The organism is Streptomyces sp. NPDC017940, assembly GCF_044328435.1.
Taxonomy (GTDB): Bacteria; Actinomycetota; Actinomycetes; order Streptomycetales; family Streptomycetaceae; genus Streptomyces.
This window is the reverse complement of record NZ_JBIRHJ010000001.1, coordinates 99,439-326,982: the sequence shown is the minus strand read 5'-3', so window position 1 is coordinate 326,982 and position 227,544 is coordinate 99,439. Positions and strand designations below refer to the sequence as shown.

The following is a 227,544-nucleotide window of genomic DNA, read 5'->3' as shown; positions in this document are numbered from 1 at the left end:
GAGGTCCACCCCGATCCGGCCCATCGTGATGACGTCGTACGGATCGGTGTACGGATCGGTCACCCTGCACATCCCTTCCTGGAGGCAGCATGGAGGCAGCCTGTCGCCACCCCCAGGTCTAATCCCGCGCCGGGAACCCTGTCAACATTTTGTCCTGACATTCGGACTACTCCTTGACACTGTTCTCGGCGGACGGCGACGCTTTCGGACATGACGACGCTGTCCCGCATCCGGATCGGTTCGGCCCCCGACTCGTGGGGCGTGTGGTTCCCCGACGACCCCCGACAGGTCCCCTGGAGCCGCTTCCTCGACGAGGTCGCCGCGTCCGGGTACGAGTGGATCGAGCTGGGACCGTACGGCTATCTGCCGACCGACCCCGCACGACTCGCCGAGGAGACGGGCCGCCGCGGCCTGAAGGTCTCCGCGGGCACGGTCTTCACGGGCCTGCACCACGGCCCCGCCGTCTGGGACAGGACCTGGGAGCACGTGTCGGCCATCGCCGCGCTCACCCGGGCGACGGGCGCGCGGCACCTCGTCGTGATCCCGTCCTTCTGGCGCGACGACAAGACCGGCGAGGTCATCGAGGACGCCGCGCTCACCGCCGAGCAGTGGCGCCACCTCGCCACCCAGACCGAGCGCCTGGGCCGCGAGGTGCGCGAGCGGTACGGCCTGACCGTCGTCGTCCACCCGCACGCCGACACCCACATCGACACCGAGGAGAACGTCGCCCGCTTTCTCGACGCGACGGACCCCGGCCTGGTCTCGCTCTGCCTCGACACCGGCCACTACGCCTACTGCGGCGGCGACAGCGTCAAGCTCATCGAGACCTACGGCGAGCGCGTCGGCTATCTCCACCTCAAGCAGGTCGACCCGGCCGTGCTCGCCGAGGTCCGCGCGCAGGACCTGCCGTTCGGGCCCGCCGTCGCGCGCGGCGTGATGTGCGAGCCGCCGGCCGGGGTGCCCGCCCTCGAACCGGTGCTGCGGGCGGCGCAGCGGCTGGGCGTGGACCTGTTCGCCATCGTCGAGCAGGACATGTACCCGTGCGACCCCGACAAGCCCCTGCCCATCGCCCGCCGCACCCGGTCGTACCTGCGCTCCTGCGGGACCTAGCCGGGTGCGCCCCGCAAGGGGCGCGGGGAACTGCGCGACCAGCCCCCACCGGCCCGCGGGATGAACACCGCCCATCCCGCGGAGCGATGCGGCACGCTGATCGTACGGCGACGCCACGCCGTGCCGACGACGAGCGGGAGGCTGCGTGGACGCGGACCGCCGGCACGAGGGACGTACGCGCACCGCGGTGCGCTCCCTGCACGGCCCCGACGGGCGCTGGGAGGTCGCGTTCGCCCGCCCCGACCCACGGCTGCGGCCAGGGGTGATCAGCTACCGCGGCTTCCGGCTCGACCTCGGCGCGCCCCGGCGCAGGCTGGAGGTCCCCATCGGCGCGGTGACGCTCATGCTCGGCTTCGGCCACGAGCTGCGCATCCGGGGCCTCGCGGACTCCGGGCGCCCACCGGTGTCGCTGGTCTCGGTGGTCTCCGGGCTCACCACGCGGCCGGTGCTCGGTGAGCACGACGGGCGGCTCGCGGGCATCGAGGTGCTGCTCACCCCTTGGGCCTCCTTCACCCTCCTCGGCACCGAGCAGCACGAACTGGCCGGGCGCGCCCTGGACCCGGACGCGCTCGGCAACAGGCGCTGCCACGGCTCCTGGGACCGCGTCGGCGACCTCGCGGCGGCCCTCGGCGCGCTCCCCCGCTGGTCCGACAGGTTCGGGCTGCTCGACGACGTCCTGATCCGCTGGGCGGGGTCCGGGCCGCCGAGTTCGCGGCGGACCGTGCGGGCCTGGGACGAGCTGGTGCGCACCCGCGGCAGCGCGCCGGTGACCAGGATCGCGGACGAGGTCGGCTGGAGCGTGCGGCAGCTGGAGAACCGCTTCCGGGAGCAGATCGGCATCGGCCCGAAGGCCGCAGGCCGGGTCCTGCGCCTGCAACACGCCCGCAGACTCCTCGCCGCCGGACGCGGCCAGGCGGAGACCGCGGCTCTCTGCGGCTTCTACGACCAGGCACACCTCAGCGGCGAGTTCAAGGCGATGACGGGCTGCACACCGCGCCAGTTCGCGCGGGCGAGCGGGGCCGTGCTGCCCGCGCACAGCGGGCCGCCGTCGGCCGCGCGGCTCGCCGGCGAACAGACGAGCCTGGTGCTCGCGTCCCCGGGCACCCCGGGCACCACCGGCACCCCGGGCACCCCGGGCACCCCGGAGCGGAGCGCACCCGGCGCCACCGGCCGGAGCGCGGGATTCTCCAAGACCGCGCCCGAACACTGAGGGCACCCTGACGCCTCCGGGCCACCGTCGAGGGAGCCCCCGCGTCTCGGGTCGGCGGGCTCCGGGGAGGGTGCGGGAACCCGGGGGCCGGGTCCGGCACAGCGGGCCCGGCCCTTCGCCCTCTTACCACCTCACGTCGCCGCGCGCCGCGGACGCGCCCGATCTTCACTCCTCGGTCCGGCGTCACTTCTGTCACGAAGACCGCCGTCATGTCACACATGTCCCGCCTCTGCGGATCTTGCGTCACAGCCGGTCCACAGTCACTCCTTCGTGGTCACTCTGCGTCGTTGACGGGGCACAGGTTGAGTGATCGCCAGTGCTGCCCCCAGCTCCCCCGTCGGCCGTTCCGGCCGCCTCTGGGCGCACGCAGTGAGGAGCCCCCATGACCGACCGAAGGCTGTGGTCGTACAAGGACATCGCGGCGCACATCCGGGTCCAGCCCGACACCGTGCGCTCCTACCGCAAGCACGGACTGCTGCCCGAACCCGACCTCGTCGAGAGCGGCAAGCCCTACTGGTACGCCGACACCATCCGCGCCTGGGTCGCCTCCCGCCCCGGCAACCGCATGCGCCGCAGCGATTGAGCGGGGCCGGTCCGGAGGATGGTCCACACCTCCTTGGAAAATACCCCCTAGGGGTATAGTGTGAAGCACAACGGGGTTCCCTGGAGCTACCGGAGCCCCGCAGGCACGCCGACGTCCATCGCGTCCACACCACCCCTGGAGGAGAACGACATGACCGCCAACGCCCAGACCTCGCAGCCCGGCTCCGTCACCACGGTGTTCGCGGTGACGGGAATGACGTGCGGCCACTGCGAGGGCGCCGTGGCCGGCGAGATCTCGGACCTCGGCGGCGTCAGCTCGGTCGAGGCCGAGGCCGCCACGGGCAAGGTGACCGTGGTGTCGGACGCCCCCCTCGACGAGGAGGCGGTCCGCGCCGCCGTCGACGAGGCCGGCTACGAGCTGGTCGGCAAGGCCTGACGCCCCGCAGCACCCCGTCCGCCGGGCCCCGCGGCACGCCACCCACGGCCGCGCGGCCCGGCCCTCCCCTTTTCCGCCCGGAGAGCCGAACCCCCCATGAACACCTCGCACACCTCCGAGGTCGAACTCGCCATCGGCGGAATGACCTGCGCCTCCTGTTCGGCCCGCATCGAGAGGAAGCTGAACCGCCTGGAGGGCGTGACCGCTTCCGTCAACCTCGCCACGGAGAAGGCGAAGGTGACCTTCCCCGACGACGTGGAGGTCGGCCGGCTCCTCGCCACGGTGGAACGGCTCGGCTACTCGGCCCATGAGATCCTCCCGCCCCCGCCGGACACCGGGCACGGCGCGGACGGCGCCGGCGCCGACCGCCCCGCCACCACCGACCTCACCGAGTCCGACAGGCTGCTGCGGCGCCTGCTCGTCTCGGCGGCCCTCGCGCTGCCCGTCGTCGTCCTCGCGATGGTGCCCGCGCTCCAGTTCACATACTGGCAGTGGCTGTCCCTGACCCTTGCCGCGCCGGTCGTCGTGTGGGGCGGGCTCCCCTTCCACCGGGCGGCGCTCCTCAACGCCCGGCACGGCGCGGCGACCATGGACACCCTGGTGTCCCTCGGCACCCTCGCCGCCTTCGGCTGGTCGCTGTGGGCGCTGTTCCTCGGCACGGCGGGCGAGCCGGGCATGCGGCACGGCTTCACATTCACCATCGCGCGCGGCGACAGCTCCTCGGCGCTCTACCTCGAAGTGGCCGCGGGCGTCGTCACGTTCATCCTGCTCGGCCGCTACCTGGAGGCCCGCTCCAAGCGGAAGGCGGGCGCAGCGCTGCGGGCACTGCTCGAACTCGGCGCCAAGGACGCGTCCGTACTGCGCCCCGACGGGAGCGAGGCCCGGGTGCCGATCGGCCGCCTGACCGTCGGGGACCGCTTCGTGGTCAGGCCCGGGGAGACCGTCGCCACCGACGGCACCGTCGTCGAGGGCGCGTCCGCCGTCGACGTCTCCCTGCTGACCGGCGAGTCCGTGCCCGCCGACGTCTCGGTGGGCGACGCGGTGACGGGCGCGACGGTGAACGCGGGCGGGCGCCTGGTCGTCGAGGCGACCCGTGTCGGCGCCGACACCCGGCTGGCCCGCATGGCCCGGCTCGTGGAGGACGCGCAGAGCGGCAAGGCGGAGGTGCAGCGCCTCGCCGACCGTGTCGCCGCCGTGTTCGTACCGGTCGTCATCGTGCTCGCCGTCGCCACGCTCGGCTTCTGGCTCGGCAACGGCGCGGGCGCCGCCGCCGCGTTCACGGCCGCCGTCGCCGTCCTGATCATCGCCTGCCCGTGCGCGCTCGGCCTCGCCACGCCCACCGCGCTGCTCGTCGGCACGGGCCGGGGCGCCCAGCTCGGCATCCTCATCAAGGGCCCCGAGGTCCTGGAGTCCACCCGCCGCGTCGACACGGTCGTCCTGGACAAGACCGGCACGGTGACGACGGGACGCATGACCCTCCAGGAGGTGTACGCGGCCGACAGCACCGACGAGAAGGAGCTGCTGCGGCTCGCGGCCGCCCTGGAGCACGCCTCCGAGCACCCGGTCGCCCGCGCCGTCACGGCGGGCGCGGCCAGGCGCCTCGGCCTCGCACCGGGTGCGCTGCCCGCGCCCCTGGACTTCGAGAACGTCCCCGGGTCCGGGGTGCGCGGCACGGTGGAGGGGCACGCGGTGCTCGCCGGGCACGCCCGGTTCCTCGCCGCCGCGGGTGTCACCGGCCTCGACGAGCTGACCGCGGCCGGGGAGCGCGGCCGGGCCGCGGGCCGCACCGCCGTCCTTGTCGCCTGGGACGGAGTGGCGCGCGGACTGCTCACCGTGGCCGACACGGTCAGGGCCGAGAGCCCCGAGGCGGTCCGCGGGCTGCGCGGACTCGGCCTCGCACCGGTCCTGCTCACCGGGGACAACCACGCGGTGGCGCAGTCGGTCGCCGAGGCCGTGGGCATCGCCCCCGACGCCGTGTACGCGGAGGTGCTGCCCGAGGACAAGGCCGACGTGGTGCGCCGGTTGCAATGCGAGGGCCGGGTGGTGGCCATGGTCGGGGACGGCGTGAACGACGCGGCCGCGCTGGCCACGGCCGACCTGGGACTCGCCATGGGCACGGGCACCGACGCCGCCATCGAGGCGGCCGATCTGACGCTCGTACGGGGCGATGTGCGGGCGGCGGCCGACGCGATCCGGCTCGCCCGCAGGACCCTCGCCACGATCAAGGGCAACCTCTGGTGGGCCTTCGGCTACAACGTCGCCGCGGTGCCGCTCGCGGCCGCCGGGCTGCTCAACCCGATGATCGCCGGAGCGGCCATGGCCTTCTCCTCCGTGTTCGTCGTCACCAACAGCCTCCGCTTGCGGTCTTTCACATAGCCCCGCGATCCTTCACACTGTCTTCGCGGGACTCTCACCTCAGGAGGGATATCCGCATATGAACCCTCTTGCGCGGGTTCGATGTCATATGCAAGAGACGTAGATCACAGCGATTGCAACGTAACCATCGAGGGGGCTCGCGAGTCTAAGAGGGCGACACCTGACGGATCTTGGGGGATCCGTTCGGCGTCGGGGGACATCTTGGGGGATGTCCCTGAAGGGGGTACCCCCGGCTCCTTGGAGCCAGGGGGAGCGTTGGCCGGGGCACGTGCACCGGGGAGCTTTGAGCGGCCCTCCCGTACGCGTCCCGGCAGACCGCACCACACACTCCCGGCCGGATCCCGTGGGGGGAATCCGCACCGGGGCACAGGAAAACACCCCGACCGTCGACCCGTGGGGGGATCGACGGCGGGGTGTTTTTCCCTTCTCACCGGCGCCCGCGCCCCCTGTCCGTGGACCTCGGCGCCGCTTCCCCAGGGGCGCGGGGAACCGCGCGCCCAGCGCGCGAAAAGCCGCGGCCGCGTCTGCCGAGTTACCGAGCAGACGCGACTGCGGCTTCGTTGTGGCTGGTCGCGCGGTTCCCCGCGCCCCTTGCGGGGCGCACCCCCAGGCGGGAGCCAGGTCAGCGGGACTCCACCGGGACGAAGTCCCGGATCACCTCGCCGGTGTAGATCTGGCGGGGACGACCGATCCGCGAGCCAGGCTCCTTGATCATCTCGTGCCACTGCGCGATCCAGCCCGGCAGCCGGCCGAGGGCGAACAGGACCGTGAACATCTCGGTCGGGAAGCCCATCGCGCGGTAGATCAGACCGGTGTAGAAGTCCACGTTGGGGTAGAGCTTGCGCTCGACGAAGTAGTCGTCGGCCAGCGCGTGCTCCTCCAGCTTCAGCGCGATGTCGAGCAGCTCGTCGGACTTGCCGAGCGCCGAGAGGACATCGTGCGCCGCCGCCTTGATGATCTTCGCCCGGGGGTCGAAGTTCTTGTAGACGCGGTGCCCGAAGCCCATGAGCTTCACGCCGTCTTCCTTGTTCTTCACCTTGCGGATGAAGGTGTCGACGTCGCCACCGGTCGCCTGGATGCCCTCCAGCATCTCCAGGACCGACTGGTTGGCGCCGCCGTGCAGCGGGCCCCACAGGGCCGAGATGCCCGCCGAGATCGAGGCGAACATGTTGGCCTGCGAGGAGCCGACCAGGCGCACCGTGGACGTCGAACAGTTCTGCTCGTGGTCCGCGTGCAGGATGAGCAGCTTGTCGAGCGCGGAGACGACGACCGGGTCCAGGTCGTACTCGGCGGCGGGCACCGAGAACGTCATGCGCAGGAAGTTCTCGACGTAGCCGAGGTCGTTGCGCGGGTAGACGACCGGGTGACCCTGCGACTTCTTGTACGCGTACGCCGCGATCGTCGGCAGCTTGGCGAGGAGCCGGATCGTGGAGAGGTGGCGCTGCTTCTCGTCGAACGGGTTGTGGCTGTCCTGGTAGAACGTGGACAGCGCGCTGACCACGGAGGACAGCATCGCCATCGGGTGGGCGTCGCGCGGGAAGCCGTCGTAGAACCGCTTGACGTCCTCGTGCAGCAGCGTGTGCTGGGTGATCTCGTTCTTGAAGGTGGCGAGCTCGTCGACCTTCGGCAGCTCACCGTTGATCAGCAGGTACGCCACCTCGGTGAAGGTGGAGCGCTCCGCGAGCTGCTCGATCGGATAGCCGCGGTAGCGCAGGATGCCCTGCTCACCGTCGAGATAGGTGATGGCGGATTTATAGGCGGCCGTGTTGCCGTAGCCGCTGTCCAGGGTCACCAGACCGGTCTGGGCGCGGAGCTTGCCGATATCGAAGCCCTTGTCGCCGACAGTGGACTCGATCACCGGGTAGGTGTACTCGTCGCCATCGCCGTACCGGAGTACTACAGCCTTGTTAGCGTTCTCGCTCACGTCATCCCTCACCGACGTTGTGCCTCTTCTTCGAGGTGCCCTGACTGTCTCTACCATCCCCCATTTGGCCCTGGAGAGTGCACTCGGGGTCGACCATTGGGCCTATTGGCGGCACTCAGTGCCGCCAACCTGCTCATCCTGCCCCCTGGATCCCGGTTCCGAAAGTGCTCTGTGACCTTTCCGACTCGTTTGATCGATCAGTTGGCGCCCGTGCTTGACGGCTGCCGTCAGCCGGTCCCGGGACCGGTGAGCCGGTGGTCCAGGGCCGTCCACCGGCGGCCCGCCGAAACGGTGCGGACCGCTTGTCCCAGAGCCTTGCGCGAACCGACGAGGACCACCAGCTTCTTGGCGCGTGTCACGGCGGTGTAGAGCAGATTCCGCTGGAGCATCATCCAGGCGCCGGTGGTGACGGGGATCACCACGGCTGGGTACTCACTTCCCTGGGAGCGGTGGATCGTCACCGCGTAGGCGTGGGCGAGTTCGTCGAGCTCGTCGAAGTCGTACCCCACCTCCTCGTCCTCGTCGGTGCGGACGGTCAGCCGCTGCTCGTCGGCGTCCAGGTCCCGCACCACGCCCACCGTGCCGTTGAAGACGCCGTTCGCGCCCTTCTCGTAGTTGTTGCGGATCTGCGTGACCTTGTCTCCGACGCGGAAGACCCGGCCGCCGAAGCGCTTCTCGGGCAGGTCGGGGCGGCCGGGGGTGATGGCCTGCTGGAGCAGGCCGTTCAGGTGACCCGCGCCCGCGGGGCCGCGGTGCATGGGGGCGAGGACCTGCACGTCACGGCGCGGGTCGAGGCCGAACTTCGCGGGCAGGCGCCGGGCGGCGACGTCCACGGCGAGCCGCCCCGCCGCCTCGGTGTCGTCCTCGACGAAGAGGAAGAAGTCGCTCAGGCCCTGCGTGAGCGGGGGCTGCCCGGAGTTGATGCGGTGGGCGTTGGTGACCACGCCGGACTGCTGCGCCTGGCGGAAGACACGGGTGAGCCGGACGGCGGGCACCGGGCTCTCCTCGCTGAGCAGGTCCCGCAGGACCTCGCCCGCGCCGACGCTCGGAAGCTGGTCGACGTCGCCCACGAAGAGCAGATGGGCGCCCCGCGGCACGGCCTTGACCAGCTTGTTGGCGAGGAGCAAGTCGAGCATGGAGGCCTCGTCGACGACCACGAGGTCGGCGTCGAGCGGCCGGTCCTTGTCGTACGCGGCGTCGCCTCCCGGCTTCAGCTCCAGGAGGCGGTGCACGGTCGAGGCCTCGGCCCCCGTCAGCTCGGCGAGGCGCTTGGCGGCGCGGCCCGTGGGCGCGGCGAGCAGCACCTTCGCCCTCTTGGCGCGGGCCAGCTCCACCACGGAGCGGACCGTGAAGGACTTGCCGCAGCCCGGCCCCCCGGTGAGGACGGCGACCTTGCTGGTCAGGGCGAGCTTGACCGCCTCCTGCTGCTCAGGGGCGAGGTCCGCCCCGGTGCGCCCGGCGAGCCAGCTGAGCGCCTTGTCCCAGGCCACGTCCCGGAAGCCGGGCATGCGGTCGTCGGGGGTGCGCAGCAATTCCTTGAGGCGGCCGGACAGGGAGAGCTCGGCGCGGTGGAAGGGGATCAGATAGACGGCCGTGACGTCCTCGCCGCCGTCGGGCCCCGGCACGGACTCGCGGACCACGCCCTCCGGGTCCTCGGCGAGCTCGGCCAGGCAGTCGATGACGAGGCCCGTGTCGACCTGGAGGAGCTTGACCGCGTCGGCGATCAGACGCTCCTCGGGCAGGAAGCAGTTGCCCTGGTCGGTGGACTGCGACAGGGCGTACTGCAATCCCGCCTTGACGCGCTCCGGGCTGTCGTGCGGAATGCCGACGGATTGGGCGATGCGGTCGGCGGTCAGGAAGCCGATGCCCCAGACGTCGGCGGCGAGGCGGTAGGGCTGGTTCCGGACCACGGAGATGGAGGCGTCCTCGTACTTCTTGTAGATGCGCACGGCGATGGACGTGGAGACGCCGACTCCCTGGAGGAAGACCATCACCTCCTTGATGGCCTTCTGCTCCTCCCAGGCGGCGGCGATCTTCTTGGTGCGCTTCGGGCCGAGTCCGGGGACCTCGACGAGGCGCTTCGGTTCGGTCTCGATGACGTCGAGGGTGTCCACGCCGAAGTGCGTGGTGATGCGGTCGGCCATCACGGGGCCGATGCCCTTGATCAGCCCCGAGCCGAGATAGCGCCGGATGCCCTGGATCGTGGCGGGCAGGACCGTCGTGTAGTTCTCCACCGTGAACTGCTTGCCGTACTGCGGGTGGGAGCCCCAACGGCCCTCCATGCGCAGGGACTCGCCGACCTGGGCGCCGAGCAGCGAGCCCACGACCGTGAGCAGATCGCCGCCGCCTCGGCCGGTGTCCACGCGCGCGACCGTGTACCCGTTCTCCTCGTTGGCGTACGTGATGCGCTCCAGGACGCCCTCGACCACGGCCATGCGGGGCGCGGGGGCGCCGTCGGCGGTCCCCCGCTGTGCGGCACTCGACATGGCCCGACGCTACCCCCGCCCACTGACAACACCCCCGCCAGGGGCGCGGGGAACTGCGCGACCAGCCAGGGAAAAGCCGCGGACGCGTCTGCTCGGTGATTCGGCAGACGCGTCTGCGCTTGTCGCGCACCGGGCGCGCGGTTCCCCGCGCCCCCGGCGGGGTGCAGCAGCCCCCGATGAAGGCGCCCACGCCAGTAACGATCGGGTTTCAGCCACGGGGCAGGGGGTTGCCAGATCACCGTGTAATCGATTCCAATCCCTCGTGTAATCGATTCCACGAGGAGGTGGCATCGGCAGTGGCAGGCATCGGCATCAAGGACGTGGCCGCCCGGGCGGGCGTCTCGGTCGCGACGGTCTCGCGGGTCCTGAACGCGCACACGTCCGTGAGCCCGGCGGCCCGCGAGCGCGTGCTCGCCGCGGTGGACGCGCTCGGCTACCGGCCCAACGCGCTCGCCCGGTCCCTCAGGACGGACCGGACGCGCACGCTCGGCCTGGTCATCAGCGACGTACTGAACCCCTACTTCACCGCGCTCGCCCGCTCCGTCGAGGAGGAGGCGCGCGCGCTCGGCTACAGCATCATCTTCGGCAACGCCGACGAGCGGCCCGAGATCCAGGACCACCACATCCGCACGCTCCTCGACCGCCGCATCGACGGTCTCCTCGTCTCTCCCGCCGACGGCGGCTCCCCGCTCGTCCTCGACGCGGCGCGCGCGGGCACCCCGATGGTGTTCGTGGACCGCTGGCTCCCCGGCGTCGACGTGCCCGTGGTGCGGTCCGACGGCCGGGCCGCGGTACGCGATCTGGTCGCCCATCTGCACGGGCTCGGCCACCGCAGGCTCGCCATCATCGCGGGCCCCGCGGCCACCACCACCGGCAGCGAGCGCGTGGCCGCGTTCCGGGAGGCGCTCGCCGCGTACGGGCTCGCGCTGCCGGACGCCTACATCGGCCAGGGCGACTTCCAGGCCGCGAGCGGACGGCGCGCGACCGAGCGCTTCCTCGCCCTGCCCGAGCCGCCCGAAGTGGTCTTCGCCGCCGACAACTTGATGGCGCTCGGCGCGCTCGACGCGATCCGCGCGCGCGGGCTGCGTGTCCCCCACGACATCGCGCTCGCCGCGTTCGACGACATCCCCTGGTTCGTGCACACCGATCCGCCCGTCACGGCCATCGCCCAGCCCACGGACGACCTCGGCCGGGCCGCCGTGCGGGCTCTCACCGACTGCATCGAGGGCCGCACCCCGCAGTCCGTGACACTGCCCGCCCGCCTCGTCGTACGCGCTTCGTGCGGCGAGCACCGCACGGCGGGCACGACCCGAAGGAGTGACGCATGACTGGCCACGCCCCGGTGCGCGACAGCGTGCGGGACGCGCCCGAACTGCTGCGCGTCGAGGGCGTCCGCAAGGCCTTCCCCGGCGTCGTGGCCCTGGACGGCGTGGACTTCGACCTGCGCGGCGGCGAGGTGCACGTCCTGCTCGGCGAGAACGGCGCGGGCAAGAGCACCCTCATCAAGATGTTCTCCGGCACCCATCAGCCCGACGCCGGGCGGATCCTCGTCGGCGGCGAGCAGGTGCGCATCCACGGCGCGCAGGACGCGGAGCGGCTCGGGATCGCCACCATCCACCAGGAGTTCAACCTCGTACCCGACCTCACGGTCGCCGAGAACATCTTCCTTGGCCGGCAGCCGCGCCGCTTCGGACTCATCGACCGGGGGCGGATGGAGGCCGACGCCGCCGAGCTGCTCGCGCGCGTGGGCGTCGACGTCTCTCCGCGCGTGCGCTGCCGCGACCTCGGCATCGCCCGGCTCCAGATGGTGGAGATCGCCAAGGCGCTCAGTCTGCACGCGCGCGTGCTCGTCATGGACGAGCCGACGGCCGTGCTCACCTCCGAGGAGGTGGAGAAGCTCTTCACCCTCGTGCGCGGCCTGCGCGCCGACGGCGTCGGCATCGTCTTCATCACCCACCACCTGGAGGAGATCGCCGCGCTCGGCGACCGCGTCAGCGTGCTGCGGGACGGCCGCAGCGTGGGCCGGGTGCCCGCTTCGGCGCCGGAGGACGAGCTGGTCCGTCTGATGGTGGGCCGCTCCATCGAGCAGCAGTACCCGCGCGAGCGCTCCGCAGGGGCACGCCGGGCCGAGGGGGAGGCGCCGTTGCTGCGTGTCCGGGGCCTGACCCGCGGTGGTGTCTTCCACGACGTCGGCTTCGAGGTGCGCGCTGGTGAGGTGGTCGGCGTCGCGGGCCTCGTGGGCGCGGGCCGCACCGAGGTGGCGCGGGCCGTGTTCGGCGCGGACCCCTATGACGCGGGCACGGTGGAGGTCGCGGGCCGGGCCCTGCCGCGGCACGACGTGTACGCCGCGATGCGGGCCGGCGTGGGCCTCGTACCGGAGGACCGCAAAGGTCAGGGCCTGGTCCTGGACGCGTCCGTGGCGGAGAACCTCGGCCTGGTGACGCTGCGGGCCGCGACGCGGGCGGGGCTCGTGGACCGGGGTGCGCAGCGGGCCGCGGCCGAGCGGATCGCCGGGCGGCTCGGGGTGCGGATGGCCGGGCTCGGCCAGCATGTGCGCACCCTCTCCGGCGGCAACCAGCAGAAGGTCGTCATCGGCAAGTGGCTGCTCGCCGAGGCCAGGGTCCTCATCCTCGACGAGCCGACGCGGGGCATCGACGTCGGCGCGAAGGTCGAGATCTACCAGCTCGTCAACGAACTCACGGCCGCGGGACACGCCGTCCTGATGATCTCCAGCGATCTGCCGGAGGTGCTCGGCATGAGCGACCGGGTCCTGGTCATGGCGCACGGCCGCCTCGTGGGCGAACTCGACGCGGCCGAGGCGACGCAGGACGCGGTGATGGCGCTGGCCGTCGGCACCGGTCCGGCGACCGCGCCCGCGGCGCCCGCGGCGATCGGCGCCGCCCCCGTGGACAACGACAACACCCCTGCGGGGGACGCGAAGGAGGACTCCCGTGGCAACCACTGACACCCGGCCGGGCAGGACGGGCACCGGCGGCACGGGAGGCGGCCCCGACCTGCGCCGCATCCTCCTGGACAACGGCGCGCTCAGCGCCCTCGTGGTCCTCGTGGTCGCGATGTCGCTGCTCTCCGGCGACTTCCTGACCACGCAGAACCTGCTGAACGTCGGGGTGCAGGCGGCCGTCACCGCGATCCTCGCGTTCGGCGTCACCTTCGTCATCGTGGCGGCGGGCATCGACCTGTCGGTCGGTTCGGTGGCGGCCCTGTCGGCGACGGTGCTCGCCTGGACGGCGACGAAGGAGGGCGTGCCCGTCTGGCTCGCCGTGCTCCTCGCGGTCGCCACGGGCATCGCGTGCGGCCTGGTCAACGGCGCCCTCGTCGCGTACGGCAAGCTGCCGCCGTTCATCGCGACGCTCGCGATGCTGTCGATCGGCCGGGGCCTGTCCCTGGTGATCTCGCAGGGCAGCCCGATCCCGTTCCCCGACTCGGTCTCCCGGGTCGGTGACACGCTCGGCGGGTGGCTGCCGGTGCCGGTCGTCGTGATGGTGGTCATGGGTGTGGTCACCGCGGTGATCCTGTCCCGTACGTACATCGGCCGCTCCATGTACGCGATCGGCGGCAACGAGGAGGCCGCGCGCCTCTCGGGACTGCGGGTCCAGCGGCAGAAGGTCGTCATCTACGCGCTCTCCGGCCTGTTCGCGGCCGTCGCGGGCATCGTCCTTGCCTCCCGGCTCGTCTCGGCGCAGCCGCAGGCCGCGCAGGGCTACGAGCTGGACGCCATCGCGGCGGTCGTCATCGGCGGCGCGAGCCTCGCGGGCGGTGTCGGCAAGGCCTCGGGCACGCTGATCGGCGCGCTGATCCTCGCGGTCCTGCGCAACGGTCTCAACCTCCTGTCGGTGTCGGCGTTCTGGCAGCAGGTCGTCATCGGCGTCGTGATCGCCCTCGCCGTGCTCCTGGACACGCTGCGCAGGAAGGCCGGTGCGGGCGGCGGTGCCGTGGGCGGTACGTCGTCGGGGTCGGGCCGCAAGGGCCCGCAGGCGCTCAAGTACACGGTCGCGGCCGTGGTCGCCGCCGCCGTGGTCGCCGCGGTGTCCGTGTTCCACTCGGGCTCGTCGGGGGCGTCGACGAAGATCGGCCTGTCCCTGTCCACCCTCAACAACCCCTTCTTCGTACAGATGAAGCAGGGCGCGCGGGCGGAGGCGGAGAAGGCGGGGGTCGACCTGACCGTCACGGACGCCCAGAACGACGCCTCCCAGCAGGCCAACCAGTTGCAGAACTTCACCAGCGGGGGCATGAGGGCGGTCATCGTCAACCCGGTGGACTCCGACGCGGCGGGCCCGGCGGCGCGGGCCGCGAACAAGGCCGGCATCCCCGTCGTCGCCGCGGACCGCGGGGTGACCAAGGCGGACGTGGCGACCCTGGTGGCCTCCGACAACGTCGCGGGCGGCAGGCAGGCGGCGAAGGCACTCGCCGACAAGCTCGGCGGCAGGGGCGAGGTGGTCGTGCTCCAGGGCACGGCGGGCACCTCCGCGAGCCGCGAGCGCGGCCAGGGCTTCGCCGAGGGCATCAAGGCCTACCCCGGCATCGAGGTCGTCGCCAGGCAGCCCGCGGACTTCGACCGCACCAAGGGCCTGGACGTCATGACCAATCTGCTCCAGGGCAACCGGGGCGTCGACGGCGTGTTCGCGGAGAACGACGAGATGGCGCTCGGGGCGGTCAAGGCCCTCGGTGACAAGGCGGGCAAGTCGGTGTCGGTGGTCGGCTTCGACGGCACCCCCGACGGCCTCAAGGCGGTCGAGGCGGGCACGCTGTACGCGTCGGTGGCGCAGCAGCCCGCCGAGCTCGGCCGGATCGCGGTGCGCAACGCGATGGCCGCGGCGGACGGCGAGAAGGTCGACGCGGTGGTGAAGGTGCCGGTGAAGGTGGTCACGGCGCGGAACGTGGCACGGTTCAGGTGAGGCTCCCCGCGCGCGGCGCGTGCCGCGCGCGGGGGCACACGCTCTCGGAGCCCCCGGGGTCCCGTCCGACGGGTTCCCGCGGGGGTCCTTCCCACGGGGAAAGAACGGAAAGGCAGAACCACGATGCATGACTACGACCTGCTGGTCGTGGGCTCGGCCAACGCCGACCTGGTGACGGCCGTCGAGCGGCGGCCCGGCGCCGGTGAGACGGTGCTCGGCTCGGACCTAGCCGTCCATCCGGGTGGCAAGGGCGCGAACCAGGCGGTGGCCGCGGGCCGTCTCGGGGCGCGCACGGCGCTGCTCGCCCGGGTCGGCGACGACGCGTACGGCAGGCTGCTGCTCGACTCGCAGCGCTCGGCCGGCGTGGACACGGTGGGGGTCCTGGTGGGTGGCGCGCCGACCGGGGTCGCCCTGATCACGGTGGACCCCTCGGGCGACAACAGCATCGTGGTGGCGCCGGGCGCCAACGCACGGCTGACGCCGCAGGACGTACGGGCCGCGGCGCACCTCTTCGAGGCGGCCCGGGTGGTGTCGGTGCAGTTGGAGATTCCGCTGGAGACGGTCGCCGAGGTGGCGCGGACGCTGCCCGCGGGGACCCGGCTCGTCCTGAACCCGTCGCCGCCCGCCCCGCTGCCGGACGAGGTGCTCGGCGCCTGTGATCCGCTGGTGGTGAACGAGCACGAGGCGCGGGTGATCCTGCGCGGGGCCGGCGCCGAGGTGCCGGACGAGCCCGAGGACTGGGCGCGCCGGCTCCTCGATCTCGGCCCGCGGTCGGTGGTGGTGACCCTCGGCGGTGCGGGCGCCCTCGTCGCGGGCCCGGACGGGACGGCGCGGGTCCCTTCGGTGCAGGTCGACGCCGTGGACACGACGGGTGCCGGGGACGCGTTCACGGCGGCCCTCGCGTGGCGTCTCGGCGTGGGCGAGGACCTGGAGACCGCGGCGCGATACGCGGCGCAGGTGGGGGCGCTCGCGGTGACGCGGGCCGGGGCGCAGGTGTCGTACCCGTCGGGTGACGAGGTGGCGGCGCTCGGCGCGGCGGGCGGGTCGGCGGGCGGACCCGTGGACGGGTCGGCGGCTCGGTGAAGAAGGCGGGGATACTCAACCGCCGTCTCGCGGGCGCGGTGGCGGAGCTGGGGCACGGTGACCGGGTCCTGGTGTGTGACGCGGGGATGCCGGTTCCCGCGGGGCCGCGGGTGGTGGATCTGGCGTTCGTCGCCGGGGTGCCGTCGTTCGCGCAGGTCCTCGACGGGCTGCTCGCGGAGCTCGTGGTGGAGGGCGCGGTGGCGGCGCGTGAGGTGCGGCAGGCCGGTCCGGGGACGGCGGCGCTGCTGGAGCGGCGGTTCCCCGGGGCGGCGCTGCGCCTGGTGTCGCACGAGGAGCTGAAGGAGCGCACGGCGGGGGCGCGGCTCGTCGTCCGTACCGGGGAGGCGACTCCGTACGCGAATGTGTTGCTGACGTGCGGGGTCTTTTTCTGAGGTGACGGGGGTGACGGGGCGGCCGGGGTGACGGCGGCGGCTGAGCCGGCCGGGGTGACGGCGGCGGCAGACCGCGGGTATTTCGAGGGGGCCCTGTCCGTCGACCGGGCCCCCTCGGTTTCCCTCCCCTTGTCAGTGCTCCGCGGATCCCCCCGGATCCCCCTCCAGAGCTTCTGACACCCAGTACGACCCGCGTGGTGGGGGAAGGGTTGCACGGCTTCGGCAAGTTCCCCCGGAAGATTTCGGCGTGCCGACGAACCACCCCGGACGTAGCGTTTCGCCCATGAGCGAGCAAACCTCATTCGAGCAGGACGTACTCACCGAGCTGGGCGACGACCGGCTGCGCGAGATCGCCGATGTCATCGGCACGGACCCGGCGGGTGCCAAGGACGTCGTGGGCACCACGGTCTCGACGCTCTCGGGCAGTCTGCGGGACAAGGCGGAGACGGCGGATCCGGCGGAGGCCGACGAGGTGCGGCAGGCGTTCGCGCAGGAGGCCCCGCTCCAGGGCGTGGCCACGCTGGGGGGTGGGCTCGGCGGTCTCCTCGGGGGCGGCATGATGGCGGGGATGCTCAGCAGGCTGAGCAAGCCGGTGGCGCAGGCGGTCGCCAAGAAGACGGGGCTGCCCGCCGGCACCGTGGTGCGGGTCGTGGAGCTGCTGATTCCCGTGGTGCTCACGGTGCTCACCAAGCGCGCCCAGAAGGCGAAGCCCCCGGGGACGGCCTCCGGCGCGCCCGGGGCCGGGAGTGGCCCCGCGGGTGGCGGGCTCGGGGATCTGCTGGGGCGGATTCTGGGGGGCGGGGGCCGGTAAGTAGGCGGGGGCCGGTAAGTAGGCGGGGGCCGGTAAGTAGGCGGGGGCCGGAAGTAGGCGGGGACCTTCGCGGGGCGCCCCAGGCCCGCCCCTTCACCGTGGCCAGGGGCGCTGCGTTCCCTGGATCCCAGCCTTCTCTCGGCGCTGCGCGCCTCGTCCTCGAACGCCGGACGGGCTGAGTGACCGGCGCCGTCAGCAGGCGTGGGCCACGAAGCGTCGTACCGTGTCCGCAAGGACCTCGCGTCCGTCACCCGCCCACAGCGCGTCGTTGAACAGCTCGACCTCGACGGGCCCCCGGTACCCGGCGGACCGGGCGAGGGCGCGCCACGCGCGGAAGTCGATCGTCCCGTCACCGAGCGGCCCGCGCCCGGTGAGGACGCCGTACGGCAGGGGCGTGGTCCAGTCGGCGAGCTGGAAGGCGTGCAGCCGCCCCGCGGCCCCGGCGCGGGTGAGGGCGGCGGGCGCCTGGTCGTCCCACCAGACGTGGTAGGTGTCGACGCACACGCCGACCTGCTCGGCGGGGAAGCGTTCGGCCAGGTCGAGCGCCTGACCGAGGGTGGAGACGACGCAGCGGTCGGCGGCGAACATGGGGTGCAGGGGTTCCACGGCGAGGCGGACGGCGCGGTCGGCCGCGTAGGGGGCGAGGTCGGCGAGGGCGTCGGCGACGCGTTCCCGGGCGGCGGGCAGCGAGCGCTCACCGGCCGGGAGACCGCCGCAGACCAGGACCAGCGTGTCGGTGCCGAGGGCGGCGGCCTCGTCGACGGCGGCCCGGTTGTCGGCGAGGGCGCGGGCGCGTTCGCCGGGGTCGACGGCGGTGAGGAAGCCGCCCCGGCACAGGGTGCTGACGTGCAGCCCGGCCGCCCGCACGAGCTTCGCGGCCGCCTCGACCCCGTACTCCCCGACGGGCTCGCGCCACAGCCCCACCCCGCGGACGCCCAGGTCGGCGCAGGCGGCGACCAGGTCGGGCAGGGAGAGCTGCCTGACCGTCATCTGGTTGATGCTGAAGTCGGCGGGCGCGCGGGGCGCGGGGGGTGTCATGGGGTGGCTCCGTAGACCTTGAGGAGCGAGCGCATGCGGTACGCCGCGAGGTCCGGGTCGGGGAACAGGGACAGGGCGTCGGCGAGTTCGTGGGCCCGGACGAGGTGCGGCAGGGAGCGGGCGGACTGAAGGCCGCCGACCATCGTGAAGTGCTCCTGGTGGCCCGCGAGCCAAGCCAGGAGGACCACGCCCGTCTTGTAGTAGCGGGTGGGGGGTGCGAAGAGGTGGCGGGCCAGTTCGACGGTGGGGTCGAGCAGGTCGCGGAACGCCTCCGTGTCGCCGCCGTCCAGGGCGCGCACCGCCTGCGCCGCCACGGGCGCCAGCGGGTCGAAGACGCCGAGGAGCGCGTGGCTGAAGCCGTGGTCGTCGCCCCCGACGAGCTCGGGGTAGTGGAAGTCGTCGCCGGTGTAGCAGCGCACCCCGTCCGGCAGGCGGCGGCGCAGCCCGACCTCGCGGTCCGCGTCCAGGAGCGAGATCTTCACGCCGTCCACCTTGCCGGGGTGGGCGGCGACGACCTCGAGGAAGGTGTCGGTGGCCGCGTCGAGGTCGTCCGTGCCCCAGTAGCCCGCGAGTGCCGGGTCGAACATCGGGCCGAGCCAGTGCAGGATCACGGGGGCGCTCGCCTGCCGGAGCAGATCGGCGTACGTCGTCAGATAGTCGTCGGGGCCTTGGGCCGTGGCGGCGAGGGCGCGCGAGGCCATCAGGATCGCCTGCGCGCCGGTGTCCTCCACCAGCGCGAGCTGTTCCTCGTAGGCGCGGCGCACGTCGGCGAGCCCGGGCGCGGGCGCGGTCAGCTGGTCGGTGCCCACACCGCAGGCGATCCTGCCGCCCACCGCCCGCGCCTCCGCGGCCGAGCGCCGGATCAGTTCGGCGGCGCCCCGCCAGTCCAGGCCCATGCCGCGCTGGGCGGTGTCCATCGCCTCGGCGACGCCCAGGCCGTGCCGCCACAGGTGCCTGCGGAAGGCGAGCGTCGCGTCCCAGTCGAGGGCGGCGGGCCCGTCCGGGGACACGTCGGCGCGCGGGTCCGCCACCACGTGGGCGGCGGCGAGGACGGTGCGTGAGCGCAGCGGCGCCGCGGACACCGGGCGCGGCAGGGAGACGGCCGGGTTCGCGGGGTTCTCCGGGGCGAAGGCCGCGGGGTGCACCGGACCCTGCGGACCGAAGACCGCCGGGTTCGCGGGACCCTCCGGACCGAAGACCGCCGGGTGCACGGGAGCCTTTGGCCCCTCGCGGTGCGGGGCGCGGCCCCCGGTGGGCTCCGCGCCGTACGGGTTTCGTGCGTTCACAGGATGATCTCCGGTACGTCGATCCTGCGCCCCTGCGCCGACGAGCGCAGGCCGAGCTCCGCGAGCTGCACGCCGCGGGCGCCCGCGAGCAGGTCCCAGTGGTAGGGCGCGTCGGCGTACACGTGCCGCAGGAACAGCTCCCACTGCGCCTTGAAGCCGTTGACGGGCCCACCGGGGTTGCTGAAGTTGATGGTGTTGTTGGAGTTGTTGGAGTTGTTGGAGTTGTTGGAGTTGATGGTGTCGTTGGCGTCGCCGGGGTTGTCGGGGACCTCCTGCCACTGGTCGCGGAAGGAGTGCGTGCCGGGTTGGTCGGGGTTCCAGACCGGTCGCGGCGTGCCCGCCCGGTGCTGGAAGCGGCAGTGGTGCAGGCCCGCGACGGCGGAGCCCTCGGTGCCGTCCACCTGGAACTCCACCAGCTCGTCGCGGTGCACCCGCACCCCCCAGGACGAGTTGATCTGCGCGACCACGCCGCCCTCCAGCTCGAAGATGCCGTACGCCGCGTCGTCCGCCGTCGCCGCGTAGGGCTTGCCGCGCTCGTCCCAGCGCTGCGGCAGATGCGTCACGGCGAGCGCCTGCACGGAGCGCACCCGGCCGAACAGCTCGTGCAGGACGTAGTCCCAGTGCGGGAACATGTCCACGACGATGCCGCCGCCGTCCTGCGCCCGGTAGTTCCAGGACGGGCGCTGCGCCTGCTGCCAGTCGCCCTCGAAGACCCAGTAGCCGAACTCGCCCCGCACCGACAGGATCCGCCCGAAGAAGCCGCCGTCGATCAGGCGCGCCAGCTTGCGCAGGCCCGGCAGGAAGAGCTTGTCCTGGACCACGCCGTGCCTCACGCCCGCGTCCCTGGCGCGCCGGGCCAGGTCGAGCGCGGCGTCGAAGGAGGTGGCGGAGGGCTTCTCGGTGTACACGTGCTTGCCCGCGGCCAGGGCCTTACTGACGGCTTCCTCGCGGGCCGACGTGACCTGCGCGTCGAAGTAGATGTCGATCGCGGGGTCGGCGAGTACGGCGTCGAGGTCGGTCGAGAAGTGCTCGATGCCGTGGCGTCCCGCGAGCTCGCGCAGCGCCCGCTCCCTGCGGCCCACGAGCACCGGCTCCGGCCAGAGCCGGGTGCCGTCGCCCAGGTCGAGGCCGCCCTCCTCGCGCAGCGCGAGGATCGAGCGGACCAGGTGCTGGCGGTGGCCCATGCGTCCGGTCACGCCGTTCATGGCGATGCGGACCGGTCTGCGTGTCACGTTCGTTCCTCCGTGGGCGCGGGGCGTGCGGGCGGTGGGACGGTGCCGTCCGGGGGGTGGGGCCTGTGGGCGTTCCGTGGGGCACTCGACGCCTACCGGGGCAGCATGCGTAGCAAGCGCTTTCTATTGGGGAGAAGCTAGCCTGCCGGACAAGGTTCGTACAAGACCGGAGGCCAACAGATGACCGTGACCCTGGCGGACGTGGCGGCTCGCGCCCAGGTGTCCCCCGCCACCGTGTCCCGCGTGCTGAACGGCAACTACCCCGTGGCCGCCGCCACGCGTGAGCGCGTGCTGCGGGCGGTGGACGATCTGGACTACGTCCTGAACGGGCCCGCCAGCTCGCTGGCCGCCGCGACGTCGGACCTGGTGGGCATCCTGGTGAACGACATCGCCGACCCCTTCTTCGGGATCATGGCGAGCGCGGTCCAGTCGGAGATCACCGGGCCCGGTGGCCGGGCGGGCGGCGAGCGGATGGCGGTGGTGTGCAACACCGGCGGCTCGCCGGAGCGCGAGCTCACCTACCTCACGCTGCTCCAGCGCCAGCGGGCCGCGGCCGTCGTGGTCACCGGCGGCGCCATCGAGGACGCCACGCACGCCGCGGCGATCGGCGGGAAGCTGCGGCGGCTCGGCGACGCGGGCTCCCGGGTGGTGCTGTGCGGCAGACCGCCGACCGGTGCCGCCCCCGACGCGGTGGCGCTCACCTTCGACAACCGGGGCGGCGGGCGCCGCCTCACGGACCACCTCGTCGGCCTCGGCCACCGCCGCATCGGCTACGTCGCGGGCCCCCCGGAGCGCACCACCACCCGCCACCGCCTGGAGGGCCACCAGGAGGCCCTGGCCGCGGCGGGCGTCGCGGACGACCCCCTGCTGACCCTGCACGGCCCCTACGACCGCCGCTCCGGCTACGACGCCACCCTGGAACTCCTGCGCCGCGAACCGCGGTTGACGGCGATAGTCGCCGCCAACGACACGGTGGCCCTCGGCGCCTGCGCGGCCCTGCGGGACCGGAGCCTCTCGATCCCCGGGGACGTGTCGGTGGCGGGCTTCGACGACCTGCCGTTCAGCATCGACGCGGTACCGGCGCTGACCACCGTGCGGCTTCCGCTGTACGAGGCGGGGGCGCGGGCGGGGCGGATCGCGACGGGCCGCGAGGAGGAGCCCCCGGGGGGGATCGCTACGGTGCACGGGGAGCTGATGGTGCGGGGGTCGACGGGGGTGCCCCGGCGGCACTGAGGTTCCCGGGGCAGGCGGCTCCCGGGGCTTCCCGGGCGCAGGCTGCCCCTCCGGGCACCGAGGGCGTCAGGCCTCCGTGCACCTCCAGTTGCCGACCTCCCGGTGCCCGGAGTCGTACACGGCCTCGCCCGTGCCCGGCTCCAGCGTGTAGTGCCGGAGGTTGCCTGCCCAGTAGCGAAGGACGCGCTCCAGTTCGCGGGCGGAGTCCTCCGGCGTCGCCGCGTCGTCCACGTCGACTTCGAGAACGAACTTCACTCCCGGCCTCCCGTCATGTCGTACGGCGCCATCGGCTGCGGGGCGGCGCCGGTCCATGACCTCGATCGTTCCATTGAAGGTGCTGTAGAGACTTTTCCGCGGAACTTCCTGATCAGCGGGGTCGCGCGGGCGGGTAAGCCTCAAAGCACGCCTCTGGACCGGGCCCGGTTCTATGCTCGACGAGATATCTCTGACTGAGTCAACGAAAATGACATGGGTCGGCTGGGGTCGGGGCCGGGACCGTCGGGTCGGCGCACGGTTGCCCGGGGGTCGTCTCGGGGCCGCTGACGTCCGGCCCGACCGGGTGAGGTGCCGCATGAGCGTCCAGGAGATCCGCGCTTTCAACCGCTTCTACACCAACCTCATCGGCGCGCTGGACTACAGCCGCCGGCTGTACGCGCCCTACACGCTCACCGAGTCCCGCGTCCTGTACGAACTGGCCCATTCGCCGCGCACGGACGCCGCCGACCTGCGCGGGGAACTCTCCCTCGACGCGGGGTACCTGAGCCGCATCCTCGCCAGGTTCGAGGCGGACGGCCTGGTCGAGCGGACGCCGTCCGAGCGGGACCCCCGGCGGCGGCGCGTGACGCTCACCGCGCGCGGGCGGACCACCGCGGAGCTGCTCGACGAGCGGTCGCGGGAGGCCGTGGGCGCGCTGCTCGCCACGGTTCCCGCCGCCGGGCGCGAGCGCCTCACGGCGGCGCTCGCCACCGTGCGGGACCTCCTCGCGGACGGCGCACGGCGTCCGCCGCGCGCCGAGGACGTGGTGCTGCGCGGGCCCGGCGCCGGGGATCTCGGCTGGATCGTGCAGCGCAACGGCGCGCTGTACGCCGCGCAGTTCGGGTGGAACGCGGACTACGAGGGCCTGGTGGCGCGTATCGTCGCCGACTTCGCCCAGGACCACGACCCGCACCGGGAGCGCGTCTGGATCGCCGAGCTGGACGGCAGGGCCGTCGGGTGCGTGATGTGCGTACGGGACGAGGCGCCCGGCACCGCACGGCTTCGGCTCCTGCTCGTCGAGCCCGAGGCGCGCGGGCTCGGCATCGGGGACCGGCTCGTCTCCGCCGTGGTCTCCTTCGCTCGCGAAGTCGGCTACCGGGAGCTGGTCCTGTGGACCAACGAGGTGCTGGCGGCTGCCCGCGCGATCTATCTCCGGCACGGTTTCTCCCTGGTGGCGGAGGCGCCCCACCGCTCCTTCGGCGTGAGCCTGCTCGGCCAGGACTGGCGACTTGCCCTCGCCGGGCCCCTGGGCGCCCCGTAAGGGGCGCGGGGAACTCCGCGCCCAGCGCGCGACAAGCCGCAGACGCATCTGCGGGCTTTCCGCCCCCGGGCCACGACACCGGGCCCCGTTAGGGGCGCGGGGAACTGCGCGCTCAGCACGCGTCAAGTCGCAGACGCGTCTGCCGAGCAACCGTGCACACGCGCCTGCGGCCTCATCGTGGCTGGCCGCGCCGTTCCCCGCGCCCCTGACGGGGCACCCCGCAGCGGGCGATGAGGTGCCCTCCCTGGGGGCGCGGGGAACTGCGCGCTCAGCGCGCGTCAAGCCGCAGACGCGTCTGCCGAGCAACCGTGCAGACGCGTCTGCGGCTTCTTCGTGGCTGGCCGCGCAGTTCCCCGCGCCCCTGACGGGGCACCCCCCAGCCGCCGGTACGGCGGAAGTCGGGCCGTGCCCCTGGCGGGGGCACGTTTCCCGCGCCGCCCGGCGGAAAGATGTCCGGCCATGAAACTCGCCTTCTCCACGCTCGGGGTACCGAGCATGCCGATCCAGGACGTCCTGGAGCTGGCCCGCACGCACGGCTACCACGGCGTCGAGCTGCGCGCACACCCCGAGGAGCCGGTGCACACGGGCCTCGGGGCCGCCGCACGGGCCGAGGTGGCGGGCCGGTTCAAGGAGGCGGGCGTCGAGGTGCTCGGCGTCGCCGGGTACGCGCGCGTCGCGGCGCCGGGCGCCGACGAACCCGTCCTGGACGAGATCCGGGAGCTCCTGGCCCTGGCCCGCGACCTCGGCGCCCCCTACGTCCGCGTCTTCCCCGGCGGATCCCCGGACGACAGCACCGAACCGGACCCCGGCGACCTCGCGGCGGCCGACGAGATCGCCGCCAGGCGGCTCGGCACCGCCGCGGAGTACGGCGCCGACGCGGGCGTCCGCATCCTCCTGGAGACCCACGACTCGCACCGCACCGGTGCGGCCGCCGCCCGCGTGCTCGGCCCCGTCGGTCACCGGCACGCCGGCGCCCTGTGGGACGTCATGCACACCTGGCTCGGCGGCGAGCAGATCGCCGACAGCTACGCCGCGCTCGCCCCCTTCCTCGGGTACGTCCAGGTCAAGGACATCGCGAGCGCCGACGACACCACCCCGCGCGCCCTCGGTACGGGCGTCCTGCCGCTCGCCGAGTGCGTGGAGCTCCTGACCCGCAACGGCTATGACGGCTGGCTGTGCTGGGAGTACGAGAAGCGGTGGTACGAGGAGGCGGCGCCGCTGCCGGAACTCCTCGGCCAGGGACGCGAGCTGCTGACAAGGCTCATGACGGAGTCGGCCTGAACGACCCGGCCGCGGCCGGGGCCTGCGGAGCGGCCGGGGCCGCCGGAGCGCCCGTCGCCGCGGCCCCGGGGACCGGCTTCCGCCGCGTACCCGGCATACCGGGCAGCGACGTCAACGCCACCCCGCCCACCAGGAGCGCCGCCGCGCACCACTGGAGGCCGCCCACCGACTCGTCCAGGAACAGGGCGGCCGACGACATGCCGAAGACCGGTACCAGGAGGGAGAACGGCGCCACCGTCGAGGCCGGGTGGCGGCGCAGCAGGAAGCCCCAGGCCCCGAAGCCGAACACCGTCGTGATCCACGCGACGTAGACGATGATCCCGACGCCCTGCCAGTCGAGGCCGCGCAGTGCGTCGAGGTCGCGCGAGGGGCCTTCGAAGAGCAGCGAGAGGGCGAGCAGCGGCAGGACCGGGACCGTGCTCACCCACACCATGAAGTTCAGGGCGTCGGGCGGAGCCGCCTTGCGGGTGAGGACGTTGGACACGCCCCAGCAGGCGGCGGCCGCGACGGTCAGGCCGAAGGCCGTGAGGGGTCCCGAGGCGCCCTCGTGGACGGCCGCGACGCCGATCCCGGCGAGCGCGACGGCCATGCCCACCACCCGCACCCGCGCCGGGCGTTCACCGAGGGCGACGAAGGCGATGAGCGCCGTGAAGACCGCCTGGATCTGGAGCACCAGCGAGGACAGGCCGGCCGGCATGCCCGCGTCCATGCCGATGAACAGCAGCCCGAACTTGGCCACGCCGAGCACGAGGCCCACACCCACGAGCCATTTCCAGGCGACCTTGGGGCGCCCGACGAAGAACACGGCGGGCAGGGCCGCGACGAGGAAGCGCAGCGCGGAGAACAGGAGCGGCGGGAAGTGGCCGAGGCCGACCTCGATGACGACGAAGTTCACCCCCCAGACGGCGGCGACGAGGACGGCGAGGCAGAGGTGTGAGGGGCGCATGCGTCGAGGATCACGCGACCCGAGTGTTCAGCACCAGCACGAATTTCTTCATGATTGTTTGAAGCGTTGCTTAGCAATGCCGTAACGGGGTCGTACGAGATGTTGTACGGCATGCCGTTCCCGGACCGTCCTCAGGTCCCGCCCTCCACCGCCCGAAGGGCCGAAACTTTTCGGCACACCCTCCCCAGTGGCCCCAACTTCCCTTGGCCCGCGCCGTTTCGGGAACCTTGGCGAGGGCCCCGTCGTCAAACTTGCACGCTGTCGGAGAGTCTCCGCGAGGCGGTGTCGGCATCGCTGCTGGCTGCGAACGCTGACCACCCTTCAGCCGCCCGCGGCCGACAGCGCGCCGTCACCGGTGCGCCCCTCCCTTGCGCCGGTGGCGGCCCCCCGCCCGGGGCGGCCGCGCCGCACCGCTGGACCTTGACCCGCCGTACCCCACGGGATATCCGTGGCAGGTGCCTCACGACTCCCACAGCGCCCAGGAAGAGACCGGCGTACCCGGTCACCGCGACGACCAGTACCAGCAGCTGCTCTCCCGCATGACCCTCGAGGAGAAGGTCGGCCAGCTCCTCGTCCTGCACGTGTACGGCCACCACGCCACCGAGCCGGACGCGGCCGACATCGAGCTGAACCAGCGCGAACTCGGTGTGCGTACCGCCGCGGACGCCGTCGCCGAGTACCGGCCCGGCGGGCTGATCTACTTCGGCTGGGCCCACAACACCCGCGACCCGCAGCAGCTCGCCGCGCTCTCCAACGACGTGCAGCGCGCGGCCCTTGACGGGACGCCGGGCATCCCACTGCTGCTCTCCGTGGACCAGGAGCACGGCGTCGTGGCCCGCGTTGGCGCGCCCGCCACCCTGCTGCCCGGCGCGATGGCGCTCGGCGCCGGCGGCTCGGCCGACGACGCCCGCGAGGCGGCCCGCACAGCCGGCGTCGAACTGCGCGCGCTCGGCATCCGCCAGAACTACGCGCCGTCCGCCGACGTCAACGTGAACCCGGCCAACCCCGTCATCGGCGTACGGTCCTTCGGCGCGGACCCGCAGGCGGTGTCGGTGTTGGTGACCGCGCAGATCGAGGGCTACCGGGACGCGGGCGTCGCGCCCGCCGTCAAGCACTTCCCCGGCCACGGCGACACCGCGACCGACAGCCACTCCGCGCTGCCGTACATCCACCACACCCGTGCGCGGTGGGAGGAGCTGGACGCCCCGCCGTTCCGTGCCGCGCTCGCGACCGGCGTCGACGTGGTGATGACCGCGCACATCGTGGTGCCCGCCCTCGACCCGGCGCTCGACCCCGCGACCCTCTCGTACCCCGTCGTCACCGGCATCCTGCGCGAGCAGCTCGGCCACGACGGGGTCGTGGTCACCGACTCGCTGTCCATGCGGGGCGTGCGCACCAAGTACGGCGACGACCGGGTGGCCGTGCTCGCGCTCAAGGCGGGCGTCGACCAGCTGCTGCATCCGCCGCAGCCCGAACTCGCCAGGGACGCCGTCCTGCGGGCCGTCCGCGAGGGCGAGCTGACCGAGGCCCGCATCGACGAGTCCGTCCTGCGGATCCTGCGGCTCAAGGGGAAACTGGGCCTGTTCGAGCAGGCGTACACGACTGCCGACGCCGTCACGGCGACCGTCGGCAGCGAGGCGCACCGGGCCGCCGCCGACCGCATCGCCGAGCGCACCACGACCCTCCTGCGCAACGAGGGCGGCCTGCTGCCGCTGTCCCCCGGAACCCACGGCCGCGTCCTGGTCCTCGGCGCCGACCCGGTCTCGCCCTCGGGCACCACCGGGCCGCCGACCGCCGTGCTCGCCGCGGCCCTCACCGAACTCGGTCTCACCGCCACGGCGTTCGGCACCGGCACCGAGCCGGCACCGGAAACCGTCGAGAAGGCCCTCGCCGAGGCGGCCTCCGGCCACGACGCCGTGCTCGTCACCACGTACGACGTCACCCCGGGCGACCCGCAGCACTCCCTGGTCACGGCCCTGGCCGCGGTCCCGGACGGCCCGCCCGTCGTCATCGTCTCGATACGCACCCCGAACGACGTGGCCCTGCTGCCCGGCGCGGCCGCCGCGCTCGCCACGTACTCCTGGACGGACGTCGAACTGCGCGCCGCCGCCCGGGTCGTCGCCGGACGGGTCCGCCCGGCAGGGCGGTTGCCGGTGCCCGTACCGTGCCCGGACGACCCGGACACGGTGCGGTACCCCGTCGGGCACGGCCTCTCGTACCCGCCGGACGGGGTGTGAACAGCCCGTCCGGCGGGTGAGGACGAGGCGCGGAGCGCCGGTACGGGGCCGGGGCAGAGCCCCGGCCCCGGAGCAGGGGCGGACCCGGGGCGCCCCGCCAGGGACTACGGGCGCAGCGAGTCGCGGCGGTCGCGGTCCTTGCGGTCGAGCTTCGCGTCGTACGGCGCGAGCGGCTTCGCGGCCTCGGCCTGGGCGGCGGGCACCCCGGCCCACGCCAGGATCCGCTGCGTGGCCCTCGCCTTGTCGTCACCGACGAGCTGGGCCACGTTGGCGCCGTGGTTGGCGCCGGGCGCGGTCATGACGTACGAGTCGTGCTTGGCGCCCCGCGCGGGCCGGAACGGCTCGGCTCCCCACGGGTCGTTCCCGCCGTAGACGAACAGCATCCGGTGGGAGTTGTGGCGCACCCAGCGGTCGACGTCCTTCATGGCGTTCTTCTGGAACTTCATCGGGATCTCGTGCGGCACGAAGTTCCGCGGCGGCTGGTACCCGTACCGGCTCAGGCCGGCGAGCCAGGGCTGGGTGATGTCGGGCGAGCCGAGCTGGGTGCCGGCCTGGTAGTAGTAGGGCGTGTAGTACTCGAGGCCCTGGTCGGTGTAGCCGTTCCAGCCGCCGACCTCGTCGATCCAGTCGAACAGCTCCTGGTCGGTGACGGTCTTGGCGTCGGGCACCTTGGCGCAGGCACTCGCCGAGTCCTGGTACTGCCAGAAGCCCCAGTTCACATCGAGCACGACGGCCTCGAAGGCCTTGTCGAAGCTGCGGATGATCTTGAAGGTCCTGCCGTTGTCGGCGGCGTACCGCGCGTACAGCTTCTTCAACGGCGCGCGCCGCACCAGGGCCTCGCGCTGTGCCGCCTCGACCTTGCTGCGGCACTCCTTGGTGCCGACGTTCTCGAAGAACCGGTCGTACGCGGAGTCCTCGCGGTTGTTCACGTCGTTCGGCGCGACGTAGGCGACGACGCCGTCCATGTCACGCGGGTAGAAGCGCTCGAAGTAGGTGGCGGTCATGCCGCCCTTGGAGGCGCCCGTGGACAGCCACTTCTTGCCGTAGATCGGCTTGAGGGCCTTGAAGATGCGGTGCTGGTCGCTCGCGGCCTGCCAGATGTCGAGCTTGGACCAGTCGGCGGGCGCGGGGCGCGAGGGAGTGAAGAAGCGGTACTCCATGGCGACCTGGTTGCCGTCGATGATGCGGGTGGGTTCCGCGCGGCCCGGGTTGGTGTTCAGGCCGTAGCCCGAGGTGGAGAAGACGGTGGGCCGGGCGGTGTCCTTGTGCAGCACGGTGATGCGCTGCTGGAAGGTGCCCTTGGAGGGGCGCCGGTGGTCGACCGGCTGGGTGTAGTTGAGGACGAAGAAGCGGTAACCGTCGTACGGCTTCTCCTCGATGAGGCTCATGCCCTTGACGGCGAGGAGCCGGTCCTTGATGTCCTTGGCGGCGGCCTCCTTGGCGGCGGCGTCCCCGTCGGCGCTGGTGGCGCCCCGTTCGGCGTCGGGTGACGCCGTGGCCGTGGTCTCGGCCAGGCCCACGGTGCCTATGAGCACCGTGAGTGAAAGCACCCATCTGAGGGTCTTACGCATGCATCCTCCCCTGTCGGCGCAGCGATTGACCGGAACCTAACCGAGCAACAGCGCGCACACCAGGGCACATTGAGGACATACAGGACGCATCAGGGACTCAGGGAATTTCACTGAGAGGACGAGCGCGTCCGCTGACCGGACATCAGCACAGGATCCAGCCCGAGCTGACCTTCGCCCGGCCCACCGATCCCTTGACCCATACGCACCGGTGCCCCGCGTGCACCTTGACGGGACCCGCGAGCCGGGAGAAGCGGCCCTTCTCCTGTACGGGGCGGCTGCCGCGCGCCTGCACGCTGACCGACATCGCCTTGCGGGCGCCGGGCCGCTTCGCGTACGTGACGGCGCAGACGTAGCCGCGCTTCTTGTAGAGCACGACCTTGCCGGTGCTGAAGGGCAGGGTGCGGACCTTGTGGCCGGGGCAGGGCGCCGCGGCCTGGGCGGCGTCGACGCCGGGGCCCGCGAGCGCGAGCAGGAGGGCAGCCGCGAGTGCGGCGGCGCCCGTGGACAGACCCCGCCCTATCCGACCACTGTGCACGTCTTCCCCTCCCGTCTCACCCCCGTACCAGCGTACTGACGTACGGACGCCGACCAGCCGCTCGATGGTTGCGGAACCCGGCCTCTCAATTCTCCGTCCCACTATTCGGGACGCGTACCTGAGACGGTGTCCGGGTCAAGTGGCTGAGACGGTGTCCGGGACAAGCGCCCGAGACGAGTGTCCGGGACGAGCAGCCGGGATCAGCAGCCGGGGCGGCCCTGCTACGCCCCCACCGGCTGCCCGACGAACGTCTGCCACAGCTGCGCGTACCGGCCGCCGCGCGCGAGCAGCTCCTCGTGCGTGCCGTCCTCGGCCACCCGGCCGTGGTCCATCACGATCACCCGGTCCGCGCGGGCCGCGGTGGTGAGGCGGTGGGCCACGACCAGCGTGGTCCGCCTGCCCGCTATGCGGTCGGTGGCCTGGTTGACCTGCGCCTCCGTGGCGAGGTCGAGGGCAGCGGTGGCCTCGTCGAGGAGCAGGATGTCGGGGTCGACCAGCTCGGCGCGGGCGAGCGCGATGAGCTGGCGCTGCCCGGCCGACAGATTGCGGCCGCGCTCGGAGACCTCGTGCAGATAGCCACCGTCCAGTGTCGCGATCATGTCGTGCGCGCCGACGGCCCGCGCCGCCGCCTCGACCTGCGCGTCGGTGGCGTCGGGGCGGCCGTAGGCGATGGCGTCACGGACGGTGCCCGCGAACAGGTACGCCTCCTGCGGTACGACCCCGAGCCGGTGCCGGTACGAGGTGAGGTCGAGGGAGCGCAGGTCGGTGCCGTCGACGGTCACCCGGCCCGACGTCGGGTCGTAGAACCGGGCCACCAGCTTGACCAGGGTGGACTTGCCCGCGCCGGTCTCACCGACGAAGGCGACGGTCTGCCCGGCGGGGATCGTCAGACGCACCCCGGTCAGCGCGGTCTCGTCGCCACCGGCGGGCGCCTCGGGCCCGCCCGCGGTGCCGGCGGTGCCGTACGCGAAGGCCACGTCCTCGAAGGCGATCTCGCCGCGCAGGGAGAGGACGTCGAGCGGCTCGTCCGCGGTCTTGGTGGACGCGGGTTCCTGGAGCAGTTCCTGGATGCGGCCGAGCGACACGGACGCCTGCTGGTAGCCGTCGAAGACCTGGGAGAGCTGCTGCACGGGCGCGAAGAACAGGTCGATGTAGAGGAGGTAGGCGACCAGGGCGCCGGTGGTGAGGGTGCCCGCGTCGACCCGGTGCGCGCCCACCACGAGCACCGCGACCACGGCCACGGACGACAGGAACTGCACGAACGGGAAGTACACCGAGATCAGCCACTGGCCGCGGATGCGGGCCGCGCGGTAGTCGGCGCTGCGGGCGGCGAACTGCTCGCTGCCCGAGCGCTCGCGCCGGAAGGCCTGCACGACGCGCAGCCCGGACACCATCTCCTGGAGGTCTGCGTTGACCACCGAGACGCGCTCCCGCGCCAGCTCGTACGCCTTGACGCTGGAGCGGCGGAAGAAGAACGTACCGACGACGAGCAGCGGCAGGGTGGCGAAGACGACCAGGGCGAGCTGTACGTCGATGACGACGAGCGCGACCATGATGCCGAGGAAGGTGACGACGGAGACGAACGCGGTGACCAGGCCGGTCTGGAGGAACGTGGACAGGGCGTCCACGTCCGTGGTCATCCGGGTCATGATGCGCCCGGTCAGCTCCCGCTCGTAGTAGTCGAGCCCGAGCCGCTGGAGCTGCGCGAAGATCTTCAGGCGCAGCGCGTACAGGACCCGCTCACCCGTGCGTCCCGTCATCCGGATCTCACCGGTCTGTGCCGCCCACTGCACGACGACGGCGCCGAGCGCGAGGGCGGACGCGGTCCACACCGCGCCGAGCGCGAGCTGGGAGACGCCCTCGTCGATGCCGTGCCTGATGAGGACCGGGAGGAGCAGGCCGACGCCCGCGTCGACGGCGACGAGCAGCAGGCTCACCAGGAGCGGCGCGCCGAAGCCGCGGAGCAGCCTGCGCAGGCCGTAGGACTCCTCGGCGGCGACGGCCCGCGCCTCGTCGATCGCCGGGGTGTCGGTCGCCGGGGGCAGCGCGTCGACCTGGGCGAGCAGTTCGGGTGTGGCCGGGGTCCCGGAGAGGGACATGTCCTTCGGTTCGCGGTCGCCGGACCACAGGCGCGGGGTGATGCCACGCTCGGCGTCGAACTCGGCGTCCAGCTCGGCGCGCACCGAGGTGTCCACGACGGCTTCGGCGGGCGCGGCGGGCGGCACGTGACCGGGCGAGACGCCGCCCAGCTCGTCGGGGTCGGTGAGCAGGCGCCGGTACAGCGGTGAGCGGCGCTCGAGGTCCGCGTGGGTGCCGATGTCGGCGAGGCGGCCGTTCTCGAGCACGGCGATGCGGTCGGCGAGGTTGAGGGTGGAGCGGCGGTGCGCGATGAGGAGGGTGGTGCGTCCCCGCATGACCCCCTTCAGGGCCTCGTGGATCTCGTGCTCGACGCGGGCGTCCACGGCGGAGGTGGCGTCGTCGAGGACGAGCAGGCGCGGGTCGGTGAGGATGGCGCGGGCCAGGGCCAGGCGCTGGCGCTGGCCGCCGGAGAGGGTCAGGCCGTGTTCGCCGACCTTGGTGTCGTAGCCGTGGGGCAGCTCGGCGATGAAGCGGTCGGCCTGCGCGGCGCGGGCGGCCCGTGCGATGTCCTCGTCGGTGGCGCCCGGGTGGCCGTAGGCGATGTTGGCGCGGACGGTGTCGGAGAAGAGGAAGGAGTCCTCGGGGACGAGGCCGATGGCGGCGCGCAGCGAGTCCTGGGTCAGCTCGCGCACGTCGTGGCCGCCGATGAGGACGGCGCCGCGCGACACGTCGTAGAACCGGGGAAGGAGCAGCGACACGGTCGACTTGCCGCTGCCGGACGAGCCGACGACGGCGAGGGTCTCACCGGGGCGGATGGCGAAGCTGAGCCCGTCGAGGACGGGCCGCCCCTCGTCGTAGGCGAACGACACGTCGTCGAACTCGACGGTGGCCGGGGCGTCGTCCGGCAGCTCCTTGGTGCCGTCGGTCATGGTCGGCTCGGTGTCGATCAGCTCCAGGACGCGCTCCACACCGGCGCGGGCCTGCTGGGCGACGGTGAGGACCATGGCGAGCATGCGTACGGGGCCGACGAGCTGGGCGAGATAGGTGGAGAACGCCACGAACGTGCCGAGCGTGATGTCGCCCTGCACGGCGAGCCAGCCGCCGAGGGCGAGCATCGCGACCTGCCCGAGCATGGGCACGGACTGGAGGGCCGGGGTGTAGCGGGAGTTCAGGCGGACGGTGCGCAGGCGCCCCGCGAAGAGCCGCCGCCCGACCTCCCTGAGCTTCCCGGTCTCCTGCTCCTCCTGCCCGAAGCCCTTCACCACGCGTACGCCGCCGACGGCGCCGTCCACGACACCGGCGACCGCGGCCGCCTGGGCCTGGGCGTACCAGGTGGCGGGGTGCAGCTTGGAGCGGCTGCGGCGGGCGATCCAGAGCAGGGCGGGGGCGACGGCGAGCGCGACCAGGGTCAGGGGCAGCGAGAGCCACGCCATGATGACCAGGGACATCACGAACAGCAGGATGTTGCCGATGGTCATCGGCAGCATGAAGAGCAGGCCCTGGATGAGCTGGAGGTCACTGGTGGCCCGGCCGACGACCTGTCCGGTGGACAGCTCGTCCTGGCGCCGGCCGTCGAGGCGGGTGACCGTGTCGTACATCTCGGTGCGCAGGTCGTGCTGCACGTCGAGGGCGAGGCGGCCGCCGTAGTAGCGGCGGATGTACGTGAACACGTACACGAGGACGGCGGCCCCGATGAGGGCGGCGGCCCAGGGCCCCATGGACCGACTGTGGTCACCGATCACATCATCGATAATGATCTTGGTGATCAGCGGTACGAGGGCCATGACGGCCATGCCGCCGAGGGAGGAGCCGAGCGCGAGCACGACGTCCTTGGGGTAGCGCCAGGCGTACCCCCAGAGCCGTTTCCCCCAGCCCCGCTGTTCCGGCCGCTCCGGCTGCCTCGTCACTGTCGTCCGCCTCCCGATCACCCTGACCTGCCGAGAGGCCCAACGCGGTGAGGTGCGGTTTTCATCCCGCCGCAACAAACGAGACCGCGCCAGGGGGCGACGACCGAGGCCCTCGCCCCCTGGCGCGGTTCGTGCAGGCGGTCCGTCAGGCGGGCGGTGCCGGGACCGACGCCTCCTTCGGGGTGTCCGTCGGGGCGAAGCGGGCGGGGGCCTGGGTGAGGGGGGTCAGGTCCTTGTGGATGGCCTTGGAGACCCGCTGGATGGTGTCGACGCCGTAGTTCATGTTGCTGTTGCCGTGGGTGAGCACGGAGATGGTGTAGTCGTGCCCACGGCCCTTGAAGGCGCCGAGACTGTGGACGCGCCACCCGTGCGTGGCCCGCGGCAGCCAGCCGTTCTTGACGTGGATGTCCGTGCCGGAGGGCGCGCCCGCCGGGGTGCCCCAGCGCTGGTCGCGGACGACCTTGCCCATCAGCTTGAGGATGTACGCGCGGGAGTTGTCACTGAGGACGTCGTTCTTACCGGTGACCAGCCTCAGCAGTTTCTGCTCGTCGGTGGCGTTGATCCGGGTCAGGCCCCAGTAGCCGTCCGCCCCCGGCACGGTCTTGGTCATCTTGGCCGCGGTCAGGAACTTCTTGATCTTGGTGACACCGAGCTGCCGCCACAGCGTGCTGGTGGAGTCGTTGTCCGACTTGGTGATCATGGCGGTGGCGAGCCTGGTCTCGCGGTCCGTCAGATACCGGTCGGTCTTCTTCGCGTCCCACAGCAGCGTCGCGAGGACGGTCACCTTGACGACGCTGGCCGAGTCGAACGACGTCGAGCCGCGCAGGGTGCAGCTCGTCTTCGTGGCCCTGTCGTAGAAGCCGACGGCGATGGTGCCCTTGCGGTTCTTCAGGGCGGCGGTGATGTCCTTGGTCAGCTTCTTGGCCAGCGCGGGCTGGGCCGAGGACGTGCACGTGACCGTGGCGGCCGCGGCGGCGGCCGGAGTCGCGACGGCGGTCGCGGCGACCGGGACGAGCACGGCGGCGGCCACGCCGGCGCTCAGCACGCGGGCACGCGTGGGCAGCCCGGATATCCGGTGAGTCATGGAGATTCCCCTCGAAGTGGTACGAGCGCGCCCCCAGCGCACTCGCAACACATGACTCACGGGGGCCGACGGTGGTTGCACTGATGTGCGGTTTTCGTCAGATCCGCTGCCTCCGGACCCCGCCGCCCCGGACACCGCACCACGCGCGAGCCGCCGTCACGTTCACGCCTCGAACCCGTACTCCAAGACGTACGCGGACGCGTCCAGCACCATCTCGTTGACTTCGACTGCACGCCCCTGGTCGTCGAACGCCGTGCGGCCGATGAGCATGACCGGGGTCCCGGGCGAGATGGACAGTTGAGCGGACTCATCACTGTTGGGCATGCGTGAGCGAATTTCCTCCCGGAACCGGACCGGCCTGTGACCGAGTTCTTCGAGCCGCGCGTAGGTACCGCCCGGTCCGGTGTCCGGTTGCGTGATCGGCGTTTCGGCAACCAGATACGCCGGAAGATAGGAGGCTGAGAGCAGTACGGGTTTACCGTCAAGCACGAACCGGCGCCGACGTACGCAGACTCGGTCCTCATCACCGAGCGCCAGGACTCCCGCGATCGCAGCGGGAGCGTCCTCTTCCGCCACTTCGACGGAGTCGACTACCAAGTTGCGTTCTCCGACGTCAGCGGTCCAGACCGAACGTCCGGACCCCCACTGTGCGTGCGCGAGACGCTCGATGCCGTGCCGTCGGATCGGCCTGAAGTCTCTGACGAACACCCCCGCACCTTTGCGCGCCTCCACGATCCCTTCCGCTTGCAGGACGGCGAGTGCCTGCCGAGCCGTCATGCGTGCGACGCCGTGCGCGGCCATGAGGTCGTTCTCACCAGGCAACCTCTGCCCGGGCCCGTACTCCCCGGCCTCAATGCCTGCACGCAGCTGTGTGGCGATACGCATGTATTTGGGCTGACGTCCCACACCCCGGCCGCTCATCAAGACCCTCCTCCTGTCATCTCTAGACACCTTAAGCACCGCGCCTCGCAAGCCACGCCCGCGCGCTGCTGCGCAAGCAGGTCACCGCATGGAAGATCGACGGCGAAACAGCCCACACCGCGGAACTGCTGCTCTCCGAACTGATCACCAACTCCATCCAGCACGCGTGCGCTCCGGCAGGCCGGGAGATCGGTGTACGGGTCGTCCGCTACGAGGGGCGGTTGCGGATCGAGGTCGCCGATGCGAACACGGATCAGCCCGCGCCACGTGAGGCGCGGGCTGATGACGAGGACGGGCGGGGTCTGGCCCTCGTGCTCGCCCTGTCGGAGCGGTGGGGTTGCCGACCGCGCGCGTACGGAATCGGCAAGGCAGTATGGGCGGACCTCAAGCTGCCGCCGCCGGGGCCGTGACCTCCACGGAGAGAAGATCCAGCACGCTCCCCGGCACTGTGTCCTCGGACGGACATCGTCGGCAGCCAAACGGTTGATCAGCTCGTGCCCAGGTGCGTAGGCGCGAACATCCTCAGGACCGCGGGCAGCACGACCACGCTCGGCCCCGGCGTGGTGAGGGCCTCGGTGAGGTCGGCTCGGAGGTGTTCCGGGGACGTCCGGACGCCTCGTACGCCGAAGGACTCGGCGAGGGCCACGAAGTCGGGCCGCGCGAGTTCCGTGCCGGTCGCCTCGCCGAAGGCGTCCGCCATGTACTCGCGCAGGATGCCGTAGCCGCCGTCGTCGACGATCAGCCAGGTCACGTCCAGGTCGTACTGCTTGGCGGTGGCCAGCTCGGCGATGGAGTACATCGCGCCGCCGTCGCCGGAGACCGCGAGGACCGGCCGGGTGGGGTCGGCGGCTGCCGCCCCGAGGGCCGCGGGGAAGCCGTAGCCGAGGCCGCCCGCGCCCTGTGCGGAGTGCATGGTGCCGGGACGCCGCGCGTCGAAGGCCGACCAGGCCCAGTAGGCGAGGATCGTCATGTCCCAGAAGGACGGGGAGTCGTCGGGAAGGGCCGCGCGCACGGACGCGAGGACGTCCTGCTCCAGGGCCAGGTCCTGCGCCTCGATCCGCTCGCGCACGGCGGCAAGGACCTGGCGCACCCGTTCGGGGGCCGCCGGGTCGTCCCGCTCCCCCACCGTCTCCAGGAGCGCCGACAGAGCGAGGCGGGCGTCCGCGTGGATGCCGAGCGCCGGGTGGTTCGACTCCAGTTTTCCGAGGTCCGCCTCGATCTGGACGATCCTGCCGTTCGGCGCGAACGTGTGGTAGTTGGAGGAGAGTTCGCCGAGGCCGGAGCCGACCACGAGGAGGACGTCGGCCTCCTCCAGGAAGTCCGTGGTGTGGCGGTCCTCCAGCCACGACCGGAGCGAGAGCGGGTGCTCCCAGGGGAAGGCGCCCTTGCCGCCGAAGGTGGTGACGACCGGTGCGGACAGCTTCTCGGCGAGCGCGCGGAGCTTGCCCGCGGCGTCGGCGCGGACCACGCCGCCGCCCGCGATGATCACCGGGCGTTCGGCCCGCGTCAGCAGGTCGGCGGCCACGGCGGTCAGCTCCGGGCGCGGCACGAGGTCGTGCGGGGTCGCGTCCACGCCGGTCACCTGGGGGAGCAGGGTCTCAGCCAGCAGCACGTCCTGGGGGATCTCCACCCACACCGGGCCGTGCGGGGCGGTGAGCGCCGACTCCCAGGCCGCCGCGATCACCGAGGGGATCTGCGACTGCGTACGGACGGTGTGGACGGACTTGACCACGTCCCGGAACGAGGCCCGCTGGTCGCGGAGTTCGTGCAGATAGCCGTGGCGGCCGCCGCCGAGCCCGGCGACGGGCACCTGACTGCCGATGGCGAGCACCGGGGCGCTGGCCGCCGCCGCCTCCTGGAGGGCGGCGAGGGACATCAGCGCGCCCGGCCCCGTCGACAGGAGCAGCGGCGCGACCTCCCCCGTGATCCGCCCGTACGCGTCCGCGGCGAACCCCGCGTTGTTCTCCACCCGGAGGCCGACGTACCGCAGCCGGGAGCGGCGCAGCGCGTCGAACATGCCGAGGGCGTGCTGCCCGGGCAGCCCGAACACGGTGGACGCGCCGAGCCCGCACAGGGTCTCGACGACCAGGTCGCCGCCGGTCCGCCCGGCGGGCGGGTGGAGCGCGGCCTCGGTCTGCGCGGCCGTGGGCCTCAGTTCCAGGTCGTGGTCGTGCGTCACTTGGCCCGCGCCTCCGCGATCTGCCGGGACATGATCGTCGTCAGTTCGTACGCGGTGTGGGACGCGGCCACGGCCGTGATCTCGGCGTGGTCGTAGGCGGGGGCGACCTCCACGACGTCGGCGGAGACGAGGTTGCAGGAGGCGAGGCCGCGCAGGATCTCCAGGAGCTCCCGCGACGTCATGCCGCCCGCCTCCGGCGTGCCGGTGCCCGGGGCGTGCGCCGGGTCCAGGCAGTCGATGTCGATGGAGATGTACAGCGGCCGGTCGCCGATGCGCTGGCGCAGCTGGTCGGCGACCTCGTCGGCGCCGCGCCGGTATATGTCCGCCGACGTGACGATGCCGAAGCCCATCTTCTCGTCGTCGGTGAGGTCCTTCTTGCCGTACAGCGGACCGCGCGTGCCGACGTGGCTGAGGGCCTCGGTGTCGAGGATGCCCTCCTCCACGGCCCGCCGGAACGGGGTGCCGTGCGTGTACTCGGCGCCGAAGTAGGTGTCCCACGTGTCCAGGTGCGCGTCGAAGTGGAGGAGCGCGACCGGGCCGTGCTTCTTCGCCATGGACCGCAGCAGCGGCAGCGCGATGGTGTGGTCGCCGCCGAGCGTCATCATGCGGGCGCCGGTGGCGAGCAGGTCGTCCGCCGCCGCCTCGATCGTCTCCACGGCCTCGTTGATGTTGAACGGGTTCGCGGCTATGTCGCCCGCGTCCGCGACCTGGGCGAGCGCGAACGGGGACGCGTCCTGGGCCGGGTTGTACGGGCGGAGCAGGCGGGAGGCCTCGCGGATCGCGTTGCCGCCGAAGCGGGCGCCCGGGCGGTACGACACGCCCGCGTCGAAGGGGACACCGACGACGGCTATGTCCGTCGTGCCGACCTCGTCGAGGCGGGGGAGGCGGGCGTAGGTGGCGGGGCCCGCGTAGCGGGGGGTGCGCGAGGAGTCGATGGGGCCGCGGGGCTCGCGGGGCGCGTTCTGCGGGGCGGTCATGCTGGGGGTTCCTCCTGGTGAAGCGGTGGTGCTGGTCGTAAAGGGACAAGTGTGGGGCCTGTAGGGCCTCGCGGGGGCGCCCCGGTCCCGCCCCCTCCCGAAACCGGGGCTCCGCCCCGGACCCGGCTCGTCAAACGCCGGAGGGGCCGGATCTCACGGGCCCGGGGGGGAAACTCAAGCGTGCGCCGAAGCCTCCGGTGCGCTCGGGTCCGGGCCGCGCCCGGCGAGCCGCTCCCGCCAAGCGGCCAGCGTCACCGCGTCGGTGGGCGGGGTGCCGAGGGACACGGCCACGTACACGGCGAGGGAGGCGAGCAGCCCGTAGTAGACGGGTTCGTTGGCGAGGATGCCGTAGTGCCACATCAGGCCGACGACGGAGAGCCCGCCGACGACGACGGCGCAGAGCGCTCCGGCGGCAGTGCCGCGCCGCCACAGCAACCCCCCGAGGATCGGCACGAGCAGCCCCCCGACGAGCAGGTTGTAGGCGACGGTCAGCGCCTCGACGACGTCGTTGAGGACGATGGAGACACCGATGACGAGGACACCCATGACGAGGATGAAGAGGCGGTTGCCCTTCACCTCGTCCATCTCGTCCATCTCGTCCACCTCCTCGTGCTCCCCGTGTTCCCCGTGTTCCCCGTGTTCCCCATGTCCCCCGGGCGCCCCCCGCCGCGCGGCGGCGCCCCGCGCCCGCGCCCAGATGTCGTTGTTGGCGACGGTCGCGCAGGCGATGAGCGCCCCGGAGGAGGTGGACATCACCGCGGCGAGCGCGGCGGCGAGCACGAGACCCCGTACGCCGACGGGCAGTTCGTCCTTGACGATGGTGGCGAAGGCGGCGTCGGCGCTGGGCAGCTTGGGGTACATGACCTTCGCCGCGGTGCCGATGACGGCGCCCGCGAGGGCGTAGACGAGGCAGTAGGTACCGGCGACGGTCCCGCCCCAGCGGGCCACCTTGTCGCTGCGGGCGGTGAACACGCGCTGCCAGATGTCCTGCCCGATGAGCATGCCGAAGGTGTAGATCAGTACGTAGGTGAAGATCGTCTGACCGCCGACGCCCAGCGGCTCGAAGTAGTCGTCCGGCAGCTCGTCCCGCATCTCGCCGAAGCCACCGGCCTTGACGACGGCGATCGGGAGCAGCAGGAGCAGCACGCCCACCGTCTTGACGACGAACTGCACCATGTCGGTCAGTGTGATGGACCACATGCCGCCGAGGGTCGAGTACGCGACGACGATGGAGCCGCCGATGACGATCGCGAGGGTGCGGTTCAGGTCGAACAGGACGTCGAAGATGGTGGCGTACGCGATGGTGGAGGTGACGGCGAGCATCAGGGTGTAGGCCCACATGACGACGCCGGACAGGACACCGGCCCGGCCGCCGTAGCGCAGGTCGAGCATCTCCGAGACGGTGTACACCTTCAGGCGGGCGATGCGGGCGGAGAAGAACACCGACAGGGCGAGCAGGCCGAGGCCGATGGTGAACACCATCCAGGCGCCGGACAGGCCGTGGGTGTAGCCGAGGCCGACACCGCCGATGGTGGAGGCGCCGCCGAGGACGATCGCGGCCATGGTGCCGGAGTACATCCACGGCCCGAGGCGGCGGCCCGCGACGAGGAACTCGCTCTTCGACCTGGCGCGGCGCATGCCCCACCAGCCCATGGCCAGCATGCCGGCCAGATAGACGACGATCACGGTGTAGTCGACGGCCATGGTGCGGGCCTCCTTGCGCGCTCGATCGGTGGCGTGTCGTGCGGGTGGGGTGCGGTGGTGACCGGCCGCGGGGACATCCGCCCGTACCCGCGGCCCTGATCGGCACGACCCTAGGTGGCCGGAAAGAGACGCTGAAGTGTACGTTTCCTCCACTCCCGGAGCTGGAAGTGGAGGAAACGTCCACCATGTCGAGCAAGTCGAACACACCGGGCGCGGCCGGAGCTCCGGCGGGGGTCGCGCCACCGCCCACCCCCGCCGTGCCGCTCGCCGCCCTGCTCGCCCACGAGGGCCTCGGCCTGCGCCAGATCGCGGGCCCCGACGCGGCCGCGACCGGCGCCGTCGTGCACTGGGTGCACACCTCGGAGATGGCCGACCCGTACCCGTACCTGCTCGGCGGCGAGCTGCTGCTCACGGCGGGAGTCCACATCCCCGGCGCGGACGCCCACCCGGACACCGGCACGCATCAGGACACCGGCCCCGGCACCCGGCCGGACACAGGCACGCACCCGGACACCGGCACCCGCCCGGGCACGGGCACGAGCACGGGCGCCAACGCGGACACCGCCGCCCACCCGGACACCGCCGCCCGCCTGGACACCTACGCGGCCCGCATCGTGGCCGCCGGCGGCGCCGCCCTCGGCTTCGGCGTGGCCCCCGTGCACGACACGGTGCCCCGAGCGCTCCTCGCCGCCTGTGACCGGCACGGACTGCCGCTCCTCGAAGTGCCGCCGCGCACCACGTTCAGCGGCATCGCCCGCGCGGTCTGGCAGCTCATGGCCGAGGCCCGGCACGCCGAACTGCGCCGCGTCACCCAGGCCCAGCAGGGCCTCGCCGCGGCGGCGGCCCGCCCGGACGCGGTCCCGGCCCTGCTGCGCCAACTGGCGGTGCGCCTCGGCGGGTACGCGGCGCTGTACGGGCCGGACGGCACCCCCACGCGGGCGGCGGGAGCGCCACCCGGGGCGGAGGCGGCGGGAGCGCTGGTGCGGCTTGCGGGGGTGGTGAACCCCGGCCGGGCCGCGGCAGCCGCCACCGCCCGCGGCACCGCGAAGAGCCCGCCCACGAAGAGCACGCCCACGGAGGGACCGCCCACGAAGAGCCCGCCCGCGGAGGGACCTCCCGCGCAGGCCCCGCGCCCGGTACCCGCCGCCGCCTCCGACACGGTCGCCGGGGTCCACCTCGCGGCCTATCCCCTAGCCGGGGCGCACGGGCTCGCGCTCGGGGTCGCGACACCGCGGCGGGAGCCGGGCGACCACACGCTGGCCGGGGTCGCCGCCGTACTGCTCTCGCTCCTGACCGCCCCGCACCAGGGCGCCGCCGAGTCGGCCCGCTCGGCGGCCCTGGTGCGGCTGCTCCTCGGCGCCCGCCCCGAGGACGTGCTGCCGCTGCTCGGCGCCGAGCGGTGGACGGTCGTGCACGCGCGCGTGCGGCACGAAGGCCCGGGCCAGGGCCCACCGGACCCAGTGGCGCTCGCGGCGGCCCTGGGCAGCACGCTGGTCGACGGCGCCGCGCCCGTCGTACGCCTTCTCCTGCCCGCCGACCGGCGCCCCGCCCCGCAGGACGGCTGGGCCCTCGGCGTCTCCGCGCCCGCCGGCGCGGGGTCCCTGCCCGCCGCCGACGCGCAGGCCGCGCGGGCCCTGCGCCGGGCGGAGGCGACCCGGGCCGCCCTGGTGCGGCACCGCGAGAGCGGGCTCGCCGGGCTCGTCGCGCCCGCGGAGGCCGAAGCGCACGCGCGGGCGCTGCTCGCCCCGCTCGGCGGCAGCGCCCCGCTCACCGAGACGCTGCGCACCTGGCTTTCCCTGCACGGGAGTTGGGACCGCACCGCGGCCGCGCTGTCCGTGCACCGCAACACCGTGCGCCAGCGCGTCACCCGCTGCGCGACACTGCTCGCCGCGGACCTCGACGACCCGGACGTCCGCATGGACCTGTGGTTCGCCCTCGGCACCCTCGGCCACCCGGACGCCCCGGCCCGGACCGAGCGGGGCCCTGCCGGGCCGCGGCCCCGCGCCGAGAGGAACGTACCGCCCGGAACGTGAGTCGCCGCACAGTCCGGGGTGCGGGACGGCACGCCCGGGCGCCGTCGCCGACGGCACAATGGGTCGCATGCCGATACCCAGCCGTGCCGCGCTCGTCGACCACCTCGTCCGTACCCGTATCGCCGGTGACGTCGCCACGCCCCGCGAGAACAACCTCTCCCACTACCGCAAGCTCGCGAACGGCGACCGGCACTACTGGCTCGGTCTGGAACTCGGCGACCGCTGGCGGGACGAGCAGGACGTGCTCGCCGTGATGGCCGAGCGCTGCGGCGTCATTGACGACCCGGGGCACCGCCAGGGCCAGGACACCATCGACCCGGAGCTGACGGTCGACGCCTTGGAGCGGATGGCGGCCCGGCTGCGCAAGGCCGCCGCGGGCAAGGAGCGCGTCCTGTTCGCGACCGGCCACCCCGGCGGGCTGCTCGACGTGCACCGCGCGACGGCCGCCGCGCTGCGCGCCGCGGGCTGCGAGATCGTCGTCGTCCCCGACGGCCTCACGGCCGACGAGGGCTACGTCTTCCAGTTCGCCGACGTCGCCGTCCTGGAGCGCGGCGCCACCCTGTGGCACACCCATTCGCCGGAGCCGATGAACGCGGTCCTGGACGGCCTGCTCCGCGAGGAGCGGCCGCTGCCCGACCTCGTCGTCGCCGACCACGGCTGGGCCGGGCGCGCGGGCCAGCGCGGCATCGACTCCCTCGGGTACGCGGACTGCAACGACCCGGCCCTGTTCATCGGCGAGGCGGAGGGCACCGTGCAGGTCACGGTCCCCCTCGACGACCACGTGACCAGCCCCCGGTTCTACGACCCCCTGACGGCCTACCTCCTCGACGCCGCCGACCTGGGAGCGTCGAGCCCGTCCGGCGCCTGAGGACGAGGAAGGCCGGAGGCCGCGATCAACGGCTCCCGGGCGTGGGGTCCAGGTACACGCGCCGCACGGCGGGAAAGCGGGCCCGGATGCGCCGGGTGACCCGGTCGCAGGCAGCCTCGATCTCCGCGGCGCTCGACACGTCCCGGAAGTCCACCTTCGCGGCCACGAGTGCCTCGTCCGGCCCCTGGAGCAGGGTGGTCAGCTCCAGTACGGCCACCACGTGCGGGTCCGCGAGGAGTTCGGCCCGCACCCCCTCCCGGACGGGCCCGGGCAGCGGCCGCCCGATGAGCAGTTCCGCGTTGGCGTGCCCGAGGACCCACGCGACGTACACGAGCAGCACGCCGATGCACAGCGACGCCACGCCGTCCCACACGCCGGAGCCGGTGAGCTGCCCGCCGAGGAGGCCGCCCGCGGCGAGCACGAGTCCCACGAGCGCGGCGGAGTCCTCCATCACGACGGCCTTCACGGCGGTGTCGGGCGTCCGCCGGAGGTAGTGCCCGAGGGGTACGCCGAACCGTGTCGCCTCGCCCCGCGCCTGTTTCAGGCCGGTGCGCAGGGAGAAGCCCTCCAGGACGAAGGCGATGCCGAGGACGACGTACGAGAGGAGCGGGTCGCCGGGTTCCTCGCCGTGCGTGAGGGTGTGCACGCCGTCGTACACGGCGAAGACGCCGCCGCCGACGAACGTGGCCACGGAGGCCAGCAGCGCCCAGATGTAGCGCGCGCCGCCGTAGCCGAGCGGATGCTCCTCGTCGGCGGGCCGCTCGGCGCTTCGCAGCGAGACGAGCAGCATCAGCTCCGTGACGGTGTCGGCCACGGAGTGCGCGGCCTCGGAGAGCATCGCGCTGGACCCGCTGACGACTCCGGCCACGGCCTTGGCGACGGCGATCCCCAGGTTGGCGGCCGCGGCGACGACCACGGTGAAGGTGCTCTCACCGCCCGCGCCGCCTGCCGCGCCCGTCCCGCCTTCGGAGGTATCCACCACGGTTTCACCCATGTTCGGCGAGTATGCCGGATAGATCCTGGTCCGCTAATGCCGCGGCACCCTGACGACACCCTCCTGGATGACGGTGACGGCGAGGCGCCCGTCGCGCGTCCAGATCCGCCCCTGCCCGAGGCCGCGGCCGCCGCCCGCGGTGGGTGACTCCTGGTCGTACAGGAGCCACTCGTCCGCGCGGAGAGGCCGGTGGAACCACATGGCGTGGTCCAGGGAGGCCCCGACCACGTCACCGACGGCCCAGCCGCCGCGCCCGTGGGCGAGCAGCACGGAGTCGAGCAGCGTCATGTCGGAGACGTACGTGGCCAGGCAGACGTGCAGGAGCGAGCCCGCGTCCGCGCCGCCGAGCTTGCCGTTGGTGCGGAACCAGACCTGGGAGCGGGGTTCGCGGGGGTGGCCGACGGTGCCCCAGGGAGGGGTGTCGGCGTAGCGCAGGTCGACGGCGGCGCGCGCTTCGATCAGCCGGGCCGCGACGTCGGGGGGCAGGTCGCGCGAGAGGGTCTCGGCGGCCGTGGGCAGCGTCTCCGGGTCGGGCGCTGCCGGCATCGGGGCCTGGTGGTCGAGGCCCTCCTCGTACGCCTGGAAGGACGCCGAGAGATGGAAGATCGGCTGGCCGTGCTGCACGGCGACGACGCGGCGCGTGGTGAAGGAGCGGCCGTCGCGGATGCGGTCGACGGTGTAGACGATGGGCGCGCCGGGGTCGCCGGGGCGCAGGAAGTAGGCGTGCAGGGAGTGGGCGGGGCGGTCGTCGGGGACGGTGCGGCCCGCGGCCACCAGGGCCTGGGCCGCGACCTGTCCGCCGAAGACGCGGGGGACCAGGGCCGAGCGGCTCCGTCCCCGGAAGATGTCCTCCTCGACCCGCTCCAGGTCGAGGAGGTCCAGGAGTTCATGGAGGGGATCGTGGGGATCGGGTTCCCTGCTCATGGGCTCGGTCACGGACGCCTCGGTCACAGGCCCATCGACTTGGCGATGATCATCTTCATGACCTCGCTGGTGCCGCCGTAGATGCGGTTGACGCGGTTGTCGGCGTACAGACGCGCGATCGGGTACTCGTTCATGAAGCCGTAGCCGCCGTGCAGCTGGAGGCAGCGGTCGATGACGCGGTGGGCGACCTCGGTGCAGAAGAGCTTGGCGGACGCGGCCTCGGCCGGGGTCAGCTCGCCCGCGTCCAGGGCTTCGAGGGCGCGGTCGGCGACGGCCTCGGCGGCGTCCACCTCGGCCTGGCAGGCGGCCAGTTCGAACTTGGTGTTCTGGAAGTGGGCGACGGACTTGCCGAAGACCGTGCGCTCCTGGACGTACTCCTTGGCGAACCGGACGGCCGCCTTGGCCTGCGCGTAGGCGCCGAAGGCGATGCCCCAGCGCTCGGACGCGAGGTTGTGGCCGAGGTAGGCGAAGCCCTTGTTCTCCTCGCCGAGCAGGTCCTCGACCGGGACCTCGACGTCGACGAAGGCCAGTTCGGCGGTGTCGGAGACCTTCAGGCCGAGCTTGTCGAGCTTGCGGCCCACCGAGTAGCCCGCGGACGTGGTGTCCACGGCGAACAGCGAGATGCCGAAGCGGCGGTCGTCCTCGCGCGGGGCGGAGGTGCGGGCGCAGACGATCACGCGGTCGGCGTGCACGCCGCCGGTGATGAAGGTCTTGGCGCCGTTGAGGACGTAGTGCGTGCCGTCCGCGGAGAGCTTGGCGGTGGTCTTCATGCCGGCGACGTCGGAGCCGGTGCCCGGCTCGGTCATGGCGAGCGCCCACATCTGTTCGCCGGAGACGAACTTCGGCAGGAAGCGCTTCTTCTGCTCGTCGGTGGCGAGCATCTGGATATAGGGCAGGCCGAGCAGCACGTGCACGCCGGAGCCGCCGAAGGAGACGCCCGCGCGGGCGGTCTCCTCGTACATGACCGCCTCGAACTTGTGCGAGTCGATGCCCGCGCCGCCGAACTCCTCGTCGACGCGGATGCCGAAGACGCCGAGGTCGGCGAGCTTGTAGTAGAAGTCCCTGGGCGCCTGGCCCGCGGCGAACCACTCGTCGTACACGGGGACGACCTCGGCCTCGATGAAGGCCCGGACGGTGTCCCGGAACGCCTCGTGGTCCTCGTTGAAGACGGTACGCCGCACGAGTTTCTCTCCCTCTTGGCCGGAGGCGCCTTTGCTAAGCGCTTGCTCAGGTCGAGGTTACCCGTGGGTCACGGTGACCGTCCAGGGCGGAAACTGTGACCGGGGTCGCGCGCCGCCGATCGCGGCCCTCGGCCTACTCGTCCGCACTCGCCGGACGGGCCCGATCGCCTCCGGCCGGGCCCGGAGGACCGCCCGCCGCCGCCAGCGCCCCGTGCGCCAGACGGCGCAGCAGGTCCGCCATCCCCTCCCGGTCCGGCAGCGAGCCCGCCCGCCCGAGGTGCGGGGTGGAGTTCAGGAGGCCGAACACCGCGTGCACGGACGCCCGGGCCTCCGCCTCCGCGAGGGCCGGGTACACCCCCCGCACCGCGGTCACCCACAGTTCCACGTACCGCCGCTGGAGCGAGCGGACCAGCTTGCGGTCGCTGTCCCGGAGGCGGTCAAGCTCGCGGTCGTGGAGCGTGATCAGGGGGCGGTCGTCGAGCGCGAAGTCGATGTGGCCCTCGATGAGCGAGTCGAGCGCGGCACCGGGCGAGCCCGCGGCCTCGGCGGCCCGCCGCTCGCCACCCCGCAGGAGCTGCTCGCTGATCCCCACCAGGAGCTCGGCGAGCATCGCGTCCTTGCCGGCGAAGTGCCGGTAGAGGCCGGGGCCGCTGATGCCGACGGCGGCCCCTATCTCGTCGACGCCGACGCCGTGGAAGCCGCGCTCGGCGAAGAGCCGGGCGGCTTCCTTGAGGATCTGTTCGCGGCGGGTGGGGGCGTCGGTCCTGGTGGCCATGGAAACAATTCTAGACAGCGCCGTTAGCGGTCGTTAACCTGAACGCGGACGTTAACGCTCACTAACAGTGGGAGACCGGCGGATGCAACAGGCACCAGTCCTCGCGAGCGCGGCGGATCCCGCCTCGGACGCCTGGCGGTCGAACGAGGCGGCGCACCGCGCCCTCGCCGAGGAGTTGCGCGGCAAGCTCGCCGCGGCCCGCCTCGGCGGCGGCGAGCGCGCCCGGCAGCGGCACGTGGCGCGCGGCAAGCTCCTTCCGCGCGAGCGCGTGGACGCCCTCCTCGACCCCGGCTCGCCGTTCCTGGAGATCGCGCCCCTCGCGGCCGACGGCCTGTACGGCGGCGACGCCCCCGCCGCCGGGGTGATCGCGGGCATCGGCAGGGTCAGCGGGCGCGAGTGCGTGATCGTCGCCAACGACGCCACCGTCAAGGGCGGTACGTACTACCCGATGACGGTGAAGAAGCACCTGCGCGCGCAGGAGGTGGCCCTGGAGAACCGCCTCCCCTGCCTGTACCTGGTGGACTCGGGCGGTGCCTTCCTGCCGATGCAGGACGAGGTCTTCCCCGACCGGGAGCACTTCGGACGGATCTTCTACAACCAGGCGCGGCTCTCCGGCGCCGGCATCCCGCAGATCGCGGCGGTCCTCGGCTCCTGCACGGCGGGCGGCGCCTACGTCCCCGCGATGAGCGACGAGGCCGTGATCGTCCGGAACCAGGGCACGATCTTCCTCGGCGGCCCGCCCCTGGTGAAGGCGGCGACCGGCGAGGTCGTCACGGCCGAGGAGCTGGGCGGCGGCGAGGTCCACTCCCGGGTCTCCGGCGTCACCGACCACCTCGCGGAGGACGACCCGCACGCCCTGCGCATCGTCCGCACGATCGTCTCCACGCTCCCGGCCCGCGGCGCCGCGCCCTGGGAGGTCCGCCCGGTCGACGAGCCCGAGGTCGACCCGCTCGGTCTGTACGGCGCCGTCCCCGTGGACTCCCGTACGCCCTACGACGTGCGCGAGGTCATCGCCCGCGTCGTCGACGGCTCCCGCTTCGCCGAGTTCAAGTCCGAGTACGGCCAGACCCTGGTCACGGGCTTCGCACACCTCCACGGCCACCCGGTCGGCGTCGTCGCGAACAACGGCATCCTGTTCTCGGAGTCCGCCCAGAAGGGCGCCCACTTCATCGAGCTGTGCGACCAGCGCGGCATCCCGCTGGTCTTCCTCCAGAACATCTCCGGCTTCATGGTCGGCCGTGACTACGAGGCGGGGGGCATCGCCAAGCACGGCGCGAAGATGGTCACCGCCGTGGCCTGCACGCGCGTACCGAAGCTGACCGTCGTGGTGGGCGGCTCCTACGGAGCGGGCAACTACTCCATGTGCGGCCGGGCCTATTCGCCGCGCTTCCTGTGGATGTGGCCCAACGCCAAGATCTCGGTGATGGGCGGCGAGCAGGCCGCGTCCGTGCTCGCGACCGTCAAGCGCGACCAGCTCGAAGGCCGCGGCGAACAGTGGTCGCAGGAGGACGAGGAGGCCTTCAGGGCCCCGGTCCGCGCGCAGTACGAGGAGCAGGGCAGCGCCTACTACGCCACGGCCCGGCTGTGGGACGACGGCGTCATCGACCCGTTGGAGACCCGCCAGGTCCTCGGCCTCGCGCTGACCGCGTGTGCCGGGGCGCCGCTCGGCGAACGCGGCTTCGGCGTCTTCCGGATGTGAGGGGCAGACACGTGATGAGCATGTTCGAGACAGTCCTGGTGGCCAACCGCGGCGAGATCGCCGTACGCGTCATCCGTACGCTGCGGGCCCTCGGCGTCCGTTCGGTGGCCGTCTTCTCCGACGCCGACGCCGACGCCCGGCACGTGCGCGAGGCCGACACCGCGGTGCGCATCGGGCCCGCCCCCGCCGCCGAGAGCTACCTCTCCGTGGAGCGCCTGCTCACGGCCGCCGCGGCCTCGGGCGCGCAGGCCGTCCACCCCGGCTACGGCTTCCTCGCCGAGAACGCCGCCTTCGCCCGGGCGTGCGCCGACGCGGGCCTCGCCTTCATCGGGCCGCCCGCGTCCGCGATCGACCTGATGGGCGACAAGATCCGCGCCAAGGAGACGGTCCGCGCGGCCGGGGTGCCGGTGGTGCCCGGCTCCTCCGGCAGCGGTCTGACCGACGAACAACTGGTCGCCGCCTCGCTGGAGATCGGCACCCCGGTCCTCCTCAAGCCGTCCGCGGGCGGTGGCGGCAAGGGCATGCGCCTGGTCCGGGACGAGGCGCTCCTCGGCGAGGAGATCGCCGCCGCCCGGCGCGAGGCCCGTGCCTCCTTCGGCGACGACACCCTGCTCGTCGAGCGCTGGGTGGACCGGCCCCGGCACATCGAGATCCAGGTGCTCGCCGACGGGCACGGCACCGTCCTGCACCTCGGCGAGCGCGAGTGCTCCCTCCAGCGCCGCCACCAGAAGATCATCGAGGAGGCGCCGAGCGTCCTCCTGGACGAGGCGACGCGCGCCGCGATGGGCGCCGCCGCCGTGGAGGCCGCGCGCTCCTGCGGGTACGTCGGCGCGGGCACGGTCGAGTTCATCGTGCCCGGCGACGACCCGGCCTCGTACTACTTCATGGAGATGAACACCCGCCTCCAGGTCGAGCATCCGGTGACGGAGCTGGTCACCGGCGTCGACCTGGTGGAGTGGCAGCTGCGGGTGGCGGCCGGGGAGCCGCTGCCCTTCACCCAGGACGACGTCACCCTCACCGGTCACGCGGTGGAGGCCCGCCTGTGCGCCGAGGACCCCGCCCGCGGGTTCCTGCCCTCGGGCGGCACCGTCCTCGCCCTGCACGAGCCCTCCGGCGACGGAGTGCGCACCGACTCCGGGCTCAGCGAGGGCACGGAGGTCGGCAGCCTGTACGACCCGATGCTGTCGAAGGTCATCGCGTACGGGCCCGACCGGGCGACCGCCCTGCGCAAGCTGCGGGCCGCGCTCGCGGGAACGGTGACCCTCGGGGTGCAGACGAACGCCGGGTTCCTGCGGCGGTTGCTCGCGCACCCGGCGGTGGTGGCCGGGGAGCTCGACACCGGGCTGGTGGAGCGGGACGCCGGGAGCCTGGTCGACGCGGAAGTCCCGGCCGAGGTCTATCTGGCCGCCGCGCTGGTGCGGGTCGGCGCGCGGCCGGTGGCGGCGGCCGGGAGCTGGGTGGACCCGTTCTCGGTGGACAGCGGGTGGCGGCTCGGCGGCGAGGCCGCGTGGACCGTGCACCATCTGCGCGTACCGGGTCACGAGCCGGTGTCCGTCAGGTCACGTCGCACGGCCGGCGGAGACGTCGAGGTCGAGCTCGCGGGGGCCGGGGAGCACAGCGGCCCGGTCACCGGACGGGGCGCCCGCGCGCGGAGCGCGCCGAACGGGCACAGCGGGGAGCGCCCGGCGGAGCACGCCACCGTCACCCTCCACCTCCAGGACCGGGTCCACACCTTCCAGCACGCGGCGGACTGGCTCGGCCGGGACGGCGACGCCTGGCACGTCCAGGACCACGACCCCGTGGAGGCGGCCCTGACCGGCGCGGCCCACGCGGGCGCGGACGCCCTGACGGCCCCCATGCCCGGCACCGTCACGGTGGTCAAGGTCGCTCCCGGCGACACGGTGACGGCGGGCCAGAGCCTGCTCGTCGTCGAGGCGATGAAGATGGAGCACGTCATCTCCGCACCACACGCGGGCACCGTCACGGAACTGGACGTCACCCCCGGCTCCACGGTCGCGATGGACCAGGTCCTGGCCGTGGTGGTCCCGGCGGAGGAGGAGCCGTCATGACCGCCGCACGGACGGACGACATCGGCCCCCTGCCCATGGTCGTCCCGGCCGAGGGCCTCCCGGCCAGGGTCCGCATCCACGAGGTGGGCGCCCGCGACGGCCTCCAGAACGAGCAGGCCACGGTCCCCACCGCCACGAAGGCCGAGTTCATCCACCGGCTGGCCGAGGCGGGTCTGACCACGATCGAGGCGACGAGCTTCGTGCACCCCAAGTGGGTGCCGCAGCTCGCGGACGCGGAGCAGCTGTACCCCCGGGTCGAGGGCATCGCGGGGGTCCACCTCCCCGTCCTGGTCCCGAACGCCCGCGGCCTGGACCGGGCCCTCGCGCTCGGCGCCCGCCGGGTCGCCGTCTTCGCCAGCGCCACCGAGTCCTTCGCCAGGGCCAACCTGAACCGCACGGTGGACGAGGCGCTCGCCATGTTCGAGCCGGTGGTGGCGCGGGCCAAGGAGTCCGCCGCGCCGGACGACCTGGTCCACGTACGCGGCTATCTCTCGATGTGCTTCGGGGACCCGTGGGAGGGCGCGGTCCCGGTCCCGCAGGTGGTCCGGGTCTGCAAGGCCCTGCTCGACATGGGCTGCGACGAGCTGAGCCTCGGCGACACCATCGGGGTGGCCACGCCGGGCCACGTGCAGGCACTCCTGACCGCCCTGAACGACGCCGGCGTTCCCACGGACCTCGTCGCCGTGCACTTCCACGACACGTACGGCCAGGCCCTCGCCAACACCCTGGCCGCCCTGCGGCACGGGGTGAGCACCGTGGACGCCTCCGCGGGCGGCCTCGGCGGCTGCCCGTACGCCAAGAGCGCCACCGGCAACCTCGCCACCGAAGACCTCGTGTGGATGCTTCACGGCCTCGGCATCGAGACCGGGGTCGACCTCGGCCGTCTCACCGCCACCAGCGTGTGGATGGCCGACCGGCTCGGCCGCCCGAGCCCCTCCCGCACCGTGCGTGCCCTCTCCCACCAGGAGCAGTGAAAACCATGGACCACCGTCTCTCCCCCGAGCACGAGGAACTCCGGCGCACCGTCGAGGAGTTCGCGCACGACGTCGTCGCCCCGAAGATCGGCGACCTCTACGAGCGGCACGAGTTCCCGTACGAGATCGTGCGCGAGATGGGCCGCATGGGGCTCTTCGGGCTGCCGTTCCCCGAGGAGTACGGCGGCATGGGCGGCGACTACCTGGCCCTCGGCATCGCCCTGGAGGAACTGGCGCGCGTCGACTCCTCGGTGGCCATCACCCTCGAGGCGGGCGTGTCGCTCGGCGCCATGCCCCTGCACCTCTACGGCACCGAGGAGCAGAAGCGGGAGTGGCTGCCGCGGCTGTGCGCGGGCGAGGTGCTCGGCGCGTTCGGCCTGACCGAGCCGGACGGCGGCTCGGACGCGGGCGGCACGCGGACCACCGCGCGCCTGGACGAGGCGACGGACGAGTGGGTCGTCAACGGCACCAAGTGCTTCATCACCAACTCCGGTACGGACATCACGGGCTTGGTGACGGTGACGGCGGTGACGGGCCGCACGGACGCGGGCAAGCCCCTCATCTCCTCGATCATCGTGCCCTCCGGCACCCCGGGCTTCACCGTCGCCGCGCCGTACTCGAAGGTGGGCTGGAACGCCTCCGACACCCGGGAGCTGTCGTTCGCCGACGTACGGGTGCCGCGGGCGAACCTCCTCGGTGAGATCGGGCGCGGCTACGCGCAGTTCCTCCGCATCCTGGACGAGGGCCGGATCGCGATCGCGGCGCTCGCCACGGGTCTCGCGCAGGGCTGCGTCGACGAGTCGGTGAAGTACGCCAAGGAGCGGCACGCCTTCGGCCGGCCGATCGGCGCGAACCAGGCCATCCAGTTCAAGATCGCCGACATGGAGACGAAGGCGTACACGGCCCGCCTGGCCTGGCGGGACGCGGCGTCGCGCCTGGTCTCCGGCGAGCCCTTCAAGAAGGAGGCCGCCCTCGCGAAGCTGCACTCCTCGACGATCGCCGTCGACAACGCGCGCGAGGCCACGCAGATCCACGGCGGCTACGGCTTCATGAACGAGTATCCGGTGGCGCGGATGTGGCGGGACTCCAAGATCTTGGAGATCGGGGAGGGGACGAGTGAGGTGCAGCGGATGCTGATCGCCCGCGAACTGGGCCTCACGGGCTGAGGCCGCGCGACTCCCTTTTCTTTCCCCCCACCCACCCGCCCTTTCATCGCGCTGCGCGCTCGTCCTCGGACGCCGGACGGGCTGGATAGGCCCAGCTCATCCGGCGCTCAGCTCGAGGGCCCGGCCCCGCGCTCCGACTCCTCAGCGCAGCGCCTCGCGTACCCGGCGGCGCAGCGTCCCGTCCTCGATGGCGTCGGTGTCGCGCCAGGCCGCGGCCGTGACCTCTGAGGTTTGCAGTTGCACGACGTAGGCCGAAGTGCGGAAGAGGAACCGGAAGTCGAAGTGTCGGTGCGCGGGCTCGTCCTTGACGGGGTTGGCGGGGATGGCGTGAGCGTCGATGTGTACGGGGCGGTGTCCGGCAGGGATGACGACCGAGGCCGTGATGCCGGTCTCCTCGGCCAGTTCGCGCTGCGCGGCGGCGAGGAGGCCGGAGTCGTCGGCTTCGACATGTCCGCCGGGCAGGAGCCAGCGGTTCAGGGTGAGGTGCTTGATGTGGAGAACCCGGCCCGTGGGGTCGGCGAGGACCGCCCCGGCGGTGACGTGACCGCGGAACTCCTTGCGGCTGGCGAGGTCGGCCCCGGCGTGGAGAAGTTCTTCGAGACGGGCGAGCAGGCCCTTGTCGTCGGGGTGGGCGGCGAGGTAGTCGTCGAGGGTCTCGCGGATGTGGTCGGCAGTGACGGGCACGGTGGGCTTCCTTACCGAGGGCAGTGGTCAGCGATTGAAGTAGTCGAGCCAGGTGGTGGCGATGGCGGCGCGATCGGCCGGACCGGCCTCGTGCATTCCGGGATCGAGAGCGCCACGGGCGAGGGCGGCGATGGCGGCAAGTATTTCCGCTTGCACGAGGTGGATGAACGGGCCCACGCTTGCGCCGTGCAGGAAGTTGACGGCGTTGCCGCCGTTGAGCAGGTAGAAGTAGTGGCCCGTCGTCAGGTAACGAGTGACGTGCTCATCGATCGTGGTGCGCTCGTACACGTCGGGCAGGCCCGCGAGTTCGAGTTCGTCTTCGCTGCTGGTCACCGTGGCGACGTACGCGCCGTTGCGCAGTCTGGGGAAGTCCTCGGCGCTCAGCGACAGCGCCCCCGTCGCACACAGCACGAGTCCGGCGTCGCCGAGCCCGGCTGCGCGGTCGTGGGCGACCGTGAAGCCCTGGGAGAGCGCCTGGGTACGGCGTACGGGGTCGATGTCGTACACCGTGACTCTGACACCTTTGGCATGCAGCAGACGGGCGATGCTGGACCCCAGCTTGCCGAAGCCGATCACGAGGGCGGCGCGGCCGTTCAGGATGTCACCGCGGCCGCGCATGAGTGCCTCGGTCGAGAACACGACCGACTGCCCGACGAGAAAGTCCTCGGGGTCCTTCAGGGGCGAACGGGCCACCGAGACGACCGGACAGGGCAGCTTGTCGAGGTCGGCGTAGCGGCGGTGTCCATTCTCGGTGTCCTCGACGACACCGAGGATGCGGCCCGTGAAGCGGGTGCAAAGTGCCTCGATCGAGGGAGCGAAGTAGCCGCCGACGTCGAGCAGGACGACGGGGCGGCCGGCGGCCCGCATGTCGAGATACCGCACGGCCCGGTCGGGGTCGCCGAACAGCTCACGCGTCAGCCTGTCGCACGCGTACCCGTCGCTCTCGACCTGCCGCAGCGCTTCGGCGTGTACGGACTTCGGTTTGGGCAGTAGGGCGCGCAGTTCGGTGACGCGTGCTACGCCCCGGACGAAGGCCGGGCGCTCCGGCAGCAGATGCGTGATCAGGAATGAGGTGGGACGTTCGGCGGGCGTGAAGCGGGCGGCGATTCGGCAGAAATAGGCGTCGAGCCGAGCGCGCTCAAAGGGTTCCATGGCGTGGCTCCGTCGTCGCGGTGGTTTCGGGGCGTGTGGGTTCGTCGGCGCTCTGCTCCTCCAGGGCACGGCGTAGTGCCTCGGCGTCGGTGAGGGTGCTGTCGTCCGGCAGCTCGCACCAGCCTCCGAACCAGTCGTCGGCACGGTGCGGGCCGGGGCGACCAGCCGGCTCGATGAAGTGGCCGATGCTGCGCCTCGGTGCGGCGGAACGGATCACGAGGAGATGTGAGCTCACCGCCGCTGTCCGCCGCTCGCGCTCCGCGGCGAAATGTCTCGGTCCGAGGTGGCTGCGGAAAGGCAAGAAGCCGTAGACATACGGACCGTTGACTTCGCGGCACTCCGTGCTGGGTTGCATGTCTGAAGCTTCTCGATGGCTCACCGGACATGAAATGACCACTTGCTGCACTTCCGTTGCACTTCTGCTCCGCCGCCTTCGCCTGCCGTGCTTCGATAGGTTCCGAGGGAGGCAGCCCGTGGCCAGCGTGCAGCACTGGACCGGCCGAGAAGCCAGAGCCTTGCGCTCCGCTCTACGGATGAGCACCCGTGCGTTCGCCGACCATCTCGGTGTCGCGCTGCGTACGGTCTCCAAGTGGGAGAAGCTGAGCGATGCCACACAACCGCGGCCCGACACCCAGGCCATTCTCGATACCGCGCTCGCTCGCGCCGACGCAGCCGTGCACGCCCGGTTCGAGACGATGCGCTCAGGGGCCGGGCAGCACACGGGCACGCACGCCCGCTACGAGACGTGGTCCGAGGACATCGACCGCGTCATCGTCTCCCTCAGCCATCAGAACTTCACGTTCGCCTCCAGTCTTCTGAACCGGTGGCTCGGCCCCGCCGACCCTCACGGACTGGATGACAAGGGCCTGTATCTCTACGGGCGCTCGCTCGTACTCCTCGGCGACCTGCATCGCGACCAGGGGGCGGTTCTCGGCCCGTTGTCCGCTCGCCAGTCGTACGCCGCCGCGCACCGCCTCTTCACCGCGCTCGACATCCCGCGCCGCACGGCACAGATCGAACTCTCGCTCGCAGTCGTCGCCGAGATGTCCGGTCGCCTTGAAGCGTCCGCCCGCCAGTACGAGCAGCTCGCCGACGACGAACGCCTGAGTCTCCGTGACCGGGCTCGGGCCCGGTTGTGGATCGGTACGGCGCTCAGCAAAGAAGGCGAACACGAGCACGCCGCTCGGGTCATGACGGTCGCCATCCGTGCGTTCGAGGATCTTGGAGAGCCCGAGGAATGGTCGGTGGCCCACCAGAAACTTGCCCTGTCGTACCGTGGCTCCGGGGCGCTCTCGAAGGCCGTCCGCTGCATCGGCATCGCTCGGCAGAGCGGCGCAGTCGACTCCCCCATGCAGCGCGTACGACTGGACACCGCGCACGGGCACATCCTTCTGTCGGACCCGGCCACGCGGAATGATGGGCTGACCGTCCTCGATCACGCGGCGCGTCTGGCCACGCAGTACGGCCTGAGCCATCAACTGCGCAGCATCGAGGGCATCCGGCGGCGGTACGACGGCCCGTCGGGCGCCCTGTCGAGGTAAGTGGCCAGCAACGATGACCTGGGAGCCCCTGTGCCCGACCACGGAGAGCACACCATCACCGACGCGCAGTGGAGCGACGCCAACCTCGTATGGCAGTACCACCAACTGCGTCACGAGCCTCGCCCCTGCTCAGCGGCCATCGGCCTCGGCAGCCACGACCTGGGCGTGGCCACAACCGCGGCCGAGCTGTACCGTGACGGCCTCTTCCCCGTGATCGTCTTCAGTGGCGGCAACAGCCCGACCACGGCGGACCGCTTCCCGCGGGGTGAAGCGGTCCACTACCGCGAGCACGCGCTCGATCTGGGCGTACCCGACGAGGCCATCCTCCTGGAGACCGCGGCGGGCAACACCGGAGAGAACATCACCCTGTCGCGTGCGGTGCTGCGCGCGGCGGGGGTCGACGTCTCCTCACTGCTCCTGGTCTCCAAGCCGTACATGGAGCGCCGCTCGTACGCCACCTGCCGCAAGTTGTGGCCCGAGGCCGATGTCGTCTGCGCTTCCGAGCCGCTCGCGTTCGACGACTACGTCAAATCCATCGGCGACGAGAAGCTGGTCGTGGACATGTTGGTCGGTGACCTCCAACGGGTGATCGAGTACCCGAAGCTGGGATTCGCCCTCGAACAAGAGGTCCCGACAGAGGTCCGCGCCGCCTACCACCGCCTCCTGCGTTCCGGGTTCGACAGCCGTCTCATCGGGACGCCCTGAGGTACGGGCGGCGAGAACGGTGATGCCAGCCCACCAGCAAGGTTAGGTTAGCCTAAGCAAAACTTCCGGCCAGGACCCCGTACGAAAGCAGAGACCCGCCATGCCCCAGACCCCCCGCAAGCCCTCGCGCCGCGGCATCCTCGCCGCCGGTGGCGCCCTCGGCCTCACCGCCGTTCTCGCAGCCTGCGGGGACGACAAGGGGGACAAGGGGGGCAAGGGCGGCACCAAGGACGGCGGTGCCTGGTCGTTCACGGATGACCGGGGGAAGAAGGCCGAGACCGGTTCGACGCCCAAGAACATCGTCGCGTTCACGGGCGTCGCCGCAGCACTGTTCGACTACGGCATCGAGGTCAAGGGCGTCTTCGGCCCGACGAGGACCAAGGACGGCAAGCCGGACGTCCAGGCCGGTGACATGGACATCAGCAAGGTGACCGTCCTCGGCAACGCCTGGGACCAGTTCAACATCGAGAAGTACGTCGGCCTCGATCCCGATCTGCTGATCTCCACGATGTTCGACGACAAGGGCACCCTCTGGTACGTGCCCGAGGCCTCCAAGGACAAGATCCTCAAGCTGGCCCCGAGCGTCGGCGTCTCGGTCTACGACCGGCAGATGACCAAGCCCCTGGAGCGCCTGCTCGCCCTCGCCGAGTCCCTCGGCGCCGACGTCGGGGCCGACAAGGTCGTCAAGGCGAAGAAGCGCTTCGAGGCCGCCGCCGAGCGGCTGCGCAAGGCCGCGAAGTCCCGGCCGGAGATCAAGGTGCTCGTCGGCTCCGCCAGCCAGGACATCTTCTACGTCTCCGGGTCCAACCTCTCCGCCGACCTCGAGTACTTCAAGTCCCTCGGCGTGAACCTCGTCGAGCCGCCCGCGAAGACCCTGGAGGAGAGCGGGGGCTGGTTCGAGAACCTGTCCTGGGAGAACGTCGACAAGTACGGGGCCGACGTCATCATGATGGACAACCGCACCTCCGCCTTGCAGCCCGCGGGCCTCGCCGACCAGAAGCCGACCTGGGCGAAGCTCCCCGCCGTCAAGGCCGGGCAGGTCATCCCTCGCGTGACCGAGCCGATCTACTCGTACGACAAGTGCGCGCCGATCCTGGAGGACCTGGCGGAGGCCATCGAGAAGGCGAAGAAGGTCGCCTGACGGGACTGGCGCTAGGCCCTGGGCGGTCAACCGCGTCGCGGCCTTCGGCCTGCTCGTCCTCGATCGCCGGACGGGCTCAGACCCCCCGCCGGTCACCTGCGAACCCCCCTCCCGGCCCCATCGACAGGGCCCAAGAAAGTACCCTCCCAGCGCCGCCCGGCTGCCTCCCCGCAGCCGGGCGGCGCTGTCGTACCCCCCGAGCGGAGACCAAAGATATTTAGGTTAGGCAACCTAAGTTCCACGTCGCGCCCCCGGGCCCTCCCTGCTGTGCCCTAACCCGGGGGCGCGACCGAGTCCCCTCACCTGGAGGACAGTTCATGCGCTCGCACCTGCTCAACGACACCACCACGGAGCGGTACCGCGCCTCCGTGACCGGCAGTGGTGGAACAAGCTGTCCGTCACCTTCGCCGCGGAGGTCGCCGACCGGCGCCTGGTGTGTCTGGGCGAGGGCGACGACGAGTATCTGGCACAGCAGTCCATCCGGACGTTCTTCAACGCCTCCGACCCCGCCAAGCACTATGTGAAGACGGCGCTCTCCGTCGTCAACATGGGCTTCATGCGCAGGCTCTCGGCGGCGTACATGAAGGCGACCCCGGCCATCAACGACTGGCTCGCGAACCTCGTGGCCTCCGACGAGGTGCTGAGGTCCACCGGCCTCGGCATCATCCGTGAGCGCGCCGCCGTCGGCTACCGGCACCTGGAGTACGAGGCCGCCACCGACCGCTACTCGCCCTACCGGAAGATGCTCGCCGCGCTGTGGCGCGAGAGCCCGGTGCCCTCCCTCGGCGAGGGCGAGCAGCTCGCCACCATGGCGTCGCTGCTGCACACCGACCGCGACGGCGCGTCCTTCGCGGGCGCCCTCATCGCACGCTCGGGCCTCGCCCCCACCGCGTGGCTGCGCCGCTATCTGCGCGCCTACCTGACGCCGCTCCTGCACAGCTTCTACGCGTACGACCTGGTGTTCATGCCGCACGGCGAGAACGTGATCCTCGTCCTGAAGGACGGCGTGGTGCAGCGCGCCCTGTTCAAGGACATCGCCGAGGAGATCGCGGTACTGGACCCGACGGCGGTCCTGCCGCCCGAGGTGGAGCGCATCCGCGTCGAGGTGCCCGATGACCGCAAACTCCTGTCCATCTTCACCGACGTCTTCGACTGCTTCTTCCGCTTCCTCGCGGCGGACCTCGTCTCGGAGGGGCTCGTCGAGGAGGACGCCTTCTGGCGCACGGTCGGCGAGTGCGTACGCGACTACCAGCACTCCATGCCCGAACTGGCCGACAAGTTCCGCCAGTACGACATGTTCGCCCCGGAGTTCGCGCTGTCCTGCCTGAACCGGCTCCAGCTGCGCGACAACGAGCAGATGCTGGACCTCGCCGACCCCGCGGGCGCCCTCCAGCTGATCGGGACCCTGAAGAACCCGATCGCCTAGGGGCGGTCCACGGACCGGGCGGGGCTCGGGAGACGGTCCTCCCGAGCCCCGCCCTTCGGCTACCGGGACGGCCAGGGCACCTGCGGCGACCTGTAGTAGCCGATGCCGAGGGCGTCCCAGCGCGGCGCCTGCTCCGCGAGGCGGGTGCGGTACCCGCCCCAGTCGTGCGCGGCAGCGGGCGACCAGCCGAGCTCGGCGATGCCGGGAAGCCGCGGGAACGCCATGTAGTCGAGCTGCGCGGGCGTCGACAGGGTCTCCGTCCACAGCGGCGCCTCGACTCCGATGACCGCGTCGGCGGGCGCGCCCTCCAGATACGTTCCCGGGTCCCAGTCGTAGGACCGCTGCACCTCCACATAGCCCGCCCACGACAGGCCGAGCGGGGTGTCCTTGTCGTACTTGTGGTCGAGGTAGGAGCGGTCGGCCGGGGAGAGGACCAGCTTGGTGCCGTTCCTCGCCGCGTTCACGACCCGGTCGCGCTCGGCCTGGCCGGTGCGGTCGTAGCCCCAGTACTGCGCGACGGCGCCCGGCACCGGGTGCGCGCCCGCCAGCTGGTGCCAGCCCATCACGGACTTGCCGTACTTGGTGACCAGGGGCTGCACCCTGCCCATGAACGTCACGAAGTCCTCGTGGCTCGTGGAGTGCGCCTCGTCGCCGCCGATGTGCACGCTCCCGCCGGGTGTGAGCGCGGCCAGCTCCCTGACGACGTCGTCCACGAAGTCGTACGTGACGTCCTTGCCGACGCACAGGGAGCTGAAGCCGACCTCGATGCCGGTGTACAGCGGCGGCGCGACGCCGTCGCAGTTCAGCTCCGCGTACGAGGCGAGCGCGGCGTTGGTGTGGCCCGGCATGTCGATCTCGGGGATCACCTGGAGGCCGCGGGACGCCGCGTAGGCGACGATGTCCTTGTACTGGTCCTTGGTGTAGTACCCGCCGGGGCCGCCGCCGACCTGCGTGGACCCGCCGTACGTGGCGAGCCGGGGCCAGGAGTCGATCGCGATCCGCCAGCCCTGGTCGTCGCTCAGGTGCAGATGCAGCTTGTTCATCTTGTACAGCGCCAGCTGGTCGATGTAGCGCTTGACATGGGCGACGGGGAAGAAGTGCCGGGACACGTCCAGCATCGAACCGCGGTAGGCGTAACGCGGCATGTCCCTGATGGTGCCGCCCGCGATCCGCCACGGGCCGCGCTGCGGCGTCCTCCTCTCCACGGCGGCGGGCAGCTGCTGGCGCACCGTCTGCACGCCGTGGAACAGGCCCGTGGACGTCCAGGACGTGATGGTGAGGGAATCGCGCGCGGAGATGACGCGGTAGCCCTCGTTGCCGAGCACCTTGTTCGCCGGCTCGGCGCTGATGCGCAGCCGGATGCCGCCCTCGCCGTCGCGGTCGGTGACCGGGAGCCGGTAGCCCGTCGAGGGGCGCAGGATGTCCGCGAGGTACTCGCCGACGCGGCGCTCGTCGGCGTTGCCGCTGCCGACGCGGATGCGGGTCTTGGCAGTGATCTCGAAACCGGGGCCGCCCGGCTCGACGGCCAGCGGCGCGGGCACGACCCGGCCGAGCGGTACGGGCGCGGTCCGCGCGGCGGCGGGGGCGGATCCCGCGGTGGCCGACGACGACGTGCCGGCGGCGGCCATGAGCAGGAGTGAACCGAGGACACAGGCCGTTCCGTGGTGCTGTCTCACAAGCGGGTCCCTTCACCGGGCGACGCGGATGTGACGCGGACGAACCGTCATCATGCGTACCGCGCACCCCAGACCGGGTCAAGGTGTAGACCACCTGGTCCGGCCGCGGTGCGAGAATCCCCCCATGGCGGAAATCATCCAGCGCGACGGGACCTGGACCTTCGACGGAGTGACGCTGCGCATCGTGCCGGGCCACGACAAGAGCGTCTCCCTGCTGCGCAAGACCCTCGGCGAACTCACCCTGCCGCTCGCGGCGTTGACCGGTATCGCCTTCGAGCACGGCAAGAAGAGCGGCCGCCTGCGGCTGCGGCTGCGGGACGGCGCGGACCCCCTGCTCCAGGCGACGGGCGGCAAGCTCGCCGACTCCTGCGACCCGTACCAGCTCCTGGTCGAGGCCGACCGCCACGGCGTCGCGGAGTACATGGTCGACGAGGTCCGCAACGCGCTGCACCTGGAGCAGGTGCCCGCACAGAGCTGCGACAGCTATCTGTTGCCGGGCCCCTCCGTGCCGCTCCAGGTCGCCGCCGGTGACGCAACGGTGAGCTTCGACGGGGAGCGCGTCCGCCTGGAGTGGAACTGGAAGACCGAGGAGGCGAAGGCCGCGGCGGGCGCCCGCACCATAGCCCTCGCCGATGTCGCCGCGGTGGAGTGGCAGCCAGCCATAGGCCTGGAGAACGGTTATCTGCGCTTCGCCGTGCGCCACTCCCCCACCAAGGCGCCGCCGAAGTACGACCCGAACTCCGTGGAGCTGTGGGGCTTCAAGAAGGACCCACTGATGGCGCTCGTCGCGGCGGCCGTGCAGGCCCGGCTTCCGCACCCGGCCGCGAAGGCCCTGCCCGCGCCGGCGGACGCACCGGCGAGCGCCCCGGCCGCGCCGCCCGCCGCCGGGGCCGAGGACGACCACGACGCGCTCCTTCGCCGCCTGCGCGAGCTCGGCGAGCTGCACCGGAGCGGTGTCCTGACCGACGAGGAGTTCACCGTGGCCAAGCAGGCGGTGCTCAAGCGGATGTGAGCCACGCGGCGCCGGCGCGTGCGGGCCGCCACCGCGGCGCTGGCGCGTGCGGGCCGCCACCGCGGCGCCGGCGCATGTGGGTCCCTGTGGCTCCGGCACGTATGGACCAACCCGACTACCGCGGATGCGCGCCACCCTGCCCGATATCGGGCAGGATTCTTGCGCAAGCCCCTTCGGTGTTCCAGGATCAACGGGTGCACGAGGAACTTGTCGATCATCTGACCCGCTCCACCCCGCTCCAGCGGGGCGAGGCGCTCCGGGTGGTCCAGGACGTGCTCGCCTACTTCGACGAGACCGCCGAGAGCTACGTCCGCCGCCGCCACCGCGAACTCCAGGGTCAGGGCCTGGTGAACGCGGAGATCTTCGAGCGGATCGCGGCGGACCTGCGGTACCGCGCCGTGGCGCCGCCCGAGCTCACGCTCAGGCAGCTGCGGCGCATCGTCTACGGCTAGACCCATCCCCACCTCACCCAAGGGACCCTTATGTGCGGAATTGTCGGATACATCGGCAAGCGTGACGTCGCCCCGCTGCTCCTGGAGGGCCTCCAGCGCCTGGAGTACCGCGGCTACGACTCCGCGGGCGTCGTGATCACCGGCCCCAAGGCCACCGGCCTGAAGATGGTCAAGGCCAAGGGCCGCGTCCGCGACCTGGAGGCCCGCGTCCCCAAGCGCTTCGCCGGCACCACCGGCATCGCCCACACCCGATGGGCCACGCACGGCGCCCCGTCCGACGAGAACGCCCACCCCCACCTGGACGCCGCGGGCAAGGTCGCCGTCGTCCACAACGGCATCATCGACAACGCCTCCGAACTGCGCGCCAAGCTGATCGCCGACGGCGTCGAGTTCCTCTCCGAGACCGACACCGAGGTCCTCACCCACCTCATCGCGCGCTCCGAGGCCGAGAAGCTGGAGGACCGGGTCCGCGAGGCCCTGCGGTACATCGAGGGCACGTACGGCATCGCCGTCCTGCACGCCGACTTCACCGACCGCATCGTGGTCGCCCGCAACGGCTCGCCCGTCGTCCTCGGCATCGGCGAGAAGGAGATGTTCGTCGCCTCCGACGTCGCCGCGCTCGTCTCGCACACCCGCCAGGTCGTCACCCTCGACGACGGCGAGATGGCCACCATCAAGGCCGACGACTACCGCACGTACACCACCGAGGGTTCGCGCACCTCGGCCGAGCCGACCACCGTGGAGTGGGAGGCCGAGTCGTACGACATGGGCGGCCACGACACGTACATGCACAAGGAGATCTTCGAGCAGGCCGAGGCCGTGGACCGCGTCCTGCGCGGGCGCATCGACGACCGGTTCTCCACCGTGCACCTCGGCGGCCTGAACCTGGACGCGCACGACGCCCGCAAGGTGCGCCGCGTCAAGATCCTCGGCTGCGGCACCTCCTACCACGCGGGCCTGATCGGCGCCCAGATGATCGAGGAGCTGGCCCGCATCCCCGCCGACGCCGAGCCCGCGTCCGAGTTCCGCTACCGCAACGCGGTCGTCGACCCCGACACCCTGTACGTCGCCGTCTCCCAGTCCGGCGAGACCTACGACGTGCTCGCCGCCGTGCAGGAGCTCAAGCGCAAGGGCGCCCGGGTCTTCGGCATCGTCAACGTCGTCGGTTCCGCCATCGCCCGCGAGGCGGACGCGGGCGTGTACGTGCACGCGGGCCCGGAGGTCTGCGTCGTCTCCACCAAGTGCTTCACCAACACCACCGTCGCCTTCGCGCTGCTCGCCCTGCACCTCGGCCGCATCCGTGACCTGTCGGTCTCCGACGGCAAGCGGATCATCGCGGGGCTGCGCCGGCTGCCCGCGCAGATCGAGGAGATGCTGGCGCGCGAGGACGAGGTCAAGAAGCTCGCGCAGGAGTTCGCCGAGGCCAAGTCGATGCTGTTCATCGGGCGCGTACGCGGCTACCCGGTGGCCCGCGAGGCCTCCCTGAAGCTCAAGGAGGTCTCCTACATCCACGCCGAGGCCTACCCCGCCTCCGAGCTGAAGCACGGCCCGCTCGCCCTGATCGAGCCCGCCCTGCCGACGGTCGCGATCGTCCCCGACGACGACCTCCTGGAGAAGAACCGCGCCGCCCTGGAGGAGATCAAGGCCCGCAGCGGCCGGATCCTCGCGGTCGCCCACCGGGAGCAGGAGAAGGCCGACCACACGATCGTCGTCCCGAAGAACGAGGACGAGCTCGACCCGATCCTGATGGGGATCCCGTTGCAGCTCCTCGCCTACCACACGGCCCTGGCCCTCGGCCGGGACATCGACAAGCCGCGCAACCTGGCGAAGTCCGTCACCGTGGAGTAGGGACCCGCCCGGGCCGCGACAGCCGCCCATGAGTGATCCCCCGTACGTGCCACCAGGCGTACGGGGGATCACTCTTCGAGGGACCGGGGTCGCCCATTACCTCGGCCCGCGCTCCACGTGCCGGAGGCCGTCACCGACCGGCGCACGATACGTACCCTTCACAAGGGCACAAACCACCTCTACGCGCGGGTAGATTTATGCGTCGGCGCACCGGTACCGCCGCCGCGAAACCCTTGTCCCACCTGGCACGGGCGATATCGGAGAAGCCTCGGACGACCGCCGGGAGCCCGGGTGCGGACGGCATCGGGAAATGCCCGGCACCCAGGGAACTCGGAGAACTCAGGGGATGACGACGACGGGGCGTTGCGCGCGGCGCGCGAGGCGGCCCGCGACGGAGCCGAAGATGCGCCCCACGATGCCGTGGGTCGAGCCGACGACGATGGCGTCCGCGGAGTACTCGCGACCCACCTCCTCCAGCTCGTGGCAGATGTCGCCGCCGCGCTCCACCAGGATCCAGGGGACCTCCGCCAGATACTCCGCGCAGGCCAGTTCGAGGCCGAGGACCTCGGTGCGGTGGTCCGGCACGTCGACGAACACCGGGGGCTCGCAGCCCGCCCAGACGGTGGTGGGCAGCCGGTTGGCGACATGCACGATGATCAGACCGGAGCCGGAGCGATGGGCCATCCCGATCGCGTAGGCGAGGGCCCGCTCACTGGACGTCGAGCCGTCGAAGCCGACGACGACACCGTGCCGGAAGGCGGGATCGCAGGAATGACGTGGTTGTTCCGCCGCTCGGGGGGTCGCGCTCGGATCGGCGACCTGCCGTTTGCGGTCCGCGGGTTCGGAGTATTCGTGACCGGCCATCGGTGTCTCGGCGAAGGAGTCCTCTGTGGGAGGGTCGGCTTTCTTCGGATGCGCGGTGGGCTGGGCGGGGGTGCGGTGCCGGGTGGGTGCCAGGTAGGGAGCGGCTGAGCAGGTCGGGCACCGCGGCTGCACAGGCACGGGCACGGGCACAAGCACAAGCAGTACGTCGCGGCTGGGACGAAGCGGAAAACCGGACGCTTGTCCGGGAATCATCTTCCCAACCACTTACCCCCAAGGGTACGGCGGCACTCCTCCCTTGCCCAGATCCTGCCCCGGCACCCCCGGGGCCCGCCCGGGGCGGTCCCGGGCACCGCCCGGTCCCGTACGGGCCCGGATGAGGCCTCAGCGCGGCCTCGCGGCATTCACCGGAGCATGCATGAGGCGGGCCCGGATCGCAATGGCGGCTGCCCCGTACAGGCGGTTTGCGACCGGTTCGCGCGCGCGGTCCCTCCCGGCCAGTGACCGGCGGGTCGGCCACGCGTTGAACCCCGGGAGACCACTCTTTCGGAGACATCGGGCAGTCCCTCCACCACCGCCGCAGGGAGCATTCCGTGCCAGGACCGTCCAGCGCCGCCCCGGCCACAGGCCGCCGCCGGGCCCCCGACAGGGCGCGCGAAGGAGCGCGCGAAGGGGCGCGTCAGGGGGCGCGCAAAGAGGCCCGCGAAAGGGCGCGTGACGAGGCCCGCAAGGGGGCGCGCGCACGCCGGGGCGCCGAGGGGGCCGGGGGCGCCGGGGACACGGGGTTTCCCGCTCCCCGGCACGGCAGGGCGGCGTCTCCCGCTCCGCAGGACTCGGCGAGCGACGTGGTCCGCTGGGCCGCTTTCTCGTGCGTTCTGGTTCCCGTCGTCCTGGTGGGGTACGGGACCTCCTTGGCCGGTGCGGGCGGGGCGGCCCTGGGCCTCGCGGCCGTGACCGGGGTGTGCCGGGTGCTGCTCCAGCAGTCCGAGCGCGGGGCGGCGCGGGCCCGGGCGCAGCGGTCCGCGGGCGGCGGGGCGCGGCGCCGGCGGCCCGCGTCGGGGGCGCATCGGGGCGGTCGCAGGACGGGATCGGGTGCGCCGGTGGACTGACTGATTCCCACGCACTTCTCCGAATGTTTTCAGCCAACTTCCCGGCCGTCGGCAATCCGTGGCCGAACAGGGGGTCAACCCACGTCCCACCAGGGGTGAAAGGAGCACGAAAGGGCTCTGCACCCTACGTTGACCGGCCACGGGCCCGAGGCGCACTTCCCTGGGCGCTCCACGAGTGCGACGCTTCGTGATCGAATGCTTCACGCCAAGTTGCCATGTCGACAATGCGCCGGGTGCTGAACTGGTCACAGCGGCGTCACGTGACGCAGTAGATTCGATCTTGACTGTAGTACGGCGGGGGACTGGTGGAGGACCGAGGGGAAACGTGCAGGAGCGACAGGCCCAGGAAGCACGTAAAGAACAGGGAGCCGCGACCACCGAGGGGGGCTTAGCGCCATGAGCCACGACTCCACTGCCGTGCAGGAAGCCGCGGCGCGCAAACTCTCCGGGCGGCGCCGCCGGGAAATCGTCGCGGTGCTGCTCTTCAGCGGTGGTCCCATCTTCGAGAGTTCCATACCACTCTCCGTGTTCGGTATTGACCGACAGGACGCGGGAGTGCCTCGTTACCGGCTGCTGGTGTGTGCCGGCGAGGAGGGGCCGCTGCGGACCACCGGCGGCCTCGAACTGACCGCGCCCCACGGGTTGGAGGCGATCTCGCGGGCGGGCACCGTCGTGGTGCCGGCCTGGCGTTCGATCACATCGCCGCCGCCCCTTGAGGCACTGGACGCGCTGCGCCGCGCGCACGAGGAGGGCGCACGCATCGTGGGCCTGTGCACCGGCGCGTTCGTCCTGGCCGCGGCCGGTTTACTGGACGGCCGCCCGGCGACGACGCACTGGATGTACGCGCCGACGCTCGCCAAGCGCTACCCGTCCGTGCACGTCGATCCGCGGGAGCTGTTCGTCGACGACGGCGATGTGCTGACGTCCGCCGGCACCGCGGCCGGCATCGATCTCTGTCTGCACATCGTGCGCACCGACCACGGCAACGAGGCGGCGGGCGCGCTCGCGCGCAGGCTCGTCGTGCCGCCGCGCAGGGCGGGCGGCCAGGAGCGCTACCTGGACAGGTCGCTCCCGGAGGAGATCGGTGCCGACCCGCTGGCCGAGGTCGTCGCCTGGGCCCTGGAGCACCTCCACGAGCAGTTCGACGTGGAGACTCTGGCCGCCCGCGCCTATATGAGCCGCCGCACGTTCGACCGGCGCTTCCGCTCGCTGACGGGGAGCGCTCCCCTGCAATGGCTGATCACCCAGCGGGTGCTTCAGGCGCAGCGGCTCCTGGAGACCTCCGACTACTCCGTCGATGAGGTCGCCGGGCGCTGCGGCTTCCGCTCGCCCGTCGCGCTGCGCGGCCACTTCCGGCGCCAGCTCGGCTCCTCGCCCGCCGCTTACCGCGCCGCCTACCGGGCGCGCAGGCCGCAGAGCGAGCGTGCCCTGGAGTCGGCGGCGGCCGCCATGGCGGTCGCGCCGTCCATGGTCACGGCGGACGGCCCCGGTCCTGGCCCGGGCGGGAACCCCGGTCTGTCGCCGGGTCCCGTTCCGTCCCAGACCCGGCGCACCGCGGCCGCGAGCTCGCTCGGCGCCACGGCGTCCATGCCGATGGATCCGGGCAGGCAGCACTCCGAGGCCTACGCGTCGAGCCGCACTCCCCTGCCCGGCCAGAGGAGCGCGCCGTAGGGTTGGGCGCATGAACGATCGCATGGTGTGGATCGACTGCGAGATGACCGGGCTCTCGTTGACGGATGACGCACTTATCGAGGTGGCCGCACTGGTCACCGACTCGGAACTGAACGTGCTCGGCGACGGTGTGGACATCGTGATCCGCCCGCCGGACGCGGCCCTGGAGACCATGCCCGAGGTGGTGCGGCAGATGCACACCACCTCGGGGCTCCTCGACGAGCTGGCCGGCGGCACCACGCTGGCGGACGCCGAGGAGCAGGTCCTCACCTACATCCGGCAGCACGTGAAGGAGCCCCGCAGGGCCCCGCTGTGCGGCAACTCGGTCGGCACGGACCGCGGCTTCCTGCTGCGGGACATGCCGACCCTGGAGGACTTCCTGCACTACCGCATCGTGGACGTCTCCTCCGTCAAGGAGCTGGCCCGGCGCTGGTACCCCCGGGCGTACTTCAACAGCCCGGACAAGAACGGCAACCACCGGGCCCTGGCCGACATCCGCGAATCCATCGCGGAGCTGCGCTACTACCGCGAGGCGATCTTCGTCCCGCAGCCAGGACCCGACTCCGACACCGCCAAGTCGATCGCGTCCAAGCACGTCCTGCCTGCGGATTGACCCTCCCGGGCGCCCTCGGTACGGGGTCCGGAAAACGCGTGCGCGAGCACCCCTTCGGACCCTGTACACTTTTTCTCGGCCGGTCGGAAGAACGACAAGACCGGCCCGCGGTGGGTGTAGCTCAGTTGGTAGAGCACCTGGTTGTGGTCCAGGTGGCCGCGGGTTCAAGTCCCGTCACTCACCCTGAAGGATCAGCCCCTGACCTGGGAATACGGGTCAGGGGCTGATCTGTGCCCGGGGCGCGGCCACACCGTGGCCAAACGCGATCTTGGAAACTGCCCTACTGTCCCCGCTCACCCGTCTCACCCATGGCTGCGCGGAGCCAGTCCAGAGGTCCCTGCGCCAGCAGCTCATCGGCCAGCCGCCGCCCCGAGTCCGTGGTGATGCGCGCGCGGCTGTTGTCGATCCACCGCTGCGCGCCGACGTACCCCCGGGCCTTGTACTCCAGGCCCTGGAGCATGCACTCCAGTTTGTCGGCATCCCGCGCACAGACGGCCTCGGGCGTCTCACGGGCCTCGTACTCGGCGACGACGGCACGCACCGCGGTACGCAGGACCTCGGGCATACCGGCGGTCTGGTCCTCGGTCACGTCCTCGGGGTCGGCCGCGCCGCCGTACTTCTTGCCCAGGTGATTCACGTCGCCCGTCCGCGATTCCTGGCTGTCGTGCCAGACCGCCAGGTGTGCGGCGCGGGCGGGGTCCGCGCCCTCGAGGGTCGCGATGACCGAAGCGATGACGGACGTGCGCCACGCGTGCTCGGCCACGCTCTCCGGGTCACGGACACCAGCCCTCCACCAACCCGTCCGACGCGCGGACTTCAGCGTGCCCGCCTCCCACAAGAAGTGGGCTACCTCTTTCAGGTTCTGGTCAGCCACGGTGTCCCCTTTCACGCCTCTTCCAGGCGGATCGCGTACTGAATACCCTCCAGCTCGCGCCGGGCCTGCGGGGAGAGCTCCACGTCATCCAACATCACGACCTTGAAGGCTTCGGCAAAGTCTTCCTGGGTGTGGCCCAACTGCTCGCGCAGCACGCGGAGGACGTACCCCGAGGTGATGCCGGTCCGGCCTCGTCCGGACGTTCCCTGACCCCCGGCCAGCTGTGCGACCCCGCCCGCCTCGCCGCGCTGCTGTCCACGGCCGAGCCACTGGAGGCGATGGAGTCGTGATCGCCACCGCCCGGGCCAAGGCCCGCGCCGACGAGCTGGACCGGATCTACCGCGCCCGCCTCGGCACCTGCCCTCGCCAGCACGTCGGCATCCTCGCCAATCGCGGCGAGGGCACCTGCCTACGCCGCGCCGTCAGCATCGCCCGGCGTGGCGCCGATGGGAGGCCGCCACGATACGGAACGTGACCGCAACCGCCTCGCTGCGGGCCGGACGTGCAGGGCAGGCTCGGCCATCCGTGTGACCGCGGACGAGAACTTTCCCCAACGATCGAGGGGCAAGGGTCGAGGAGCCCTAAGACGACTCCCTGCACACCAACTCCGTAGGCAACACGATCTGCTGCCGCGCAAGGCCCCCCGCCGCCGGCCGCGCATCCGCGATCTCCGCCAGGAGGACGTTCGTCATGGTGCGGCCCATCTCCGCTATGGGCTGGCGGACGCTGGTGAGGGGCGGGTCCATGTGGCGGGCGATGGCCGAGTCGTCGAAGCCGACCAGGGCCACGTCGTCCGGTATGCGGCGGCCTGCCTCGCGCAGGACCTGGCGGGCGCCCGCGGCCATGACGTCCGATCCCGCGAAGACCGCGTCCAGGTCCGGGCGGCGGGCCAGGAGGGCGGTCATCGCGCGGCGGCCGCCGTCCTCGGTGAAGTCGCCGTGGGCCGTCAGGTCCGCGGCGGGCGGGTGACCCGCCTCCGTGAGCGCGTCGACGTAGCCGTCCAGGCGGCGCTGGGCGCCGTACACATCGAGGCGGCCCGTGATCGTGGCGATCGTGCGGCGGCCCCGCGCGAGCAGATGGCCGACAGCCTCCCGCGCGCCCTCGAAGTTGTCGGAGTCCACCGAGGCGAGGCGTTCCTCTGCGGAGCGGCGCCCGCTGATCACGGCCGGGATCGCCAGCTGTTCCAGCAGGTCCGGGAGGGGGTCGTCGGCGTGCACGGAGACGAGCAGGACGCCGTCCACGCGGTGCGCCGACAGGTACTGCGCGAGGCTGCGGCGCTCCCTGTCACCCCCCGCGAACGTCAGGAGGAGCTGCATGTCCGTGTCCGCGAGCGCCGCGCCGACGCCGTGGATGATGTCCGAGAAGTACGGCTCGGAGAAGAAGCGGGACTCCGGCTCGGGGACCACCACCGCGATGGAGTCCGTGCGGTTGGCGGCGAGCGCGCGGGCCGCCGTGTTCGGGACGTAGCCGAGCTCCGCCACCGCCTCCTCGACGGCCGCGCGCGTGTGCTCACTGACCCGGGGCGATCCGTTGATCACCCGGGACACGGTGCCGCGTCCGACACCCGCCCGCACCGCCACTTCCTCCAGCGTGGGCCGTCCCCCGCTGCGCCCCCTGGGCTGACCACTCCCCATTCAGTGCCTCCCCACGACGCGAATCTAACAGCAGGGCCACGACCACCAGCGGCGGCACGGTCGGCCCGCAACTACCGGCGTCCGGTGCCTTGACACCCCCCGGACGACCCGCGAACCTTCAAGGCATCACACATGGGAGCGCTCCCACTCTACCCGGCTCTTACCCGACCCACACGTCCCGACGAGCCGAATTCCGGCATTTCACGCATGCTGGGCCGGAGTTCCGCCACGGTCGGCACGTCCGGGCACCAGGAGGACGCAATGCGCTACAGGACTCGAACGCCCCGCCGAGCGGCGACCCTCGCGGCCGCCGCCGCCCTCGCCACCGGGCTGCTCGCCGGCTGCGCCGAGGACTCCGACGAGCCCGGCGGGTCCTCGGGGGGCGGCGACGGCGGTGGCGGCAAGGGGAAGACGACGCTGACCGTCGGGGTCTTCGGTGCTTTCGGGATGCAGGAGGCAGGGCTCTACGACGAGTACGAGAAGCTCAACCCCGACATCGACATCAAGCAGAACTCCGTACAGCGCAACGAGAACTACTGGCCCGCCCTCCTCACCCACCTCAGCAGCGGCAGCGGCCTCTCCGACGTCCAGGCCGTGGAGGTCGGCAACATAGCCGAACTGACCGGCACCCACTCGGCCAAACTGGTGGACCTCGGCAGGACGGCGGGCGTGGACAAGGGCGCCTATCTGGGCTGGAAGTGGCAGCAGGGCACCACCAAGGACGGCAGGACCGTCGGCCTCGGCACCGACATCGGGCCGACCGGCATCTGCTACCGCAAGGACCTGTTCGAGAAGGCGGGGCTGCCGACGGACCGCGAGGAGGTCGGCAGGCTCTGGGCCGGGGATTGGAACAAGTACCTGGAGGCGGGCAAGCGGTACAAGGAGAAGGGGCCGAAGGGCACCTCCTTCGTGGACGGCGCCACCGGCGTCATGGCCGCCGTGCACGCCTCCGGCAAGGAGAAGTTCTACGACGCCGATGGCGAGCTGGTCTACAAGGACAGCGCGGGGGTCCGCGAGGGCTGGGAGCTCGGGGCGCGGTTCGCGAAGGAGGGGCTCACCGCCAAGCTCCAGCAGTTCCAGCCCAGCTGGGACCAGGCCTTCGCCAACGGCTCCTTCGCCACCGTGACCTGCCCGCCCTGGATGCTCGGCTACATCAAGGACAAGGCGGGCGACAAGGGCGAGGACCGGTGGGACGTCGCCGCCGCCCCCAGGCCCGGCAACTGGGGCGGCTCCTTCCTGACCGTGCCCGAGGCGGGCGGGAACAAGGAGGAGGCCGCCAAGCTCGTCGCCTGGCTGACCGCCCCGAAGCAGCAGGCCAAGCTGTTCGACGAGCGCGCCAGCTTCCCGAGCGCCGAGGCCGCCTACGACCTGCCCGAAGTGAAGGACGCCAAGAACCCCTTCTTCGGTGACACCCCCGTCGGAAAGATCTTCGCCGAGGCCGCCGAGGGCGTGCCGGTCCAGCCGATCGGCCCCAAGGACGGGATCATCTCCCAGTACCTGGCCGACACCGGGATGCTCGGCGTCGACCAGAAGGGGACGTCGCCCGACAAGGCCTGGGACAAAGCCATGAAGACGATCGACAACGCGCTGGACCAGTGATCACCCGGTGACCGACATCCCGAGTGACACCCGTGCCGCCGCGCCCTCCACGGGAGAGGAGGGCGCGGTCCCCCGCGCGCGGCCCGCGAGAGCGCTCGCGGACCCGGCCGCCGAACGCCGCCGCGCCCGCCGCAGCCGCCGCTACCGCCGGGACGTGAAGTGGAGTCCCTACGCCCTGGTCGCGCCGTTCTTCCTCTTCTTCCTCGCCTTCGGACTCTTCCCGCTGCTCTATACGGGGTGGGCCTCCCTGCACCGTGTGGAGCTCGGGACGCCCACCGACATGGAGTGGGTGGGCCTGCGCAACTTCTCGCGGCTCCTGGAGGACGACTTCTTCTGGAACGCGCTGCGCAACACCTTCACCATCGGCGTCCTCTCGACCGTGCCGCAGCTCCTGATGGCACTGGGCCTGGCCCACCTCCTCAACTACCGCCTCCGCGGCTCGATGTTCTTCCGCGTCGCGATCCTCACCCCGTACGCCACCTCGGTGGCGGCGGCGACACTCGTCTTCGTACTGATGTTCAGCCGCACCGACCACGGAATGATCAACTGGGGTCTCGGTCTGGTCGGCGTCGACGCCGTGGACTGGCAGAACGGCGACTGGAGCGCGCAGTTCGCCGTCTCCGCGATCGTCATCTGGCGCTGGACGGGCTACAACGCGCTGATCTACCTCGCCGCCATGCAGGCCATCCCGAAGGACCTGTACGAGTCGGCGGCCCTGGACGGCGCGAGCCGCTGGCAGCAGTTCCGGCACGTGACGGTGCCTTCGCTGCGGCCGACGATCCTGTTCACCTGCGTGGTGTCGACGATCGGGGCGACCCAGCTCTTCGGCGAGCCGCTCCTGTTCAGTCAGGGCGCGAGCCCGACCGGCGGCTCCGACCACCAGTTCCAGACGCTCGGGCTCTATCTGTACGAGCAGGGCTGGTTCAACCAACACCTGGGCCGGGCCTCGGCGATCGCCTGGACCATGTTCCTCATTCTCGTCCTGATCGGCCTGCTCAACTGGGCGATCAGCCGGTGGATCCGCAGAGACGCGTGAGGGGATGACGTGACAAGCCTGAGGAAACGCGGCGCCGGGCGCCAACTGCGGGGCGGCAGGCTGACGTACGCCGTGCTCGTCCTGTTCACCGTCGGCTCCCTCTTCCCGCTCGTGTGGACCGCGATCGCCGCGTCCCGCAACAACACGCGGCTCGCCCAGACGCCGCCTCCCTTCTGGTTCGGCGGCAACCTCTTCAAGAACCTGGAGATCGCCTGGACCGACGCCAACATGGGCACGGCACTGATCAACACCCTGGTGGTGGCGGGCAGCGTCACCGTGGGCACCGTGCTCTTCTCCACCCTCGCCGGATTCGCCTTCGCCAAGCTGCGCTTCCGCTTCCGGGGGGTGCTCCTGCTGCTCGTGATCGGCACGATGATGGTGCCGCCGCAGCTGAGCGTCGTACCGCTGTTCATGATGGTCGCGGAGTTCGGCTGGACCGATCAGCTCCAGTCCGTGGTCCTGCCGACGCTGGTGAGCGCCTTCGGGGTGTTCTTCATGCGGCAGTACCTCATCGAGGCGCTGCCGACCGAGCTGATAGAGGCCGCCCGGATGGACGGCGCCAGCAGCTTCCGGCTGATCTGGCACGTCGTCCTGCCCGCGGCGAGGCCCGCGATGGCCGTCCTCGGCATGCTGACCTTCGTCATGGCCTGGAACGACTTCTTCTGGCCCATCATCGCGCTGACCCAGGGCGGCGAGCCCACCGTGCAGGTGGCCCTCGCCGGGCTCGGGCGCGGCCAGATCCCCGACCAGTCCGTGATCATGGCGGGCGCGCTGCTCGGCACGCTGCCGCTGCTCGTCGCCTTCGTCCTCTTCGGCAAGCAGATCGTGGGCGGCATCATGCAGGGCGCCGTCAAGGGCTGAACCACCCCGTGCAGTCCGTTGCCCGGCCGCAGTCGGCCGACCCGATCCTTCCGTACAACCTCTTGGGAGCGCTTCCATGACCGACGCGAACCTGCGGTTCCCGCCCGACTTCCTGTGGGGGGCCGCGACCGCCGCGTACCAGATCGAAGGGGCGGTGCGCGAGGACGGCAGGACGCCGTCCATCTGGGACACCTTCAGCCATACGCCGGGCAAGGTGCTCGGCGGGGACACCGGGGACGTGGCCTGCGACCACTACCACCGGTGGCGCGACGACGTACGCCTGATGGCGGACCTGGGCATCGGCGCCTACCGCTTCTCCGTGTCCTGGCCGCGGGTGCAGCCCACCGGGCGCGGACCCGCCGTGCAGCGCGGGCTCGACTTCTACCGCGCGCTCGTCGACGAGCTGCTCACGCACGGCATCACGCCGATGGTCACGCTCTACCACTGGGACCTGCCGCAGGAGCTGGAGTCGGCGTCCCCCAGCGGCTCTCCGGCCGGTGGCGGCTGGCCGGAGCGGGACACCGCGTTCCGCTTCGAGGAGTACGCAGGGATCGTCGCCGGGGCGCTCGGGGACCGCGTGCAGTGGTGGGCGACCCTCAACGAGCCCTGGTGCAGCGCGTTCCTCGGCTACGGCTCGGGCGTGCACGCGCCGGGCCGCACCGACCCCGCCGCCGCCCTGCGCGCGGCCCACCACCTCAACCTCGCCCACGGCCTGGGCGCGCGGGCGCTGCGCTCGGCCCTCCCCGGCCGCGCCCGGGTCGGCGTCTGCCTCAACCCGAGCGCCGTGCGCCCCCTGACCTCCGCGCCCGCCGACCTGGACGCGCGCCGCCGCATCGACGCGCTCGCCAACCGGGTCTTCACCGGGCCGATGCTGCGCGGGACGTACGACGCCGACCTGCTCGCGGACACCGCCGGGATCACGGACTGGTCCTTCGTGCTCGACGGCGACCTGGGCGTCGTCCGGCAGCCACTCGACTTCATCGGCCTCAACTACTACTCCCCCGCCGTCGTGTCGGCCGCCGCGGACACCGCCGCGAACGGTCCGCGCCTCGACGGGCACGGCGACGCCGAGCACTCTCCCTGGCCGGGCGCCGACGGGGTCTCCTTCCATCGCGCCCCGGGCGAACTCACCGCCATGGGCTGGCCCGTGGACCCCACCGGCCTGACCGACCTCCTCCTCGAGTACACCGCTCAGGCCCCCGGGGTCCCCCTGTTCGTGACCGAGAACGGCGCGGCCTACGACGACAAGCCCGGCGCGGCGGGGCAGGTCCACGACCCCCACCGCATCCGCTATCTGCACGGCCATCTGACCGCCGTGCACCAGGCACTCCTGTCCGGCGCGGACGTACGCGGCTACTTCCTGTGGTCGCTGATGGACAACTTCGAGTGGGCGTACGGCTACGGCAAGCGGTTCGGGGCGGTGTACGTCGACTACGACACGCAGGCGCGGACGCCCAAGTCGAGCGCCCACTGGTACGCGAAGGTGGCCGCGAGCGGTGAGCTGGCAGCGCCGGGCCAGGAGGGCGAGGGCTGAATGAGGGGTACGAGGGTGCGTCCCGCACGGAGGGCCGGCGCGGCCCTCGGGTCGGCGATGCCGCCGCCGGCGTGGGTCGATGAACAGGTCCATGGTCGACAGCAGGGGGAGAATCCGGCCCCTACTGACGACTGACGACTCGGGCCCGCCGGGCGGCGGCCTCAGCGGAACACGGAGGGCGGCGGGGCGGGGGACGCCACGGCGCGCTCGTCGGTGACCGCGGTGGCGCCACCGCCGAAGTCGGCGAGGGCGCGCCCGTGTTCGACCCGGGCCGGGTGCGGGTCGCTCGCGCTGCGCCGGGTGAGTTCGGCGACGGGCAGCGGCTGCGCGGCGGCGAGGAGGACGGCGTTGCCGAAGCGTCTGCCGCGCAGGACCGCGGGGTCGGCGACGAGGGCGAGCTCGGGGAAGACTCCGGCGGCGGTGGCGAGTTGGCCGCGCAGATAGGCGAGCGGGGGTCCGTCGGCGAGGTTGGCGGCGTACCAGCCGGTGGGCTTGAGTGCCCTGCGGACGTCGGTGAGGAACTCCGTGGTGGTCAGGTGGGCGGGGGTGCGGGCGCCGCTGAACACATCGGCTATCACGAGGTCGGCCCACCCGTCCGGGACCTTCGCGAGCCCTTCCCTGGCGTCGGTGTTGCGTACCCGGACGCGGGCCGCGGGGTCGAGCGGCAGGGCGCGGCGGACGAGTTGGACGAGGGCGGTGTCGCGCTCGACGACCTGCTGGGTGGAGCGGGGGCGGGTCGCGGCGACGTAGCGGGCGAGGGTGAGGGCGCCGCCGCCGAGGTGCACGGCGTGCACGGGCCTGCCGGGCAGGGCGACGAGGTCGGCGATGTGGCCGAGCCTGCGCTGGTACTCGAAGTCGAGGTACGTGGGGTCGTCGAGGTCGACGTGGGACTGCGGGGCCCCGTCGACGAGCAGGGTCCAGGCCCCGCCCCGCTCCCGGTCCGGCATCAACTCGGCAAGCCCCCCGTCGACCTCCTCGACCAGAGCCTCCCGCACCTGCCGCCCCCGCCTGTTCCGCGCCATCACCCCATTATCGCCGCTATCGCCGCCATCGCCGGACGAGCACGTTCCAGCCCACCCGGCCCCTACACATAGAGGGCGAGCCCGAGATCCCGACCCGCCCAGCGTGCAGGACGAGCGGCAACCTTTCGGCCCGCCCCGCGTTCGGGACGGGCGGCAAGAATCAAGGCGAGCGGCAAAATGCAGCCCGTCCGGCGCTTGAGGACGAGCCGCGGAGCGGCGAGCTTCCAGCCCGTCCGGCGCTTGAGGACGAGCCGCGGAGCGGCGACAAGCGGGGCAAGGGGCGCAGCCCCATATACAGCCCCGACGGCCACCTACCGACAACGGTCGGCGGCCTCGAGCGTCCGCGCGGCCTCCCCGAGCGCAGCCCGCAGCACAGCGGGATCAGTCCCGGGCTCAGCGGCCCCCCCGACCACCCCGGGCGGCACCAACCACCCACCCCCCACGCCGGACGGCGAAGCCCCCGGCCCCGGACACCACCCCGCCCCGGGCGGAAGGAGGGCGCCATGACCGAAGGTCTGGGTACACGCGCTGCCGGGAAGATCCCACCCGTCCGCCGTGCCCGGCGGCACGAGAAAGCCGAGGGTCCCGCAGTCCCCGTCGTGCAGCACGGGCCCCACGGCCTCGTCCCCGCCCCCCCGGCGCAGGATGTCCACGGCCTCCAGGCCCTGACGCGCGGGCACGGTCACGAGATCGCAGCCCTCGTGGCCCTCGTGGCCCCGGGCGCCGACCGGACCCCACGGCCCGACGCAGCCGGGCCCCGCACTGCGGTCCTGGCCAGGCCGATGCCGCGCCGTCGTCAGCGCGCCCCCGGATCCACCGCTCTCCGTGCCGAATTGCAACAAGGAATCCTCCTCGACGGGGCGGAAGCCGCATCGCTCCCTCTCCGCATGGTTCAACGCGCGGGGAGGCGAACGGCTACGGCGCCACGCCGCCGCAAAGGATGGCAGATCATGGCGGATCACGGGTGAGATATCCGGTTTGTAGCCAAAGTGCGCGTGCCGACGGATTCCCATTGGGTACGTTCGTGCCCCGCCGGGCAGGCCCGCAGCACGCACGCCGACCGGTCGGCGCCGGACTGTGGGCGGTCGGCGCCGCGGCGGGGCGCGCGGCGCCCCCGGCACGGTCCCCAGCGAGAGGATCCGGTATGGCGTCGTCGGCATCGTCAACTCCGCCTCCGCGACCGAACCTCACGTTCCGGCAACTGCGCGGGCACCGCTCACCGAGCGAGTTCGCGGCGGCGGTGCGGCGGGCCGCGCGTGAGATCGGCGAGCGGGTCAGCTGTGACGCGCGGTACGTCGGCCGCGTGGAGGCGGGCGAGATCCGCTGCCCCAACTACGCCTACGAGCGGGTGTTCCTGCACATGTTCCCCGGCCGGACACTGACGGACCTGGGCTTCGCGCCGCGTGCGGTGGTACGGGGCCGGGGGGCGCGCGGCGCCCTGGACGCGCGCGGGGCGGATCCCACGTACCGGCATGACGGGCCGCGAGGCAGGTACACGGATGACGGGCCCACCGGAAACACCGGCGCCAGGCCCACCGAAGGCGTCGACGCCCCGGGCGCCACCGGGCGCCCGGGCAGCAACGGCGGCACCGGCGCCCACGACGGCGACCCCGGCGGCCACGGCGGCCCCGGCGGCCCCAGCGACCAGGAGGAGAGCGACGTGCGGCGTCGCGCGTTCATGACCAGCGGCACGGTCACCGTGGCCGCCGCGTCCCTGCGGGCCGTCGGCCTTCCGGCGGGCGGCGTCGCCGCGGCCCGCGCGCCCGGGGGGCGCGGGTTCCGCACGGCGGGCGACAGCGAGGTGCGCGCGGTCGAGGACGCGGTCCGTGAGATCCGGCTGCTCGACGACCGGCACGGCGCCGACGGCCTCTACCGGCGCGCCGCCCAACCGCTGCGCACCGCGTACGCCCTCCTCGACGCGGGCACCTCGATGCGGGCCGGACGCAGGGTCGCCGACCGGCTGTACTCGGGGGCAGGCGAACTCGCGATCTCGGTGGGCTGGCTCGCGCACGACTCGGGGCGGTTCGACGAAGCCCGCTCGCGCTACGCGGAGGCCCTCGCCACGGCCCGCCTCGCCGACGACCCGGCCCTGGAGGCGCACGCGTTCTGCAACACCGCGTTCCTGGCCAGGGACACGGGGCGGCCCCGGGAGGCGGTGCGGGCGGCGCAGGCGGCGGCACGGATCGCACGCGACCTCGCGTCGCCCCGGTTCCTTTCCCTGCTCGCGCTGCGCGAGGCGGGCGGCTGGGCCGGGCTCGGCGACCACACGGGCTGCCGGCAGGCGCTCGGCCGCGCGCACGCGCTGTTCGACCGGGGCGCCTCCGACACCGACCCGGAGTGGATGACCTTCTACGGGCCCGCGGAGCTCGCGGGCCTCGAGGCGCAGTGCTGGTCGGCGCTCGGCCAGTGGGACCGCGCGGCACGGCACGCCCGGCGGGCGGCGGGCGTGGCGGCGGCGCTGACCCCCGAGTTCACCCGGAACATCGCGCTGTACACCGCGGAGCTCGCCGACGACCTGGCCCGCGCGGGCCGCCCGGACGAGGCCGCGGACGCCGGGCTGCGGGTGCTCGCGCTGCTCGACGAGGTCCAGTCGTCACGGATCGCGTGCATGCTGGCGACGACCGCGCGGCTGCTTCTCCCGCACCGGCTCGCCTCCGGAGTGACGGACTTCCTGGAGCAGCACGCCGCCCGCGCTCGCCCTCGGGCGTGAGGCTCCGGCAAGGCACGGCCCCCGCGCGGACAGCGGCCCCGAACGCTCAGCCCGTCAGGTGCCCGGTCTCGTTCCAGGACTCCAGAGCGGGCTCTCCGTAGGCCCAGCCGAGGATCGACAGGGACGTGGGGCTGAGGCGGATACGGGACGCGAAGTCGATGTCGTAGCCGAGCCAGCGGGCGCCGATGGCGCGCAGGATGTGGCCGTGGGCGAAGACCAGTACGTCGCGGTCCGCCGCGCGCGCCCAGGCGACGACCTCGTCGGCCCGCGCCGACACCTGCCCCAGCGTCTCGCCGTCCGGCACGCCGTCGCGCCAGATGAACCACCCGGGGCGCAGCGCCTGGATGTCGGCGGGGGTCAGACCGTCGTACGCGCCGTAGTCGAACTCCATGAGCACGTCCCACTCGGCGGCCCGGTCGCCGAAACCGGCGAGCTCGCACGTCTCCCGCGCGCGGGACAGGGGGCTGGTGCGCACCTCCACTCCAGGGAGGCCGTCGAAGGGTGCCCGGTGCAGCCGCTCGCCGAGGAGCTTCGCGCCGCGCCGGCCCTCTTCCAGAAGGGGGATGTCGGTCCTGCCGGTGTGCTTTCCGGACAGTGACCACTCGGTCTGTCCATGCCGGGCCAGCAGGATGCGCGGTGCCATGAGAAGAAGCCTTTCCCTTGTCTGTTCCCTCCATCATCACTCACACGGCGAAGGAGCAACCCGAGTCGCGATCTCTGCGTCTATGACGACCAGGGGATGGCTGGTCGGCCTCCGGGCGGGCCGTAAAGTGGCCCATCGGTCGTACGCCGAGAGAACCGAGCGGGAACAGCGCGCAATGAGATGGGGGACCCACCGGATGCCGCGATTCAAGGCACTAGGCGCCGGCGACGGCGGCATATCCGGGAACGGAACGTCCCGCATCCGGCTGCGCTGGTGGACGGAGCTGCCGCTGATCCTGCTGGTGTACGGGGCCTACTCGGCAGGGCGGTTGCTCGCGCGCGGGGACGTCACGACCGCCGTGGACCACGGCCTCTCCCTGCTGCGCGTCGAGAAGGCGGTGCACCTCAACCTGGAGCACCCGCTCAACCGGCTCTTCACGGCGCACGCGTCGCTCGGCGTCCCCGCCGACTTCTGGTACGCCTCGCTGCACTACCTGGTCACACCGCTGATCCTGATCTGGATGTTCCGCAGCAGGGCGGTCCACTACGCCGCGGCCCGCACCTGGCTGATGGTCTCCACGCTCATCGGCCTGGTCGGCTTCACGCTCATGCCGACCTGCCCGCCGCGCCTCCTCGACGCCAAGTACGGCTTCGTCGACACGATGGCGCAGTACAGCGACTGGGGCTGGTGGGGCGGTCAGGCCAGCGCGCCGCGCGGCCTCGGCGGCATGACCAACCAGTACGCGGCCATGCCGAGCCTGCACGTGGGCTGGTCGCTGTGGTGCGGTGTGATGCTGTGGCGGTACGGCCGCACGCCGCTGGCGAAGGCGGCCGGAGTGATCTACCCGCTGTTCACCACCGTCGTGGTCATGGGCACCGCCAACCACTACTTCCTCGACGCGGTCGCCGGGGCGGCCGTGATGGGTGTGGGCCTGCTCCTGGTGAAGCCCGTGCGGCGGGCCGCCGACCGGGTCAAGGGCAAACTGCGGCCGGTCGTCGCCACCGCGGTCGGCGGGCGCTCCGCCGCCACCGGGCAGCGTTCCGCGAACGTCCCGGCGGCCTCTTCCGCCACGGAGTCCTCGATTGTCAGTGCCGGATGCCAGACTTCGGCGGGTGAGCGAATTCCCCACCAGCGCAGGCTCGGCGCCGACCCGGGCGACGGCAGGTCCGCGGGCAACGCGGGCGGCAGACCCCGCGGGAGCGAGGGCGCCGGACCAGCGGGCCGCCCCGCGGGCGTCGGGGACGGCGCTGCGGCAGCGGCTCGCGGAGCTGCGCGGACCTGACGTACCGCCGCAGCCCCTGGACGCCCGCGCCCTCGCGGCCCTCGCGGCGAACCCGGGCTGTCGGCGGCGCGCCGTCCTGGACGGCGCGGGCGTGCCGAAGGCGGCGCTCGCGCAGTCCCTCGGCTCCCCCTCGGGCTTCGGCCAGTCGCAGTTCGCCTTCATGCGCGGGCACGCCTTCGAGGCGCGGGTCAAGTCCGACGGCGGCGCCGAGCTGCTGCGCCTGACGCACGCCTGCCTGGGCGGCGGCCCCGAGCCCGAGCCGGGCTCCGCGCGGGTGCCCGACCTCTCGGCGGCAGGACCCCAGGGCCGCGCGGGCCGCACGGAGATCGCCCTGCGCGAGGCCACGGCCGCCGGTGCCTGGACGCTCCTCGACCACCCGATGCTGTCCCTGGACGTCGCGGGCACGCCCGCCTTCCTGGAGCCGGACGCGGTGGTCGTCGCGCCGGACGGGACCTGGACGGTCGTCGAGATCAAGTCCTTCCCCATGATCGACGGCGCGGCGGACGCGGCGAAGGTGGGCGCGGCGGCCCGCCAGTCGGCGGTGTACGTCCTCGCGCTCGAGGACGTCGCCGCCCGGACGGCGGCAGGCGGCGGGCGCGCTCCCGAGGTCCGCACGCACGCGCTGCTCGTCTGCCCCAAGGACTTCTCGAACCTGCCGGCCGCGTCCGCCGTGGACGTCCGCAAGCAGCGCGCGGTCACCCGCCGCCAACTGTCCCGGCTGACCCGCGTCGAGGACATCGCGGCCGCGCTGCCGCCCGGTCTGAGTTTCGACGTGGCCCGCCCCGCCGACGAGCTGTCCGCCGCGGTCGACGCGGTCCCCGCGACCTACGCACCGGAGTGCCTGGCCGCCTGCGAGCTCGCCTTCCACTGCCGCGAGCGGGCCCGCGCGCGGGGCGAGCTGACCTCCCTGGGGCGCTCGCTCCGGGCCGACCTCGGGTCCCTCACCACCGTCGAGGAGACCCTCGCGGCGGCGCGCGGCGACGCGGGCGACCCCGACGACCCCGCGGTGGCGGCACTGCGCCGGGCCGGCGCGCTGCGCGCGGAGGCGCTCGCGGGAGGTGCCCGTTGTCCCTGATCGACGATCTGGCCAGGCTGGAAGCGGCGGCGTCGGGCCGCGCGCGCCCGCGGGCCACCGTGCGCCACCGCCATCTCTCCGAGCGCCCCCTGGTCTTCGTACCGCTCACCACGGCGGGTGAGGCGGGCGCGCCGCTCGGGGCCCTGATCGGCACCGAGCGCACCGCGCCGCGGCTGCTCACGGTCGCCCAGCCCCGCGACCGCGACCTGCGCTTCGCCTTCCTCGCCAAGATCGCCGAGATCCTGCTGCCGTACGTGGAGTCGTTCGCGGACGACGTCGAGGCGGCCGAGCGCACGGAGACCGACCCGGAGACGGGCAAACGCGTCAAGGTCGAGACGGAGCTGTGCGCGGACGCGCCGCAGCTGATCGTGCCGAGCCGGGCGGGCGTCGAGTTCGTGCGGCTGCTCGGCCGCTCCATGCGGTTCCGACGGACGGCCGAGCAGGACCCCGACGCGCCGTACCCCGCGCCCCCGCGCGTGCCGCTGCTCGGGCGCTGGCTGACGCACTACGGCGAGCGCTCCCGCGTGCCCGGCTCCGCGCTCCTGCTCGCCATGACCGACCTGCTCTCCCGGCACTGGGCCACCGGCCAGTCCTCCCTGGAGGAGCAGCACCTGGGGGCGCTGCTCGCGTGGATCGAGGCGCCCGACGGCACGTCGGGCGAGGCGGCGGCGCTCCGCGCGGAGCTGGGGCGGGACGCCGACGGGCAGTTGCTGTGCCCGCCCGCCGGGCCCGCCACCGACCCGGCGTTCGACAACGACCTGCTCGCCCCCGCCATCGAGCGCCACGACCGGGCGCGCTCCGCCCTGGCCGCGGCGGCGGACGGCGTCGAGGCGGACGCGCTGCTCGCCTCGCTGGCCGCCGCCGAGCGGGAGATCGACGCCCTGGTGGCGAGCCGCACCCGCCCCACCTGGGACGCGGTGTGGCGGGGCCTGGACGCGCTGTGCGCGCTGCCCGAGGCGCCGAGCGCCGTCGACCGGTGGCGCGGCGACCGCTGGTCGTTCACCGGGCACCGCGACCGGGTGGCGGCGGGCGAGCCCCCGCAGCCCCGGGTGGACGACGCGGTCACGGCGGCCAACAAGCTCGCCACGCGCGAGCGCGAGCAGGCCAGGCTCGACGCCCAGGAGGCTCTGGACGACCCGCTGGTGATGGCGGGGCGCAGGCTCGCGGGCGAGGCCTTCGCCGGTGTGGTGACGGATGTCGTCATGGCCTACAGCGAGGGCCGCTCGCCCCGCCCCCGCCCGCTGGTCACCGTGCGCACGGCCGACCGGCCGCATCTGGACTCCGGCGTGAAGGTGTACCGCTCCCTGGACGGCAAGGCCCAGAGCGCGCAGTTCGTGACGTACGCCGTCGAGGGCGAGGGCGGCGACGACGGCGGGGCCGACGGGGCCGCCGAGGGCACCGGCGGCGGTGGTCTCGTGGTGCTGCGCGTCCTGGACAAGATGGGGCGCGGCAAGGAACCCGACGCCGGGTCCGTGCCGGAAGTGGGCGACCGGCTGTGCTGGACGCTCTTCGAGCACGAGCAGCGGGGCGGCCCCAGGCTGCCCGATCCGGAGGACACGCCCTGGACCCACGGCGGGCCCCCGCAGTCCGCGGCGACGGCGTCCGGCGTGCCCGTCCCCGGCGAGAGCCCGGACCCCGTGACCGCGGAGGATGTCCTGTGACCACGCCCACCCCCTCCTCACCCCTCACGCCCCTCACGCCCCTTTTCGATCCCGGGGCGGAGGCGGGCCGTGCCACCGACGCGATCCTGCACGACACGCTGCACGGCACGCACCGCGGCGTCGTCGTGGACTCCCCGCCGGGCGCGGGCAAGTCCACGCTCGTGGTGCGGGCCGCCCGGGAACTGGCCGCGGCGGGGCGGCCCCTGATGGTCGTCGCCCAGACGAACGCCCAGGTCGACGACCTCGTCCTGCGTCTCGCCGAGAAGGACCCCGAGCTGCCGGTCGGGCGCCTGCACAGCAGTGACGCCGACGCGTACGACAAGGCGCTCGACGCGCTGCCGAACGTGCGCAAGTCCGCCAGGGCCGCCGACCTCGCGGGGCTCGACGTGGTCGTGTCCACCGCCGCGAAGTGGGGGCACGTCAAGGATGTCGAGCCCTGGGGGCACGCCATCGTGGACGAGGCGTACCAGATGCGGTCGGACGCGCTGCTCGCCGTCGCCGGGCTCTTCGAGCGCGCCCTGTTCGTGGGCGACCCGGGGCAGCTCGACCCGTTCGCGATCGCCGAGGCGGACCAGTGGGCCGGGCTCGCCTACGACCCCTCGGCCAGCGCCGTGAGCACGCTGCTCGCGCACAACCCGACGCTGCCGCAGCACCGCCTCCCCGTCTCGTGGCGGCTTCCGGCCTCCGCGGCGCCGCTGGTGTCCGACGCGTTCTATCCCTATACGCCCTTCCGCAGCGGTACGGGCCACGAGGACCGGACGCTGCGCTTCGCCGTGCCGTCCGACGGCTCGGGACCCGACCGGGTGATCGACGAGGCCGCCGTCTCCGGCTGGGGCCTGCTCGAACTGCCCGCCCGGCACACCCCGCGCACGGACCCGGAGGCGGTGCGGGCCGTGGCCCTCGTGGTGCGGCGGCTGCTCGACCGGGGTGGGGCGGCGACGTCCGAGCGGTCGCCCGACCCCGTGCCGGTCACCGCCGACCGGGTCGCGGTGGGGACCGCGCACCGCGACCAGGCCGCCGCTGTGCGGGGGGCGCTCGCCGCCCTCGGTGTGGTGGACGTGACGGTCGACACCGCCAACCGTCTCCAGGGCCGGGAGTACGACGTGACCGTCGTGCTGCACCCCCTGTCGGGGCGCCCCGACGCCACCGCCTTCCACCTGGAGACGGGCCGCCTGTGCGTGCTCGCGTCCCGGCACCGGCACGCGTGCATCGTGGTGTGCCGGGCGGGCGTGGAGTCCCTCCTCGACGACCACCCGTCCACGGATCCGGTCCGCCTCGGGGTGACGGTCAAGTTCCCGGACGGCTGGGAGGCCAACCACGCCGTCCTCGCCCGGCTGCGCGAACATCGGGTGCCTTGGCGTCCGTGACCTCCCCTGGCCGGGGCGGCTCGGCCCCCCTGCCTGGGGTACGGCGACCTGCGTGCCCGGCGTATCCACCACCGCGGACGCGTCTGCCTGGCGGCCGACCGCGTGCGACTGCGGCCCCTCCGTGGCCGCTCGCGCAGTTCCCCGCGCCCCTGACGGGGCGCCCAGACCACCCCCCAAGGGGCGCGAGGAACTGCGCGCTCAGCCCAAGAAAAGCCGCAGACGCCACTGCCAGACCACCGAGCACCCGCGACCGCGGCTCCTCCGTGGTTGCTCGCGCAGTTCCCCGCGCCCCTGACGGGGCACCCAGACCACCCCCCCAAGGGGCGCGGGGAACTGCGCGCGCAACCCACCAAAAGCCGCAGACGCCACTGCCGGACCACTGAACGCCCGCGACCGCGGCTCCTCCGTGGTTGCTCGCGCAGTTCCCCGCGCCCCTGACGGGGCACCCCCCGAGCGCAGGGCCCCGCCCTTGCGTGGGGAGGGACAATATGTTGGCCACGCGGCGTACGACGAAAGGACAACGACATGGCGGAGCCCCCACAGCCCCGGTCCAGCCAGCGCATGCGCCCCGCTCCGCTCCTCTTCGAGCCCGCGGAAGCCATGTCCGACCCCGAGCACTTCTTCGACCTGGAGTCGCTCGACGACCCGCGCGAGCTGCTCGCTCGGGCCACCGAGCTGACCCTCGCCTTCCGCGCCGCGATCGACCGCTCCGTCGAGTTCCAGGCCATCGCCGCCGCCCAGCTCGCCGACCCGCGCCGCTTCGACCGGCTCACCACGGCCGACATCGCCGAGCGCGCCCAGTGGACCGAGGACTACGCGAAGAAGATGATCGAGTTCGGCCGCGAGCTCCTGCGGGGCGAGCCGGGCGCACCGGGCTCCGCAGGACCGGCGGCGGGCGCGGGACCTCGCTGACCCCCCGCCGGCTCGTCGCCCCCGACACCTGCTCGCCCCGGCTCCCTGGCTCCCCGGACCGAAATGGCCCTCTGGGCCTGCGTCCGCGCCGCCCGTGCCGCGACCGCGTCCGCGGTGCGTATATCGATTTTTCCCCACGCCGATCAGGGTGCTAAGGTCTACGACGTCAGCAGGCGCCGCTAGCTCAGTTGGTTAGAGCAGCTGACTCTTAATCAGCGGGTCCGGGGTTCGAGTCCCTGGCGGCGCACGACAGCGATGGCGAGGCATGTCCACAGAACGCGTGGATTGTCTCGCCATCGTTTTTTGCGCGGCTTCGCCGCGCGTTGTGGGGGCTTCGCCACCCACACCCCCATCCGGTCAGCCCTGGTCCCCCCGCGCGTCGGCTTCGGGGCGGGCCGGTGCTCGCCCGTCACGTCGGGGTGATGGTGAATGTCCAGGAACCCGACGGGGTTCTCGGTTCCACCCTCAGGGTGACATCCGTGCCGGGCACGGTGAAGGTCTCGCCCGCCCGTACGGGGGCGTCCGCCAGGGGCGGGTAGACCGAGTCGTCGCCGCACGCCTCCGACCGGGGGTGGGCGTCGATCACCTCCACGGGACCCCTGCCCGACGCCGTCTCGCTGCGCACGCGGTACACGAGCAGCCCCTCACTGCACGTGGCACGGTCGTTGCCGACGGCACCCCGCGCCTCCACGGCCACCACACTGCCCCGGCCCGTGCGGACCACCGCCAGCCTCGCGGCGCCCGCCCCACCGCGCCGGGGCGGCGCCGACAGCGGGTCGAGGGTCACCCGCTGCGGGCCGTCCGCCACACACACCACCTGCCGCTGACGCAGCCAGCCCAGCTTCCACTTGTGCCAGCCGAACAGGTCGGGCGCCAGACCGAACTGGCTGCCCATGACGTCCCAGTCCCCCACATGCGTGTCCCAGTCGCCCTCGCCGTCCGTCGGGCGGTGATAGAGATCCGGCAGATCGAAGACGTGGCCCGTCTCGTGGGCGAGGACGTTGCGGTCCGGGGGATGCCGCTCGAAGAGCGTGACGATGCGGCGGATGTCCGTACCGTCCGCCCGCATCGGCCGGTCGAAGTTGACGACCTTCGTGGCGTCCGAATCCACGCCCGGCGCGTCCGGATCGGCCACGAAGTACACGATGTCGTACGCCGAGAAGTCCACCCGCGGATCCGCCGCCGCCACCGCGTCCCGCAGATAGGCGGCACGATTCTGCGGATCCCAGTCCCGCTCTATGGCGTACGCGGACGACTGCTCCGGCATCTCCACCCATTCGGGTTGCGGATGCGGACGCAGCCGGAACCGCCCGTACGAGGCCCGCTCGAAGAACTCGCTCGTGGCCGGGAAGTAGTCGGCCGTCAGCTCGTCCGGCGTCGTCAGCGGCGGGGAGTCCGGGAAGGACAGGAAGACCATGACGGCGTCGAGCTCCCGCGAGGGGCGCGGATAGCCGGAGTGCCAGGTGTCCAGGCCCTCGGAGTGGTGCGCGGTCGTGCGGCGCAGCGCGCAGGGGCCCGCCTCGCCATGGGCGATCGCCGGTCCTGCCACCAGCGATGTGGCGGCGAGCGCGGTCAGGCAGGTGGCCAGGATCCCCACCGTGCGCAGGCGCCGCCGCTCCCCTTCACGGGTGAGCATCCACCAGGGGAGCTGACGCTCCACGTCGACCTCCGGGTGCGGAATGCGGGACACCCCACCCACCCTGTGGTGATTTATTGAAGATCGCCCAGTTTGTCTGACCCGGTCGAGTGAGGATCGGCCAGGTTGCGACACTCCGACCGCTCACCGAACGTCACAACTGATCGTCCTGCGAAGAAGCCCGTGCACGACCGAGCAGAAACGATCAGTCGGGGGCTTCGGCGGGCCTCGCCCGGCGTACGACGGCTGGAACGGTCCGACGGCGTGCCTCTATGATCGGCACACTTTCCCGGCCCCGTCGGCCGCCCGCCAACCGGGCGACCGCCTCCCCGGACCCGCCAGGACGCGGGGCCCCATCGACCTGCTCGACAACGATTGCACTGCGGGAGCAAGCGGTGAACGGAACCCCTCAAGGGCCGACCGCCACAGCGGTCGCAGCACCCGGCCGCGCCTGGCCTGTCGTCACAGAGCGTGATCATTTGGGCCCGTGCGGCCCCCTCGCCCCGTACGCGGCCGACCATCGCGACGCAGTCGACCGTCGCGACACAGTCGACTACCGCCACGCGTCAGGCGGTCGCGACGCAGTCGACTACTGCGGTGTGGTCGGCGGACGCGACCCAGCCGACCACGGCGGCACAGGCGACCCCCGCGACACGGGCGCCCCCCACGGCACGGGCGCCCCCCACGGCACAGGCGACTGTCACGACACAGTCCACCCCCGCGACACGGCCGACCCCCGCGGCACAGGGACCCCCCGCGGCACAGGCGACCGTCGCGACACAGCCGACCCCCGCGACCGCGGCACGGCCGACTGCCACGGCGCGGTCGACTACCGCGCCGCCTTCGCCGCGGCCCCCCTGGCCCTCGCCGTCGTCGACCGCGAGGGCCTGGTGGTCGGCGCCAACGACGCGCTGGCCGATCTGCTCGGCGTGGACGCCGCCGACCTCACCGGACGGATCGCCGCCGACCTCGTCGACCTGGCGTCCGACGCCCGCACCTGGCACGCGTACCGCGAGGTGCTCCGCGGCAGGCAGGCCAGACTCCGCTGTGCCCGCCGTCTCAAACACCCCGACGGGCACTCCCTGTGGACCCAGATCACCGTCTCGCCGCTGCCCGGCGGCAGTGAGCGGTGCGGCGCGGGCACCGTCCTGCTCGCCGCCGCCGACATCAGCGCCCGCCGCGACCTCCAGGCCAGGCTGCGGCACTTGCAGATGCACGACCCGGTGACCCGGCTGCCCAACCGCGCGCTGTTCTTCGAGCGCCTCGCCTCCGCCCTGGAGGCGGGCGCGTACGACGACACGAGCACCGGCCGCGTCGGCCTGTGCTATCTGGACCTCGACGGCTTCAAGGCCGTCAACGACACGCTCGGGCACCGTGTCGGCGACCGGCTGCTGGCCGCCGTCGCCGACCGCCTCACCGCCCTCGCCGACGAGGCCGGGTACGGCAGGGCGTCGGTGCCCCTCGTCGCACGGCTCGGCGGGGACGAGTTCGCGCTGCTCGTGGAGGACTCCACGGGCACCGACCAGTTGACCGAACTCGCCGAGACGGCCCTGCGCGCGCTCCAGGAGCCCTTCGACCTGTCCGGGCAGCGCCTCTCCGTGTCCGCCTCCATCGGCGTCGTCGAGCGGCGCGCCGCGGGCACCACGACCACCGGTCTGATGCAGGCCGCCGACACCACGCTGTACTGGGCGAAGACCGACGGCAAGGCCCGCTGGACGCTGTTCGACCCCGAGCGCAACGCCCACCGCATGACCCGTCAGGCGCTGGCCAGTTCGCTGCGCCCGGCCGTCGAGCGCGGCGAGTTCGTCCTCGACTACCAGCCGCTCGTGGGTCTGGAGGGCGGCGGGGTGAGCGGGGTCGAGGCGCTGGTGCGGTGGCAGCACCCGCAGTTCGGACTGCTGACGCCGAATCGGTTCATCGGACTTGCTGAAGAAGACGGCTCGATCGTCCAGCTCGGCCGCTGGGTGCTGCGCACGGCCTGCCGACAGGCCCGCCGCTGGCAGCTGGACCACCCCGGCAGGGAGCCGCTGTTCGTGAGCGTGAACGTCGCCGTGCGCCAGGTCTGGGACTCCGACCTGGTCGCCGACGTCGCCGACATCCTGGCCGAGACGGGCCTCGCACCCGAGCTGCTCCAGCTCGAGCTGACCGAGTCCGCCGTCATGGGTTCCGCGGGCCGCCCGCTCCAGGCCTTGCAGGCACTCAGCGACATGGGGGTGCGCATCGCCATCGACGACTTCGGCACCGGGTACTCCAACCTGGCCTACCTCAGCCGCCTCCCCGTCTCCGTCCTGAAGCTCGACGGCTCCTTCGTACGGGGCTTCCAGTACGAGCAGGGGGCGTACGAGGAGGCCACCGGCCACATCAACCCCGCCGACGAGGTGATCGTCGAAGCCCTCGTGCAGCTCGCCCACCGGCTCGGGCTCACCGTCACCGCCGAGTGCGTGGAGACGTCGGGGCAGGCGGAGCGGCTGCGCAAGATCGGGTGCGACACCGGGCAGGGGTGGCTGTACTCGCGGCCGGTGGCGGCGGACCGCATCTCCGTGCTGCTCGGTTCGTGCGAGGCATAGCCCGGCGCGCGCTCCGGGGCACGACGTGCGGTTCGGGGCACGACGTGCGTTGCGGGAGCCGGGCGGCCGCCGCCGGGGGTGCTGGACGGTGAGTGCGGGTGCCGCCCCCACCCCCGTCGGGGGCGGCACCCTCGGTGGGCGGATCAGGACGGGCGCGGCAGCCCGTAGGCGTCGGCAATGAGTTCGTAGCTGCGCAGGCGCACCTCGCCGCTGTGCGCGTTGGCCGTGAGCATCAGCTCGTCGGCGCCGGTGCGCTTGGCGAGGTCGTCGAGGCCGGTGCGGACCTGGTCGGGGGTGCCGTGCACGACGTTGGCGTTCCAGCCGGTGACGAAGTCCCGCTCCATCTCGCTGAACGCGTACGCCTCGGCCTCCTCGGGGGTGGGCACGAGACCGGGGCGGCCCGTGCGCAGCCGGACCATGTTCAGGGCGGCGGCGAGGACCTGGCGGCGGGCCTCCTTCTCGTCGTCGGTGGCGAGCGCGGAGACGCCGATGAGGGCGTACGGGGCGTCGAGGACGGCGGAGGGGCGGAACGACTCCCGGTACAGGTCGAGGGCCGGGATCGTGTTCTGCGCGGAGAAGTGGTGGGCGAAGGCGAAGGGCAGACCGAGCACCCCGGCGAGCCGGGCGCTGAAGCCGGAGGAGCCCAGCAGCCAGATGGGCGGGCGGTGCGGGGACTGCACGCCGCCGGGGGACGTGGCCTGCACGGGCCCGGGGACCGCGTGGATGCGGGCGTAGGGGTGGCCGTCGGGGAAGTCGTCGTCGAGGAAGCGGGTCAGCTCGGCGAGTTCCTTGGGGAAGTCGTCGGCGCCCTCGCGCAGGTTCTCGGTGCGGCGCAGGGCCGCGGCGGTGGCGCCGTCCGTGCCCGGGGCGCGGCCGAGCCCGAGGTCGACGCGGCCCGGGGCGAGCGCCTCCAGGGTGCCGAACTGTTCCGCGACGACGAGCGGGGCGTGGTTGGGCAGCATCACGCCGCCGGAGCCGAGCCGGATGCGGCTCGTGTGGGCGGCGAGGTGGGCGAGGATCACGGCGGGCGACGAGGAGGCCACGCCCGGCATGGAGTGGTGCTCGGCCACCCAGTGCCGGTGGAACCCGCGGGACTCGGCCAGCTTGGCGAGGTCGACGCTGGTGCGCAGCGCGTCACTGGCGGTGCGCCCGGCGCCGACGGTCACGAGGTCGAGCACGGACAGCGGCGCGGGCGCGTCCCCGAGCCGCTCGGCGCGGATGCCCTCGCGGACGGCCGCGTCCCGCGCCGCCCCGGCGGTGCCCCGGGTGTCGTCGGCCCCGCCGGTCCCGCCTTGGTCGGTCTGCTCCACTGCCACCGGGGTCCTCCTGCTGTTCCGTCTGTTCCGTGTGATCCGCCGCCGACGCGTACGGGGACAGGAACGGGTCCGCCCGCCGCGCGCGTCGCGTACGGGGACTGGAACAGGAGGGGGGCTCCGCTTATTCCCCGCAGGTGAGCGACGTCCCCGCAGGTGAGCGGGGTCCCGGCAGGCGGGGTGGAGTCCCGGCAGGCGGCGTGAGGTCCCGGCAGAGGGAAGGGGAACCGGTCGTCCTGCCGGGCGGCGGGCGGCTACCCGGCCGGTGCCTGGACCACCGGCTCCCTGCGGAAGAGGGCGCCGAGCGCGGGAGCGTTCACCCGGCGGGTCGCGAGGCGCAGGCCCTCCCAGACGGTGACCTGGTTGGCGGTGAGGACCGGCTTGCCGAGCTCGGCCTCCAGGTCGGGGATGTGGGCGGCGGTGTGCAGCGCGGTGTCGGGCAGGAGCACGGCCTGGGCGTCCGGGTGGTCGCCCGCGCGGGCGAGGGCGACCACCTCGTCCCTGCCCCAGGTGCCGACCTCGGCCGCGGTGACGATCCCGCTCCCCCGTGCGGCCACGACCTCGACGCCAGCCGACTTGAGGAAGGACACGAAGTGGGCCGTGACGTCCTCGGGGTAGGTCGCCGCGACGGCGACGCGCGCCACCCCCAGTTCGCGTACCGCGTGGGTGAACGCGAACGACGTCGAGGACGCGGGCAGCCCGGCCGCCCGCGCCAGCTGCCGGACCTGGTCGTGCGCGCCCTCCCAGCCGAACACGAAGCTCCCGCTGGTGCAGGCCCACACCACGGCTTCGGCGCCGGTGCGGCGCAGCTCCTCGACGCCGGCGGCGAGCCGCGCCGGCGAGCCCGTCTCCAGGAGCGCGTCGACGCGGTGCGCGTCCTCGCCGATGTCCGTGTGGACGACCTGGAGCCGGACGTCGGAGCCGAGCAGCTGTTCCGTGCGTGGGTAGTCGTCCTCGGCGGAGTGGCCCGGATAGAGGAATCCCAGTGCGGTCAAGTCCAGCCTCCTTCTGTCGTCGGTCCTGCGGGCCCCGGTGGTTCCGCGGGTCCCACCGGCCCGCCGGGCGGGTCGGCGAGGCCCTCCCCCGCCGGCGCCGAGGCGGCGACGCGGGCGCCGCCGACGGACGCTCACGGGCCGGTGCCGGCAGCGCGTCGAGGGTGCCGAACTCCGCGGTGCCCGGCCGTGCGCCCGCGTCGACCAGTGCTTGGTAGGGCCCCACCGCACGCGTACCCAGCTTCCGCAGGGCCGACCACATCGTCACCTGGTTCGCCGAGATCACCGGCATCCGCAGCTCCGCCTTCAGCTGCGGGATGACGTCGTACGTGGGCAGGTTCGTACAGCTGATGAACAGGGCGTCGACGGGTCCTCGTACCGCGCGCCTCGCCCTCGGGTTCGGCGGCCGTCAGCGCCCGTACCGCCTCCGCCAGGGTCTCGTGCTCGCTGACCAGGCGTGCCAGGTCGAGGCTGACTTCGACGGGTACGTAGGGCGTGCGGGTCAGGTGCAGGGAGATCTCGTCCGGGACCCAGCGCCACAACTCGCGGTCCAGGGCGAAGTCGAAGGGGGCGACGACACCGACACCGCGCTGCGGGTGCGGCCCCGAGGGTGGGAAGGGAGGAGAAGGAGGTGACGTCCATGAGCTGGCCCCAAGTTCTGCGTGCGGTGCGGTGACAGGGCCGGCCGAGGGCCGGGAGTGATGCGGTCGGCGCGACGCGCCGGGACGTCGGGACGTCGGGACGTCGGGACGTCGGGACGTCGGGACGAGGGTGCGTGTGCGGCGAGCACACCGTGCGCGCGACGGGGCAGCACGCTGTGCGCCCGCCCCCGTGGTGCCGGCGGGGACTGCCTCTGTTGACGAAGGTAGGTTCGGGTGCCAGCGTGGTCAATCCGCACATCTCAGACGGTGGGGAACGCCGGCCGCCGAAGGTCGCGGCAGTCGTCCCGACGCTCTCCCAGGGAAGCGGGCTCTCGTTGCGAAAAGCTTTCTCCGCCATGTCCGCCGTGTCCGAAGGCCCCGTCTCCGGTGCCGCTTCCGGTGCCGTCCCCGGAGCCGGGGCGTCCGGAAGCACGGCTTCGCCGGGGGGCGCGCCCCGGGGCGCCAAGGCCCCGGGTACGGCGTCCGACGAGCCCCCCGCACGCCCCGGCACCCCCGCCGTGCCCACGGTCCTGATCCTCGACGCCCCCGCCCCCGCGCCCCCGCCCCGCCTCGGCTCGCTGACGGGCCGCGCCCGGGTGCTGCACGCCGACGAGGAGACCCTCGCGGACCGGCTGCCGGAGGCGGACGTGCTGCTCGTGTGGGACTTCCTGTCGCACGCGGTCCGGCACGCCTGGCCGGGCGCGGGGCCGCGCCCCTCCTGGGTGCACACCGCGAGCGCGGGCGTCGACCATCTGCTGTGCCCCGAACTCGCCGCGTCCGAGGCCGTGGTGACCAACGCCCGCGGCATCTTCGACGAGCCGATCGCCGAGTACGTCGCCGCCCTGGTGCTCGCCCTGGCCAAGGACCTGCCGCGCACCCTCGACCTCCAGCGGGAGCGGACCTGGCGGCACCGCGAGAGCCGCCGGGTGACGGGCACGCGCGCGTGCGTCGTGGGCTCGGGCCCGATCGGCCGTGCCATCGTGCGCACCCTGAAGGCACTCGGCATCGCGGCCGTCCTCGTCGGGCGCACCGCGCGGACCGGTGTGTACGGGCCCGACGACCTGGACCGGCTGCTGGCGCGGGCCGACTGGGTGGTGTGCGCGGCGCCGCTGACGGACGACACCCGCGCCATGTTCGACGAGCGCCGGTTCGGTGTCATGCAGCCTTCGGCGTGCTTCGTCAACGTGGGCCGCGGGCAGCTCGTCGTCGAGGACGACCTGGCGGCGGCCCTGTCGAAGCGGTGGATCGCGGGGGCCGCGCTCGACGTCTTCGAGCGGGAGCCGCTGCCTGCGGACAGCCCGCTGTGGAGCGCCCCGGGGCTGATCGTCTCGCCGCACATGAGCGGTGACACGGTCGGCTGGCGGGACGAGCTCGGGGCGCAGTTCGTGTCCTTGTTCGGCCAGTGGGAGGAGGGCCGGCCGCTGACGAACGTGGTCGACAAGAAACGTGGGTATGTCCCAGGGCACTGATCGCCGCCGCCCTCCTTCGCCCTCGCACCCCATCGCCCTCGCACCCCTTCGCCCTCGCCTTCGCACCCCATCGCCCTCGCCTTCGCACCCCCTCGTCTTCGCACCACCTCGTCTCCGCACCCCTTCGCCTCCGCACCCCTTCGCCTTCGCCCCGCCTCGCTGAGGAGCACGCATGACCGAGCTCACGGACCTCACCGCCGTCCAACTCGTCGACGGCTACCGCAAGGGCGAATTCAGCCCCGTCGACGTCACCCGTGCGGTGCTGCGCAGGGCCGAGGAGATCCAGCCGGTCGTGAACGCGTTCGTACGCCTCGACCACGAGGGCGCCCTCGCCCGGGCCGAGGAGAGCACGGCGCGCTGGCGGCGCGGGGAGCCGGCGGGCCTCGTCGACGGGGTGCCGGTCACCGTGAAGGACATCCTGTTGCAGCGCGGCGCGCCCACCTTCCGTGGTTCCCGGTGCGTGTCGGAGCAGGGGACGTGGGACGAGGACGCGCCGTCGGTGGCGCGGCTGCGCGAGCACGGCGCGGTGTTCGTCGGCAAGACGACGACGCCGGAGTTCGGCTGGAAGGCCGTGACGGACAGCCCCCGGCACGGCATCACCCGCAACCCGTACGACGCGACGCGCACCACCGGCGGGTCGAGCGGCGGCAGCGCGGCGGCGGTGGCGCTCGGGGCGGGTCCGCTGTCGCTCGGCACGGACGGCGGCGGCTCGGTGCGCATCCCGGCGGCGTTCTGCGGGATCTTCGGGTTCAAGCCGACGTACGGCAGGGTGCCGCTGTATCCGCCGTCGGCGTTCGGCACCCTCTCCCATGTCGGCCCCATGACGCGGGACGCGGCCGACGCCGCCCTGCTGATGGACGTGATCGCGGCTCCGGACGCGCGGGACTGGTCGCAGCTCGCCCCGGCCGCGGGCAGTTTCCGCCAGGGAGCGGGAGGCGGTGTGCGGGGGCTGCGGGTCGCCTATTCGCCCTCGCTCGGCGGGCAGGTCGCGGTGCGGCCCGCCGTCGCCGCCGCGGTGCGCGGCGCGGTGCAGCGGCTCGCCGCGCTCGGCGCGTACGTGGAGGAGGCGGACCCCGACTTCGCCGACCCGGTGGCGGCCTTCCAGACCCTGTGGTTCAGCGGCGCCGCGCGGGTCGCGCAGCGGCTGCCGCCCGACCGCGGGGCGCTGCTCGACCCAGGGTTCCGTGAGGTGTGCGGGCAGGGCGCCCGCTACGGCGCCCTGGACTATCTGGCCGCGGTGGACGTGCGTACGGAGCTGGGCCGCCGCATGGGGCGCTTCCACGAGCGGTACGACGTCCTGGTGACGCCGACGCTGCCGGTCACCGCGTTCGAGGCGGGCGTCGAGGTGCCCGCGCGGTCGGGCCTGCGGCGGTGGACGGGCTGGACCCCGTTCACGTACCCCTTCAACATGACGCAGCAGCCCGCGGCCAGCGTGCCCTGCGGGGCGGACGCGGAGGGGCTGCCCGCCGGGGTGCAGATCGTGGCGGCGCGGCACGCGGACGCGCTGGTCCTGCGGGTGGCGCAGGCGCTGTACGAGGGGGGCGGCGTGCCGGGTGTGCGGCCGGTGCCCCTGCCGCGCGCGGTGGCCTCCTGAGCGGAGGGCGGGACTGAAGGGGGCTAGGCGCGGCGGAAGTTCAGGGTCTCGCCGAGTGCGCCGGTGCGCCACAGGTCGTTGCAGGCCTCGGCCATCGCGTCGAGGCCGTCGACGAGTTGGCCCCAGACGATGCCGGGGACCCAGCCCGCATCGCCGTTGAGCAGCAGGTTGTTGCGCTCGTAGAACAGCGCGAGGTCGACGATGGTGCCCCGCTGTTCCTGGTCGTAGCCGTGGGACCCGGTGCCGAGCTCGGTCCCGGTGAAGGTGAAGTAGCACAGATCGCCGGGGACGGGGGTGACGGTCGGGTTCTCCAGGGGCGGCTCCTCAGCGGCGAAGGCCGGGAACAGGGCGTAGATCTCGTTGCGGGCGTACTTCGCGTGGTACACGTCCCCGCCCAGCGGCAGCGCGTCCCAGACGGCCGCGCAGGTGACCGGGGCCCGGTCGTCGAGGAGCTTGGCCGTGGCCCGAACACCCCGCTCGGCGAAGGCGACTTCGATGTATCGGTCTGCCATGTGCCCCATGGTCCTCCCCCGCGGGCCGCGGGCGTCAAGTGCGCAACGATCGGATCAGGGGCCGGAATTCACCGGCATACCTCGCTGCGAGTCGGGTAGCCGCGCGCCCATGGCTCCACCATCGAGCAACCCACACAAGGCCACGAACAAGACACAGAGCGCTTCGGAACCCGACGGCGGCGGCAGACGGACAGCGGACGGCGGTGGTCCGCGCGCCCCCGGGGTGCGGCGCAGATCCGTGCTGGCGTCGGCCGCCGTCCTCGGCACGGCCGGCGCACTCGGCGCGTCGGCGTGCAGCCGGGTGCCCACGGGCGACACCCTGGCCCGGCTGAAGTCGCAGGGCACGGTGCGGCTCGGCATCGCGGGCGAGGCGCCGTACGGGTACATCGACGACAAGGGCGACTTCACCGGCGAGGCGGTGGAACTCGCCCGGATCATCTGCAAGCGCCTCGGCGTCGACAAGGTGCAGCCCGTCGCCACTGACTTCTCTTCCCTGATCCCCGGGCTCAAGACACAGCAGTTCGACGTGGTGTCCGCCGGGATGTACATCAACAAAGAGCGCTGCCGGCAGGTGATCTTCTCGGATCCCGAGTACCAGATGCTGGACTCCTTCATCGTCCGCAAGGGCAACCCGAAGGGCCTGCACACCTACGCGGACGTCGTGCGCGAGAAGGCCAGGTTCGGCACCGGCACCGGCTACGCGGAGATCGCCTACGCCGTCGAGGCCGGGTACAAGGAGAGCGACATCGTGATCCTCCAGGACCCGGTGGCCGGTCTCAACGCCGTCGAGGCGGGCCGCATCGACGTCTTCGGCGGCACCGCGCTCACCGCCCGCGGCGTGGTGCGCAAGAGCCGCAAGGCCGAGGCCACCGAGGCCTTCGCGCCCCTGGTCGACGGCAAGAAGCACATCGACGGCGGCGGCTTCACGTTCCGTCCGAACGACACCGGGCTCCGGGACGCCTTCAACGTGGAGATCCACAAGATGAAGAGGAGCGGCGAGCTCTTCCGCGTCCTCAAGCGGTTCGGCTTCACCGAGGACGAGATGACGGACCTGACCGCAGAGGAGCTGTGCGGATGACAGCGGGACTGTGGGAACACTGGGTTCTCCCCGGCATCTGGATCACCGTCCAGCTCACCCTCTACAGCGCGGCCCTCGCGACCGCGGTGGCGTTCGGCGTCGGCATGGCGCGCACGCACCGGCTGCGCGTGGTGCGGTTCCTCGCCGGGTTCTACACCGAGATCTTCCGCGGCACGTCGGCGCTCGTCCTGATGTTCTGGATCTTCTTCGTCCTGCCGCAGCTCGCGGGCTGGGCACTGGTCCCGATGTGGGCCGCGGTGCTCGCACTCGGTCTCTCGTACGGGGCCTACGGCGCCGAGGTCGTCCGCGGCGCCCTGAACGCGGTGGCTCCCGCGCAGCGCGAAGCGGGGGTCGCGCTGAGCTTCACGCCCTGGCAGCGGATGCGGCTCATCCTGCTGCCGCAGGCCGTGCCCGAGATGATCCCGCCGTTCTCCAACCTGCTCGTCGAACTGCTCAAGGGCACCGCCCTGGTGTCGCTGCTCGGCATCGGTGACGTGTCCTTCGCCGCCTATCTGGTGCGGCTCGCGACCACCGAGAGCGCGGAGATCTACTCGATCACGCTCGTCGTCTACTTCGTCATCGCCTTCCTCCTCACACGTGGCATGCGCGTCCTGGAGCGCAGGGCCAAGGCGGGCATCGGGCAGCGGCCCGAACCCGGCGCCGGCATCATGCGCGGGATCAACCTCCGGAAGACGACCGCGGAGCCGAACAAGGTCGTCGCCGGCGGGGGTGGAGGGTCATGAACAACGGCACCGACACATGGGACTGGGGCGCCGTCTCCGACTTCATGCCGCACTTCTGGGACGGGCTGCTCATCACCCTCCAGGTGCTCGCCCTCGGATCGCTCATCTCCTTCTCGGTCGGACTGCTCTGGGCCCTGGCCCTCCGGGCGCCGACCCGGTTCGTCCGCTGGCCGGTCGGGATCCTCACCGAGTTCATCCGCAACACCCCGCTGCTCGTGCAGCTCTTCTTCCTGTACTTCGTGCTCCCCAAGTGGGACATCCAGTACTCCGCGATGACGACCGGCACCCTCGCGATCGGCCTGCACTACTCGACGTACACCGCGCAGGTCTACCGCGCGGGCATCGAGGCGGTGCCCGTCGGGCAGTGGGAGGCGGCGAAGGCGCTGAGCCTGTCCCCCACCCGCACCTGGACCGCGGTGATCCTGCCGCAGGCCGTGCGCCGGGTGATCCCCGCGCTCGGCAACTACGTCATCGCGATGCTCAAGGACACCCCGCTGCTCGCCGGCATCGGCGTGCTCGAACTGTTGCAGCGCTCGCGCCTGGAGGCCGCGCAGACCTTCCAGTACACGGAGGCACTGACCGTGGTCGGCGTCGCCTTCATCCTCATCGCCTATCCGTCCTCCCTCCTCCTGCGAGCCCTGGAGCGCCGTCTTGTCCGCTGACACGAACCCCACCAAGGAACAGCCGAACCCGGCCGTGGACGGCAGCGAGCTGATCCGCTTCGACAAGGTCGTCAAGCGCTTCGGGTCGAACACGGTCCTGGACGAGCTGGACTTCTCGGTCGCCTCCGGCAAGCACGTGACCCTGATCGGCCCCTCGGGATCCGGCAAGACGACGATCCTGCGCCTGCTGATGACGCTGCTCAAACCGGACGAGGGCACGATCAGGGTCGGCGGCGAGTACCTGACGCACGAGGAGAAGAACGGCAAGCTGGTCCCGGCGGGCGAGAAGCACGTACGCGAGGTCCGCAAGAACATCGGGATGGTCTTCCAGCAGTTCAACCTCTTCCCGAACATGAAGGTGCTCCGCAACATCACCGAGGCGCCGGTCACCGTCCTCGGCCTGTCCAAGGACGAGGCGGAGCAGCGGGCCCGCGACCTCCTCGACCTCGTCGGGCTCGGCGACCGCGCCGACGCCTACCCGACACAGCTGTCCGGCGGGCAGCAGCAGCGGGTGGCGATCGCGCGGGCCCTGGCGATGCGGCCGCAGGTGCTGCTCCTGGACGAGGTGACGTCCGCCCTCGACCCGGAGCTGGTCGCGGGCGTCCTCGACGTGCTGCGGGACATCGCGCACACCACGGACATCACGATGCTCTGCGTCACCCACGAGATGAACTTCGCCCGGGACATCTCCGACCAGGTGCTGATGTTCGACTCGGGCCGGGTGATCGAGTCCGGGCCGCCGGAGAAGATCTTCACGGCACCCGAGCGCGGCCGGACCAGGGAGTTCCTGTCGGCGGTGCTCTGACCCCGTAGGGGGCGCGGCGGGCGGCGGCAGGCCCGAGGAAGGACCCGATGCCCCCTACCCAGGGTCGATTTGACAGATATCGTGGAAGAGTCCGACCGGGCGGAGGCCGGGCCGGGGTCGGGCCGAGGCCGGACCAAGACCGGACGGAAGCCGGACCGAGGCCGGACCTGGGCCGGACCGAGGCCGTGACGAGGGGGGAGACCGTGGCGCTGCCGCACCAGCCGACCGACGCGCACCGATCGGTGCAGCACGCCCTGCGGGTCCTGGAGATCGTCGCCCGCCGCGGCACGGGCGTCGGCGAGGCCGACCTGGCCCGGCAGAGCGGAATGCACCCCGCCGAGCTGACGCCCCTCCTGCGCATGCTGCGCCGGGAGGGGTACGTCGGGCAGGTCGCCGACGGCGCGTACGTCACGGGCGCCTCGCTCACCCGCCTCGGCTCCGCCCACGACCGCGCCCGGGCGCTGCGGGAGAAGCTCCGGCACACCCTCGGCGGCCTGCGGGACACCCTGGGTGCCGCGGTCTACGTCAGCCGGTACGTGGACGGTGAGATCCGGGTCACGGACTTCGCGGACGGCCCGCGGGCGCCGAAGGTCAACGAATGGGTGGACTTCCGGGTCTCCGCCCACGCCAGTGCCGTCGGCAAGAGCCTGCTCGGCCAGCTCGACCTCGACGCCCGCCGGGACCACCTGTCGCGCCACAAGATGGCCCGCCTCACCTCGCGCACCATCACGAACGAACGCGTCCTGCTGAGCAACCTCGACGCCCAGGCCCCCACGGTCCCGGTCCTCGACCTCCAGGAGTACGCCGTCGGCACGGTCTGCGCCGCCGTCCCGATCACCGCGGGCGCCACGGTCGGCTCCCTGGCCCTCTCCCTGCCGGTCGCGAACGCCCACCGCCTGCACGCGGCCGCGGAGACCCTGAACAGGAAGGCGGCGCCGGTCCTGCTCTCCCTGGCGATCTAGCGGCGGGCGGCGTCCGGTTTTGAGCACCCCTCGGGACCAGGTATTATTTTCGAGTCAGCAGGCGCCGCTAGCTCAGTTGGTTAGAGCAGCTGACTCTTAATCAGCGGGTCCGGGGTTCGAGTCCCTGGCGGCGCACGAACGAGCAGGTCATCGACCTGTGACTGACATCGAAGGGCGCTCCCGATCACCGGGAGCGCCCTTCGCGTTTCCCCCGCGGGCGGCCCCCTGTGAAATCATGAACGGACAGAGCAGACATGCGTTCGCACACCGGCCGCGGTGCCGGTTCCGGGGGGAGTAACAGCATGGAGTGGACGGAGATCGTCGAGCCGCGGCCCTTCGCCGCGGCGCGGCTCGTGTGCTTTCCGCACGCGGGGGGCTCGCCCTACTTCTTCCGGTCGTGGAGCAAGGCGCTCCCGGACATCGAGGTGCACTCCGTGTGCTATCCGGGGCGCGCGCACCGCATCGGCGAGCCGCTCGCCACCGACCTGCCGCGGCTGGCCGGGGACATCGCACGGGAACTGCGGCCGCTGCCGGACGGGCGGCCCACGATGTTCTTCGGGCACAGCATGGGGGCCGCCGTCGCGTACGAGGCCGCGCGGGTCTGGCAGGCCGAGGGCGCGGGCGTGAGCCATCTCTTCGCCTCCGCCGCCCGTGCCCCGCACCTCGCGCAGGGCTCCCCCGAGCGGGTCGCCGAGATCGACGACGAGGCCGTCCTCACCCTGCTGTCCCGCCTCGGCGGCACCGACGCCGAACTGCTCGACAACCCGGCGTTCCTCGAGCTGGTCCTTCCCTATGTACGGGCCGACTTCCGCATGGTCGCGGGGTACGCGGGCCCGCGGGACGCTCCGCTCGACTGCCCCGTCACCGCCCTCGTCGGCGTGGAGGACGTGCGCGTCACCACCGAGCAGGCCACCGCCTGGCGGGAGGCGACCCGGGGCGCCTTCACGTTCCTGTCCCGTCCCGGCGGGCACTTCTACCTCGCCGAGGACCCGCCGTTCGCCGCCATCGAGGAGGCCCTGCGGGCGGGCTGACGGTACAGGGCGGGGCACACTGGAGCAGGCGTCGCACCACAGCGCAAAAGGCACGGAACGACAGGACGGCCAGATGCTCACCCACAGCCCCACCCGCTCCATAAGCTCCACCAGCTCCACCAGCTCCATGGGCTCCATCGGCTCCATCGGCTCCATCGGCGCCTCAGGCTCCACCAGCCCCTCGCGCTCCTCACGTGTCTCACGCGCCGCACGTACCTCCCGCGCCTCCCGCCCGGTGACCCGCACGGCCGCCCGTACCGTCCTCGTGCTCGCCGCCGCCCTCGTGGTGCTCACCGGCTGCTCGTCCGGCACGGAGTCCGACAGGCAGCCCGACAAGGAGCCCGGCAAGCGCTCCGGCGCGGCCGAGGACACCGGCGCCCCCCGCCTGCCCCGCCCCGCCATGGCCTTCGACTACCAGCTGGGCGGCGCCTACGCGCCCCCCGGCGGTGTGCGCGCGGTCTCCCGCGACCGTGCCGCGAAGCCCGCGCCCGGCCGCTACAACATCTGCTACGTCAACGCCTTCCAGGCCCAGCCCGGCAAGAAGGCCGCCGCCTGGTGGAACGACAAGCACCCCGAGCTGGTCCTGCGCGACGACGACGGCGACCCGGTGATCGACGAGGACTGGAACGAGCCGCTGCTCGACATCTCCACCGCCGCCAAGCGCGAGGAACTCCTCGGCGTCGTCGGCCCCTGGATCGACGGCTGCGCGCGCGCCGGCTTCGACGCCGTCGAGCCCGACAACCTCGACTCCTACGCCCGCTCCGAGAAGCTGCTCGACACCGACGACGCGGCGGCCTTCGCGCGGCTCCTCGTCCGCAGGGCCCACGACCAGGGGCTCGCCATCGCGCAGAAGAACACCGCCGAACTCCTGGACGAGCGGGTCGGGTTCGACTTCGCGGTCGTCGAGGAGTGCGGACAGTACGACGAGTGCGGGGACTTCGCGTCGGCGTACGACCGCAGGGTCTTCGACATCGAGTACGAGCACAAGGGCCATGAGGCGGCGTGCCGCGACTGGGGCGGGAAGCTGTCCGTGGTGCTGCGCGACCGCGATGTGCGGCCCGCCGGGGAGGAGAGGTACGTGTACCGGCGCTGCTGAGGCACGTCGGGGGCGGGCCGGATGCCTCGACGCCCTGTCATGTCCTTGGCGTATCTCCGGGGGAAGCGGCCGCCGCCCCCTCGCCGCGACCGCCAGGATGCTGTTCGCCCTGCACGACGCCCCTTCCGCTCAAGGAGTGACCTGTGCGCGTACGAACCCTGCGTACCCTGTCGGCCACCGGCCTCGGCACCCTGCTGGTGGCGTCCGCCCTGGCAGTCGCGGCCCCCGCGGCCCGGTCGGCCACCGCCACGCACTGCGCGAACGCCAACCGCATCGACTACGCCGCGGTGCCCAACCCGGTCTTCCTCACCCACCGCGACGAGTGCCCGGGGTACGCGGACGGCGGCGCGCCCTACGTCTTCGTCATCGACACGGTGCGCATCCTGCGCATCGGCTTCCCCACTCCGGGGCAGAACACGTCCCATATCCAGTACGACATGAAGGCGACCTGCGGCAGCGTCCAGGAGGGTTCTTCAGGATCGCTGCGGGTCGACTCCTGCGTCTGGACCAAGGCCTGACGTACGGGGACCGAGGCTCCCTCAGGACAGGTAGCCGCCGGGCCCGGCGCGGGGTCGGGCCCGCGCCCGGCCTCGGGCTCATGCCCGGAGGAAGGCGAGGACGGCGAGGACCCTGCGGTGGGTGCCGTCGGCGGGTAACAGATCGAGTTTGGCGAGGATGTTGCCGACGTGTTTGCCCACCGCGGCCTCCGTGACGACGAGTTCGGCGGCGACGGCGGCGTTCGACCGGCCCTCGGCGACGAGCGCGAGCACCTCGCGCTCGCGGGGTGTGAGGCGCTCCAGGGGATCGCGCCGGTGCCGGAGGAGTTGGCGTACGACCTCGGGGTCCACGACCGTGCCGCCCTCCGCGACCCGGGTGAACGCGTCGACGAACTGCTCGACCTGCCCGACGCGGTCCTTCAGGAGGTAGCCGACGCCGCCGCCGTCCCCGGTGTCCAGCAACTCGGCGGCGTACGACCGCTGGACGTACTGGCTGAGCACGAGCACCGGCAGGCCGGGGCGCTCCTCGCGCAGGGCGATCGCGGCGCGCAGCCCCTCGTCCTGGAAGCCGGGCGGCATCCGCACGTCGGTGACGACGACGTCCGGCGCGTACGTGGCCACGGCCTCCCGCAGCGCCCGCGCGTCGCCGACGGCCGCGACCACCTCGTGGCCGAAGCGGCCGAGCACGCCGACGAGCCCTTCGCGCAGCAGCACGCTGTCCTCGGCGAGGACTACACGGTGGGCGCGGGGCCGCTCGACGGGCGCGGGAGGCACGGGATCTCCAGGGTCAGGACGGTGGGGCCACCGGGCGGGCTGGTGACGGTCAGTGTGCCATCGAGGACGGCGAGGCGGTCGGCGAGGCCGGTGAGGCCGGTGCCGCGCGCCGGGTCCGCGCCACCGGTGCCGTTGTCGCGGACGGTGATCCGCAGGCGGTCGCCGGTGTGCCGGGCGCGCACGGCGGCGCGGGTCGCCCCGCTGTGCCGGGCGACGTTGGCGAGGGCCTCGCGGACCGCGAAGTACCCCGCGGACTCCACGGGTTCGGGCAGCCTCGGCAGTTCGGCGTCGGTGTCCACGGGCACCGGGGAGCGGTCCGCCGCGTCCTCGACGGCGGCGGGCAGGCCGTAGTCGGCAAGCACCTGGGGGTGGATGCCGCGGATAAGTTCGCGCAGCTCGGCGAGGACGGCGTCGGCCTCGCCGTGCGCGGCGGCGAGGCGGCGCGCGAGCGGGCCGCCCGGCTCGGCGTCCAGGCGGGCGAGGCCGAGGCTCATGCTCAGGGCGACGAGGCGCTGCTGCGCGCCGTCGTGCAGGTCCCGCTCGATGCGGCGGCGTTCGGCTTCGAAGGCGGTGACGAGACGGGCCCGCGAGCGGGTCACCTCGGCGAGCCGGGCCCGGGTCTCGCTCTCGCGCGGGGCGAGCAGGAGCCGGGCGAGGGCGGCGCGTGCGGTGGCGTACGCGCCGAGTGGGTACAGGAGTACGAGGAGCAGGACCAGGCCGAGTGCCGCGGTGCCGCAGGCGGCCGGGTAGCTGTCGACCAGCCACACCTTGGCAGGCCGTACGCCGCCGGAGTCCGGGCCGCCCGCGAGCGCGAGGTGCGCGGGGGCGGCGGTGAGGAGGGCGGGCAGGGCCAGGGTGCAGGCGGCCACGGCGAGGTCCAGGGGCCACAGGACGAACGCCATCAGAACGGTGTACGCGAGTTCGCGCCAGGTCGCCTGTTCACCCAGGCGCAGCCGGAGCCAGGCAGTGAGGCCGGGGGTGTCCGGGGCGGGGTGGGGGCTCGGTGCGGGGGCCGGGTCCACCGGGCGCAGGCGCCGGCGCTCCAGGGCGGCGACGGGGAGGCCCGTCAGGGCGAGGAGCAGCAGGAGGGGGAGGCCTACGGCCACGACGGTGAGGGTGATGCCCGTGGCCAGGCCGGTCACGAGGAACGCGAGCAGCAGGGCGCCCAGGGGGGCGCCCGCCGTCACGTAGCCCGCCGCCCGCCACGGGGCGGAGCCCGTCAGGTACCCGCGGGTCCGCAGAGCTGCCCATACGCTGGTGCGTTCCGCGTTGCGTTCCACGCGGGCACGGTAGTCGCCGCCCGTCACCGGGCGTGGCGCCCCCCACCGGCTCCGCGGCGGTCACCCGGCCTCCCGCCCGTCACCGGAACGCCCTGCGCACGCCGTCGCTCTCGCGTACGGCGTGCGCAGAACCTACCCGTGGGGGGTGGCTGGACTCCCACTCACTCGATCAGCCGGTTGGCCGCTGGACCGCGCTCGGAGCCGGATGTCCGAGCAGGGCTCAGTACTGGACGTCCGAGCAGGCGTAGAACGCGTTCGCCGTGTCGTGGACGTTCCACACCGCCACGATCACGTGGTGGCCGCTGCGGCCGCCCGGGATCGTGCCGCTGTGCGACAGCGTCGCCGGCGGCTGCTGACCGCCGTAGGGGACGTTGAAGAACGGCTGGGGCTCGAGCGACGCCCGCGTGATCGGCTGGCTCTCGTTCCACCCCGGCTTGGTGATGTAGTACGCGAAGTTGGTGGTGCGGTGCCGGGCCGTGAACTGCCAGCGGAAGCTGTAGTTCTGGCCTCCCGAGACCTTCGTCGTGGGCCACGCGCCGCCGTTCGGTGCCTTCGCACCGTTCAGCGCGTTGAAGCCCGCGACACCGGCGGAACATATCTTTCCGTCGGCCGGTCCTGAAGCCGGGAAGCCCTTGGGGCCCTCGACGCTCTGCGGTTCGTACTGGATCGAACCACAGCCCTGCACCACGCCCTTGGCGCAGTTGATCTGTCGGCTTGCGGGCAGGTCGGTGTAGCCATGGCTGCTGGCGCCGCCGGTCGAGAGCACGAACGCTCCCACCGTCGCCATCCCGAGCATGGCTGCGGAGATCTTCTTACGCATGCTGCTGCTCCTGAAGAACGTGGGGGTGTTCCTGGGCCGTGCGCGCGCTCACGGTCGTGCGTCACCCTTCGAGGCACCGTCGGTTCCCGAGACTGCTGCGTACCTCTGGGGCGATGTATGGGGAAGTGCTGGACGTGCAAGACGTGCTGGACGTGCAAGACGTGCTGGACGTGCAAGACGTGCAGGTGGTGCGTGGTGTGCAGGGGGTGCCACCACTGCGTGCCGTACGGGACGTGCGGTCTAGACCAAGTCTCAGATTATTGTCCGCAGTTGAACATGTCCAGACCAATCGTGGAGACGATCCTGACACGAGGCCCCCGCCAGGTCCCCGCGAGGACCCCGCGACGCCGCCACGAGTTCACCGTCCGGCTCCCGGTCCAGAAGCGGCCAGGGCGGAGCCTCCGAGCGCGTCCGGGTGGTCACGACCACCTCCCGCCGTCCGGTAGAGTTCTCCAGGTCAGCAGGCGCCGCTAGCTCAGTTGGTTAGAGCAGCTGACTCTTAATCAGCGGGTCCGGGGTTCGAGTCCCTGGCGGCGCACGACAGCGATGGCGAGATGCGTCCACGGAAAAGCGTGGACACATCTCGCCATCGTCCTCTTCCGCGCGGCTCCACCCACACCCCCTGCCCCGGTCAGGGCCCACCGCCCCCGCACCCTGGGTCCCCGCGGGCCCGGCCGCTACGGTTGCGCCATGCCACGCGACCTCCAGGAGCGGATCAAGAAGCTCATCATCGACCAGCGGCTGCCCTCCGGCGCCGTGCTGCCCACCGAGCCGGAACTGATGGGACGGCTCGGCGCCAGCAGGAACTCGGTGCGTGAAGCGCTGAAGGCACTCCAGGCGATGGGCATCGTCGAGATCCGGCACGGCTTCGGCACCTACGTCGGGCCGATGTCGATGGCCCCGATGATCGAGGGCCTGACCTTCCGCACGGTCGCGGGCCACTACCGGGGCGAGGACAGCCTCCTCCAGCTGCTCGAACTGCGCGAGGCCGTCGAGACCGGCCTGATCGCCCGCCTCGCGGGCTCCCTGCCCGCCGCCGACCTCGCGGACCTCGACGCCCTGGTGGACCGCATGGACGCCGAGGCCGCGGGCCCCGACGGCACCGTGCGCGCCGAGACGGACCGCGCCTTCCACGCCACCCTCTACCGCTGCCTGGGCAATCCCCTGCTCGGCGAGGTGCTGGAGGCGTTCTGGGACGCCTTCCACCGCGTGCGCACCGACCTGGTGGGCGTGCCCCAGGACCCCAAGGTCACCTGCCGCCAGCACCGGGAGATCCTGGCCGCGGTGCGCTCGTCCGACGTACCCCGGGCCGAACGGGCGATACGGGAACACTTCGGCAACATCCGCACCCGCCTGAGCGCTCCCGTCCCGCAAGGCGTCCCCCACGCCGCATATGACCGGTAAACCGCCCGTATCACCCTTGCGATCACGCGTGAGCGCGTAGAACCCTGACGGGAGGCCCGGGCCTGTCCCGGCTCTCTTGAGGCGCACGGCGGGGGCTCGGGCGGGGGCTCGTACACCGACCGCAAGAGGGGCCGTGTGAACGTCTGGACGGGGGTCCTCACGTTCATGAACGGGTGCCCGAGGGGGCAGTCTGCAACCGGACGGTCACCGCTCGCTGTCTTAGGGCGCGGTGGCAGTCCACAGACGCGCCCGGGCGATTCCGAGGGGATCCGAGCGGGCGGACGGACCGACGGACATACGGACGACCGTGTGCGGGGGGATGGCTCATGACGTCGACGCCGGGGGGCGGACCGCACAGCGACCCGTCCCGGACGACCCAGCTGCGGGCGCTCTCGCACCGGACGGGCGGCTTCAGACGGATCAAGAAGTCCCTGCCCCGCTACGACTACGAGCACTACAGCCGGCTCGCGGGCCCCCTCACCGAGCCGGATCCCACGCGGCCGTACCGGGTTCAGTACCGCTCACTGCTCTCCCAGGAGCCGCACCGCGTCCGCGCGGCGCTGATGCTCGGCGCGGCGCCACTGCTCTCCCTCGTCCTGCTCGCCTGGCTCCTCCAGCCCGAGCACTGGACGGAGCGCGACCACGTCGCGAACGACTGGCTCCCCGCGCTCGACATCGTCATGCTCGTCTCGATCGGACTGATCGAGTTCTTCCGCTGCATGAACGTCCTGTCCAACGCGCACGCCACCCTCGTCGCCCGGGACCCGGTCCCCGTGGTGCCCGAGGACGGCACCCGGGTCGCCTTCCTCACCTCGTTCGTGCCCGGCAAGGAGCCGATCGGGATGGTGACGAAGACCCTGGAGGCGGCGGTCCGACTGCGCCACCGCGGCCTCCTGCACGTGTGGCTGCTCGACGAGGGCGACGACCCCGAGGTCAAGGCGGTCTGCGCGCGCCTCGGCGTGCACCACTTCTCCCGCAAGGGCGTCGCCCACTGGAACCGGGCGAAGGGCCCGCACCGCGCCAGGACCAAGCACGGCAACTACAACGCCTGGCTCGACGCGCACGGCGACCACTACGACTACTTCGCCTCCGTGGACACCGACCACGTGCCGATGCCCAACTACCTGGAGCGGATGCTCGGCTTCTTCCGCGACCCGGACGTCGGCTTCGTCATCGGCCCGCAGGTGTACGGCAACTACGACACGTTCGTCACCAAGGCCGCCGAGTCCCAGCAGTTCCTCTTCCACGCCCTGATCCAGCGCGCGGGCAACGCCTACGGCTCGCCGATGTTCGTCGGCACGTCCAACGCTGTACGCATCAGCGCGCTGAAGCAGATCGGCGGGCTCTACGACTCGATCACCGAGGACATGGCGACCGGCTTCGAGATCCACCGCCACCGGAACCCGGTGACGGGCCGGAAGTGGAAGTCGGTCTACACCCCGGACGTGCTCGCGGTCGGCGAGGGCCCGAACGCCTGGACGGACTTCTTCACGCAGCAGCTGCGCTGGTCGCGGGGTACGTACGAGACCATCGTCAAGCAGTTCTGGAAGGCACCGTTCACGCTGCCTCCCGGCCGCTTCTTCAACTACACGATGATGGTCATCTTCTATCCGATGTCCGCGCTGAACTGGATCCTCGCGGCGCTCAGCTGCGCCCTGTTCCTCGGCCTCGGCGCGTCCGGCGTGAACATCGACCCGACCATCTGGCTGATGCTGTACGGCAACGCCTCCGCGCTCCAGATCGGCCTGTACGTCTGGAACCGCCGCCACAACGTGTCCCCGCACGAGCCCGAGGGCTCCGGCGGCGTCGCCGGCATGGTGATGTCGGCGCTGTCCGCGCCCGTCTACGCGCGCTCCCTGATGGACGCCGCGCTGCGCCGCAAGTCCTCGTTCGTGGTGACCCCCAAGGGAGAATCGGCGAGCCCGGACACCCTCTTCGGCACCTTCCGCATCCACCTGTTCTTCATCCTGGTCTTCGCGGGGTCGATCGCGGCGGCGTACGTGTACGACCACGCGCATCCGGCGATGATCGTCTGGGCCGCGTTCGCGCTCCTCGTCACGGCGGCGCCCGTCTTCGCCTGGCGGTACGGCATGTGGCAGGAGCGGAAGAAGTCCGCGGGACCGCCCGCGCGGCCCGGGTTCGGGAGCCACGTACCGCAGCCCTACTACGCCCCGCCGACCGCACGGCAGCCCGCGCCGCCGCACCAGGCCGTGCCGCAGCAGTACCCGCCGCATGTGCGGCCCGCGCCCCATCCCCCGCAGCGCAGGCCCAGTTGGGCCGCGCATGACGACACCGTGCAGATCGCCCTCGGGAGCCACGAACGATGAAGGACCCGTCTCGCCGCCGCCGCGCACGCCGCATCGCGATGGGCGCGGTGGTGGTGCTGGCCCTGGCCGGGATGAACGGCCCCTGGCTGTGGCGCGTGGGCTCCGAGAAGTACCACGACTACAAGATCGACCAGCCGGAGTACAAGGCGGACAACGGTCACTGGAAGGTGATCGACTTCCCCGAGGAGTACCGGCAGAACACGATCCACGCGTCGCTCCTGCACACCGGCAAGATCCTGATGGTGGCCGGCTCGGGCAACGTCCAGAAGAACTTCGACGCCAAGAAGTTCGACACCCGCCTGTGGGACCCGGTCAGGAACACCGTCAAGAAGGTGCCGACGCCCGTCGACCTGTTCTGCACCGGCCACACCCAGCTCGCCGACGGCAAGCTGCTCATCGCGGGCGGCACCAAGCGCTACGAGAAGCTCAAGGGCGACGTCACCAAGGCCGGCGGCCTGATGATCGTGCACAACGAGAACCCGGACAAGCCCGTCACGCTGCCCGCGGGCACCGAGTTCACCGGCAGGAAGAACGGCAGGACGTTCGTGTCCAAGGACCCGGTCGTCGTCGAGCGCGCCGAGAAGATCTTCGACAAGGACACGGGCGCGTTCCTGCGCAACGAGCCGGGCCTCGGCCGCATCTACGTCGAGGCGCAGCGCAGCGGCGCCGAGTACGAGACCGGCACCCAGGACAACTACCGCGTCCAGGGGCTCACCGGCGCCGACTCCCGCAACACCTACGGCATCGCGCAGAAACTCGCCCTGGACAAGAAGGACTTCCAAGGCATCAAGGACACCTTCGAGTTCGATCCGGTCGCCGAGAAGTACATCGAGGTCGACCCGATGAACGAGGCCCGCTGGTACCCCACGCTGACCACGCTCACCGACGGCAGGGTGCTCAGCCTCTCCGGCCTCGACGAGATCGGCCAGCTGGTGCCGGGCAAGAACGAGGTGTACGACCCGCGGACGAAGAAGTGGACGTACACCAAGGGCGTCCGGCAGTTCCCGACCTACCCGGCGATCTTCCAGATGGCCGACGGCAGGCTGTTCTACTCCGGTTCCAACGCCGGGTACGGGCCCGACGACGTCGGCCGTGACCCGGGCGTCTGGGACCTTAGGACCAACAGGTTCCAGAAGATCCCGGGCATGAGCGACCCGGACCTCCTGGAGACCTCCAACACCGTGGAGCTGCCGCCCGCGCAGGACCAGCGGTACATGGTCGTCGGCGGCGGTGGTGTCGGCGAGTCCAAGGAGTCCTCCGCCAAGTCCCGGATCGTGGACCTGAAGGAGGCCGCCCCCAGGTTCAGGGACGGTCCGGAGCTGGGCAGGGGCACCCGCTATCCGCAGGCCTCGGTCCTGCCGGACGACTCCGTGCTCGTGTCCGGCGGCTCCGAGGACTACCGCGGCCGCGGCGACTCCGACGTCCGCGAGGCCCGGCTGTACGACCCGAGGTCCCATACCTTCGACAGGGTCGCCGACCCGCTCGTGGGCCGCAACTACCACGCGGGCTCGATCCTGCTGCCCGACGGCCGCGTGATGTTCTTCGGCTCCGACCCGCTGTACTCCGACGAGGGCAACAGCAAACCGGGCGTGTTCGAGCAGCGCGTGGAGATCTACACGCCGCCGTACCTCCACCACGGCGAACGGCCCGCCCTCGGCGCGGGCCCGAAGACCATCGAGCGGGGCGGCTCCGGCACGTTCGCGGCGCCCGGGGCCGCCGCCCTCGAGAAGGCGCGCCTCATCCGCCCTTCGGCGAGCACCCATGTCACGGACGTCGACCAGACGTCGATCGCCCTCGCCATGAAGAAGTCCGGCGACCGGATCACCGTCTCCGTACCGGAGAACCGCAGCCTGGTGGAGTCCGGCTGGTACATGCTCTTCGTGACCGACGGCGAGGGCACCCCGAGCAGGGCCCGCTGGGTCCACGTGCCGTGAGCCGTGCCCCGTCAGGGGCGCGAGGTACCGTGCCCCGTCAGGGGCGCGGGGAACTGCGCGACCGGCCACGAAAAGGCCGCGGACGCGTCTGCACAGTTGCCCGGCAGACGCGTCTGCGGCTCGTCGCGCGCTGAGCGCGCAGTTCCCCGCGCCCCTGGCGGGGCGCTAGTTGCCGCCCTCGGCAAGGGCGAGGGCGTACTCGGGCCACCACTGCCCGGCCCGCGGGCCACCGCGACACGTCCCGTCGGACTCCCCGGGACGCTTGACCCAGACGAAGGCGTCGACCAGGTCGTCACCCGTCTCGGTGCTCGGAACCTCCCCCAGGGCCCGCCCGGGAGGGTTGCACCAGGGGTCCTTACCCTCGGTGTAGGGCCCGTTCCCGTTGCGGCTGGTGTCGATGACGAACGGCTTGTCGCCGACCTTGGCGGAGAGCGCCTTGCCGTACGCCTTGCTGGCCTCGGTGGTCTGGAAGTTGGAGACGTTCACCGAGAAGCCGTCGGCCTGCTCGACGCCCGACCGCTTCAGGGGCTCCCAGAGCGAGTCGGGCTTCGACCAGCCCGCGTTGCCCGCGTCCAGGTAGACCTTGGTGTTCCTCAGGGACTTGAGCCTCGCGACGGCACCCTTCAGGAGGTCGTACCGCTCCTCGTGGAACTCCCCGGGCGTGCACCGGTCGACGATGTGCAGGACCGCGTCCGGCTCCAGGACGACCGTGGCGTGCCGGTCTCCGATGCCCTTGGCCACGCCGTCGATCCAGCCGCGGTAGGCGTTGCCGTCGGCGGCGCCGCCCTTGGAGAACCGGCCGCAGTCGCGGTGCGGGATGTTGTAGAGGACGAGCAGCGCGTCGCGGTCGGCCTTCTCGGCGGCCTCCGTGAACCCGCGCGCCTCCTCCTCGGGCTTCTCGGGGCCGATCCACTCGCCGACGGGCTGCTCGGCGATCCTGCGGATCCGGGCGGCCTCGTCCTTCCTGCCGTCCTTCTCGTACGCGGCGACCTGCTCGGCCGCGTTCCCCTGCGGATTCACCCAGAACGGGGCCTTGCCCGCGGGACGTTGGCTGACACCGGTGCCGGAACCCGCCCCGTGCCTGTCGCCCCCGTCGTCGGACGACGAGCACCCGGACAGCAGCAGCGCGGCCCCCGCGAGCGCCACCGTCGCCGCCGCCCCCCGGGACGCGAGGCCATGTCCGCGACCTGTGTTCCTGCGGTACATCCACTCCCCCTCGGGCGCACTGTCCGGTGCCCAATCCTGGCACAGCGGGGTGCGGCCCACGAGGTGCCGCCGCCCCGGCGGAGCACCCTGTCGAACACCTGTTACAGCCCCCCGAACGGGGGTAGGGGCAGGGACATGGGGGGCTGCGGCGAATCAGGGAGGTCCATGCGCGGCCGTACCTCTGCGTTGAAGCTCGCGGCGGTTCTCATGGAGTCCGTGGACACGGTCTGCGACGACTTCGACGCCGAGCGCCACCTGTGCCGCGTGTCCCAGAACTGCGCCGAACTCCTCGACGCTCTCGCCGTCGGCGTGATGTACACCGACAAGAGCAGCACCGTCAGGATCGCCGCCGGCAGCCGGGGCGCCGAACTGGCCCGCGACCTCCTGGAGAACCAGCACCTCGGCGGGCCCTGCCTGGACTCCTACGGCACCGGCCACGCCGTGCCGCCCGTCCGCCTCGCCTCGGCCGACGCGCTCGCCCGCTGGCCCGACTTCACCGGGCGGGCCCGCGAGCGGGGCGTCGGCATGACCTTCGCGGTGCCGCTGCGCGCACGGGACCGGGTGCTAGGCGTCCTCAACGTCTTCTCCGCGGACCCGCTGAGCCCGCTGCCCGCCGCGGGCTGCCCGCACGAGAGCGAGGACGCGGACGCCCTTCAGGTCGCGCGGGCACTCGCCGACGCGGCCGCCGTCGGGCTGCACAACCACCGTGCGTACACCGGGTACCGCGACCTGTCCCGGCAGTTGCAGTCCGCGCTGACCAGCCGTGTCCGCATCGAGCAGGCCAAGGGCATGCTGGCCGAGCGCTGGCGGACCGGCCTCGACGACGCCTTCGAGGCGCTGCGGCGGTACGCGCGGCGGCACCGCCTCGCCATGGACACGGCCGCGACAATGGTGATCGACGGGAGCCTCGACGACACGGCCCTGCGCGGCGGCGCCCCCGAACGGCTCGGGCAGCCGGACCGGCCCCCCTCGGAGGCCCTCTAGGCCAGGGGCGGCTCGCGCTCTAGAGTCTGTGCCACGGCCCCGGCCCCCGACCCGAGTTCAGTGTTCCGACACCAGGGAAGCACCCGAGGCCTCCCGTGCCGACGCCGGGTTCCTCCCGCAGCCCGAGCGCGCGCGGTCGAGGACCGGCCCGGTCGACGACTCCGGGGGGAGCGGATCGCCGGCCGGGCCAGGTCTCGCCCTGGCCCCAGTGCTCCTAGGACGCCTGGTACGCGTAGGACACCTGGTACGCGTACGACACCTAGTACGCCTGGTACTCCTCCACGCCGGTGAGGTAGGCGGAGACGACGACGTTCGCCGAGTAGGTGCGGTTCACCCGGTCGAAGGCGCCGCCGCAGGTGATCAGGCGCAGCTCGGCCCGGCCCCGCTCCCGGGGCCCGTACGCCGCCCGCGCGTTGAAGCCGTCCCGTCCGATGACCCGGACGTCGTCCACCGTGAACTCGGCGACCGAGCCGTCGTCCCTGCTCACGCGCACCTTCGCGCCGGGGCGCAGGGTGCTGAGGCGGTAGAAGACGGCGGGCTCGCGCTCGGTGTCCACATGCCCGACGAACAGGGATGTGCCCACGGCGCCGGGCCGTACCCCGCCGCCGTACCAGCCGACGGTGCCCGCCGTGGTGTACGCGGGCGGGGCGATGGACCCGTCGGCGTCCAGGCCCTGCGCGACGACGGGCGCCCGTACGCCGAGCGTGGGGACCTCGACGTGCTCCGGGCGTGCGGCGGCGAGCGGCTCGCGCGGGGGCGGCAGCTCGACGCCGCCGGGGCGGCCCACCGCCGCGACGTCGCCGGTGGTCGGGCCGGACAGGCCGCCGCGTACGTCGGTGATGTCGTCGCCCCACAGCCACATGCCGACGAGCAGCAGGGCCCAGACGACGCCCATGGCGAGGCGGCCGTGGCCGCCGGAGCCGCGCGGGCGCGGAGTGGTCCCCCGATCCGGGCTCGTCACGGTGTCACTCCGGGCGTCGCCGGCGGATGCTGCGCAGGGCCACGGCGACGGCCGCGGCACCGGCGAGCACCAGGCCGACGACGGCGTGCCGGGTGCCGGGTCCCGCCTCGTCGGCGACGGCCGCCGTCGGGGTGAGCGGGACGGCGCCACCGCCGCCCGCGCGCACCGGTGCGGTGGGGGTCGGCCGGGCGGTGGTCACCCGCACCGTGCCGACGCCCTGGTGCGGGTGGCCGTCGCAGGTCACCGTGATCTCGTACGTGCCCGTGACGCCCTCGCGGACGCGGGTCGTCCCCGACAGGGTCCTGCCGCCCTGTCCGGTCAGCTCCGCGTCCTTGGCGAAGGCCCCGGAACCGGCCGCACCGGTGCTGCCCGCGCAGCCCGTGACCCGCACCTCGACCCGTGCGCCCGGGGCGGTGCTCGCCGGTGTGACGCGGGCCTCGACCTGGTCCTGGTCGTGGGCTCCCGCCGGAGCGGGGGTCCCGGCCAGCACGGCCGCGAGGACTGCGGCTCCCGCGCTACGCACGGCGAGCAAACGTATGCACATCGTGAACCTCCTGTACCCAGGTTCACGCCCCGCCGCGCATTCCGCATCCCGGCCAGAGGGGCGCCCCGTCGGGGCCGCGTCAGACGCGATCGACGAGGTCCGCGATGGAGTCGACGACGTTGGAGGGGCGGAACGGGTAGCGGTCGATGTCGGCGCGGGTGGTGAGCCCGGTGAGGACGAGGAAGGTCTCCATCCCGGCTTCCAGTCCGGCGAGGACATCCGTGTCCATGCGGTCACCGATCATCGCGCTGCTCTCCGAGTGCGCCCCGATCGCGTTCAGACCCGTCCGCATCATCAGCGGGTTCGGCTTGCCCGCGAAGTAGGGCTGCTTGCCGGTGGCCTTGGTGATCAGGGCGGCGACGGCCCCGGTCGCGGGCAGCGGGCCCTCCGTGGAGGGTCCGGTCTCGTCGGGGTTGGTGCAGATGAAGCGGGCGCCGCCGTTGATGAGCCGGACGGCCTTGGTCATGGCTTCGAAGCTGTAGGTGCGGGTCTCGCCGAGGACCACGTAGTCCGGCGCGTGGTCGGTCAGGACGTAGCCGATGTCGTGCAGCGCCGTGGTCAGGCCCGCCTCGCCGATGACGTACGCGGTGCCGCCCGGACGCTGGTCGTCGAGGAACTTGGCGGTGGCGAGCGCCGAGGTCCAGATGTTGTCCACGGGCACTTCGAGGCCCATGCGGGTCAGCCGGGCCTGGAGGTCACGGGCGGTGTAGATGGAGTTGTTCGTCAGGACCAGGAACGGCTTGCCGGACTCGCGCAGCTTCTTGATGAACGCGTCGGCGCCGGGGATCGGGACGCCTTCGTGGATGAGTACGCCGTCCATGTCGGTGAGCCACGATTCGATGGGCTTGCGCTCTGCCATGGGGTGCACTCCTGCGGTCTGCGCGAACTGGGGCTGGGGGCGCCGGGACGACGCTGTGCCGACGCCCCCAGAGTAATCATGAAGCGGTGATCTTCACCCCGTCCGCTCAGCTGCCGGTGGCCGCCTTCCAGTCCTCGACGTACGAGGTGAGGTTCTCGGAGATGTCGGCCCAGTCGGGTTCGAAGACCTCGACGCCGTCCATGAGCTTGTCGAGGGCGATGGCGTTGGCGTCGGTGGCCTTGATGTCCTTGCGCGCGGCGAAGCCCCCGCCGACCTCGCTGACCTGCTGCTGGGCCTTCCGGCTGAGCAGGAAGTCGAGGAACTTCCTGGCGTTGGCGTCGTGCGGTGCCTTGGCGAGAAGGCCGGCGGCGTAGGGCAGCGCGAAGGTGGTGGGCTTCTTGCCCTGCTTCGCCGGGAACCAGATGCCGAGGTTCGGCATGTCCTTGGACTGGGCGTAGTTCATCTGCACGTCGCCGTTGGCGACGAGCAGTTCGCCCTTGTCGACCTTGGGGGCCAGTTTGCCGGTGGACGCGGACGGGCCGACGTTGTTGGACTGGAGCTTCTCCAGGTACTTCATGGCGGGCTCCTTGCCGCCGAAGTCGTGCATCGCCTTGATGAGGACGGCGGTGCCGTCGCCCGCGACACCGGGCGTGGAGTACTGGAGCTTGTTCTTGTACGAGCCCTCCGTCAGCTCGTCCCAGGTCCTCGGCGCCTTGTCGCCGCCCAGTTCCTTCTTGTTGTAGATGAACCCGAAGTAGTTGTTCACCACCGAGGTCCACTTGCCGTCGGGGGCCTTGTTCGCGCCGTCGACGTGCTGGGAGCCCTCGGGCTCGTACGCCTTGAGCAGGCCCTTCTCGTCGGCCTGCTGGATGAACGGCGGGAGCGTGACGATGACGTCGGCCTGGGTGTTGGACTTCTCGCGGACGGCGCGCTGCACCATCTCGCCGGAGCCGCCCTCGACGTACTTGACCTTGATGCCGGTCTTCTTCTCGAAGTCCTCGAAGACCTTGTCGTACCAGCCGTCGCCGTTCTCGCCCTTGAGGCCGTCGGCGCTGTAGACGGTGACGACCTTGGCGTCGGACGCGGCGGAGTCGCCGCCGCAGGCGGTGAGGGTCGTGGTCAGGAGGGCGCAGCCGCCGACGGCGGCGAGCGTGCGGACGGGGATGACGGTGCGCATGACGTGTCGTACTCCTTGCGGTGATGTACGGGATTCGGGGGGGACGGCGGTCGGGACGGTCAGCGGTAGGAGGCGCGGGTGCGGATGCGGGACACCGCGAACAGGACGAGCAGGGTCGCGCCCATGAGGACCACCGCGAGGGCGGCGCCGGTGAAGGTGGCCCCGCGGTCGGTGGCCGCGTAGATGCGGACGGGCAGCGGGGTCCAGTCCGGCGGGTAGAGCATCATGGTGGCGCTCAGCTCGCCCATGGACAGGGCGAAGCAGAGCCCGGCGGCGGCGGTGAGCGACGGCAGCAGCAGCGGCAGCTTCACCCGCCACAGGACGTACGCGGGCCGGGCGCCGAGGGACGCCGCGGCCTGCTCGTACGCCGGGTCGAGACGCAGGATGGCGGCGGAGACCGACTGGTAGGCGAACGCCGTGACAAGAATGGCGTGCGCGAGGACGACGATCGTGGACGTGCCGTTGAGGATCACCGGTGGCTTGCTGAAGGCGACGAGGACCGCGAGGCCCACCACCACCGACGGTACGGCGACGGGCATGATGAACAGGGCGTCCAGGACCCGCCCGCACCCCCGCGAGAGCCGTGAGGTGCCCTCCCCGCGCCGCTTCAGGGCGGCGGCGCCGAGGGCGGCCCAGGTGCCCGCGGCCAGCGCGATCAGGCTGGCGCCGAGCGCGGTGAGCAGGCTGGTGGTGAGGGCCTGGAGGGATTCGCCGCGGGTGGCGGCGGAGTAGTGCTCGGCGGTGAGGTCGGAGGGGAACGCCCCCGACCAGTGCCCGGCGAACGACGCCGCGACGATCACGAGCAGCGGCAGCGCGAACAGCGGCAGGAACAGGACGAAGAAGACCGCCCAGGTCGCCCACTTGCCCTTGCGGCTATGCACCAGCACGGCGGCTCACCACCCGGTAGAGGCCGTAGAGGCCCACGGAGATCACGATGTTGACGACGGCGACGACGCAGGCCGCTGGGTAGTCGGACTCCAGCATCGCCTTGCTGTAGACGAGCATCGGCAGGGTCGTGACGTCCTTGGCGCCGGTGAACAGGACGATCCCGAACTCGTTCAGGCACATCACCAGGACCAGGCTGCCGCCGGCGGCGAGCGCGGGCAGCGCCTCGGGCAGGATGACCTTCCGCACGACCCGCAGGGGCCGCGCCCCCAAGGAGGAGGCGACCTCCAGCTGGGCCGTGTCGATCTGGGAGAACGCGGCGAGCAGCGGCCGCATCACGAACGGCGTGAAGTACGTGACCTCGGCGAGCAGCACCCCCCAGGGCGTGGTCAGGAACTGGAAGGGACCGTCACCGGACGTCCCCGTGGCATCCGTCCACAGCCCGTTGGCCATGCCCTTGGTGCCGTAGACGAACAGCAGCGCGAGGGTGATCAGGAACGAGGGGAAGGACAGGAACACGTCGATGAACCGGGCCACGGCCTTCCCGCCGGGGAACGGCACGAACGCGATGATCAGCGCCAGCGCGAACCCGAGCACCAGACAGCCCACGGTCGCCCCGACGGCCAGCCACACCGTCGTCCCGAGCGCTTCCCGGAACGAGGCGGACCCGAAGACGTCGGCGTACGGCTGGAGCGAGGTCCCGCCCTCATCGGGCCGCACGGACTGCTGCACGACGAGGGCGAGGGGGTAGAGGAACACGAGCCCGAGGAGGGCGACCGGGGGCAGGGCCCACACGAACGCGGGCACAGCACCACGCGGGCCCCCGGACCGCGGCCCCGGCTCCCGCTCCCGCGACCGCGGCCCCGGCTGCGGCTCGCGCCGCTCCTCCTGGGGGCAGTCGTCCCGCAGGGCGGGTTCCCGATCCTGAACCGCGGCCGAAGCCACCGGCCCGCCGTCACGCGGGCGCTCGGAAGGCTCACCCATCGGTCACTCCTGCGGCCAGCAGCACGGCGTCCTCCGGAGCGAAGTGCACCGTGACCCCACTGCCCAGCGCGGGCGGCTCCCGCAATTCCCGGACGTCGGCCTTCACGGAGTGCCCCGCGACATCGACGTACACCCGGTGCGTGGCACCACGCCACTGCACCTCGGTGACCGTCCCGTCGAGGGCGTTGGGCCCGGCCCCGAGCCCGACGAGATGCGGCCGCACGCACAGCGTGGCGGACACCCCGGCGGCCACGTCCCCGGTGTCCACCTTCACCTCGGCCCCGCCGAGGGACACCGACCCGGCCCCCACCGAGACCGGCAGGAGGTTGGCGTTGCCGACGAACGAGGCGGTGAAGGCGTTGCGGGGCGCCCGGTACAGCTCCTGCGGGGTCCCGCAGTCCTGCAACCGCGCCCGGTCCATCACGGCGATGCGGTCGGCGAGGGTGAGCGCCTCCACCTGGTCGTGGGTGACGTACAGGATCGACACCTCGGGCAACTCGCGGTGCAAGCGGGCGAGTTCGGCCAGCATCCCGGACCGCAGCTGCGCGTCGAGCGCGGACAGCGGCTCGTCGAGCAGCAGCACACCGGGCCGGATGGCCAGGGCGCGCGCGATGGCGACGCGCTGCTGCTGGCCGCCGGACAGCTCGCGCGGGTAGCGCTTGGCGTAGCCGCCCATGCCGGTCATCTCCAGGGCGTCGGCGACCCGCCCGGGGATCTCCGCCCTTCGGGCCTTCTGCGCCTTCAGGCCGAAGGCGACGTTCTCCTCGACCCGCAGGTGCGGGAACAGCGCGTACTGCTGGACGACCATGCCGATGCCGCGCCGGTGCGGCGGCAGCGCGGTGACGTCGCGGTCGCCGATGAACACCCGCCCGGAGGCGGGGCGCACGAACCCGGCGACGGTCCGCAGCGCGGTGGTCTTCCCGGACCCGGAGGGCCCGAGGAGCGCCATGACCTCACCGGGCTCGACGGTCAGGTCGAAGCGGTCGAGGACGGTGTTCTCGCCGTGCCTGCCGTACGCGACCGACACCGAGTCGAAGCGTATGCCGCTGCTCATCGCGCGGAGCCCCGAAGGAGCGCGGGCAGTTCGGCCACCGAGCCGAGGACGTGGGTGGCCCCGGCGTCCGCGAGCGCGGCCGCGTCGTGGGCGCCGGTGAGGACACCGGCGACGACTCCGGCCCCGGCGCGCACCCCGCTGAGCATGTCGTACGCGGTGTCACCGGCCACGGCGATCTCGTGCACGGAGTCCGCGGCGCCGGTGCGCAGGAACGCGGCGAGGACCATGTCGGGGTGGGGCCGCCCGCGGCCGCCCGCGTCGGCGGGGCACAGGGTGAGGGCGACGAGGTCGCGCCAGCCGAGGGCGTCGAGGATGGCGTCCTGGGTGACGCGGGCGAAGCCGGTGCTCAGGACGACGGTCAGGCCGTCCGCCGTCAGCTCCTCGACGGCTTCCCGCGCTCCGGGTATCGGCGCGATCCGGCCGCCGTCCACCAGCTCCCCGTACGCCTTCTCGAAGGCCACGTTCGCCTGCTGGGCCCGCGCCTCGTCGCCGAACAGGTGCCGGAAGACGGAGATCTTCGACTCGCCCATGGTGGCGCGGACGTAGTCCAGCTTCTCGGCGTGGTCGGCGGAGCCCTCCTCGACGCCGAGTTCCCGCGCGGCGGCGGCGAAGGCCTGCTCGACCAGGCCGCCGTCGGCGACGGTGGTCCCGGCCATGTCGAGCACCACGAGGCGTGTGCTCCTGTGGGTGTTCCCGGTCAATTCCCTCACCATCCCAGCTCGTCGGCGGTCTTCTCGGCGATCGCGGGCGAGCACGTCATGCCGCGCCCGCCGGGCCCGGTGACCAGCCAGACCCCGTCGCGCACCTGCTCGCGGTGGACGACCCGGGCGGTGTCGACGCACTGCGCGTACACCCCGGCCCAGCGCCGCCTGATCTTCGGCAGCGGCCGCCCCAGGAAGCCCTCGACGACCTCGGTGAGGTGGTCGTAGGGGTCTTCGAGGGTGTCGAAGGCGAAGGGGTGCTCGTACTCGTGGGTGTCGCCGATGGTCAGTCCGCCGTCGGCGCGCTGCACCATGAGGAGCTGCATCCTGTGCGCGGCGGCGGTCGGTTCCTGCGCCTGACCGGCGTTGAGGTCGTCGAGCGCGGGCGACCTGTACGCCGGGTAGTAGCGGAAGCTGTCGGCGTCGGCGACGGAGGTGGTCAGCGGCTCGCCGAGCGGGGCGGTCTGCATCATCTGGAGCCGTACGCGGCGCACGGGCAGCTCGGGGGCCAGCTCGCGGACGAGTCCGCCGAGCCAGGCGCCGGTGCACAGGACGACGGCGTCGCCGGTGTGCACGTCGCCGTGGTCGTCGCGCACCGAGCCGGGCCCGACGACGTCGCGGACCTCGCGGCCGGGCAGGAAGGTGTAGCGCGGCGACCTCATCAGCTCCTCGCGCAGGTGCAGCTGTGCGGTGCGCGGTTCGACCGCGGCGTCCCGCTCGCACCACAGGGCGCCGGTGAACTCGCCGCGCAGCGCCGGGTTGAGGCCGCGGGCCTCGGCGGGGTCGAGCAGCTTGTAGCCGCGGGCCGCGGCGTCCGGGCGGGCGAGGGCGGCCTCGGCGACGGCCCGCTCGCGCTCGTTGCGTACGAGGGTCAGGGAGCCGTTGGCACGGAAGCCGAGCCCCGGTACGCGGGCACCGATCTCCTCCCACAGCTCGCGGGCCCGCAGCGCGGTGTCCAGCTCTTCGCCGCCCGCGCGGCCGCTGACCCATATCTGCCCGAAGTTGCGCAGCGACGCCCCGCGGGCCTCGCTCTCGCGCTCGATCTGTACGACCTCATGGCCGCGCTCCACTGCGTGCCAGGCGTGCATGGTTCCCACCACGCCGGCTCCTACGACGATGACTCTCACGTCGGCAACGCTCCTTTCGACGGATGACCCCGCGGGGCCCGGTCGGCAACGGGACGGTGAACGGACCGTCAAGCTTGGACTAGACCCGTTACCATTCCTTAATCATGCGGGGGCGCTCCGGGTGCCGTGCGGGGGGGGGGGTCAGCTCTCGCCCGAGAGGTGCGCGGTGAAGGAGAACCGGTCGCCGCGGTAGAGGGTGCGCACGCGCTCGAGGGGCCGCCCCCCGGTGTCCCGCGACAGGCGGTGGATCAGGAGCATGGGCAGCGCGGGAGGCGTCCCGATGAGCAGCGCCTCGCGGGGCGTCGCGAGCACGGTCTCGATGCGTTCGTCGGCGTCGCCGAAGGGGATGCCGAGGCGGTCGCGCAGATAGGCGTAGAAGGACGAGTCGGGCTCGAAGTCCCGGTCGAGGCGCGGCACCCGGGCCACGGCCACGTAGGTGGACTCCAGGCCCACGCGCTCGTCGTCGGCGAGCAGGACGCGCTCCATGTGCCACACCGGTTCGCCGAGCGGTGTCCCTATGTCGGCCGCGAGCGCGGCCGGGCACGGGAAGCGGTCGAGGGAGATCAGGTTGCGGCCCGGGGTGCGGCCCTGCCTGCGGACGCCCTCGGTGTAGCTGGCGAGGGACAGGGGCTGCTCCAGCTTGGGCCCGGCGACCACGGTGCCGCGGCCCTGCCGGCGCAGCCGCCCTTCGAGCAGCAGCTCGCGCAGCGCCTGCCGGACGGTCTCCCGCGCGACCTCGTGGCGCTCGGCGAGATCGCGTTCGGTGGGCAGGGTCTGTCCGTCGCCGAGTTCGTCGATCAGCCCCGCGATGCGGGCCTTGACGGCGTAGTACTTCGGGATGCGCCCGTGCTCGGGGATGCCGGAGCGGATCGGGGCTCCCGGGGCCTGGTCGCGCAGGTGCTCGGGCGGGGCCGCGTGGGAGGTGTCGGGGTTGTCCACGGGCAGATGTTCGCACGTCGCGACAGCCGGAAGGCCGGGCCCGTACCGCCGGACTTGCTTCGGCTGGGGCGGCACGGGCACGGCCTTCGGGGGCGGCGGAACCGGCTGATCAGCGCCTTCTGGCCCGAAGGCGCCGAGATCCCACCACTAGGGCCACACCACCGAGGAGGACGGTGGCGGCCCCGAGCCCGGGCAGGTGGCCCGGGCCGGTCTTCGCGAGTTCGCCGGGGCCCCGGCCGGGTGGCCCGGCCGCCTCGACGATGTCGAACGCGTAGTCGTTGGACGTCCCCACCCAGTCGGAGTCGTCGGCGTGGCCGTCGTGCTCCGTGTGCCTGCGCACCACGGCGGCGCTCGCCACGACCCGGTCGGGCGCGGCGTCGGAGGTGAAGGCGAGGCGGACGTGGACGGTGACGGTGTGCCCGGGGCCGATGGTGAAGCCGGGGAACCCGCCGTCGGGCACGTCGGGGGTGCCGGGCGCGTCGGTGGCGCCCTGGGCGCCTGGGGCACCGGCCGCGCCACCGAGCACCCCGACGTTCTCGTCCCGGTCCGTCCGCACGAACCGCACCGGCCGCCTGCGCGACCCGTCGTCGAACTCCAGCTGGATCTGCCGGGGCCGCAGTTCCTTGCCCCGGTCCACGAGGACGATGACCGGGTGGACGTTCCCGCAGGTGTCGTCCGTGGCGTTGGTCAGCTCCACCGACCAGTCGCGGAAGCCGCCGCCGGGTTCGTAGGTGGCGGGCCCGCCGGTGATGCGGGTCGCGATCGGGAAGTCGTCCCCGGCCGCGGTGGCGCAGGTGGGCCGCAGGACGGCGGTCGCTCCGCTCTCCCCCGGCTGGTCGCCCGCGGCCGCCGCCACCCCGGCCGCGGCGGGCGCGAGGGTGACGGCGGCGACGGCGACGCCTGCCGCGAGAGAACTGCGAAGTCGCATGGGGAGCCCTTGCTGGCGACCGGACGCGCGAAGCCTCCGGAACGGCCGAACTGACGGCGGGGTATCGCCCGTTGAGGGGTCCGGCACACGGCCAGGAGCAACGGGGCGCGGCCCAGACCCTGCCACGCGTCCGCCGCCCGGCACAGGCCTCACCGCGCCCGGGAACCCGTTCGGCTTGCCGAATCCCCCCTAACAGCCGATTCGTCGTCAAGTCCGATTCGTCGTCAAGTCCGATTGGCGGGAAAAGGCGGGGAAGGCGACGCGCGCCCGGCCGAACAGCGGGGCGAGCACCAGCTGCGCCGCGCCCTCCGCGACCCCCCGGTCGCCGCCCGGGGCACCGAGCACCCCGACCGGCGTACGGGAGCCCTCGCGCCGGGTACGGCCGGAGACGACGGCGCCGACTCCGCGTACGAACAGGTCCTCGGCGGCGAAGACGGTGCGGCCGCCCAGCAGGACGAGGTCGATGTCGAGCAGCGCGACGAGGTTCCCCGCGGCGGTGCCGAGGACCCGCGCGGCCTCGTCGAGGTCGCCGCGCGCGACCGCCGCCAGGCACAGGGCCTCCACGCACCCGCGGTCGCCGCACCCGCACGGCGGCCCGTCGAGGCTGAGGACCTGGTGCCCGAACTCCCCGGCCCCCGTGCGGGCCCCCCGGTGCAGGTCGCCGCCGAGGACCAGGCCCGCGCCGAGGCCGGTCCCCAGGTGCAGATACGCGAACGACTCCGCGGCCCCGCCGAGGGCGAGCCCGAGCGCGGCGGCATTGGTGTCCTTGTCCACGGCCACCGGCAGCCCGAGCCGCGCGGCGAGCGCGTCCCGCAGCGGGTAGCCGTCCCACTCCGGGAACCCGGTGACCCGGTGCAGGACCCCGGCCTCGTGGTCGAGCGGCCCCGGCAGGGCCACTCCCACGCCGAGGACTGCCGGGGGCGCCGCTTCCGGGGCGGGCCCGTAGGGGCCGGTGGACCCGCCGCCCCCGGCCAACGCGCGCACCTCGTCCACGGCGGCCGCCACCACGGCGTCCGCGCCCGCCCCGAAGTCGAGTGGCGCCCGCCGCTCGGCGACCACCGCGCCGGTCAGGTCGGCGAGCACGGCGGTCAGCGCGTCCCGGTCCAGGTGCAGTCCGACCGCGTACCCGGCACCGGGCACGAGCCGCAGCACGGTCGCCGGTTTGCCGCCGGTGGACGCGCGCCGTCCGGCGTCGGCCACCAGGCCGTCCCCGCGAAGGCGCGCGACGATCTTGCTGACGGCCTGCGGGGTGAGCCCCGTACGCGCGGCAAGCTCCGGGCGGCTCACGCCTTCGGCGCCGCCGACCGCGGCACGGCGCAGCAGATCGAGCACGAGCGCCGCGTTGTGCCCGCGCAGCGCCCGGAGGTTCGCGCCGGTGCCCATGGAGGTGGCGGCACCGGAGGCGGTGCTGGCGCCGGAGGCGGTGCTCGCTGCGGAGGCGGTGCTGGCGCCGGTGGCGGTGGTGCTCGTGGCGGTAGCGGTGCTGGCGCCAGTGGCGGTGCTCGTGGCGGTGGCGGTGGCGGTCTCTGTGTGTCCGGTGGCCTCGCTGTTCACACCCCCATTGTCAGCACCGCTTGCACTTTGGCAACACCGTTGCCAAAGTGGAGGGCATGACTGAAGGCGACATGACCGAAGGCAAGAACGACCTCCGCGTGGGCCTGATCGGCTACGGCCTCGCGGGCTCCGTCTTCCACGCCCCCCTGATCGCCGCGACCGAGGGCCTCACCCTGGACACGGTCGTCACCTCGAACCCCGAGCGGCAGGCGCGGGCCAGGGCCGAGTTCGGCGCGGGGCTGCGCTGCGTGGCGGACGCCGACGAGCTGTGGGGCCGCGCGGACCAGCTCGACCTGATCGTCGTGGCGTCCCCGAACAAGACGCACGTGGCGCTCGCGACGGCCGCGCTCAAGGCGGGCCTGCCGGTCGTCGTGGACAAGCCCCTCGCGGGCACCGCCGCGGAGGCCCGCGAGCTCGCCGCCCTCGCGGACGAGCGCGGACTGCTCCTCTCGGTCTTCCAGAACCGCCGCTGGGACAACGACTTCCGTACGCTGCGCAAGCTCATCGGTGACGGCGGGCTCGGCGACGTGTGGCGCTTCGAGTCCCGCTTCGAGCGCTGGCGCCCTGAGCCCAAGGGCGGCTGGCGCGAGTCCGGCGACCCCGAGGAGATCGGCGGTCTGCTGTACGACCTGGGCAGCCACGTCGTCGACCAGGCCCTGGTCCTCTTCGGCCCCGCGGTCCGCGTGTACGCCGAGACGGACGTCCGCAGGGCGGGCGCGCAGGCCGACGACGACACGTTCGTCGCGATCACCCACGCCGGGGGCGTCCGCTCGCACCTGTACGTCAGCGCGACCACCGCGCAGCTCGGCCCCAGGTTCCGCGCCCTCGGCTCGTCGGCGGGCTATGTGAAGTACGGCCTCGACCCGCAGGAGGCCGCCCTGCGCGGCGGCGAGCGGCCCACCGCCGACGGCCCGTGGGGCGTGGAGCCCGAGTCGATGTGGGGCCGCGTCGGCGCCGGCGAGTCCCCGCTCACCGGCGGCGGCCGCCCCGAGCCCACCCTGCCGGGTGACTATCCCGCGTACTACGCCGCCGTGGCCGCCGCCCTGCGCGGCGAGGGCAACAACCCGGTCACCGCGCACGAGGCCGCCGCGGCGCTCGACGTCCTCGAAGCCGCGCGCCGCTCGGCGCGCGAGGGTGTGGCGGTGACGCTGTGAGCACCGGACCGATCTACCGGGCGTCCTCGGACACCCCCGCCGCCCCCTCCCCCACCGCGTCGGCCTCCGCCTCGGCGGCCGCGCCCTCCGTGGCCGAACTGGAGGAGCAGGAGCGGCGCCTGACGCTGCCCCGGTTCACCCACGACGACGCGTGGGCGCTCGGCTGCCTCCTCGTGGACATGGCGCGGGCGCGTCGGGCCCCGGTCGCCGTGGACATCCGGCGCGGTGGGCAGCGGCTCTTCCACGCCGCGCTGCCGGGGTCGGCCCCCGACAACGACGCCTGGATCGACCGCAAGCGCCGCGTCGTCGAGCGGTACGGTTGCTCCTCGTACCTGGTGGGCAGCAGGTTCCGGGCCAAGGGTTCGACGTTCGAGGAGTCCTCGCGCCTCGACCCCGACCGGTACGCGGCGCACGGCGGCGCGTTCCCGATCGCGGTCGAGGGCGTGGGCGTCATCGGCACCGTGGTCGTCTCGGGCCTCCCCCAGGTCGAGGACCACGCCCTGGTGGTGGCCGCCCTGGAGCGCTTCACCGCGTCCTGACGCCTTGCCGTCCGGGGCCGGGCGGGGCGGGCCGCAGCCCGGACCCGCCCGGTTCCTTCCGGTCCCTTCAGGTCCCTTCCGGGTCCTTCCGGGTCTGCCTCAGTCCGCCTGGTCCTGGGCGCGGCGGCGCACCATCACCACGAACCCGACGCCAGTACCGACCAGCGCCGCGGCGATCGCCCCTACCAGGGCGAGCTCACCCGACGAGGTGCCCGTGTGGGCCATCTCGTGGTGGCTCTTCGACGGGTGGGGGTGCGGATGCGGGTGTGGGTGCGGGTGCGGATGCGGGTGCGGGTGCGGGTGTGCCGATGACTTGGACGGGTCCGGGGTGGGCCGGGGGTCGTCGGTTTCCGAGGGGTCGGGGTCCGGGTCGGGGTCCGGGTCCGGGTCCGGCCAGTCGCTGTCCGAGGGGTCAGGATCCGGGTCGGGATCCGGGTCGGGGTCAGGGTCGTCACTGTCCGACGGGTCGGGGTCAGGGTCCGGGTCCGGGTCCGGGTCATCGCTGTCCGACGGATCCGGGCTCGGGTCGGGGTCCGGGTCATCGCTGTCCGACGGATCCGGGTCCGGGTCGTCACTGTCCGACGGATCGGGGTCCGGGTCGTCACTGTCCGACGGATCGGGGTCCGGGTCGTCACTGTCCGACGGATCGGGGTCCGGGTCGTCACTGTCCGACGGGTCCGGGCTCGGGTCCGGATCCGGATCGTCGCTGTCCGACGGATCCGGGCTCGGGTCCGGATCCGGGTCGTCGCTGTCCGACGGGTCCGGCGACGGCGAGGTGCACGACGGCAGGTCGCCGTTGAACGGGTACGCGTGGATCTCCTGGCCCCCGCCGCCATCGGTCCGCGAGGTGTGGGTCATCGAGCCCACCGTGAAGAAGCGCCCGTTCATCCCCGGCAGCGTCACCGTGGTCGCACTGCCCGGGGACCCCACGAGCACGCTGCCCTGGAACTGCCCGCTGCCCGCGAAGTTCATCGTCGTCGCGTCCGGCACGTTCCACAGCAGCCGCTCGCGCAGACCGTCCGGCAGGGCGCCGCTGTAGGTGCGGATCGTGCGCTCGGACCCCATGAGGTTGACGAGCACGGTGGCACCGGCGGGAATGTTCCTGAACGTGATGCCCTGGTCGCCGCCGCTCCTGCTGACCAGGTCGAAGTCGACGTTGAAGACCTGGAGATCGGACGTGCCGTCGCCGGTGAAGACGGTCTCGTAGCCGTTGTTGACCGCGGAGCCCGTGACCTCGCGGGGCTCGTCGCCGTCGTACGCGTAGCACTGGCTGGCAGCCGTGAGGCGGCCGGGCAGGGCGGCGTACTGGTCGCCCGCGTCCGGGTCCCTGACGGGCGTGGGGAACACCCGGCCGCTGAGCGTGCCCCCGTACCGGACGACGCCGTTGACGGAGCCCTCCTCCGCGAGCAGGCGCTGGCCGGGCGCGACCGTGAGGTCCCCGCCCGCGGTCAGGAAGTCCGAGCCGTTGGGCGGCGGCACCCGGGAGCCCACGCCCGCCACGCCCACGTTGTAGACCTGGGAGACCCCGGCGCGCTTGTTCATGTCGAAGTCGCCGAGCACGACGACCTTGCCCTCGGCCTCCGCGGCGGCCTCGCGCACGCGCATGGTCCCGCCGACGAAGATGTTGATGTTCTCGTCCCGGCCCGTCACGGGGCCGTTGTTCGCTTCCGGGTACGTGCCCGGGCAGGCCGCGCCCTTGCAGGGGCCGAGGCCGCCGGGCAGGGGGTCGGCGACTCCCTGCCCGGCCAGGCCGCCGACCACGGCGGCGGCCGCGACGGTGACGGCCGCCGCCACATACGCTGATCGTTTTCTTCGCATACACGGAAATATGCGTAATTAAGACAAAACTCATGGGAGACACGCTCACGGCTTCCCCCATTGGCCCGAAGAGGACTGCTCCCTGAGGGCGTGTCAGGCCCGCCACCGGCGCGCCGGCGCCCGGGAGGTGTCAGGCCCCCTTCAGCTCCTGCCGCTGTCGTCCGAGGCCGTCGATCTCCAGCTCCACCACGTCCCCGGCGCGCAGGAACGGCTTCGGCTCCGGCTGCCCGAGCGCGACCCCGGCCGGGGTGCCGGTGTTGATCACGTCGCCCGGGTACAGCGTCATGAACTGGCTGACGTACCGCACCACTTCCGCGACCGGGAAGATCTGCCGTGCCGTGGTCCCGTTCTGCTTCAGCTCGCCGTTGACCCACAGCCGCAGGCCGAGCGCCTGCGGGTCCGGCACCTCGTCGGCCGTGACCAGCCAGGGGCCGAGCGGGTTGAAGGTCTCGCAGTTCTTGCCCTTGTCCCAGGTGCCGCCGCGCTCGATCTGGAACTCGCGCTCGGACACGTCGTGCGCGACCGCGTACCCCGCCACGTGCGCGAGCGCCTGCTCGGCCGACTCCAGACAGCGCGCGGTGCGCCCGATGACGACGGCGAGCTCCACCTCCCAGTCGGTCTTCACCGAGCCGCGCGGCACCAGGACGGTGTCGTTCGGCCCGACGACGGTGTCGGCCGCCTTGAGGAAGACGACGGGCTCGGCGGGCGCCTCGGCGCCGGTCTCGGCGGCGTGGTCGTGGTAGTTCAGGCCGATGCACACGACCTTGCCCACGCGGGCGACCGGCGGCCCGATCCGCAGCCCGGCCGGGTCGAGCGCGGGCAGGGCGCCCCCGCCCCCGTCCCCGCCCGCGGCCGCGCGGACGCGGGCGAGCGCGGCGTCGTCGGCGAGCAGCGCCCCGTCGATGTCCGCGACCGTGCCGGACAGGTCGCGCAGGGTGCCCCCGGCGTCGAGCAGGGCCGGGCGCTCGGCGCCCGCCGTACCGACTCGCAGCAGCTTCATGGTGTGACTCCCTTGGTCGAGCTTGGCCCGGCCGATGGGTGCGGCCATCGGAGCTGAGGTTGGTCGATCCTCCAAGCTCGCAGTCCGCTCCACAAGACCCCGTTCACGTACTGGACCGTCACAAGCCCCGGGCACCGCCGCCTCGCGAGGTCCGTCACAGCACGGCCGCGGCCCCCATCGCCCCCGAACCCGTCGGCATGTCGCGGTAGAGGAAGGCCCGCTCGACCGCGCTCCAGGTCGTGCTGGTCACGACGTACAGCGCGGCGGCGAGAGGCACCACGGCGACAGTGAACAGGGTCATGAAGGACAGGAACGGCATGAACTTCGTCATCGCGGTCATCGCGGTCATCGCGGCCATGGCGCCCGCGCCGGGTGCCTGCTCGCCGCCGGGCGCGGCCGGCGGGTTCGCGGCCAGCTGTCGCTTCGTACGCCGGTAGTTGAAGGTCGCGACGGCGGTGACGAGGGCGAACAGCGCGAGATAGACGAGGCCCGGGGCGCCGAGGAGGCCGCCGTCGCCCAGTGCGTCCGCCCAGCGCCCGCCGAGCGGCGCCGTGAACAGCTTGTGGTCGAGCAGCTCGTTGGCCCTCCCGCCGATGTCGGAGCTGGAGAACAGGTGGTAGAGCAGGAAGAAGGCGGGCAGCTGGACGAGTCCCGGAAGGCATCCCGCCAGCGGTGACACCTGCTCCTTGCGGTGCAGTTCGAGGAGCGCCCGCTGGAACTTCTCCGGGTTCCTGGCGTGCTTGGCGCGCAGCGCGGCGATCTGCGGGGAGAGCATGGCGCGGGCCTTCTGGCCGCGGGCTGCGGCGCGGGACAGGGGGTGGACGAGCAGGCGTACGCAGGCGGTGACCAGGACGATGGCGGCGGCCGTCGCCCCGGTGGCGAAGAACGGTTCGAGCAGGTCCGCGAGGTCGGCGACCAGGCTGGCGAAGACGTACATGGGTGAGCCCTCCGGGGGTCTCGTCGTGCCGGAATGCCGCTGGGGCATGGGTGCGTCGGCATGACGACCCGCGTGGGGCCGGGCGCTCGGAAGAAGGGTGCTTCGAGGGTCGAGGGTCCGGGAGTCCTACGCGGCCGTCAGGAGGGGACGGCCGGGTGCTCGGGGACGGGTCCGCCCGCGGGCGTCGGGATCACGCTGCGGCAGGAACGCGGTGCGTTGCTCGCGGTCGCGGATGGCCGTGCGCACCCTGGTGCGGGGCACGGCGGGCGCGCACCGCGCGGCGAGCAGCGAGCACAGGGCGAGGGCGGAGCCCGCGGCGGCGGTCGCGGCGAGGGCGACGGCGGCGGAGAGGCTGCCCGCGTCGGCGAGGACGGTCTCCACCAGGAGGAACAGCATCAGGAGTGCGGGGCGCAGGGCGGCGGCCCACTCGCGCAGCACGCTCTCGACCGTATTCCTGCCCACGTAGTCACCCCCCGCCGTTCTGCTCTGCGTACGCGTACAGATGTACTACCGCCGTTTATACAGGATCCGCCGTGTGCGCCGCAGCGCCGCGGACCGGGGCGCCGGCGCCGGTGGTGTCGCCCGGGTCCCTGGCGAGCACCTCGGCGTCCGCCCGCGCGTCCCGGTCGGCCGGGCCGGCGTACGAGACGGCGAGCGCCACCGCCAGATTGGCGGCCAGCGCGAGGATCCCGGCGTTCACGCCGAGCACCGGATCGTGCTCGGTGAACACGAGCCCGCACACGATCGTCACCCCCACCGCGAGTCCGCTCACCGCGCCCGCCAGGCTCAGCCGCCGCCACACCAGACCGATCAGGAGCATCGGCACGAGCTGCGCCATTCCCTCGTACGAGATGAGTGAGAGCCGCACCAAGGTGTGGGGGACGGTGTACGTCATGACGAGCGCGATGCCGCCCGCGAGCACCACCACCAGCTGCGACGCGAGCTTCTGGCGCCCGGGGGCGCGCCACCCCGGCAGCAGGGACAGCACGCTGCGACCCCACATCGTCCCGATGACCAGCATGAACACCGCCATCGGAACGATCGAGGAGAGCGCGGCCGCGACCCCGACGAACCCCACGACCCAGGCCGGGAGGGAATCCACGACCAGCTTGAACAGCGCCAGGTTCGACCCGGCGCCGGTCAGTCCCGGCACCACGAACAGGGCCGCGATGCCGAGGAGCATCGGTACGAAGAGCAGCACGTTGTAGGCGGGCAGCAGGACCGCGTTGCGGCGCAGGGCGTCGGCGTCGCGGGCGCCCAGATAGCCCGCGACGGTGGTCGGGAAGATGACGACGGTCAGGGCGTTCAGGACCGTCGTCGTGGCGAACCAGGCCTGCCCGTAGGGGCTGTCGCCGCTCCCCGGCAGCGTCAGCCACTCCCCCTTCTCCCGTACGACCCGGTCGAGGAAGTCCCCGTACCCGTCGAAGTAGTGCAGGGGTACGTAGCACATGAGGAACGCGAGCGTGGCGACGACCAGGACGTCCTTGAGGACCGACACCCAGGCGCTGCCGCGCAGCCCGCTCACGACCACGAACCCCGTGGTGACGGCGAAGCCGATGAAGTAGGCCCAGTCGAGGCTGATGGCACCGTACGAGATCGTCGAGACGACCACGCCCATGCCCGTGATCTGCAACTGGATGTAGGGCAGCAGGAAGACGGTCACCAGGAGCGCGAGGGCGGCACCCAGCCAGGGCCGTCCGTAGCGGTGGGCCACCATGTCCGTGATGGACACGAGGCCGTGCTGCCGGGCGTACGACCAGAGCATCGGGCCGACGACGTACCCGACGGCGTAGCCGCACGACATGTAGGCGACGACGTACAGGACGGGCGCGCCGTAGTTGTACCCCCAGCCCGCGGCGCCCAGATAGCTGAAGCTGGTGTACCCCTCGCCCGCCATGAGGACCCAGATGAACACGGTCCCGAGCGAGCGCCCGCCCACGGACCACTCGGCGAGCCCGCCGCCCCGGTCGCCGCGCCCGCGCACCGCGAGCAGCCCGAGGCCGACGGTCGCGACCATGAAGAGCCCGAAGATGCTGGTGGCGACGGCGGCGTTCACGAGGCCCGCTTCCTCTTGTCCCCGCGGTACGCGAGCCCTACGGCGACCGGTGTGAGCAGCGTGGCAAGGAGCAGCCAGGCGGACAGGAACGGCAGCCCGAGGACCAGCGGCCGTACGCGGTTCACGAACGGCAGCGCGCCCACGTACAGCAGGAAGGGCACGAGGAGCCAGAGCAGATGGGGGCGGCGCTTGATCACGGGTCAGCAGCCTAACCGGCTCCCGGGCGCTCAGCGGGGTCGCACGGACGTCAGCTGCCGGTCGAACCCGCGGCCCGCCTACCGGAACGGCTCGCCGTACGTCTTCCGGTGCCCGGCGTACCCCTTGCCGACGCCTTCGGCTACGGAGACGCGGAGGCCGAGGCGGGGGATGCGGAGTACTGCGTAGGCGTGGTTGTCAGAGGCGCGCGTGGGGGCGCGTTGGGGGGTGCGTGCGCCGGGGGCTTGGGGGTGTGTCGCGGGTCTTCGGGGCTGGCGGGGCTGGCAGGGCTGGCGGGCCTGTTGGGGCCGCCGGGGTCGCCTGGGGCGCGGGAGGGGTCGCCGGAGCTGCCGGTGGCTTCGCCACCGGGGCCCGGGCCCCCGCCTTCCGCCCACTGCTCCTCCAGGGACTCGACCGTGTTCTCGGCGGCGGCGCGGGCCTGGCGGTTGGTCCACCAGAGTTGGTGGACGACGAGGAGGAGCAGGACGAGGCCGAGGGTGAGGAGGGCTTCGCCGGAGTACCAGAGGGCGCGGGGGAGCGGCCCGTGCGGGGGGTGCGGGCCGGGGCGGGGCGCCCGGTGGCCGGGGCGGGGCGCCCGGTGGCCGGGGTGGCATCCCCGGTGGCCGGGTCGGCGCCAGCGGCGGCCGGGACCGCGCTGCACGACGACGCGCGCCCCCGTCGCACGACCGCCGTCGCGTACCACCCCGTGTCCGCCGTGTCCCGGTGCCGGACGCACAGCCGTACCCCGGCGCCCGGTGCCCGGCGCGTACCGCGGGGCAGCGGGGGCGTGGGGTCGGGGAAGCCCCGGCGAGCCGCAAGATAGGGGGAGCGGGCGCAAGTCACCAGACCCACGGGCCACGGACCGAAACGGCCCGGGGCCGCGCCCCCGCTCCGGGCCCGGGGCATCGCGCAGACCGCCGTACCGGCTGACGCGCAGACCGGTGCATTGGGCGCCGTACCGACCGACACACCGGCTGACGCACAGACCGGCGCACGGGCTGACTCACCACCGGCGTACCAACCCCGCACAGACCGGCGCACCGGCCGCCGTACCGAGCGACACACCGGCTGACGCACAGCTGCCGTACCGCCCGACCTACCGACCGACACACGGGCCGACCCACCAACCGACCCATCAACCGACCCACAACCGACGCACCGACCGACGCACAGACCGGCGCATCGTCGGACGGACCGACGGACGGACCGATGGACGGACGGACGGACCGACAAACGCACCGACGGACGCACCACCCCACCCCATACACCCCGCCCGGGGAACGGCAGTACGGTGTCACTCATGCGCCCCGACACGCCTGCCGACCACGTCGACCACGTCGACCACATCGCCGAAGCGGAGCGCCTGGAGCGCACCGCGGGCCTCTACCCGGAGGACGCGGAGCAACTGCTGCTACAGGCCGCGGCCCACCTGGAGCTGGCCGAAGCGCGCGCCCGCGCGACGACGCTCTACGACAACCTCCTCTCCCCCTCGGCCCCGCACCCGCCGGAGAACCCGACGCTGATCAGGGCGCTCAAGGCGGCGAACCTGTGGGAGTACGGCCATGAGGCCGAGGCGAGGGCGATCATCGAGGGCGTGCGCGGCACGGCACCCGGGGACGCGGCGCCCTGGGTGATCGTGGCGGAGGCCCTGGAGGCCCACGACGAGCTGGACCAGGCGCACGAGGCGTTCACGGAGGGTTTGGGGAGGCTGCTCCCGACTTCGGGCTCGGCGACCCCCGGGGACGCTGCGGAGGCGGAACTCCCGTACCCCACGCACCCTCTCCTGTTCGGCCGGCACCGGGTACGCCGCCTCCTGGGCGAGGCACACGACGCGTGGGACGGCCTGGCGGACCGGGTGCACCGGGCACGCGCCGCGGCGGCGGGCCGCACGCCGGTCCCGCTGGACGAACTGCACGACCCCAAGCGGATCTGGGCGCTCGGCTCGGAGAACCCCGAGGACCTGCGCGCCGAGATCACCCGCCTCCAGGCGGAACTGGGCTCCTACCGGGACGCACTGTCCCGCCCGTTCCCGGTGGCGGTCCTGCACTGGCCCTCGGCCGAACTGACGGAACTCCTGACGGCGTACCCGTCCCTCACCGCCGAATACCCCTCCCACGAGGCCCACTTGGCGACCATAGAGTCCTCCCTGCGAGAACTCTCCACCTCGGGCACCCCGAACCTGGGCATCGTCACAGGCACAGTCCCCTCCTATGAGGCCTTCGCCGCCTCGGAGGGCACGTCGCCGGGCGACCCCTCGCTGCTACCGCAGTACGCGACGACGCTGGCCGCACGGGGGCGGGCGGCGGGGTGGCCGCCGGAGCGGGGCGGGGGTTGTTGGTGCGGGTCTGGGCGGGGCTATGGCGAGTGCCACGGGGCAAGCGCATAGTCGCTTCGCCTATCGCGCCCTGCTACTGACGGCCCTCTGACTCGAAAGTGAAATCCCAGGATGGCACGGCTAATACTCCAAGGCCCTGGTGAGCCATGTAGCAACACGGAGTCTGGAGAGCACGAACTACTTGCGTCCGCCGATGACGTCGAACTTCAGTCCGTCGCTTCCTGGCTGAGCAGCCATTCAGTACCGGTAGCAGATGCCTACACGGAAGCGATTCGGAACTCGATCGACTACGTTCTCGACGGCGGGAGGACGGGCAGGTTTGACCTGATGTCGCCCGAGGTACACCCAGGCGAACGCGCCTCCGTCGGGGCCAAGCTTGAGTACGAGATCCTCCGCATACTCGGACTGCCGAAGACCAGGCCACTAGACACCCTCATAGCCGACGTGCCCGTAGACATCAAGGTCACTGTGGGCGACAACTGGGCTATCCCCACTGAGGCACACTGCCAGCTTTGCATCTGCACTCAGATCCAGCTGAAGAATAACCGGCACAGGTCATGGCTCGTCCGGGCTCACAGATCTTGGCTCTACCGCGGCAAGGGAAACAAGGACCAGAAACGTGGTCTGGCGATTCAGGCACGCGAACAGTGGAGCCTTCCGCTTTACGACTGGACGGAACTTCCAGTTAATCCCCTGCGCTACCTGACGGAGGAGCAAGTAGCGCAGGTGTTGGCCAAGAAACCTGGCCAGGTTCGGCGCATGCTCAAGATGTTCCATTTCCTTGAAGGGCACATCATCCCGAGGAATGTCTTCTTGACGGTGGGATCGGGCAAACAAGACCCTATGCGTCGCGCTCGGCAGCTGCGAGATCTCGCGGCGAAAGAGGGACTCACCGTTCTCTGTGGCACGTGGGTGGATTCACGTGACCAGGCTGCCGCTCGCGGCATCACCCTCCAGCCGGGCGAGTGGATCGCATTGCGTGACGGTGCCGGGCCAGAGGGCGAAGAAGCGCTCCCAGCCTGACCAGCTGAGACGGACACTAGGAGCAAGATGCCGGTGCGCGCATCTGACGACTGGACCCCACCGGCGGGTTCGTGGGCGTCTTCCGCGGCTCGACGCAGGAACATGCAGGCCATCCGCAGCAGGGACACCAAGCCGGAGCGGTTGATCCGCCGGCTCCTGCACGCCCAAGGACTCCGATACCGGGTGGCAGCGAAGCCCTTGCCTGACCTGCGCCGGACTGCGGACATCGTCTTCCGCCCGACGAAGGTAGCCGTCTTCATTGACGGCTGCTATTGGCATGGCTGTCCCGAGCACTATGTGCCGCCTAAGACAAACGAAGGTTATTGGTCAGGCAAGGTAGCAGGCAATATGACTCGCGACCGGGATACAGACCGACGCCTCAAGGAAGCCGGGTGGACAGTTCTGCGCTTCTGGGAGCACGAATCACCCGATGAGTGCGCGAGCACTGTCCTCCGCGTCGTCCTCGAGCGACGGAATGCCGTCTTGGAGGGGAAGTTCGGGCGCTACGAGTGACGGGTCGTCCTCGGGTTCAAATTCCGGGCTCGGGTCGTCGCGCAGCGGCCCGGTGCGGGTCAGGGCTTCCCGGATCTTCTCGCCGACGGCTGCTGCGACCGGGGGCGGGAAGGCGTTACCGACCTGCCGGTAGCGCGCCGTCTTTCCTCCGGTGAACACCCACGGCCCCTCGGCGTCCTTATCATCCGGGAAACCCTGGATGATAGCCGCCTGCTGCACCGTGAGTTTCGGGCCTCTCTCCAGATTGCCCAGGTCGCGGTCAGGGTCAGTCATGCTGTCTTCGTCATTGGCGACACCCATGCCATCCACACCGAGAATTCCCCAGGCCCGCTTCGCCCGGGTCGGGCCGAGGTCTGCTCCACCGTGCTTCTTGGAACCACCGACTAGCGTCGGCGCGACCGTTCCAAGGCTCGCGGCATCGTGCCACTTCTTGAAGCGGTCAGTGTCTGCCCCGAGCCGTCGTTCCATGCTGGGGCCCAGCGCATCGACGACACGGTGCACTTTTTTTCCAGGAACTGGCCAGTCGAAGCCGCGGTAATGGTCCTCGTGGATGGCGACCAAAATGGCGCGGGGTCGGAGCTGTGGTACCCCGAAGTCCTGAGCCTCCAGAACGCGCCAGCCACAGATGACATAGTGGGCTTTGCGGAGCCGGTTCTTGATGTGGTTCCGGTAATAACGGAACTTCCGCTCTGGCTCCACGAGCCCTCGGACGTTCTCGATCATGACGGCGCGAGGCTTGAGCTCCTCAACGAGATCAAGCATGCGAGGAAAGAGATCCCGCTCGTCGTCCCTGCCCAGTTGATGCCCTGCCGCCGAGAAGGGTGGGCAGGGCACACCACCAGCAAGAAGGTCGAGCTGCCCGGGCTGAAGCATCCGCTTGTCAGAGTCCCGCTCCCCCCGGCGCCCCTCAGGGTTAGGAACCTCTTCCAGCGGCTTGAAATTGTTGACATCCGTCTCACGAACCAGGCAGTGATCCTTTTCCCAGGCCCAAGACGGACGCGACTTGATGTTTTCTCTCAGCGTCTCGGCGGCGTACTTGTCGATCTCTACCAGTGCGAGGTGCCGGAAGCCAGCCTGGTGGAGCCCAACGGCTTGGCCGCCGGCACCCGCGCAGATCTCGATTGAGGTCAGCTTGCGGTGGGCGGTCCCCATCGGCTCCTCCTGGTGCGGCGAATTGCAGACACGCAAGTGTCGCATCCCTCCGGGATCAGGAGCCACGGGACGGGCCCACTTTCACATAGACGGAGGTGTCAGCTCCCCAAGAGCCTGTCCAGGTCCGCTTGGAGTTCCTCCCGTGTCACCGCCGGAAGCTGCCGGTACATCGCCCAGACCTTCTCCGTCTGCGACATGGTTCGTCTGTCTGCCCTCATCCAGTCGAGCAGGTCCCGCTTACCCAGCCTGGGAAGCTCCACGACCCGGTCCCAGACCTGGCCTTTGGTCATCTGCACCCCTGTGAGGTGCTGCACGGTCTCGTTGCAGCGGGCGCACTCCGTGATCAGGTCCTCCGCATTGGCCGCGCTGCCGGACCTGTGCGGATTGACGTGGCCAACCGTAAGGCGAACCCGTGCGTCCGGGTCATCGGCGTATGCCTCACCAGCCGCATGCCCGCACCGCCGGCAAGCATGGCCATCCCGCTCAAGCACGAGCCGCCTGGTCTTGGAGCTGATCTGCCGCAGACCCGCCGCCCTGTGTTCCGGCTCCCAGACGGGGCGCCCGATCTTCTCCAGGTACAGCTGGTCGGGTTGCAGGCTTGGCCGGTCCCTGTAGGTCCTGATCACCCACCCCGCGGGCCGCAGATCACGCATGCGCCGGTCTACCTGCTCCGCTCCCCGGATCGCCTCACGGAGCCTGGCCTTGGAGAAATTCCCGCCCTCTCCGACCTCGTCCCGAAGCCAGAGTGCGACTCGGACCCTCGTACCGAGTCCTTCATTCCGCCAGTTCAACCCGGATTCGGTCATTCACGCGCCAATCGGTCAAATGTTTGATGGATGCCCCTATCGAATGGAGACCGTAACTTGCCGCTGCTTGCCGCGGCAAGCAGCGGCAAGCTGACCTCGACCCACCCCAGGGCCGAAAGGATTAGCGATGTCACATCAACCCGTAGCGACGGGCCTGCGCACCTGTGTCGAACTGTGCTCCGGCGCCGGAGGCCAGGCCCTCGGGCTGGAGCAAGCTGGCTTCAGCCATCAGGCACTCATCGACCTGGACCACGACGCGTGCCAGACGCTTCGGCAGAACCGTCCGGACTGGCACGTCGTGCGGGCAGACCTCAGATCAGCGGAATGCCTTCATGCTGTGGCGGCGGCCCGCCCCTGCCTCCTTGCTGCCGGCGTTCCGTGCCCCCCGTTCTCGATCGCCGGCCGACAGCTGGGGCTGCGGGACGAGCGCGATCTGATCCCGGCAGCGCTCGCCCTCGTCTCTGCCGTCAAACCGAGGGCGATCCTTCTTGAGAATGTGAAGGGGTTACTTCAGGAGAAGTTCTCGGCTTACCGGACAGACATCGTCCGCACCCTCGCAACCCATGGATACGCTGCCGAATGGCGCCTGCTCTACGCCCGCGACTTCGGCGTTCCGCAGCTACGGCCACGCGCGGTCCTGGTGGGTATGGAAACGCGGGCGTTCGCCAACTTCCGCTGGCCTGAGGCACACCTTCCGACCACGGAGGCGCCGCACGTAGGCGCTGTACTCCTCGAATCGATGGCATCCCGGGGCTGGAGGCTTGCTGACACATGGGCCGCCCAGGCCCAGCGGATCGCGCCAACGCTGTGCGGTGGCTCACGGAAACACGGAGGTCCCGACCTGGGGCCATCCCGAGCGAGAAGGGCTTGGGCCGAGATCGGCGTGAACGGCTCTAGCATCGCGAACGAGCCACCAGCGCCTAACGATCAGCTGCCGGTGCGGCTCACCGTGGCACAGCTCGCGCTGTTGCAGGGCTTCCCTGCGGACTGGACGTTCGCCGGAGGCAAGACGTCCGTCTACCGGCAGGTGGGAAATGCCTTTCCTCCACCCGTGGCACGAGCTGTGGGCCGCGCCATCGCGGCGGCGCTGGACCAGACAGACTCCGCGGCCGCGGGGAAGGGCACCTTCCACAGCCATGCGGAGCAGCCCTCGTCAGCGAACCACCACTAACCCTGCCCTTCACTTGACCGCATGAGAGTCAATGTGCCGGAGGAGAGCGCGAACATCGGCTATGTCCATGCCTGCGGCGAGAGAGGGTTCCTCCTGCAAGTCCGCCAGCTGCTGCACGGCTGGATCGTCCAGGATCTGCCCCATAAAGGCGAGCTTCTCTCCCAGCCGCAGAGCCACCACCTCATCGATCGTGCCTTCCGCCGCAAGAGCCGTGACCCGTGTCTCCGTTCCAGGTGCCAGACCGAGACGGTGGATACGGTCGAGACTCTGAAGGAAGCGGCCAGCCATGAAGTCACGGTCTACGTACACCGCGTCGTGGCAGACTTGGTGAAGGCTGATGCCCTCGCCCAGGGTCGCGGGATTCGAGAGGAGCACGTGGCAGTCGGGGTCTTCCCTGAACCGCTTGAGCTGCTCCTCACGATCAAGAGTCCCTCCGTGCACCATGGCTGGCTGATAGGCGGAGAAGAGCCGCTCCATCGTGGTGAGGCTGCGCACGAACGTCGTCCATACCAGCGTCTTCCGGCCCATGGTGGCGTTCTTCGCGACGATGCTGAGCGCCTCCTTGTACTTCGGAGAGAACTCGTAGTCCGGCAGTTGCCGCAGAAGTGAGTACAGGGAGTCTGCCTGCGGCACTTCCAGCGGTGGCAGGCGATAGTCGAGCGGGGCGTACCGGCTCTCCCCTTCCAGGAGCAGTGCAGGGCTCGTCGCCGCCATCAGGAGACGGAGCATCGCCTTGCCTAGAGCGTCGAAGTCCTCCCTGCCAGCCTCAGCCCGGGCGGTGTAACGGCCGACGAGTGCGTCATAGATCTCACGGTGCAGCGGCGGGAGCGGAACGTAACGGATGCGTGTTTCGAATGGCGGGAGCCCCAGCTCCTTCTTGGTGGTCCGGGCGAAGAGCGGCCGCAGCACCGCGCTAGCGTGGGCGAGGTCACCCCCGGCTACAGCGCCGGTCACCACCCGCCTGCCGTGTCCGGGCCACACGAAGGACAGCAGGTTCTCCAGATCGCGGGCCCCATTGGGGGCGGGGGTCCCGGTGAGGATGAGACGTCGGCGTGCCAGCGGTCCGAGAGCCATACAGGCGCTGCCGTAAATGCCTCGTGCCCCGAGCTTCATACGGTGCGCCTCGTCAAGAATGATCATTGATGGGGAGCCGCGAAGCCATGACGCGAGCCCGGCAAGGGACCGGTCAAGGCGCTCATAGTTGACGATCAGGCCATCTGTGCGGGGGTCGGGACTTCCCTTCATGACGCGAGTGTTGAACGGTTCCTTGAAGCACACCGCGGTCTCATGATCCCAGGATTCGTAAGCGGACTTGGGGCTCACGACGAGCAGTCGGCGTACGTCACCCCGTTGCCGCATCGCGGCGAACACCGCGAGAGCGACGCGGGTCTTACCGGCTCCTGGTACGGAGAAATTCGCGCCGTGCTGGAGGGACAGGAGACGCGCGATGTCCCGTAGCTGGAAGTCAGTGAGATCCGCGCGCCAGTCCGGCCCCAGCTGGTCCGTGACCGATTCTGCCGTCATGGGAGTGGCTGCGTCGGTGCCGTCCAGCCATCGCTCGGCGCGCTCGGCGTCATCCAGCACGCCACCGACGAGCGTCGCCAGTTCCTCCTCCCACTCGACGTCCGGGGAGGGCCAGATCACCAGCGCCTCAAGCCCAGCGAGGAAGTCATCGAGATCGACCTCTACCGACAGCAGAGTCCTCTGTCCGGCGGCGGGAAAACGGGCTGCCAGCCTAGCGAAGTCTCCTTCATGTCCCGAAGCCGCACGCAGGGCGGCTCGCGTGCGCGTGACGTCGAAGGCGATGCGCAGAGACGGTTGCGCGATGGTGGTCACACTCCTTCCTTCCTGACCGACTCACGAAGCCAGGAGACGCCGTCACCAGGCGCCTTGATACTCCGCTGGGTCGCGACCGCGAGCTTCGTCAGAGTCTCACGAAGGGTCAGGACCGCCTCGTCGAAGGCCTCCTCATCGAGGCTGCCGGAAGCCCTGGCGAGCGTCAGGTCGGTGATGCACTGCTCGATGTCCTGGCAGGCATCGGTGATGCGGTCTTGCGCCGCTTGCTTGCGCTTGCGGACCCTGGCGTCCTTGCCCGCTGGTTCCAGCGCGGCTTCGAACGCTTTCTCTGCGGCACTGAACCGCGCGATTGCCACCCTGCTGCGCTCACTGAGCGGGTCACCCTTCGCGGTCATGACCGCCTTCGCCTCAAGAATCAGGTCAGTCAGCGCTTTGGCCTGGGCGACCCTAGGAGCTGCGGACTTCACGGTGCGGTTGAGACCCGGAATGATCACGCCCGTCGTCGGGGCTTCAGCCGCCGTCTTCAGTTCTTCAGGAAGCCACTTATCGAGGTACCGTTCCCGGAAATCGGGTTCGATGAGCCGTACGTCAGTCTTGGAGAATTCCAGGACGATGGCGGCGAGCCGTGTCTCCTTGAGCAGCTCGGCATCGTCACGGCTTACCGGCGCTTCCTTGGAGTAACGGCGATAGACCTCGCGCAGCTTCTCCTGCTGCTTTTCAAAGTCCAGCAGTCGAAGTCGTGCTCCCCCGTCGCCGGACCGCTGGATTAGATCACGGAGGCAGGTGAGGACCCACAGATCCTGCTCGCACGTTGAGGTACGGATGCGGAACTCCCTCGCCACGTCGGCGATGGGACGCCCCAAGGCGTGCTGCTCGTCCATGGCCAGAAGCCGGTTGATGTACGAGTATTCGCGGCGCTGGTCCGGCCGGAGCTGAAGGGACAGCTCCACCGCGTTGATGTCGTCCCACGTGCAGGACTCGGGAAGTACGCCGACTCGGATGTTCGCGACGGTCAGCTCCTTGAGGGCCGCCTGCCGCGTGTTGCCGTTGACGAGCACACCGTCTCGCGTGATGAGCCCGGGCTCCTTCTGCCGGTCGGTTCGAAGGCTCTCCACCAACTCCCTGAAAGCGGGGTCCTCCTTTTCAGGGTCCTCCGGAAGAACCTGCAATAGACGGCGCAGATAATTCTGGCTCTCCAGTTCCCAGGGAGCTTCGTCGAGCAGCTTGTCCAGCTCTGGTTCATGACTTCGCTGGGCTTGGATTCGATGGGTTCCCGGATTGTAGTAGAGATCCTGCACCGGCATATCGATGACCTCGACGTGCAGCGGCTGTGTACGCCACTCGACGGTGAGCGTTTCCCGAACTCCGCCCCCGTCCGCGATTTCCTTGAGTCGCTGCTCGATCAGCTCACGATTCTTATCCGCTTTCGGCGGCCGACCGAAGTCCTTACCCACCAGAATCTCCTCACCAGTTACAGGGGTACTACCGCTAGACGGAGCGGGCTGTCCGTGAAGTGGGTCAGCCCGACCGCGGGTTACCTAAGAGGCCGTGCCTACTATCCGGCCGGCAGCTTCAAGCCCTCGCGAACCTTCGCCCGCGACTCTTCGGGAAGCGACCGGTACTCGGCCCAGAACACCTCCGCCGCGCTGAACTCGCGCTGGTCCCGCGTCATCCATTCCGTAAGCATCCTGCGGTCCAGGGCGCTGAGGCCCTTGGCGCGCTTCATGATCGCGCCCAGGTCGGCCTCAGCTCCACGCCCGCCCACGCGGCAGCGGTTGCACTCGGAGACGAGTTCAGTGATCTTGCTGCCGTCCGGCTGCCGCACTACCCGTCGGGCGATGTCGATCTGTGCCGACTCGTGAGTGCCGGCATAGACCTCACCCGGCGCGATACCGCACGACCGGCAGAAGTGTCCGTCCCGTGCGAGCACTTCGCGCCGCCTGGTCTGCGTGATCGAGATGCCTGGACGTGTGCCCTTGCCCGGCAGCCATACCGGCTCTCCCTGCTTGACGAAACGCTGTTCGTGCTGGTCGAGAGAGGCGTCCTCGCGATTGGTGTCGATCTGCCAACCATGATCACGCAGGTCACGGACCCGGCGATCAGCCTGACTGACCCCCGGGAACGCCGCCTTCACGTCCTCCTTGGTGAAGGTGTTCGTCTCACCTACGACGGTCACCAGCCACAAGGCGGCGCGCTTCATCGTGCCCAGCTTCGGGTCCGTCCACGACGGCATGTCCACCACGTACCCCTTACGTCAGGTCCTGTGTCTCCACCGGGCCACCGAGCGATCCGGCTGCGTCCAGCCACCAGAACCCTGACCCAGGAGTGCTCCCGGAATCCAGCCCGGACACAGAATTGCGGCAGTGCAAGATGCTGCACTACCGCAATTGCCGGAAGAGCTATTCAACTTGTGGGCGGGCCGGGCACTGTGGAGGGTCTACGCGAACTCCCAGCATCTGCAGGAAGGCTGGCATGGCCGAGAGATCCGCCCGCAGTAGCTCCCACTGCGGCTCCATCAGGGAGCAGTTCTTCGCTGCCTTCAGCGAGACCATTGAGGCCGCAGGCATCCCTCACAAGGTGATCGCGCGAGAGACAGGCGTGGGGCTGTCCAGCATCTCTTGCTACAAGGCCGAGCGCGTACCGAAGAAGCCCGGACCGGTGGAGCGTATCTATAAGGTCCTGGAGAGCAGGGCGCGTGAGCAGGGCAGGCCGTTGCCGCACACTCTCGCGCACCTGCTCGCCCTGCGTGCGGCCGCGACAGTAGAGAAGACGGACCCAGGCACGGCTGCGGGCTTCCTCGATTACCTGCTGCGAGAGCCGGCTCTTGAGGCCAGACTCCGGGCCCGCAAGAACCACAGGCTGCGTACCCGCAGAAGGTCGGCACTTCTCGGAGCACGGTCCGGGGTGCCGGTCCCCCGTCAGAGCGGGGACCGGCACCTCACCGGCGAAAAGTATGCCGCCGACATCACCGACTACACCCGCCACGTCACGGCGGGCCGGTTCCGGCACGCTCAATTCATCCCTTGGACCATGGGCACCAACCTTGAGCCGTGCGAGTTTCCGAGTGCGGTCGCGGCGTTCCGCAACGCCGGGGCGGAGGATGGGGTCGAGGCCATGCTCAGCGCCGCCGCAAAACGCCATGACATCCAAGCGTCTATCAGCACTGCCATGGCCCTGCTCAACGAGGGTCAGCCACAGGACGCCCAAACTCTGTTGGGCGCCATCCACACTGCCGGGTAGCCCCGGTTTCCACCCGTGCCGGCGGCTCGTCCATCTCCTCGTCCGCCTCCGCTTCCGCCTCAAAGTGCATCCGCGCCCGGCCGAGCATCTCGTCTGGGTCCCCTCCCTGCTCCACGAGCCAGTGGAGGAGGTCGGCGATCACGTCGGTTACCGACTCCTCAAGCACCGCGAAGGGCGGTGCCGCTATCGAACGCGCGCCGACAACACGCCGGTACTCCTCAAGAACCAACACGGCGCGCCGCCCCCGCATGCACACCCGCGCCGGCTCAAGGGAGAGTTCACACCACACCGCCTTACCGGTGGCTTCAAGGACAGTGCCCCACTCCTCACACAGAGCGGCCAGCAGGTGCAGGCCGCGTCCGCACTCCTCTTCCCCGCAGATCATCCGCAGAGCCGGGACAACATGACTGTTGTCGTGCATTTCTACCCGCAGGCGGTCTTCCCGCGGCTCAAGGACGAGCGTCGCGTCAACCCCTGTTCCTACGTGCTTGATGACATTTGTCGCTAGCTCGGTGGCGACCAGTTCGGCTTCATCGGTGATGCCTTGCGCACCCCACTGCTCCAGGTTGCGCTTCACCGCTTCGCGGAGCAGCCGTAGCTCCGCCGGCGCCGCTTCGAATGGCAGGACGCAGCGCAGTCCCCGTGCGCTCTCTTCGTACATAGACATGGAGAGACTCCCTCCCAAGCCACGCGGCGCTGCGCCTGCCGTGTCCACACGACCGCACCGCGTAGCGGACTGCTGCGAGCATGGCACAGAGAAATCTCGCTGTGTAACTTCTCACGCGACTCCATCGAGTGAATCAAACCGCCGCCAACTCCCGGCACACATAACCTGTTTGGCGCCAGCGGACAGTCGGCCCCGTGCCGCCGAGGAGGTATCCGAACGTGCCAGCGAGGGCTACGACCCGACGCCGCCAATTGGGGGCGACTCTGCGCAAGCTGCGTGCCCGCAAGGGCATGACGCTGGAGGAGGCAGGGTTGTGCGTTGGCGTGTCCAAAGCGACTGTGAGCCGGTACGAAACGCGAGAAGGGCCGGTCAAATGGCTCGTCGTGGAAGCACTCTGCCGGGCATACGACGCGAGTCACGCGGAACAGAACGCGCTCGTCGGTCTCGCCAAGGACGCCAGGCAGCAGGGCTGGTGGAGGCCTTTCGCCGATGCGATTCCCGAGACCATGAACCTCCTGCTGACGCTAGAGGACGAGGCAGTACGGGAAGATCACTTCTCCAGCGTCTACGTTCCCGGCCTTTTGCAGACTCGCGGATACAGCACTGCTCTTCAGCAGGCCAACGAGATTCGCTTGGCGCCGGCGGAGATCGAACGCCTCGTGGACATCCGCATGCGGCGACAGGACGTACTGCGGCGTTCCCCACCACCGCACCTATGGGCCGTACTCGACGAGTCCGTGATCAGACGCATCGTCGGTTCGCCAGCGGTCATGAGGGAGCAGCTGAGCCGACTGCTTGAGGCCAACGAGTCTCCGCACATCACACTCCAGGTACTGCCGTTCTCCAAGGGTGCGCACGGTGCGGCACTGGGCAGCTTCCTGATCATTGGCGGCGCCGAGCCGTCGCTCGATGTCGTGTACGTCGACTACCACACGGGATCACTTTTCCTGGAGCAGGAAAGCGAACTGGAGCGATACAGACTTGCGTTCGACTACCTTCGCGCACAAGCGTTGGACATGGAGGCTTCCTCCGTGCTCATCCAGGACGTCCGCAAGGAGTTGTGATGCCCGCTGACACCCGCCCGGTCCCTGACGGCAGCTGGTTCAAGTCGTCGTACAGCGGAGCCAACGCCACGGAATGCGTCGAGGTAGCCGTTACGCGGCGCACCGTGCTCATACGGGACTCGAAGTCCCCCGCATACCGCTACCTGGCCGTTCCGCCCGAGGCATGGTCCGGGTTCCTCACAAGCCTCACGCAACCGAGCGTTACGCTCGGGCCATAGCGACCGATCCCTCCCCAGCCGGGTGAAAGCGAGGCAGGCATGGCGAACGTGGTGGCGGAGGTACCGGCGCCGGTGCTGGCGGCCGGCGGCCTCGTCGGCGGTTACGCCGTAGCCCGCTACACCAAGAACCGCCCCCTCGGGGGAGCCGTACTCGCCCTCGCCGGAGCCGCCGCCGCGAGGCAGTGGCGGCAGCAGGCCGGGACGAAGACGACGGCCGCGCTCAGCGCCGCGTACGTCGCCGGGTTCGCCGGTTCGCACCCACTGGCCAAGAAGATGGGCGCCTGGCCCGCCGTCCTTGGGGTGGCGGGAGCCGTGGCACTCACCTCGTGGGCAGCCACCGACCGCCGCAACTGACCGCGGGCCCCGGCAGCACACCCCCGCCCACTCATCGGGCACCTCCACCACACCCCCACCCACTCAGCGCCCACCCACAGCACACCCCCACCACCCACTCATCCGGCCCACGCAGCACACCCCCACCCACTCATCCGGCCCACGCAGCACACCCCCACCCCCCAACCCCCCTCACCGCCCACCCACCCCACCCCCCAAAGCCAACGACAACAACGCCGCCACCCCGCACAACGCGGCCGTCCCCACCCACACCACGTCGTACGACCCGAACGCGTCGCGCGTCACCCCGCCCAGGAAGGCCACGGCGCCCGCGCCCACCTGGTGGGCGGTGTTGGCCCAGCCGAACACGACGGCGGCGTCGGCGGCGAAGTGTGTGCGGCACAGGGCGATCGTCGGCGGTACCGTCGCCACGTCGAGCAGGCCGAAGACGACGACGAAGGCGACGAGGGGCGGCTGCACGGTGGCGGTGAGCAGCAGCGGGAGCGAGAGCAGGGCCACCCCGCGCACCGCGAAGTACGCGGCGAGCAGGCGTCGCGGGTCCCGGCGGTCGGTGAGCCAGCCGGAGGCCACCGTGCCGGCGACGTTGAAGATCCCGACGAGCGCGAGCAGCGAAGAGGCGGCCGTCGTCGCCATGCCGTGGTCGTGCGCGGCGGGCGTGAAGTGCGTCCACATCACGCCGTTCGTCGAGGCACCGCAGATGGCGAAGGTCCCGGCGAGCAGCCAGAAGGGCCCGGTGCGCGCCGAGCGCAGGAGTACGCGTACGGCTCGTCGCCCCGCTCCGGTGACCGGTGCGGGGCGGGGTACGAACTCCGCGGCACCGTACGGGCGCAGCCCCGCGTCCGCCGGGTGGTCGCGCAGCACGAGCCACACCAGGGGCCCGGTGAGCAGGGCCGCCCCCGCGAGCGTGAGGGCCGCGGCCCGCCACCCGTACCGTCCGACGATCTCCGAGAGCACCGGCAGGAACACGAACTGCCCCACCACGCTCGCCGCCGTGAGCAGGCCCGTGACCAGGCCGCGCCGCGCCACGAACCACCGCTCGGTGACGACGGCCGCGAAGGCCATCGCGGTGGCGCCGCCGCCGAGGCCCACCAGTACGCCCCAGTAGAGCGCGAACTGCCAGGCCGCGGTCATCGCGGTCGCGGTCAGCACGGCCCCCGCGCCGACCAGGCCGAGGGCGCCCGCGGTGACGTACCGCATGCCGAAGCGGTCCATCAGCGCCGCGGCGAACGGCGCGGTCGCCCCGTACACGACCATGTGCACCGCGCTCCCGACCCCGATGGTCCCGCGCGACCAGCCGAGTTCGGCGTGCAGCGGCCCGACGAGGAGGCCCGCGAGGGTGGTGAAGGTGCCTGCCGTGACGATCGCGAGGGCGGCGACGGCGGCGACCGTCCAGGGGGTGACGATCCTCCTCCCCGGGCTCGTCCGCCGGTTTGCTTCCGGGGTCGTTCCCTGTAGGGCGCGGGTGGCCGTCTCCGCACAGGTGGGGGTGCCGGTTTCGGTGGTCGCGCTCCAGCTCACGTCCGTGATCGCTTTTCGCATGCGTCGAGCGTCCGCCGATTGCGGCCTGCGCGACGAGTGGCCAGATGGCCAGGGTATGCAAGGATCTGGCCATGGCATCAGCGAAGCGGCAGGGGCCACCGGGGCCCCGCCAGTCCCCCGCCACCGTGGCCGTACTCGTACGCGACGGCGTCCTGCCGATGGAACTCGGCCTCGTGCACCAGCTGTTCGGCAACGCGCGCGACGCCTCCGGAGCCCCGCTCTACAAGCCTCTGACCTGCGCGCTCAGGCCCGGCATGGTGGACACGGACGCGGACTTCCCGATCCGGGCGGCGCACGGGCCGGAGGTCCTCGCGAAGGCGGACACGGTGATCGTGCCCGCGTCGCACCGCGAGGACGAGGCGCTGCGGCCCGGGGAACTGCCCGCTCCGCTGGCCGCGGCGGTGTCGGCTGCCGCCGGGGCCCGTCGCGTCGCCTCGATCTGCACGGGCGCGTTCGTCCTGGCGGCGGCCGGCCTCCTGGACGGGCGCCGGGCGACGACGCACTGGCTGTCCACGGACCTGTTCGCGCGCGCCTTCCCCGCCGTCACGGTGGATCCGGATGTGCTGTACGTGGACGAGGGCGCCGTCCTGACATCGGCGGGGGAAGCCGCCGGTGTCGACCTGTGCCTGCACCTGATCCGCCGGGACCACGGGGCGGCGGTCGCGGCGGCGGTCGCCCGCCGTACGGTGGTGCCGCCGCACCGGGAGGGCGGCCAGGCCCAGTACATCCAACGCCCGGTCGCCGAGCCCGCTGCGACATCGACGGGCGCGGCCCGGACGTGGGCCCTGACCCGCATCGGCGACCCCCTGACCCTCGCCGAACTAGCGGCCGAGGCGTCGATGAGCGTACGTACCTTCAGCCGCCGCTTCCGGGACGAGACGGGCCTGACACCGGTGCAGTGGCTCACCCAGCGCCGCGTGGACCGCGCCCGCCAGCTCCTGGAGGAGACCGACCACACGGTCGACCGCATCGCGTCGGAGTGCGGCTTCGGCACGGGGGCGTCGCTGCGGGCGCACTTCCAGGCGGGGGTGGGGGTGTCGCCCGGGGCTTATCGGGCTACGTTCCGGGGGCGGGGGTAGCCCCGTGGCACGCGCGGCATCCGTCGCCGCCCCCCCTACCCCCCCAACCCCCGCGAAACCGTATAAATCACCAACCCAGCCAACGCCCCCACCACCGTCCCGTTGATCCGGATGAATTGCAGGTCGCGCCCGATGTGGGCCTCGATCTTCTTCGAGGTGTGTTCGGCGTCCCAGCCGGCGACGGTGTCCGTGATGAGGGACGTGATCTCGTTGCGGTACGTCGTCACGACGTACACCGCCGCGCCTTCGACCCAGCCGTCGACCTTCTCCTGGAGGCGGGGGTCGGTGGCCATGCGTCGGCCGAGGGAGAGGAGGGCCGCGCGGACGCGCAGGCGGAGTTCGCTGCGTTCGTCCTCCGCGGCGGCCACGATCATCTGGCGGACCGCCGACCAGGCGGACGCGATCAGGTCCTGCACCTCGGGGCGGGCGATGACGTCGCGCTTGAGGTTCTCCACGCGGGCGCGGGTGTCCGTGTCGGACTGGAGGTCGGAGGCGAAGTCGGCGAGGAAGCGGTCGAGGGCGCCGCGGGCGGGGTGCTCGGGCATGTCCCGCATCTCGGTGACGAAGCGGAGGAGTTCCTTGTAGACGCGCTCGCCCACCTTCTTGTCCACGAAGCGCGGGGTCCAGCCGGGGGCGCCGCCCTGTACGGCGACCATCACCGAGTCCGCGTGGGTGATCAGCCAGTCGTGGGCGCGTACGCAGACCAGGTCCACGACCCGCTTGTGGCCGCCGTCCGCGACGACCTTCTCCAGCATCTTGCCGATGCCGGGCGCGATCTCCTGGGCGTCGGCGCGGCGCGTGACGGCCTCGCCGACGACGGCCTGCACGTCCGAGTCGCGCAGGACGGTGAGCGCGCCGCGCAGCGCCGTGGCCAGCTCCGCGGTCACGCGGTCGGCGTGCTCGGGCTCGGCCAGCCAGGTGCCGAGGCGGCCGCCGATGCCGACGGCGCGCAGGCGCTGGCGCACCACCGTCCGGGAGAGGAAGTTCTCGCCGACGAAGTCGCCGAGCGAGGCGCCGAGCTGGTCCTTCTTCCTCGGGATGATCGCCGTGTGCGGGATGGGGATGCCGAGGGGGTGCCGGAACAGCGCCGTCACCGCGAACCAGTCGGCCAGCGCGCCGACCATGCCCGCCTCGGCCGCCGCCGCGACATATCCGGCCCAGGCGCCCGCGCCGGTGTTCTGCGCCCACTTCGCGAGCACGTACACGACCGCGACGAACAGCAGCAGGCCCGTCGCCGTCAGCTTCATCCGGCGCACGCCGCGCTGCTTCTCCGCGTCGGCCTCGCTGAAGCCACCGGGCCCGGCCTGACCGCCGCCGGGGACGACAGGACCACCCCCGGCACCGACAGCTCCCGCCGTCCTCGTACGTTCCATGCCTGGCGCCCCGTCTTCGTCTGCGTGTGCGGCTTCGTGTGCGGTACGCGTACCCCGTACGCGTCGTCTCCCAGTCCTACTCCTGGAACGAACCACAAGTTCCCGGCGTCCGAGTGGACGGAGGGGGCCGTGTCGGTCCGCTCCCGGCCCATGACGCATCATGGGGTGTTCACACCGGAGCCTCGGGCTCCCCCTGCCCGAGGAGACACAGCCCGCATGACCAAGCGTCACGGTTATGCACTGCTGGCCGCCCTGCTCGCGGTCATAGTGGTCGTTTCGGCCGCCATATACGTCGGCGTCAACGGTACCGGGGTGGACGGCGAGGACCGGATCGGCGCGGGCCCCGGGGGTCCCCGGAGCTCCGCCGCACCGGCCTCCGCGGGCACCTGGGTCGCCACCTGGTCCGCCTCCCCCGCCGGAGCCGAACCCGGCACCGGTGAGCGGGGCATGGCGGGCCGCTCGGTACGCAACGTGGTGCACACCGGCGTCGGCGGCGAGAGCGTCCGCATCACCCTGTCGAACCTGTTCGGCACCCAGCCGCTCACCGTCACCCACGCCTCCGTGGCCGTGGCCGCCGCCTCGAACAACCCGGGCGCCGCCGTCGGCACGCTGCGCCGCCTCACCTTCCGCGGCGACACCTCGGTGGTGATCCCGCCGGGGCGGCAGATCGTGAGCGACGCCGCCGGGCTGCGCGTGCCGCACGACACGGACCTGCTGGTCACGACCTTCTCCCCGGTCGCCGCCGGGCCCGTGACGTACCACCCGCACGCCCGGCAGATCTCGTACGTCGCCGACGGCGACCACACCGAGGACCCGAGCGGGGCCGCGTACCAGGAGCAGAGCCCCTACTGGCGCTACCTCACCGCCGTCGACGTGCTCAGCAGCGAGACCGAGGGCACCGTCGTCGTCATCGGCGACTCCATCACCGACGGCATCTCCTCCACCATGGGCGCCAACCGCCGCTGGACCGACGGTTTGGCCGCCCGGCTGCGCGAGGAGCCCGGTGCGCCGCGCTACAGCGTCGTGAACCAGGGCATCAGCGGCAACCGCGTCTTGTCCGACGGACGGCCGGGGCACCCCGGCGGGCCCGGCGCCAACCCGAGCGGCCTGTCCCGCTTCGACCGCGACGTGCTGAACCGCACCGGCGTCAAGGCCGTCGTCGTCGCCCTCGGCATCAACGACGTCCTGCGCAACCGCGGGACCGACGCCCGCCGCATCACCGACGGGCTGCGCGAGCTGGCCCGGCAGGCGCACACACGCGGGCTGCGGGTGGTCGGGGCGACGCTCACGCCCTTCGGCGGGCACCGGGGGTACTCGCCCGCCCTGGAGCGCGTGCGGCAGTCCGTGAACGCGGAGATCCGCTCCGGGAAGGTCTTCGACGAGGTCACCGACTTCGACAGGGCCCTGCGCGACCCCTACGACCCGCGGACCCTGCTCGACCGGTACGACTCCGGCGACCACCTGCACCCCAGCGACGAGGGTTTCCGGCGCATGGCGCACACGTTCACCCCCTCCGACCTGCGGGGTTCGGCGGACGCCGCGCTCTAGCACCCCGGCGCGGTCAGTGCAGCCGGCGGCGCTCCTCGCGGCGCTGTGCCCGCAGCGCGCGCCGTTCCTCCTTGCGCAGCTTCCGGTCCACGCCCACCCCGCCCATCAGGGCGAACCCGGTGACGACGACGCGGGGCGAGCCGGGTGTGCCCACGCCCGTCGCTTCGTCGTCGAAGCCGCCCATGATCCCGAAGCCCTTGACGGTGACGTTCAGCTCCGGCGGCACGGTGACGTGGATGCCGCCCATGAGCGCGAAGCAGCGGATGACGACGTCCCGGTCGGCGAAGCGCGCCTCGCGCAGGTCGATCTCGCCGCCGCCCCACATCGCGAACGACGTGAAGAGCCGCCCGATCGTCCAGCCGCCCTTGCGGTGGAAGCCGCCCCAGATGGCGACCGCCCCGTTGGACGAGGGCTCGCCGCCGACGACCCGCTCGGACCAGTCGATCTCCAGGGAGCCGTCGTCGTGCGTGGTCCGCTTGGCCATGGAGGGCTTGGACCCCGCTTGCGGGGCGGCGGGCAGATCACGGGTGAGGGGCGCCAACTCGCCGTAGGTGCGGGCCCGGTAGGCCGCGTCCAGGCGCTCGCCGAACTCCTCCATGTCCAGGCGGCCCTCGGCAAGCGCCTCGCGGAGCACGTCGGCGACCCGCTCACGGTCGGCGTCGGAGGCCCGCAGCCGGTCGTGGCTCAGCTCGGCGGAACCCCGCACCGCGGGGCTCGCCTCGGCGGAGCCCGGGGCGTGGGCGGGGGCGGAGTCCGGCCCTTCGGGGCGCGGCGGCGGTGTGGGCTCGGCGTCCGTCATGTCCGCAGCCTACGAGGTCACCCGGTCCGCGTACATCTTGGCGATGACCGCCTCGATGTCGGGCTCCCGCACGGACAGGTCCACCAGCGGGTAGCGCGCCGCGACCGCGGCGACGAGCGGCGCGGCCGAAGCGGCGGCGGGGAACGCCAGCCACTGCCGGGGGCCCTCGACCTTCACGACCCGCGCCGACTCGACCTCCAGGGGCGGAAGTTCACGTTCCAGATCGACGACGAGGGTGCGTTCGCTCTCGCCCACCTCGTGCAGACCGGCGAGCGGGCCGTCGTACATCAGGTGCCCGTGGTCGATGACCATGACGCGGCGGCACAGCTGCTCGATGTCGGTGAGGTCGTGGGTGGTCAGGAGCACGGTGGTGCCGGCCGTGGTGTTCAAGTCGCGCAGGAACTCCCGCACCTTCGCCTTGCTGACCACGTCGAGGCCGATCGTCGGCTCGTCCAGGTACAGCACCTCCGGGTCGTGCAGGAGCGCCGCCGCGATGTCGCCGCGCATCCGCTGCCCGAGCGAGAGCTGGCGCACGGGCACGTCCAGGAGGGCGCCCAGGTCGAGGAGTTGCACGCAGCGGTCGAGGTTCTCGGCGTACCTGCGGTCGGGGATGCGGTACATGCGGTGCATCAGACGGTACGAGTCGATGAGCGGCAGGTCCCACCACAGGGTGGTGCGCTGCCCGAAGACCACGCCGATCCGGCGCGCGAGGCGGGTCCGCTCGCGTGCCGGGTCGATGCCCGCGACCCGCAGCCGGCCGCCGCTCGGTGTGAGGATGCCGGTCAGCATCTTGATCGTGGTGGACTTCCCGGCGCCGTTCGGCCCGATGTAGCCGACCATCTCGCCGCGCCGCACCCGGAAGGTGATCCCGTCCACGGCCCGCACCCGGTGCCGCTCACGGCGCAGGAAGCCGGTCTTCTTGCGTACGTCGAAGACCTTCTCGACGCCGTCGAGCGCGATGAAGTCGGCGTCCGGGTCGGTCTCGTCGGTCTCGTCGTTGGCGCCGTTCACGTCGTCCGCCTCGTTCGCGTCGTTCACGTCGGTCGCCTCGTTCAGCTCGTTCGCGACGTTCGCCTCGGTCGCCTCGTTCGCGACGGCCCTCGTGGTGTCTCTCGTGCTGTCCATGGTGTGCTCAGCTTCCTGTGCTGCGGTACGAGCGGAGCCCCGCGCGCCAGGCGAGACCGGCGAGCGCGCAGCACGCGACGGCCACCAGCGGCGGTGTGAAGGCCGCCCACGTCGGCAGGGCCAGCGGATAGGGGCGCCCGAGCACGTACAGGCCGGGCAGCCAGTTGACGAAGGCGATGGGCACCAGGAAGGTGGCGCCGCGCACCAGGTCCTTGGCGAAGACGGTCGGCGGGTACTGAAGGAGCGTGTTGCCGCCGTAGGTGAAGGCGTTCTGCACCTCGGAGGCGTCCTGGGCGAGGAACTGGAAGGCCGCGCCCGCGACGAAGACCGCCATGAAGATGCCCGCGCCGCTCACCAGCATCAGCGGGATCATCAGGACCTTGAGGGGCGTCCAGGCGAGGTCGAGTGCGAACAGGGCGTACCCGAGGATCAGCAGGCCCTGCGTCACCCTGCCGAGGCGCCTGAGCGCGAACCGGTCCGCCGCGACCTGCGCGAGCACCGGCGCGGGGCGCACCAGGAGGGTGTCGAGGGTGCCGTCGCGGACCCGTCTGCCGAGCCGGTCCATGGAGCCGATGGCCAGGTCGGCGAGGCCGAAGGCGGTGGACGCCGCGCCGTACAGGAAGGCGACCTCGGCGAGGCGGTAGCCGCCGAGCACGTCGACCTGGGAGAACATCAGCAGGATCGCGACGAAGTCGAGCCCCGTGGCCGCGAGGTTGCCGAGGGTCGTCATGGCGAAGGACGCCCGGTAGGCCATGGTGGAGCGGATCCACATCGCGCTGATCATGCGATAGGCGCGCAGGCCGTCCAGGGCCCGGTCCAGTGGACCGTCGGCGGTGCCGTCACGGAGCCCGCAGGGCACGCCCCGGGCCGCCCCGCCCGGAAGCCCGGCGGACGTGCCCGGGCCTGTGGAGGGTGTCTCCCCGGCCGTCCCGTCCCGCAGCGTCGGCTCAGCCACCCTGCACCACCACCCTGCGCGTCGCCACGGACTGGAGCAGCCGCCCGGCCGCGAGCAGCGCGGCGGCCCATCCGGCCTGGAAGGCGTACGTCGCGAGCAGGTCCGTGCCCGTGCGCCTGCCGAGGAAGACATCGGCGGGCACCTGCACCAGCGCCGACCAGGGCAGGGCGCGGGCGATCTCGCCGAGCGCCCCGGGGAAGACGTTCAGGGGGAGGAGCATCCCGGAGAAGAACATGCTCGCCAGCCACGCGATCTGAGCCACACCCGCACCGTCGATGAGCCAGAACGCGCTGAGCGCCACCAGGAACCGCAGCGCGAAGCTGACGAGCACCCCGAGCAGCACGGCGACCGCCGCCGCGAGCCACGTCCACGCGTCGCCGGGCAGGGCCAGGGAGAAGAGGAGCCCGCCGCACGCCATCGGCGCCACACCCCGCGCGAGCAGCTGGAACGCGCCCCGGCCCAGGTCCCCCGCCAGCCACCACGCCTGGAGGTCGGCGGGGCGGTACAGGTCGATGGCGATGTCACCGGTGCGGATGCGCGCCATCAGCTCGTCCTCGAAGCCGCCGCCCATCACCGCGACCGTGGTCAGAAGTGCCTGCCCGATCCACACGTACGTGAGAGCCTGCGCCTGGTCGTATCCTCCAAGTCCAGGCTTCTCGTCCCACAGGGCAATATAGGTGTAGGTCAGGATCACTCCGAAGACAGTGTTGGTGAAGACACCGGCCAAGGTCGCGATCCGGTACGTGGCGTATCGCCGGAAGCTGCCCGCGGCGACGGCCGCGTACAGGCGGAACCGTCCTGATCTCACGCACATCCCTTTCAGAGAGCCTCGTCCCGCTCCAGGCCACCGCGCCCGGGCCCGTTCCGGACCGAAGCGCAGGAGCCTAGTGCGGACGGGTCCAGCCGTGCCAGGCAATTTCGGCCGCGGTGCGTCCCTGGTCGGGGTAGGTGTGCGTGGCAGTGTGCAATGGGTCGTACGAGGCGTACTGGATGTATGAGGCGTACGAGGTGTACGACGCGAACCGGGAGTTCCGCGAGACATGAGCAGCGACGAGCCACAGCGGCAGCCGGGCGACGGGAAGGAAGAGCCCGCCGCCCGGCGAGGGGAACCCTCCGCCCGGCAGAACGGGCCCGCCGACGGCCCCGCAAGCCGGGCCCCTCGGCCGAGTGACCCCGCTCAGGGCCCCACCGCCCCGAAGGGGCCCGCCACCCCGAAGGGCGGCCCTGCCACCCCGGAGAACCGCCCGGGGGCTCGGGGCGGTGGCCCGGGGGGTCCGGGCGGCGGGCAGGGGGCGCGGGGCAACGGTCCCGCGGCTCCGGGCAACGGCCCAGCGGCGCGGGGCAACGGTCCCGCGGCTCCGGGCAACGGCCCGGGGGCGCGGGGCAACGGTCCCGCGGCTCCGGGCAACGGCCCAGCGGCGCGGGGCAACGGTCCCGCGGCTCCGGGCAACGGCCCGGGGGCTCGGGGCAACGGTCCCGCGGCTTCGGGCAACGGCCCGGGGGCCCCGAAGGACGGCCCCGCCACACAGCGGCTCCGGCCCGTCGGCAAGGGCGGCGCGGGCGGGGCCGCGGCGGCCGGTGGCGCCGCCGCCTCCGCGCGGTCCGCACCCGACCCCGCCACCCAGCAGCTCAGGGCCGTCTCCGGCGATCAGGGGCAGCGGCGCCCGCAGTGGGCGTCCCGTGAGCCCGACGGCGGCCCCGGGACCGCGGCCGCCGCTGCCGCCGACGCCCCCGTGCCCGGCGAGAAGGCGGGGGAGGGCAAGAAGGTCAAGAAGAAGCGGCCCAAGCGCAAGGGCTGGCGGCGGCTCCTCCCGACGTGGCGCATGGTCCTCGGCGGGTTCATCTTCGTGGTCCTGCTGTGCGTGGGCGCGTTCGCCGCGGGCTATCTGCTCATCGACATCCCGCCCGCCAACGCCACGGCCACCAAGCAGGCCAACGTCTATCTGTACGCCGACGGCACCGAGCTGGCCCGCGACGACAGCAAGGGCATGAACCGCGAGAACGTACCGCTGTCCAAGGTGCCCAAGCACGTGCAGCACGCCGTGCTCGCCGCCGAGGACCGCGACTTCTACGGGGAGTCCGCCGTCGACCCGAAGGCGATGCTCCGCGCCGCGTACAACACCGTCACCGGCAAGGGCAAGCAGTCCGGCTCGACGATCACCCAGCAGTACGTGAAGAACTACTACCTGGGCCAGGAGCAGACCGTCACCCGCAAGGTGAAGGAGTTCTTCATCGCGATCAAGCTGGACCGCGAGGTGAGCAAGGACGACATCCTGGAGGGCTACCTCAACACCAGCTACTTCGGCCGCAACGCCTACGGCGTGCAGGCCGCCGCCCAGGCGTACTACGGCAAGGACGTCGAGGACCTCACCGTGGGCCAGGGCGCCTACCTCGCCACGCTGGTGAACGCCCCGAACGCCTACGACGTGGCGGCCCACCCGGAGAACAAGCCGAACGCCATGGGCCGCTGGAACTACGTCCTTGACGGCATGGTCAAGGAGGGCTGGCTGCCCGCAGCCGAGCGGCAGCAGAAGTTCCCGATGCCCAAGCAGGCCAAGGGCAACCAGGACCTGTCCGGGCAGCGCGGCTATGTGGTCAAGGCCGTCGAGGACTACCTCATCGACAACCGCGTCATCGAGGAGAACGACCTCCACAAGGGCGGCTACCGCATCACGACGACCCTCCAGAAGCCCCGCCAGGACGCGTTCGTAAAGGCAGTGGACGACCAGGTGATGTCGAAGGTCGACAAGAAGGCCCGCAAGATCGACCGGAACGTGCGGGTGGGCGGTGCCTCCGTGGACCCGGCGACCGGCAAGGTCGTCGCGATGTACGGCGGCATCGACTACACCAAGCAGTTCGTGAACAACGCGACCCGCCGCGACTACCAGGTCGGCTCGACCTTCAAGCCGTTCGTGTTCACCTCGGCCGTGCAGAACGACTCGGTCACCCAGGCAGGTCAGCCGATCACGCCGAACACCGTCTACGACGGCAACAACAAGCGGCCCGTGCAGGGCTGGGACGGCGGCACGTACGCGCCCGCCAACGAGGACGACGGCATGTACGGCGACATCACCGTGCGCGAGGCCACCGACAAGTCGGTCAACTCGGTGTACGCGCAGATGGCCGTCGACGTGGGCTCCAAGCAGGTCAAGGACACCGCGGTCGCGCTCGGCGTGCCGGAGAAGACCCGGGACATGTACGCGTCCCCGTCCATCGCGCTCGGTACGGCCACGGCGTCCGTGCTCGACATGACGCAGGCCTACGCGACCCTCGCCAACCACGGCCAGCACGGCTCGTACACGATGGTCGAGAAGGTCACCAGGAACGGCGAGGAGGTCACGCTGCCGGAGCGGGGCGAGAGGACGGCGGTGAGCCGGGAGGCCGCCGACACCACGACCTCGATCCTGCGCAGCGTCGTCGACTCCGGCACCGGCACGGCGGCGCTCGCCGCGGGCCGTCCGGCGGCCGGCAAGACGGGTACGGCGGAGGAGGACAAGGCGGCCTGGTTCGCCGGTTACACCCCGGACCTGGCGACGGTCGTGGCCATCATGGGCGCGGACCCGGAGACGGCCAGGCAGACGCCGCTGTACGGGGCGCTCGGCGAGCAGCGCATCAACGGCGGCGGCTATCCGGCGAAGGTCTGGGCGCAGTTCACCAAGGACGCCCTCGACGGCAAGCCGGTCAAGGAGTTCGACCTGGAGCTCGAGCCCGGCGCGGACGTGCCGCCCCCGGACCCCTCCGACAGCCCCGAGGAGCCCGGCACCGACGAGGACACCGGCGGCACGACGGACGGCACCGACGGCGGCACGGACGGCACCGACGGGGGCGCCGACGACGGCGGCGCGGCGGACGGCGGCACCGACCAGGGCGGCCAGGGCGGTCCCGGCCAGGGCGGCCAGACCCAGGGGCAGAACCAGGGCCCGACCGGCGGCGGCTCCGACCAGGGCGGGCCGACTGAGGGCCAGGACCAGGGGCAGACCCAGGGGTCGACGCAGGGGCAGAACCAGGGGCCGAGCGGCGGCGCGGCGGACGGCGGCGCGGCCGACGGGGGTGCCGCGGACGGTGGTGGTGCCGCCGACGGCGGCGGGCAGAGCCAGGGAGCCCTCGGCGGGCTCACGGAGGGCACGACGCCCGGTCGGGGCGGGCGGGACTGAGCCGTTCCGCAGCCCGGGAGGGGGCCGGGGCCGATCCGGCCCCGGCCCCCTCCCACTGTTCGGTGACGGCGCGGGCTCCCGTCATGCAGCGACCGCTCGCCCCGCGTCATGCAGTGACCGCCCGCCCGCGTGTCGTTCAGTGACCGCTCGTCGCCTTCAGGCCCACGACGGCCACCAGGAGCAGGCAGACGAAGAAGATCCGGGCGGCGGTGGTGGGTTCGCCGAGCGCGACCATGCCGACCACCGCGGCGCCCGCGGCCCCGATGCCGACCCACACGCCGTAGGCCGTGCCGATGGGCAGGGTCTTCGCGGCGTACGAGAGCAGCACCATGCTGGCGACGATGCCCGCGCCGGTGAAAACGCTCGGCCACAGGCGGGTGAACCCGTCGGTGAACTTCATTCCGATCGACCAGCCGACCTCGAGCAGACCGGCGACGACAAGCAGGACCCAGGCCATGACGGCACCTCCGAGAAGTGGACTCCAGGGGTGCGTCGTCTTTGCGGATCCCGGTACGGCGCGTCTCGTCGGGTGCTTCCACGGTAGCAAGGGGCAGCGAGAAGGGGCTGGTGACGATGGTCACCAGCCCCCGGGGCCTTCCTACAGGTACAGGCCCGTGGAGTCCTCGGAGCCCTCGAAGCGGTCCGCGGCCACGGCGTGCAGGTCGCGCTCGCGCATCAGGACGTACGCCACGCCCCGCACCTCGACCTCGGCCCGGTCCTCCGGGTCGTACAGGACCCGGTCGCCCGGCTCGACCGTGCGCACGTTCTGCCCGACGGCGACGACCTCGGCCCAGGCGAGCCGCTTGCCGACGGCCGCGGTCGCGGGGATCAGGATGCCGCCGCCGGAGCGCCGCTCGCCCTCGGCGGTGTCCTGGCGCACGAGCACGCGGTCGTGCAGCATCCGGATCGGCAGCTTGTCGTCGTGGGTGCTTGGTTCAGGTGTCTTGGCGCTCACGCCCCGAACCTACCTGCCCGCGGGCGCCCCGCACGCCCCAGGGTCAGGCCTTGCGGCGCCTGCTGCCCACCGTGAGCAGCCCGACCACGCCCACCACGAGCAGGGCCACGGGCACGATCCGCTCCAGGCGCGGCTCACCGCTCTCCGCGACGAACTGGCCCCGCACGTCCGAGACGAGACGGTTCGCCCCGACGTAGGCACGGCCGAGTGTGTGGTCCACCTTCGAGGCGACCTTGGCCTTGGCGTCGCCGACGATCGTCTTCGGGTGGACCCGCACCCCGATCTCGTCGAGGGTTTCGGCGAGCTGCTCGCGCCGGCGCTTGATGTCCGCCTCGATCTGCGCAGGGGTCCTGGCATCCGCATCCGACACCGCGCTGCCTCCGTGGGTGTGTGTCGTGCACTGGTCGATCCACAGTCTGTCAGCTCCGCCCGCGCCGCACCCCGCGGCACCCCCATTACGCTCGACCCCGTCACCACACCCCTATGCGTGTGCGCCCCCGTGCGCGCCGTGCGAGGAGACCGGAAATGAGCGAGCGACTGCTGCCCGGGGACACCGCCCCCGCCTTCACCCTGCCCGACGCCGACGGCGCGGAGGTCTCCCTGGCGGACCACAAGGGCCGCAAGGTCATCGTGTACTTCTACCCCGCCGCGCTCACCCCCGGCTGCACCAAGCAGGCCTGCGACTTCACCGACAACCTGGACGTGCTCGCCGCCGCGGGCTACGACGTCATCGGGGTCTCCCCCGACAAGCCGGAGAAGCTCGCGAAGTTCCGCGAGAAGGAGAACCTCAAGGTCACGCTGGTGGGCGACCCGTCCAAGGAGACCCTTGAGGCGTACGGCGCCTTCGGCAAGAAGAAGCTGTACGGCAAGACCGTGACCGGGGTGATCCGCTCGACGGTCGTCGTGGACGAGGAGGGCAAGGTCGAGCACGCCTTCTACAACGTCAAGGCGACCGGGCACGTAGCGAAGATCATCAGGGACCTGGGCGTCTGAGGCCGGGGGTCCGGTCGGGCTTCGGGTCCGACTTCCGGCCGGGCTTCCGGTTCGGCCCTCGGCCGGGCTTCCGATCCGCCCCGGTCCAGCCGCTGCCCGCGGTCGCAAAGTGTGACGAAGCCCCCCTCCCAGGGGGCTTCCGTTTGCGATCGCGGAGTTCGAGCAAGTGATGCGAGGGGCTCTGTCCGCAGGGCCCCTCGCGAATCACCCCGCAGCGAAAGGACCAGGTCCATGGCGGCCAGCAGTCACCAGGCCGACCCCGAGGCCGCCGCGCACCCCGGCGCCGACCCCGAGGCGGTGAAACGTCACCGCACCCTGTTCCGGGCCGTCAGACGGCGCCGGAACCCGCCCCTGCGGCGCACCGACATCACGGTGACCGACGAGGCGGCGGTCCGCAGGGCGGTGAAGGCGGCGTCGCTCGGCAATGCCATGGAGTGGTTCGACTTCGGCATCTACAGCTATCTGGCCGTCACCATCGGCCATGTCTTCTTCCCCTCCGGGAACGACACGGTCCAGCTGCTCTCGTCGTTCGCCACGTTCGCGGTGTCGTTCCTGGTGCGGCCGATCGGCGGCATGGTGTTCGGCCCCATGGGCGACAAGGTCGGCCGCAAGAAGGTCCTCGCCCTGACGATGATCCTCATGGCGGTCGGCACCTTCGCCATCGGCCTCATCCCGAGCTACGCCACCATCGGCTTCTGGGCCCCGGTGCTGCTGATCTTCTTCCGCCTCGTGCAGGGCTTCTCCACGGGCGGTGAGTACGGCGGCGCCTCGACGTTCATCGCCGAGTACGCGCCGGACAAGCGGCGCGGCTTCTTCGGCAGCTTCCTGGAGTTCGGCACGCTCGCCGGTTACGTGGGCGCGGCGGGGCTCGTCACCATTCTGACCACGCTGCTCGACGACGGCGCCATGGAGTCCTGGGGCTGGCGGATCCCGTTCCTGGTCGCGGGCCCGCTCGGCCTCGTCGGTCTCTACCTGCGGCTGCGCCTCGACGAGACCCCGGCGTTCCAGAAGCTGGAGGACCAGTCGTACCACTCGGCGACCGAGGCGGCCTCCGCCGTCGAGACGTCCGCCAAGGGCGACCTCGCGAAGATCTTCCGCGACTACTGGCCGACGCTGCTCCTGTGCATCGCCCTGGTCGGCGCGTACAACATCACCGACTACATGCTCCTGTCGTACATGCCCACCTATCTGACCGACGAGATGGGCTACGACGACACCCACGGACTCCTGATCCTCATCGGCACCATGCTGGTCCTGATGCTGGTGATCAGCCGGGTCGGCGTCCTGTCGGACCGCTACGGCCGCAAGCCGCTCCTGATGGCGGGCATGATCGGCTTCTTCGTCCTGTCGATCCCGGCGTTCCTGCTCATCAAGCAGGGCTCCCTGGTCGCCGTCTCCGCGGGCATGCTGATGCTCGGGCTCTCCCTGGTGTGCCTGCTCGGCACGATGTCGGCGACGCTGCCCGCGCTGTTCCCCACGCCGGTGCGGTACGGCTCGCTCTCGGTCGGCTACAACCTCTCCGCCTCGCTGTTCGGCGGTACGGCACCGCTGGTGATCACCGCGCTGATCAGCGTCTCGGGCAGTGACATGATGCCCGCGTACTACGCCATGGCGGCGGCGCTCGTCGGCATCGTCGCGGTGGCCTGCCTGAAGGAGACCGCGCAGCAGCCGCTCACCGGGTCCCCGCCGTCGGTGGAGAGCAAGGAGGAGGCGGCCGAGCTGGTGGAGGCACAGGCCTCGGTCCCGAAGTTCTGACTCCCCGGGCGGCCGCGGCCGGGCGGCCATTACGATGGGCCCGGCACGCGGCCGTGGTGGAACTGGCAGTCACGCTGGGTTTAGGTCCCAGTGGGGTAACTCCCGTGAGGGTTCGAGTCCCTCCGGCCGCACGACGACTTCGGGCGCCCCCGGTGCGGGGCGCCCTTTGTCGTGCCTGGTGGTGGGGTGGGGTACCCGGTGGTGGCCGGGGCGGCCGGGGCCCCGGTTGCGGGCCGGGTTCAGCCGAGGAGTTCGCGTACCACCGGCGCCAGGGCGCGGAACGCCTTGCCGCGGTGGCTGATCGCGTTCTTCTCCGCCGCCGTCAGCTCGGCGCAGGTACGGGTCTCGCCCTCGGGCTGGAGCACCGGGTCGTAGCCGAAGCCGCCGGTGCCCGCGGGGGTGTGCCGCAGGGTGCCGAGCAGCCGGCCCTCGACGATCCGCTCCGTGCCGTCGGGCAGCGCGAGGGCCGCCGCGCACGCGAAGTGGGCGCCGCGGTGCGGGTCGTCGATGTCACCGAGCTGGGCGAGCAGCAGGTCGAGGTTGGCGCGGTCGTCGCCGTGCCGGCCCGCCCAGCGCGCGGAGAAGATGCCGGGGGCGCCGCCGAGCACGTCGACGCACAGGCCCGAGTCGTCGGCGACCGCGGGCAGACCGGTGGCCTTGGCGAGCGCGTGCGCCTTGAGCAGGGCGTTCTCGGCGAAGGTGACGCCGGTCTCCTTGACGTCGGGGATCTGTGGGTAGGCGTCGGCGCCGACCAGTTCGTGGTCGAGCCCGGCGTCGGCGAGGATCGCCTTCAGCTCGGTGAGCTTGCCGGGGTTGCGGGTGGCGAGGATGAGGCGGGTCATGCGACCAGTATCCGACCCCGCCCGCACCCCGCGGGCCACGCCCCGCTCCCCTCCCCCACCTCGGCGTCACTCCGCCCCTGCCGGCACTCCGCTGGTCCCGTGATCAGCCGGTGCAGACCTTCGTCAGTTCCTTGGCCGCGTCGGCGGCCGGGCTGAGGTCGGGGGTCCTGTCGCCGCCGTCGGAGGCGGCGCGGACGTTGTCGACGGCCTCCTCCAGGTGGTCGAGGGCCTTGTCGACGTCGGTGTCCTCGGACTTGTCGCGGATCTCGTCGAGGTTGTCCTCGATGTCGTCGAGCGACTTGTCCGCCTTCGACGGGTTCATGGCGGCGTCCTGGGCCGCCTCCTGCATCTCGTCGACGTTGTCGTGGATGGCGTCGGCGGTCTTGACGCAGTCGACGGCCTTGTCGACGGGGTCGCAGCCCACGAGGCCGACGCCCGCCGGAACGGCGATCAGTGCGGTGATGATGGCGGTAGCGGTACGGCGGTGGCGCGCGGCCATGCGTGATTCCCTCCCCGGTTGCGGACGGGCGCACGGCTTGGCCCGTACGCCCGCATGCATAAGAACGCCCGTCCGGGCCCCGAAGGTTGCTTCCCTTGCCGACGGCAACGAACCGCAACTGGCCCGTGCCGCTCACCACTTGGCCGGGTCCCGCCGAACCGGCGGGACCCGGGTCCGCCGCGGCCGCCCTACCGCACGGCGTCGAGCGCCTCGCGCTGCAACGCCGTGAGCTGCGCACACCCGCCGACGGCGAGGTCGAGCAGCGCGTCGAGCTCCGCGCGGTCGAAGGGCTCGGCCTCGGCCGTGCCCTGGACCTCGACGAAGCGGCCGTCCCCGGTGCACACGACGTTCATGTCGGTGTCGGCCTTCACGTCCTCCTCGTACGCGAGGTCGAGCAGCGGGACACCGCCGACGATGCCGACGGAGACGGCGCTGACCGTGCCGGTCAGGGGCTTGCGGCCGGCCTTGACCAGCTTCTTGCCCTGCGCCCAGGCGACGGCGTCGGCGAGCGCGACGTACGCGCCGGTGATGGCGGCGGTGCGGGTGCCGCCGTCGGCCTGGAGGACGTCGCAGTCAAGGACGACGGTGTTCTCGCCGAGGGCCTTGTAGTCGATCACGGCACGGAGGCTGCGGCCGATCAGGCGGCTGATCTCGTGCGTACGGCCGCCGATCCTGCCGCGTACGGACTCACGGTCACCGCGGGTGTTGGTGGAGCGCGGCAGCATCGAGTACTCGGCGGTGACCCACCCCTCGCCGCTGCCCTTGCGCCATCGGGGCACGCCCTCGGTGACGGAGGCCGTGCAGAAGACCTTGGTGTCGCCGAAGGAGATGAGGACGGAGCCCTCTGCGTGCTTGCTCCAGCCGCGCTCAATGGTCACCGGGCGGAGTTGTTCGGGGGTACGGCCGTCGAATCGAGACATGGCGCCGAGCCTAGCCTGGCGTTCGAGCCCGGCCGCGCAGTTGCCGGAGTGCCGCCCCCGGCCCGCCGATCGGCCTGACGGCCTCGCCCCCAGTCGCCGGACAGGCTCGGCCTTCCACGCGTCGAGGGCCCCGTTCCGACTGCTGGAACGGGGCCCTCGTACGGCGCTCGGCTAGCGCTTCGTCACATCAGGTCTTCGATGTCGGCGGCGATCGGGTCGGCGTCCGTGCCGATGACGACCTGGATCGCGGTGCCCATCTTGACGACGCCGTGCGCGCCCGCGGCCTTCAGGGCCGCCTCGTCGACCAGGCCCGGGTCCTTGACCTCCGTGCGGAGGCGGGTGATGCAGCCCTCGACCTCTTCGATGTTGTCGATGCCGCCGAGCCCGGCAACGATCTTCTCAGCCTTGCTGGCCATGGTGTTCTCCCTGCTCTGAAAAGGACGCGGCCACGACACCGTAGGTCCGCTTTGTCACGGTAACGCACGGTTGGCCCATCTTCGCGGGCGGTCACGGCAGCCGTACTCAATCATGACGATCAAGGTGCGCCCCTCGTGGGGGCGTGCCGCGCACCCGTCCGCAACTGGTCTACACCAGTTTTCAACGACCGCCAAACCAAGCCGGTCCGGGAGGAACACCGATGAGTTCCGCTGCCGCCGAGGTTCCGCAGAAGAAATGGTGGAACGGCCTTTTCCAGGGCCTCCAGAAGATGGGCCGCAGCCTCCAGCTGCCCATCGCCGTGCTGCCCGCGGCCGGCATCCTGAACCGGCTCGGGCAGCCGGACGTCTTCGGGGACGACGGCCTCGGGTGGACCAATGTGGCCAAGGTCTTCGCGGCGGCGGGCGGCGCCCTGCTCGACTCCTCGCTCGGCCTCCCGCTCCTGTTCTGCATCGGCGTCGCGATCGGGATGGCGAAGAAGGCGGACGGCTCCACGGCGCTCGCCGCGGTGGCGGGCTTCCTCGTGTACTACGCGGTCCTGCGCGCCTTCCCCGAGGGCTGCCCCGCGGGCACGGACTTCGCGGGGGCGGGCATGTGGAGCGGGGTGTGCGTGGCCGAGGAGGGCGCCACCGGTGCCGCCGCCGCTCCGGCGCAGGCCTCGTACCAGAATCCTGGGGTCTTCGGCGGCATCGTCATGGGGCTGCTGGCCGCCTGGTTCTGGCAGCGCTATCACCGCGTGAAGCTGGTGGACTGGCTGGGCTTCTTCAACGGCAGGCGCCTTGTCCCCATCATCATGGCCTTCGTCGGCCTGGTGTTCGCGGGGCTGTGCGTGTGGGTCTGGCCGCCCATCGGTGACGGGCTCACCAGCTTCTCCAAGTGGCTGGTGGACCTCGGCTGGCTCGGTTCGGGCATCTTCGGCGTGGCCAACAGGGCCCTGCTCACCGTGGGCCTGCACCAGTTCCTGAACACCTTCGTCTGGTTCCAGTTCGGGGACTACACCAAGGCGGACGGCACGGTCGTGCACGGTGACATCAACCGCTTCCTGGCCGGGGACCCGACGGCCGGGCAGTTCACCTCGGGCTTCTTCCCGATCATGATGTTCGCGCTGCCCGCGGCGGCCCTGGCGATCACCCACGCGGCCCGCCCCGAGCGCCGCAAGGTCGTCGGCGGCATGATGCTCTCGGTCGGCCTGACCTCGTTCGTCACCGGCATCACCGAGCCGATCGAGTACTCCTTCCTGTTCATCGCACCCGCCCTGTACGCGATCCACGCGATCCTCACCGGCGTCTCCATGGCCGTGACCTGGGCACTCGGCGTCAAGGACGGCTTCAGCTTCTCGGCGGGCCTGATCGACTACGTCATCAACTGGAGTCTGGCCACAAAGCCTTGGTTGATCATCCCAATCGGCCTGGCATTCGCGGTGGTTTATTACTTCTTGTTCCTTTTCGTGATCAAGAAGTTCGACCTGGCCACCCCCGGGCGCGAACCGGAGGAAGTGGCGGAGGAGTTGGACAAGGAGCAGACCAAGGCATAGACCGGGGCACGACCCCGGAAGCGGAATCTCCGCGATACCCTTGGCGAGGCCCTCGGACCCTACGGTCCGGGGGCTTTTCGGCGTAGATGCGACGCTATGGCCGACCCCACAGGAATCGCGGGTTCCTTATGTCGCCTTCACCGTGTTACAACAGGTCTACACCACTGAGTGGTGTAGACCACCTGGCTGCTGTCACCCCCTTTCGTCCCCCTTCGGCAGCGCCCGCACATGGAGGAAGTCATGAGTACCGCCACCACTTCGGCGGCGCCCGCAAAGAAGCGGGGCTCCGGTCTGTTGCAGGGCCTGCAAAAGGTGGGCCGCAGTTTGCAGCTGCCCATCGCCGTGCTCCCCGCGGCGGGCATCCTGCTGCGCCTCGGCCAGCCGGACGTGTTCGGCGCGGACGGCCTCGGCTGGGGCAAGGTCGCCACGGTCTTCGCCAACGCCGGTGACGCCGTGTTCGCCAACATGCCGATGCTGTTCTGCATCGGTGTGGCGATCGGCTTCGCGAAGAAGGCCGACGGCTCCACGGCCCTCGCCGCCCTCGTCGGCTTCCTCGTCTACACCAACGTCCTGAAGGCGTTCCCGGTGACCGAGGCGAAGATCACCAAGGGCGCCGACATCGCCGCCACGTACAACGACCCCAAGGTCTTCGGCGGCATCATCATGGGTCTGATATCCGCCGTGGTCTGGCAGCGGTATCACCGCACCAAGCTGGTGGACTGGCTCGGCTTCTTCAACGGCCGCCGTCTGGTACCGATCATCATGGCCTTCATCGGCACCGCGCTCGGTGTCTTCTTCGGCCTGTGCTGGGGCCCGGTCGGCGACGCGATCACCAACTTCGGCGAGTGGATGACCGGCCTCGGCTCCATCGGCGCCGGCATCTTCGGCGTGGTCAACCGCGCGCTGCTCCCGGTCGGCATGCACCAGTTCGTGAACACCGTCGCCTGGCAGGAGATCGGCTCCTTCACGGACTCCGCGGGCAACCTGTGGCACGGCGACATCCAGCGCTTCATGCACGGCGACCCGACCGCGGGCCAGTTCATGTCCGGCTTCTTCCCGATCATGATGTTCGCGCTTCCCGCCGTCGCGCTCGCCATCACGCACACCGCGCGCCCCGAGCGCCGCAAGGTCGTCGGCGGCATGATGATGTCCCTCGCGCTGACCTCGTTCGTCACCGGCATCACCGAGCCGATCGAGTTCGCGTTCATGTTCATCGCCCCGGCGCTGTACGTGATCCACGCGATCCTGACCGCCGTCGCGATGACCCTCACCTGGGCGCTCGGCGTGCACCACGGCTTCACCTTCTCAGCCGGTGCGATCGACTACGTCCTGAACTGGAAGTTCGCCGAGAAGCCCTGGATGATCATCCCGATCGGCCTGGTGTTCGCCGCGGTCTACTACGTGGTCTTCCGCTTCGCGATCGTCAAGTTCAACATCCCCACCCCGGGCCGCGAGCCCGAGGAGGAGGTCGAGGACCTCACCAAGGCGTGAGCCTCGCCCGAGCGGCATGACGTGGGCCCCGGAACCGATTCGGTTCCGGGGCCCGTGTCGTCGTACGGGGGCGAGGGCTCGGGCCCTCCGCCGGATGCCTCAGAGCTCGTACGTCACGCCCGGGGCCGCCAGCTCCGTCGGCCCCGCGAACACCCCCCGCGCGTCCGCGAGATTCACCCGCGGGTCCGTCCACGGCGGGATGTGGGTGAGCACCAGGCGGCGGGCGCCCGCGCGGTGGGCGGTCTCGCCGGCCTCGCGGCCGTTGAGGTGCAGCGCCGGGATGTTCTCCTTGCCGTGCGTGAACGCGGCCTCGCACAGGAACAGGTCGGTGTCGGCCGCCAGTTCGTCCAGGGCCTCGCACACCCCGGTGTCCCCGGAGTACGTCAGCGACCTGTCGCCGTGCTCCACGCGGATGCCGTACGCCTCGACGGGGTGGCACACCTTCTCCGTACGCACCGAGAAGGGGCCGATCTCGAAGGCGCCGGGCTTGACCGTGTGGAAGTCGAAGACCTCGCTCATCGACGACGCGGAGGGCGTGTCGGCGTACGCCGTGGTCAGGCGCTGCTCGGTGCCCTCCGGGCCGTACACCGGGATGGGCGCGCAGCGGCCGCCCTCGTGCCGGTAGTAGCGGGCCACGAAGTACGCGCACATGTCGATGCAGTGGTCGGCGTGCAGATGGCTGAGGAAGATCGCGTCGAGGTCGTACAGACCGATGTGGCGTTGCAGCTCGCCCAGGGCGCCGTTGCCCATGTCGAGCAGCAGCCGGAAGCCGTCGGCCTCGACGAGGTAGCTCGAGCAGGCCGAGTCCGCGGACGGAAACGACCCCGAGCAGCCGACGACGGTGAGCTTCATAGAGCTGGAACCTCCACGCTGGCGGTCGGGGAATCGGGGGGCGTGCGGTGCGTCGAGCGTAAAGCGCGAAACCTCGCCCCGCTCCTCCGTCGCGTGCCGTTGTGGGCGAACTCACCTGCGGTGTCACCGGTTCGGGCGCCCCGGCCCGGCCCGCGGCGGCCGGGGCCCTGGAGGCGCCGGTACCGTCACCGGTATGGACACGACGTGGTGGCTCGCGCTCGGCGCGGTGGTGGTGCTCGCCCTCGTCGTCACCCTCGTCGACGGGTGGGGGCGCTCGGGGCGGCCGACGCGGGCGCGGGCGCGGTCGGTCGGGGCGGCGGAGGCGGAGGGGCCGTCGCTGCCGCGGCCCCGGGCCGGGGAGATCTGGTGGGCCCGGGTGCCCTACGAGGACGGGAGCGGGGGCAAGGACCGGCCCTGCCTGGTCCTCGGGGCCCGTGGGGGGCGGGTGCGCGTCGCCAAGATCACCAGTAGGCACCGGGACGGGCGGGACGGGGTGATCCCGTTGCCGCCCGGGAGTGTGGGGGACGTGCGGGGGCGTCCGAGTTTCCTCGAGACGGACGAGGTGCGGGAGGTGCCGGTGCGGGACTTCCGGCGCCGGGCGGGGGTCGTGGATCCCGCGCTGTGGAAGCAGGTGCGGCGTCTGGCCGGATAGCCCTGTCGGGGCCTTCCCCCGTCCCGCCCCTTCCCGTGTCCAGGAGGCAGAGCCCCCGGTTTCGGGAAGGGGCGGGATCGGGGAGCCCCGAGCCGGGCTACGCCCACAACTGCCCCTGCACCGCGGCGATCGCCTCCTCGTCCGTAGCCGCCGTGTAGACACCCGTCGACAGGTACTTCCAGCCCCCGTCGGCCACGACGAACACGATGTCGGCGGGCTCCCCGGCGGCGACGGCCTTGCGGCCGACGCCGACGGCGGCGTGCAGGGCGGCCCCGGTGGAGACACCGGCGAAGATCCCCTCCTCGCGGAGGAGTTCCCGGGTGCGGGTCACGGCGTCGGCGGAGCCGACGGAGAACCGGCTGGTGAGGACCGACTCGTCGTAGAGCTCGGGGACGAAGCCCTCGTCGAGGTTGCGCAGGCCGTAGACGAGGTCGTCATAGCGGGGCTCGGCAGCCACGATCCGCACGTCGGGCTTGTGCTCCCGCAGATAGCGGCCGACGCCCATCAGGGTCCCGGTGGTGCCGAGCCCGGCCACGAAGTGGGTGAGCGACGGCAGGTCGGCGAGGATCTCGGGGCCGGTGGTGGCGTAGTGGGCGCCCGCGTTGTCCGGGTTGCCGTACTGGTAGAGCATCACCCAGTCCGGGTGCTCGGCCGCCAGCTCCTTGGCCACGCGCACGGCCGTGTTGGAGCCCCCCGCCGCGGGCGACGAGATGATCTCCGCTCCCCACATCGCCAGCAGGTCGCGCCGTTCCTGGGAGGTGTTCTCCGGCATCACGCACACGATGCGGTAGCCCTTGAGCCTGGCGGCCATCGCGAGGGAGATCCCGGTGTTGCCCGACGTGGGTTCCAGGATGGTGCAGCCGGGCGTGAGCCGGCCGTCCTTCTCGGCCTGTTCGACCATGTGGAGCGCGGGCCGGTCCTTGACGGAGCCGGTCGGGTTGCGGTCCTCCAGCTTGGCCCAGATCGTCACGTCCGCCGACGGGGAGAGCCGGGGCAGCCGGACCAGCGGGGTGTTGCCGACGGCCGCGAGCGGGGAGTCGTATCGCATCGGTGCCGGGCCTGTCAGGCCATGCCGCCGGCGACGGCCGGCAGGATCGTGACGCTATCGCCGTCGGAGAGCTTCGTGGAGACGCCGTCCAGGAAGCGGACGTCCTCGTCGTTCAGGTAGACGTTCACGAAGCGGCGCAGCGCGTTGCCCTTGTCCTTGTCGATGAGCCGGTCCTGGATCCCCGCGTGCCGGGTCTCCAGGTCGGCGAAGAGCGCGGCGAGGGTCTCGCCGTTGCCCTCGACGGCCTTCTCACCGCCGGTGTAGGTGCGGAGGATGGTCGGGATGCGGACCTCGATGGCCATGCGGAGGACTCCTGTCGGGAGACGGACGGTTCGGGGGCGTACGGGGTGGTGCCTGTGGTGCCTGACTGGCCTGGCCGGCTGGGCTCGCGGAGCGGATCGTGCGGGCGGTGCGGGCCGGGTCCGGCCGGTGTCCCGGAGGGAGTCGGGGTGCGTGCGGCACGGGGCGTACGGCACGCCTCGGGGTGCTGCCGCACGCGCGGCGCCGCCGCGCACGGCGGGACGGCGCGCGTCAGGGCCGACAGATGGCGCTGGCGAGACGGCACAGGTCGACGTGCAGCCGGCCGACGAGCAGAGCGCCCGGCGTCGTATCAATGCTCACGTCGTTCGAAACCATGCGGTCATCGTAACGATTCCCGGTCCGGGACCTGGAATGTGATCTCGTATGCCGGACGCTATCCGTTCGCGGGCTGGACAGCCTCGCCGGTACGGGCCGCCCCCGGCGGACGCACCGCCCGCTGAGCCCCCGGCAGATACGTCACCGTGGGCGCCCCCGTCACCGGATGGACGGCCACCTCCGCCGCGACCCCGTACACCTCCGCAAGGAGTTCCGCGGTGAGCACCTCCCGCGGGGGCCCGGAGGCGACGACGCGCCCCGCGTCGAGGACGTAGAGGCGGTCGCAGTAGTACGCGGCCAGGGTCAGGTCGTGCAGGGCGAGGAGGTTGGCCGTGCCGAGGTCCCGTACCAGGCCGAGGATCTCCAGCTGGTAGCGGATGTCCAGGTGGTTCGTGGGTTCGTCCAGGACGAGGACGGCGGGTTCCTGCACCAGGGCCCGCGCCGTCAGGACCCGCTGCCGCTCGCCGCCGGAGAGCCGGGCGAAGGACCGCCCCGCCAGGTCCGCCGCGCCCACCCGCGCGAGGGCGCCGCGCACCAGCTCCGCGTCGGCGGCGGTGTCCGCCTCCCAGAAGCGCTTGTGCGGGGAGCGGCCCATGGCGACGATCTGGCGGACGGTGAGTTCGAAGCCCGCCTGGCCGTCCTGCGGGACCGTGGCGATGCGGCGCGCGCGGGCCTTGGCGCTCGCGCCCGCCAGGTCCGCGCCGTCGAGGAGCACCTGGCCGCCGGTGGGCGTCAGCGCCCCGTACACACAGCGGAGCAGCGTCGTCTTGCCGCTGCCGTTCGGGCCGACCAGGCCCACCGTCTCACCCGCGGAGACGGTGAGTGAGACGGCGTCGACGAGGCGGCGGCCGGAGGGGGTGGCGAAGGTGAGGTCCGCGGTGCTCAGCAGGGGGTCGGCGGCCGGCGGTCCGGCCGGTCGCGTCGCCGTCCGCGCGGTGCCCGGCCGGGTCATGCCGCCGCCTCCTGCCGTGACCGGTCCCTGCGCAGCAGCCACAGGAAGAACGGGCCGCCGGTGAGCGCAGTGAGCACGCCCACCGGGATGTCCTGCGGTGCCGCGACCGTACGCGCGGCGATGTCGGCGAGGACCAGGAACACCGCGCCCGTCAGCGCGGCCACCGGGAGCAGCGCCCGGTGCGCGGCCCCCACCAGCATGCGGGCCGCGTGCGGCACCATCAGGCCGACGAAGCCGATGGCCCCGCTCTGCGCGACGAGCACCCCGGTCACCAGGGAGGCCAGGGCGAAGACGCCCGCGCGGAACCGGGCCGTGTTCAGACCGAGGACGGTGGCGCCCTCCTCGCCGACCAGGAGCAGGTCGAGGGGCCTGGCGAGCGCGAGCAGGAGGCCCGTACCGACCGTGAGGACGACCAGCGGCAGCGCGAGCGTGTCCCAGCGGGCGCTGCCCAGGCCGCCGAGCGTCCAGTACAGGACCTCCTTGAGGTGGTCGGCGCGGGCGGAGACCACCAGGATCAGGCTGGTCAGCGCGGCCAGGACGTAGGAGACGGCGACGCCCGCGAGGATCAGGCGGTTCGTGGTGAAGCCGCCGCCGGGATCCCGGGCGAGGGTGTACACGAGGAGCAGTGCGAGGAAGGCGCCCACGAAGGACGCCGCCGGGATCGTCACCGTCGTGGCCAGGCCCGCGCCCACGCCGAGCACGATCACCGCGACCGCCGCGGCCGAGGCGCCCGAGGAGATGCCGAGCAGGAAGGGGTCCGCCAGGGGGTTGCGGACCAGAGCCTGGAGGGTGGTGCCGACCACGGCGAGGCCCGCGCCCACGGCTGCGCCGAGCAGGACCCGTGGGAGGCGGACGTCGAGGACGATCGTGCGGTACGGGGACGGGTCCTCCGCCCGGCCCGTGAGGATGTGGAAGACGTCCGCGGGCGGGATCTTCACCGAGCCCCACATCAGCGCGGCGAGGCCTGCGGCCACCAGGGCGAGGACCAGGGCGGCCATGACGGCGCCGTACGCCAGTCCGGTGCGGGGAGGCCTCCCCTCGGACGGGGCGGCGTCCCGCCGGTCGGCCCGCCGGTCGGCCCGTCGCTCGGCCCGTCGCTCGGCCTTGGGCTTCGTCCTCGAACGCCGGGCGGTCTGCCCGGTCCCCGGAACGGCCTGACCGGTCCCCGCAACGGGCTGACCCGTCCCCGGAACGGCCTGACCGGCCCCCGGCGCGGGCCTCGCGGTGCCCGCGGAGCGAAGCCCCCTCACCGCAGCTGCTCCGCCAGCTTCCGCACCGCCCCGGGTGCCCGCACCCCGAGCACCACGTCCGACAGCGGCAGCACCGCGAACCGCTTGTTCCTGACGGCGGGGACGTCCTTGAGGGCAGGGTCGTCGAGGAGGCGCTTCTTCTTCTGGGCGACGGTCGTGGCGCCGTAGTCGTAGATGACGATCACCTCGGGGCGGCGGTCCACGACGGTCTCCCAGGAGGCGTCGCCGAAGGGCTTGTCGAGGTCGGACATGACGTTGCGGCCGCCCGCGCGCTCGATGATGTCGTTCCCGATGCCGCGCCCGCCCGCGGTGAACGCCGTCTTGTCGCCGCTGTCGTACACGAAGACCGCGGGCGGCTTGCCGTCCTCGGCGGACCGGGCGGACTCCTTCGCGGTGGCGGCCAGTTCTGCCTCGGCGGCACGGATCCACTTCTCGGCCCGGTCGCGGACGCCGAAGGTGGCGCCGACCTCGCGCACCTCGCGGTAGAGGTCGTCCATCGTGACGGACTTCCCGGCGCAGCCCTCGATGTTGAGGCGGGACTTGATGCCGGACTTGGCGAGGGCCTCGCGCGAGCGCCCCTCGCCCGCCGTGAAGGCGCTGGCGTAACCGCCGTACACCATGTCGGGGTTGGCGGCGAGCAGCTTCTCGTAGGAGGGGTACTCCTTGGCGAGCACCGGGCGGGACTCGTAGGCCTTCTCGTACTCGGGCAGGATCTTGTCGTCGAGGTAGGCGGTCCCGGCGATGCGGTCCTTCAGGCCGAGCGCGAGGAGGATCTCCGTCACGTGCTGGTTCATGGTGACGGCGCGCTTCGGGGGAGCCGCGTACGTGGTCTTCTGGCCGCAGTTGGTGACGGTGTACGGGAATCCGGCGGCGGACGCCCCGGCCTTCCCCTCGGTGTCGGGGCCGGAGTCCGACGAGGAGCACGCGGCCAGGGGGATCAGCATCGCCGCGGCGGTCAGGGCGTGCGTGAGCGGGCGGGTACGGCGCGAGAGCATGGCGGCGCGGCCTCCTCCAGGGGATTTCCGCGTCCCCTGCGTCAAGTGGGAGAGGGCGGCAGGTCAGTTCCTGGCTCACGGTCCGCGCGGGCGCGGGCCGGTCACAGTGGCGGGACCGCGCCGGATTCGCACCGGCTTCCTGGGTCCTGCCGCCTCAAGGGTCGTGCTCAGTATGCCGGTACGACCCGGACCTCCTCCTCGGTGACCTCCCCCTCGACGATCCGGAACGAGCGGAACTGGAAGGGGCCCGCGTCGTCGGTGTCCGCGGTGGAGACCAGGACGTAGTGCGCGCCGGGCTCGTTGGCGTAGGAGATGTCGGTGCGGGAGGGGTAGGCCTCGGTCGCGGTGTGCGAGTGGTAGATGACCACCGGGTCCTCGTCGCGGTCGTCGAGGTCGCGGTACAGCTTGAGCAGATCGGCGGAGTCGAACTCGTAGAACGTGGGCGAGCGGGCCGCGTTCAGCATCGGGACGAACCGCTCGGGGCGGTCGGTGCCCGCGGGGCCCGCGAGGACGCCGCAGGCCTCGTCGGGGTGGTCCTCGCGCGCGTGCGCGACGATCTGGTCGTGGAGGGCCTGGGTGATGGTCAGCATGTCGGCCAGGATAAGCAGCAGGGCGGCCCCGTACCGAAGTGTGGTACGGGGCCGCCCGCATGCTGGACGTACGGAGTGCGACGGCGGGGTCAGTCCTTGTTGGGCTTCGCGCCGCTCTCAGCGGCGGGACCGCCGTGCTCGCGCTTCTTGAAGGCCGCGGCCCCCGGGTTGCGGCTCTTCAGGACCAGGTAGGACACGCCCAGGATCGCGGCCCAGACCGGGGCGCAGTACAGCGAGATCCTGGCGTCCTTGTCGACGCCCATCATCACGATGACCATGCCGATGAAGGCGAGCGCGAACCAGCTGGTGTACGGGGCGCCCGGCGCGCGGAAGCTGGACTGCGGCAGGACGCCGCGGTCGGCCTTGCGGCGGTAGTTGATCTGGGAGACCAGGATCATGATCCAGGCCCACATGCCGGAGATGGTGGCGAAGGAGACGACGTAGTTGAACGCCTCGCCCGGCCACTGGTAGTTGATCCACACGCCGACGAGCATCAGCGCGGCGGACGCGGTGGTGCCGACGAGCGGCAGGCCGTTCTTGGTGAGCTTGGTGAAGAACTTCGGGCCCTGGCCGTTGAGCGCGAGGTCGCGCAGCATGCGGCCGGTGGAGTACATGCCCGAGTTGCAGGAGGAGAGCGCGGCGGTCAGGACCACGAAGTTCACGATCGCGGCGCCGACGCCGAGGCCCATCTTCTCGAAGGCGGCGACGAACGGGGAGACGCCGGGCTGGAAGTGCGTCCACGGCACGACCGACAGGATCATGATGAGCGCGCCGACGTAGAAGACGGCGATGCGCCACGGCACGGTGTTGATCGCCTTGGGCAGGGTCTTCTTCGGGTCCTTGGACTCGCCCGCGGTGACGCCGACCAGCTCCACGGCGAGGAAGGCGAACATCACGATCTGGAGGGTCATCAGCGTGTTGCCGATGCCGTTGGGGAAGAAGCCGCCGTTGTCCCACAGGTGCGAGACGGAGGCGGTGTCACCGGCGTCGGAGAAGCCGATGGTGAGGATGCCGGCGCAGATCAGGATCATGCCGATGATGGCGGTGACCTTGACCATGGAGAACCAGAACTCCAGCTCGCCGAAGAGCTTCACGGAGATCAGGTTGGCGCCGTACAGGATGACGGTGAAGATCAGGGCGTAGCCCCATTGGGGAATGGAGTCATGGGTCCAGTACTGCATGTACTGGGCCGCCGCCGTGACTTCCGTGATGCCGGTGACGACCCAGAAGAGCCAGTACGTCCAGCCGGTCACGAACCCGAAGAAGGGGCCGACGAACTCGCGGGCGTACTCCGAGAACGAACCCGAGACGGGGCGGTACATCAAGAGCTCGCCGAGCGCGCGCATGATGAAGAAGATGACGAGACCCGCGATCGCGTACGCGAGGATGAGGCTCGGGCCCGCCTTGTGGATGGCCTTGCCCGCGCCGAGGAACAGGCCGGTGCCGATGGCACCGCCAATCGCGATCATCTGGATCTGCCGGGCTCCGAGCCCGCGCTGATAGCCCTCGCTGTCGCCGGCCCCGCCGGCGCCCGCGGCACCATTGCCGCCGTGCTCGTCGTAGTGCTCTTCGACCTGCACTGAGGTCATGGTGACGCCTTTCTCCATGCTGATCCGCGCCGCGAACTGCGGTTTCGCCGCGGACCAGGTCCTGATCCCCCCGGATGGTGATGGAGTGCCGCCGACGGTCTGCCGGCCTGTAGCGCCCCCGGCGACATGGGTGGCGTCACCGAGCGGTCGTGAAGATTTATCACGGCCGCCACAGTGATCGAGTGGCCCTTATGTGGCACACACCACAGGAAGAAGCGGACAAAGTTCTCTCGGCGCTACACACCGGGACAACGAGGTGACAGGATCGTTATGCGGATTTGAGCGTCCGTTGAGCGAACGTCCATGATCTTCAAAAAGGCGTCACACATCGGGCGGGAAACCGTCACGGAAGCAGCGTCTCGACGAGCGTCTCCTGGAGGCCGCCGAGCCACAGATAGGCCATCACCATGGGCTTGCGCGGGTCGGTGTCCGGCAGCCGGTAGAGGATGTCCGTGTCCTCCTCGTCGGTGACGTCGAGCCGGGCGCCGATCGCGAGCCGCAGATCGTTGAGCGAGCCGAGCCAGGACCGCGAGTCGTCGACGGACAGCTTCAGGACGGCACCGCCCTCGCCCGCCACCGTGAGCGCGTCCAGGGAGCGGATGACGGCGAGCGCGTCGTCCCGCTTGCGGGCCCGCAGGTCGTTCTCCGTGAACCGCCGGAACTCCGCGGAGTAGGCGCGCAGCTCGTCGGCCCTCTCCAGGGAGGCCGACTCGCTGCCGGGACCGCCGTAGGCGTCCGGGAGCAGCCGCTTCAGGACCGGGTCGGCGGGCGGCTCGCTCGGCCCTTGTGCGAACAGCTCGGCGAGCGGGTCGCCGTCGTCGCCCGCGGGCTCCTCGCCCGGGCCGATCAGCTCGAGGAGCTGCACGGCGAGCGAGCGGATGATCGAGATCTCGACCTCGTCGAGCGCGACGGCGGCGCCGCCCCCCGGGATCGGTTCGAAGTGTCCTGGCATCAGTCGCGTCGCTACTTCCGGTCCTGCTGGAGCGTTGCCCACAGCCCGTATCCGTGCATCGCCTGCACGTCGCGTTCCATCTCCTCGCGGCTGCCGCTGGAGACGACCGCCCGGCCCTTGTGGTGCACGTCCATCATCAGCTTGGTGGCCTTCTCCTTCGAGTACCCGAAGTACGACTGGAAGACGTAGGTCACATAGCTCATGAGGTTGACCGGGTCGTTGTGCACGAGCGTGATCCACGGCACGTCCGGCTCGGGGACCGCGAAGGTCTGTTCTTCCGCGTCCGGGCGGGTGATCTCTACGGGAGCAGCGCTACTCACCTGCCCCATGCTGCCACCCGAAGCGGCCCACCGCACAAACGGACCCCTGAAATCGTCAGAGTGACGAGATGCGGGGTAGCATTCTTGACATGAACTTTGGGGAGCAGCATGACTTGGGGCTGCCGGTGGACGTCCCCTCCACCGCGCTCTTCACGGATCACTACGAGTTGACGATGCTCCAGGGCGCGCTGAGCTCCGGCACCGCCGACCGGCACTCGGTCTTCGAGGTCTTCACCCGCAGGCTGCCCGAGGGCCGCCGCTACGGCGTGGTGGCCGGTACCGGGCGGGTCCTCGACGCCGTCGAGAACTTCCGCTTCGACTCCGGCGTCCTCGACTTCCTGCGCGAGCGGGGCGTGGTGGACGCCCGGACCCTGGAGTGGCTCGCCTCGTACCGCTTCGGCGGGGACATCTGGGGCTATCCCGAGGGCGAGGTGTACTTCCCCGGGTCGCCGATCCTCAGGGTCGAGGGCAGCTTCGCGGAGTGCGTGCTCCTGGAGACCGTGATCCTCTCGATCCTCAACCACGACTCGGCCATCGCGGCCGCCGCGTCCCGGATGGCCTCCGCCGCTGGCGGGCGGCCGCTGATCGAGATGGGCGCCCGCCGCACCCACGAGCTCGCGGCGGTCGCGGCGTCCCGGGCCGCGTACGTCGGCGGCTTCACCACCACCTCCAACCTGGCGTCCGGGTTCCGCTACGGCATCCCGACCGTCGGCACCTCCGCGCACTCCTTCACGCTGGTGCACGACAGCGAGCGGGACGCCTTCCGCGCCCAGGTGGACGCGCTCGGCCGCGGCACCACCCTGCTCGTCGACACCTACGACGTCACCGAGGCCGTCCGCATGGCCGTGGAGATCGCCGGGCCCGAGCTGGGCGCCGTGCGCATCGACTCCGGCGATCTGCTGCTCGTGGCGCACCGGGTGCGCAGGGAGCTGGACGAGCTGGGCGCCACCGGCACCAGGATCGTGGTCACCTCCGACCTGGACGAGTACGCGATCGCCTCCCTCGCGGCGGCGCCCGTGGACGCCTACGGCGTGGGCACCCAGCTGGTCACGGGGTCCGGGCACCCCACGGCGTCCATGGTCTACAAGCTGGTCGCCCGCGCCCGCTCCGCCGACCCCGGGGCCCCGCTCGAACCCGTCGCCAAGAAGTCGCTCGGCGGCAAGTCCTCGCTCGGCGGCCGCAAGTGGGCGGCGCGGCGCACGGACGCGGAGGGATTCGCGGAGGCCGAGGTCGTCGGCACCGGTCCCGTACCCGCCCCTCTCGCCGGGAGCCTGCTCCAGGTCGAGCTGGTCAAGGGCGGCGACGTCATCGCCCGCGAGCCCCTCGACACCGTGCGGGAGCGGCACGCGGCGGCCCGCGGCCTGCTGCCCCTGTCCGCCACCCAGCTGTCCCGCGGCGACGCGGTCATCCCCACGGAGCACGTGTGAGGGCGGGAGCGGCTGTGAGCGCGGGGGCGCCCCGGGCCACGGGGATGCCGGTGACCGCGGGAGTGGCCGGGGGCGCGGGAGTGGCCAGGGTCGCGGGAGCGCCCGTGGCCACCGGTGTGTCACCGCGTGTGACGGGCTGTGCCCACCCATGGGTACCCGCCGTGAACGCGTGCGCCCCGCCACGCCCTCTCCCGCTGCGGTCGTGAAGTCTCTACGCTCGGTTCATCCAGCTAGCTAAGGAATCCCGCCATGCGTCGCGCCCTGATCGTCGTAGATGTACAGAACGACTTCTGCGAAGGGGGCAGCCTCGCGGTTCCCGGCGGCGCGGACGTGGCCGCCGCCATCACCGAGCTCATCGGCCAGGCCTCGGTCGCCTACCGCCATGTCGTGGCCACCCGCGACCACCACATCGACCCCGGCGCCCACTTCTCCGACCACCCCGACTTCGTCGACTCTTGGCCGCCGCACTGCGTGGCGGGCACGGAGGGCGTGGGCTTCCACCCGAACTTCGCGCCCGCCGTGGCGTCGGGGGCGATCGACGCCGTCTTCGACAAGGGCGCCCACTCCGCCGCCTACAGCGGTTTCGAGGGCGTCGACGAGAACGGGCTCTCGCCGGCCGAGTGGCTGCGGGAGCGGCAGGTGCGGGAGGTCGACGTGGTGGGCATCGCCACGGACCACTGCGTACGGGCGACCGCCCTCGACGCGGTGCGCGCGGGCTTCCGTACGCACGTCCTGCTCGACCTCACGGCCGCGGTGGCCGAGGCCACCACCCAGCGGGCCCTGGACGAGCTGCGCGCCGCCGGCGTCGAACTCACCGGCAAGCCGGTCCTCTAGCCCTTCGCGCGGCCCACCCCGGCGCGACCCGCCCGCTCGCGGCCCACCCCGGCGCCGGTTCCCGCGCCGCCCGCCCCCGCGCGGCCCGGCTGCACCCGCACGGCCGCATTGGCCCACCTGGCCGCGTGCGAAAGGGCGACTTCTCCTTGCCGCCGTGCGCCAACCACCTGTCCGGCGTTTGAACGTATGTGTCTGTCCAGGCATTTTCGAACGCCAGCACCAGAGGTGATGCCATGCCGCGCTCCGTCCTGCCCGGCCGAATCCCCGGCCCCCGGCGCACCCTCGCCGCGCACACCCGCCGCGTGCGTTCCAGACTGGCGGTCGGTGCCGCCTTCGCGGCCATGGCGTGCGCCCCGGTCGCGGCCTCGCCCGGGGCGCCCGCGCCCCCGGCCGCGGAAAAGGGCGCGAAGGGCGCGCCGGGCGGCGGCTTCCCGATGCGCATCATCGCCTACGTGGCGAGCAGCGGTACCGGAACCGTCCGCTCCTTCGACGTGCGCCTGGAGCGGCCCGTCACGTCCACGGAAGTCGGCAACGGCCCCACCGGTGTGGGCGCGGCTCCCGACGGCTCCACCGTCTACGTGGCGAACGGCCCGTCCAGCACCGTCTCCTTCATCGAGACCACCGGCCACAAGGTCGTGGCGACCGTCCCGGTCGGCTCGTACCCGTTCTCGGCCACCCCGAGCCGGGACGGGAACCGGATCTACACCGCGAACTGGGGCAGCGACACCGTGTCGGTCATCGACGCCGCCACCCGCAAGGTCACCGCGACCGTCCCCGTGGGGGAACTCCCGCACAGCGTGGCCACCCTGCCCGGCGACATCGCCTACGTCAGCAACAGCGGCACCAACGATGTCACCGTGCTGTCCGGGGAGAACCGCCCGCTGGCCCGCATCCCGGTGGGTGACTTCCCCAGCGGGATCGCCGGCACCGTGAAGGGCGACAGGGTCTACGTCGCCAACACGGGCTCCGGCACCGTCTCGGTCATCGACACCGACACCCGTGCGGTGGCCGCCACCTGGGCGGTCGGCAAGGGGCCGCTCGGCCTCGGGGTCAGCCCCGACGGGCTCCGCCTGTACGCCGCCGACTCCGGGGACGACGCGCTGCTGATCATCGACACCTCGACCGGCCGGGTCCTCGGCCGCGTGCCCGTGGGCAAGACGCCCCAGGGCGTGGCGCTCAGCCCCGGCGGCAGCCGGGTCTGGGTCACCAACGAGGGCTCGGACACCGTCTCGGTGGTCAGTGCGACGACGCAGAAGGTACGGGCGACCCTGCCCGCGGGGAACGAGCCCGAGGGCATCGCCATCACCCCCAGGTGAGAGGGCGCGACCACCGGTACGGGAACGCTCGCCCCCGCCGTCCTCGCCCTGCGGGGACGGTGGCGGGCCCCGGCAGGTGCCCTACGCGGCCGCGCGGCGCCCGAGCAGCGCGCGGATGGGATGCCACAGCTCTCCGGCCGCGGTGGCCTCCGTGCGCCATATGAGGCCGTCCGGGTGGTGCAGCACCGCGGTGACCTCGTCCGGCGTGGGCGGGCGCGCGTTGCCGCGCAGGTAGACCGCCCGCAGACCGAGGTTGCGCAGCCTGGTCAGGGCCCGCGCCCGGTTCACCGCGTGCACCAGCACACGGACCTTCCCGGTGGCGTCCGGCGATGGTCCCGGCAGGGTCAGTGCCACCACCACGGTGCCGTTCGGCAGCTTGCAGAAACCTCCTGCGGCCATGCTCTGTCACACCCCCGTGAGACGTCGTGTCAATAAGAGAACCACAGGACGCACCTAAACACGATCGGCCGCCGCCCGCTAGGGGGCGACGGCCGATCGGCTGAAAACAGGTCTATGACCTGCGATGACGCAAATTACTTCGAGGAGCGGCCCACCTCGACCGTGATCGTCGAGCCGTCCTTGGGCTGCTTGACGATCTCGATCCGAGTGTTGGTGTCAGTGACCTTGACACTTCCCGTGGGGTTCTCCGCGTACCAGTAGGTGCCCTTGCGGTCGTCGAAGACCGGGACGCCCTTCTTGGACTTGATCTTGAGCGCCACGTCCGCGTTGTGCAGCGTGAACGCGTCCGTCGCGTACTTCGAGAAGGGGGCGTCGAACGGCTGGATCTTGTTCCGCAGGAGCGTGCCGTCCTTCCACTTCATCGGCTTGGCGTGGGCGTCGACCGGCAGGATCAGACCCTTGCCCGGGTGCTGGCTGACGTTGTTGTCCTTCTGGGAGGTGTCCCACTGCCAGATCATCAGACCGGTCTGGTACGGGTAGTGCTCGACCCAGTCGGGACGCGAGGCGGAGAAGCCGAAGTTGTACGGGCCCTTCTCCAGCGTCTTGTCGTAGCTCACGTACTGGCGGTTCTCGGCGAGGTAGTACTGCTCGTACTTCTTGGTGAAGGACTCGCCGATGCGCGAGAAGCCCTTCGCGCGCCAGCCGTTGTCGTCGCCCTCGGCGCCGTCCTCGAACAGCTTGGTGCCGTCCGCGGTCACCGTGAGGGCGTCGGCGGCGAAGCCCTTGCCCGCGGTGCCGCCGTCGGTGGCGTAGCGGAAGCGGAGGTCGATCTTCTTGCCGGCGTAGGCGTCGAGCGGGAAGACCAGGCTCTGGTACTTCGTCGAGGCGCCGGTCAGGGCCGGCTTGTCGCCCGCGTCCCGGGTGATCTGCTTGCCGTCGGCCTTGCCGTCGACGGGCGTCCAGTTGGCGCCGCCGTCGGTGGACACCTCGGTGTAGAGGTAGTCGTAGTTGGCCTCGATGTCCCACCAGCCCTTGAGGGACAGCTCGGCCTTGGACCTGCCGGTGAGGTCCAGGGAGCGGGTGAGGGTGTTCTTCAGGTCGTCGCCCTGGTCGCTCCACCACTGCTTGGCGCCCGCGGCGGGCTTCACGATGGTGGTGGTGACCGCCTTCTTGGGCAGGTCGACCAGGAGCGCCTGGCGGTGCCGGGTGTTGTACTCCGCCACGCCGAGCTTGTGCTCGGAGGTCGTCGCGGCCTTCGCCTTGGCGTAGTCGAGCCAGCCCAGCTGGAACTTGTCCCAGGCGGTCATGTCGCCGGGCAGGTCACCGATGGCGTTCTTGGCGGTGCCGAGCCAGGAGCCCGCCGACATCAGCGACCAGAAGCCGACGGAGTTCTCGGCCTTGCCCGTGGTGTCGTACAGGTCGGGCAGGCCCAGGTCGTGGCCGTACTCGTGGGCGAAGACGCCGAGGCCGCCGTTCTCCGGCTGCATCGTGTAGTCGCCGACCCAGATGCCCGAGTCGCCGATCTGGGTGCCGCCGGACTTGTTGTCCGCAGGACCCGTCTTGCCCGCGTCGTTGCCGTACGCGTACCAGCGGTGCGCCCACAGGGCGTTCTCGCCCTCGGCGCCGCCGCCCGCGGACTCGTCCTCGCCCGCGTGCACGATCTGGAAGTGGTCGATGTACCCGTCGGGCTCGTTGAAGTCGCCGTCGCCGTCGAAGTCGTAGCGGTCCCACAGGTCGTACTTGGCGAGGTCCGCCTTGATCTGCGCGTCCGTGCGGCCCTTGGCCTTCTGGTCCTTGACCCAGGCCGCCGTGCCGTCGCGCACCGCGTCCCAGACGTTGGCGCAGTTGGAGTCGCCGCAGTAGTTGGAGCCGTAGCGGGCCTCGTTGTAGTCGACCTTGACCCAGTCCGAGACCGTGCCGTCGACCGAGTAGCGGCCGGATGAGGTCTTCTCGTAGTAGGTCTTCAGCGAGTGCTTGGGCTTGCCGTTGCTGTCCTTGCCCTTGCCCTTGCCGAAGTACAGGTCCTTGAAGTGCTTCTGGTTGTAGTCCGCCTGCCAGGCCGTGCTGTTGTCCTTCGCACGGTCCGGCTTGGCTATCTTGTTGTGCGCGGGGCCCGGCTTGCCGCCGTACTTCTTGACCGGCTGCTCGGGTCCTTCGGGGCCGTCCGGGTCGTACAGGGTGGTGTCGTCCACCTTGTTCCCGAACTCGACCAGGATCGTGAAGATCTTGTCGGTCTTCTCCCGGCCCAGCTCGACGTACTTCTTGTCGTCGAGCTTCACGACGTTCGACCCGTCGCGCTTGTGGACCTTGGCGTCGCCCGCGACGACCTGCTCGAGGGCGGCCTTGCGCTGCTGCGCCTGCTGCTTGCTGAACGGCCCCTCGAGGTCGTGGTCGACATGGGCCTTGGCGTCCGCCGGATCGCGGCGGTCGACGGTGGGCGCCTTGTCCGACGCGGACGCCCTGGCGGCGCTCCCGCCGTCGTCGGCAGCGGCCACTCCGTACGCCGAGAACGTCGCGGTCGCCGCCGCGAGAGCCACCGCAGCCGCGGCCGCTCGATACGTCCGTCTCTTGACTGTCACTTGATGTTGTCCTCCCCCGCGCCCGCGTTCACGGACCGAAACTTCCCGGTCGGAGAGAGGTCCGCGCGCGAAATGCGCGTCACAAGTGACGACATTCGACCGGAGAGAGCGGAGAAAAGACAGTCCTTGACTTGAACAGGCCAAGTGCCTTATACGCGCCCACGCGTCCGATATCCGGACGCCGCTCACCGCACCCCGGAGGCGCACCCGGGCCGGTCGGCGTCTCCGCCAACGGGCGCGTCGCACCGTCCAGTTGGCGGGACGCATGAATCGGTGCGCCCCCTGTGCTCCGGCACCGTGCGTCAGGTCACGCTTACCGCTCGTTCCCGTCGGGCATGCAGGCGAATAGAGTCAATTCGACGGTGCGCATAGGTACTCGGCGAGGCTTCCAAGTCGTCACCTTTGAGCACCCTTTGTTTCTTATACGTCCGCTTCGTCTGGATCTCTCCCCCGCATCCGCTGTCCCGAGGACGGATCACGCCATGTCTCGCCCCATGCCTCGTCCGACCGTCGCACAGCTCACCTACGGAACCGTGACCGTCGTCTGTAGCGCTCTCGCCATGCTGTTGCTCTCCCAGGCGAGTTCGACGCCGGGTATCGCGGTCATCACCTTCGCCGCGCTCGGCCTCGGGCTGCTCGTGGCGCTGACGGTACCCCTGCCTCAACGGGCCCCGGAGCCGGTCGCGGAGCCCGCGGCCACAGCCACGGCCACGGCCACGGCCACGGAGGATCGAATTCCGGTGCAGCGCACCGTGCTCACCGTCGACCCCGCGGCCCACCCGTCACGACCGACCCGTCCGGCCCGCCCCGTACGCGAACCGGCGGGTCCGTGACGCCGTACGTGCCTCGCACGTGACGGCCGCCACGAACCCGCCGTACGCCGTACCGCCCGGCGCCGCCGCAGCGCCGGGCCGTACGCATGCCCGCGGCCCGGCCCGTGCCGGGCCCGGGTTCCCGCACCGGCCGCGCGGGCTCACCGCACGCTGACCACCACGGTCTTGGCGGCCTTGTCGTGCAGGCCCTGCCGGTACGGCTTGTCGAAGAAGCTCCAGCCGCCGCAGATCGCCGTCCAGATGCACGCGCAGCAGAACGCGAACGGCAGCCACAGGACCGCGGAGCGCACGAGCGCCGTCGGCAGGGTCGGCGTCGCCCCGTCGTTGAGGTTCGCCACCCGCAGGCCCAGCCACTTCTTTCCCAGCGTCTGGCCGGTCCTGGAGATGAGGAAGCTGTCGTACGCCATGTAGAGCACCGCGGCCAGAAGCGACTGGCCGAACGACTTACCCGCTTCGGCCTCGTCCGGGTCGAGGTCGTACTCGTTCGTGCCGAACAGCAGCGTCAGAAGCCATACGACGATGCCGACGAGCACCATGTCGATGATGCGGGCGAGGACGCGTTTGCCGCTGTCCGCGAGCGGGGGCATCCCGGCCAGGGGGTCCTGGCCGCCGTATCCGCCCCCGTAGGGGTCGCCTCCGTACGGGCTTCCTCCGTACGGGCCTCCTCCGCCCGGGGGCGGGGGGCCTCCCGGCGGTGGGGGCGGCTGCTTCCTGAAGGGGTCGTTGTCCTCGGGGTCCGGGGGGCCGGGGTACTGCGGCGGTTCGGTGCTCATGGAGTGAGTGCATCCCGAACCGGGGGGTGCCGCATCCGACGGACGGCTGTCCGGGTTATCTGTCCGGGGGCCGGGGTCGCCTGTTCAGGCCGTACGGAGTACGGATCAGCCCGCCACGAACGTCCCGGCCGCCTTGTCGTGCCAGCACTGGCGCCACGGGCGGTCGAACACGCACCACACCATGCCGACGATCCCGATCAGCAGCACGCCCGGCACGCTGTACACGAGCCACCGCCGCAGCGCCGCGCCGAACGACGGCGCCGCGTGCTCCGCGATGTCCCGCACCTCGATCCCGCACACCCTCTTGCCGAGGGTGCGGCCCCACTTGGCCGTGGGCAGCGCCTCGTACAGGACCCCGAAGAGCAGCAGCACCCCGAGCACGATCCCCAGGTAGCCGGCCGTGGTCCCGTCGAGCAGCCACACCGTGACCTTCTCGCCCGACAGCTTCGCCGCGTCGATCTTGCTGTCGATGTGGTCCGCCGCGCGCATGCCGAGCGGCAGTGCCGCGCCCGCGGTGACGGCGGCCAGGACGACCGTGTCGATGAGCCAGGCGGCGAACCGCCTGCCGAGCGCCGCGGGCCGCGCCGACGCCTGGGCCTGCGCCACCGCCGCGAAGGGATCGGCGGCCACCGGCTTCCACGGCAGCACGGGACCCTCGTCCCGCGGTGCCGAGAGCCCCTGCGCGGACGGCTGCCGCGCGAGCTGGTGCACCTGCTGCGCCCAGGACGCCGCACCTCCCCCGGAGCCCGACGTCAGCGGGGAGGCGGCCGCCCCGGGGGCACCGGCGGCACCCGCTTGCCCCGCGGGCGGTCCCGCCTGCGGGGGAACGGAGTGCGGGGGTCCTGCCTGCGCGGGTTCTGACTGCGCCGGTCCTGCCTGCGCGGGTCCTGCCTGCGCCGGTCCTGACTGCTGCGGCACGGGCTGGGGAGGCACGGTTCGCTGCGGGCTCGCCTGTGGACCCGTTTGAGGGCTCGCAGATCGCGCCGACCCGGGGGCACCCGTGCCCGCGGTGCCCGTCCCGGAAGCAGCCCCCGAAGGGGCGGACTTGGGCCGCAGGGCCCTGATTGACAGGGTGCCGTCCGTGCCGCCGTCGGCCCCCGGTGCCCCGGGCCCCGCGGGCCGCACCGGACCCGTCGGCCTGCGGAAGGTCACCGTGCCCTCGCCGGCGGTGGGGGCCGGTACGCCGGGCTTGACGGCGCGGATCGTCACCGTGCCGGGGCCCTCGGCCTCCGTGCGGTCCTTGCGGTCACCGGGCGCCGGAGCCTGCGCCGGGTGCTCCGGCTCCTGCCGCGCACCGGGTTGCTGCTGCGCCGGTACGCGCGGCGCGCCGCCGTCGGCCGCGTCCGCCGCGCCCCCGCCGTCCGCCGCCGCCCCGGTGCCGGACACCCGGGGGTCGGGCCGCCCCGGCGAGCCCCACGACACCCGCTGGTCCTGCTCCCCGCCGAGACCGGCCTGCCGCGCGGAGTCCGCCTGCCAGGCCGTCGCGGGCTCGGGCCTGCTCCCGTGCTGTGCGTCCCCGGGGCTCCCGGGGACGGCCACGCTGTACTCGCCCGTCGCGGGTCCCGTCGTCTGCGTCACCCCGCCCGGCTCCTCGTCGAAGAACACCGGGCCCGTCTCCTCCACCGCCGCGGGCGTCCCGTGCGCCTGCTGCGGGGACGCCGACTGCGGAGGCGCGGGCAGAGGTTCACCGTCGGACGGCGCGGGCCGGCTCGTTCCCGGCACCCAGGACGCACCGTTCCAGTACCGGACATATCCCGGAATGGACGGATCGGGGTAATAGCCTTCGCGGGGCCTGTCGTCGCCGGGGGCCGGGGTTGGGGCGCTCATGTCCGTCGTCCCGTATCTGCTCGGGGGTCTTGTGAGGCTCCACATCTATCAGACCTGCCTGTCCCGTCGGGCCGCTCCCGCAGCTCCGCCCCCTTCCGTGCACGGTTCCTCCCCGTCCCACGCGGCCGTCCGGCACCCGGTGCCGAAAAAACTTCCCCGAACCCGCGTAATGCCCCGCGGTCCAGGCGCTCTCACTCACTGCGGGCCCGTCCGAGGACCCGCTACAGCGAGAAGGGAAGCGCATCCGAGATGCACACCGTGGTGGAACGCGAGCTCGAGCTCAAACTCGTCCTCTCGCCGGAACGGGCGATCCCCGTCCCGGCCCGACTCACCTACAGGACCGACGACCCCTACGCCGTCCACATCGCCTTTCACATCGGCTCCGAGACTCCGGTGAACTGGACGTTCGCCCGTGAGCTCCTGGTGGAGGGGGTGTTCAGGCCCTGCGGCCACGGCGATGTGCGGGTGTGGCCGACGAAGGTCGACGGCCGGTCCGTGATCCTGATGGCGCTCAGTTCACCGGACGGCGACGCCCTCCTGGAGGCCCCGGCACCCGCGGTCTCCGCCTGGCTGGAGCGCACCCTGCGGGTGGTCCCTCCGGGCTCTGAGGCCGAGCGGCTCGGCATCGACGACGGCCTCGCCGAGCTGCTCGCCCCCACCACCGGCCGCGCCGACGAGCTGTGGCTGCGCGACCCGTGGCCGAGCGACGAGTCGAACGAAGGAGGCGAGTGAACCGCGACCCGCGATCGGGCGACCCCCACGGCGGGCGACTGGCTCCGCGAGGGCGGCGCGGGTCCGGGCGCGGGAGTCAGAAGAGCTTGCCGGGGTTGAGGAGGTGGTGCGGGTCGAAGGCGGCCTTGACGGCGCGCTGCATCTCCACGCCCACCGGCCCCAGCTCACGCGCGAGCCACTCCTTCTTCAGGACGCCGACACCGTGCTCACCGGTGATGGTGCCGCCGAGTTCGAGGCCGAGCGCCATGATCTCGTCGAAGGACTCGCGGGCGCGCCGCGACTCGTCGGGGTCCGCCGCGTCGAAGCAGACGGTGGGGTGGGTGTTGCCGTCGCCCGCGTGGGCGCAGACCCCGATCGTCAGGCCGTACTTGTCGGCGACGCGCTCGACGCCTTCGAGCATGTCGCCGAGGCGTGAGCGCGGCACGCAGACGTCGTCGATCATCGTCGTGCCCTTGACCGCTTCGAGGGCGGTCAGGGACATACGCCGTGCCTGGAGCAGGAGTTCGGACTCGGCCGCGTCCTCCGCGGGGACGACCTGGGTCGCGCCCGCCGCCTCGCACAGGGCGCCGACGGCGGCGAGAGAGGCCGCCGCGTCGGGGGTGTCGAAGGCGGCGAGGAGCAGGGCCTCGGTGGTCTCGGGCAGGCCCATGTGGGCGAGTGCGTTGACGGCCCTGACGGTCGTACGGTCCATCAGCTCGAGGAGCGAGGGCACATGTCCGGCCTCCATGATCCGGCAGACGGCGTCGCAGGCCGCGGCGGCGGAACCGAACTCGGCCGCGAGGACCAGCTGCCCGGGCGGCTGGGGCTTCAGCGCGAGGACGGCGCGCACGACGACGCCGAGGCTGCCCTCCGAGCCGACGAAGAGACGCGTCAGGTCGTATCCGGCGACGCCCTTGGCGGTGCGCCTGCCGGTGCTCAGGAGCCGTCCGTCGGCGAGGACGACGTCGAGTCCGATGACGTACTCGGCCGTCACCCCGTACTTCACGCAGCACAGACCGCCGGACCCCGTGCCGATGTTGCCGCCGATGGTGCACATCTCCCAGCTCGACGGGTCCGGCGGATAGGTCAGACCGTGCTCGCCGACCGCGCGCGAGAGCGCCGCGTTGACGACGCCGGGCTCGACGACGGCGATCCGGTCGACGGGGCTGATCTCCAGGATGCGGTCCATCTTGACGAGTGAGAGGACGATGCAGCCGTCGGTGGCGTTCGCCGCCCCCGACAGGCCCGTGCGCGCGCCCTGCGGGACGACGGGGACGCGCAGCGCGGTGGCCGTGCGCAGCACGTGCTGGACCTGCTCCACGGTGCGCGGCAGGACGACGACGGCCGGGGTGCCCGCGGCGCAGAAACTCGCCATGTCGTGCGCGTACGACGAGGTGACGTCGGGGTCGGTGAGGACGGCGTCCGCGGGGAGACCGGCGCGCAGGCGCTCGATCAGACCGGGTCCTTCGGCGGAGGCGTCGGACGTGCTGTGCGTGCCACTGCTCATGATCACAGCCTCGCACTCGGGGCCATCGGTGTGAACCCGTGTGCGACGCCGTTCGTGTGCCGGGATGTGCTCTTCGTATTGACGCACAGTGAACGTCATGGAGACCGAGGAGACCCCGCAGGACGCGTCCGCCGCGCCACCCCCGCCAGGACCGTCGGACAGGCGGGCGGTTCTGAGTTCCGACGTACGGATCCCCCGGCACTCGCGGACCTCGCGGGGCCCGAGGGGCTCGCGGAGGTCCCGGGCGGCCCTGCCGGGGCTGCCGGGGCCGCTGCGCTCCCCCGCGCTGCGGGGTGCCGTCGCCGGCACGCTGGTGGGCTGCGCCGTGCTCGGCGGTGTCCTGCTCGTCCAGGGGCGGGGCGAGGAGGTCAAGCCGCCCGCGCTCGGTCCCTCCGGGCGGGCGATGGCGGCGGTGGGGGCGGGGACGCCGGCCGCGCTCTCCGATCTCGCGGTGCTCATCGGTGAGCGCGAGGCCCATCTGCGGGCGTACCCCGCGGACGACGAGTCGTGGTCGGTGCTCGGCTCCGCCTATGTGGAGCGGGGCCTCAGGACCGCCGACTCCGGGTACTACCCGAAGGCCGAGCGCGCGCTGCGCACGTCCCTGAAGGCGAGGCCCGAGGGGAACGTGCAGGCCCTCACCGGTCTGGCCGCCCTCGGCAACGCCCGGCACGACTACCGGGCCGCGAAGAAGTGGGGCGAGCGGGCGGTGCGGCTCGCCCCGAGGCGGTGGACGGCGCACGCGGCCCTCCTCGACGCCTACCGGGGGCTCGGGGACACCAAGGGCGTCGCGCGCGCCCTCGAACAGGTGCGCAAGCTGCGCTCGGGGGCGGCGGTGCGGGTGCGGACGGGGACGGTGTTCAGGGACCGGGGCTGGCGCGAGGACGCGGCGGCGGCGCTCACGGACGCGGCCGCGCTCGCGAAGGGCCCGGCGGAGCGCGCGGTCTGCCTGTACCAGGTCGGGGAGCTGTCCTGGGAGCGTGGTGAGCCCGCCGAGGCGCTGCGGCACTACGAGGCGGCCCTTTCGGCCGACCCCGACCACCACCCCTCCCTGGCCGGGAAGGGGCGGGCCCTCGCGGCGCTCGGCCGCACGTCGGAGGCGCTGCGCGCCTACCAGGGCGCGCTCGCCCGGCAGCCCGCGCCCGAGTACGCCCTGGAGCTCGGCGAGCTGTACGAGTTCCTGAAGCTGCGGCCCGCCGCCCGCGCGCAGTACGACCTGCTGCGGACGCGGGTGAAGCAGGCGGCGCTCGGCGGGGTGAACGACGAGCGGGTGCTCGGCCGGTTCGAGGCGGACCACGGGGACCCGGAGTCGGCGGTGCGGCGGCTCACCGCGGAGTTCAAGCGGCACGGGAGCCCGGAGAACGCGGATGCCCTCGGGTGGGCGCTGCATCGGGCCGGGGACTCGGAGGCGGGGCTCAAGCACGTGGAGGCCGCGGTGAAGAAGGGGCCGCGCAGTGCGGTGTTCTTCTACCACCGGGGGGAGATCGAGCGGTCCCTGGAGCGGTACGGGGCCGCGCGGCGGCATCTGGGCGAGGCGCTGCGGATCAATCCCTACTTCTCGCCGCTCGGGGTGCCCGCGGTGCGCAAGGCACTCCGTGCCCTGGGGGAGCCGGTCGGGGGCGGGCCCTCGCAGGTGTACGCCCCGCCCGGCGAGGTCCCCGCTCCGCTGCCGTCACCGAAGCCCGGGTCCCGTACGTCGGACGGCTGAGCGCCCACAGATCCGCACCGTGGGCCGGGGCTGTGCCCACCCGTCCCGCCCTGCGGGACGATTGCCCACAGCGGCGGCGGAAAGGGTGGGCGGGTGGGAGAAACCCGCCGCGGCAGCGGCGGGAACGTCCACCCAGCTGCCCACCGGGGACGACGGAATTACGGGTGGGCGGGTGGGAGAACCCGCCGCGGTAGCGGCGGGCCGTGTACCCCGCTGCCCACCGGCTACAGGTTCCCGCGCTTCTCCTGCTCCCGCTCGATCGCCTCGAACAGCGCCTTGAAGTTGCCCTTGCCGAAGCCCATCGAGCCGTGGCGCTCGATCATCTCGAAGAAGACGGTGGGCCGGTCCTGGACCGGCTTGGTGAAGATCTGGAGCAGATAGCCGTCCTCGTCGCGGTCGACGAGGATCTTCAGCTCGCGCAGGGTCTCCACGGGCACCCGGGTCTCGCCGGCCCACTCGCCGAGGGTGTCGTAGTAGGAGTCGGGGGTGTCGAGGAACTGCACACCGCCGGCCCGCATGGCCCGCACCGTCGAGACGATGTCGTTCGTGGCGAGCGCGATGTGCTGGACGCCCGCGCCGCCGTAGAACTCCAGGTACTCGTCGATCTGCGACTTCTTCTTCGCGATGGCGGGCTCGTTGATCGGAAACTTGACCTTGAGCGTGCCGTCGGCCACGACCTTGGACATCAGCGCCGAGTACTCGGTGGCGATGTCGTCCCCCACGAACTCCTTCATGTTCGTGAAGCCCATGACCTTGTTGTAGAAGCCCACCCACTCGTTCATCTTGCCGAGCTCGACGTTGCCCACGCAGTGGTCGATGGCCTGGAAGGTGCGCTTGGCGGGCGGCTCGACCATGGGTTCCGCGGTGACGTAGCCGGGCAGGTAGGGCCCGGTGTACCCGGAGCGGTCCACCAGCGTGTGCCGCGTCTTGCCGTACGTGGCGATGGCGGCGAGCACGACGGTGCCGTTCTCGTCCTTGACCTCGTGGGGCTCCTCGATGCCGCGGGCGCCGTGCTCGACGGCGTACGCGTACGCGGCCCGCGCGTCCGGCACCTCGATGGCGAGGTCGACCACGCCGTCGCCGTGCGCGGTGACGTGGTCGGCGAGGAAGGTGCCCCAGTCGCTCGACGCCTTGATGACGGAGGTGAAGACGAAGCGCGCACCACCGTTGGTCAGGACGTAACTGGCCGTCTCACGGCTGCCGTTCTCCGGTCCGGAGTAGGCCACGAGCTTCATGCCGAACGCCGTGGAGTAGTAGTGCGCGGCCTGCTTGGCGTTGCCCACGGCGAAGACGACCGCGTCCATTCCCTTGACCGGGAAGGGGTCGGCCTCACGCGCGGTGTCGGGGGTGGTGTGTGTGGTCTGAGTCATGGGTCGAGGCTCCCGCCGATCCACAAGCTGCGCAATAGTTCGCGTATTCACTGGGCAATGTGCACATCCGAGTGCGAGAGTCGACGGGCGTTCTGTACAGGATGCTCATCAGGGAGGCGCCATGGCGATCGATCATCTGGACGGCAGGCTCATCGTGCTGCTCGCGCGGGAGCCGCGGATCGGGGTGCTGGAGGCGTCCCGGCGCCTCGGCGTCGCGCGCGGCACGGTGCAGGCCCGGATGGACCGCCTTCAGTCGAACGGAGTCATCCGCGGCTTCGGTCCCGACGTCGACCCCGCGGCGCTCGGCTACCCGGTCACGGCGTTCGCGACGCTGGAGATCAAACAGGGTCAGGGCGCCGACGTGCGGGCCCACTTGGCGACCGTGGCCGAGGTCCTGGAGCTGCACACCATCACCGGGCACGGCGATATGCTCTGCCGTCTGGTGGCGCGGTCGAACGCCGATCTCCAACGTGTGATCGACAGGGTGGTGGGTTTTGATGGCATCGTCCGGGCCTCCACGGCGATCGTCATGGAGAACCCCGTTCCGCTGCGGTTCATCCCGCTCGTGGAGCAGGCGTCCGGCGACGCGGCGCACCCGGGCCGGTAGGCTCCCGGCGCCGACCGGGCGAGCTCGGCGAGGTGAACGGCACGGATGAACTTCTGGGAGTACCTCGGCAACCGCCGGCAGCAGCTGCTCGCGGACGCGCTCCAGCACGCCAGTGCCGTCCTCCAGTGCATGGTGGTGGCCACCGCCGTCGGCGTGCTCATCGGTGTGCTGACGTACCGCAGCGCGTGGGCGGGGAACCTGGCGACCACGGTGACGTCCACGATCCTCACCGTTCCCTCCCTCGCCATGATCGGCCTGCTGATCCCGGTGGTGGGCCTCGGCGTCGCGCCGACCGTGACGGCGCTGACCCTGTACGGGCTGCTGCCCATCGTGCGCAACGCGATCGTCGGCCTGCGCGGGGTCGACCCGACCCTGGTGGACGCCGCGAAGGGCATCGGGATGTCGCGGCTGCACCGGCTCGTGCGGATCGAGCTGCCCCTCGCCTGGCCGCCGATCCTCACCGGCGTCCGGGTCTCCACGCAGATGCTGATGGGCATCGCCGCGATCGCCGCGTACGCCTCGGGGCCCGGGCTCGGCAACGAGATCTTCCGCGGCATCGCCTCCCTCGGGAGCAAGAACGCGCTCAACCAGGTGCTCGCGGGCACGCTCGGGATCGTCGTGCTCGCGCTGCTCTTCGACGCCGTGTACGTCCTGATCGGCCGGCTGACGATTCCGAGGGGTATCCGTGTCTGAGACAGCAGCCGCCACCGGTGCGACGATCGAGCTCGACCACCTCACCAAGCGCTATCCGGGCAGCGCCGAACCGGCCGTGGACAGCGTGAACATGGAGATCCAGGCCGGTGAGACCGTCGTCTTCGTGGGCCCCTCGGGCTGCGGGAAGTCCACCACGCTGAAGATGATCAACCGTCTGATCGAGCCGACGAGCGGCCGCATCCGCATCGACGGCGAGGACGTCACCGACATCGACCCGGTCAAGCTGCGCCGCAAGGTGGGCTACGCCATCCAGTCCTCCGGGCTCTTCCCGCACATGACCGTCGCCCAGAACATCGCACTCGTACCGAAGATGACCGGCTGGCGGAAGGCGCGGGTCGCCGCGCGGGTGGAGGAGATGCTCGACCTGGTGGGCCTGGACCCCGGCGAGTTCCACGGCCGCTATCCGCGCCAGCTCTCCGGCGGCCAGCAGCAGCGTGTGGGCGTGGCCCGCGCGCTCGCCGCGGACCCGCCCGTGCTCCTGATGGACGAACCGTTCGGCGCGGTCGACCCCATCACCCGCGACCACCTCCAGGACGAGCTGATCCGGCTCCAGCACGAGCTGCACAAGACCATCGTCTTCGTCACGCACGACTTCGACGAGGCCATCAAGCTGGGCGACCGCATCGCCGTCCTGCGCGAGCGCTCGCACATCGCCCAGTTCGACACCCCCGAGGCGATCCTCACCAACCCGGCCGACGACTTCGTGTCCGGGTTCGTGGGCGCGGGCGCGGCCCTGAAGCGCCTGAACCTGACGCGTGTACGCGACGTGGAGATGGCCGACGTACCGACGGTGACCGTGGACGACCCGCTCCAGCTGATCTTCGACAAGCTGCGTGCGAGCGGCACCAACGAGCTGCTCCTGCTGGACAGGCGCCGCCGCCCCTACAAGTGGCTGCGCCGCGGTGACCTGATGCGCGCCAGGGGCTCGCTGGCCCGCGCGGGCACCCTCGTGCACGACACGGTGACGCGCGACGGGACGCTGCGGGACGCCCTGGAGGCCGTACTCACCGACAGCGCGGGCCGGGTCGCCGTCACCGGCCGCCGCGGCGAGTACCTGGGCGTCGTCGACATGGAGACCCTGATGAACTCCGTGCACGAGATGCTGGAGGCCGACCGGCTCGACGCCCTGGAGCACCAGCACGAACTGGAGGGGCAGCGCTCGGAGGTGACGCGGCACGAGCAGGAGGGCGGCAGCGGGGAGGCGAGGGCGTGACGCCGATGCCCGGGGCGGAGCCCCGCGACCCCGAGCCCCGGGACCCCGGGTTCCGTGACCCCGAGCCCCGGGACCCCGGGTTCCGCGACCCCGAGGGCCCCGGCTTCGGCGGCAGCCTGCACGGGAGCGACACCTTGCACGGGAGCGACACCCTGCGCGGGGACGCCACCCTGCGCGACCAGGACGCGGCCGGACCGGGGGCACCTGCCTCGCCGGTGGCGGCGCAGCAGTCGCGCCGTGTCACCTGGCAGAAGGTGACCGTCCTGCCCGCCGTGCTCGTGGCCGTGCTGCTCGCCACCTGGCTCTGGTTCGAGCAGGCGGACCTGGACCCGCTCTCCGAGAACGCGCTGTCCGACGGGCAGGTCGGCAAGGCCCTGCGCCAGCACGTCGAGCTGACGGTGATCTCCACGTTCTTCGTCCTGGTCATCGCCATCCCGCTCGGCGTCCTGCTGACCCGCCGCGCCTTCCGCAAGGGCGCGCCGATCGCCATGGCCCTGGCGAACACCGGCCAGGCGACCCCGGCGATCGGCCTGCTCGCCCTGCTGGTCATCTGGCTGGGCATCGGCGAGAAGGCGGCCCTGACGGGCATCGTCATCTACGCCGTCCTGCCGGTGCTCTCCAACACCATCGCGGGCCTGCGCGCCAACGACCCCACGCTCCTGGAGGCGGCGCGCGGCATCGGCATGTCCCCGCTGGGCGTGCTCGCGAAGGTGGAGCTGCCCCTCGCGGTGCCCCTGATCCTCGCCGGTGTGCGCACCGCGCTCGTCCTGAACGTGGGCACGGCGACGCTCGCCACCTTCGGCGGCGGGGGCGGCCTCGGCGTCCTGATCACCACGGGCATCACCAACCAGCGCATGCCGGTCCTGATGCTCGGCTCGATCCTGACGGTGGTGCTCGCCCTGCTCGTGGACTGGCTGGCCTCCCTGGCGGAACTGGTACTCAGCCCGCGCGGCCTGGAGGTGCGGTCATGAGCCTCGTACCGCGTACGGACACCGGCGCCCGTATCCGCGCCCGTACCCGTACTCATCCCCGTACCCGTACGCGTACGAAGGCGCTCGCGGCCGTGGGCGGAGTCCTGCTCGCGGTGGCCGGGTGCGGTCTCACCAGCGGCTCGCCCATGGTCGACGACGTCGAGCCCGGCATCGTCGGCAGGGGCAGGCCCCTGGAGGGCGCCGACCTCACCGTCACCTCCAAGGAGTTCACCGAACAGCTGATCCTCGGCGCGATCATGGGCATCGCGTTCCAGGCGGCCGGCGCGGACGTCCTGGACCGGACGGGCATCCAGGGCTCCATCGGCGCGCGCGAGGCCGTCAAGGGCGGGGACGCGGACGCCATGTACGAGTACACGGGCACCGCCTGGATCACCTACCTGGGCAACTCCGACCCGATCGCCGACCCACGGCAGCAGTGGGACGCCGTACGCGAGGCGGACGCGGGAAACGGCCTGACCTGGCTGCCCCCGGCCTCCCTCAACAACACCTACGCCCTCGCGACGAACGCGTCCAACGCCAAGAAGTACGGCACGAAGACGCTCTCCGACGTCGCCGCCCTGTCGAAGTCCGACCCGAAGGCGGTCACGGTCTGCGTCGAGGGCGAGTTCGCCAACCGCGCGGACGGCCTGCCCGGCATGCAGAAGAAGTACGGCATGAAGCTCCCCGCGGGGAACATCACGCAGATGGACACCGGGATCATCTACACCCAGGCCCGGAAGGGCAGTTGCACCTACGGCGAGGTCTTCACCACCGACGGCCGCATCGAGGCCATGAACCTGACACCCATGGCCGACGACAAGAGCTTCTTCCCCAACTACAACGCCGCCCCCGAGATCAACTCCAAGACCTTGAGGAAGCACCCTCAGATCGCGGACGTCCTCGCCCCCGTCACCAGGAAGCTCGACAACAAGGTGGCGCGGGCCCTGAACGCGAAGGTGGACGTCGACGGCCAGGATCCGCACGAGGTGGCGAAGGACTGGATGGTGGCGGAGGGGTTCGTCAAGGAGTAGGCGAAGGTTTACGCAAAGACTCCGTTGCAAAGAAAGCGTTGCAACGGAGTCTTTGCACGCGTAGGCTGCGGAGCATGACGGATGAGCCGCAGTCGCCGCCGGAGCAGGCGGCACAGCCCCGCAAGGTCATACATCTCGATCCGCGCTCGCTGCGCGGGCTCGCGCATCCGCTGCGGATGCGCCTGCTCGGCTCGCTGCGCCTGGACGGCCCCGCGACCGCCTCCCAACTCGCCCAGCGCCTGGGCGAATCCAGCGGCGCCACGAGCTATCACCTGCGCCAGCTCGCGGAGCACGGCTTCGCCGAGGACGACCCGGGGCGGGGCAAGGGGCGCGAGCGGTGGTGGCGCGCGACCTATGACGGTACGTACGTGGACAACCAGCTCGGCAGGGACGCGGACCCCGAAGTCCGCGGCGCCTACAGCGCGTTCATGTACGAGCACGCGACCCAGCACGCCGCCGAGGTCACCACCTGGATCGCCTCCGGCCAGGACTGGACGCCGGAGTGGGTCGAGAGCTCCGACATCAGCGACTTCTCCCTGACCCTGACGCCCGAGCAGACCGCCGAGCTGAAGGCGCGCCTGCACGAACTCGTGGAGAGCTACCGGGGGTTGGCGCCGGAGACGGATTCGGCCGAGACGGCGACGGTCCGCGTCCACACGCACTTGCTCCCCACCCGGCACACGGACTGAGAGGCCTGGCGATGCACCCGGACGTACACCTCTATCTGCACCGTACCCGCGCGGCGGAGCTGACCAGGGCGGCGCCCGCGCGGCCCGAACCGCGCACGCCGATGCGCGACCAACTGGGGTGGACCCTGGTCGAGTTGGGTCTGCGCCTGGTCAGCAGCTCGGGACCGGCTCGCCCTTCCGCAGGGCTCGCAGCGCGTCGATCGTGCCCGACAGCGTAGTCACCGGGATCAGCTTCAGGCCCGCGGGCTTCTCGGCCTCGGCGTCCTCGCACTCGTCCTTCGGTACGAGGAAGACGGAGGCGCCGTCGCGGCCCGCGGCCTGGGCCTTCAGGGCGACGCCGCCGACCGCGCCCACCTCGCCGTCCTCGCTGATGGTGCCGGTGCCCGCGATGGTGCGGCCGCCGGTCAGGTCCGCGCCGCTGCCGTCACCGTCCAGCTTGTCGATGATGCCGAGGGAGAGGAAAAGGCCCGCGCTCGGCCCGCCGATCTTCCCGAGGTCGACGTCGACGTCGACCTTGTCCATGCCCCTGACGCCGTTCTCCCGCAGATAGTGGAGCGCGGCCCGCGTGGCCTTGTCCTGGGACTTCCGCATGTCGCCGAGGTTGTGCTTCTCGACTTCCTCCACGTCGTCGCCGCTCGGATAGACGGAGTCCTTCGGCATCACGGAGCGGTCCGTGCGGAACCATCCGTCGACGACGTCGCCGATCCGTACGTCCATCCGCGGGCCCGTCGCCACGATGGTCGTCATCCGCAGCTGCCCCTCGGTCCTGCGCTGCGGCGCCCCGGTGACGGTGAGGACCGGCTTGCCCTTGTACTTCCCGAGCACGTCGGCGGTGCCGCCCGGCTGGGCGACGGCGAACGGCAGCGGGGCGAGCGCGGCGACCGCGAGCAGGGCGGCGAGCGGGGCCGCCGATACGGCGAGGGCCTTGGGGCGGCTCAGTCGAGCGAGGCGGGAGAACACCGCCTCACTCTAAGGCTTGAGCGCCCTCGCGGGTGATCGCGGCCTCCGGCCCGGCTCGTCCTCGAGCGCCGCAGGGGCTCGGCGCTCCTCAGCGCAAGGCGTCCGCCACTTCCCTCGCGGCGTCCACCACGCGCGGCCCCACCCGTTCCGGTACGGAGTCCGCGAGCATCACCACGCCCACGCTGCCCTCTATGCCGGTGACCCCGACGAGGGGGGCGGCGGCCCCGCTGGCGCCCGCCTCCAGCTCGCCGTGGGTGAGGGCGTACCCGGGGTCGGTGATCTGGCCCTGCCGGGCGGCGAGGATCGCGCGGCCCGCGGCGCCCCGGTCCAGGGGGTGGCGGAAGCCGGTGCGGTACGCCACGTGGTAGTCGGTCCACGTCGGCTCGACGACGGCGACGGCGAGCGCCTCGGTGCCGTCGACGAGGGTGAGGTGCGCGGTCGCTCCTATGTCCTCGGCGAGGGAGCGCAGAGCGGGCAGCGCGGCCTCCCGGACGAGCGGGTGGACCTGCCTGCCGAGCCGCAGCACACCGAGCCCGACGCGCGCACGGCCGCCCAAGTCACGGCGTACGAGGGCGTGTTGTTCGAGCGTGGCGAGCAGGCGGTACACCACGGTGCGGTTCACGCCGAGCTTGTTGGACAGCTCGGTGACGGTGAGCCCGTGGTCGGTGTCGGCGAGCAGCTTGAGGACGCGCAGTCCTCGGTCGAGCGTCTGAGATGTCTCCGCGGTCACGACGCCCACTCCTTTGGTGGTGAGGGTCGACGGCCCCCTCTGGCGGCGGGCACCGGACGCGCTCCGGGGCGACACTGCCACGGTGCGTTGTGTAGCGGGGACAGTAGCGAGGGGGTCCCGCTCAGCGGAAGACTCCGTCCAGAATCCGGTCAAGAGCACGGAAAGACTGCCCGTAATACCCCGGTACGACCGCCCCCGAATGGACGCGGCACGCACAGGGTCTGCACGTGACGCGCACGAATCGTTACGCGGTGGCGTACCACGGCGTACGGTCCCGCGCGGTGCGGGACCCGGCGCGCGGCACTGCTTCTTGTACGGTTCCGCCCCGCGCGCCGTTCCGTGCCCCGGGGGTCACTTCATGCGGGTGGCCCACTCCTGGACCTTCGCGATGCGCTGGCGCAGCTGGCCCGCGGTGGCCTCCGCGCTGGGCGGGCCGCCGCAGGTGCGGCGCAGCTCGGTGTGGATGACGCCGTGCGGCTTGCCGCTCTGGTGGACGTACGCGCCGACCATGGTGTTGAGCTGCTTGCGCAGTTCGAGGAGTTCCTTGTGGGAGACCACGGGCCGCCGCTCGGCGGGCAGTTCCAGCAGGTCGGCCTCTTCGGCGGGCTTCTTCTTGCTGTGCGCGATCTGCCGCGCCTGCCGCTTCTGGAGCAGCATCTGCACCTGGTCGGGTTCGAGGAGGCCGGGGATGCCGAGGTAGTCCTGCTCCTCCTCGCTGCCCGGGTGCGCCTGCATGCCGAACTCGGCACCGTCGTAGAGGACCCGGTCGAAGACGGCGTCGGACTCGAGCGCCTCGAACGGCAGCATGTCCTGCTCGCCGGTGTCCTCGTCCTCCTGCCTGTTGGCCTCGTCCATCTCCTGCTCGGACTCGGCGTAGGGGTCCTCCTCGCCCTGCTTCTTCGGCTTGTCGAGCACGTGGTCGCGCTCGACCTCCATCTCGTTGGCGAAGGTGAGCAGGTCGGGAACGGTGGGCAGGAAGACGGACGCGGTCTCGCCGCGCCGCCTGGAGCGCACGAAGCGCCCCACGGCCTGGGCGAAGAACAGCGGCGTCGAGATGGTGGTGGCGTACACGCCGACGGCGAGGCGCGGCACGTCGACGCCCTCCGACACCATGCGGACGGCGACCATCCACCGGTCCTCGCTCCGGCTGAAGTCGTCGATGCGCTGCGAGGCCCCGGTGTCGTCGGACAGCACGAGGGTGGCCGCGTGCCCGGTGATCTCCCGGATCAGCTTGGCGTAGGCGCGCGCGGAGTCCTGGTCGGAGGCGATGACGAGGCCGCCCGCGTCCGGGATGGCCTTGCGGACCTCGCCGAGGCGCCGGTCGGCGGCCTGGAGCACATTGGGCATCCAGTCGCCGCGCGGGTCGAGCGCGGTGCGCCAGGCCTGCGAGACGGCGTCCTTGGTCATGGGCTCGCCGAGCCGGGCCGCGATCTCGTCCCCGGCCTTGGTGCGCCAGCGCATGTTGCCGCTGTAGGACAGGAAGATCACGGGCCGGACGACGCCGTCGCCGAGGGCGCTGCCGTATCCGTAGGTGTAGTCGGCGGCCGAGCGCCGGATGCCGTCGTTGCCCTCCTCGTACGCGACGAAGGGGATCGGGTTGGTGTCGGACCTGAACGGCGTGCCGGTGAGGGCGAGCCTGCGGGTCGCGGGCTCGAACGCCTCCAGGCAGGCCTCGCCCCAGGACTTGGAGTCACCGGCGTGGTGGATCTCGTCGAGGATGACCAGCGTCTTGCGCTGCTCCACGCGGTTGCGGTGCAGCATGGGCCGCACCCCGACACCGGCGTACGTCACGGCGACGCCGTGGTACTCCCGGCTGAGCGGCCCCGCGCTGTACTCGGGGTCCAGCTTGATCCCCACGCGCGCCGCCGCCTCGGCCCACTGCTTCTTCAGGTGCTCGGTGGGCGCGACCACGGTCACCTGCTGCACCACGTGGTGGTGCAGGAGCCAGGACGCGAGGGTCAGCGCGAACGTCGTCTTGCCTGCGCCGGGCGTGGCCACGGCGAGGAAGTCGCGGGGCTGCTCCTGGAGGTACCTGTCCATCGCTCCCTGCTGCCAGGCACGCAGCTTGCCTGCGGTGCCCCAGGGGGCACGGCCCGGGAAGGCCGGGGAGAGGTGGTGCGACGAGGAGGCGGCGGTGGTAGTCACGGTCTCCGGTTTTTGACGCTGGGGCACTGGGACGCTGGGAGGCTGGGGGTACGTACGACAACCCGGCCACCCTACCGGTGGGGTCGGTGCGACGGGGGTCACAGTGGGGCTGGGGGGTGCCCCGTAAGGGGCGCGGGGAACTGCGCGCGCAACCGGTGAAAAGCCGCGGACGCGTCTGCCGAGGTCCCCGCGGACGCGTCCGCGGCTTTTCCGTGGCCGGCCGCGCAGTTCCTCGCGCCCCTTACGGGGCGCCCCCAGGCACCCGGCTCAGCGCGGGGCGCGCAGCCGGGTGCCGATCCACGCGCCGAGGAGTGCCACCGCCGCCATCGGCAGGAACACGGCGGTGAAGGCGGCGGGGTGCGAGCCCGCGGTCTCGGCACCGGCGCCGTGACCGCCCGCCGTGCCGCCGCCGAGCGCGGCGAACGCGGCGCCGCCCGCGGCGAGCAGGACGACGTTGGCCAGGCCGTCGGATATCTGGAGGGCGGCGGAGTTGGCGCCCGCGTCCGCGGGGGGTGACAGGCGCAGCAGCAGGACGCTGGTGGAGGCGATGACGACGCCCATGCCGAGGCAGCCGACGCCCCAGGCGGCGGCGACGATCCACACCGGCACGGCGTCGGCGAGGACGCTCGGCACGGCCGCGATGGCGGCGGCGACGAGCACCATCCCGATGGCGACCAGCTTGCCCCGGTGGGGTTCCATGCGCGGCCGGGACTGGACGTACGAGCCGAGGGCCCAGGTCGCGCCGCCCGCCGCGAGGGACAGCCCGGCGAGCGTCGGCGACAGGCCGCGCTCGGTGACGAGCATCAGCGGTACGAAGGACTCGGCGGCGACGAACGAGCCCGCGGCCACACCGCGCAGGAGCACCACGGAGGGCAGCCCGCGGGCGGCCCGGTAGGTGCCGCGCGGCAGGAGTCCGAGGACGGCGGGGACGAGGACGGCGGCGCCGAGCAGGGCCGGGAGCAGGGACAGCCAGCGCAGGTCCTGGCCCGCGTACTGGAGCAGTCCGGCGCCGAGGGAGATGCCGAGGGCGAGGCGGATGCGGCGCCGGTCGAAGGCCTCGGCCGGGGCGCCCGGGTCCAGGGGGCCGGCCGCGGCACGCCGGATCGCGGGCAGGGCGAGGGCGAGCGGGACGGCGACGAGTGCGGGGATGCCGAGGAACACCCAGCGCCAGCCGGCGTGCTCGGTGACCGTGCCGGCGATCAGCGGGCCGATCACCGACGGTATGACCCAGCTCGCGGCGAACGCCGCCAGGATGGAGGGCCGCAGCGCCTCCGGGTAGGCCCGGCTGACCACCACGTACAGCGCCACGATGACGAGCCCGCCGCCGAGGCCCTGCACCGCGCGCCCCAGGATGAACTGCCACATCGCACCCGCGGTCCCCGCGAGCAGCAGCCCCGCGGCGAACCCCCCGATCCCGCCCGCGAGCGGCCCCATGGGCCCGCGCCGGTCGGCCCACTGCCCCGAGAGCACCATCCCGAACAGGCTCGTCGTGAAGTACGCCGAGAACGCGAAGGCGTACAACGGCACCCCGTCGAGCTCCCGTGCCGCGACGGGCATGGCCGTCCCGACGGCGGTCGCCTCGAAGGCGATGAGGAAGACGACGGAGACTATGCCGATGCTGAGGGCCCGGTAGGGCTTGGCGAGGACGCCGCCGTCCTTGTGCCGCTGCTCGTCCGGCATGGACGACATTGCCTCGCTGGCGGATGTGCCTGTGACGACATCCACGTCAGGGGACTCGGGGCTACTCATGCGGGCCAGACTAGGAGCCCTCACTGACAGTTCGCGCCTGCCGGAGGACGGCCCCGGCCTGGTCCCTTGGTCGTACATCCGCGGGACCTTCAGCCGCGCGGTGCACGAAGGTCACGATGACTTGTCGGGGTACTGGAAACAGGCCGACCCAAGGTCGACTTCAAGAATGGATGGATCCTTACTACGCCCTCGGCGGTCCTGCAAGGTGATGACCACTTTGAACTTCCTCTCAGGGAATTCGGCGCCGAGTTGCAGACTCTTGGCACGGCTAGAGTCGGGACCGTATCCAGTAACTTTCCAACCACGCTGCGGCAGCTCTTCCTTGAGGCGCTTCATCGCTTTCTCCATATCCGGCACGGATACAGCATAAACACTCCAGGGATGATGCACCGCGTAGTACTTATCGTGATTCCTGTCGCCACACGAGTATGCACCTGGAGCCGCCTTGGTAACTTTACCCTTCAGGTCCATGATGTCCAGGATCTGACTGGACAGCTTCGCCGCATCGTCAGTTGCATCCTTTTCCTCTCGCTTCTGCGGCTCTTTACCAGAATCATTCATCTCCGCACATCCTGCGATCGAATAAGCCGCCATGGCGGCCAGCAGTACTGACATCACACATCTACTTGAGAACCACTTCGTCATACTTCCCCGCGATGACAGCAGCTTGATTTTTCAAGCTAAGCGAAGGGCGGCCGCTATCGCTATCCCAGTATCCACTGTGGCCGTCCGTATCCGTTTTCATGACATTGGCGCCGAATTCAGGGTCTGTGGGCACGGTGGAGTCTTCACCGAGTCCCACAAGGCTTCCCAATGCGGGGACTGCGTCCCCTTCAGCCTTCATCGCCCATACATGCCCGTTCTCCACATCAAGATTGTCAGCATGCTTCGTTTGCATCCCAGGACTGCCAGCCACCACGATGTCGTCGGACGCGAGGTCACCGTGCTTGGATGCCTCACCGATGACTGTACTGCCGTAGCTGTGACCAACAACGGTGGTGTGACTCGCCTGCGGGCCGCCTTGTGCCTCTTGAACGCCACTCATGAACTCGCTGAACGGCGACGCGGCCTGTATTGCCCACCTCGGATTACTAGCCTCCGGGATGAGGTCTCCCCCAACCACCGGCTTCGCTGATCCGGGAACGTCATAGTCGAGCCAGGTAATCGTCGAAACTGCACGGTCTGGTACCTTACTGCTGGTCGTCGCCCAGAGGTCATCACTGCGCTTGAGGTCCCCTCCGATCCCGGCAAGGTCTGTTCCCGTTCCAGGCACATAAACCGCTGTATGGTCCGCCGTATCAGGATTTCCATTGGCGATGATGACCCGCCCGTCCCCGGCTCCCTTCGGGTCGAAGCCCAGGAGATAGGCGCGGGGCAGACCATCAGGCCCTTGCCCGGTGCGGTCGAAGCGGTCCTGGATAGTGTCCATACCCCTGATCGAGTTCCTCAGGAACTCCAGCCGGTCCTCCCCGCCTGTCCTCTCCGCCCATTCCCGGTACTCGCGCGTTGTGCCAGACGTCGGCGGCTGATACTTCATCGGCATCGGCGGGAAGGAATTCAGCTCGAGTTGGAACTGAGATCGCTTTTCGGCGAGCACCGTGCGGTTGGCCTCGTCGCGCACATCGGCGGGCAGCCCGTCGAGCACGCCAACTGAAGCTGGGCGAAGAGCGACGTAGTCGGCACGCTTCTCCTCACTCAGGCTCTTCCACCACTTCGCATTGTCCTGCGGAGTGCCGTCCTTTGGTGGCCCCCCGAGCGTCTCCAGGTACTCCTTGGCCCCCTTGTTGAGGCCACGCGTATCGGACTGGACGTCTGCCCAGTCCCGATGGGACACCGTGAGATCGTCATCCGCCCGCAGAGCCCGAAGCCTCGGCGCCCACTTCCCGTCCGCCTCCGTGGCCTCCCGGAGGGCGGTGGCGATGCGGTTGGCGTACTCCTGGGCGCGGCCGAAGTTCGGGTTCGGGTTGAAGTGGGCCGACTGGCGGTAGACGTCGGCAGCCGTCCCGTCCGTCGTGCCCTTCGCGGTGCCGCCCTCGGGGAGCTTGCCGTCGGTCTTGTCCCCGGCCGCCGGGTACGTCACGGAGCCGTCCGGGTTCACGGTGAACTTCTCGGCCTGCGCGTCCGCGACCGCCGAGTCGAGTTTCCGCTTGGCCGAGGCCAGGTCGTGGGCCAGCGCGTTGAGCGCCGCGGCGACCAGGCCGCATTCCGTCTGGGTGTAATGGAAGTTCTGGGTCAGCGCCTTGAGCTGTTTGAGCGCGGCGTCCAGCGTCTCCCCCTCCAGCGACGTCCGCATGCCGGGAGCGATGTGGTTCTCCAGGCGGTCCTTGGCGGCACCGGCCCTGTCGCTCGTCGCGCGATACCCATCCGCGGCGTCCTCGAACTCGGACGGCTCGAGGGACTTGAGCGTCCTGTAGTCCACGGGCCCCGCTCACCGGCCCTTCGGCCGGCCGCCGAGCGCCGGCGTATCCGCGTACAGGTCCTGCAACTTCTCGATCTCCGCCCTGACCGCGTCATCGGTCTTCTGCTGGTCGCTCCCCATCTTGGCCAGCAACTCCCCGAGGTTCCGGCAGCGTTTGCTCACGTCCTGCACGTACCGCTCCCAGGAACGGTGCACCTCCCGCTGCGCGGCGGCGCTCCGACACCCGTCGAGCCCGCCGAGCCCCGCCTGCCCCTCCTCCAGCTTCGCCAGCGCCTCCCCCATGCCCTTGCGCAGGCCGCCGACCCCGTCTCCCGCCTTGGTCCACGCCGCCTTGCTGGATCTCAGGCCACCCCAGGCACCCCCGCCCCCGCCGTCGTCCCCCTTCGGCGCGCTGTTGATCCGCATCGCCGGGGAGTGCCGCTCGGCCGCGTCGGCCTTCAACTGCTCCCACTCCTGCCAGACCATGCGTGCGGACCTCCCCGTGTCCCGCGCGAGGCACACCGGTGCTCCACGCGTTGCGACTGTGCTGCGGCAACGTCCGTGAGGCTAGCGGAGGTTGGTGCCCGGGGAGTGAGTAGGAGTACTCAAGTGACGGGCGTTTCGGCGGGACGCTTCCATCCCCACGAAATGCCGTACGAGAGCCATCGGGGACGCGGTTGTCATGCTGACAGCTCTGCTGTGCCGCACCGGTTCCCTGCGTACGGCTACTCAGGGCTCTACTCAGTTGCGTACGCGATGAAGTCGGCCCAGGCGCTTGGGGGGAGGGTGAGTTGGGATCCAGCGGGGTTCTTGGAGTCGCGGACGTGGATGCTGCGGGGGGCTATGGCCACCTCGACGCAGTCGTTGATGTTGCTGCTGTCGCTGTAACTGCTCTTGAACCAGTTGCGCTCGTAACCGTCCCCGGCAGAGGGCTTTTGGGTCATGTCTCTCCCCGCACTCTCTCGATGAAGGCCAACGACTCCCGTGGCGTGAGAGCCTGCGCCCGGATCATGCCATACCGCAGCTCGAGGATTCGGAGCTGCCTCGGGTCGGATACCGGGCGGCCGTTGAACTCCCCTTCGGACCGCCCCACCGCCGTTCCGTCCCCGAACTTCAGCAACTGAATCCGTCCGCCCTCGATCCCGGCGTGCCCTTCGCTGTCGGTCGGCATCACCTGGAGGGTGACATGTGGCAACCGCCCGATATCCAGCAGGCGTTCGAGCTGCTGACGCAGGACCATTCTTCCCCCGATGGGCCTCCGCAAAGTCACCTCCTCCTGAACGAAGCTGAAATCCGGTGCCGGTGACTGCTCGAAGACCACCCGCCGGGCCATACGTGCCGCCAAGCCGCGCTCCACCTGGTCCTGCGAGTAGACAGGACGCTGCAAGCCGAACAGCGCCCGCGCGTACTCCTTCGTCTGTAGCAGGCCATGAAGGTTGTGGTTGCCGTACGCCGCGATCTCGACCGCCCGCGCCTCCAGCTTCGCCAACTCCCGAACCTTTTTCGGGTACCGGGCCTTGGTCATCTCCTCCTTCATCGCCGAGATGAACCCGTTGGCCCCAAGAACCTCGTCCGCGCGGTCCAGGTACTCCGGCCGGGGAATACGCGCTCCGCGCTCCACCTTCCGAACCAGGTCCTCCCCGTACCCGACCGTCTCCGCGAAGTCGACCACCCGCAGCCCCGCTGCCTCGCGCCACAGCTTCTGCTGCCGCCCCAACGCCTCGACCACCGAGGCGATCTCATCCTCCGGATCGACGTCCCAACCATCCTCGTCCGGACAACCGTTGGCGTCCACGACCATCACACCCACCTCCACCGAGCCGTCCAACCCCAACGCGCACCCGTACCCGAACGTCACGTCGGACAGCCGAGACAAGCCAGGACAAGCACCGGACAAACGGCATACGCACAGCCAGTCCCGCTGGGAACAACGCGCGCACGCGGCCACGCTGAGTGACGTGAATCAAGAACGCAGCCACTCCCCCACCCCCGTACGCCAGTTCACGATCCTGCTGTCCACGACCCGCAGGGGCGCCCGCCTGGCCCGCCGCCTGACGACAGCGCAACTCGGGGGGTGGGGCTGCCGCTTCACCCATGCGGAGCACATCGTCGCCGAGCTGGCGAACAACGCCGCGCTGCACGGCCGGACGCCGGGCCGGAACTTCCGGCTCACACTGACGGTGACCGGGGCCACGCTCCGCGTGGAGGTGACCGACACACGGGGCGACCTGCTGCCCACGGCCCGGCACGCGCGCTCCGACGCGGAGTCGGGCCGCGGCCTGCTCCTGGTGGAGGCCCTAGCGTCGCGCTGGGGCACGGAGGTGGGGCCGGCCCCGTGCAAGACGGTGTGGGCGGAGATCGAGGGCTGAAACCGGCAGCCGCGAGCCGCGAGGGCTCAGGCAACCACCGCCGGACTCGCCGTCGCCGGCTCCGCGCGGGCTGCGGCACCGCCGGCCCACGGCGGTTCCAGCCGTCGGCCCGGCGCCTTTGACGAGGTCTACCTCACAGCACAGGCGCCTGTCCCGCCGCCACATCGGATTCGTGAACGCCGTATGGCAGTCCCGTTGCGGTGGTGGCGACGGCCTTGAGCATGGTCGTCGCCACCGCCTACCGTCGAAGACATCAAGAAGCACAGCTTGGCCGTGTGCCCGAGTGGTTGAGGGATTCGCCTGCAAAGCGAAGCACGCCGGTTCGATTCCGGTCACGGCCTCCACGCAGTGCCCCCCGGGGGACGCCGTGCTCCCGCGGGAGAGTTGGCGTGCCGCCCGGGGGACGGTACTCGTCTCACTTCAGGGCGCTGCCCGACGTCCACTCCTTCCACGGCACGTTCCAGTCCCCGTAGCCGTTCCCCGCTGCCACCGTGTCCTTGGAGCCGGTCACGCGGACGACGTCGCCGGGGATGACCTCCTCGAAGAAGCGGCGTGCCGTTCCGTCGGTGGCTAGGCCTATGCAGCCGTGGGTGACGTTGCTGTTGCCCGCGTACGTGTTGGCCTTCGGGTTCTCGTGGAGGTAGGTGCCCGACGTCGTGAGGTGGACGGCGTAGTTGTAGTAGTCCTTGTACGCGTCCGCGTAGCCGACGGTCCTGGAGTCCATCAGGACGCGGCGCTGCTTGTCGGAGACCACCATCGTGCCGTTCCAGGTGTCCATCCCCGGGGCGCCCGCCGTGACCGGTACGCGGCGCGTCGTGCCGTCCTTGGTCACCGTCATGGTGTGGGCGCGCACGTCGACGGTGGCGACCAGGGAGCGGGCGACCGTGAAGCGGCGTACGGTGTCCGCGCCCACCCGCACCGTGACCTCCGTGCCCGGCTTCCAGTAGGACCTGGGGCGGTAGTCGACGCGCTGGCCCTCGTGCAGGTTGCGGTCCTTCACCCAGCTCCAGGAGCCGGTGGTCGGCGTGCTCGTCCGGACGCGCAGGCGCCTCTCTACAGCGGCCCGCTCGGCCGCCGGGACCGGCCGGGCGAAGGTCACCGACACCGGCATGCCGACGCCCACCCGCTGCCCGTCGGCGACGTTGACGCGGACCCCGTCCCCGCGCAGCGCCGCCGGTTCCACGACGGGCTTCGCCCGCTCCGTGGGCGTGCCCGCGCCGTCCCTCCCCCGCTCCCCCGCGGCCGCCGCCCGCCCGCCGTCCCCGCCTCCGCCGTCCCCGGAACCGCCCGGACCTCCCGAGCAGCCCGCCAGCACGGCCGTGCAGAGCACCGCCGCGGCCGCCCCGCGCGCGACGTGCCGGTTCCTGGTGCGCCTGGTCATCTGTCCCCCAGTGGTTCTGTGAGCCCCGCGAGCTCCGCGAAATGTGCCTGTGGTGCTCCGGCCGAGCCGGTGTGCTTCCATGTACGCCTCCCATACGCACGGCGGCGGCCACCGGGTTGCACGGTGCGGGTGGGAGATTTCGGGGCGGCCTGCCGGAGCGGGTGACGCGGCTGCGGCAAGGGACGGCGAGGCATGACGGAGGATGAGTTCGACGCGTTCTACGCGTCCGCGTTCCCCCGTGTCGTGGGCCAGGTCTACGCCCTGACCGGCGACCACGGGCAGGCCCAGGACGCCGTCCAGGAGGCGTTCGTGCGGGCCTGGGACCGGCGGCGCGAGTTCAGCGCCGTCGAGGCCCCGGAGGCCTGGATCCGTACGGTGGCCATGCGGCTCGCCGTCAGCCACTGGCGCCGGGCCCGCCGCTGGCTGGAACTCGTGCGCCGCACGCCACCGCCGGAACACACACCGGGACCGGGGCCCGAACACCTCGCCCTGGTCGAGGCGCTGCGGCGGATACCGGACGCGCAGCGCCTCGCGATCGTGCTGCACCACCTGTGTGACCTCAGCGTGGAACAGGTGGCCGCCGAGACCGGTGCCCCGACCGGCACCGTGAAGGCCCGGCTCGCCCGCGGCCGTGCGGCCCTGGCCCGGCACCTCACCACGGACGAGGACGACGTGCTCGGCGCGGCTCCCGCACGGGGCGGCGGCCAGGGCCCGACCCGGGGCGCGGGCACGGACCGCTCCCGCAGCGACGACCGCGTACGGAGCGGGAAGGAGGGCGGCCATGTCCGATGAGCCGCTGACCGGCCGGCCGGCCGACGAACCCGGGCGGACACCGCCCACCCCGGCACCCGAGCCCCCTGCCCCGGCATCCGGGTACTCCACCCCGGCACCGGAGCGCCCCACCCCGGCACCAGAGCACCGCACCTCGGCACCAGAGCGCCCCGCCCCGACACCGGGTTACCCCACCCCGGCACCGGAGCACCCCGCCCCGGACCCGCACCTCTCCACCGCCCTGCACCGCCTCGCCGAGAGCAGCCGCGCCCCCGCCCCCGGCACCGGTGCCCAGGTGCGGCGGCGCGCGCAGGCCAGGAAGCGGCGGCGCGCGGTCGTCGCGGGAGGGGTCGCCGCCGGGGTCGGCGCGCTGGTGTTCGGGCTGGTCACCGGGCTCGGCGGGGCGGACGGCTCCGGCCCCGCGCCGCCCGCCGCGCCCCCCTCCCGCACCGCGTCGGCCACCGCGCCCGCCGTCGGCGTCGACCTCGCCGCGCGGACGCTGACCGTGCGCGGGCGTACGCTGCCCGTCTCGTCCGGTACCGCGAGCCACCCCACGAAGCCCGGGCGCACGACCGTCGTCGCCAAGCACAGGACCAAGCGGCTCTCCGGCGCGACCGCCGGCCTCGGCGACGCGTACGACCTCACGCTGCCCTGGGTCGTCGAGCTGCGTGACTCCGGTGGCCGTACGAACTACCTCGTCGCCCTGACGTACGACGACGCGGCACCCGGCGCCCGGGACATCACCCACGGCATGCTCGGGCTGCGGCCCGCTGACGCCAAGTGGCTCTACGGGCAGGTCGCTCCGGGCTCCGTGGTGACGATCGAGGGGGCCGCGCCGCCCACGCCCTGACCAAGGACCCGTACGAACCCGGGCACGGCGAAGGGCGGCCCCCAAGGGACCGCCCCTCCGGTGCCCCGGCATCCGCGGCACCGCTTCTCACTCGATGGCCGGGCTCATCCCCAGCCCGTGTCGTCCCCCATGATTCCCCCGTGGTAGTGGCGTAGTTGCTTGGGACATCTTCGATGGTGCCTTGCAACAGCCGTCCGTCAAAAGGGATTTATGGGGGGATGCCATCCCTGAGGCGTCATCGCGACCGTACGGGCACCGGTCGGTGACATTCCGCTCTCAGGCCACCGCCGCCTCGCCAAGGCACGCGAGAACCGCGTCCACCGTCCGGTCCACCGTCAACTCCGAGCTGTCCAGCCACAGTCCGAGACGCGGGGTGGTCGCGCGGAAGCCCTCGTCCAGGGCCTCGACCGTCCACGCTCCGTAGCCCGTCTTGCCCCGGCCCGCCTCACGCTCGGCGACCGCCGCCGGGCGCGGGGCGAGCACGACGACGTACAGGGGACGGGTGCGCACCAGGTCGACGTACCGCTTCAGCTCCTCACCGAGGATCACGTCCTGGACGATCGCGGTGAAGCCCGCGGCGGCGTACGCGTCCGCCGTGGACGCCGACAGGCGGTAGCGCAGCCGCAGTTGGGCCTCCGCCTCGGCGCCGCCCCCCGGCGCGTAGTCCTCGCGCCCGGAGACGATCATGCGCCGGAAGACGTCGCCCCGGACGTGCGCCGCCCGCGGCAGCCGCTCGGCGAGGGCCTGCGCGACCGTGGACTTCCCCGCGGCCATGATGCCGGTGATGACGACGACCCCCGCGGGGTGACCTGGGGCATGGCCTAGGGGGCGCCCCTCGGGGCTCGTTGCAGCACTCACGTGCGCGAACGTACCGCAACGCGCCCCCGGCTTCGCCCCCTTTTCCGGCGCTACGCCAGCTCCGCCCCCACCGCCGCCTGCGGCCTGATCGGCAGCCGGTTCACCGGGCGCCCGGTCGCCGCCCGCACCGCCGAAGCCACCGCCGCGGGGGCGGTGACCACGGGCACCGCGCTCGCCGCCTTCGCGCCGAAGGGGGCGACCACATCGCGCTCCTCGACGAGTTTGACGATGCGGATGTCGGGCGCGTCCAGGGCCGTGGGCAGGGCGTACCCCGTCAGGTCGGGGTGGCGCACCAGGCCGCGCGGCGTGCGCAGGTTCTCCGTGAGCGCCGCGCCGACACCCTGGGTGACCCCCGCCTCGATGCGGACCCGCAGCTGCGCGGGGTTGAGGACGCGCCCCACGTCCTGGGCGACGGCCAGCTCCACCACCCGTACCGAACCGATCTCGATGTCGACGTCCACGACCGCGCGGATCGCGCAGAACGCCATCCCGACGAAGGCGTCGCCCTGGCCGTCGGCGTCGAGGGGCTCGGTGGGGTGCGGACGGCACTGTGCCGTGGCCCACAGCTCCTTGCCCTCCATCGCCTCCTCGACCGTGGTGGAGAGCACACCGTCGTACGAGGTGATCTTGCCGTCGGCGATCTGGAGCAGCTCCGTCGACATGCCGAACTTGTGCGCGAGGGGCTGGAGGAGCTGGGTGCGCACCATCTTCGCGGCGCGCTCGACCGCGCCGCCCGACACCCAGGTGTGGCGGCCGTGGCAGCTCGGGCCCGAGGGCGGCTGGTCGGTGTCGACGGGGGCCACGCGCACGTCGTCGATGCCCAGGGTCTCCTGGACGATCTGCCGGGCGAGGGTCGCAAAGCCCTGGCCCGTCTCGACGGCCGCGCAGATCACCGTGGCGGCGCCGCCCTGCACCTTGACCGTGGCCGTGGACACCTCGTCGGCACCTTCGGCGCCGAGGAGCTGGACCATGCCGAGGCCGTAGCCCACGCCGCGCCGCACGGCCGCCGGTTCGCCCGCGCCCTCGGGTCCCCCGGGCAGCAGCCAGTCCTCCTGCGGGGTGTCCTTGGGCAGCTCGGGCAGCGGGAAGTCCCGTACCGCGTCCAGGAGTTCGGCCACCGGGGCCGGGCAGGTCACCGTCTGCCCCGTGGGCAGGATGTCGCCGGTCGCCAGGGCGTTGCGCAGCCGCAGCTCGGCCGGGTCGACGCCGAGCCGCTTGGCGAGCTTGTCCATCTGGGCCTCGTAGGCGGCGCACACCTGGAGGGCGCCCTCACCGCGTACGTGGCCGGACGGCGGGTTGTTCGTACGGACCGCCCAGCCCTCGATGAAGGCGTGCGGGACGACGTAGGGGCCGCAGGCGAAGGAGACGGCCGCGGCGAGGGCCTCCGCCGACGTGTCCGCGTACGCGCCCCCGTCGAGCAGGATCTGCGCCTCCACCTTCACCAGCTTGCCGTCGCCGTCCGCGTGGTGGCGGTAGCGCAGGAGCGTGGGGTGGCGGTGGGCGTGCCCCAGGAAGGACTCCTCACGGGTCGCGGTGAGCTTGACCGGGCAGCCCGTCCGCAGGGCGAGCAGGCCGAGCGGGAGGTGGAAGCTGGCGTCCTCGCGGTCGGCGCTCGCGCCGGGCACGCCGGTGACGACGACCTTCACGCGCTCGGGGGCGAGGCCGTAGCAGGCGGCGGCCATGTCGCGGTCGCCGTGCGGGTCGGTGGAGGCGATGTACAGCTCGACGCCGCCGTCAGGACGCGGCACCGCGAGTCCCGCCTCCGCGCCGATGGGCGCCGGGTCCTGCCTGCCGATGCGGTACAGGCCCTCGACGACGACCTCGCCGGCCGCCTCCGGGTCGCCGTGGCGCAGCGGGATGTGCCGGATGAGGTTGCCGTCGGGGTGCAGGGGCTCGGCCTCGAAGGCCTGCTCCGGGTCGGTCACCGGGTCGAGCAGCTCGTACTCGACGATGATCGCCGCGGCGGCCATCCTCGCGGTGTCGGGGTGGTCGGCGGCGACCGCGGCGATGGCCTCGCCGTGGTGGCGCACGACCTCGGCGGCGAACAGCGGGCGGTCGGCGGTCTTGCGGCCGTGCAGCGGCTCGCCCGGCACGTCCTCGTGCGTGACGACGGCGCGGACGCCCGCCATCTCCTGGGCGTGGGTGATGTCGATGGACACGATGCGCGCGTGGGCGTGCGGGGAGCGGAGGACGGCAGCCCACAGCAGGCCCTCGGCCCACAGGTCGGCGGCGTAGGGGAAGGTGCCCTCGGTCTTGGCCCGCAGATCCGCCGACGGCAGCGAGGAGCCGACGCCGTGCGGCAGCTGCTCGGTGCCCGGCACGGACGCGGCGACGGTCTCGTTGCTCACGCCTGGCCTCCGTCCTGTTCGTACGGGCCCGCCTGGTGCGGTACGCGCGGCCCGGCCTGCGCCGTCCCGCCCTGACCGCCCTGGCCGTCCTGCCCGTCCTGCTGTCGGTCCGCGGCGCCCTTCGCCCGGCGCTCGGCGACGACGTCGCGCACCGCGTCGAGCACGCCCCGGTAGCCGGAGCAGCGGCACAGGTTGCCGCACAGGGCGCGGCGGGTCTCCAGGTCGCTGGGGGCGGGGTTGCCCTCCAGGAGGTCGTGCAGGGTCATCGCCATGCCCGGTACGCAGAAGCCGCACTGCACGGCGCCGCAGTTGGCGAGCGCGCGCTGCACGTCGGAGGGCTGTCCGTCGACGGCGAGGCCCTCGACGGTGCGCACCTCGCTGCCCGCCGCGGTGGCCGCGGGCACCAGGCAGGACGCGACGAGCCGCCCGTCCACCTGGACGTTGCACGCCCCGCACTCCCCCTGCGAGCAGCCGTCCTTGGCCCCGGCGAGCCCGAGCCGCTCCCGCAGTACGTACAGCAGCGACTCCCCGACCCAGGCATCGGTGACGGGCCGGTCGGCGCCGTTGACGCGCAGGACGTAGGACACCAGGGGGTGTTCCTCGTGCGGCGGCGCGGGCTGCTCCTCCTGCGGGGGCGCGGCCTGCTCCTCCTCTGGGGGCGCGGCCTGTTCGTCGTCCTGCTCCGGGGTACGGGGCTCGCGGGGTGCGGGTGCCTCGGCGGGGGTGCCCGTGTCGGGGTCGTCGGGGTTGGGGTCGTTGTCCGGGTCGGGGTCGGGGGCGAGGTCCGCCTCCGGGGTGTGGTCCGACCGCGGCTCGGGCTCCTCCGGTGCCTGCTGTGCCTCCTGTGCCTCCTCCGGATCCGGGGTGTGGTCCAGGGCGGCGTCCGGCTCCCGTGCCGGATCCGGGTCGTGTACGAGGTCCGGTTCCCGGCTGTGTACGGAGTCGTCCGCGAGGTCGGCGGCGGGCGCGGCGGCGATACCTTCCGCGAAGTCCGCCTCCGGTCCCGGGTGGGGCTCGTGGACCGCGGGGTCGAAGGTGTCGAACGCCGGGTCGTCCGCGTGCGCCGGGCCCCCGGCGTGCCCCCGGTCGTGCGCGGGGGCGCCCCCGTGCCCGAGGTCCACCGCGTGCACGGGGGCGCCACCGTGCGCGAAGTCCGCGCCGGGGGGGAAGTCGGCGCCGGGGGCGAAGTCCGTCTCGTGGGCGACGTCGGGTTCGTGGGCGACGTCGGCCTCGTGGGCCATGGCGGGGTCGTGAGCGAAGTCGGCCTCGTGCGCGACGTCACCCTCGTGCCCCATGGCGGACTCGTGCCCGAAGTCGGCTTCGTGCGTGACGCCGCCCTCGTGCCCCCCGGCGGGATCGTGCGCGGAGTCGGCCTCGTGCACCACGGCGGACTCGTGCGCGGAGTCGGCCTCGTGCGCGACGTCACCCTCGTGCCCCACCGCGAAGCCCGTCCCGTACGCGGAGTCGCCCTCGCGCGCGACGCCGCCCTCGTGCCCCACGGCGGGATCGTGGGCGAAGCCCGTCTCGTACGCGGAGTCGACCTCGTGCGCGACGCCGCCCTCGTGCCCCACGGCGGGATCGTGCGCGAAGCCCGTCTCGTGCCCGAAGTCGACCTCGTGCGCGACGTCGCCCTCGTGCACCAGGGCGGGGTCGTGGGCGAAGTCCGTCTCGTGCCCCACGGCGGGATCATGGGCGAAGTCCGCCGTATGCGCGAAGTCGGCCTCGTGCGCGGGTGCGGCCGCGTGTGCGAGTTCCGCCGCGTGGGCCGCGGTGGCCTCCGCCGTCTCGGCGGCGTGCCGCGCCGAGTCGTAGGGGGCACTGTCCTGGCCGTGGTCATGACCGGCCGGGCCACCAGCCTCCGGTGCCGACTGGTCCGTCTGCCCCGCCGGGCCGAGGGAGCCGTCCGGGCGGCGGGTCACGACGAACAGCTTGGCCGTCCGTTCGAACGGGGTCTCCTCGGTGCCGTGCTGTCCGGGCTGCCCGGGCTGTCCGTGCCGTACGGGCGCCGGTCCCGAGGGGACGTGCCCGGCCGCGTACTCGGACGGCTGCGGGGCGTGCGGGGGCTCGGGGGCCCGTGGTGCCTCCGGGGCGACGGTCGGCCACGACGTGGCCCAGGGCGCGGGCGCACCGCCGGGCAGCGTGGCGGGCGGTGTGCCGCCGCCCGCCCAGGTGCCCACCGGCGTTCCGGCCGGGGGGGTGCCGTCCCCGGCGAGCGAGGACGGCGCGTACTCACCGGACTCGTCCGGCAGGTCTCCGTCCGCGACGGGGATCGACCACTGCCCGGTGACGTCGTGCGGCGCGGGCGCGTGCCCGTGCGCGGTCCCGTTCGGCGTGCCCTCCTGCGGGGCCGCGGCGTCCGGGAACGACCACTGGCCGGTGGCCCGGGGGTCGTAGGGGTCCCCCGCGGCACCCTGGGAGCCGGGTTCGGGCCAGCGCACGGCGGCCTGCGGGTCGACGGGGGGCGCGGGCGCGGCGGGCGCCACGCCGGTGATCTCGGGCGGCAGCACCCACACGCCGGTGGAGGCGGGGTCGGTGGCGTCGGGCGCTGTCGGCGTGACCGTTATCTGCGGCGGCACGTACCCGTGCCCCGGCGCGGCGAGCGGTGTGCTCACCGCGTCGGCGGCGCCTTCGGGCAGCTGCACGAACGCGGTGGCGTCCGCGTCGTACTCGCCCTGCGGGTGCGGCTGCCAGCCGCTGGTGCCGTTCCTCTGACCGTCGGTCACGACAGCGCCCTCCCCAGTGCTCGTCGGGCCAGCACGGCGACGGTGCGCCGCAGGTGCAGTACGGCGGGCGGCAGCGGCTGGGCCGTGCCGTCCTCGGCGGGCGGGTGGTCCGGTACGCACGCCGCGGCGACGTACTCGCCGAAGGCCGTCAGGGCCTCCGGCACCAGACCGCGCTCGCCGTCCCAGTCGATGAGGCCCGCGACCCACTGCTCGGCCTCCAGGGGCCGCAGCGGCATGGGCGCGATGGCGCCGACGGCGCATCGCACGCCCCTGCGCGCCGGGTCGAGCACCAGGGCGACGGACGCGGTCGCGCGCCCCGGCCCGGTGCGCCCCGTGGCCTTCAGGAAGACCTGCGGGGCGTGCAGCAGGGGGACGCGGACGTAGCCGATGAGCTCGCCGGGGGCGAGCATCTCCATGCCCGCGAGCAGGTGCGAGACCAGGATCTCGCGGCGGGCGCCGCCCGGGCCCGCGATGATCAGTACGGCGTCGAGTGCGGCGAGTACGGGCAGCGAGTCGCCGGTGGGCGCGGCCGAGGCGATGTTGCCGCCGAGGGTGCCCGCGTTGCGGATCTGCGGCGGCCCCGCGGCGCGCGCGGCGGCGGCGAGCGCCGGGATGAGCGCCGCGAAGTCCGGGCGCCCCATGCGGGCGTGCGTCAGACCGGCTCCGAGGAGTGCGTGCCCGTCCTGGTACTGCCAGCCGCGGATCTCGTTGATGCGGCCGAGGCCGACGAGCGCTGCGGGGCGGAGCTGGCCGGCGTTGACCGAGGACATCAGGTCCGTGCCGCCCGCGACGGGCACGGCGGCGGGCGCGGCGGCGAGCGCCGCGACGGCCTCGTCGAGCGTGACGGGCAGCGTCACAGACTGCGCCCCCTGCGCCGCCCGCGGTGCGTGCGTGGTCAAAACCGGCTGCCCCTTCCCGATGACCCGGCGGCTTGCGCGCCGTCTCACCGTTACGCCTGTTCCGCCGTACGGTACGTGCTCACAACCCGGACGTGGCAACTCTGGCACATCTTCGCAGGGCCCCGGCGCGGGGGTCCGCTAGGAGGTGTTCGTCCGCAGACCTGGGGGATATGCCGTTTTCGCACTCCCTTGCCGGTCAGCGGGAATTGTCACTCCTCGGTGAGCTGTGTACGGCTTTCTCCCGACGGTCCACGGTGTCACCGCGGACCGCCGGAAGCACAGGCTCGGGGCGTCACCTCACACCATCGGGGGGAGCCCCTCGATCGGACGTCCGCCCACTCCGGGGCGCTGCTGCCACGGCAGAGGGCCGCCCGGCGGGCGGTAGTCGACGCCCAGGGCGTCAAGCCGCGCATAGTGCGCGGTCATTCGCCGTTCGAAATCGGCGAAGTCGCGCTCCGCGGGCGCCGGGAGCGTACGCCAGGCGACTTCGGCGAACGCCGCGAGCCTCGGAAAGACCTGATAGTCCACGCGCCCGTGGGACTCCATGACTTCGGTCCACACGTTGGCCTGGGTGCCGAGGACGTGCTTGGCCTCCTCCGCGCCGAGCTGGGCCGGTACCGGCTCGAAGCGGTAGACGTCCTCCAGGGTGCGGACCCAGCCGATGGGCACCGGCTCGTCGGGGCCGCCGTGCTGGCGGTGGTCCAGATAGACGTGCTGCTCCGGGCACATGACGACGTCGTGCCCTGCCTGGGCGGCCGCGATGCCGCCGCTGTAGCCGCGCCAGGACGAGACGGCCGCGCCCTCGGCGAGACCGCCCTCCAGGATCTCGTCCCAGCCGATGAGCCGACGCCCGCGCGCGGAGAGCCACTTGTCGAAGTGGCGGATGAACCAGCTCTGCAACTCGTCCTCGTTGCTGACCCCGAGCTCCTCGATGCGCGCCTGCGCCGCGGCCGAGTCCTTCCACTGCTCCTTGGGGCACTCGTCGCCGCCGACGTGGATGAATGTCGACGGGAAGAGTTCGAGGACCTCTTCGAAGACGCCCTCGTAGAAGCGCAGGGTGTGGTCGTTGGGGGCCAGGACGTTCGGGGTGACGCCCCAGGTGTCCCAGACCCCGAGCGCGGAGGTGTCGATGACGTCGGTGTTGCCGAGCTCGGGGTAGGCGGCGATGGCGGCCTGCGAGTGCCCGGGGATGTCGATCTCCGGGACGACGGTGATGTGCAGCGACTCGGCGTACGCGACGATCTCGCGGATGTCGTCCTGGGTGTAGAAGCCGCCGTGCGGCTTCTCGTCCCACAACTGTGACTGGCGGTGCCCCCACTTGGTGCGGGAGCGCCAGGCGCCGACCTCCGTGAGCTTGGGGTAGCGCTTGATCTCGAGGCGCCAGCCCTGGTCGTCGGTGAGGTGGAAGTGGAAGACGTTGAGCTTGTGCGCGGCGAGGAGGTCCAGGTAGCGCAGCACGCCCTCCTTGGGCGTGAAGTGCCGGGACACGTCCAGCATCAGGCCGCGCCAGCCGAACCGCGGGGCGTCCTCGATGACGCCCCGGGGCACGGTGTACTCCCGGCCGGGCGCGATGGGCGCCCGGCGGAACGCCGCCGCGCCGAGGAGCTGACGCAGCGTCTGCGCCCCCCAGAAGACACCCGCCGCGGTGCCGCCGCGGATCTCGACGCCGTCCCCGCTGACGGTCAGCCGGTACGCCTCGGCCTCCAGCGCGCTGTCGAGCCGCAGCGCCACGGAGCCCGGCGCGCCCTCCGCCCCCGGCGCGAGCGGCACCCGCAACGCCCCACCGAGCGTGCCGCGCAGCCACTGCTCCGTGGACTGCGTACCGGGTCCCGCCCAGAGCGTGGTCGACGCGTCCAGCACGAAGCCGTCACCACCGGGGGCCTCGGCGCGTGCGGGCGCCGGGATCAGTTGCTCAAAGGTCATGGGAGGAGGCTGCCATGCGATTGCAGCCCGCAAAAGAGGCGTTGCGCGCGCTGCAACACGCGCGGGCGTGACGCGGGGAGGCGGCTGCGCGGCGGGGGCGGGGCTGTGCGGCGGGGGGTTGCGTGGTGGCGCCTGGTGGGGTGTCGGGCGGTGGCGCCTGGTGGGGTGTTGCCCGGCGGCGCGGACGCGGCGGGTGCGGGCGCGACGGGGCGGACGCGGCAGCACGCAGCCGCGGAACGGGCACGGCGGCGCGGACGCGACAGCGGACGCAGCAGCGCGGACGTGGCGCCACGGGCACGGCGGTGCAGGCGCAACCACGCAGGCACGGCGGCGCGGGCACGAACGGCGGGGGCACGAACGGCGGGGGCACGGTCACGCGTGGATCGCCAGTAACGGGTGGGTGGGTGGGAAACCGCCGCGAAGCGGCGAAAAAAACGGCCCCCCACGCACGCGGGCCCCCAGGCACACAGCACCTGTGCGCCCAGGGCCCCGAAGTGGTCGGCCGGCCGAGAGGGCGGCTACTTCTTGCCGTCCTTGCCGCCCTTGTCCTTGTCGCCCCCCGCACCCATGGACTCGTAGATCTCCTTGCACATGGGACAGACGGGATACTTCTTGGGATCGCGCCCGGGGACCCACACCTTGCCGCAGAGCGCCACGACGGGCGTACCGTCGAGAGCGCTCGCCATGATCTTGTCCTTCTGGACATAGTGCGCATAGCGCTCGTGGTCGCCGTCACCGTGCGACACCTGCGGCGTCGGCTCTACGAGGGTCCCCGTACCTGCCCCGCGCTCGGGCTCGGGCTCAAGAGTGCTCATAGCTGCCAAGGGTACTCACGCCGGGCGCGTCCTGGCAGCGCAAGGCGCCGGAGCCACCTGGACGTCAATTCAAGGACGCGTCGTCCGGGTACGTGGCCACCATCGCCAACTCGCTGCGCTGCCGTCGCAGTACCGCGCGCCACAGCCGCTCCGGGTCCGGCGAGGACACGTCGCCCGGTTCGGACTCGACCACGTACCAGGCGCCTTCGGCGAGCTCGTCCTCCAACTGGCCCGGGCCCCACCCGGCGTACCCGGCGAAGATCCGCAGGCTGCCGAGCGCGGAGGCGAGCAGCTCCGGCGGGGCCTCCAGGTCGACGAGACCGATGGCGCCGTGCACCCGGCGCCACCCGAGGGGCCCCTCGTCCCCGGGGATCACCGCGACGCCGAGGGCGGAGTCGAGCGAGACGGGGCCGCCCTGGAAGACCACGCCCGGCGTGCCCGCGAGGTCGCCCCAGCCCTCCAGGATGTCCTCGACGCCCACCGGTGTCGGCCGGTTGAGCACCACACCGAGGGAGCCCTCCTCGTCGTGGTCGAGGAGCAGCACCACCGCACGGTCGAAATTGGGGTCCGACAGGGCAGGCGTGGCCACGAGCAGCCGCCCTGTGAGCGAGGACACCTCGGTCATGCCAGACATGATCCCGCATCCCGGGCCCGGACGGGGAGCCAATGGGCCGACGCGGGGGAACCCAGCTCAGGGGGTGCCGGGGCGCCCGGGACGCGCCGGGGGTCCCGTGACCGTGAGCGTCCGGTTCCGCACGGTTCGTGTTGTAGCGGAGTCATGACGTGCCTGAGCCCGCATCGGGCTTACTCAAGGGGGGTACGCGGCCATTACGCTTGCCCTTTGATCCCCCCGTCCACCTCTTCGGAACGCGAGATTCATGACCGTCACCGGCACCCAAGACGTACTGCTTGTCCACGGCGGCACCCCGCTGGAGGGTGAGATCCGTGTCCGCGGGGCGAAGAACCTCGTACCCAAGGCCATGGTCGCCGCGCTGCTCGGCAGCGCACCGAGCCGGCTGCGCAACGTCCCCGACATCCGAGACGTCCGCGTCGTGCGCGGCCTGCTCCAGCTGCACGGCGTGACGGTCCGCCCCGGCGAGGAGCCGGGCGAGCTCGTCATGGACCCCTCGCACGTGGAGAGCGCGAACGTCGCCGACATCGACGCGCACGCGGGTTCATCGCGCATTCCGATCCTGTTCTGCGGGCCGCTCCTGCACCGCCTCGGGCACGCCTTCATCCCGGGCCTCGGCGGCTGCGACATCGGCGGCCGTCCCATCGACTTCCACTTCGAGGTGCTCCGCCAGTTCGGCGCGACCATCGAGAAGCGCGCCGACGGCCAGTACCTGGAGGCCCCGCAGCGGCTGCGCGGCACCAAGATCCGGCTGCCGTACCCGTCCGTGGGCGCCACCGAGCAGGTGCTGCTCACGGCCGTCCTCGCGGAGGGCGTCACGGTGCTGTCCAACGCCGCCGTGGAGCCCGAGATCGAGGACCTGATCTGCGTCTTGCAGAAAATGGGCGCGATCATCGCGATGGACACCGACAGGACCATCCGCATCACCGGTGTGGACACCCTCGGCGGCTACACCCACCAGGCCCTGCCGGACCGCCTGGAGGCCGCGTCCTGGGCGTCCGCGGCGCTCGCGACCGAGGGCAACATCTACGTCCGCGGCGCCCTCCAGCGCTCGATGATGACGTTCCTGAACACCTACCGGAAGGTGGGCGGTGCCTTCGAGATCGACGACGAGGGCATCCGGTTCTGGCACCCGGGCGGCCAGCTGAAGTCCATCGCCCTGGAGACGGACGTCCACCCCGGCTTCCAGACCGACTGGCAGCAGCCCCTGGTGGTCGCCCTGACGCAGGCCACGGGCCTGTCCATCGTCCACGAGACGGTCTACGAGTCCCGGCTCGGCTTCACCTCCGCGCTCAACCAGATGGGTGCGCACATCCAGCTCTACCGCGAGTGCCTCGGCGGCTCCGACTGCCGCTTCGGGCAGCGCAACTTCCTGCACTCGGCGGTCGTGAGCGGCCCCACCAAGCTCCAGGGCGCCGACCTGGTCATCCCGGACCTCCGGGGCGGCTTCTCGTACCTCATCGCGGCCCTCGCGGCCCAGGGCACGTCCCGGGTCCACGGCATCGACCTGATCAACCGGGGCTACGAGAACTTCATGGACAAACTGGTGGAACTGGGAGCGAAGGTAGAACTCCCGGGCCACCCGGCGAACTGAAGCCCAGCCGGAAAGACCCAGCTCGGCCGGGAAGATCCAGCCCGGCCGGCGTTTGAGGCCAGTCTTTCCGACGGCACACGAAGCCAGACGGCACGCAGAAGGGGGGGGGCCCCCCCCCGGGGGCCCCCCCCCCGGGGGGGGGGGGCCGCGGGGGGGGGGGGGGGGGGGGGCGGCAGGGGGGCTGTTGGGGGGCCCCGCCACGCGTCGGGAGGGCGCCGCGGCGGG

Annotated in this window: 199 protein-coding genes, 6 tRNA genes, 4 pseudogenes and 2 riboswitches (1 of these 211 only partly in view); of the genes and pseudogenes, 98 read left to right on the top strand and 111 right to left on the bottom strand. The window is 71.9% G+C overall.

What is annotated here, in order from left to right:
* Positions 1-72, bottom strand: the start of a protein-coding gene (gene iolC / locus ACH4DX_RS01400) for a 5-dehydro-2-deoxygluconokinase (RefSeq protein WP_398153573.1). It extends 903 nt beyond the left edge of the window; 72 of the gene's 975 nt are visible here — the first part of the coding sequence; the start codon lies at positions 70-72; its stop codon lies off the left edge, out of view.
* A 138-nt stretch (positions 73-210) separates the two neighbouring features.
* Here iolC and ACH4DX_RS01395 point away from each other — a divergent pair, with 138 nt between their 5' ends.
* The 5 genes from ACH4DX_RS01395 (at position 211) to ACH4DX_RS01375 (ending at position 5,675) form a co-directional block, all read left to right on the top strand.
* Positions 211-1,110 (top strand): sugar phosphate isomerase/epimerase family protein, encoded by a 900-nt coding sequence (locus ACH4DX_RS01395; protein WP_398153572.1) that lies wholly within the window; start codon positions 211-213, stop codon positions 1,108-1,110.
* A gap of 145 nt (positions 1,111-1,255) precedes the next feature.
* Positions 1,256-2,320, top strand: a complete 1,065-nt coding sequence (locus ACH4DX_RS01390) for a helix-turn-helix domain-containing protein (protein WP_398116725.1) — start codon at positions 1,256-1,258, stop codon at positions 2,318-2,320.
* Positions 2,321-2,702: 382 nt separating this feature from the next.
* Positions 2,703-2,903 carry a helix-turn-helix transcriptional regulator gene (locus ACH4DX_RS01385; protein WP_398116723.1) on the top strand — a complete coding sequence of 67 codons (201 nt, stop codon included), beginning with the start codon at positions 2,703-2,705 and terminating at the stop codon, positions 2,901-2,903.
* Positions 2,904-3,053: 150 nt separating this feature from the next.
* Complete coding sequence (locus tag ACH4DX_RS01380) at positions 3,054-3,299, top strand: heavy-metal-associated domain-containing protein (RefSeq protein WP_398116721.1); 246 nt, start codon at positions 3,054-3,056, stop codon at positions 3,297-3,299.
* Between the two features lie 96 nt (positions 3,300-3,395).
* Positions 3,396-5,675 (top strand): heavy metal translocating P-type ATPase, encoded by a 2,280-nt coding sequence (locus tag ACH4DX_RS01375; protein WP_398153571.1) that lies wholly within the window; start codon positions 3,396-3,398, stop codon positions 5,673-5,675.
* 622 nt (positions 5,676-6,297) lie between these two features.
* Here the strand turns inward: ACH4DX_RS01375 and ACH4DX_RS01370 are convergent.
* Positions 6,298-7,599, bottom strand: coding sequence for a citrate synthase (locus ACH4DX_RS01370; protein WP_398116717.1), 1,302 nt, complete (start codon positions 7,597-7,599; stop codon positions 6,298-6,300).
* A 227-nt stretch (positions 7,600-7,826) separates the two neighbouring features.
* Complete coding sequence (locus ACH4DX_RS01365) at positions 7,827-10,085, bottom strand: ATP-dependent RecD-like DNA helicase (protein ID WP_398153570.1); 2,259 nt, start codon at positions 10,083-10,085, stop codon at positions 7,827-7,829.
* 296 nt (positions 10,086-10,381) lie between these two features.
* Here ACH4DX_RS01365 and ACH4DX_RS01360 point away from each other — a divergent pair, with 296 nt between their 5' ends.
* From ACH4DX_RS01360 to ACH4DX_RS01335, 6 genes are all read left to right on the top strand, one after another.
* On the top strand, positions 10,382-11,413 hold the full coding sequence (locus ACH4DX_RS01360; RefSeq protein WP_398153569.1) for a LacI family DNA-binding transcriptional regulator: 1,032 nt from the start codon (positions 10,382-10,384) through the stop codon (positions 11,411-11,413).
* Positions 11,410-13,050: a sugar ABC transporter ATP-binding protein gene (locus ACH4DX_RS01355; protein ID WP_398153568.1), complete on the top strand. Its 1,641-nt coding sequence runs from the start codon at positions 11,410-11,412 to the stop codon at positions 13,048-13,050. Before ACH4DX_RS01360 ends, ACH4DX_RS01355 begins: the two co-directional genes overlap by 4 nt.
* Positions 13,037-15,001 (top strand): substrate-binding domain-containing protein, encoded by a 1,965-nt coding sequence (locus tag ACH4DX_RS01350; RefSeq protein ID WP_398153567.1) that lies wholly within the window; start codon positions 13,037-13,039, stop codon positions 14,999-15,001. The genes ACH4DX_RS01355 and ACH4DX_RS01350 overlap by 14 nt, the downstream gene beginning before the upstream one ends.
* A 123-nt stretch (positions 15,002-15,124) precedes the next feature.
* Positions 15,125-16,084 carry a ribokinase gene (locus tag ACH4DX_RS01345; RefSeq protein ID WP_398153566.1) on the top strand — a complete coding sequence of 320 codons (960 nt, stop codon included), beginning with the start codon at positions 15,125-15,127 and terminating at the stop codon, positions 16,082-16,084.
* A complete protein-coding gene (gene rbsD / locus ACH4DX_RS01340) occupies positions 16,081-16,476 on the top strand; it encodes a D-ribose pyranase (RefSeq protein WP_398153565.1) in 396 nt (131 codons plus the stop codon). Before ACH4DX_RS01345 ends, rbsD begins: the two co-directional genes overlap by 4 nt.
* Before the next feature lie 283 nt (positions 16,477-16,759).
* Positions 16,760-17,287, top strand: a complete 528-nt coding sequence (locus ACH4DX_RS01335; protein WP_398116708.1) for a DUF937 domain-containing protein — start codon at positions 16,760-16,762, stop codon at positions 17,285-17,287.
* 192 nt (positions 17,288-17,479) lie between these two features.
* On the opposite strand, the gene ACH4DX_RS01330 is transcribed toward ACH4DX_RS01335, so the two are convergent.
* From ACH4DX_RS01330 to ACH4DX_RS01320, 3 genes are all read right to left on the bottom strand, one after another.
* Entirely contained in the window at positions 17,480-18,325 is an 846-nt protein-coding gene (locus tag ACH4DX_RS01330; RefSeq protein ID WP_398153564.1) for a sugar phosphate isomerase/epimerase family protein, read from the bottom strand.
* Positions 18,322-19,419, bottom strand: coding sequence for a dihydrodipicolinate synthase family protein (locus ACH4DX_RS01325; protein ID WP_398154154.1), 1,098 nt, complete (start codon positions 19,417-19,419; stop codon positions 18,322-18,324). The genes ACH4DX_RS01330 and ACH4DX_RS01325 overlap by 4 nt, the downstream gene beginning before the upstream one ends.
* A gap of 188 nt (positions 19,420-19,607) precedes the next feature.
* Positions 19,608-20,843: a Gfo/Idh/MocA family protein gene (locus ACH4DX_RS01320; RefSeq protein WP_398153563.1), complete on the bottom strand. Its 1,236-nt coding sequence runs from the start codon at positions 20,841-20,843 to the stop codon at positions 19,608-19,610.
* Between the two features lie 180 nt (positions 20,844-21,023).
* Here ACH4DX_RS01320 and ACH4DX_RS01315 point away from each other — a divergent pair, with 180 nt between their 5' ends.
* Positions 21,024-22,076, top strand: a complete 1,053-nt coding sequence (locus tag ACH4DX_RS01315) for a LacI family DNA-binding transcriptional regulator (RefSeq protein WP_398153562.1) — start codon at positions 21,024-21,026, stop codon at positions 22,074-22,076.
* 66 nt (positions 22,077-22,142) lie between these two features.
* Here ACH4DX_RS01315 and ACH4DX_RS01310 read toward each other — a convergent pair whose 3' ends face one another.
* Positions 22,143-22,331: a hypothetical protein gene (locus ACH4DX_RS01310; protein ID WP_398153561.1), complete on the bottom strand. Its 189-nt coding sequence runs from the start codon at positions 22,329-22,331 to the stop codon at positions 22,143-22,145.
* A gap of 316 nt (positions 22,332-22,647) precedes the next feature.
* On the opposite strand from ACH4DX_RS01310, the gene ACH4DX_RS01305 reads away from it, so the two are divergent.
* Both ACH4DX_RS01305 and ACH4DX_RS01300 read left to right on the top strand, forming a co-directional pair.
* Positions 22,648-23,592, top strand: a complete 945-nt coding sequence (locus tag ACH4DX_RS01305; protein ID WP_398153560.1) for a GNAT family N-acetyltransferase — start codon at positions 22,648-22,650, stop codon at positions 23,590-23,592.
* A 459-nt stretch (positions 23,593-24,051) separates the two neighbouring features.
* Positions 24,052-24,873 (top strand): sugar phosphate isomerase/epimerase family protein, encoded by an 822-nt coding sequence (locus tag ACH4DX_RS01300; protein ID WP_398153559.1) that lies wholly within the window; start codon positions 24,052-24,054, stop codon positions 24,871-24,873.
* On the opposite strand, the gene ACH4DX_RS01295 is transcribed toward ACH4DX_RS01300, so the two are convergent.
* A complete protein-coding gene (locus tag ACH4DX_RS01295) occupies positions 24,854-25,819 on the bottom strand; it encodes an EamA family transporter (protein ID WP_398153558.1) in 966 nt (321 codons plus the stop codon). The two genes, ACH4DX_RS01300 and ACH4DX_RS01295, sit on opposite strands and share 20 nt — an antisense overlap.
* Positions 25,820-26,274: 455 nt before the next feature.
* Between ACH4DX_RS01295 and ACH4DX_RS01290 the strand changes: the two genes are divergently transcribed.
* Positions 26,275-28,056: a glycoside hydrolase family 3 protein gene (locus ACH4DX_RS01290; RefSeq protein ID WP_398153557.1), complete on the top strand. Its 1,782-nt coding sequence runs from the start codon at positions 26,275-26,277 to the stop codon at positions 28,054-28,056.
* Positions 28,057-28,160: 104 nt separating this feature from the next.
* Here the strand turns inward: ACH4DX_RS01290 and ACH4DX_RS01285 are convergent, their stop codons facing one another.
* The 5 genes from ACH4DX_RS01285 to ACH4DX_RS01265 all read right to left on the bottom strand — a co-directional run bounded on the left by ACH4DX_RS01285 (position 28,161) and on the right by ACH4DX_RS01265 (position 36,153).
* Positions 28,161-29,627 carry an aminopeptidase gene (locus ACH4DX_RS01285; protein ID WP_398153556.1) on the bottom strand — a complete coding sequence of 489 codons (1,467 nt, stop codon included), beginning with the start codon at positions 29,625-29,627 and terminating at the stop codon, positions 28,161-28,163.
* A 142-nt stretch (positions 29,628-29,769) separates the two neighbouring features.
* Positions 29,770-30,162, bottom strand: a complete 393-nt coding sequence (locus ACH4DX_RS01280) for a hypothetical protein (protein WP_398116690.1) — start codon at positions 30,160-30,162, stop codon at positions 29,770-29,772.
* 221 nt (positions 30,163-30,383) lie between these two features.
* Complete coding sequence (locus ACH4DX_RS01275) at positions 30,384-34,148, bottom strand: ABC transporter ATP-binding protein (RefSeq protein ID WP_398153555.1); 3,765 nt, start codon at positions 34,146-34,148, stop codon at positions 30,384-30,386.
* Between the two features lie 145 nt (positions 34,149-34,293).
* A complete protein-coding gene (locus ACH4DX_RS01270) occupies positions 34,294-35,232 on the bottom strand; it encodes a serine hydrolase (protein ID WP_398116686.1) in 939 nt (312 codons plus the stop codon).
* 162 nt (positions 35,233-35,394) lie between these two features.
* Entirely contained in the window at positions 35,395-36,153 is a 759-nt protein-coding gene (locus ACH4DX_RS01265) for a GntR family transcriptional regulator (protein WP_398153554.1), read from the bottom strand.
* 59 nt (positions 36,154-36,212) lie between these two features.
* Between ACH4DX_RS01265 and ACH4DX_RS01260 the strand changes: the two are divergent.
* Positions 36,213-36,563: pseudogene (locus tag ACH4DX_RS01260) on the top strand (ATP-binding protein); the annotation flags it as partial.
* Positions 36,564-36,640: 77 nt separating this feature from the next.
* Here ACH4DX_RS01260 and ACH4DX_RS01255 read toward each other — a convergent pair.
* The 3 genes from ACH4DX_RS01255 to ACH4DX_RS01245 all read right to left on the bottom strand — a co-directional run bounded on the left by ACH4DX_RS01255 (position 36,641) and on the right by ACH4DX_RS01245 (position 41,013).
* Positions 36,641-38,332: a thiamine pyrophosphate-binding protein gene (locus ACH4DX_RS01255; protein WP_398153553.1), complete on the bottom strand. Its 1,692-nt coding sequence runs from the start codon at positions 38,330-38,332 to the stop codon at positions 36,641-36,643.
* Positions 38,329-39,309 carry an agmatinase gene (gene speB / locus ACH4DX_RS01250; protein ID WP_398153552.1) on the bottom strand — a complete coding sequence of 327 codons (981 nt, stop codon included), beginning with the start codon at positions 39,307-39,309 and terminating at the stop codon, positions 38,329-38,331. Before speB ends, ACH4DX_RS01255 begins: the two co-directional genes overlap by 4 nt.
* 174 nt (positions 39,310-39,483) lie before the next feature.
* The gene (locus tag ACH4DX_RS01245) at positions 39,484-41,013 is read right to left on the bottom strand and encodes a sodium:solute symporter (RefSeq protein WP_398153551.1); all 1,530 of its coding nucleotides are present in this window, start codon (positions 41,011-41,013) and stop codon (positions 39,484-39,486) included.
* Positions 41,014-41,198: 185 nt separating this feature from the next.
* On the opposite strand from ACH4DX_RS01245, the gene ACH4DX_RS01240 reads away from it, so the two are divergent.
* Complete coding sequence (locus tag ACH4DX_RS01240; protein ID WP_398153550.1) at positions 41,199-43,046, top strand: helix-turn-helix domain-containing protein; 1,848 nt, start codon at positions 41,199-41,201, stop codon at positions 43,044-43,046.
* A gap of 67 nt (positions 43,047-43,113) precedes the next feature.
* On the top strand, positions 43,114-43,914 hold the full coding sequence (locus ACH4DX_RS01235) for a phosphatase (RefSeq protein ID WP_398116677.1): 801 nt from the start codon (positions 43,114-43,116) through the stop codon (positions 43,912-43,914).
* 25 nt (positions 43,915-43,939) lie between these two features.
* Here the strand turns inward: ACH4DX_RS01235 and ACH4DX_RS01230 are convergent, their stop codons facing one another.
* From ACH4DX_RS01230 to ACH4DX_RS01215, 4 genes are all read right to left on the bottom strand, one after another.
* Complete coding sequence (locus ACH4DX_RS01230; protein WP_398153549.1) at positions 43,940-44,908, bottom strand: cation diffusion facilitator family transporter; 969 nt, start codon at positions 44,906-44,908, stop codon at positions 43,940-43,942.
* 33 nt (positions 44,909-44,941) lie between these two features.
* Entirely contained in the window at positions 44,942-45,832 is an 891-nt protein-coding gene (locus ACH4DX_RS01225) for an acyl-CoA thioesterase (protein ID WP_398154153.1), read from the bottom strand.
* Between the two features lie 23 nt (positions 45,833-45,855).
* Positions 45,856-47,013, bottom strand: a complete 1,158-nt coding sequence (locus tag ACH4DX_RS01220; protein ID WP_398116673.1) for an acyl-CoA dehydrogenase family protein — start codon at positions 47,011-47,013, stop codon at positions 45,856-45,858.
* 133 nt (positions 47,014-47,146) lie between these two features.
* Entirely contained in the window at positions 47,147-47,788 is a 642-nt protein-coding gene (locus tag ACH4DX_RS01215; RefSeq protein ID WP_398116671.1) for a TetR/AcrR family transcriptional regulator, read from the bottom strand.
* Positions 47,789-47,870: 82 nt separating this feature from the next.
* Here ACH4DX_RS01215 and ACH4DX_RS01210 point away from each other — a divergent pair, with 82 nt between their 5' ends.
* Genes ACH4DX_RS01210 through ACH4DX_RS01195 form a run of 4 tightly spaced genes read left to right on the top strand, consistent with a single transcriptional unit; the run spans position 47,871 to position 53,696 of the window.
* The gene (locus ACH4DX_RS01210) at positions 47,871-49,487 is read left to right on the top strand and encodes a carboxyl transferase domain-containing protein (RefSeq protein ID WP_398153548.1); all 1,617 of its coding nucleotides are present in this window, start codon (positions 47,871-47,873) and stop codon (positions 49,485-49,487) included.
* 20 nt (positions 49,488-49,507) lie between these two features.
* On the top strand, positions 49,508-51,556 hold the full coding sequence (locus tag ACH4DX_RS01205) for an acetyl/propionyl/methylcrotonyl-CoA carboxylase subunit alpha (RefSeq protein ID WP_398153547.1): 2,049 nt from the start codon (positions 49,508-49,510) through the stop codon (positions 51,554-51,556).
* Positions 51,553-52,530, top strand: coding sequence for a hydroxymethylglutaryl-CoA lyase (locus ACH4DX_RS01200; RefSeq protein ID WP_398153546.1), 978 nt, complete (start codon positions 51,553-51,555; stop codon positions 52,528-52,530). Before ACH4DX_RS01205 ends, ACH4DX_RS01200 begins: the two co-directional genes overlap by 4 nt.
* Before the next feature lie 5 nt (positions 52,531-52,535).
* The gene (locus ACH4DX_RS01195) at positions 52,536-53,696 is read left to right on the top strand and encodes an acyl-CoA dehydrogenase family protein (protein WP_398116662.1); all 1,161 of its coding nucleotides are present in this window, start codon (positions 52,536-52,538) and stop codon (positions 53,694-53,696) included.
* 141 nt (positions 53,697-53,837) lie between these two features.
* Here ACH4DX_RS01195 and ACH4DX_RS01190 read toward each other — a convergent pair whose 3' ends face one another.
* Genes ACH4DX_RS01190 through ACH4DX_RS01180 form a run of 3 tightly spaced genes read right to left on the bottom strand, consistent with a single transcriptional unit; the run spans position 53,838 to position 55,767 of the window.
* Complete coding sequence (locus ACH4DX_RS01190; protein WP_398153545.1) at positions 53,838-54,380, bottom strand: NUDIX hydrolase; 543 nt, start codon at positions 54,378-54,380, stop codon at positions 53,838-53,840.
* Between the two features lie 27 nt (positions 54,381-54,407).
* Positions 54,408-55,532: an adenosylhomocysteinase gene (locus ACH4DX_RS01185; protein WP_398153544.1), complete on the bottom strand. Its 1,125-nt coding sequence runs from the start codon at positions 55,530-55,532 to the stop codon at positions 54,408-54,410.
* The gene (locus ACH4DX_RS01180; RefSeq protein ID WP_398153543.1) at positions 55,519-55,767 is read right to left on the bottom strand and encodes a hypothetical protein; all 249 of its coding nucleotides are present in this window, start codon (positions 55,765-55,767) and stop codon (positions 55,519-55,521) included. The genes ACH4DX_RS01185 and ACH4DX_RS01180 overlap by 14 nt, the downstream gene beginning before the upstream one ends.
* A gap of 238 nt (positions 55,768-56,005) precedes the next feature.
* On the opposite strand from ACH4DX_RS01180, the gene ACH4DX_RS01175 reads away from it, so the two are divergent.
* The 4 genes and pseudogenes from ACH4DX_RS01175 to ACH4DX_RS01160 all read left to right on the top strand — a co-directional run.
* On the top strand, positions 56,006-57,073 hold the full coding sequence (locus ACH4DX_RS01175; RefSeq protein WP_398153542.1) for a helix-turn-helix domain-containing protein: 1,068 nt from the start codon (positions 56,006-56,008) through the stop codon (positions 57,071-57,073).
* A gap of 30 nt (positions 57,074-57,103) precedes the next feature.
* Positions 57,104-57,778, top strand: a complete 675-nt coding sequence (locus tag ACH4DX_RS01170) for a YdcF family protein (protein WP_398116654.1) — start codon at positions 57,104-57,106, stop codon at positions 57,776-57,778.
* A 100-nt stretch (positions 57,779-57,878) separates the two neighbouring features.
* A complete protein-coding gene (locus ACH4DX_RS01165) occupies positions 57,879-58,919 on the top strand; it encodes an ABC transporter substrate-binding protein (RefSeq protein WP_398153541.1) in 1,041 nt (346 codons plus the stop codon).
* Positions 58,920-59,295: 376 nt separating this feature from the next.
* Positions 59,296-60,345: pseudogene (locus tag ACH4DX_RS01160) on the top strand (IucA/IucC family protein); the annotation flags it as partial.
* A 59-nt stretch (positions 60,346-60,404) separates the two neighbouring features.
* Here the strand turns inward: ACH4DX_RS01160 and ACH4DX_RS01155 are convergent.
* Positions 60,405-61,973 (bottom strand): beta-N-acetylhexosaminidase, encoded by a 1,569-nt coding sequence (locus ACH4DX_RS01155; RefSeq protein WP_398153540.1) that lies wholly within the window; start codon positions 61,971-61,973, stop codon positions 60,405-60,407.
* Between the two features lie 172 nt (positions 61,974-62,145).
* Here ACH4DX_RS01155 and ACH4DX_RS01150 point away from each other — a divergent pair, with 172 nt between their 5' ends.
* From ACH4DX_RS01150 to glmS, 3 genes are all read left to right on the top strand, one after another.
* Positions 62,146-63,033 carry a DUF4429 domain-containing protein gene (locus ACH4DX_RS01150; protein WP_398153539.1) on the top strand — a complete coding sequence of 296 codons (888 nt, stop codon included), beginning with the start codon at positions 62,146-62,148 and terminating at the stop codon, positions 63,031-63,033.
* Positions 63,034-63,227: 194 nt separating this feature from the next.
* Positions 63,228-63,485, top strand: coding sequence for a hypothetical protein (locus tag ACH4DX_RS01145; RefSeq protein ID WP_398116644.1), 258 nt, complete (start codon positions 63,228-63,230; stop codon positions 63,483-63,485).
* A 30-nt stretch (positions 63,486-63,515) separates the two neighbouring features.
* Positions 63,516-65,333, top strand: coding sequence for a glutamine--fructose-6-phosphate transaminase (isomerizing) (gene glmS, locus ACH4DX_RS01140; RefSeq protein ID WP_398116642.1), 1,818 nt, complete (start codon positions 63,516-63,518; stop codon positions 65,331-65,333).
* 339 nt (positions 65,334-65,672) lie between these two features.
* Here glmS and ACH4DX_RS01135 read toward each other — a convergent pair whose 3' ends face one another.
* On the bottom strand, positions 65,673-66,197 hold the full coding sequence (locus tag ACH4DX_RS01135) for a universal stress protein (RefSeq protein ID WP_398118015.1): 525 nt from the start codon (positions 66,195-66,197) through the stop codon (positions 65,673-65,675).
* An 851-nt stretch (positions 66,198-67,048) separates the two neighbouring features.
* On the opposite strand from ACH4DX_RS01135, the gene ACH4DX_RS01130 reads away from it, so the two are divergent.
* The 4 genes from ACH4DX_RS01130 (at position 67,049) to ACH4DX_RS01115 (ending at position 69,731) form a co-directional block, all read left to right on the top strand.
* Positions 67,049-67,264, top strand: a complete 216-nt coding sequence (locus ACH4DX_RS01130) for a hypothetical protein (protein WP_398153538.1) — start codon at positions 67,049-67,051, stop codon at positions 67,262-67,264.
* A 396-nt stretch (positions 67,265-67,660) separates the two neighbouring features.
* Positions 67,661-68,935 carry a helix-turn-helix domain-containing protein gene (locus tag ACH4DX_RS01125; RefSeq protein ID WP_398116640.1) on the top strand — a complete coding sequence of 425 codons (1,275 nt, stop codon included), beginning with the start codon at positions 67,661-67,663 and terminating at the stop codon, positions 68,933-68,935.
* 10 nt (positions 68,936-68,945) lie between these two features.
* On the top strand, positions 68,946-69,548 hold the full coding sequence (orn, locus tag ACH4DX_RS01120; protein WP_398153537.1) for an oligoribonuclease: 603 nt from the start codon (positions 68,946-68,948) through the stop codon (positions 69,546-69,548).
* A gap of 110 nt (positions 69,549-69,658) precedes the next feature.
* A tRNA-His gene (locus ACH4DX_RS01115) sits at positions 69,659-69,731 on the top strand.
* Between the two features lie 97 nt (positions 69,732-69,828).
* On the opposite strand, the gene ACH4DX_RS01110 is transcribed toward ACH4DX_RS01115, so the two are convergent.
* Together ACH4DX_RS01110 and ACH4DX_RS01105 are read right to left on the bottom strand one after the other, a co-directional pair.
* On the bottom strand, positions 69,829-70,422 hold the full coding sequence (locus ACH4DX_RS01110; protein ID WP_398153536.1) for an HD family hydrolase: 594 nt from the start codon (positions 70,420-70,422) through the stop codon (positions 69,829-69,831).
* An 11-nt stretch (positions 70,423-70,433) separates the two neighbouring features.
* Positions 70,434-70,577: a hypothetical protein gene (locus tag ACH4DX_RS01105; RefSeq protein ID WP_398153535.1), complete on the bottom strand. Its 144-nt coding sequence runs from the start codon at positions 70,575-70,577 to the stop codon at positions 70,434-70,436.
* A gap of 131 nt (positions 70,578-70,708) precedes the next feature.
* On the opposite strand from ACH4DX_RS01105, the gene ACH4DX_RS01100 reads away from it, so the two are divergent.
* Positions 70,709-70,897 carry a hypothetical protein gene (locus tag ACH4DX_RS01100; protein WP_398153534.1) on the top strand — a complete coding sequence of 63 codons (189 nt, stop codon included), beginning with the start codon at positions 70,709-70,711 and terminating at the stop codon, positions 70,895-70,897.
* A 106-nt stretch (positions 70,898-71,003) separates the two neighbouring features.
* Here ACH4DX_RS01100 and ACH4DX_RS01095 read toward each other — a convergent pair whose 3' ends face one another.
* Positions 71,004-72,056 carry a LacI family DNA-binding transcriptional regulator gene (locus tag ACH4DX_RS01095; RefSeq protein WP_398153533.1) on the bottom strand — a complete coding sequence of 351 codons (1,053 nt, stop codon included), beginning with the start codon at positions 72,054-72,056 and terminating at the stop codon, positions 71,004-71,006.
* 261 nt (positions 72,057-72,317) lie between these two features.
* On the opposite strand from ACH4DX_RS01095, the gene ACH4DX_RS01090 reads away from it, so the two are divergent.
* The 4 genes from ACH4DX_RS01090 to ACH4DX_RS01075 all read left to right on the top strand — a co-directional run bounded on the left by ACH4DX_RS01090 (position 72,318) and on the right by ACH4DX_RS01075 (position 77,086).
* Positions 72,318-73,655: an ABC transporter substrate-binding protein gene (locus ACH4DX_RS01090; protein ID WP_398153532.1), complete on the top strand. Its 1,338-nt coding sequence runs from the start codon at positions 72,318-72,320 to the stop codon at positions 73,653-73,655.
* A gap of 7 nt (positions 73,656-73,662) precedes the next feature.
* Positions 73,663-74,691 carry a carbohydrate ABC transporter permease gene (locus ACH4DX_RS01085; RefSeq protein ID WP_398153531.1) on the top strand — a complete coding sequence of 343 codons (1,029 nt, stop codon included), beginning with the start codon at positions 73,663-73,665 and terminating at the stop codon, positions 74,689-74,691.
* A 9-nt stretch (positions 74,692-74,700) separates the two neighbouring features.
* The gene (locus tag ACH4DX_RS01080; protein WP_398116626.1) at positions 74,701-75,552 is read left to right on the top strand and encodes a carbohydrate ABC transporter permease; all 852 of its coding nucleotides are present in this window, start codon (positions 74,701-74,703) and stop codon (positions 75,550-75,552) included.
* 76 nt (positions 75,553-75,628) lie between these two features.
* Complete coding sequence (locus ACH4DX_RS01075; RefSeq protein ID WP_398153530.1) at positions 75,629-77,086, top strand: GH1 family beta-glucosidase; 1,458 nt, start codon at positions 75,629-75,631, stop codon at positions 77,084-77,086.
* 161 nt (positions 77,087-77,247) lie between these two features.
* On the opposite strand, the gene ACH4DX_RS01070 is transcribed toward ACH4DX_RS01075, so the two are convergent.
* Together ACH4DX_RS01070 and ACH4DX_RS01065 are read right to left on the bottom strand one after the other, a co-directional pair.
* Entirely contained in the window at positions 77,248-78,108 is an 861-nt protein-coding gene (locus ACH4DX_RS01070; RefSeq protein ID WP_398153529.1) for a spermidine synthase, read from the bottom strand.
* A 311-nt stretch (positions 78,109-78,419) separates the two neighbouring features.
* Positions 78,420-78,947 carry a hypothetical protein gene (locus ACH4DX_RS01065; RefSeq protein WP_398154152.1) on the bottom strand — a complete coding sequence of 176 codons (528 nt, stop codon included), beginning with the start codon at positions 78,945-78,947 and terminating at the stop codon, positions 78,420-78,422.
* 305 nt (positions 78,948-79,252) lie between these two features.
* Here ACH4DX_RS01065 and ACH4DX_RS01060 point away from each other — a divergent pair, with 305 nt between their 5' ends.
* A complete protein-coding gene (locus ACH4DX_RS01060) occupies positions 79,253-80,818 on the top strand; it encodes a tetratricopeptide repeat protein (protein ID WP_398153528.1) in 1,566 nt (521 codons plus the stop codon).
* Between the two features lie 46 nt (positions 80,819-80,864).
* Here the strand turns inward: ACH4DX_RS01060 and ACH4DX_RS01055 are convergent, their stop codons facing one another.
* On the bottom strand, positions 80,865-81,461 hold the full coding sequence (locus tag ACH4DX_RS01055) for a histidine phosphatase family protein (RefSeq protein WP_398153527.1): 597 nt from the start codon (positions 81,459-81,461) through the stop codon (positions 80,865-80,867).
* Between the two features lie 196 nt (positions 81,462-81,657).
* Between ACH4DX_RS01055 and ACH4DX_RS01050 the strand changes: the two genes are divergently transcribed.
* The 6 genes from ACH4DX_RS01050 (at position 81,658) to ACH4DX_RS01025 (ending at position 88,005) form a co-directional block, all read left to right on the top strand.
* On the top strand, positions 81,658-82,743 hold the full coding sequence (locus ACH4DX_RS01050; RefSeq protein ID WP_398153526.1) for a phosphatase PAP2 family protein: 1,086 nt from the start codon (positions 81,658-81,660) through the stop codon (positions 82,741-82,743).
* Positions 82,709-83,818: a hypothetical protein gene (locus tag ACH4DX_RS01045; RefSeq protein WP_398154151.1), complete on the top strand. Its 1,110-nt coding sequence runs from the start codon at positions 82,709-82,711 to the stop codon at positions 83,816-83,818. The genes ACH4DX_RS01050 and ACH4DX_RS01045 overlap by 35 nt, the downstream gene beginning before the upstream one ends.
* Positions 83,809-85,479, top strand: coding sequence for a hypothetical protein (locus ACH4DX_RS01040; protein WP_398153525.1), 1,671 nt, complete (start codon positions 83,809-83,811; stop codon positions 85,477-85,479). The genes ACH4DX_RS01045 and ACH4DX_RS01040 overlap by 10 nt, the downstream gene beginning before the upstream one ends.
* On the top strand, positions 85,476-86,846 hold the full coding sequence (locus ACH4DX_RS01035) for an AAA domain-containing protein (protein WP_398153524.1): 1,371 nt from the start codon (positions 85,476-85,478) through the stop codon (positions 86,844-86,846). Before ACH4DX_RS01040 ends, ACH4DX_RS01035 begins: the two co-directional genes overlap by 4 nt.
* A gap of 525 nt (positions 86,847-87,371) precedes the next feature.
* Positions 87,372-87,758: a hypothetical protein gene (locus ACH4DX_RS01030; RefSeq protein WP_398153523.1), complete on the top strand. Its 387-nt coding sequence runs from the start codon at positions 87,372-87,374 to the stop codon at positions 87,756-87,758.
* A 173-nt stretch (positions 87,759-87,931) separates the two neighbouring features.
* Positions 87,932-88,005: transfer RNA gene (locus ACH4DX_RS01025), tRNA-Lys, on the top strand.
* 162 nt (positions 88,006-88,167) lie between these two features.
* Here the strand turns inward: ACH4DX_RS01025 and ACH4DX_RS01020 are convergent.
* Entirely contained in the window at positions 88,168-89,394 is a 1,227-nt protein-coding gene (locus ACH4DX_RS01020; RefSeq protein ID WP_398154150.1) for a M6 family metalloprotease domain-containing protein, read from the bottom strand.
* Positions 89,395-89,993: 599 nt separating this feature from the next.
* On the opposite strand from ACH4DX_RS01020, the gene ACH4DX_RS01015 reads away from it, so the two are divergent.
* Positions 89,994-91,961, top strand: coding sequence for a putative bifunctional diguanylate cyclase/phosphodiesterase (locus ACH4DX_RS01015; RefSeq protein ID WP_398153522.1), 1,968 nt, complete (start codon positions 89,994-89,996; stop codon positions 91,959-91,961).
* Between the two features lie 143 nt (positions 91,962-92,104).
* Here ACH4DX_RS01015 and ACH4DX_RS01010 read toward each other — a convergent pair whose 3' ends face one another.
* From ACH4DX_RS01010 to ACH4DX_RS01000, 3 genes and pseudogenes are all read right to left on the bottom strand, one after another.
* Complete coding sequence (locus tag ACH4DX_RS01010; protein ID WP_398154149.1) at positions 92,105-93,181, bottom strand: LLM class flavin-dependent oxidoreductase; 1,077 nt, start codon at positions 93,179-93,181, stop codon at positions 92,105-92,107.
* A gap of 347 nt (positions 93,182-93,528) precedes the next feature.
* On the bottom strand, positions 93,529-94,269 hold the full coding sequence (locus tag ACH4DX_RS01005; protein WP_398153521.1) for a decarboxylase: 741 nt from the start codon (positions 94,267-94,269) through the stop codon (positions 93,529-93,531).
* A gap of 178 nt (positions 94,270-94,447) precedes the next feature.
* Positions 94,448-94,871, bottom strand: a pseudogene (locus ACH4DX_RS01000) (decarboxylase); the annotation flags it as partial.
* A gap of 569 nt (positions 94,872-95,440) precedes the next feature.
* On the opposite strand from ACH4DX_RS01000, the gene ACH4DX_RS00995 reads away from it, so the two are divergent.
* Positions 95,441-96,376: a D-2-hydroxyacid dehydrogenase gene (locus tag ACH4DX_RS00995; protein WP_398154148.1), complete on the top strand. Its 936-nt coding sequence runs from the start codon at positions 95,441-95,443 to the stop codon at positions 96,374-96,376.
* A 172-nt stretch (positions 96,377-96,548) separates the two neighbouring features.
* Positions 96,549-97,970, top strand: a complete 1,422-nt coding sequence (locus tag ACH4DX_RS00990) for an amidase (RefSeq protein ID WP_398116604.1) — start codon at positions 96,549-96,551, stop codon at positions 97,968-97,970.
* 23 nt (positions 97,971-97,993) lie between these two features.
* Here ACH4DX_RS00990 and ACH4DX_RS00985 read toward each other — a convergent pair whose 3' ends face one another.
* Positions 97,994-98,482: a DUF3830 family protein gene (locus ACH4DX_RS00985; RefSeq protein WP_398153520.1), complete on the bottom strand. Its 489-nt coding sequence runs from the start codon at positions 98,480-98,482 to the stop codon at positions 97,994-97,996.
* A gap of 223 nt (positions 98,483-98,705) precedes the next feature.
* Between ACH4DX_RS00985 and ehuB the strand changes: the two genes are divergently transcribed.
* From ehuB to ACH4DX_RS00940, 9 genes are all read left to right on the top strand, one after another.
* Positions 98,706-99,560 (top strand): ectoine/hydroxyectoine ABC transporter substrate-binding protein EhuB, encoded by an 855-nt coding sequence (ehuB, locus tag ACH4DX_RS00980; protein WP_398118004.1) that lies wholly within the window; start codon positions 98,706-98,708, stop codon positions 99,558-99,560.
* Complete coding sequence (gene ehuC / locus ACH4DX_RS00975) at positions 99,557-100,303, top strand: ectoine/hydroxyectoine ABC transporter permease subunit EhuC (protein ID WP_398116601.1); 747 nt, start codon at positions 99,557-99,559, stop codon at positions 100,301-100,303. The genes ehuB and ehuC overlap by 4 nt, the downstream gene beginning before the upstream one ends.
* Positions 100,300-100,965 carry an ectoine/hydroxyectoine ABC transporter permease subunit EhuD gene (ehuD, locus tag ACH4DX_RS00970; RefSeq protein ID WP_398153519.1) on the top strand — a complete coding sequence of 222 codons (666 nt, stop codon included), beginning with the start codon at positions 100,300-100,302 and terminating at the stop codon, positions 100,963-100,965. Before ehuC ends, ehuD begins: the two co-directional genes overlap by 4 nt.
* Entirely contained in the window at positions 100,955-101,770 is an 816-nt protein-coding gene (ehuA, locus tag ACH4DX_RS00965; protein ID WP_398153518.1) for an ectoine/hydroxyectoine ABC transporter ATP-binding protein EhuA, read from the top strand. Before ehuD ends, ehuA begins: the two co-directional genes overlap by 11 nt.
* 203 nt (positions 101,771-101,973) lie before the next feature.
* Complete coding sequence (locus tag ACH4DX_RS00960; RefSeq protein ID WP_398154147.1) at positions 101,974-102,732, top strand: IclR family transcriptional regulator; 759 nt, start codon at positions 101,974-101,976, stop codon at positions 102,730-102,732.
* 61 nt (positions 102,733-102,793) lie between these two features.
* Positions 102,794-102,867, top strand: a tRNA-Lys gene (locus ACH4DX_RS00955).
* A 167-nt stretch (positions 102,868-103,034) separates the two neighbouring features.
* Positions 103,035-103,763, top strand: a complete 729-nt coding sequence (locus tag ACH4DX_RS00950) for a thioesterase II family protein (protein WP_398116594.1) — start codon at positions 103,035-103,037, stop codon at positions 103,761-103,763.
* 73 nt (positions 103,764-103,836) lie between these two features.
* Complete coding sequence (locus ACH4DX_RS00945) at positions 103,837-104,859, top strand: endo alpha-1,4 polygalactosaminidase (protein ID WP_398153517.1); 1,023 nt, start codon at positions 103,837-103,839, stop codon at positions 104,857-104,859.
* 143 nt (positions 104,860-105,002) lie between these two features.
* Complete coding sequence (locus ACH4DX_RS00940) at positions 105,003-105,377, top strand: hypothetical protein (RefSeq protein ID WP_398116590.1); 375 nt, start codon at positions 105,003-105,005, stop codon at positions 105,375-105,377.
* 78 nt (positions 105,378-105,455) lie between these two features.
* Here the strand turns inward: ACH4DX_RS00940 and ACH4DX_RS00935 are convergent, their stop codons facing one another.
* The 3 genes from ACH4DX_RS00935 to ACH4DX_RS00925 all read right to left on the bottom strand — a co-directional run bounded on the left by ACH4DX_RS00935 (position 105,456) and on the right by ACH4DX_RS00925 (position 108,230).
* Positions 105,456-106,130 carry a response regulator gene (locus tag ACH4DX_RS00935; RefSeq protein ID WP_398153516.1) on the bottom strand — a complete coding sequence of 225 codons (675 nt, stop codon included), beginning with the start codon at positions 106,128-106,130 and terminating at the stop codon, positions 105,456-105,458.
* A complete protein-coding gene (locus ACH4DX_RS00930) occupies positions 106,088-107,371 on the bottom strand; it encodes a sensor domain-containing protein (RefSeq protein ID WP_398154146.1) in 1,284 nt (427 codons plus the stop codon). The genes ACH4DX_RS00935 and ACH4DX_RS00930 overlap by 43 nt, the downstream gene beginning before the upstream one ends.
* 259 nt (positions 107,372-107,630) lie before the next feature.
* Complete coding sequence (locus ACH4DX_RS00925) at positions 107,631-108,230, bottom strand: lytic polysaccharide monooxygenase (protein ID WP_398116586.1); 600 nt, start codon at positions 108,228-108,230, stop codon at positions 107,631-107,633.
* A 464-nt stretch (positions 108,231-108,694) separates the two neighbouring features.
* Between ACH4DX_RS00925 and ACH4DX_RS00920 the strand changes: the two genes are divergently transcribed.
* The 4 genes from ACH4DX_RS00920 to ACH4DX_RS00905 all read left to right on the top strand — a co-directional run bounded on the left by ACH4DX_RS00920 (position 108,695) and on the right by ACH4DX_RS00905 (position 113,895).
* A tRNA-Lys gene (locus ACH4DX_RS00920) sits at positions 108,695-108,768 on the top strand.
* A gap of 152 nt (positions 108,769-108,920) precedes the next feature.
* Entirely contained in the window at positions 108,921-109,634 is a 714-nt protein-coding gene (locus tag ACH4DX_RS00915) for a FadR/GntR family transcriptional regulator (protein WP_398116584.1), read from the top strand.
* A 326-nt stretch (positions 109,635-109,960) separates the two neighbouring features.
* Positions 109,961-111,961 (top strand): glycosyltransferase family 2 protein, encoded by a 2,001-nt coding sequence (locus tag ACH4DX_RS00910; protein WP_398153515.1) that lies wholly within the window; start codon positions 109,961-109,963, stop codon positions 111,959-111,961.
* On the top strand, positions 111,958-113,895 hold the full coding sequence (locus ACH4DX_RS00905) for a galactose oxidase-like domain-containing protein (RefSeq protein WP_398153514.1): 1,938 nt from the start codon (positions 111,958-111,960) through the stop codon (positions 113,893-113,895). Before ACH4DX_RS00910 ends, ACH4DX_RS00905 begins: the two co-directional genes overlap by 4 nt.
* A gap of 165 nt (positions 113,896-114,060) precedes the next feature.
* Here ACH4DX_RS00905 and ACH4DX_RS00900 read toward each other — a convergent pair whose 3' ends face one another.
* Complete coding sequence (locus ACH4DX_RS00900; protein ID WP_398153513.1) at positions 114,061-115,101, bottom strand: glycoside hydrolase family 6 protein; 1,041 nt, start codon at positions 115,099-115,101, stop codon at positions 114,061-114,063.
* Between the two features lie 165 nt (positions 115,102-115,266).
* Here ACH4DX_RS00900 and ACH4DX_RS00895 point away from each other — a divergent pair, with 165 nt between their 5' ends.
* Positions 115,267-116,085 carry an ANTAR domain-containing protein gene (locus tag ACH4DX_RS00895; RefSeq protein WP_398153512.1) on the top strand — a complete coding sequence of 273 codons (819 nt, stop codon included), beginning with the start codon at positions 115,267-115,269 and terminating at the stop codon, positions 116,083-116,085.
* A 259-nt stretch (positions 116,086-116,344) separates the two neighbouring features.
* Here the strand turns inward: ACH4DX_RS00895 and ACH4DX_RS00890 are convergent, their stop codons facing one another.
* From ACH4DX_RS00890 to ACH4DX_RS00835, 12 genes are all read right to left on the bottom strand, one after another.
* Positions 116,345-116,980, bottom strand: a complete 636-nt coding sequence (locus ACH4DX_RS00890; protein WP_398118000.1) for a class F sortase — start codon at positions 116,978-116,980, stop codon at positions 116,345-116,347.
* A 70-nt stretch (positions 116,981-117,050) separates the two neighbouring features.
* Positions 117,051-117,590, bottom strand: coding sequence for a hypothetical protein (locus ACH4DX_RS00885; RefSeq protein WP_398153511.1), 540 nt, complete (start codon positions 117,588-117,590; stop codon positions 117,051-117,053).
* A gap of 79 nt (positions 117,591-117,669) precedes the next feature.
* Positions 117,670-118,449, bottom strand: coding sequence for an HAD-IIA family hydrolase (locus ACH4DX_RS00880; protein WP_398116572.1), 780 nt, complete (start codon positions 118,447-118,449; stop codon positions 117,670-117,672).
* Between the two features lie 106 nt (positions 118,450-118,555).
* Positions 118,556-119,626 (bottom strand): 2-aminoethylphosphonate ABC transporter substrate-binding protein, encoded by a 1,071-nt coding sequence (locus ACH4DX_RS00875; RefSeq protein ID WP_398116571.1) that lies wholly within the window; start codon positions 119,624-119,626, stop codon positions 118,556-118,558.
* A 59-nt stretch (positions 119,627-119,685) separates the two neighbouring features.
* A complete protein-coding gene (locus ACH4DX_RS00870) occupies positions 119,686-120,513 on the bottom strand; it encodes an ABC transporter permease (protein WP_398116569.1) in 828 nt (275 codons plus the stop codon).
* Positions 120,500-121,495, bottom strand: coding sequence for a 2-aminoethylphosphonate ABC transporter permease subunit (locus ACH4DX_RS00865; protein ID WP_398153510.1), 996 nt, complete (start codon positions 121,493-121,495; stop codon positions 120,500-120,502). The genes ACH4DX_RS00870 and ACH4DX_RS00865 overlap by 14 nt, the downstream gene beginning before the upstream one ends.
* A complete protein-coding gene (locus ACH4DX_RS00860; protein ID WP_398116565.1) occupies positions 121,488-122,549 on the bottom strand; it encodes an ABC transporter ATP-binding protein in 1,062 nt (353 codons plus the stop codon). The genes ACH4DX_RS00865 and ACH4DX_RS00860 overlap by 8 nt, the downstream gene beginning before the upstream one ends.
* A complete protein-coding gene (locus ACH4DX_RS00855) occupies positions 122,546-123,262 on the bottom strand; it encodes a phosphonatase-like hydrolase (protein ID WP_398153509.1) in 717 nt (238 codons plus the stop codon). Before ACH4DX_RS00855 ends, ACH4DX_RS00860 begins: the two co-directional genes overlap by 4 nt.
* On the bottom strand, positions 123,256-124,377 hold the full coding sequence (locus ACH4DX_RS00850) for a TIGR03364 family FAD-dependent oxidoreductase (protein ID WP_398153508.1): 1,122 nt from the start codon (positions 124,375-124,377) through the stop codon (positions 123,256-123,258). Before ACH4DX_RS00850 ends, ACH4DX_RS00855 begins: the two co-directional genes overlap by 7 nt.
* A 141-nt stretch (positions 124,378-124,518) precedes the next feature.
* Positions 124,519-125,316, bottom strand: coding sequence for a GntR family transcriptional regulator (locus ACH4DX_RS00845; protein WP_398116560.1), 798 nt, complete (start codon positions 125,314-125,316; stop codon positions 124,519-124,521).
* Positions 125,317-125,425: 109 nt separating this feature from the next.
* Positions 125,426-126,244 carry a hypothetical protein gene (locus tag ACH4DX_RS00840; RefSeq protein WP_398153507.1) on the bottom strand — a complete coding sequence of 273 codons (819 nt, stop codon included), beginning with the start codon at positions 126,242-126,244 and terminating at the stop codon, positions 125,426-125,428.
* 207 nt (positions 126,245-126,451) lie between these two features.
* Positions 126,452-127,798: an ROK family transcriptional regulator gene (locus tag ACH4DX_RS00835; protein WP_398153506.1), complete on the bottom strand. Its 1,347-nt coding sequence runs from the start codon at positions 127,796-127,798 to the stop codon at positions 126,452-126,454.
* Positions 127,799-127,854: 56 nt separating this feature from the next.
* Here ACH4DX_RS00835 and ACH4DX_RS00830 point away from each other — a divergent pair, with 56 nt between their 5' ends.
* Positions 127,855-128,952 (top strand): Gfo/Idh/MocA family oxidoreductase, encoded by a 1,098-nt coding sequence (locus tag ACH4DX_RS00830; protein WP_398153505.1) that lies wholly within the window; start codon positions 127,855-127,857, stop codon positions 128,950-128,952.
* A gap of 89 nt (positions 128,953-129,041) precedes the next feature.
* Positions 129,042-129,491 carry a heme-degrading domain-containing protein gene (locus tag ACH4DX_RS00825; RefSeq protein WP_398154145.1) on the top strand — a complete coding sequence of 150 codons (450 nt, stop codon included), beginning with the start codon at positions 129,042-129,044 and terminating at the stop codon, positions 129,489-129,491.
* Positions 129,492-129,590: 99 nt separating this feature from the next.
* Here the strand turns inward: ACH4DX_RS00825 and ACH4DX_RS00820 are convergent, their stop codons facing one another.
* The 6 genes from ACH4DX_RS00820 to ACH4DX_RS00795 form a co-directional block, all read right to left on the bottom strand.
* Entirely contained in the window at positions 129,591-131,285 is a 1,695-nt protein-coding gene (locus tag ACH4DX_RS00820) for a choice-of-anchor A family protein (protein WP_398153504.1), read from the bottom strand.
* A gap of 154 nt (positions 131,286-131,439) precedes the next feature.
* Positions 131,440-132,309, bottom strand: coding sequence for a fumarylacetoacetate hydrolase family protein (locus ACH4DX_RS00815; RefSeq protein WP_398116551.1), 870 nt, complete (start codon positions 132,307-132,309; stop codon positions 131,440-131,442).
* 154 nt (positions 132,310-132,463) lie between these two features.
* On the bottom strand, positions 132,464-133,246 hold the full coding sequence (locus ACH4DX_RS00810) for a YidC/Oxa1 family membrane protein insertase (protein ID WP_398116549.1): 783 nt from the start codon (positions 133,244-133,246) through the stop codon (positions 132,464-132,466).
* A 126-nt stretch (positions 133,247-133,372) separates the two neighbouring features.
* Positions 133,373-133,642, bottom strand: coding sequence for a DUF6412 domain-containing protein (locus tag ACH4DX_RS00805; protein WP_051852673.1), 270 nt, complete (start codon positions 133,640-133,642; stop codon positions 133,373-133,375).
* Positions 133,643-133,763: 121 nt separating this feature from the next.
* On the bottom strand, positions 133,764-135,302 hold the full coding sequence (locus ACH4DX_RS00800; protein ID WP_398153503.1) for a sodium:solute symporter: 1,539 nt from the start codon (positions 135,300-135,302) through the stop codon (positions 133,764-133,766).
* Complete coding sequence (locus ACH4DX_RS00795) at positions 135,299-135,499, bottom strand: DUF3311 domain-containing protein (protein ID WP_398116545.1); 201 nt, start codon at positions 135,497-135,499, stop codon at positions 135,299-135,301. The genes ACH4DX_RS00800 and ACH4DX_RS00795 overlap by 4 nt, the downstream gene beginning before the upstream one ends.
* Before the next feature lie 1,298 nt (positions 135,500-136,797).
* Between ACH4DX_RS00795 and ACH4DX_RS00790 the strand changes: the two genes are divergently transcribed.
* From ACH4DX_RS00790 to ACH4DX_RS00780, 3 genes are read left to right on the top strand one after another with little or no spacing between them, the layout of a single operon-like run.
* Positions 136,798-137,883: an SEC-C domain-containing protein gene (locus ACH4DX_RS00790; RefSeq protein ID WP_398153502.1), complete on the top strand. Its 1,086-nt coding sequence runs from the start codon at positions 136,798-136,800 to the stop codon at positions 137,881-137,883.
* 60 nt (positions 137,884-137,943) lie between these two features.
* Positions 137,944-138,855, top strand: a complete 912-nt coding sequence (locus tag ACH4DX_RS00785; protein WP_398153501.1) for a NaeI family type II restriction endonuclease — start codon at positions 137,944-137,946, stop codon at positions 138,853-138,855.
* Between the two features lie 27 nt (positions 138,856-138,882).
* Positions 138,883-139,368: a very short patch repair endonuclease gene (locus ACH4DX_RS00780; protein WP_398153500.1), complete on the top strand. Its 486-nt coding sequence runs from the start codon at positions 138,883-138,885 to the stop codon at positions 139,366-139,368.
* On the opposite strand, the gene ACH4DX_RS00775 is transcribed toward ACH4DX_RS00780, so the two are convergent.
* The gene (locus ACH4DX_RS00775) at positions 139,279-140,520 is read right to left on the bottom strand and encodes a DNA cytosine methyltransferase (protein WP_398153499.1); all 1,242 of its coding nucleotides are present in this window, start codon (positions 140,518-140,520) and stop codon (positions 139,279-139,281) included. The genes ACH4DX_RS00780 and ACH4DX_RS00775 overlap by 90 nt on opposite strands.
* A 98-nt stretch (positions 140,521-140,618) precedes the next feature.
* Entirely contained in the window at positions 140,619-141,173 is a 555-nt protein-coding gene (locus tag ACH4DX_RS00770) for an HNH endonuclease (RefSeq protein WP_398153498.1), read from the bottom strand.
* Positions 141,174-141,453: 280 nt separating this feature from the next.
* Between ACH4DX_RS00770 and ACH4DX_RS00765 the strand changes: the two genes are divergently transcribed.
* Positions 141,454-142,497, top strand: a complete 1,044-nt coding sequence (locus tag ACH4DX_RS00765) for a DNA cytosine methyltransferase (RefSeq protein ID WP_398153497.1) — start codon at positions 141,454-141,456, stop codon at positions 142,495-142,497.
* Positions 142,498-142,506: 9 nt separating this feature from the next.
* On the opposite strand, the gene ACH4DX_RS00760 is transcribed toward ACH4DX_RS00765, so the two are convergent.
* The 3 genes from ACH4DX_RS00760 to ACH4DX_RS00750 all read right to left on the bottom strand — a co-directional run bounded on the left by ACH4DX_RS00760 (position 142,507) and on the right by ACH4DX_RS00750 (position 146,533).
* Positions 142,507-144,333, bottom strand: coding sequence for a DEAD/DEAH box helicase (locus ACH4DX_RS00760; protein WP_398153496.1), 1,827 nt, complete (start codon positions 144,331-144,333; stop codon positions 142,507-142,509).
* Positions 144,330-145,748 (bottom strand): transcriptional regulator, encoded by a 1,419-nt coding sequence (locus ACH4DX_RS00755; RefSeq protein ID WP_398153495.1) that lies wholly within the window; start codon positions 145,746-145,748, stop codon positions 144,330-144,332. Before ACH4DX_RS00755 ends, ACH4DX_RS00760 begins: the two co-directional genes overlap by 4 nt.
* Positions 145,749-145,849: 101 nt before the next feature.
* Entirely contained in the window at positions 145,850-146,533 is a 684-nt protein-coding gene (locus ACH4DX_RS00750; RefSeq protein ID WP_398153494.1) for a hypothetical protein, read from the bottom strand.
* Between the two features lie 233 nt (positions 146,534-146,766).
* Between ACH4DX_RS00750 and ACH4DX_RS00745 the strand changes: the two genes are divergently transcribed.
* Positions 146,767-147,534 carry a hypothetical protein gene (locus ACH4DX_RS00745; protein WP_398153493.1) on the top strand — a complete coding sequence of 256 codons (768 nt, stop codon included), beginning with the start codon at positions 146,767-146,769 and terminating at the stop codon, positions 147,532-147,534.
* On the opposite strand, the gene ACH4DX_RS00740 is transcribed toward ACH4DX_RS00745, so the two are convergent.
* Positions 147,473-148,201, bottom strand: coding sequence for an ATP-binding protein (locus ACH4DX_RS00740; protein ID WP_398153492.1), 729 nt, complete (start codon positions 148,199-148,201; stop codon positions 147,473-147,475). The genes ACH4DX_RS00745 and ACH4DX_RS00740 overlap by 62 nt on opposite strands.
* A gap of 218 nt (positions 148,202-148,419) precedes the next feature.
* Between ACH4DX_RS00740 and ACH4DX_RS00735 the strand changes: the two genes are divergently transcribed.
* Genes ACH4DX_RS00735 through ACH4DX_RS00725 form a run of 3 tightly spaced genes read left to right on the top strand, consistent with a single transcriptional unit; the run spans position 148,420 to position 149,837 of the window.
* Positions 148,420-149,265 carry a helix-turn-helix domain-containing protein gene (locus ACH4DX_RS00735; protein ID WP_398153491.1) on the top strand — a complete coding sequence of 282 codons (846 nt, stop codon included), beginning with the start codon at positions 148,420-148,422 and terminating at the stop codon, positions 149,263-149,265.
* Positions 149,265-149,483, top strand: coding sequence for a DUF397 domain-containing protein (locus ACH4DX_RS00730; protein ID WP_398153490.1), 219 nt, complete (start codon positions 149,265-149,267; stop codon positions 149,481-149,483). Before ACH4DX_RS00735 ends, ACH4DX_RS00730 begins: the two co-directional genes overlap by 1 nt.
* A 51-nt stretch (positions 149,484-149,534) precedes the next feature.
* Positions 149,535-149,837, top strand: a complete 303-nt coding sequence (locus ACH4DX_RS00725; RefSeq protein ID WP_398154144.1) for a hypothetical protein — start codon at positions 149,535-149,537, stop codon at positions 149,835-149,837.
* Positions 149,838-150,008: 171 nt separating this feature from the next.
* On the opposite strand, the gene ACH4DX_RS00720 is transcribed toward ACH4DX_RS00725, so the two are convergent.
* A complete protein-coding gene (locus ACH4DX_RS00720) occupies positions 150,009-151,376 on the bottom strand; it encodes an MFS transporter (RefSeq protein WP_398153489.1) in 1,368 nt (455 codons plus the stop codon).
* A 71-nt stretch (positions 151,377-151,447) separates the two neighbouring features.
* Here ACH4DX_RS00720 and ACH4DX_RS00715 point away from each other — a divergent pair, with 71 nt between their 5' ends.
* The gene (locus ACH4DX_RS00715; protein WP_398153488.1) at positions 151,448-152,455 is read left to right on the top strand and encodes a GlxA family transcriptional regulator; all 1,008 of its coding nucleotides are present in this window, start codon (positions 151,448-151,450) and stop codon (positions 152,453-152,455) included.
* 35 nt (positions 152,456-152,490) lie between these two features.
* Here ACH4DX_RS00715 and ACH4DX_RS00710 read toward each other — a convergent pair whose 3' ends face one another.
* A complete protein-coding gene (locus ACH4DX_RS00710) occupies positions 152,491-153,828 on the bottom strand; it encodes a DUF445 domain-containing protein (protein ID WP_398116518.1) in 1,338 nt (445 codons plus the stop codon).
* A 216-nt stretch (positions 153,829-154,044) separates the two neighbouring features.
* Between ACH4DX_RS00710 and ACH4DX_RS00705 the strand changes: the two genes are divergently transcribed.
* Positions 154,045-155,376 (top strand): SGNH/GDSL hydrolase family protein, encoded by a 1,332-nt coding sequence (locus tag ACH4DX_RS00705; protein ID WP_398153487.1) that lies wholly within the window; start codon positions 154,045-154,047, stop codon positions 155,374-155,376.
* A gap of 13 nt (positions 155,377-155,389) precedes the next feature.
* Here the strand turns inward: ACH4DX_RS00705 and ACH4DX_RS00700 are convergent, their stop codons facing one another.
* Genes ACH4DX_RS00700 through ACH4DX_RS00685 form a run of 4 tightly spaced genes read right to left on the bottom strand, consistent with a single transcriptional unit; the run spans position 155,390 to position 159,069 of the window.
* Positions 155,390-156,175, bottom strand: coding sequence for a DUF1707 domain-containing protein (locus ACH4DX_RS00700; RefSeq protein ID WP_398153486.1), 786 nt, complete (start codon positions 156,173-156,175; stop codon positions 155,390-155,392).
* Between the two features lie 9 nt (positions 156,176-156,184).
* Positions 156,185-157,300 carry an ATP-binding cassette domain-containing protein gene (locus ACH4DX_RS00695; protein ID WP_398153485.1) on the bottom strand — a complete coding sequence of 372 codons (1,116 nt, stop codon included), beginning with the start codon at positions 157,298-157,300 and terminating at the stop codon, positions 156,185-156,187.
* A gap of 7 nt (positions 157,301-157,307) precedes the next feature.
* Positions 157,308-158,255, bottom strand: coding sequence for an ABC transporter permease (locus ACH4DX_RS00690; protein WP_398153484.1), 948 nt, complete (start codon positions 158,253-158,255; stop codon positions 157,308-157,310).
* Positions 158,248-159,069 (bottom strand): ABC transporter permease, encoded by an 822-nt coding sequence (locus ACH4DX_RS00685; protein ID WP_398153483.1) that lies wholly within the window; start codon positions 159,067-159,069, stop codon positions 158,248-158,250. The genes ACH4DX_RS00690 and ACH4DX_RS00685 overlap by 8 nt, the downstream gene beginning before the upstream one ends.
* A gap of 226 nt (positions 159,070-159,295) precedes the next feature.
* On the opposite strand from ACH4DX_RS00685, the gene ACH4DX_RS00680 reads away from it, so the two are divergent.
* Complete coding sequence (locus ACH4DX_RS00680) at positions 159,296-162,409, top strand: transglycosylase domain-containing protein (RefSeq protein WP_398153482.1); 3,114 nt, start codon at positions 159,296-159,298, stop codon at positions 162,407-162,409.
* 136 nt (positions 162,410-162,545) lie between these two features.
* Here the strand turns inward: ACH4DX_RS00680 and ACH4DX_RS00675 are convergent, their stop codons facing one another.
* The 3 genes from ACH4DX_RS00675 to ACH4DX_RS00665 all read right to left on the bottom strand — a co-directional run bounded on the left by ACH4DX_RS00675 (position 162,546) and on the right by ACH4DX_RS00665 (position 163,734).
* The gene (locus tag ACH4DX_RS00675) at positions 162,546-162,866 is read right to left on the bottom strand and encodes a multidrug efflux SMR transporter (protein ID WP_030568837.1); all 321 of its coding nucleotides are present in this window, start codon (positions 162,864-162,866) and stop codon (positions 162,546-162,548) included.
* 29 nt (positions 162,867-162,895) lie between these two features.
* Positions 162,896-162,959: riboswitch (guanidine-III (ykkC-III) riboswitch) on the bottom strand.
* Positions 162,960-163,007: 48 nt separating this feature from the next.
* Positions 163,008-163,310, bottom strand: a complete 303-nt coding sequence (locus ACH4DX_RS00670) for a co-chaperone GroES (protein WP_106967814.1) — start codon at positions 163,308-163,310, stop codon at positions 163,008-163,010.
* Positions 163,311-163,407: 97 nt separating this feature from the next.
* A complete protein-coding gene (locus ACH4DX_RS00665; protein WP_398116508.1) occupies positions 163,408-163,734 on the bottom strand; it encodes a DUF3618 domain-containing protein in 327 nt (108 codons plus the stop codon).
* A 155-nt stretch (positions 163,735-163,889) separates the two neighbouring features.
* Between ACH4DX_RS00665 and bcp the strand changes: the two genes are divergently transcribed.
* The 3 genes from bcp to ACH4DX_RS00650 all read left to right on the top strand — a co-directional run bounded on the left by bcp (position 163,890) and on the right by ACH4DX_RS00650 (position 166,243).
* Positions 163,890-164,357 (top strand): thioredoxin-dependent thiol peroxidase, encoded by a 468-nt coding sequence (gene bcp, locus ACH4DX_RS00660; protein WP_398153481.1) that lies wholly within the window; start codon positions 163,890-163,892, stop codon positions 164,355-164,357.
* A 231-nt stretch (positions 164,358-164,588) separates the two neighbouring features.
* Complete coding sequence (gene proP / locus ACH4DX_RS00655; protein WP_398116504.1) at positions 164,589-166,112, top strand: glycine betaine/L-proline transporter ProP; 1,524 nt, start codon at positions 164,589-164,591, stop codon at positions 166,110-166,112.
* 47 nt (positions 166,113-166,159) lie between these two features.
* Positions 166,160-166,243, top strand: a tRNA-Leu gene (locus ACH4DX_RS00650).
* Positions 166,244-166,351: 108 nt separating this feature from the next.
* On the opposite strand, the gene rdgB is transcribed toward ACH4DX_RS00650, so the two are convergent.
* From rdgB to ACH4DX_RS00630, 4 genes are all read right to left on the bottom strand, one after another.
* Positions 166,352-166,954, bottom strand: a complete 603-nt coding sequence (gene rdgB / locus ACH4DX_RS00645) for an RdgB/HAM1 family non-canonical purine NTP pyrophosphatase (RefSeq protein WP_398153480.1) — start codon at positions 166,952-166,954, stop codon at positions 166,352-166,354.
* Between the two features lie 103 nt (positions 166,955-167,057).
* On the bottom strand, positions 167,058-167,453 hold the full coding sequence (locus ACH4DX_RS00640) for a hypothetical protein (protein ID WP_398116500.1): 396 nt from the start codon (positions 167,451-167,453) through the stop codon (positions 167,058-167,060).
* Between the two features lie 188 nt (positions 167,454-167,641).
* On the bottom strand, positions 167,642-168,373 hold the full coding sequence (rph, locus tag ACH4DX_RS00635) for a ribonuclease PH (protein WP_398153479.1): 732 nt from the start codon (positions 168,371-168,373) through the stop codon (positions 167,642-167,644).
* Between the two features lie 182 nt (positions 168,374-168,555).
* On the bottom strand, positions 168,556-168,789 hold the full coding sequence (locus ACH4DX_RS00630; RefSeq protein ID WP_030568828.1) for a glucose PTS transporter subunit EIIB: 234 nt from the start codon (positions 168,787-168,789) through the stop codon (positions 168,556-168,558).
* Positions 168,790-169,010: 221 nt separating this feature from the next.
* Between ACH4DX_RS00630 and ACH4DX_RS00625 the strand changes: the two genes are divergently transcribed.
* Both ACH4DX_RS00625 and ACH4DX_RS00620 read left to right on the top strand, forming a co-directional pair.
* Positions 169,011-170,342, top strand: coding sequence for a PTS transporter subunit EIIC (locus ACH4DX_RS00625; RefSeq protein WP_398153478.1), 1,332 nt, complete (start codon positions 169,011-169,013; stop codon positions 170,340-170,342).
* 240 nt (positions 170,343-170,582) lie between these two features.
* Positions 170,583-171,833 carry a PTS transporter subunit EIIC gene (locus ACH4DX_RS00620; RefSeq protein WP_398153477.1) on the top strand — a complete coding sequence of 417 codons (1,251 nt, stop codon included), beginning with the start codon at positions 170,583-170,585 and terminating at the stop codon, positions 171,831-171,833.
* 99 nt (positions 171,834-171,932) lie between these two features.
* Here the strand turns inward: ACH4DX_RS00620 and ACH4DX_RS00615 are convergent, their stop codons facing one another.
* Positions 171,933-172,685 carry an MBL fold metallo-hydrolase gene (locus ACH4DX_RS00615; RefSeq protein ID WP_398116493.1) on the bottom strand — a complete coding sequence of 251 codons (753 nt, stop codon included), beginning with the start codon at positions 172,683-172,685 and terminating at the stop codon, positions 171,933-171,935.
* A gap of 193 nt (positions 172,686-172,878) precedes the next feature.
* On the opposite strand from ACH4DX_RS00615, the gene ACH4DX_RS00610 reads away from it, so the two are divergent.
* Positions 172,879-173,337, top strand: a complete 459-nt coding sequence (locus ACH4DX_RS00610) for a type II toxin-antitoxin system PemK/MazF family toxin (protein WP_398153476.1) — start codon at positions 172,879-172,881, stop codon at positions 173,335-173,337.
* Between the two features lie 97 nt (positions 173,338-173,434).
* On the opposite strand, the gene ACH4DX_RS00605 is transcribed toward ACH4DX_RS00610, so the two are convergent.
* From ACH4DX_RS00605 to clpS, 10 genes are all read right to left on the bottom strand, one after another.
* Positions 173,435-174,385 carry a PLP-dependent cysteine synthase family protein gene (locus ACH4DX_RS00605; RefSeq protein ID WP_398116490.1) on the bottom strand — a complete coding sequence of 317 codons (951 nt, stop codon included), beginning with the start codon at positions 174,383-174,385 and terminating at the stop codon, positions 173,435-173,437.
* 14 nt (positions 174,386-174,399) lie between these two features.
* Positions 174,400-174,687, bottom strand: a complete 288-nt coding sequence (locus ACH4DX_RS00600) for a MoaD/ThiS family protein (RefSeq protein WP_398116488.1) — start codon at positions 174,685-174,687, stop codon at positions 174,400-174,402.
* 229 nt (positions 174,688-174,916) lie between these two features.
* On the bottom strand, positions 174,917-175,021 hold the full coding sequence (locus ACH4DX_RS00595; RefSeq protein WP_016638880.1) for a putative leader peptide: 105 nt from the start codon (positions 175,019-175,021) through the stop codon (positions 174,917-174,919).
* A gap of 58 nt (positions 175,022-175,079) precedes the next feature.
* A complete protein-coding gene (locus tag ACH4DX_RS00590) occupies positions 175,080-175,973 on the bottom strand; it encodes an ABC transporter ATP-binding protein (protein ID WP_398116486.1) in 894 nt (297 codons plus the stop codon).
* On the bottom strand, positions 175,970-176,971 hold the full coding sequence (locus ACH4DX_RS00585) for a FecCD family ABC transporter permease (RefSeq protein WP_398153475.1): 1,002 nt from the start codon (positions 176,969-176,971) through the stop codon (positions 175,970-175,972). The genes ACH4DX_RS00590 and ACH4DX_RS00585 overlap by 4 nt, the downstream gene beginning before the upstream one ends.
* Positions 176,972-177,219: 248 nt before the next feature.
* Positions 177,220-178,218, bottom strand: coding sequence for an ABC transporter substrate-binding protein (locus ACH4DX_RS00580; protein WP_398153474.1), 999 nt, complete (start codon positions 178,216-178,218; stop codon positions 177,220-177,222).
* A 43-nt stretch (positions 178,219-178,261) separates the two neighbouring features.
* A riboswitch (cobalamin riboswitch) is annotated at positions 178,262-178,400 on the bottom strand.
* Entirely contained in the window at positions 178,386-178,808 is a 423-nt protein-coding gene (locus tag ACH4DX_RS00575; protein WP_398116480.1) for a Mov34/MPN/PAD-1 family protein, read from the bottom strand. It overlaps the preceding riboswitch by 15 nt.
* Positions 178,809-178,897: 89 nt before the next feature.
* Positions 178,898-180,397 (bottom strand): amino acid permease, encoded by a 1,500-nt coding sequence (locus ACH4DX_RS00570; RefSeq protein WP_398153473.1) that lies wholly within the window; start codon positions 180,395-180,397, stop codon positions 178,898-178,900.
* A gap of 343 nt (positions 180,398-180,740) precedes the next feature.
* A complete protein-coding gene (locus ACH4DX_RS00565; protein WP_398153472.1) occupies positions 180,741-181,349 on the bottom strand; it encodes a DUF2017 domain-containing protein in 609 nt (202 codons plus the stop codon).
* 11 nt (positions 181,350-181,360) lie between these two features.
* Positions 181,361-181,678 (bottom strand): ATP-dependent Clp protease adapter ClpS, encoded by a 318-nt coding sequence (gene clpS, locus ACH4DX_RS00560; protein WP_030568804.1) that lies wholly within the window; start codon positions 181,676-181,678, stop codon positions 181,361-181,363.
* An 80-nt stretch (positions 181,679-181,758) separates the two neighbouring features.
* On the opposite strand from clpS, the gene ACH4DX_RS00555 reads away from it, so the two are divergent.
* From ACH4DX_RS00555 to ACH4DX_RS00545, 3 genes are all read left to right on the top strand, one after another.
* The gene (locus ACH4DX_RS00555; protein WP_398116474.1) at positions 181,759-183,096 is read left to right on the top strand and encodes a nicotinate phosphoribosyltransferase; all 1,338 of its coding nucleotides are present in this window, start codon (positions 181,759-181,761) and stop codon (positions 183,094-183,096) included.
* Between the two features lie 249 nt (positions 183,097-183,345).
* On the top strand, positions 183,346-183,930 hold the full coding sequence (locus ACH4DX_RS00550; protein WP_398153471.1) for a nicotinamidase: 585 nt from the start codon (positions 183,346-183,348) through the stop codon (positions 183,928-183,930).
* A 233-nt stretch (positions 183,931-184,163) separates the two neighbouring features.
* Positions 184,164-185,246 (top strand): YncE family protein, encoded by a 1,083-nt coding sequence (locus tag ACH4DX_RS00545; protein ID WP_398153470.1) that lies wholly within the window; start codon positions 184,164-184,166, stop codon positions 185,244-185,246.
* A gap of 81 nt (positions 185,247-185,327) precedes the next feature.
* Here the strand turns inward: ACH4DX_RS00545 and ACH4DX_RS00540 are convergent, their stop codons facing one another.
* Positions 185,328-185,645 (bottom strand): hypothetical protein, encoded by a 318-nt coding sequence (locus tag ACH4DX_RS00540; protein ID WP_398116468.1) that lies wholly within the window; start codon positions 185,643-185,645, stop codon positions 185,328-185,330.
* A gap of 134 nt (positions 185,646-185,779) precedes the next feature.
* On the bottom strand, positions 185,780-188,224 hold the full coding sequence (locus ACH4DX_RS00535; RefSeq protein ID WP_398153469.1) for an immune inhibitor A domain-containing protein: 2,445 nt from the start codon (positions 188,222-188,224) through the stop codon (positions 185,780-185,782).
* Positions 188,225-188,718: 494 nt separating this feature from the next.
* On the opposite strand from ACH4DX_RS00535, the gene ACH4DX_RS00530 reads away from it, so the two are divergent.
* Complete coding sequence (locus ACH4DX_RS00530; RefSeq protein ID WP_398153468.1) at positions 188,719-189,057, top strand: hypothetical protein; 339 nt, start codon at positions 188,719-188,721, stop codon at positions 189,055-189,057.
* Positions 189,058-189,197: 140 nt separating this feature from the next.
* On the opposite strand, the gene ACH4DX_RS00525 is transcribed toward ACH4DX_RS00530, so the two are convergent.
* Positions 189,198-189,830 (bottom strand): RDD family protein, encoded by a 633-nt coding sequence (locus ACH4DX_RS00525; RefSeq protein ID WP_398153467.1) that lies wholly within the window; start codon positions 189,828-189,830, stop codon positions 189,198-189,200.
* Between the two features lie 105 nt (positions 189,831-189,935).
* The gene (locus tag ACH4DX_RS00520; RefSeq protein ID WP_398153466.1) at positions 189,936-191,657 is read right to left on the bottom strand and encodes an RDD family protein; all 1,722 of its coding nucleotides are present in this window, start codon (positions 191,655-191,657) and stop codon (positions 189,936-189,938) included.
* Positions 191,658-191,906: 249 nt separating this feature from the next.
* On the opposite strand from ACH4DX_RS00520, the gene ACH4DX_RS00515 reads away from it, so the two are divergent.
* On the top strand, positions 191,907-192,389 hold the full coding sequence (locus ACH4DX_RS00515) for an SsgA family sporulation/cell division regulator (protein WP_398116459.1): 483 nt from the start codon (positions 191,907-191,909) through the stop codon (positions 192,387-192,389).
* A 76-nt stretch (positions 192,390-192,465) separates the two neighbouring features.
* Here the strand turns inward: ACH4DX_RS00515 and ACH4DX_RS00510 are convergent, their stop codons facing one another.
* Positions 192,466-193,875: an FAD-binding oxidoreductase gene (locus tag ACH4DX_RS00510; protein WP_398153465.1), complete on the bottom strand. Its 1,410-nt coding sequence runs from the start codon at positions 193,873-193,875 to the stop codon at positions 192,466-192,468.
* A gap of 97 nt (positions 193,876-193,972) precedes the next feature.
* On the opposite strand from ACH4DX_RS00510, the gene ACH4DX_RS00505 reads away from it, so the two are divergent.
* Positions 193,973-195,580: a tetratricopeptide repeat protein gene (locus ACH4DX_RS00505; RefSeq protein WP_398153464.1), complete on the top strand. Its 1,608-nt coding sequence runs from the start codon at positions 193,973-193,975 to the stop codon at positions 195,578-195,580.
* A gap of 224 nt (positions 195,581-195,804) precedes the next feature.
* Here ACH4DX_RS00505 and hppD read toward each other — a convergent pair whose 3' ends face one another.
* Positions 195,805-196,950, bottom strand: a complete 1,146-nt coding sequence (gene hppD, locus ACH4DX_RS00500) for a 4-hydroxyphenylpyruvate dioxygenase (RefSeq protein ID WP_398116453.1) — start codon at positions 196,948-196,950, stop codon at positions 195,805-195,807.
* Positions 196,951-197,071: 121 nt separating this feature from the next.
* On the opposite strand from hppD, the gene ACH4DX_RS00495 reads away from it, so the two are divergent.
* The 6 genes from ACH4DX_RS00495 (at position 197,072) to ACH4DX_RS00470 (ending at position 202,175) form a co-directional block, all read left to right on the top strand.
* Positions 197,072-197,557 carry an Lrp/AsnC family transcriptional regulator gene (locus ACH4DX_RS00495; protein WP_398116451.1) on the top strand — a complete coding sequence of 162 codons (486 nt, stop codon included), beginning with the start codon at positions 197,072-197,074 and terminating at the stop codon, positions 197,555-197,557.
* A 45-nt stretch (positions 197,558-197,602) separates the two neighbouring features.
* Entirely contained in the window at positions 197,603-198,250 is a 648-nt protein-coding gene (locus tag ACH4DX_RS00490; protein ID WP_398153463.1) for an ABC transporter permease, read from the top strand.
* Complete coding sequence (locus ACH4DX_RS00485; protein WP_398153462.1) at positions 198,243-199,484, top strand: ABC transporter ATP-binding protein; 1,242 nt, start codon at positions 198,243-198,245, stop codon at positions 199,482-199,484. The genes ACH4DX_RS00490 and ACH4DX_RS00485 overlap by 8 nt, the downstream gene beginning before the upstream one ends.
* A 5-nt stretch (positions 199,485-199,489) precedes the next feature.
* Entirely contained in the window at positions 199,490-200,455 is a 966-nt protein-coding gene (locus tag ACH4DX_RS00480; protein ID WP_398154143.1) for an ABC transporter permease, read from the top strand.
* Between the two features lie 146 nt (positions 200,456-200,601).
* Complete coding sequence (locus tag ACH4DX_RS00475; RefSeq protein WP_398154142.1) at positions 200,602-201,486, top strand: glycine betaine ABC transporter substrate-binding protein; 885 nt, start codon at positions 200,602-200,604, stop codon at positions 201,484-201,486.
* A gap of 74 nt (positions 201,487-201,560) precedes the next feature.
* Positions 201,561-202,175 carry an ArsR/SmtB family transcription factor gene (locus ACH4DX_RS00470; protein ID WP_398116444.1) on the top strand — a complete coding sequence of 205 codons (615 nt, stop codon included), beginning with the start codon at positions 201,561-201,563 and terminating at the stop codon, positions 202,173-202,175.
* A gap of 150 nt (positions 202,176-202,325) precedes the next feature.
* Here ACH4DX_RS00470 and ACH4DX_RS00465 read toward each other — a convergent pair whose 3' ends face one another.
* From ACH4DX_RS00465 to ACH4DX_RS00425, 9 genes are all read right to left on the bottom strand, one after another.
* Complete coding sequence (locus tag ACH4DX_RS00465; RefSeq protein ID WP_398153461.1) at positions 202,326-203,135, bottom strand: S16 family serine protease; 810 nt, start codon at positions 203,133-203,135, stop codon at positions 202,326-202,328.
* Between the two features lie 88 nt (positions 203,136-203,223).
* Positions 203,224-203,865 carry an IclR family transcriptional regulator gene (locus tag ACH4DX_RS00460; protein ID WP_030568766.1) on the bottom strand — a complete coding sequence of 214 codons (642 nt, stop codon included), beginning with the start codon at positions 203,863-203,865 and terminating at the stop codon, positions 203,224-203,226.
* A 351-nt stretch (positions 203,866-204,216) separates the two neighbouring features.
* On the bottom strand, positions 204,217-206,010 hold the full coding sequence (locus tag ACH4DX_RS00455) for a DEAD/DEAH box helicase (protein ID WP_398116440.1): 1,794 nt from the start codon (positions 206,008-206,010) through the stop codon (positions 204,217-204,219).
* 267 nt (positions 206,011-206,277) lie between these two features.
* Positions 206,278-207,699 carry an MFS transporter gene (locus ACH4DX_RS00450; protein ID WP_398154141.1) on the bottom strand — a complete coding sequence of 474 codons (1,422 nt, stop codon included), beginning with the start codon at positions 207,697-207,699 and terminating at the stop codon, positions 206,278-206,280.
* A 171-nt stretch (positions 207,700-207,870) separates the two neighbouring features.
* A complete protein-coding gene (locus ACH4DX_RS00445; protein ID WP_398153460.1) occupies positions 207,871-208,374 on the bottom strand; it encodes a hypothetical protein in 504 nt (167 codons plus the stop codon).
* A 7-nt stretch (positions 208,375-208,381) separates the two neighbouring features.
* The gene (locus tag ACH4DX_RS00440) at positions 208,382-210,178 is read right to left on the bottom strand and encodes an alpha/beta hydrolase (RefSeq protein WP_398153459.1); all 1,797 of its coding nucleotides are present in this window, start codon (positions 210,176-210,178) and stop codon (positions 208,382-208,384) included.
* Between the two features lie 9 nt (positions 210,179-210,187).
* Positions 210,188-210,643 (bottom strand): hypothetical protein, encoded by a 456-nt coding sequence (locus ACH4DX_RS00435; protein WP_398153458.1) that lies wholly within the window; start codon positions 210,641-210,643, stop codon positions 210,188-210,190.
* Between the two features lie 251 nt (positions 210,644-210,894).
* Complete coding sequence (locus ACH4DX_RS00430; RefSeq protein ID WP_398153457.1) at positions 210,895-211,101, bottom strand: DUF397 domain-containing protein; 207 nt, start codon at positions 211,099-211,101, stop codon at positions 210,895-210,897.
* Entirely contained in the window at positions 211,098-211,958 is an 861-nt protein-coding gene (locus tag ACH4DX_RS00425; protein ID WP_398154140.1) for a helix-turn-helix domain-containing protein, read from the bottom strand. Before ACH4DX_RS00425 ends, ACH4DX_RS00430 begins: the two co-directional genes overlap by 4 nt.
* Positions 211,959-212,115: 157 nt before the next feature.
* On the opposite strand from ACH4DX_RS00425, the gene ACH4DX_RS00420 reads away from it, so the two are divergent.
* Together ACH4DX_RS00420 and ACH4DX_RS00415 are read left to right on the top strand one after the other, a co-directional pair.
* Positions 212,116-212,526, top strand: a complete 411-nt coding sequence (locus ACH4DX_RS00420) for an ATP-binding protein (RefSeq protein ID WP_398153456.1) — start codon at positions 212,116-212,118, stop codon at positions 212,524-212,526.
* A 269-nt stretch (positions 212,527-212,795) separates the two neighbouring features.
* Positions 212,796-212,870, top strand: a tRNA-Cys gene (locus ACH4DX_RS00415).
* Between the two features lie 71 nt (positions 212,871-212,941).
* Here ACH4DX_RS00415 and ACH4DX_RS00410 read toward each other — a convergent pair.
* Positions 212,942-213,907, bottom strand: coding sequence for a L,D-transpeptidase (locus tag ACH4DX_RS00410; RefSeq protein WP_398153455.1), 966 nt, complete (start codon positions 213,905-213,907; stop codon positions 212,942-212,944).
* A gap of 192 nt (positions 213,908-214,099) precedes the next feature.
* On the opposite strand from ACH4DX_RS00410, the pseudogene ACH4DX_RS00405 reads away from it, so the two are divergent.
* Positions 214,100-214,579 (top strand): annotated as a pseudogene (locus ACH4DX_RS00405) (SigE family RNA polymerase sigma factor); the annotation flags it as partial.
* Between the two features lie 109 nt (positions 214,580-214,688).
* Positions 214,689-215,528, top strand: a complete 840-nt coding sequence (locus ACH4DX_RS00400; protein ID WP_398153454.1) for a L,D-transpeptidase — start codon at positions 214,689-214,691, stop codon at positions 215,526-215,528.
* Positions 215,529-215,804: 276 nt separating this feature from the next.
* On the opposite strand, the gene ACH4DX_RS00395 is transcribed toward ACH4DX_RS00400, so the two are convergent.
* The 7 genes from ACH4DX_RS00395 to ACH4DX_RS00365 form a co-directional block, all read right to left on the bottom strand.
* Positions 215,805-216,386 carry an AAA family ATPase gene (locus tag ACH4DX_RS00395; protein ID WP_398153453.1) on the bottom strand — a complete coding sequence of 194 codons (582 nt, stop codon included), beginning with the start codon at positions 216,384-216,386 and terminating at the stop codon, positions 215,805-215,807.
* A gap of 50 nt (positions 216,387-216,436) precedes the next feature.
* Complete coding sequence (locus ACH4DX_RS00390; RefSeq protein WP_398153452.1) at positions 216,437-218,734, bottom strand: xanthine dehydrogenase family protein molybdopterin-binding subunit; 2,298 nt, start codon at positions 218,732-218,734, stop codon at positions 216,437-216,439.
* Complete coding sequence (locus ACH4DX_RS00385) at positions 218,731-221,457, bottom strand: 2Fe-2S iron-sulfur cluster-binding protein (protein WP_398153451.1); 2,727 nt, start codon at positions 221,455-221,457, stop codon at positions 218,731-218,733. Before ACH4DX_RS00385 ends, ACH4DX_RS00390 begins: the two co-directional genes overlap by 4 nt.
* Positions 221,454-222,356, bottom strand: a complete 903-nt coding sequence (locus ACH4DX_RS00380) for an FAD binding domain-containing protein (protein WP_398116415.1) — start codon at positions 222,354-222,356, stop codon at positions 221,454-221,456. The genes ACH4DX_RS00385 and ACH4DX_RS00380 overlap by 4 nt, the downstream gene beginning before the upstream one ends.
* Positions 222,357-222,653: 297 nt before the next feature.
* The gene (locus ACH4DX_RS00375; RefSeq protein ID WP_398153450.1) at positions 222,654-224,279 is read right to left on the bottom strand and encodes a beta-N-acetylhexosaminidase; all 1,626 of its coding nucleotides are present in this window, start codon (positions 224,277-224,279) and stop codon (positions 222,654-222,656) included.
* Between the two features lie 518 nt (positions 224,280-224,797).
* Positions 224,798-225,094 (bottom strand): DUF3039 domain-containing protein, encoded by a 297-nt coding sequence (locus tag ACH4DX_RS00370; protein WP_033263869.1) that lies wholly within the window; start codon positions 225,092-225,094, stop codon positions 224,798-224,800.
* A gap of 64 nt (positions 225,095-225,158) precedes the next feature.
* The gene (locus ACH4DX_RS00365) at positions 225,159-225,719 is read right to left on the bottom strand and encodes a YqgE/AlgH family protein (RefSeq protein WP_398116411.1); all 561 of its coding nucleotides are present in this window, start codon (positions 225,717-225,719) and stop codon (positions 225,159-225,161) included.
* A gap of 253 nt (positions 225,720-225,972) precedes the next feature.
* Here ACH4DX_RS00365 and murA point away from each other — a divergent pair, with 253 nt between their 5' ends.
* Positions 225,973-227,319, top strand: a complete 1,347-nt coding sequence (murA, locus tag ACH4DX_RS00360) for a UDP-N-acetylglucosamine 1-carboxyvinyltransferase (RefSeq protein WP_398153449.1) — start codon at positions 225,973-225,975, stop codon at positions 227,317-227,319.
* Positions 227,320-227,544: the final 225 nt, after the last annotated feature.

Excerpts from the sequence above, each read along its gene's own strand:
- ACH4DX_RS01240 (WP_398153550.1), top strand. The coding sequence starts at position 41,199 with ATGTCGAGCAAGTCGAACACACCGGGCGCGGCCGGAGCTCCGGCGGGG.
- ACH4DX_RS01235 (WP_398116677.1), top strand. The coding sequence starts at position 43,114 with ATGCCGATACCCAGCCGTGCCGCGCTCGTCGACCACCTCGTCCGTACC.
- ACH4DX_RS01300 (WP_398153559.1), top strand. The coding sequence starts at position 24,052 with ATGAAACTCGCCTTCTCCACGCTCGGGGTACCGAGCATGCCGATCCAG.
- bcp (WP_398153481.1), top strand. The coding sequence starts at position 163,890 with ATGAGCGAGCGACTGCTGCCCGGGGACACCGCCCCCGCCTTCACCCTG.
- ACH4DX_RS00905 (WP_398153514.1), top strand. The coding sequence starts at position 111,958 with ATGAAGGACCCGTCTCGCCGCCGCCGCGCACGCCGCATCGCGATGGGC.
- ACH4DX_RS00600 (WP_398116488.1), bottom strand. The coding sequence starts at position 174,687 with ATGGCCATCGAGGTCCGCATCCCGACCATCCTCCGCACCTACACCGGC.
- ACH4DX_RS01380 (WP_398116721.1), top strand. The coding sequence starts at position 3,054 with ATGACCGCCAACGCCCAGACCTCGCAGCCCGGCTCCGTCACCACGGTG.
- ACH4DX_RS01365 (WP_398153570.1), bottom strand. The coding sequence starts at position 10,085 with ATGTCGAGTGCCGCACAGCGGGGGACCGCCGACGGCGCCCCCGCGCCC.
- ACH4DX_RS00695 (WP_398153485.1), bottom strand. The coding sequence starts at position 157,300 with ATGGACAGCACGAGAGACACCACGAGGGCCGTCGCGAACGAGGCGACC.
- ACH4DX_RS00585 (WP_398153475.1), bottom strand. The coding sequence starts at position 176,971 with ATGGCCGCCCTGGTCCTCGCCCTGGTGGCCGCAGGCCTCGCCGCGCTG.
- ACH4DX_RS00550 (WP_398153471.1), top strand. The coding sequence starts at position 183,346 with ATGCGTCGCGCCCTGATCGTCGTAGATGTACAGAACGACTTCTGCGAA.
- ACH4DX_RS00510 (WP_398153465.1), bottom strand. The coding sequence starts at position 193,875 with ATGAGCAGTGGCACGCACAGCACGTCCGACGCCTCCGCCGAAGGACCC.
- ACH4DX_RS00370 (WP_033263869.1), bottom strand. The coding sequence starts at position 225,094 with ATGAGCACTCTTGAGCCCGAGCCCGAGCGCGGGGCAGGTACGGGGACC.
- ACH4DX_RS01135 (WP_398118015.1), bottom strand. The coding sequence starts at position 66,197 with ATGGCCGGTCACGAATACTCCGAACCCGCGGACCGCAAACGGCAGGTC.
- ACH4DX_RS01150 (WP_398153539.1), top strand. The coding sequence starts at position 62,146 with ATGGCGGAAATCATCCAGCGCGACGGGACCTGGACCTTCGACGGAGTG.
- ACH4DX_RS00365 (WP_398116411.1), bottom strand. The coding sequence starts at position 225,719 with ATGACCGAGGTGTCCTCGCTCACAGGGCGGCTGCTCGTGGCCACGCCT.
- ACH4DX_RS00945 (WP_398153517.1), top strand. The coding sequence starts at position 103,837 with ATGCTCACCCACAGCCCCACCCGCTCCATAAGCTCCACCAGCTCCACC.
- ACH4DX_RS01090 (WP_398153532.1), top strand. The coding sequence starts at position 72,318 with ATGCGCTACAGGACTCGAACGCCCCGCCGAGCGGCGACCCTCGCGGCC.
- ACH4DX_RS00400 (WP_398153454.1), top strand. The coding sequence starts at position 214,689 with ATGTCCGATGAGCCGCTGACCGGCCGGCCGGCCGACGAACCCGGGCGG.
- ACH4DX_RS00855 (WP_398153509.1), bottom strand. The coding sequence starts at position 123,262 with ATGGTGAGGGAATTGACCGGGAACACCCACAGGAGCACACGCCTCGTG.
- ACH4DX_RS01385 (WP_398116723.1), top strand. The coding sequence starts at position 2,703 with ATGACCGACCGAAGGCTGTGGTCGTACAAGGACATCGCGGCGCACATC.
- ACH4DX_RS01060 (WP_398153528.1), top strand. The coding sequence starts at position 79,253 with ATGGCGTCGTCGGCATCGTCAACTCCGCCTCCGCGACCGAACCTCACG.
- ACH4DX_RS01125 (WP_398116640.1), top strand. The coding sequence starts at position 67,661 with ATGAGCCACGACTCCACTGCCGTGCAGGAAGCCGCGGCGCGCAAACTC.
- ACH4DX_RS01355 (WP_398153568.1), top strand. The coding sequence starts at position 11,410 with ATGACTGGCCACGCCCCGGTGCGCGACAGCGTGCGGGACGCGCCCGAA.
- ehuC (WP_398116601.1), top strand. The coding sequence starts at position 99,557 with ATGACAGCGGGACTGTGGGAACACTGGGTTCTCCCCGGCATCTGGATC.
- ACH4DX_RS00780 (WP_398153500.1), top strand. The coding sequence starts at position 138,883 with ATGCCGGTGCGCGCATCTGACGACTGGACCCCACCGGCGGGTTCGTGG.
- ACH4DX_RS00670 (WP_106967814.1), bottom strand. The coding sequence starts at position 163,310 with ATGCTGCACGACCGCGTGCTCGTGCGCCAGGACACCGCCGAGGGCGAG.
- ACH4DX_RS00910 (WP_398153515.1), top strand. The coding sequence starts at position 109,961 with ATGACGTCGACGCCGGGGGGCGGACCGCACAGCGACCCGTCCCGGACG.
- glmS (WP_398116642.1), top strand. The coding sequence starts at position 63,516 with ATGTGCGGAATTGTCGGATACATCGGCAAGCGTGACGTCGCCCCGCTG.
- ACH4DX_RS00990 (WP_398116604.1), top strand. The coding sequence starts at position 96,549 with ATGACCGAGCTCACGGACCTCACCGCCGTCCAACTCGTCGACGGCTAC.
- ACH4DX_RS00515 (WP_398116459.1), top strand. The coding sequence starts at position 191,907 with ATGCACACCGTGGTGGAACGCGAGCTCGAGCTCAAACTCGTCCTCTCG.
- ACH4DX_RS01020 (WP_398154150.1), bottom strand. The coding sequence starts at position 89,394 with ATGCTCACCCGTGAAGGGGAGCGGCGGCGCCTGCGCACGGTGGGGATC.
- ACH4DX_RS00610 (WP_398153476.1), top strand. The coding sequence starts at position 172,879 with ATGGACACGACGTGGTGGCTCGCGCTCGGCGCGGTGGTGGTGCTCGCC.
- ACH4DX_RS00430 (WP_398153457.1), bottom strand. The coding sequence starts at position 211,101 with ATGACCCAAAAGCCCTCTGCCGGGGACGGTTACGAGCGCAACTGGTTC.
- ACH4DX_RS00615 (WP_398116493.1), bottom strand. The coding sequence starts at position 172,685 with ATGAAGCTCACCGTCGTCGGCTGCTCGGGGTCGTTTCCGTCCGCGGAC.
- ACH4DX_RS01345 (WP_398153566.1), top strand. The coding sequence starts at position 15,125 with ATGCATGACTACGACCTGCTGGTCGTGGGCTCGGCCAACGCCGACCTG.
- ACH4DX_RS00450 (WP_398154141.1), bottom strand. The coding sequence starts at position 207,699 with ATGTCGTCCATGCCGGACGAGCAGCGGCACAAGGACGGCGGCGTCCTC.
- ACH4DX_RS00470 (WP_398116444.1), top strand. The coding sequence starts at position 201,561 with ATGACGGATGAGCCGCAGTCGCCGCCGGAGCAGGCGGCACAGCCCCGC.
- ACH4DX_RS01200 (WP_398153546.1), top strand. The coding sequence starts at position 51,553 with ATGACCGCCGCACGGACGGACGACATCGGCCCCCTGCCCATGGTCGTC.
- ACH4DX_RS00595 (WP_016638880.1), bottom strand. The coding sequence starts at position 175,021 with ATGGTTTCGAACGACGTGAGCATTGATACGACGCCGGGCGCTCTGCTC.
- ACH4DX_RS00545 (WP_398153470.1), top strand. The coding sequence starts at position 184,164 with ATGCCGCGCTCCGTCCTGCCCGGCCGAATCCCCGGCCCCCGGCGCACC.
- ACH4DX_RS00740 (WP_398153492.1), bottom strand. The coding sequence starts at position 148,201 with ATGTCTATGTACGAAGAGAGCGCACGGGGACTGCGCTGCGTCCTGCCA.
- ACH4DX_RS00805 (WP_051852673.1), bottom strand. The coding sequence starts at position 133,642 with ATGCTGTTCCTCCTGGTGGAGACCGTCCTCGCCGACGCGGGCAGCCTC.
- ACH4DX_RS00625 (WP_398153478.1), top strand. The coding sequence starts at position 169,011 with ATGAGTTCCGCTGCCGCCGAGGTTCCGCAGAAGAAATGGTGGAACGGC.
- ACH4DX_RS01185 (WP_398153544.1), bottom strand. The coding sequence starts at position 55,532 with ATGGAACCCTTTGAGCGCGCTCGGCTCGACGCCTATTTCTGCCGAATC.
- ACH4DX_RS00490 (WP_398153463.1), top strand. The coding sequence starts at position 197,603 with ATGAACTTCTGGGAGTACCTCGGCAACCGCCGGCAGCAGCTGCTCGCG.
- ACH4DX_RS01195 (WP_398116662.1), top strand. The coding sequence starts at position 52,536 with ATGGACCACCGTCTCTCCCCCGAGCACGAGGAACTCCGGCGCACCGTC.
- ACH4DX_RS00875 (WP_398116571.1), bottom strand. The coding sequence starts at position 119,626 with ATGCGCACCGTCATCCCCGTCCGCACGCTCGCCGCCGTCGGCGGCTGC.
- hppD (WP_398116453.1), bottom strand. The coding sequence starts at position 196,950 with ATGACTCAGACCACACACACCACCCCCGACACCGCGCGTGAGGCCGAC.
- ACH4DX_RS00620 (WP_398153477.1), top strand. The coding sequence starts at position 170,583 with ATGAGTACCGCCACCACTTCGGCGGCGCCCGCAAAGAAGCGGGGCTCC.
- speB (WP_398153552.1), bottom strand. The coding sequence starts at position 39,309 with ATGACCGCCCCGCAGAACGCGCCCCGCGAGCCCCGCGGCCCCATCGAC.
- ACH4DX_RS00575 (WP_398116480.1), bottom strand. The coding sequence starts at position 178,808 with ATGCTGACCATCACCCAGGCCCTCCACGACCAGATCGTCGCGCACGCG.
- ACH4DX_RS00765 (WP_398153497.1), top strand. The coding sequence starts at position 141,454 with ATGTCACATCAACCCGTAGCGACGGGCCTGCGCACCTGTGTCGAACTG.
- ACH4DX_RS01395 (WP_398153572.1), top strand. The coding sequence starts at position 211 with ATGACGACGCTGTCCCGCATCCGGATCGGTTCGGCCCCCGACTCGTGG.
- ACH4DX_RS00480 (WP_398154143.1), top strand. The coding sequence starts at position 199,490 with ATGCCCGGGGCGGAGCCCCGCGACCCCGAGCCCCGGGACCCCGGGTTC.
- ACH4DX_RS01050 (WP_398153526.1), top strand. The coding sequence starts at position 81,658 with ATGCCGCGATTCAAGGCACTAGGCGCCGGCGACGGCGGCATATCCGGG.
- ACH4DX_RS01375 (WP_398153571.1), top strand. The coding sequence starts at position 3,396 with ATGAACACCTCGCACACCTCCGAGGTCGAACTCGCCATCGGCGGAATG.
- ACH4DX_RS00375 (WP_398153450.1), bottom strand. The coding sequence starts at position 224,279 with ATGACCTTTGAGCAACTGATCCCGGCGCCCGCACGCGCCGAGGCCCCC.
- ACH4DX_RS01330 (WP_398153564.1), bottom strand. The coding sequence starts at position 18,325 with ATGACACCCCCCGCGCCCCGCGCGCCCGCCGACTTCAGCATCAACCAG.
- ACH4DX_RS01205 (WP_398153547.1), top strand. The coding sequence starts at position 49,508 with ATGTTCGAGACAGTCCTGGTGGCCAACCGCGGCGAGATCGCCGTACGC.
- ACH4DX_RS01245 (WP_398153551.1), bottom strand. The coding sequence starts at position 41,013 with ATGGCCGTCGACTACACCGTGATCGTCGTCTATCTGGCCGGCATGCTG.
- ACH4DX_RS00775 (WP_398153499.1), bottom strand. The coding sequence starts at position 140,520 with ATGGGGACCGCCCACCGCAAGCTGACCTCAATCGAGATCTGCGCGGGT.
- ACH4DX_RS00715 (WP_398153488.1), top strand. The coding sequence starts at position 151,448 with ATGGCATCAGCGAAGCGGCAGGGGCCACCGGGGCCCCGCCAGTCCCCC.
- ACH4DX_RS00425 (WP_398154140.1), bottom strand. The coding sequence starts at position 211,958 with ATGGTCGTGGACGCCAACGGTTGTCCGGACGAGGATGGTTGGGACGTC.
- rph (WP_398153479.1), bottom strand. The coding sequence starts at position 168,373 with ATGTCTCGATTCGACGGCCGTACCCCCGAACAACTCCGCCCGGTGACC.
- ACH4DX_RS00495 (WP_398116451.1), top strand. The coding sequence starts at position 197,072 with ATGGCGATCGATCATCTGGACGGCAGGCTCATCGTGCTGCTCGCGCGG.
- ACH4DX_RS00630 (WP_030568828.1), bottom strand. The coding sequence starts at position 168,789 with ATGGCCAGCAAGGCTGAGAAGATCGTTGCCGGGCTCGGCGGCATCGAC.
- ACH4DX_RS00525 (WP_398153467.1), bottom strand. The coding sequence starts at position 189,830 with ATGAGCACCGAACCGCCGCAGTACCCCGGCCCCCCGGACCCCGAGGAC.
- ACH4DX_RS00590 (WP_398116486.1), bottom strand. The coding sequence starts at position 175,973 with ATGACCCGGCCGGGCACCGCGCGGACGGCGACGCGACCGGCCGGACCG.
- ACH4DX_RS01270 (WP_398116686.1), bottom strand. The coding sequence starts at position 35,232 with ATGACTCACCGGATATCCGGGCTGCCCACGCGTGCCCGCGTGCTGAGC.
- ACH4DX_RS01165 (WP_398153541.1), top strand. The coding sequence starts at position 57,879 with ATGCCCCAGACCCCCCGCAAGCCCTCGCGCCGCGGCATCCTCGCCGCC.
- ACH4DX_RS01305 (WP_398153560.1), top strand. The coding sequence starts at position 22,648 with ATGAGCGTCCAGGAGATCCGCGCTTTCAACCGCTTCTACACCAACCTC.
- ACH4DX_RS00570 (WP_398153473.1), bottom strand. The coding sequence starts at position 180,397 with ATGACCTCAGTGCAGGTCGAAGAGCACTACGACGAGCACGGCGGCAAT.
- ACH4DX_RS01295 (WP_398153558.1), bottom strand. The coding sequence starts at position 25,819 with ATGCGCCCCTCACACCTCTGCCTCGCCGTCCTCGTCGCCGCCGTCTGG.
- ACH4DX_RS00885 (WP_398153511.1), bottom strand. The coding sequence starts at position 117,590 with ATGTGCATACGTTTGCTCGCCGTGCGTAGCGCGGGAGCCGCAGTCCTC.
- ACH4DX_RS00685 (WP_398153483.1), bottom strand. The coding sequence starts at position 159,069 with ATGTGCGTGAGATCAGGACGGTTCCGCCTGTACGCGGCCGTCGCCGCG.
- rdgB (WP_398153480.1), bottom strand. The coding sequence starts at position 166,954 with ATGACCCGCCTCATCCTCGCCACCCGCAACCCCGGCAAGCTCACCGAG.
- ACH4DX_RS00720 (WP_398153489.1), bottom strand. The coding sequence starts at position 151,376 with ATGCGAAAAGCGATCACGGACGTGAGCTGGAGCGCGACCACCGAAACC.
- ACH4DX_RS00925 (WP_398116586.1), bottom strand. The coding sequence starts at position 108,230 with ATGCGTAAGAAGATCTCCGCAGCCATGCTCGGGATGGCGACGGTGGGA.
- ACH4DX_RS00435 (WP_398153458.1), bottom strand. The coding sequence starts at position 210,643 with ATGGTCTGGCAGGAGTGGGAGCAGTTGAAGGCCGACGCGGCCGAGCGG.
- ehuD (WP_398153519.1), top strand. The coding sequence starts at position 100,300 with ATGAACAACGGCACCGACACATGGGACTGGGGCGCCGTCTCCGACTTC.
- ACH4DX_RS00985 (WP_398153520.1), bottom strand. The coding sequence starts at position 98,482 with ATGGCAGACCGATACATCGAAGTCGCCTTCGCCGAGCGGGGTGTTCGG.
- ACH4DX_RS01265 (WP_398153554.1), bottom strand. The coding sequence starts at position 36,153 with ATGAGCGGCCGGGGTGTGGGACGTCAGCCCAAATACATGCGTATCGCC.
- ACH4DX_RS01095 (WP_398153533.1), bottom strand. The coding sequence starts at position 72,056 with ATGGGGAGTGGTCAGCCCAGGGGGCGCAGCGGGGGACGGCCCACGCTG.
- ACH4DX_RS01210 (WP_398153548.1), top strand. The coding sequence starts at position 47,871 with ATGCAACAGGCACCAGTCCTCGCGAGCGCGGCGGATCCCGCCTCGGAC.
- ACH4DX_RS00745 (WP_398153493.1), top strand. The coding sequence starts at position 146,767 with ATGGCCGAGAGATCCGCCCGCAGTAGCTCCCACTGCGGCTCCATCAGG.
- orn (WP_398153537.1), top strand. The coding sequence starts at position 68,946 with ATGAACGATCGCATGGTGTGGATCGACTGCGAGATGACCGGGCTCTCG.
- ACH4DX_RS01285 (WP_398153556.1), bottom strand. The coding sequence starts at position 29,627 with ATGCGTAAGACCCTCAGATGGGTGCTTTCACTCACGGTGCTCATAGGC.
- clpS (WP_030568804.1), bottom strand. The coding sequence starts at position 181,678 with ATGGGGCAGGTGAGTAGCGCTGCTCCCGTAGAGATCACCCGCCCGGAC.
- ACH4DX_RS00730 (WP_398153490.1), top strand. The coding sequence starts at position 149,265 with ATGCCCGCTGACACCCGCCCGGTCCCTGACGGCAGCTGGTTCAAGTCG.
- ACH4DX_RS00555 (WP_398116474.1), top strand. The coding sequence starts at position 181,759 with ATGAACTTTGGGGAGCAGCATGACTTGGGGCTGCCGGTGGACGTCCCC.
- ACH4DX_RS00880 (WP_398116572.1), bottom strand. The coding sequence starts at position 118,449 with ATGGCAGAGCGCAAGCCCATCGAATCGTGGCTCACCGACATGGACGGC.
- ACH4DX_RS00770 (WP_398153498.1), bottom strand. The coding sequence starts at position 141,173 with ATGCGTGATCTGCGGCCCGCGGGGTGGGTGATCAGGACCTACAGGGAC.
- ACH4DX_RS01335 (WP_398116708.1), top strand. The coding sequence starts at position 16,760 with ATGAGCGAGCAAACCTCATTCGAGCAGGACGTACTCACCGAGCTGGGC.
- ACH4DX_RS00605 (WP_398116490.1), bottom strand. The coding sequence starts at position 174,385 with ATGCGATACGACTCCCCGCTCGCGGCCGTCGGCAACACCCCGCTGGTC.
- ACH4DX_RS00830 (WP_398153505.1), top strand. The coding sequence starts at position 127,855 with ATGACTGAAGGCGACATGACCGAAGGCAAGAACGACCTCCGCGTGGGC.
- ACH4DX_RS00475 (WP_398154142.1), top strand. The coding sequence starts at position 200,602 with ATGGTCGACGACGTCGAGCCCGGCATCGTCGGCAGGGGCAGGCCCCTG.
- proP (WP_398116504.1), top strand. The coding sequence starts at position 164,589 with ATGGCGGCCAGCAGTCACCAGGCCGACCCCGAGGCCGCCGCGCACCCC.
- ACH4DX_RS00950 (WP_398116594.1), top strand. The coding sequence starts at position 103,035 with ATGGAGTGGACGGAGATCGTCGAGCCGCGGCCCTTCGCCGCGGCGCGG.
- ACH4DX_RS00865 (WP_398153510.1), bottom strand. The coding sequence starts at position 121,495 with ATGGGTGAGCCTTCCGAGCGCCCGCGTGACGGCGGGCCGGTGGCTTCG.
- ACH4DX_RS00700 (WP_398153486.1), bottom strand. The coding sequence starts at position 156,175 with ATGACGGACGCCGAGCCCACACCGCCGCCGCGCCCCGAAGGGCCGGAC.
- ACH4DX_RS00505 (WP_398153464.1), top strand. The coding sequence starts at position 193,973 with ATGGAGACCGAGGAGACCCCGCAGGACGCGTCCGCCGCGCCACCCCCG.
- ACH4DX_RS00710 (WP_398116518.1), bottom strand. The coding sequence starts at position 153,828 with ATGGAACGTACGAGGACGGCGGGAGCTGTCGGTGCCGGGGGTGGTCCT.
- ACH4DX_RS00840 (WP_398153507.1), bottom strand. The coding sequence starts at position 126,244 with ATGCGACTTCGCAGTTCTCTCGCGGCAGGCGTCGCCGTCGCCGCCGTC.
- ACH4DX_RS00785 (WP_398153501.1), top strand. The coding sequence starts at position 137,944 with ATGGCACGGCTAATACTCCAAGGCCCTGGTGAGCCATGTAGCAACACG.
- ACH4DX_RS00410 (WP_398153455.1), bottom strand. The coding sequence starts at position 213,907 with ATGACCAGGCGCACCAGGAACCGGCACGTCGCGCGCGGGGCGGCCGCG.
- ACH4DX_RS00680 (WP_398153482.1), top strand. The coding sequence starts at position 159,296 with ATGAGCAGCGACGAGCCACAGCGGCAGCCGGGCGACGGGAAGGAAGAG.
- ACH4DX_RS00915 (WP_398116584.1), top strand. The coding sequence starts at position 108,921 with ATGCCACGCGACCTCCAGGAGCGGATCAAGAAGCTCATCATCGACCAG.
- ACH4DX_RS01055 (WP_398153527.1), bottom strand. The coding sequence starts at position 81,461 with ATGGCACCGCGCATCCTGCTGGCCCGGCATGGACAGACCGAGTGGTCA.
- ACH4DX_RS00900 (WP_398153513.1), bottom strand. The coding sequence starts at position 115,101 with ATGTACCGCAGGAACACAGGTCGCGGACATGGCCTCGCGTCCCGGGGG.
- ACH4DX_RS01155 (WP_398153540.1), bottom strand. The coding sequence starts at position 61,973 with ATGGCCGCCGCCGGCACGTCGTCGTCGGCCACCGCGGGATCCGCCCCC.
- ACH4DX_RS01215 (WP_398116671.1), bottom strand. The coding sequence starts at position 47,788 with ATGGCCACCAGGACCGACGCCCCCACCCGCCGCGAACAGATCCTCAAG.
- ACH4DX_RS00445 (WP_398153460.1), bottom strand. The coding sequence starts at position 208,374 with ATGTCAGTACTGCTGGCCGCCATGGCGGCTTATTCGATCGCAGGATGT.
- ACH4DX_RS01075 (WP_398153530.1), top strand. The coding sequence starts at position 75,629 with ATGACCGACGCGAACCTGCGGTTCCCGCCCGACTTCCTGTGGGGGGCC.
- ACH4DX_RS01030 (WP_398153523.1), top strand. The coding sequence starts at position 87,372 with ATGGCGGAGCCCCCACAGCCCCGGTCCAGCCAGCGCATGCGCCCCGCT.
- ACH4DX_RS01225 (WP_398154153.1), bottom strand. The coding sequence starts at position 45,832 with ATGAGCAGGGAACCCGATCCCCACGATCCCCTCCATGAACTCCTGGAC.
- ACH4DX_RS00530 (WP_398153468.1), top strand. The coding sequence starts at position 188,719 with ATGCCTCGTCCGACCGTCGCACAGCTCACCTACGGAACCGTGACCGTC.
- ACH4DX_RS01230 (WP_398153549.1), bottom strand. The coding sequence starts at position 44,908 with ATGGGTGAAACCGTGGTGGATACCTCCGAAGGCGGGACGGGCGCGGCA.
- ACH4DX_RS00640 (WP_398116500.1), bottom strand. The coding sequence starts at position 167,453 with ATGGCCGCGCGCCACCGCCGTACCGCTACCGCCATCATCACCGCACTG.
- ACH4DX_RS00860 (WP_398116565.1), bottom strand. The coding sequence starts at position 122,549 with ATGAGCAGCGGCATACGCTTCGACTCGGTGTCGGTCGCGTACGGCAGG.
- ACH4DX_RS01315 (WP_398153562.1), top strand. The coding sequence starts at position 21,024 with ATGACCGTGACCCTGGCGGACGTGGCGGCTCGCGCCCAGGTGTCCCCC.
- ACH4DX_RS00540 (WP_398116468.1), bottom strand. The coding sequence starts at position 185,645 with ATGGCCGCAGGAGGTTTCTGCAAGCTGCCGAACGGCACCGTGGTGGTG.
- ACH4DX_RS00810 (WP_398116549.1), bottom strand. The coding sequence starts at position 133,246 with ATGTACGTCTTCGCCAGCCTGGTCGCCGACCTCGCGGACCTGCTCGAA.
- ACH4DX_RS00675 (WP_030568837.1), bottom strand. The coding sequence starts at position 162,866 with ATGGCCTGGGTCCTGCTTGTCGTCGCCGGTCTGCTCGAGGTCGGCTGG.
- ACH4DX_RS00565 (WP_398153472.1), bottom strand. The coding sequence starts at position 181,349 with ATGCCAGGACACTTCGAACCGATCCCGGGGGGCGGCGCCGCCGTCGCG.
- ACH4DX_RS00580 (WP_398153474.1), bottom strand. The coding sequence starts at position 178,218 with ATGCTCTCGCGCCGTACCCGCCCGCTCACGCACGCCCTGACCGCCGCG.
- ACH4DX_RS00705 (WP_398153487.1), top strand. The coding sequence starts at position 154,045 with ATGACCAAGCGTCACGGTTATGCACTGCTGGCCGCCCTGCTCGCGGTC.
- ACH4DX_RS00520 (WP_398153466.1), bottom strand. The coding sequence starts at position 191,657 with ATGAGCGCCCCAACCCCGGCCCCCGGCGACGACAGGCCCCGCGAAGGC.
- ACH4DX_RS01070 (WP_398153529.1), bottom strand. The coding sequence starts at position 78,108 with ATGGCGCGGAACAGGCGGGGGCGGCAGGTGCGGGAGGCTCTGGTCGAG.
- murA (WP_398153449.1), top strand. The coding sequence starts at position 225,973 with ATGACCGTCACCGGCACCCAAGACGTACTGCTTGTCCACGGCGGCACC.
- ACH4DX_RS00790 (WP_398153502.1), top strand. The coding sequence starts at position 136,798 with ATGCGCCCCGACACGCCTGCCGACCACGTCGACCACGTCGACCACATC.
- ACH4DX_RS00815 (WP_398116551.1), bottom strand. The coding sequence starts at position 132,309 with ATGAAGCTGCTGCGAGTCGGTACGGCGGGCGCCGAGCGCCCGGCCCTG.
- ACH4DX_RS00895 (WP_398153512.1), top strand. The coding sequence starts at position 115,267 with ATGCGCGGCCGTACCTCTGCGTTGAAGCTCGCGGCGGTTCTCATGGAG.
- ACH4DX_RS00890 (WP_398118000.1), bottom strand. The coding sequence starts at position 116,980 with ATGGGCGTCGTCTGGGCCCTGCTGCTCGTCGGCATGTGGCTGTGGGGC.